Source organism: Alteribacter salitolerans (assembly GCF_016901055.1).
In the GTDB taxonomy this organism is placed as follows: Bacteria; Bacillota; Bacilli; order Bacillales; family Salisediminibacteriaceae; genus Alteribacter; species Alteribacter keqinensis.
Genome location: NZ_JAFEUX010000006.1, coordinates 1 through 230,686 on the forward strand (window position 1 = coordinate 1; position 230,686 = coordinate 230,686).

Annotated in this window: 229 protein-coding genes, 6 tRNA genes, 2 rRNA genes, 4 pseudogenes and 3 other annotated features (1 of these 244 cut by a window edge); of the genes and pseudogenes, 195 read left to right on the plus strand and 46 right to left on the minus strand. The window is 45.2% G+C overall.

All coding sequences use genetic code 11. The annotated features are described in order from the left end of the window. Positions 1 to 19 precede the first annotated feature (19 nt). Positions 20 to 136 (plus strand): 5S ribosomal RNA (rrf, locus tag JSY36_RS12565). 220 nt (positions 137 to 356) lie between these two features. Here the strand turns inward: rrf (JSY36_RS12565) and JSY36_RS12570 are convergent. Next, a complete protein-coding gene (locus JSY36_RS12570; RefSeq protein ID WP_205166677.1) occupies positions 357 to 1,007 on the minus strand; it encodes a LysE family translocator in 651 nt (216 codons plus the stop codon). A 111-nt stretch (positions 1,008 to 1,118) separates the two neighbouring features. Between JSY36_RS12570 and JSY36_RS12575 the strand changes: the two genes are divergently transcribed. The 70 genes from JSY36_RS12575 (at position 1,119) to rpsI (JSY36_RS12920) (ending at position 59,294) form a co-directional block, all read left to right on the plus strand. Next, entirely contained in the window at positions 1,119 to 1,859 is a 741-nt protein-coding gene (locus JSY36_RS12575) for a YqcI/YcgG family protein (RefSeq protein WP_205166678.1), read from the plus strand. Positions 1,860 to 2,057: 198 nt separating this feature from the next. Next, positions 2,058 to 2,759, plus strand: a complete 702-nt coding sequence (locus tag JSY36_RS12580) for an MgtC/SapB family protein (RefSeq protein WP_122901456.1) — start codon at positions 2,058 to 2,060, stop codon at positions 2,757 to 2,759. A gap of 609 nt (positions 2,760 to 3,368) precedes the next feature. Next, entirely contained in the window at positions 3,369 to 3,830 is a 462-nt protein-coding gene (locus JSY36_RS12585) for a CtsR family transcriptional regulator (protein ID WP_205166679.1), read from the plus strand. 29 nt (positions 3,831 to 3,859) lie between these two features. Then, positions 3,860 to 4,399 (plus strand): protein-arginine kinase activator protein McsA, encoded by a 540-nt coding sequence (locus tag JSY36_RS12590; RefSeq protein ID WP_122901460.1) that lies wholly within the window; start codon positions 3,860 to 3,862, stop codon positions 4,397 to 4,399. Between the two features lie 3 nt (positions 4,400 to 4,402). Further along, entirely contained in the window at positions 4,403 to 5,479 is a 1,077-nt protein-coding gene (locus JSY36_RS12595) for a protein-arginine kinase McsB (RefSeq protein WP_205166680.1), read from the plus strand. 19 nt (positions 5,480 to 5,498) lie between these two features. Continuing rightward, positions 5,499 to 7,949 carry an ATP-dependent protease ATP-binding subunit ClpC gene (clpC, locus tag JSY36_RS12600; protein WP_122901464.1) on the plus strand — a complete coding sequence of 817 codons (2,451 nt, stop codon included), beginning with the start codon at positions 5,499 to 5,501 and terminating at the stop codon, positions 7,947 to 7,949. A 200-nt stretch (positions 7,950 to 8,149) separates the two neighbouring features. Next, complete coding sequence (gene radA / locus JSY36_RS12605) at positions 8,150 to 9,559, plus strand: DNA repair protein RadA (protein WP_122901466.1); 1,410 nt, start codon at positions 8,150 to 8,152, stop codon at positions 9,557 to 9,559. After that, positions 9,537 to 10,616 (plus strand): DNA integrity scanning diadenylate cyclase DisA, encoded by a 1,080-nt coding sequence (disA, locus tag JSY36_RS12610; protein WP_205166681.1) that lies wholly within the window; start codon positions 9,537 to 9,539, stop codon positions 10,614 to 10,616. Before radA ends, disA begins: the two co-directional genes overlap by 23 nt. Positions 10,617 to 10,814: 198 nt before the next feature. Further along, a complete protein-coding gene (locus JSY36_RS12615) occupies positions 10,815 to 11,912 on the plus strand; it encodes a PIN/TRAM domain-containing protein (RefSeq protein WP_205166682.1) in 1,098 nt (365 codons plus the stop codon). A 36-nt stretch (positions 11,913 to 11,948) separates the two neighbouring features. Next, on the plus strand, positions 11,949 to 12,650 hold the full coding sequence (ispD, locus tag JSY36_RS12620) for a 2-C-methyl-D-erythritol 4-phosphate cytidylyltransferase (RefSeq protein ID WP_205166683.1): 702 nt from the start codon (positions 11,949 to 11,951) through the stop codon (positions 12,648 to 12,650). Continuing rightward, on the plus strand, positions 12,643 to 13,125 hold the full coding sequence (gene ispF / locus JSY36_RS12625) for a 2-C-methyl-D-erythritol 2,4-cyclodiphosphate synthase (RefSeq protein ID WP_205166684.1): 483 nt from the start codon (positions 12,643 to 12,645) through the stop codon (positions 13,123 to 13,125). Before ispD ends, ispF begins: the two co-directional genes overlap by 8 nt. An 811-nt stretch (positions 13,126 to 13,936) precedes the next feature. Continuing rightward, positions 13,937 to 15,397: a glutamate--tRNA ligase gene (gltX, locus tag JSY36_RS12630; protein ID WP_205166685.1), complete on the plus strand. Its 1,461-nt coding sequence runs from the start codon at positions 13,937 to 13,939 to the stop codon at positions 15,395 to 15,397. A 15-nt stretch (positions 15,398 to 15,412) separates the two neighbouring features. Further along, positions 15,413 to 15,627: a binding site (T-box leader), on the plus strand. A 529-nt stretch (positions 15,628 to 16,156) separates the two neighbouring features. After that, positions 16,157 to 16,834, plus strand: coding sequence for a serine O-acetyltransferase (cysE, locus tag JSY36_RS12635; protein ID WP_205166686.1), 678 nt, complete (start codon positions 16,157 to 16,159; stop codon positions 16,832 to 16,834). Beyond that, complete coding sequence (gene cysS / locus JSY36_RS12640) at positions 16,824 to 18,224, plus strand: cysteine--tRNA ligase (RefSeq protein ID WP_205166687.1); 1,401 nt, start codon at positions 16,824 to 16,826, stop codon at positions 18,222 to 18,224. Before cysE ends, cysS begins: the two co-directional genes overlap by 11 nt. Before the next feature lie 3 nt (positions 18,225 to 18,227). After that, complete coding sequence (locus JSY36_RS12645) at positions 18,228 to 18,647, plus strand: Mini-ribonuclease 3 (RefSeq protein ID WP_283234601.1); 420 nt, start codon at positions 18,228 to 18,230, stop codon at positions 18,645 to 18,647. A gap of 4 nt (positions 18,648 to 18,651) precedes the next feature. Further along, positions 18,652 to 19,407 carry a 23S rRNA (guanosine(2251)-2'-O)-methyltransferase RlmB gene (gene rlmB, locus JSY36_RS12650; RefSeq protein WP_122901484.1) on the plus strand — a complete coding sequence of 252 codons (756 nt, stop codon included), beginning with the start codon at positions 18,652 to 18,654 and terminating at the stop codon, positions 19,405 to 19,407. Beyond that, positions 19,408 to 19,920: an NYN domain-containing protein gene (locus tag JSY36_RS12655; protein WP_122901486.1), complete on the plus strand. Its 513-nt coding sequence runs from the start codon at positions 19,408 to 19,410 to the stop codon at positions 19,918 to 19,920. It abuts the gene before it with no gap. A 303-nt stretch (positions 19,921 to 20,223) separates the two neighbouring features. Then, positions 20,224 to 20,862, plus strand: coding sequence for an RNA polymerase sporulation sigma factor SigH (gene sigH, locus JSY36_RS12660; protein ID WP_122901871.1), 639 nt, complete (start codon positions 20,224 to 20,226; stop codon positions 20,860 to 20,862). A gap of 649 nt (positions 20,863 to 21,511) precedes the next feature. Further along, entirely contained in the window at positions 21,512 to 21,661 is a 150-nt protein-coding gene (gene rpmG / locus JSY36_RS12665; protein ID WP_122901488.1) for a 50S ribosomal protein L33, read from the plus strand. Between the two features lie 38 nt (positions 21,662 to 21,699). After that, positions 21,700 to 21,906, plus strand: coding sequence for a preprotein translocase subunit SecE (gene secE, locus JSY36_RS12670; protein ID WP_122901490.1), 207 nt, complete (start codon positions 21,700 to 21,702; stop codon positions 21,904 to 21,906). Positions 21,907 to 21,975: 69 nt separating this feature from the next. Then, positions 21,976 to 22,509: a transcription termination/antitermination protein NusG gene (nusG, locus tag JSY36_RS12675; RefSeq protein WP_122901492.1), complete on the plus strand. Its 534-nt coding sequence runs from the start codon at positions 21,976 to 21,978 to the stop codon at positions 22,507 to 22,509. 182 nt (positions 22,510 to 22,691) lie between these two features. Beyond that, entirely contained in the window at positions 22,692 to 23,117 is a 426-nt protein-coding gene (rplK, locus tag JSY36_RS12680) for a 50S ribosomal protein L11 (RefSeq protein WP_142996816.1), read from the plus strand. A gap of 170 nt (positions 23,118 to 23,287) precedes the next feature. Continuing rightward, complete coding sequence (gene rplA / locus JSY36_RS12685) at positions 23,288 to 23,983, plus strand: 50S ribosomal protein L1 (protein ID WP_122901494.1); 696 nt, start codon at positions 23,288 to 23,290, stop codon at positions 23,981 to 23,983. Positions 23,984 to 24,033: 50 nt separating this feature from the next. Continuing rightward, positions 24,034 to 24,182, plus strand: a sequence feature (ribosomal protein L10 leader region). A gap of 39 nt (positions 24,183 to 24,221) precedes the next feature. Then, positions 24,222 to 24,722, plus strand: a complete 501-nt coding sequence (gene rplJ / locus JSY36_RS12690; protein WP_122901496.1) for a 50S ribosomal protein L10 — start codon at positions 24,222 to 24,224, stop codon at positions 24,720 to 24,722. A gap of 66 nt (positions 24,723 to 24,788) precedes the next feature. Next, positions 24,789 to 25,151, plus strand: a complete 363-nt coding sequence (rplL, locus tag JSY36_RS12695) for a 50S ribosomal protein L7/L12 (protein WP_205166688.1) — start codon at positions 24,789 to 24,791, stop codon at positions 25,149 to 25,151. 334 nt (positions 25,152 to 25,485) lie between these two features. Then, a complete protein-coding gene (locus tag JSY36_RS12700) occupies positions 25,486 to 26,091 on the plus strand; it encodes a class I SAM-dependent methyltransferase (RefSeq protein WP_205166689.1) in 606 nt (201 codons plus the stop codon). A gap of 411 nt (positions 26,092 to 26,502) precedes the next feature. Then, positions 26,503 to 30,045: a DNA-directed RNA polymerase subunit beta gene (rpoB, locus tag JSY36_RS12705; RefSeq protein WP_122901504.1), complete on the plus strand. Its 3,543-nt coding sequence runs from the start codon at positions 26,503 to 26,505 to the stop codon at positions 30,043 to 30,045. 36 nt (positions 30,046 to 30,081) lie between these two features. Then, on the plus strand, positions 30,082 to 33,696 hold the full coding sequence (rpoC, locus tag JSY36_RS12710; RefSeq protein ID WP_122901506.1) for a DNA-directed RNA polymerase subunit beta': 3,615 nt from the start codon (positions 30,082 to 30,084) through the stop codon (positions 33,694 to 33,696). A gap of 135 nt (positions 33,697 to 33,831) precedes the next feature. Then, on the plus strand, positions 33,832 to 34,080 hold the full coding sequence (locus JSY36_RS12715; RefSeq protein WP_122901508.1) for a 50S ribosomal protein L7ae-like protein: 249 nt from the start codon (positions 33,832 to 33,834) through the stop codon (positions 34,078 to 34,080). 114 nt (positions 34,081 to 34,194) lie between these two features. Further along, complete coding sequence (gene rpsL, locus JSY36_RS12720) at positions 34,195 to 34,608, plus strand: 30S ribosomal protein S12 (RefSeq protein WP_122901510.1); 414 nt, start codon at positions 34,195 to 34,197, stop codon at positions 34,606 to 34,608. Between the two features lie 51 nt (positions 34,609 to 34,659). Continuing rightward, positions 34,660 to 35,130 (plus strand): 30S ribosomal protein S7, encoded by a 471-nt coding sequence (gene rpsG / locus JSY36_RS12725; protein ID WP_026688629.1) that lies wholly within the window; start codon positions 34,660 to 34,662, stop codon positions 35,128 to 35,130. A gap of 141 nt (positions 35,131 to 35,271) precedes the next feature. Beyond that, on the plus strand, positions 35,272 to 37,350 hold the full coding sequence (gene fusA / locus JSY36_RS12730) for an elongation factor G (protein ID WP_122901512.1): 2,079 nt from the start codon (positions 35,272 to 35,274) through the stop codon (positions 37,348 to 37,350). Between the two features lie 129 nt (positions 37,351 to 37,479). Then, positions 37,480 to 38,670, plus strand: a complete 1,191-nt coding sequence (gene tuf / locus JSY36_RS12735) for an elongation factor Tu (protein WP_122901514.1) — start codon at positions 37,480 to 37,482, stop codon at positions 38,668 to 38,670. A 696-nt stretch (positions 38,671 to 39,366) separates the two neighbouring features. Next, the gene (gene rpsJ, locus JSY36_RS12740) at positions 39,367 to 39,675 is read left to right on the plus strand and encodes a 30S ribosomal protein S10 (RefSeq protein WP_026688626.1); all 309 of its coding nucleotides are present in this window, start codon (positions 39,367 to 39,369) and stop codon (positions 39,673 to 39,675) included. Positions 39,676 to 39,705: 30 nt separating this feature from the next. Next, positions 39,706 to 40,335 carry a 50S ribosomal protein L3 gene (gene rplC / locus JSY36_RS12745; RefSeq protein WP_205166690.1) on the plus strand — a complete coding sequence of 210 codons (630 nt, stop codon included), beginning with the start codon at positions 39,706 to 39,708 and terminating at the stop codon, positions 40,333 to 40,335. Between the two features lie 29 nt (positions 40,336 to 40,364). Continuing rightward, positions 40,365 to 40,988, plus strand: coding sequence for a 50S ribosomal protein L4 (gene rplD / locus JSY36_RS12750; RefSeq protein WP_122901518.1), 624 nt, complete (start codon positions 40,365 to 40,367; stop codon positions 40,986 to 40,988). Then, a complete protein-coding gene (gene rplW, locus JSY36_RS12755) occupies positions 40,988 to 41,278 on the plus strand; it encodes a 50S ribosomal protein L23 (RefSeq protein ID WP_122901520.1) in 291 nt (96 codons plus the stop codon). Before rplD ends, rplW begins: the two co-directional genes overlap by 1 nt. A gap of 31 nt (positions 41,279 to 41,309) precedes the next feature. Beyond that, complete coding sequence (rplB, locus tag JSY36_RS12760; protein WP_122901522.1) at positions 41,310 to 42,140, plus strand: 50S ribosomal protein L2; 831 nt, start codon at positions 41,310 to 41,312, stop codon at positions 42,138 to 42,140. A gap of 60 nt (positions 42,141 to 42,200) precedes the next feature. Continuing rightward, positions 42,201 to 42,479: a 30S ribosomal protein S19 gene (rpsS, locus tag JSY36_RS12765; RefSeq protein WP_122901524.1), complete on the plus strand. Its 279-nt coding sequence runs from the start codon at positions 42,201 to 42,203 to the stop codon at positions 42,477 to 42,479. 21 nt (positions 42,480 to 42,500) lie between these two features. Then, a complete protein-coding gene (gene rplV, locus JSY36_RS12770) occupies positions 42,501 to 42,842 on the plus strand; it encodes a 50S ribosomal protein L22 (protein WP_026688620.1) in 342 nt (113 codons plus the stop codon). Between the two features lie 3 nt (positions 42,843 to 42,845). Further along, positions 42,846 to 43,505: a 30S ribosomal protein S3 gene (gene rpsC, locus JSY36_RS12775; protein WP_122901526.1), complete on the plus strand. Its 660-nt coding sequence runs from the start codon at positions 42,846 to 42,848 to the stop codon at positions 43,503 to 43,505. Positions 43,506 to 43,507: 2 nt separating this feature from the next. Beyond that, positions 43,508 to 43,942, plus strand: a complete 435-nt coding sequence (gene rplP / locus JSY36_RS12780) for a 50S ribosomal protein L16 (RefSeq protein ID WP_026688618.1) — start codon at positions 43,508 to 43,510, stop codon at positions 43,940 to 43,942. Beyond that, positions 43,932 to 44,135 carry a 50S ribosomal protein L29 gene (gene rpmC / locus JSY36_RS12785; protein ID WP_026688617.1) on the plus strand — a complete coding sequence of 68 codons (204 nt, stop codon included), beginning with the start codon at positions 43,932 to 43,934 and terminating at the stop codon, positions 44,133 to 44,135. The genes rplP and rpmC overlap by 11 nt, the downstream gene beginning before the upstream one ends. A 22-nt stretch (positions 44,136 to 44,157) precedes the next feature. Further along, positions 44,158 to 44,421 carry a 30S ribosomal protein S17 gene (gene rpsQ / locus JSY36_RS12790; RefSeq protein ID WP_122901528.1) on the plus strand — a complete coding sequence of 88 codons (264 nt, stop codon included), beginning with the start codon at positions 44,158 to 44,160 and terminating at the stop codon, positions 44,419 to 44,421. A gap of 49 nt (positions 44,422 to 44,470) precedes the next feature. After that, positions 44,471 to 44,839: a 50S ribosomal protein L14 gene (rplN, locus tag JSY36_RS12795; RefSeq protein WP_026688615.1), complete on the plus strand. Its 369-nt coding sequence runs from the start codon at positions 44,471 to 44,473 to the stop codon at positions 44,837 to 44,839. A 41-nt stretch (positions 44,840 to 44,880) separates the two neighbouring features. Further along, a complete protein-coding gene (gene rplX / locus JSY36_RS12800; RefSeq protein WP_122901532.1) occupies positions 44,881 to 45,192 on the plus strand; it encodes a 50S ribosomal protein L24 in 312 nt (103 codons plus the stop codon). Positions 45,193 to 45,223: 31 nt separating this feature from the next. Next, positions 45,224 to 45,763 carry a 50S ribosomal protein L5 gene (gene rplE, locus JSY36_RS12805; RefSeq protein ID WP_122901534.1) on the plus strand — a complete coding sequence of 180 codons (540 nt, stop codon included), beginning with the start codon at positions 45,224 to 45,226 and terminating at the stop codon, positions 45,761 to 45,763. 27 nt (positions 45,764 to 45,790) lie between these two features. Next, on the plus strand, positions 45,791 to 45,976 hold the full coding sequence (locus JSY36_RS12810) for a type Z 30S ribosomal protein S14 (protein WP_122901536.1): 186 nt from the start codon (positions 45,791 to 45,793) through the stop codon (positions 45,974 to 45,976). Positions 45,977 to 46,003: 27 nt separating this feature from the next. Beyond that, positions 46,004 to 46,402: a 30S ribosomal protein S8 gene (rpsH, locus tag JSY36_RS12815; RefSeq protein WP_026688611.1), complete on the plus strand. Its 399-nt coding sequence runs from the start codon at positions 46,004 to 46,006 to the stop codon at positions 46,400 to 46,402. Positions 46,403 to 46,430: 28 nt separating this feature from the next. Further along, positions 46,431 to 46,967, plus strand: a complete 537-nt coding sequence (rplF, locus tag JSY36_RS12820) for a 50S ribosomal protein L6 (protein WP_122901538.1) — start codon at positions 46,431 to 46,433, stop codon at positions 46,965 to 46,967. 34 nt (positions 46,968 to 47,001) lie between these two features. Then, positions 47,002 to 47,364 carry a 50S ribosomal protein L18 gene (gene rplR, locus JSY36_RS12825; RefSeq protein WP_122901540.1) on the plus strand — a complete coding sequence of 121 codons (363 nt, stop codon included), beginning with the start codon at positions 47,002 to 47,004 and terminating at the stop codon, positions 47,362 to 47,364. Positions 47,365 to 47,389: 25 nt separating this feature from the next. Continuing rightward, a complete protein-coding gene (rpsE, locus tag JSY36_RS12830) occupies positions 47,390 to 47,890 on the plus strand; it encodes a 30S ribosomal protein S5 (protein ID WP_026688608.1) in 501 nt (166 codons plus the stop codon). Positions 47,891 to 47,903: 13 nt separating this feature from the next. Beyond that, the gene (rpmD, locus tag JSY36_RS12835; protein ID WP_026688607.1) at positions 47,904 to 48,092 is read left to right on the plus strand and encodes a 50S ribosomal protein L30; all 189 of its coding nucleotides are present in this window, start codon (positions 47,904 to 47,906) and stop codon (positions 48,090 to 48,092) included. Between the two features lie 31 nt (positions 48,093 to 48,123). Beyond that, the gene (rplO, locus tag JSY36_RS12840; RefSeq protein WP_122901543.1) at positions 48,124 to 48,564 is read left to right on the plus strand and encodes a 50S ribosomal protein L15; all 441 of its coding nucleotides are present in this window, start codon (positions 48,124 to 48,126) and stop codon (positions 48,562 to 48,564) included. Beyond that, positions 48,564 to 49,856, plus strand: a complete 1,293-nt coding sequence (secY, locus tag JSY36_RS12845) for a preprotein translocase subunit SecY (RefSeq protein ID WP_205166691.1) — start codon at positions 48,564 to 48,566, stop codon at positions 49,854 to 49,856. The genes rplO and secY overlap by 1 nt, the downstream gene beginning before the upstream one ends. Before the next feature lie 72 nt (positions 49,857 to 49,928). Then, positions 49,929 to 50,582 carry an adenylate kinase gene (locus tag JSY36_RS12850; RefSeq protein WP_122901546.1) on the plus strand — a complete coding sequence of 218 codons (654 nt, stop codon included), beginning with the start codon at positions 49,929 to 49,931 and terminating at the stop codon, positions 50,580 to 50,582. Beyond that, positions 50,579 to 51,325: a type I methionyl aminopeptidase gene (gene map / locus JSY36_RS12855; RefSeq protein ID WP_122901548.1), complete on the plus strand. Its 747-nt coding sequence runs from the start codon at positions 50,579 to 50,581 to the stop codon at positions 51,323 to 51,325. Before JSY36_RS12850 ends, map begins: the two co-directional genes overlap by 4 nt. Before the next feature lie 25 nt (positions 51,326 to 51,350). Next, the gene (locus JSY36_RS12860) at positions 51,351 to 51,653 is read left to right on the plus strand and encodes a KOW domain-containing RNA-binding protein (protein ID WP_122901550.1); all 303 of its coding nucleotides are present in this window, start codon (positions 51,351 to 51,353) and stop codon (positions 51,651 to 51,653) included. 4 nt (positions 51,654 to 51,657) lie between these two features. Continuing rightward, positions 51,658 to 51,876 carry a translation initiation factor IF-1 gene (gene infA / locus JSY36_RS12865; protein ID WP_010896341.1) on the plus strand — a complete coding sequence of 73 codons (219 nt, stop codon included), beginning with the start codon at positions 51,658 to 51,660 and terminating at the stop codon, positions 51,874 to 51,876. Positions 51,877 to 51,924: 48 nt separating this feature from the next. Further along, positions 51,925 to 52,038 carry a 50S ribosomal protein L36 gene (gene rpmJ / locus JSY36_RS12870; RefSeq protein WP_026688601.1) on the plus strand — a complete coding sequence of 38 codons (114 nt, stop codon included), beginning with the start codon at positions 51,925 to 51,927 and terminating at the stop codon, positions 52,036 to 52,038. 22 nt (positions 52,039 to 52,060) lie between these two features. Further along, positions 52,061 to 52,426, plus strand: a complete 366-nt coding sequence (rpsM, locus tag JSY36_RS12875; RefSeq protein ID WP_122901552.1) for a 30S ribosomal protein S13 — start codon at positions 52,061 to 52,063, stop codon at positions 52,424 to 52,426. Positions 52,427 to 52,444: 18 nt separating this feature from the next. Then, positions 52,445 to 52,837 (plus strand): 30S ribosomal protein S11, encoded by a 393-nt coding sequence (gene rpsK / locus JSY36_RS12880; RefSeq protein WP_122901554.1) that lies wholly within the window; start codon positions 52,445 to 52,447, stop codon positions 52,835 to 52,837. Between the two features lie 180 nt (positions 52,838 to 53,017). Then, positions 53,018 to 53,962: a DNA-directed RNA polymerase subunit alpha gene (locus tag JSY36_RS12885; RefSeq protein WP_122901556.1), complete on the plus strand. Its 945-nt coding sequence runs from the start codon at positions 53,018 to 53,020 to the stop codon at positions 53,960 to 53,962. A gap of 77 nt (positions 53,963 to 54,039) precedes the next feature. Continuing rightward, the gene (gene rplQ, locus JSY36_RS12890; RefSeq protein ID WP_122901558.1) at positions 54,040 to 54,402 is read left to right on the plus strand and encodes a 50S ribosomal protein L17; all 363 of its coding nucleotides are present in this window, start codon (positions 54,040 to 54,042) and stop codon (positions 54,400 to 54,402) included. 265 nt (positions 54,403 to 54,667) lie between these two features. Continuing rightward, positions 54,668 to 55,516 carry an energy-coupling factor transporter ATPase gene (locus tag JSY36_RS12895; RefSeq protein WP_122901875.1) on the plus strand — a complete coding sequence of 283 codons (849 nt, stop codon included), beginning with the start codon at positions 54,668 to 54,670 and terminating at the stop codon, positions 55,514 to 55,516. Continuing rightward, positions 55,492 to 56,370, plus strand: coding sequence for an energy-coupling factor transporter ATPase (locus JSY36_RS12900; RefSeq protein ID WP_122901560.1), 879 nt, complete (start codon positions 55,492 to 55,494; stop codon positions 56,368 to 56,370). Before JSY36_RS12895 ends, JSY36_RS12900 begins: the two co-directional genes overlap by 25 nt. Continuing rightward, entirely contained in the window at positions 56,363 to 57,160 is a 798-nt protein-coding gene (locus JSY36_RS12905) for a CbiQ family ECF transporter T component (protein WP_205166692.1), read from the plus strand. The genes JSY36_RS12900 and JSY36_RS12905 overlap by 8 nt, the downstream gene beginning before the upstream one ends. A gap of 26 nt (positions 57,161 to 57,186) precedes the next feature. Further along, the gene (gene truA / locus JSY36_RS12910; RefSeq protein WP_205166693.1) at positions 57,187 to 57,948 is read left to right on the plus strand and encodes a tRNA pseudouridine(38-40) synthase TruA; all 762 of its coding nucleotides are present in this window, start codon (positions 57,187 to 57,189) and stop codon (positions 57,946 to 57,948) included. 494 nt (positions 57,949 to 58,442) lie between these two features. Continuing rightward, positions 58,443 to 58,880 (plus strand): 50S ribosomal protein L13, encoded by a 438-nt coding sequence (rplM, locus tag JSY36_RS12915; protein WP_122901566.1) that lies wholly within the window; start codon positions 58,443 to 58,445, stop codon positions 58,878 to 58,880. Between the two features lie 21 nt (positions 58,881 to 58,901). After that, a complete protein-coding gene (gene rpsI, locus JSY36_RS12920) occupies positions 58,902 to 59,294 on the plus strand; it encodes a 30S ribosomal protein S9 (RefSeq protein WP_026688591.1) in 393 nt (130 codons plus the stop codon). 107 nt (positions 59,295 to 59,401) lie between these two features. On the opposite strand, the gene JSY36_RS12925 is transcribed toward rpsI (JSY36_RS12920), so the two are convergent. Then, positions 59,402 to 60,550, minus strand: coding sequence for a site-specific integrase (locus tag JSY36_RS12925; RefSeq protein ID WP_205166694.1), 1,149 nt, complete (start codon positions 60,548 to 60,550; stop codon positions 59,402 to 59,404). An 11-nt stretch (positions 60,551 to 60,561) separates the two neighbouring features. Continuing rightward, entirely contained in the window at positions 60,562 to 61,479 is a 918-nt protein-coding gene (locus JSY36_RS12930; protein WP_205166695.1) for a hypothetical protein, read from the minus strand. Positions 61,480 to 61,612: 133 nt separating this feature from the next. Here JSY36_RS12930 and JSY36_RS12935 point away from each other — a divergent pair, with 133 nt between their 5' ends. From JSY36_RS12935 to rpsI (JSY36_RS12985), 11 genes and pseudogenes are all read left to right on the plus strand, one after another. Next, entirely contained in the window at positions 61,613 to 61,852 is a 240-nt protein-coding gene (locus tag JSY36_RS12935; protein WP_205166696.1) for a hypothetical protein, read from the plus strand. Beyond that, entirely contained in the window at positions 61,836 to 62,009 is a 174-nt protein-coding gene (locus JSY36_RS12940) for a hypothetical protein (protein ID WP_205166697.1), read from the plus strand. The genes JSY36_RS12935 and JSY36_RS12940 overlap by 17 nt, the downstream gene beginning before the upstream one ends. After that, the gene (locus JSY36_RS12945) at positions 62,006 to 62,290 is read left to right on the plus strand and encodes a helix-turn-helix domain-containing protein (RefSeq protein WP_205166698.1); all 285 of its coding nucleotides are present in this window, start codon (positions 62,006 to 62,008) and stop codon (positions 62,288 to 62,290) included. Before JSY36_RS12940 ends, JSY36_RS12945 begins: the two co-directional genes overlap by 4 nt. Further along, a complete protein-coding gene (locus tag JSY36_RS12950) occupies positions 62,283 to 63,164 on the plus strand; it encodes a bifunctional DNA primase/polymerase (RefSeq protein ID WP_205166699.1) in 882 nt (293 codons plus the stop codon). Before JSY36_RS12945 ends, JSY36_RS12950 begins: the two co-directional genes overlap by 8 nt. Continuing rightward, positions 63,152 to 64,615 (plus strand): YfjI family protein, encoded by a 1,464-nt coding sequence (locus JSY36_RS12955; protein ID WP_205166700.1) that lies wholly within the window; start codon positions 63,152 to 63,154, stop codon positions 64,613 to 64,615. The genes JSY36_RS12950 and JSY36_RS12955 overlap by 13 nt, the downstream gene beginning before the upstream one ends. A gap of 263 nt (positions 64,616 to 64,878) precedes the next feature. Beyond that, the gene (locus JSY36_RS12960; protein WP_205166701.1) at positions 64,879 to 65,415 is read left to right on the plus strand and encodes a hypothetical protein; all 537 of its coding nucleotides are present in this window, start codon (positions 64,879 to 64,881) and stop codon (positions 65,413 to 65,415) included. 349 nt (positions 65,416 to 65,764) lie between these two features. Continuing rightward, a complete protein-coding gene (locus tag JSY36_RS12965) occupies positions 65,765 to 66,685 on the plus strand; it encodes an HNH endonuclease (RefSeq protein ID WP_205166702.1) in 921 nt (306 codons plus the stop codon). A gap of 113 nt (positions 66,686 to 66,798) precedes the next feature. Next, positions 66,799 to 67,086 carry a hypothetical protein gene (locus JSY36_RS12970; RefSeq protein WP_205166703.1) on the plus strand — a complete coding sequence of 96 codons (288 nt, stop codon included), beginning with the start codon at positions 66,799 to 66,801 and terminating at the stop codon, positions 67,084 to 67,086. 458 nt (positions 67,087 to 67,544) lie between these two features. Then, positions 67,545 to 68,030, plus strand: coding sequence for a Panacea domain-containing protein (locus JSY36_RS12975; protein ID WP_205166704.1), 486 nt, complete (start codon positions 67,545 to 67,547; stop codon positions 68,028 to 68,030). A 53-nt stretch (positions 68,031 to 68,083) separates the two neighbouring features. Then, positions 68,084 to 70,108: a hypothetical protein gene (locus tag JSY36_RS12980; protein WP_205166705.1), complete on the plus strand. Its 2,025-nt coding sequence runs from the start codon at positions 68,084 to 68,086 to the stop codon at positions 70,106 to 70,108. A gap of 152 nt (positions 70,109 to 70,260) precedes the next feature. After that, positions 70,261 to 70,326: pseudogene (gene rpsI, locus JSY36_RS12985) on the plus strand (30S ribosomal protein S9); the annotation flags it as partial. Positions 70,327 to 70,416: 90 nt separating this feature from the next. On the opposite strand, the gene JSY36_RS12990 reads toward rpsI (JSY36_RS12985), so the two are convergent. Further along, positions 70,417 to 71,208: a YheC/YheD family protein gene (locus JSY36_RS12990; protein ID WP_205166706.1), complete on the minus strand. Its 792-nt coding sequence runs from the start codon at positions 71,206 to 71,208 to the stop codon at positions 70,417 to 70,419. A gap of 229 nt (positions 71,209 to 71,437) precedes the next feature. Here JSY36_RS12990 and JSY36_RS12995 point away from each other — a divergent pair, with 229 nt between their 5' ends. The 26 genes from JSY36_RS12995 (at position 71,438) to JSY36_RS13120 (ending at position 101,510) form a co-directional block, all read left to right on the plus strand. Beyond that, positions 71,438 to 72,802: a YheC/YheD family endospore coat-associated protein gene (locus JSY36_RS12995; RefSeq protein ID WP_205166707.1), complete on the plus strand. Its 1,365-nt coding sequence runs from the start codon at positions 71,438 to 71,440 to the stop codon at positions 72,800 to 72,802. Between the two features lie 590 nt (positions 72,803 to 73,392). Continuing rightward, positions 73,393 to 75,099: a sigma-54 interaction domain-containing protein gene (locus JSY36_RS13000; RefSeq protein ID WP_249414155.1), complete on the plus strand. Its 1,707-nt coding sequence runs from the start codon at positions 73,393 to 73,395 to the stop codon at positions 75,097 to 75,099. Positions 75,100 to 75,376: 277 nt separating this feature from the next. Then, on the plus strand, positions 75,377 to 76,996 hold the full coding sequence (locus JSY36_RS13005) for a long-chain-fatty-acid--CoA ligase (protein ID WP_205166708.1): 1,620 nt from the start codon (positions 75,377 to 75,379) through the stop codon (positions 76,994 to 76,996). Continuing rightward, complete coding sequence (locus tag JSY36_RS13010) at positions 76,993 to 77,772, plus strand: enoyl-CoA hydratase/isomerase family protein (protein WP_205166709.1); 780 nt, start codon at positions 76,993 to 76,995, stop codon at positions 77,770 to 77,772. Before JSY36_RS13005 ends, JSY36_RS13010 begins: the two co-directional genes overlap by 4 nt. Positions 77,773 to 77,790: 18 nt before the next feature. Further along, the gene (gene fabG, locus JSY36_RS13015; protein ID WP_205166710.1) at positions 77,791 to 78,540 is read left to right on the plus strand and encodes a 3-oxoacyl-ACP reductase FabG; all 750 of its coding nucleotides are present in this window, start codon (positions 77,791 to 77,793) and stop codon (positions 78,538 to 78,540) included. A 228-nt stretch (positions 78,541 to 78,768) separates the two neighbouring features. Continuing rightward, positions 78,769 to 79,920 carry an acyl-CoA dehydrogenase family protein gene (locus JSY36_RS13020; RefSeq protein ID WP_205166711.1) on the plus strand — a complete coding sequence of 384 codons (1,152 nt, stop codon included), beginning with the start codon at positions 78,769 to 78,771 and terminating at the stop codon, positions 79,918 to 79,920. 46 nt (positions 79,921 to 79,966) lie between these two features. Further along, complete coding sequence (locus tag JSY36_RS13025) at positions 79,967 to 81,304, plus strand: hypothetical protein (protein WP_205166712.1); 1,338 nt, start codon at positions 79,967 to 79,969, stop codon at positions 81,302 to 81,304. Positions 81,305 to 81,324: 20 nt separating this feature from the next. Continuing rightward, positions 81,325 to 82,080: an electron transfer flavoprotein subunit beta/FixA family protein gene (locus JSY36_RS13030; RefSeq protein WP_122901610.1), complete on the plus strand. Its 756-nt coding sequence runs from the start codon at positions 81,325 to 81,327 to the stop codon at positions 82,078 to 82,080. Between the two features lie 27 nt (positions 82,081 to 82,107). Further along, on the plus strand, positions 82,108 to 83,085 hold the full coding sequence (locus JSY36_RS13035; RefSeq protein WP_205166713.1) for an electron transfer flavoprotein subunit alpha/FixB family protein: 978 nt from the start codon (positions 82,108 to 82,110) through the stop codon (positions 83,083 to 83,085). 30 nt (positions 83,086 to 83,115) lie between these two features. After that, positions 83,116 to 84,333 carry an L-2-hydroxyglutarate oxidase gene (gene lhgO / locus JSY36_RS13040; protein WP_205166714.1) on the plus strand — a complete coding sequence of 406 codons (1,218 nt, stop codon included), beginning with the start codon at positions 83,116 to 83,118 and terminating at the stop codon, positions 84,331 to 84,333. 26 nt (positions 84,334 to 84,359) lie between these two features. Next, positions 84,360 to 84,680 carry a DUF3870 domain-containing protein gene (locus JSY36_RS13045; RefSeq protein ID WP_205166715.1) on the plus strand — a complete coding sequence of 107 codons (321 nt, stop codon included), beginning with the start codon at positions 84,360 to 84,362 and terminating at the stop codon, positions 84,678 to 84,680. A 478-nt stretch (positions 84,681 to 85,158) separates the two neighbouring features. After that, a complete protein-coding gene (gene glaH / locus JSY36_RS13050; protein ID WP_205166716.1) occupies positions 85,159 to 86,091 on the plus strand; it encodes a glutarate dioxygenase GlaH in 933 nt (310 codons plus the stop codon). Positions 86,092 to 86,539: 448 nt separating this feature from the next. Next, positions 86,540 to 87,691 (plus strand): acyl-CoA dehydrogenase family protein, encoded by a 1,152-nt coding sequence (locus tag JSY36_RS13055; RefSeq protein ID WP_205166717.1) that lies wholly within the window; start codon positions 86,540 to 86,542, stop codon positions 87,689 to 87,691. 19 nt (positions 87,692 to 87,710) lie between these two features. Further along, positions 87,711 to 88,577: a 3-hydroxyacyl-CoA dehydrogenase family protein gene (locus tag JSY36_RS13060; RefSeq protein ID WP_205166718.1), complete on the plus strand. Its 867-nt coding sequence runs from the start codon at positions 87,711 to 87,713 to the stop codon at positions 88,575 to 88,577. Between the two features lie 27 nt (positions 88,578 to 88,604). Next, positions 88,605 to 89,006: a PaaI family thioesterase gene (locus JSY36_RS13065; RefSeq protein ID WP_205166719.1), complete on the plus strand. Its 402-nt coding sequence runs from the start codon at positions 88,605 to 88,607 to the stop codon at positions 89,004 to 89,006. Positions 89,007 to 89,116: 110 nt separating this feature from the next. Next, positions 89,117 to 90,301, plus strand: coding sequence for a thiolase family protein (locus tag JSY36_RS13070; RefSeq protein ID WP_205166720.1), 1,185 nt, complete (start codon positions 89,117 to 89,119; stop codon positions 90,299 to 90,301). A gap of 72 nt (positions 90,302 to 90,373) precedes the next feature. Beyond that, positions 90,374 to 92,365: a TRAP transporter permease gene (locus tag JSY36_RS13075; RefSeq protein WP_205166721.1), complete on the plus strand. Its 1,992-nt coding sequence runs from the start codon at positions 90,374 to 90,376 to the stop codon at positions 92,363 to 92,365. Between the two features lie 23 nt (positions 92,366 to 92,388). Then, positions 92,389 to 94,017, plus strand: a complete 1,629-nt coding sequence (locus tag JSY36_RS13080) for a long-chain-fatty-acid--CoA ligase (RefSeq protein ID WP_205166722.1) — start codon at positions 92,389 to 92,391, stop codon at positions 94,015 to 94,017. Beyond that, positions 94,014 to 95,021 carry a TAXI family TRAP transporter solute-binding subunit gene (locus JSY36_RS13085; protein ID WP_205166723.1) on the plus strand — a complete coding sequence of 336 codons (1,008 nt, stop codon included), beginning with the start codon at positions 94,014 to 94,016 and terminating at the stop codon, positions 95,019 to 95,021. Before JSY36_RS13080 ends, JSY36_RS13085 begins: the two co-directional genes overlap by 4 nt. Positions 95,022 to 95,372: 351 nt before the next feature. Then, the gene (locus JSY36_RS13090) at positions 95,373 to 96,119 is read left to right on the plus strand and encodes a polyphosphate polymerase domain-containing protein (protein ID WP_205166724.1); all 747 of its coding nucleotides are present in this window, start codon (positions 95,373 to 95,375) and stop codon (positions 96,117 to 96,119) included. Positions 96,120 to 96,139: 20 nt separating this feature from the next. Next, positions 96,140 to 96,823 (plus strand): DUF4956 domain-containing protein, encoded by a 684-nt coding sequence (locus JSY36_RS13095; protein WP_205166725.1) that lies wholly within the window; start codon positions 96,140 to 96,142, stop codon positions 96,821 to 96,823. A gap of 1,052 nt (positions 96,824 to 97,875) precedes the next feature. Continuing rightward, positions 97,876 to 98,313, plus strand: a complete 438-nt coding sequence (locus tag JSY36_RS13100) for a DUF2521 family protein (protein ID WP_205166726.1) — start codon at positions 97,876 to 97,878, stop codon at positions 98,311 to 98,313. 37 nt (positions 98,314 to 98,350) lie between these two features. Then, entirely contained in the window at positions 98,351 to 99,094 is a 744-nt protein-coding gene (cwlD, locus tag JSY36_RS13105; RefSeq protein WP_205166823.1) for an N-acetylmuramoyl-L-alanine amidase CwlD, read from the plus strand. A gap of 105 nt (positions 99,095 to 99,199) precedes the next feature. After that, positions 99,200 to 100,258, plus strand: coding sequence for a P-loop NTPase (locus tag JSY36_RS13110; protein WP_205166727.1), 1,059 nt, complete (start codon positions 99,200 to 99,202; stop codon positions 100,256 to 100,258). 146 nt (positions 100,259 to 100,404) lie between these two features. After that, the gene (locus JSY36_RS13115; protein WP_122901644.1) at positions 100,405 to 100,881 is read left to right on the plus strand and encodes a YsnF/AvaK domain-containing protein; all 477 of its coding nucleotides are present in this window, start codon (positions 100,405 to 100,407) and stop codon (positions 100,879 to 100,881) included. A gap of 125 nt (positions 100,882 to 101,006) precedes the next feature. Next, positions 101,007 to 101,510, plus strand: a complete 504-nt coding sequence (locus tag JSY36_RS13120) for a YsnF/AvaK domain-containing protein (protein ID WP_205166728.1) — start codon at positions 101,007 to 101,009, stop codon at positions 101,508 to 101,510. 109 nt (positions 101,511 to 101,619) lie between these two features. Here the strand turns inward: JSY36_RS13120 and gerD are convergent, their stop codons facing one another. Continuing rightward, positions 101,620 to 102,282, minus strand: a complete 663-nt coding sequence (gene gerD, locus JSY36_RS13125; protein WP_205166729.1) for a spore germination lipoprotein GerD — start codon at positions 102,280 to 102,282, stop codon at positions 101,620 to 101,622. Positions 102,283 to 102,470: 188 nt separating this feature from the next. Here gerD and JSY36_RS13130 point away from each other — a divergent pair, with 188 nt between their 5' ends. Beyond that, positions 102,471 to 103,082 carry a KinB-signaling pathway activation protein gene (locus JSY36_RS13130; protein ID WP_205166730.1) on the plus strand — a complete coding sequence of 204 codons (612 nt, stop codon included), beginning with the start codon at positions 102,471 to 102,473 and terminating at the stop codon, positions 103,080 to 103,082. Between the two features lie 121 nt (positions 103,083 to 103,203). Here JSY36_RS13130 and pdaB read toward each other — a convergent pair whose 3' ends face one another. Beyond that, positions 103,204 to 103,965 (minus strand): polysaccharide deacetylase family sporulation protein PdaB, encoded by a 762-nt coding sequence (gene pdaB / locus JSY36_RS13135; protein WP_205166731.1) that lies wholly within the window; start codon positions 103,963 to 103,965, stop codon positions 103,204 to 103,206. A gap of 178 nt (positions 103,966 to 104,143) precedes the next feature. Here pdaB and JSY36_RS13140 point away from each other — a divergent pair, with 178 nt between their 5' ends. The 8 genes from JSY36_RS13140 to JSY36_RS13175 all read left to right on the plus strand — a co-directional run bounded on the left by JSY36_RS13140 (position 104,144) and on the right by JSY36_RS13175 (position 105,585). Beyond that, entirely contained in the window at positions 104,144 to 104,392 is a 249-nt protein-coding gene (locus JSY36_RS13140) for a hypothetical protein (RefSeq protein ID WP_122901654.1), read from the plus strand. Between the two features lie 240 nt (positions 104,393 to 104,632). Beyond that, positions 104,633 to 104,749 (plus strand): 5S ribosomal RNA (rrf, locus tag JSY36_RS13145). Positions 104,750 to 105,068: 319 nt separating this feature from the next. Beyond that, positions 105,069 to 105,143: transfer RNA gene (locus JSY36_RS13150), tRNA-Asn, on the plus strand. A 1-nt stretch (position 105,144) separates the two neighbouring features. Next, positions 105,145 to 105,220, plus strand: a tRNA-Thr gene (locus JSY36_RS13155). 3 nt (positions 105,221 to 105,223) lie between these two features. Next, positions 105,224 to 105,298, plus strand: a tRNA-Glu gene (locus tag JSY36_RS13160). Between the two features lie 14 nt (positions 105,299 to 105,312). Next, positions 105,313 to 105,388 (plus strand) — tRNA-Thr (locus JSY36_RS13165). A gap of 17 nt (positions 105,389 to 105,405) precedes the next feature. Continuing rightward, positions 105,406 to 105,480 (plus strand) — tRNA-Gln (locus JSY36_RS13170). A gap of 29 nt (positions 105,481 to 105,509) precedes the next feature. Next, a tRNA-Ala gene (locus JSY36_RS13175) sits at positions 105,510 to 105,585 on the plus strand. A 263-nt stretch (positions 105,586 to 105,848) separates the two neighbouring features. Here JSY36_RS13175 and JSY36_RS13180 read toward each other — a convergent pair. Further along, the gene (locus JSY36_RS13180; RefSeq protein ID WP_236784860.1) at positions 105,849 to 106,019 is read right to left on the minus strand and encodes an aspartyl-phosphate phosphatase Spo0E family protein; all 171 of its coding nucleotides are present in this window, start codon (positions 106,017 to 106,019) and stop codon (positions 105,849 to 105,851) included. Between the two features lie 195 nt (positions 106,020 to 106,214). Here JSY36_RS13180 and sigW point away from each other — a divergent pair, with 195 nt between their 5' ends. The 6 genes from sigW (at position 106,215) to glmS (ending at position 113,774) form a co-directional block, all read left to right on the plus strand. Then, on the plus strand, positions 106,215 to 106,778 hold the full coding sequence (sigW, locus tag JSY36_RS13185; protein ID WP_205166732.1) for an RNA polymerase sigma factor SigW: 564 nt from the start codon (positions 106,215 to 106,217) through the stop codon (positions 106,776 to 106,778). A 16-nt stretch (positions 106,779 to 106,794) separates the two neighbouring features. After that, on the plus strand, positions 106,795 to 107,442 hold the full coding sequence (locus tag JSY36_RS13190) for an anti-sigma factor family protein (protein ID WP_205166733.1): 648 nt from the start codon (positions 106,795 to 106,797) through the stop codon (positions 107,440 to 107,442). A 387-nt stretch (positions 107,443 to 107,829) separates the two neighbouring features. Beyond that, positions 107,830 to 108,648 (plus strand): diadenylate cyclase CdaA, encoded by an 819-nt coding sequence (gene cdaA, locus JSY36_RS13195; RefSeq protein ID WP_122901662.1) that lies wholly within the window; start codon positions 107,830 to 107,832, stop codon positions 108,646 to 108,648. Then, a complete protein-coding gene (locus JSY36_RS13200) occupies positions 108,641 to 110,101 on the plus strand; it encodes a CdaR family protein (protein ID WP_205166734.1) in 1,461 nt (486 codons plus the stop codon). The genes cdaA and JSY36_RS13200 overlap by 8 nt, the downstream gene beginning before the upstream one ends. 19 nt (positions 110,102 to 110,120) lie before the next feature. Then, positions 110,121 to 111,485: a phosphoglucosamine mutase gene (gene glmM / locus JSY36_RS13205; RefSeq protein ID WP_205166735.1), complete on the plus strand. Its 1,365-nt coding sequence runs from the start codon at positions 110,121 to 110,123 to the stop codon at positions 111,483 to 111,485. A gap of 486 nt (positions 111,486 to 111,971) precedes the next feature. Next, the gene (gene glmS, locus JSY36_RS13210) at positions 111,972 to 113,774 is read left to right on the plus strand and encodes a glutamine--fructose-6-phosphate transaminase (isomerizing) (protein ID WP_205166736.1); all 1,803 of its coding nucleotides are present in this window, start codon (positions 111,972 to 111,974) and stop codon (positions 113,772 to 113,774) included. Positions 113,775 to 114,063: 289 nt separating this feature from the next. Here the strand turns inward: glmS and JSY36_RS13215 are convergent, their stop codons facing one another. Both JSY36_RS13215 and JSY36_RS13220 read right to left on the minus strand, forming a co-directional pair. Beyond that, the gene (locus JSY36_RS13215) at positions 114,064 to 114,855 is read right to left on the minus strand and encodes a metal-binding protein ZinT (RefSeq protein ID WP_205166737.1); all 792 of its coding nucleotides are present in this window, start codon (positions 114,853 to 114,855) and stop codon (positions 114,064 to 114,066) included. Between the two features lie 247 nt (positions 114,856 to 115,102). Then, positions 115,103 to 116,080, minus strand: coding sequence for a glycerophosphodiester phosphodiesterase (locus tag JSY36_RS13220; RefSeq protein ID WP_205166738.1), 978 nt, complete (start codon positions 116,078 to 116,080; stop codon positions 115,103 to 115,105). A 549-nt stretch (positions 116,081 to 116,629) separates the two neighbouring features. Here JSY36_RS13220 and JSY36_RS13225 point away from each other — a divergent pair. The 4 genes and pseudogenes from JSY36_RS13225 to JSY36_RS13240 all read left to right on the plus strand — a co-directional run bounded on the left by JSY36_RS13225 (position 116,630) and on the right by JSY36_RS13240 (position 122,178). Further along, positions 116,630 to 119,860 carry a carbohydrate binding domain-containing protein gene (locus JSY36_RS13225; protein WP_236784862.1) on the plus strand — a complete coding sequence of 1,077 codons (3,231 nt, stop codon included), beginning with the start codon at positions 116,630 to 116,632 and terminating at the stop codon, positions 119,858 to 119,860. A gap of 201 nt (positions 119,861 to 120,061) precedes the next feature. After that, entirely contained in the window at positions 120,062 to 120,502 is a 441-nt protein-coding gene (locus tag JSY36_RS13230) for a DUF5392 family protein (RefSeq protein WP_122901674.1), read from the plus strand. Positions 120,503 to 120,616: 114 nt separating this feature from the next. Next, positions 120,617 to 120,906 (plus strand): annotated as a pseudogene (locus tag JSY36_RS13235) (zinc ribbon domain-containing protein YjdM). Between the two features lie 255 nt (positions 120,907 to 121,161). Then, entirely contained in the window at positions 121,162 to 122,178 is a 1,017-nt protein-coding gene (locus tag JSY36_RS13240) for an LD-carboxypeptidase (protein ID WP_205166739.1), read from the plus strand. 98 nt (positions 122,179 to 122,276) lie between these two features. Here JSY36_RS13240 and JSY36_RS13245 read toward each other — a convergent pair whose 3' ends face one another. Both JSY36_RS13245 and JSY36_RS13250 read right to left on the minus strand, forming a co-directional pair. Beyond that, positions 122,277 to 122,750, minus strand: coding sequence for a GNAT family N-acetyltransferase (locus JSY36_RS13245; RefSeq protein WP_205166740.1), 474 nt, complete (start codon positions 122,748 to 122,750; stop codon positions 122,277 to 122,279). Positions 122,751 to 122,881: 131 nt separating this feature from the next. Continuing rightward, complete coding sequence (locus JSY36_RS13250; RefSeq protein WP_205166741.1) at positions 122,882 to 123,706, minus strand: hypothetical protein; 825 nt, start codon at positions 123,704 to 123,706, stop codon at positions 122,882 to 122,884. Between the two features lie 224 nt (positions 123,707 to 123,930). Between JSY36_RS13250 and JSY36_RS13255 the strand changes: the two genes are divergently transcribed. Both JSY36_RS13255 and JSY36_RS13260 read left to right on the plus strand, forming a co-directional pair. Next, complete coding sequence (locus tag JSY36_RS13255) at positions 123,931 to 124,548, plus strand: NUDIX hydrolase (protein ID WP_205166742.1); 618 nt, start codon at positions 123,931 to 123,933, stop codon at positions 124,546 to 124,548. Between the two features lie 83 nt (positions 124,549 to 124,631). Further along, the gene (locus tag JSY36_RS13260; RefSeq protein ID WP_205166743.1) at positions 124,632 to 124,997 is read left to right on the plus strand and encodes a DUF4259 domain-containing protein; all 366 of its coding nucleotides are present in this window, start codon (positions 124,632 to 124,634) and stop codon (positions 124,995 to 124,997) included. A gap of 127 nt (positions 124,998 to 125,124) precedes the next feature. Here JSY36_RS13260 and JSY36_RS13265 read toward each other — a convergent pair whose 3' ends face one another. From JSY36_RS13265 to JSY36_RS13290, 6 genes are all read right to left on the minus strand, one after another. Further along, on the minus strand, positions 125,125 to 125,730 hold the full coding sequence (locus JSY36_RS13265; protein WP_122901687.1) for a YusW family protein: 606 nt from the start codon (positions 125,728 to 125,730) through the stop codon (positions 125,125 to 125,127). A gap of 254 nt (positions 125,731 to 125,984) precedes the next feature. Continuing rightward, complete coding sequence (gene mbcS, locus JSY36_RS13270; RefSeq protein WP_205166744.1) at positions 125,985 to 127,565, minus strand: acyl-CoA synthetase MbcS; 1,581 nt, start codon at positions 127,563 to 127,565, stop codon at positions 125,985 to 125,987. Between the two features lie 64 nt (positions 127,566 to 127,629). Next, positions 127,630 to 128,181, minus strand: coding sequence for a hypothetical protein (locus JSY36_RS13275; RefSeq protein WP_205166745.1), 552 nt, complete (start codon positions 128,179 to 128,181; stop codon positions 127,630 to 127,632). A 66-nt stretch (positions 128,182 to 128,247) separates the two neighbouring features. Further along, positions 128,248 to 128,397 carry a hypothetical protein gene (locus JSY36_RS13280; RefSeq protein WP_205166746.1) on the minus strand — a complete coding sequence of 50 codons (150 nt, stop codon included), beginning with the start codon at positions 128,395 to 128,397 and terminating at the stop codon, positions 128,248 to 128,250. A 101-nt stretch (positions 128,398 to 128,498) separates the two neighbouring features. Beyond that, positions 128,499 to 130,145, minus strand: a complete 1,647-nt coding sequence (locus JSY36_RS13285) for a solute symporter family protein (protein WP_205166747.1) — start codon at positions 130,143 to 130,145, stop codon at positions 128,499 to 128,501. Between the two features lie 6 nt (positions 130,146 to 130,151). After that, positions 130,152 to 130,421, minus strand: a complete 270-nt coding sequence (locus JSY36_RS13290; protein WP_205166748.1) for a hypothetical protein — start codon at positions 130,419 to 130,421, stop codon at positions 130,152 to 130,154. A gap of 436 nt (positions 130,422 to 130,857) precedes the next feature. Between JSY36_RS13290 and JSY36_RS13295 the strand changes: the two genes are divergently transcribed. Then, positions 130,858 to 131,946 carry a tetraprenyl-beta-curcumene synthase family protein gene (locus JSY36_RS13295; protein WP_205166749.1) on the plus strand — a complete coding sequence of 363 codons (1,089 nt, stop codon included), beginning with the start codon at positions 130,858 to 130,860 and terminating at the stop codon, positions 131,944 to 131,946. Between the two features lie 178 nt (positions 131,947 to 132,124). On the opposite strand, the gene JSY36_RS13300 is transcribed toward JSY36_RS13295, so the two are convergent. Next, positions 132,125 to 132,760, minus strand: a complete 636-nt coding sequence (locus JSY36_RS13300) for a uracil-DNA glycosylase (protein ID WP_205166750.1) — start codon at positions 132,758 to 132,760, stop codon at positions 132,125 to 132,127. Positions 132,761 to 132,938: 178 nt separating this feature from the next. Here JSY36_RS13300 and JSY36_RS13305 point away from each other — a divergent pair, with 178 nt between their 5' ends. The 7 genes from JSY36_RS13305 to JSY36_RS13335 all read left to right on the plus strand — a co-directional run bounded on the left by JSY36_RS13305 (position 132,939) and on the right by JSY36_RS13335 (position 136,616). Next, positions 132,939 to 133,316, plus strand: coding sequence for a vWA domain-containing protein (locus JSY36_RS13305; RefSeq protein ID WP_205166751.1), 378 nt, complete (start codon positions 132,939 to 132,941; stop codon positions 133,314 to 133,316). Further along, positions 133,306 to 133,566 carry a metal-sensitive transcriptional regulator gene (locus JSY36_RS13310; protein WP_122901703.1) on the plus strand — a complete coding sequence of 87 codons (261 nt, stop codon included), beginning with the start codon at positions 133,306 to 133,308 and terminating at the stop codon, positions 133,564 to 133,566. The genes JSY36_RS13305 and JSY36_RS13310 overlap by 11 nt, the downstream gene beginning before the upstream one ends. Positions 133,567 to 133,672: 106 nt before the next feature. Then, positions 133,673 to 133,900, plus strand: coding sequence for a sulfurtransferase TusA family protein (locus tag JSY36_RS13315; protein WP_205166826.1), 228 nt, complete (start codon positions 133,673 to 133,675; stop codon positions 133,898 to 133,900). Between the two features lie 78 nt (positions 133,901 to 133,978). After that, positions 133,979 to 134,455, plus strand: coding sequence for a DsrE/DsrF/DrsH-like family protein (locus tag JSY36_RS13320; RefSeq protein WP_205166752.1), 477 nt, complete (start codon positions 133,979 to 133,981; stop codon positions 134,453 to 134,455). A gap of 52 nt (positions 134,456 to 134,507) precedes the next feature. Continuing rightward, entirely contained in the window at positions 134,508 to 135,074 is a 567-nt protein-coding gene (locus tag JSY36_RS13325) for a sulfurtransferase TusA family protein (protein ID WP_205166753.1), read from the plus strand. Positions 135,075 to 135,161: 87 nt separating this feature from the next. Further along, a complete protein-coding gene (locus JSY36_RS13330; RefSeq protein ID WP_205166754.1) occupies positions 135,162 to 136,289 on the plus strand; it encodes an MBL fold metallo-hydrolase in 1,128 nt (375 codons plus the stop codon). Positions 136,290 to 136,388: 99 nt separating this feature from the next. Continuing rightward, the gene (locus JSY36_RS13335; RefSeq protein ID WP_122901713.1) at positions 136,389 to 136,616 is read left to right on the plus strand and encodes a sulfurtransferase TusA family protein; all 228 of its coding nucleotides are present in this window, start codon (positions 136,389 to 136,391) and stop codon (positions 136,614 to 136,616) included. A 279-nt stretch (positions 136,617 to 136,895) separates the two neighbouring features. Here JSY36_RS13335 and JSY36_RS13340 read toward each other — a convergent pair whose 3' ends face one another. Next, positions 136,896 to 137,102, minus strand: a complete 207-nt coding sequence (locus JSY36_RS13340) for a hypothetical protein (protein WP_205166755.1) — start codon at positions 137,100 to 137,102, stop codon at positions 136,896 to 136,898. Between the two features lie 144 nt (positions 137,103 to 137,246). Here JSY36_RS13340 and JSY36_RS13345 point away from each other — a divergent pair, with 144 nt between their 5' ends. From JSY36_RS13345 to JSY36_RS13435, 20 genes and pseudogenes are all read left to right on the plus strand, one after another. Next, positions 137,247 to 138,839: a glutathione ABC transporter substrate-binding protein gene (locus JSY36_RS13345; protein ID WP_205166756.1), complete on the plus strand. Its 1,593-nt coding sequence runs from the start codon at positions 137,247 to 137,249 to the stop codon at positions 138,837 to 138,839. Positions 138,840 to 138,919: 80 nt separating this feature from the next. Continuing rightward, positions 138,920 to 139,468: a GNAT family N-acetyltransferase gene (locus JSY36_RS13350; protein WP_205166757.1), complete on the plus strand. Its 549-nt coding sequence runs from the start codon at positions 138,920 to 138,922 to the stop codon at positions 139,466 to 139,468. 36 nt (positions 139,469 to 139,504) lie between these two features. Further along, a complete protein-coding gene (locus JSY36_RS13355; RefSeq protein ID WP_205166827.1) occupies positions 139,505 to 140,140 on the plus strand; it encodes a peroxiredoxin in 636 nt (211 codons plus the stop codon). A 119-nt stretch (positions 140,141 to 140,259) separates the two neighbouring features. Next, on the plus strand, positions 140,260 to 140,625 hold the full coding sequence (locus JSY36_RS13360) for a hydrogenase maturation nickel metallochaperone HypA/HybF (RefSeq protein ID WP_205166758.1): 366 nt from the start codon (positions 140,260 to 140,262) through the stop codon (positions 140,623 to 140,625). Next, complete coding sequence (gene hypB, locus JSY36_RS13365; protein ID WP_205166759.1) at positions 140,615 to 141,274, plus strand: hydrogenase nickel incorporation protein HypB; 660 nt, start codon at positions 140,615 to 140,617, stop codon at positions 141,272 to 141,274. Before JSY36_RS13360 ends, hypB begins: the two co-directional genes overlap by 11 nt. Next, a complete protein-coding gene (hypF, locus tag JSY36_RS13370; protein WP_336511488.1) occupies positions 141,235 to 143,577 on the plus strand; it encodes a carbamoyltransferase HypF in 2,343 nt (780 codons plus the stop codon). The genes hypB and hypF overlap by 40 nt, the downstream gene beginning before the upstream one ends. Beyond that, on the plus strand, positions 143,568 to 143,801 hold the full coding sequence (locus JSY36_RS13375) for a HypC/HybG/HupF family hydrogenase formation chaperone (protein ID WP_205166760.1): 234 nt from the start codon (positions 143,568 to 143,570) through the stop codon (positions 143,799 to 143,801). The genes hypF and JSY36_RS13375 overlap by 10 nt, the downstream gene beginning before the upstream one ends. Further along, positions 143,785 to 144,882, plus strand: a complete 1,098-nt coding sequence (gene hypD / locus JSY36_RS13380) for a hydrogenase formation protein HypD (RefSeq protein ID WP_205166829.1) — start codon at positions 143,785 to 143,787, stop codon at positions 144,880 to 144,882. Before JSY36_RS13375 ends, hypD begins: the two co-directional genes overlap by 17 nt. 2 nt (positions 144,883 to 144,884) lie before the next feature. Further along, the gene (gene hypE / locus JSY36_RS13385; RefSeq protein WP_205166761.1) at positions 144,885 to 145,886 is read left to right on the plus strand and encodes a hydrogenase expression/formation protein HypE; all 1,002 of its coding nucleotides are present in this window, start codon (positions 144,885 to 144,887) and stop codon (positions 145,884 to 145,886) included. A gap of 56 nt (positions 145,887 to 145,942) precedes the next feature. Further along, positions 145,943 to 146,449 (plus strand): cytochrome b5 domain-containing protein, encoded by a 507-nt coding sequence (locus JSY36_RS13390; RefSeq protein ID WP_205166762.1) that lies wholly within the window; start codon positions 145,943 to 145,945, stop codon positions 146,447 to 146,449. Then, positions 146,446 to 147,351: a hydrogenase small subunit gene (locus tag JSY36_RS13395; RefSeq protein ID WP_205166763.1), complete on the plus strand. Its 906-nt coding sequence runs from the start codon at positions 146,446 to 146,448 to the stop codon at positions 147,349 to 147,351. Before JSY36_RS13390 ends, JSY36_RS13395 begins: the two co-directional genes overlap by 4 nt. Beyond that, the gene (locus JSY36_RS13400; protein WP_205166764.1) at positions 147,344 to 148,753 is read left to right on the plus strand and encodes a nickel-dependent hydrogenase large subunit; all 1,410 of its coding nucleotides are present in this window, start codon (positions 147,344 to 147,346) and stop codon (positions 148,751 to 148,753) included. Before JSY36_RS13395 ends, JSY36_RS13400 begins: the two co-directional genes overlap by 8 nt. Further along, a complete protein-coding gene (locus JSY36_RS13405; protein WP_205166765.1) occupies positions 148,753 to 149,202 on the plus strand; it encodes a hydrogenase maturation protease in 450 nt (149 codons plus the stop codon). Before JSY36_RS13400 ends, JSY36_RS13405 begins: the two co-directional genes overlap by 1 nt. Positions 149,203 to 149,360: 158 nt before the next feature. Next, positions 149,361 to 150,134 carry a class I SAM-dependent methyltransferase gene (locus tag JSY36_RS13410; protein ID WP_205166766.1) on the plus strand — a complete coding sequence of 258 codons (774 nt, stop codon included), beginning with the start codon at positions 149,361 to 149,363 and terminating at the stop codon, positions 150,132 to 150,134. A 69-nt stretch (positions 150,135 to 150,203) separates the two neighbouring features. After that, positions 150,204 to 150,533: pseudogene (locus JSY36_RS20480) on the plus strand (GNAT family N-acetyltransferase); the annotation flags it as partial. Between the two features lie 57 nt (positions 150,534 to 150,590). Then, positions 150,591 to 150,959, plus strand: coding sequence for a VOC family protein (locus tag JSY36_RS20485; RefSeq protein WP_236784896.1), 369 nt, complete (start codon positions 150,591 to 150,593; stop codon positions 150,957 to 150,959). 92 nt (positions 150,960 to 151,051) lie between these two features. After that, positions 151,052 to 151,777, plus strand: coding sequence for a hypothetical protein (locus JSY36_RS13420; protein WP_205166768.1), 726 nt, complete (start codon positions 151,052 to 151,054; stop codon positions 151,775 to 151,777). Between the two features lie 194 nt (positions 151,778 to 151,971). Then, on the plus strand, positions 151,972 to 152,613 hold the full coding sequence (locus JSY36_RS13425; protein WP_205166769.1) for a futalosine hydrolase: 642 nt from the start codon (positions 151,972 to 151,974) through the stop codon (positions 152,611 to 152,613). Next, positions 152,613 to 153,449, plus strand: coding sequence for a 1,4-dihydroxy-6-naphtoate synthase (locus tag JSY36_RS13430; RefSeq protein WP_205166770.1), 837 nt, complete (start codon positions 152,613 to 152,615; stop codon positions 153,447 to 153,449). Before JSY36_RS13425 ends, JSY36_RS13430 begins: the two co-directional genes overlap by 1 nt. 24 nt (positions 153,450 to 153,473) lie before the next feature. Next, positions 153,474 to 153,656, plus strand: coding sequence for a hypothetical protein (locus tag JSY36_RS13435; protein ID WP_122901730.1), 183 nt, complete (start codon positions 153,474 to 153,476; stop codon positions 153,654 to 153,656). Positions 153,657 to 153,716: 60 nt separating this feature from the next. Here JSY36_RS13435 and JSY36_RS13440 read toward each other — a convergent pair whose 3' ends face one another. The 3 genes from JSY36_RS13440 to JSY36_RS13450 all read right to left on the minus strand — a co-directional run bounded on the left by JSY36_RS13440 (position 153,717) and on the right by JSY36_RS13450 (position 155,250). Continuing rightward, positions 153,717 to 154,163 (minus strand): DUF4385 domain-containing protein, encoded by a 447-nt coding sequence (locus tag JSY36_RS13440; RefSeq protein ID WP_205166771.1) that lies wholly within the window; start codon positions 154,161 to 154,163, stop codon positions 153,717 to 153,719. Positions 154,164 to 154,374: 211 nt separating this feature from the next. Next, positions 154,375 to 154,590 carry a hypothetical protein gene (locus JSY36_RS13445; protein ID WP_205166772.1) on the minus strand — a complete coding sequence of 72 codons (216 nt, stop codon included), beginning with the start codon at positions 154,588 to 154,590 and terminating at the stop codon, positions 154,375 to 154,377. Between the two features lie 114 nt (positions 154,591 to 154,704). Then, positions 154,705 to 155,250, minus strand: coding sequence for a YusW family protein (locus JSY36_RS13450; protein ID WP_205166773.1), 546 nt, complete (start codon positions 155,248 to 155,250; stop codon positions 154,705 to 154,707). A 189-nt stretch (positions 155,251 to 155,439) separates the two neighbouring features. On the opposite strand from JSY36_RS13450, the gene JSY36_RS13455 reads away from it, so the two are divergent. The 6 genes from JSY36_RS13455 to JSY36_RS13480 all read left to right on the plus strand — a co-directional run bounded on the left by JSY36_RS13455 (position 155,440) and on the right by JSY36_RS13480 (position 162,919). Beyond that, positions 155,440 to 155,910, plus strand: a complete 471-nt coding sequence (locus JSY36_RS13455; protein WP_205166774.1) for a MarR family winged helix-turn-helix transcriptional regulator — start codon at positions 155,440 to 155,442, stop codon at positions 155,908 to 155,910. After that, the gene (locus JSY36_RS13460; RefSeq protein ID WP_336511489.1) at positions 155,888 to 157,282 is read left to right on the plus strand and encodes an MATE family efflux transporter; all 1,395 of its coding nucleotides are present in this window, start codon (positions 155,888 to 155,890) and stop codon (positions 157,280 to 157,282) included. Before JSY36_RS13455 ends, JSY36_RS13460 begins: the two co-directional genes overlap by 23 nt. A 556-nt stretch (positions 157,283 to 157,838) precedes the next feature. Further along, positions 157,839 to 159,488, plus strand: coding sequence for a PTS transporter subunit IIBC (locus tag JSY36_RS13465; RefSeq protein ID WP_205166830.1), 1,650 nt, complete (start codon positions 157,839 to 157,841; stop codon positions 159,486 to 159,488). 6 nt (positions 159,489 to 159,494) lie between these two features. Continuing rightward, a complete protein-coding gene (locus JSY36_RS13470; RefSeq protein ID WP_205166776.1) occupies positions 159,495 to 160,301 on the plus strand; it encodes an endonuclease/exonuclease/phosphatase family protein in 807 nt (268 codons plus the stop codon). A 477-nt stretch (positions 160,302 to 160,778) separates the two neighbouring features. Beyond that, entirely contained in the window at positions 160,779 to 161,213 is a 435-nt protein-coding gene (locus JSY36_RS13475; RefSeq protein WP_336511490.1) for an RDD family protein, read from the plus strand. A gap of 230 nt (positions 161,214 to 161,443) precedes the next feature. Next, the gene (locus JSY36_RS13480; protein WP_205166777.1) at positions 161,444 to 162,919 is read left to right on the plus strand and encodes a catalase; all 1,476 of its coding nucleotides are present in this window, start codon (positions 161,444 to 161,446) and stop codon (positions 162,917 to 162,919) included. Between the two features lie 109 nt (positions 162,920 to 163,028). Here the strand turns inward: JSY36_RS13480 and JSY36_RS13485 are convergent, their stop codons facing one another. Continuing rightward, positions 163,029 to 164,801 (minus strand): methyl-accepting chemotaxis protein, encoded by a 1,773-nt coding sequence (locus JSY36_RS13485; protein ID WP_205166778.1) that lies wholly within the window; start codon positions 164,799 to 164,801, stop codon positions 163,029 to 163,031. A gap of 247 nt (positions 164,802 to 165,048) precedes the next feature. On the opposite strand from JSY36_RS13485, the gene JSY36_RS13490 reads away from it, so the two are divergent. Beyond that, positions 165,049 to 166,821, plus strand: coding sequence for a transglutaminase domain-containing protein (locus JSY36_RS13490; protein ID WP_205166779.1), 1,773 nt, complete (start codon positions 165,049 to 165,051; stop codon positions 166,819 to 166,821). A gap of 239 nt (positions 166,822 to 167,060) precedes the next feature. Here the strand turns inward: JSY36_RS13490 and JSY36_RS13495 are convergent, their stop codons facing one another. Then, entirely contained in the window at positions 167,061 to 167,375 is a 315-nt protein-coding gene (locus JSY36_RS13495; RefSeq protein WP_205166780.1) for a DUF3243 domain-containing protein, read from the minus strand. Between the two features lie 129 nt (positions 167,376 to 167,504). After that, positions 167,505 to 167,705 carry a YuzK family famiily protein gene (locus JSY36_RS13500; RefSeq protein ID WP_122901754.1) on the minus strand — a complete coding sequence of 67 codons (201 nt, stop codon included), beginning with the start codon at positions 167,703 to 167,705 and terminating at the stop codon, positions 167,505 to 167,507. A 379-nt stretch (positions 167,706 to 168,084) separates the two neighbouring features. On the opposite strand from JSY36_RS13500, the gene JSY36_RS13505 reads away from it, so the two are divergent. The 7 genes from JSY36_RS13505 (at position 168,085) to JSY36_RS13535 (ending at position 178,136) form a co-directional block, all read left to right on the plus strand. Beyond that, positions 168,085 to 169,902 (plus strand): sensor histidine kinase, encoded by a 1,818-nt coding sequence (locus tag JSY36_RS13505; RefSeq protein ID WP_205166781.1) that lies wholly within the window; start codon positions 168,085 to 168,087, stop codon positions 169,900 to 169,902. Between the two features lie 208 nt (positions 169,903 to 170,110). Continuing rightward, positions 170,111 to 170,752: a response regulator gene (locus tag JSY36_RS13510; RefSeq protein ID WP_205166782.1), complete on the plus strand. Its 642-nt coding sequence runs from the start codon at positions 170,111 to 170,113 to the stop codon at positions 170,750 to 170,752. A 139-nt stretch (positions 170,753 to 170,891) separates the two neighbouring features. Continuing rightward, positions 170,892 to 172,301, plus strand: a complete 1,410-nt coding sequence (locus tag JSY36_RS13515; protein WP_205166783.1) for a S8 family serine peptidase — start codon at positions 170,892 to 170,894, stop codon at positions 172,299 to 172,301. A 226-nt stretch (positions 172,302 to 172,527) separates the two neighbouring features. Next, entirely contained in the window at positions 172,528 to 174,912 is a 2,385-nt protein-coding gene (locus JSY36_RS13520) for a putative bifunctional diguanylate cyclase/phosphodiesterase (RefSeq protein ID WP_205166784.1), read from the plus strand. 85 nt (positions 174,913 to 174,997) lie between these two features. Continuing rightward, on the plus strand, positions 174,998 to 175,708 hold the full coding sequence (locus JSY36_RS13525) for a tyrosine-type recombinase/integrase (RefSeq protein ID WP_205166785.1): 711 nt from the start codon (positions 174,998 to 175,000) through the stop codon (positions 175,706 to 175,708). A 367-nt stretch (positions 175,709 to 176,075) separates the two neighbouring features. After that, positions 176,076 to 177,530, plus strand: a complete 1,455-nt coding sequence (aldA, locus tag JSY36_RS13530) for an aldehyde dehydrogenase (protein WP_336511491.1) — start codon at positions 176,076 to 176,078, stop codon at positions 177,528 to 177,530. Between the two features lie 261 nt (positions 177,531 to 177,791). Beyond that, positions 177,792 to 178,136: a YflT domain-containing protein gene (locus JSY36_RS13535; RefSeq protein WP_205166787.1), complete on the plus strand. Its 345-nt coding sequence runs from the start codon at positions 177,792 to 177,794 to the stop codon at positions 178,134 to 178,136. Here JSY36_RS13535 and JSY36_RS20490 read toward each other — a convergent pair. From JSY36_RS20490 to JSY36_RS13570, 7 genes and pseudogenes are all read right to left on the minus strand, one after another. Next, positions 178,058 to 178,398: pseudogene (locus tag JSY36_RS20490) on the minus strand (transposase); the annotation flags it as partial. The gene JSY36_RS13535 and the pseudogene JSY36_RS20490 sit on opposite strands and share 79 nt — an antisense overlap. A 305-nt stretch (positions 178,399 to 178,703) precedes the next feature. Continuing rightward, entirely contained in the window at positions 178,704 to 179,171 is a 468-nt protein-coding gene (locus JSY36_RS13545) for a hypothetical protein (protein WP_122901770.1), read from the minus strand. 153 nt (positions 179,172 to 179,324) lie between these two features. Continuing rightward, entirely contained in the window at positions 179,325 to 179,819 is a 495-nt protein-coding gene (locus tag JSY36_RS13550) for a spore coat protein (RefSeq protein ID WP_236784865.1), read from the minus strand. A 70-nt stretch (positions 179,820 to 179,889) separates the two neighbouring features. Then, a complete protein-coding gene (locus JSY36_RS13555) occupies positions 179,890 to 180,180 on the minus strand; it encodes a hypothetical protein (RefSeq protein ID WP_205166788.1) in 291 nt (96 codons plus the stop codon). Positions 180,181 to 180,335: 155 nt separating this feature from the next. Continuing rightward, entirely contained in the window at positions 180,336 to 180,824 is a 489-nt protein-coding gene (locus tag JSY36_RS13560; protein ID WP_205166789.1) for a hypothetical protein, read from the minus strand. A gap of 244 nt (positions 180,825 to 181,068) precedes the next feature. Beyond that, entirely contained in the window at positions 181,069 to 181,146 is a 78-nt protein-coding gene (locus JSY36_RS13565) for a YjcZ family sporulation protein (protein ID WP_122901899.1), read from the minus strand. 188 nt (positions 181,147 to 181,334) lie between these two features. After that, positions 181,335 to 181,424 carry a YjcZ family sporulation protein gene (locus JSY36_RS13570; protein WP_205166790.1) on the minus strand — a complete coding sequence of 30 codons (90 nt, stop codon included), beginning with the start codon at positions 181,422 to 181,424 and terminating at the stop codon, positions 181,335 to 181,337. Positions 181,425 to 181,864: 440 nt separating this feature from the next. Between JSY36_RS13570 and JSY36_RS13575 the strand changes: the two genes are divergently transcribed. The 4 genes from JSY36_RS13575 to JSY36_RS13590 all read left to right on the plus strand — a co-directional run bounded on the left by JSY36_RS13575 (position 181,865) and on the right by JSY36_RS13590 (position 186,340). Then, positions 181,865 to 182,947, plus strand: coding sequence for an extracellular solute-binding protein (locus JSY36_RS13575; RefSeq protein ID WP_205166791.1), 1,083 nt, complete (start codon positions 181,865 to 181,867; stop codon positions 182,945 to 182,947). 201 nt (positions 182,948 to 183,148) lie between these two features. After that, complete coding sequence (locus JSY36_RS13580; RefSeq protein WP_122901901.1) at positions 183,149 to 184,141, plus strand: LacI family DNA-binding transcriptional regulator; 993 nt, start codon at positions 183,149 to 183,151, stop codon at positions 184,139 to 184,141. A gap of 132 nt (positions 184,142 to 184,273) precedes the next feature. Then, on the plus strand, positions 184,274 to 185,677 hold the full coding sequence (locus JSY36_RS13585; RefSeq protein ID WP_122901780.1) for a sucrose-specific PTS transporter subunit IIBC: 1,404 nt from the start codon (positions 184,274 to 184,276) through the stop codon (positions 185,675 to 185,677). A gap of 300 nt (positions 185,678 to 185,977) precedes the next feature. Further along, positions 185,978 to 186,340 (plus strand): helix-turn-helix domain-containing protein, encoded by a 363-nt coding sequence (locus JSY36_RS13590; RefSeq protein ID WP_122901781.1) that lies wholly within the window; start codon positions 185,978 to 185,980, stop codon positions 186,338 to 186,340. Positions 186,341 to 186,710: 370 nt separating this feature from the next. Here the strand turns inward: JSY36_RS13590 and JSY36_RS13595 are convergent, their stop codons facing one another. From JSY36_RS13595 to JSY36_RS13605, 3 genes are all read right to left on the minus strand, one after another. Continuing rightward, positions 186,711 to 188,519, minus strand: coding sequence for a BCCT family transporter (locus JSY36_RS13595; protein WP_205166792.1), 1,809 nt, complete (start codon positions 188,517 to 188,519; stop codon positions 186,711 to 186,713). 290 nt (positions 188,520 to 188,809) lie between these two features. Further along, the gene (locus JSY36_RS13600) at positions 188,810 to 189,481 is read right to left on the minus strand and encodes a class F sortase (protein ID WP_205166793.1); all 672 of its coding nucleotides are present in this window, start codon (positions 189,479 to 189,481) and stop codon (positions 188,810 to 188,812) included. Continuing rightward, a complete protein-coding gene (locus tag JSY36_RS13605) occupies positions 189,468 to 190,292 on the minus strand; it encodes a DUF4397 domain-containing protein (RefSeq protein WP_236784867.1) in 825 nt (274 codons plus the stop codon). The genes JSY36_RS13600 and JSY36_RS13605 overlap by 14 nt, the downstream gene beginning before the upstream one ends. Positions 190,293 to 190,571: 279 nt before the next feature. Here JSY36_RS13605 and csaA point away from each other — a divergent pair, with 279 nt between their 5' ends. After that, positions 190,572 to 190,907: a chaperone CsaA gene (gene csaA / locus JSY36_RS13610; protein ID WP_122901787.1), complete on the plus strand. Its 336-nt coding sequence runs from the start codon at positions 190,572 to 190,574 to the stop codon at positions 190,905 to 190,907. A 314-nt stretch (positions 190,908 to 191,221) separates the two neighbouring features. On the opposite strand, the gene JSY36_RS13615 is transcribed toward csaA, so the two are convergent. After that, the gene (locus JSY36_RS13615; protein ID WP_205166794.1) at positions 191,222 to 192,118 is read right to left on the minus strand and encodes a DUF2628 domain-containing protein; all 897 of its coding nucleotides are present in this window, start codon (positions 192,116 to 192,118) and stop codon (positions 191,222 to 191,224) included. Between the two features lie 123 nt (positions 192,119 to 192,241). Continuing rightward, positions 192,242 to 192,431 (plus strand) — a binding site (T-box leader). A gap of 434 nt (positions 192,432 to 192,865) precedes the next feature. Between JSY36_RS13615 and argS the strand changes: the two genes are divergently transcribed. From argS to JSY36_RS13635, 4 genes are all read left to right on the plus strand, one after another. After that, positions 192,866 to 194,548 carry an arginine--tRNA ligase gene (argS, locus tag JSY36_RS13620; RefSeq protein WP_205166832.1) on the plus strand — a complete coding sequence of 561 codons (1,683 nt, stop codon included), beginning with the start codon at positions 192,866 to 192,868 and terminating at the stop codon, positions 194,546 to 194,548. A 214-nt stretch (positions 194,549 to 194,762) separates the two neighbouring features. Beyond that, entirely contained in the window at positions 194,763 to 195,782 is a 1,020-nt protein-coding gene (locus JSY36_RS13625; RefSeq protein ID WP_205166795.1) for a F510_1955 family glycosylhydrolase, read from the plus strand. Positions 195,783 to 196,260: 478 nt separating this feature from the next. Continuing rightward, positions 196,261 to 198,510: a heavy metal translocating P-type ATPase gene (locus JSY36_RS13630; RefSeq protein WP_336511492.1), complete on the plus strand. Its 2,250-nt coding sequence runs from the start codon at positions 196,261 to 196,263 to the stop codon at positions 198,508 to 198,510. Between the two features lie 80 nt (positions 198,511 to 198,590). Further along, the gene (locus JSY36_RS13635) at positions 198,591 to 198,938 is read left to right on the plus strand and encodes an AbrB/MazE/SpoVT family DNA-binding domain-containing protein (RefSeq protein WP_205166796.1); all 348 of its coding nucleotides are present in this window, start codon (positions 198,591 to 198,593) and stop codon (positions 198,936 to 198,938) included. 9 nt (positions 198,939 to 198,947) lie between these two features. Here the strand turns inward: JSY36_RS13635 and JSY36_RS13640 are convergent, their stop codons facing one another. Next, positions 198,948 to 199,514 carry a hypothetical protein gene (locus JSY36_RS13640; RefSeq protein ID WP_205166797.1) on the minus strand — a complete coding sequence of 189 codons (567 nt, stop codon included), beginning with the start codon at positions 199,512 to 199,514 and terminating at the stop codon, positions 198,948 to 198,950. Positions 199,515 to 199,915: 401 nt separating this feature from the next. On the opposite strand from JSY36_RS13640, the gene JSY36_RS13645 reads away from it, so the two are divergent. Then, positions 199,916 to 200,284 (plus strand): ArsR/SmtB family transcription factor, encoded by a 369-nt coding sequence (locus JSY36_RS13645; RefSeq protein WP_205166798.1) that lies wholly within the window; start codon positions 199,916 to 199,918, stop codon positions 200,282 to 200,284. Continuing rightward, complete coding sequence (locus tag JSY36_RS13650) at positions 200,277 to 202,400, plus strand: heavy metal translocating P-type ATPase (protein ID WP_205166799.1); 2,124 nt, start codon at positions 200,277 to 200,279, stop codon at positions 202,398 to 202,400. The genes JSY36_RS13645 and JSY36_RS13650 overlap by 8 nt, the downstream gene beginning before the upstream one ends. Positions 202,401 to 202,502: 102 nt before the next feature. On the opposite strand, the gene JSY36_RS13655 is transcribed toward JSY36_RS13650, so the two are convergent. From JSY36_RS13655 to JSY36_RS13665, 3 genes are all read right to left on the minus strand, one after another. Then, entirely contained in the window at positions 202,503 to 203,741 is a 1,239-nt protein-coding gene (locus JSY36_RS13655; RefSeq protein WP_205166800.1) for a sensor histidine kinase, read from the minus strand. Between the two features lie 32 nt (positions 203,742 to 203,773). Next, a complete protein-coding gene (locus tag JSY36_RS13660; RefSeq protein WP_205166801.1) occupies positions 203,774 to 204,328 on the minus strand; it encodes a flavin reductase family protein in 555 nt (184 codons plus the stop codon). A 176-nt stretch (positions 204,329 to 204,504) separates the two neighbouring features. After that, positions 204,505 to 205,251, minus strand: coding sequence for a GerMN domain-containing protein (locus JSY36_RS13665; protein ID WP_205166802.1), 747 nt, complete (start codon positions 205,249 to 205,251; stop codon positions 204,505 to 204,507). Between the two features lie 358 nt (positions 205,252 to 205,609). Between JSY36_RS13665 and JSY36_RS13670 the strand changes: the two genes are divergently transcribed. From JSY36_RS13670 to JSY36_RS13685, 4 genes are all read left to right on the plus strand, one after another. Continuing rightward, positions 205,610 to 206,338 (plus strand): glycerophosphodiester phosphodiesterase family protein, encoded by a 729-nt coding sequence (locus JSY36_RS13670; protein ID WP_205166803.1) that lies wholly within the window; start codon positions 205,610 to 205,612, stop codon positions 206,336 to 206,338. Between the two features lie 329 nt (positions 206,339 to 206,667). Then, positions 206,668 to 207,207, plus strand: a complete 540-nt coding sequence (sigX, locus tag JSY36_RS13675) for an RNA polymerase sigma factor SigX (RefSeq protein ID WP_122901807.1) — start codon at positions 206,668 to 206,670, stop codon at positions 207,205 to 207,207. Continuing rightward, on the plus strand, positions 207,204 to 208,529 hold the full coding sequence (locus tag JSY36_RS13680) for a GerMN domain-containing protein (RefSeq protein WP_205166804.1): 1,326 nt from the start codon (positions 207,204 to 207,206) through the stop codon (positions 208,527 to 208,529). The genes sigX and JSY36_RS13680 overlap by 4 nt, the downstream gene beginning before the upstream one ends. A gap of 533 nt (positions 208,530 to 209,062) precedes the next feature. Next, entirely contained in the window at positions 209,063 to 210,835 is a 1,773-nt protein-coding gene (locus JSY36_RS13685) for an ABC transporter ATP-binding protein (RefSeq protein ID WP_205166805.1), read from the plus strand. Positions 210,836 to 210,884: 49 nt separating this feature from the next. On the opposite strand, the gene JSY36_RS13690 is transcribed toward JSY36_RS13685, so the two are convergent. Next, positions 210,885 to 212,294 carry a sigma-54 interaction domain-containing protein gene (locus JSY36_RS13690; RefSeq protein ID WP_205166806.1) on the minus strand — a complete coding sequence of 470 codons (1,410 nt, stop codon included), beginning with the start codon at positions 212,292 to 212,294 and terminating at the stop codon, positions 210,885 to 210,887. 236 nt (positions 212,295 to 212,530) lie between these two features. Here JSY36_RS13690 and pruA point away from each other — a divergent pair, with 236 nt between their 5' ends. The 5 genes from pruA to JSY36_RS13715 all read left to right on the plus strand — a co-directional run bounded on the left by pruA (position 212,531) and on the right by JSY36_RS13715 (position 218,037). Beyond that, positions 212,531 to 214,081, plus strand: coding sequence for an L-glutamate gamma-semialdehyde dehydrogenase (gene pruA / locus JSY36_RS13695; RefSeq protein ID WP_205166807.1), 1,551 nt, complete (start codon positions 212,531 to 212,533; stop codon positions 214,079 to 214,081). A gap of 83 nt (positions 214,082 to 214,164) precedes the next feature. Further along, a complete protein-coding gene (locus JSY36_RS13700) occupies positions 214,165 to 215,358 on the plus strand; it encodes an ornithine--oxo-acid transaminase (RefSeq protein WP_205166808.1) in 1,194 nt (397 codons plus the stop codon). 229 nt (positions 215,359 to 215,587) lie between these two features. Beyond that, the gene (locus JSY36_RS13705; protein ID WP_205166809.1) at positions 215,588 to 216,499 is read left to right on the plus strand and encodes a proline dehydrogenase family protein; all 912 of its coding nucleotides are present in this window, start codon (positions 215,588 to 215,590) and stop codon (positions 216,497 to 216,499) included. Between the two features lie 270 nt (positions 216,500 to 216,769). Next, positions 216,770 to 217,675, plus strand: coding sequence for an arginase (rocF, locus tag JSY36_RS13710; protein ID WP_122901820.1), 906 nt, complete (start codon positions 216,770 to 216,772; stop codon positions 217,673 to 217,675). A 203-nt stretch (positions 217,676 to 217,878) separates the two neighbouring features. Next, on the plus strand, positions 217,879 to 218,037 hold the full coding sequence (locus JSY36_RS13715) for a hypothetical protein (RefSeq protein WP_205166810.1): 159 nt from the start codon (positions 217,879 to 217,881) through the stop codon (positions 218,035 to 218,037). Between the two features lie 4 nt (positions 218,038 to 218,041). Here the strand turns inward: JSY36_RS13715 and arcA are convergent, their stop codons facing one another. The 4 genes from arcA to JSY36_RS13735 all read right to left on the minus strand — a co-directional run bounded on the left by arcA (position 218,042) and on the right by JSY36_RS13735 (position 223,804). Next, positions 218,042 to 219,277: an arginine deiminase gene (gene arcA, locus JSY36_RS13720; protein WP_236784869.1), complete on the minus strand. Its 1,236-nt coding sequence runs from the start codon at positions 219,275 to 219,277 to the stop codon at positions 218,042 to 218,044. Between the two features lie 197 nt (positions 219,278 to 219,474). Beyond that, complete coding sequence (gene mgtE, locus JSY36_RS13725; protein ID WP_122901824.1) at positions 219,475 to 220,818, minus strand: magnesium transporter; 1,344 nt, start codon at positions 220,816 to 220,818, stop codon at positions 219,475 to 219,477. Between the two features lie 613 nt (positions 220,819 to 221,431). Continuing rightward, positions 221,432 to 222,460, minus strand: coding sequence for a cytochrome d ubiquinol oxidase subunit II (locus tag JSY36_RS13730; protein WP_205166812.1), 1,029 nt, complete (start codon positions 222,458 to 222,460; stop codon positions 221,432 to 221,434). 12 nt (positions 222,461 to 222,472) lie between these two features. Beyond that, a complete protein-coding gene (locus JSY36_RS13735) occupies positions 222,473 to 223,804 on the minus strand; it encodes a cytochrome ubiquinol oxidase subunit I (protein WP_205166813.1) in 1,332 nt (443 codons plus the stop codon). Between the two features lie 532 nt (positions 223,805 to 224,336). On the opposite strand from JSY36_RS13735, the gene JSY36_RS13740 reads away from it, so the two are divergent. From JSY36_RS13740 to JSY36_RS13750, 3 genes are all read left to right on the plus strand, one after another. Beyond that, the gene (locus JSY36_RS13740) at positions 224,337 to 225,401 is read left to right on the plus strand and encodes an ABC transporter ATP-binding protein (protein ID WP_122901830.1); all 1,065 of its coding nucleotides are present in this window, start codon (positions 224,337 to 224,339) and stop codon (positions 225,399 to 225,401) included. Positions 225,402 to 225,628: 227 nt separating this feature from the next. Next, complete coding sequence (locus tag JSY36_RS13745; RefSeq protein WP_122901832.1) at positions 225,629 to 227,287, plus strand: ABC transporter permease; 1,659 nt, start codon at positions 225,629 to 225,631, stop codon at positions 227,285 to 227,287. Positions 227,288 to 227,755: 468 nt separating this feature from the next. Continuing rightward, complete coding sequence (locus JSY36_RS13750) at positions 227,756 to 229,150, plus strand: sodium:solute symporter family protein (RefSeq protein ID WP_205166814.1); 1,395 nt, start codon at positions 227,756 to 227,758, stop codon at positions 229,148 to 229,150. A gap of 208 nt (positions 229,151 to 229,358) precedes the next feature. On the opposite strand, the gene JSY36_RS13755 is transcribed toward JSY36_RS13750, so the two are convergent. Beyond that, a complete protein-coding gene (locus JSY36_RS13755) occupies positions 229,359 to 230,126 on the minus strand; it encodes a rhomboid family intramembrane serine protease (protein WP_205166815.1) in 768 nt (255 codons plus the stop codon). 337 nt (positions 230,127 to 230,463) lie between these two features. Here JSY36_RS13755 and acpS point away from each other — a divergent pair, with 337 nt between their 5' ends. Further along, on the plus strand, positions 230,464 to 230,686 hold the 5' portion of the coding sequence (gene acpS, locus JSY36_RS13760; protein ID WP_205166816.1) for a holo-ACP synthase. Its footprint extends 134 nt past the window's final position; only the first 223 of its 357 coding nucleotides appear in the window; the start codon lies at positions 230,464 to 230,466; the stop codon falls past the right edge of the window.

Genomic DNA, 230,686 nt, shown 5'->3' on the forward strand with positions numbered 1-230,686 from the left:
TTCTCAATTTCATGATTTGTCCAGTGACGATAGCGAAGAGGTCACACCCGTTCCCATGCCGAACACGGAAGTTAAGCTCTTCAGCGCCGATGGTAGTTGGGGGCTCTCCCCCTGTGAGAGTAGGACGCCGCTGGGCAATAAGAAAAAGCACCCGTTTTTAAAGCGGGTGCTTTTTTTGTGTGTCCGCAGGATTTTACAGCAGCGGAGTGGCTCTTAGGTATTCCGAAGAGCTGGATATCATGACAAAATGGCATTTATCCTGACAAATTATTCTTTATCATGAACACCTGATCTCTGTAAAAAAGAAGGCGGCCTGGGCGGCCGCCAGGATCATTATTTTCCATTCATACCCCTCCTTATCCAAACCATCCGCTCTTTAAATAGAAAAAATCTACTGCCTGATAACAAAATGTCACACCGAAAAACAATAAGAGGACACCGGCCGCGATGTTAATACGATAAATTGTTCTATCATTTATACTTGTCCTTAATCCATGAACCAAAGATGCAATAAGAAGGTTCCAGAGGAGTACGCCAAGCAGGATATAAAAACTGTCGATGAGCACAACTGCTGTTGTGTGATTCTGACTCAGGTTGGTTAATGTGGATCCGTAAATGCCAAACCAGAACATTAAATTCAACGGATTCAAAATAGCGATGCCAAACCCGATAAAATAGCTTTTTAAACAGGTAACATCCGCTTTGGAACGCTCAGCCAATGAAGAAGAAACTGGCTTGCTAAATGACTGAAAACCTAAAAACAAAAGCATCGCAGCTCCTGTGATCATCATCCCTCCCTGGAGGAGAGGGTGGGTGAACAGCGTAGCAGCTCCTGCATAGATAACGCTCATAAAGACAAAATCTGCCGAAAGTCCTCCAAGGCCAACAACAAGTGCTCCGCAGAATCCAAGAACAAGTCCCTTTTTAAGCATCTCCAGACTGACCGGCCCGATTGGAGCAGCGAGACTTATTCCCAGCAGGATAAAATAAAACCAGCTTTCACTCATGAATCGGCCTCCAGTATCGTATTCATTATTAAGAGTACATGCTTTAGGGTAATGAAATAGAATAACAGACTTTAAAGTCTGTCAATATTTAAGGGAAGAGGGGAAGAATAATTGAAAGAAACATACCTGTTTACTCGTCAGCAAATGAAGAATCAAGAGCTTGTTCCCTCCTGGATTACAAAGGAATTCGCTACATTTGAAAAATTAGTATCGGAACCTTCCTTTCCTTGTTATTTTGGAAGGCATGGATTGATCCAGGATGAATTGCGGTACTCTTATATTGAAAAGGACAATTGGGCCCATCTGCCTGATACTATGCGCTCTTTTCTTAGTCTTTTGAAAAGGGATCCCTCTGTAAGAAGAGGTCTGTTTTTATTTGCAGAGCAAGGGGAAAACGAGACAATAGAAGAGTTTCGTAAAGAGTTTTGGAATATTTTGCAATATCTTCACAAAGAAGATCATAAACCATGGCCCAAGCACATTCCAGAAGATCCTGATCATCACTTGTGGACATTTTGTTTCGATGGTGAGCCTATTTTTGCTTTTGGAAATGCCCCGGCATACGTTCAGAGAAAGACGAGAAACCTGGGGAATGCTCTGGTAATAGGCTTTCAGCCTCGATTGATCTTTGAAGGTCTTGAAGGGACGGAGCCAAACGGCATTAATTCGAGGGAAGCTGTAAGAAAGCGGGTAGAAGTTTGGGATCAACTTCCCAAACATCCTGATATCAGTCATTACGGTGATGAAACACATCATGAGTGGAAGCAGTTCTTTATTGGAGATGATTGTGAGCCGATTAAAAGTAAATGCCCTTTTCATCATATCCAGAAAAACAAATCAAGTATACGGTAAGGGTATTTCTTAACCCTTTTATCATTGAGAAAAAGGGTTTCAGAGGTCTTTTGAAGTAATTAACAAGTTAAAGATCAGCTTGAGAATCCTTAAGACAGGGTATAACGACTTCTTGCTTTCATTTATCGCAATGAAGGGAAGGGGAAAAGAGAAAGTAAACAGAAGCGAAATTTACAACTGAAGAAGGGGTTTAGGGGGATGTACGACGCATTCATAGAAGCAGTTACAGCAGGTACGTTGATAAAAATGAGTTTTGCGGCTCTGGCAGGGTTGATTATCGGGCTGGAGAGAGAGTTGAAAGGAAAACCACTTGGTTTAAAGACGTGTTTAATTGTTTCAGTTACAGCATGCTTACTCACCATTGTTTCCTATGAGTCAGCGATGCTGTATTCAGAAGCGTATTCGAGACCGATGGATCCGGGTCGGATTCCTTCATATATTATCAGTGGTATCGGCTTTCTCGGAGCCGGGGTCATCCTGCGGAGAAACAACGATGTTATCTCCGGACTGACTACTGCTGCTCTTGTACTGGCATCTGCAGGCCTTGGGATAACAATAGGGGTCGGTTTTTATATGGAAGCCATCTTCGGGGTCTTTTTCCTGATTCTCGGTGTTCGGATTCTTCCTGACTTTCTTGAGTGGGTCGGGCTGAAGAAACTGAATGAAATCGAAGTAAGAACGAAGATTGTGGTGAAAAGCGGGACCGACTTAACGAACCTGCTTAAGAATATTAAACAGAAGGAGATGGGTCTCAGGCGGGTCAAAGTAAAGGAAGAAGGAGAAAAGACAGTACTGACTTGTATCATCGTAACAGATAAAAAAATGTACACCACGGATGTGTTCTATACATTAAAGTCACTGGATTTTGTAGAGCAGGTGGAAGTGGAAAACGTTACGTAATGAAACGGTACAAAGATATGGCCTTACATCTTGTCTGTGTTAAAGAGCATTGTTGATTTATTAAGAATGTTGATTCCAGCGAATGCGCGACACTCCTGCGGGAGAAATGAGCGTTTACATTACGAATGAGCTTCGGTTTGCTTCTACGCAGAAAGCTGCGAAGCATAACTGACAGAGGAAGAAACAGGGCCACCTCTTATGCAGGCAAGCGCCTCTGCAATGAGTGGAATTAACATAGCAAATATAAAAAAGCGGTATTCAGTCGTGAACGAATGATTGAATATCGCTTTTATGTGGAATATGGATAAAAGGAAGAAAAAAGTCGTTGTTATGACGGCTTTTTATTCTTAAGGAACACGGTTCTTCGTATTTTCAGAATGAATGGAAAAAATGAAGGCAATAATGGGGAAGGCAGGATCACAGTTATTTTAATGCGGAAATTGTCATTATACATATAGATTTGTCTCCTGAAACTGCACGTAAAATTTCTGAGCAAAACGATTGCAAACGAAGGGAAAATGGGTATAATAAAATTAAAGTCAAAGATAGTCAAAGTCAAACTATCTGCAGGCTGCAAACCCATGTCACAAGTGCAAGGAGGCTGATGCGATGCGCAATATATCAGATGTAATTGAACATTATCTGAAGGAAGTCATTGATCAAAGTGAGGACGAAATCATCGAGATTAAACGGAGTGAACTGGCCGAGTATTTTCAATGCGTCCCCTCGCAGATCAACTACGTAATCAGTACCCGTTTCACACTTGAAAAAGGGTATATCGTAGAAAGTAAACGGGGCGGGGGCGGTTACATCCGCATTACAAAAGTCCAGATTGATAACCAGAAGGAGCTCTTTGATCATGCAGTATCCATGATCGGGAACAGAATTGCCCAAAGCCCCGCCTCCAACATGGTAAGGCGGCTCCTGGAAGAAGAAGCGGTAACAAAGCGTGAAGCGAACCTGATCCTCAGTGCGTTGGACAGAACCGTGCTGGTGCTGCCTCTCCCGGCGAGGGATGAAGTAAGGGCAGCGATATTAAAAGCAATGATCACATCTTTAAAGTACAGGTAAATTAACCTATAGAATCAGGAGGGGTGGCTATGCTCTGTCAGGAATGCAAGGAGCGGCAGGCTACACTGCATTTTACAAAGATCATTAATGGCGAAAAAACGGAAATTCATATATGTGATGTTTGTGCGAAAGAAAAAGGCGAGCATATCCCGGGTTCGAAGAGTTTTTCCATTCACCAGCTCTTATCGGGTCTGCTTGATTTTGACCAGACGGTTTCACCGGTACATTCAACAGGCCACACACCAAGCAGGGAAGCTTTATCCTGTCCTTCCTGCAGCATGACCTATGAAAAATTTGCCAAGGTCGGCAGATTTGGTTGTGCGGAATGTTACAAGGCATTTCAGTCAAAGCTCGATCCTATTTTTAAACGGATTCACAGCGGGAATGTCGTGCACGGCGGGAAAGTGCCGAAACGTATCGGACAGGATCTGCATTTGCATAAAGAAATCGAGAAGCTTAAGCAGGAACTTAAGGTATTGATTGCGAAAGAAGAATTTGAACAGGCTGCTGAACTTCGGGACCGCATCCGGTCTCTCGAAAAATCGCTGGCGGAAAAGAAGGAGGGATAGACCGTGTCACTGCAGCAATTTATCAGTCAGGCTATCAGCCCCTGGATGAAAAAGGAGGGCCCGAACTCCGATATTGTCTTAAGCAGCAGGGTTCGGCTGGCCCGTAATATCCAGAACGTTCCGTTTCCGATGCTTGCAGCTACTGAAGAATTATCAGCTCTTTCCGATAAAATTAACACCCATTACAGCAGACAGAGTCATCATCGTTTCGGGACGATTGAGCTTTTAAAAACAGAAGATATGAAGCAAAACGAAAAGCGTGTCCTTGTTGAAAAGCACCTGATCAGTCCTGCGCTGTCGGATGAATCCAGAGCAGGTGCAGTTCTTCTCAGTGAAGATGAATCTTTAAGTGTCATGATTAACGAGGAGGATCACATCCGAATCCAGTGTCTGCTCTCAGGTTTTCAGCTCACGGAAGCTTTAAAGCTGGCCAATGAAGTTGATGACTGGCTTGAAGATAAGCTGGATTTCGCCTTTGATGAAAAGCGGGGCTATCTGACGAGCTGTCCGACCAATGTAGGAACTGGTCTTCGTGCCTCAGTTATGATGCACCTTCCCGCACTCGTGATTACCCGACAGATGAACCGGATACTTCCGGCGGTAAATCAGCTTGGCCTGGTCGTCAGAGGGATTTACGGTGAAGGCAGTGAAGCACAGGGGAATCTCTTCCAGATTTCCAATCAGATTACGCTGGGGAAAACGGAAGAAGATATTGTCCAGGATTTGCAGAGTGTCGTACTTCAGCTGATCCAGCAGGAACGGGCAGCGAGAAAAACACTCATGGAACAGTCAAGAATTCAAATGGAAGACCGTGTATACCGTTCATACGGTGTACTGGCATACAGCAGAACGATGGAATCAAAGGAAGCAACAAAACGGCTGTCAGATGTAAGGCTCGGGATTGATATGGGAATCATCAAAGACGTAAGTGCGAATATATTAAATGAACTTATGATTCTCATACAGCCGGGGTTTTTACAGCAATATGCCGGTGAAGTGTTATCTCCCGAACAGCGGGATCATAGAAGAGCCCTGTTAATTCGCGATCGATTGCATTTGGAGACAAAAAAGAACAACTAATAACCGGAGGTGGAGGAATATGATGTTTGGACGATTTACAGAGAGAGCACAAAAAGTACTAGCACTGGCACAGGAAGAGGCAACAAGACTGGGACATAACAATATCGGCACAGAGCATATTCTGCTCGGACTTGTACGTGAAGGGGAAGGAATTGCTGCCAAGGCATTATCTGCTCTTGGCCTGAGCCCTGAAAAGATTCAGACAGAAGTAGAGCAGCTGATTGGAAGAGGAGAAGAAGGATCAAAGACGATTCATTATACTCCACGGGCAAAAAAAGTCATTGAATTATCAATGGACGAAGCAAGAAAGCTTGGCCACTCCTATGTAGGCACAGAGCACATCCTCCTCGGATTAATCCGTGAGGGTGAGGGTGTAGCAGCCCGTGTACTCAATAATCTTGGTGTAAGTCTTAATAAAGCACGCCAGCAGGTGCTGCAGCTTCTCGGAAGCAGTGAATCTTCCAACAGCCAGCAACAGAGCGGGGGGGCCGGAGCAAACGTAAATACGCCAACCCTCGACAGCCTGGCACGTGATTTAACAGCTATTGCAAAAGAAGAGCAGATTGACCCGGTAATCGGGCGTTCAAAAGAAATCGAGCGTGTGATCCAGGTTCTGAGCCGCCGTACGAAAAACAACCCGGTTCTGATTGGAGAGCCTGGTGTTGGTAAAACGGCGATTGCGGAAGGACTGGCGCAGCAGATTGTGAATAATGAAGTTCCGGAAACACTCCGTAACAAACGTGTAATGACTTTGGATATGGGAACCGTTGTGGCCGGTACAAAATACCGTGGGGAATTTGAAGACCGCCTGAAAAAAGTGATGGAAGAAATCCGTCAGGCCAACAACGTAATCCTGTTTATCGATGAGCTGCACACGCTGATTGGAGCCGGGGGAGCAGAAGGTGCCATTGATGCATCAAACATCCTCAAGCCGTCCCTTGCCCGGGGTGAACTTCAGTGTATCGGAGCGACAACCCTCGATGAGTATCGCAAATATATCGAAAAGGATGCAGCTCTGGAACGTCGTTTCCAGCCAATCCGCGTTGAAGAGCCGACAAATGACCAATCAATTCAGATTCTGAAAGGACTGCGTGACCGGTATGAAGCTCACCACAGAGTAACGATTACGGATGACGCCATCGATGCGGCTGTCAAGCTGTCAGACCGCTATATCGCAGATCGTTTCCTTCCCGATAAAGCCATTGACCTGATTGATGAAGCAGCTTCAAAAGTGCGCCTTCGTTCCTATACGGCGCCGCCTAACCTAAAAGAGCTGGAGCAGAAACTTGAAGAGACACGTAAGGAAAAAGATGCTGCTGTACAAAGCCAGGAATTTGAAAAAGCCGCATCCCTTCGTGACAGCGAACAGCGTGTAAGAGAAGAGCTTGAAGCCATGAAGAAAGAATGGAAGGAAAAGCAGGGTCAGGAGGACTCTGAAGTGACCACAGAGGATATTGCCCTTGTTGTAGCAAGCTGGACAGGAATTCCTGTAAGCAAGCTTGCTGAAGAAGAGACAGAGCGACTCCTGAAGATGGAGGAGATCCTTCACAACCGTGTGATCGGCCAGGAGGAAGCAGTTAAGGCTGTGTCCAAGGCGATTCGCCGTGCAAGAGCAGGATTGAAAGATCCAAAACGTCCGATCGGGTCGTTTATCTTCCTCGGACCTACAGGCGTAGGTAAAACCGAACTGGCAAGAGCAGTGGCCGAATCTCTGTTCGGTGATGAAGATTCCATCATCCGGATCGATATGTCCGAGTTTATGGAGAAGCACACCACTTCCCGGCTTGTAGGTTCACCACCGGGATATGTGGGGCACGAAGAAGGCGGACAGCTTACTGAAAAGGTACGCCGCAAACCGTATTCGGTTATTCTTCTAGACGAAATTGAGAAAGCGCACCCTGAAGTGTTTAACATTCTTCTTCAAGTGCTTGAAGACGGGTTCCTTACTGACTCCAAAGGGCGTCGTGTCGACTTCCGTAATACGGCGATCATCATGACTTCCAACGTTGGTGCCAGCACTCTCCGTCAATCGAAGAGCATGGGCTTCACGGCAGAACGTGACGGCCAGAACTATAAAGATATGAAAGGCAAAGTGATCAGTGAACTGAAGAAGAGCTTCCGTCCCGAGTTCTTAAACCGTATCGATGAAACGATTGTGTTCCACTCTCTTGATAGAGAACATATCAAAGAAATCGTTACACTTATGGCTGACCAGCTTACGAAGCGTCTGAATGAGCAGGAAATCGGATTTGAAATTTCCGATGAAGCGAAACTGAAAATTGCCGATGAAGGCTACGACCCTGACTACGGAGCCCGTCCACTGCGACGTGCACTCCAAAAGCAGGTTGAAGACCGTCTGTCGGAAGAACTGCTCAGAGGAAACATTCATAAAGGGCAAAACGTTAAGCTCGATGTAAAAGACGGCGATTATGTCGTAGAAAAGGTTGGCTCAGGAAGTAAGGCAAAATAAATACACAGCCTTTTATACCGGGGAAGTCTGTTTTGAGGACTCCCCGGTTTTTTCCATACATATTCCCTCTGCCGGTTTTACCCTGAGAAAAGGGTACCTGGTAACGCCGGATCCTTATTCTGTGCGCCCTTATACCTTGTTGAAAGAAAAACATGATAAAATAAAAGTAATACATACAGAATTAAAGGACGGGGAAAAATATGGCAAAGCGAAAGACGAAATACGTTTGTCAAGATTGTGGTTACGAATCGACGAAATGGATGGGAAAATGCCCTGGCTGTCAGAACTGGAACACGATGGTGGAGGAATTTGAAGAAAAGCAGACAGCGGCTAATTCAAGAAGTTTCGTGACCAGTGCCAGGGGCGGCGTATCCAAGCCTGAGCCGATTACAAAAATTGAAAGAAAGCAGGAGGCCCGGATCAGCACCAATATGAAAGAGCTGAACCGCGTTCTCGGCGGCGGAATTGTACCAGGTTCTCTTGTCCTTGTGGGGGGAGACCCGGGTATCGGAAAATCAACACTTCTCCTTCAGGTTTCGTCACAAATGGCAAAGCAGGAAGAGCGGGTTCTCTACATATCCGGTGAGGAAAGCGTGAAGCAGACAAAGCTTCGTGCCGACCGTCTTGGAGTAGCAGAAGATAATTTGTTTGTTCTTGCCGAAACCGATGTGGAATATATTGAAAAAGTAATCGAAGAAATGAATCCTACCCTTGTAATCATTGACTCCATACAGACCGTCTATCTTGACGGAGTCACGAGTGCACCGGGAAGTGTTTCCCAGGTGAGGGAATGTACGGCAGCCTTTATGAAGATTGCAAAAACGAAGGGGATTGCTATATTCCTCGTCGGCCACGTAACGAAGCAGGGAGCAATCGCAGGACCACGGCTTCTTGAGCATATGGTAGACTCCGTTCTCTATTTCGAAGGAGAACGTCACCATACTTTCCGCATATTACGGGCGGTAAAAAACCGGTTTGGTTCGACGAATGAAATGGGGATCTTTGAAATGAAAGAAGAGGGGCTCACAGAAGTGCTCAATCCTTCTGAGATTTTCCTGCAGGAACGGACGGCAGGTTCGGCAGGCTCCACTGTTGTTCCCTCCATGGAAGGGACACGGACTGTACTGGTAGAGATTCAGTCACTCATTTCACCCACTAGTTTCGGTAATCCAAGAAGGATGGCCACAGGGCTCGATCATAACCGGATCTCACTCCTGATGGCAGTGCTCGAAAAGCGTGTGGGAATGCTGCTGCAGAACCACGATGCGTATGTGAAGGTAGCAGGCGGAGTGCGGCTTGATGAGCCTGCTATTGACCTGGCTGTAACGGTAGCTATTGCATCAAGCTTCAGGGACGTGCCTACAAGGCCTGCGGATGTTGTTATCGGTGAGGTCGGTCTCACAGGCGAAGTGCGCAGGGTGGCAAGGCTTGAACAGCGGATTATCGAAGCTGCAAAGCTCGGCTTTGAAAGAGCCATTATTCCTAAGAAAAACATAGGCGGCTGGACCGTTCCCGATGGGATTGAAATTATCGGAGTAAATACAGTAAACGAAGCGTTAGAACAATGTTTAGGAGGTGCATCTTCAGGTGGATCCACGTTCAAACTATGACACGAATTTTATCAGCAATGTCCTGCAGCTTGTCGCTCCGGGGACTCCTCTGAGGGAGGGGATTGATAACGTTTTAAGAGCAAAAACAGGAGGACTGATTGTTCTCGGATATAATAATGAAATGGTGCATATTGTAGATGGAGGTTTCTTTATTAACTGCGAGTTTTCACCTGCGTACTTGTATGAGCTTGCGAAGATGGACGGTGCCATCATTTTAAGCGAAGACGGAAGACGGCTCCTTTATGCCAATACACAGCTTGTTCCAAACAATGCAATTGATTCCACAGAAACAGGGATTCGTCACCGGACCGCACAGCGTGTGGCCCGTCAGACGGGGAACCTGGTGATTTCCATCTCCCAAAGACGAAACGTAATCACCCTGTATCAAGGTGAATACCGTTATTCGTTAAAAGACATCGGTGTTATTTTGACTAAGGCAAACCAGGCTATTCAGACATTGGAAAAATACAAAAGTGTTCTCGACCAGAGTGTGACGAATCTCGGAGCTCTGGAATTTGAGGAACTGGTAACGATACAAGAGGTATCTCAGGTGATGCACCGGGTGGAGATGGTTCTCCGGATAAAAAGCGAAATTCTGAACTATGTCAATGAACTGGGGAACGAAGGCCGTCTGATTTCCATGCAGCTTGAAGAACTTGTCTCCAACACTGAAAAAGAAGCCGTCCTTCTTATCAAGGATTACATGAAAGAGCGAACGAGCGATCCGATGCAGATTTTAAGGCAGCTTAAGAAGCTTTCGAGTGATGAATTGCTGGACGATCAGATTATCGTGAAACTTTTGGGCTATAGTAAAAGTCCGAATCTCTCGGAATTTGCCGTTTGTCCAAGGGGCTATCGTATTCTCCATAAGATCCCGCGGATACCTCCGCTTGTTGTCGAGAATTTGATTCAAAAGTTTGAAGATCTTCCCCATATTATGCGTGCTTCAACTGAAGAACTGGATGAAGTGGAAGGAATCGGGGAAGCCAGAGCACGTAAAATCAAGGAAGGCTTGACGAGGATTCAGGAACAGCTGTTTATCGACCGCCATATTTAAGGTGTCTAATAAAATCACACCTTGACGAATATCCTTTATTGACGATATAATGATTTGTTTTGCTTTCATTGACAACAAAAAGGCCCTTTGATATTGTTAATTTATTGCAATTTATAAGTATGTAAGTTTTTGTGATTTTTTTAGAATAACGTTTCAAATTTTGTGACTTGTCTATAATGGTTAAAGGAGGTGAAGGCGATGCTTAGACGAGTAGTTCAGTTGTTTATTATCATTGTCGGTGGCGCGGTCGGATTTATATTTATACCTGATTTGCTGGAATTGCTAAATATTGGAAATGCTGCGTGGCTTGAAAGCCCGTATATTGGCGCAGTTATAGGTGCACTCATTTTATTTTTAGCGACCTATTGGTTTACAGATGATCTTGTCGGCCTGATCAGGCTTGTAGAGGAATCGTTGGTAAAGGCACCGGTCACTGATTTATTGTTTGGTACGATGGGTCTTATTGTAGGTTTAATAGTAGCCTTCTTAATCGGCCTGCCTCTTGATGCACTCGGAATTCCGATTCTGAGTACGTATCTGCCTCTTTTTGCTACGTTTTTCCTGGGTTATCTCGGGTTCCAGGTGGGCTTTAAGAAACGGGATGAACTAATGGGACTGACTGCAATCTCCAGCCGGTTAGGTTCAAAGGATGCCAAGAAAAAAGAAGATGAAGATGAAGCCCGTAAAGGCTCACTTAAAATACTCGATACTAGTGTAATCATTGACGGACGGATTGCAGATATCTGTCAGACTGGTTTTCTTGATGGGACGCTCATCATCCCTGAATTTGTTCTTGAAGAACTGCAGCATATTGCTGATTCTTCGGATGTGTTAAAAAGAAACCGCGGGCGGAGAGGCCTGGATATCCTGAATAAAATTCAAAAAGAACTCCCGATTAACGTTGAAATCTATGAGGGAGACTTTGAAGAGATCCAGGAAGTCGACTCAAAGCTTGTCAAACTGGCGAAGGTCATTGGCGGCTATGTAGTAACAAACGATTTTAACCTTAATAAGGTCTGTGACCTTCAGGGTGTTTCAGTACTGAATATAAACGATCTTGCCAATGCCGTTAAACCGGTTGTGCTGCCGGGTGAGGAAATGGCTGTACAGGTTATAAAAGACGGCAAGGAACAAAATCAGGGTGTTGCTTACCTTGATGACGGTACGATGATTGTTGTCGAAGACGGACGTAATTACATTGGTAAAGAGATTGAAGTCATTGTGACAAGTGTGCTTCAGACGTCAGCGGGGCGGATGATTTTTGCCAAGCCGAAGCTGATGGAGAAAGCACTCTGATGTACTGAAAGTTATTATGACGGGGGAAGAGAAGCTATGAAGAACTATACGGTGATTATCCCAGCCGCCGGACAGGGAAAGCGGATGGGTGCCGGGCATAACAAGCAGTTTCTTCTCCTTCACGATAAGCCGCTCATTGTGCATACCCTGACTGTATTTGCACAGGACACTCATTGCCGTGAGATCATTCTTGTGGTAAACGAACAGGAAATAGAAGACATGTCTGCTTTAATCAAAACATACGGCATTCAGAAAACAGTCCGTATTGTTCCGGGCGGACGTGAGCGTCAGCAGAGTGTTTTTGAAGGACTGAAAGCTGTGTCTTCTGATGAGGAGATTGTGCTCATTCACGATGGAGCCAGGCCGTTCATTAAAGTAAGTGATATTCAAAAACTTGTCCGATCTGCTGTACAGGATGGTGCTGCCATCATTGCCGTTCCGGTAAAAGATACGGTAAAGCAGGTTGAACAGGGCGAGGTCACAAATACAGTGGACCGATCAAGCTTGTGGGCAGTTCAGACCCCGCAGGCTTTTCGTCTTTCAGGTATTTTGAAGGCACATAAAAGAGCGGAACGGGATGGATTTTCGGGCACGGATGATGCAAGTCTTGTTGAGTGGATTGGAGAGAGAGTCCGCGTCGTAGAAGGAGATTACCAGAATATTAAGCTGACCACACCGGAAGATATGTGGTTTGCAGAAGCGATTATAAAGATGAGGAAGGAAGAAACCAATGCTTAGAATCGGACAAGGTTTTGACGTACACCAGCTCGTTGAAGGACGCCCGCTCATTCTGGGAGGGATTGAGATCCCATATGAAAAAGGACTGCTCGGACACTCGGATGCCGACGTCCTTTTACATACCATAGCAGACGCATGTCTTGGCGCTGTTGCTGAAGGCGATATCGGTAAGCACTTCCCCGATACTGACCCTGCGTTTAAAGATGCAGATTCAAAGGAATTACTAAAACATGTATGGAAGATCGTAAAAGAAAAAGGGTACGTTCTAGGTAACGTTGACTGTACGATAATGGCCCAGATGCCTAAAATGGCCCCCCATATCGAAGACATGCGGACTCAAATCAGTGAGCTTTTGGAAGCGGACAAGTCCCAGGTTAACGTAAAGGCGACAACAACGGAGAAACTCGGCTTTACCGGACGCGGCGAAGGAATAGCAAGCCAGGCTGTGGTTCTTCTAACAAAAGCAACTTCTTAAAGAATCATTGAAAGTACGGCTGCCGGGAATGAATATTGGTGCCTTAATGAGTCCGATATTCGCGTTGAAGCCACACGAAGTTTACTAGCGATGTAATGACAAGACGGATAGTCGTCCCTCAGTTTACGTTTTTTAAAATGACATTGTGGAATGATTAAAAGCGTTGATTGTAGCGAATACGCGACACTCCTGCGGGAAAGCGAGTTCCGGGGAGAAGCGGTCATGGAAGAACCGTACTTCCTAAATAAGCTTGGACGTTTAAAGGTGTGAAAAAAACACCAATTTTACGAGGAATTAACGAATGACTGATTTTCGTAAACGTTGTTTCTTTCGCTTAACAGGTAATGAAGCCGGAGTGCCCGAGACTCTTGTGGCAGTGGGGGCCAGGTAAGACCCCGCAATGCTTTAAGAAGGCAGTGAAAAAGTTTGATCTTTAACTTTTGTAAGTGCCTGCAATGAGCGGAACGGTTGCATGTTTTAAAAAGCCTGTTATGAGTGGGTTTCTCGTAACAGGCGAGCAACCGAATGGAGCCATTGCCACTTAAATAAAAGGCAGTGAAAAAGTTGTTTTTTACTTTTTTAGTGGCCTCCTTTTAGCTTGAGGAGGCTTGCCGGCACCGCCACGGAAAGCGAAGGGCACGCAGACTTCATCTTAACTTCTGTACCCTAAAGGTTAGAGTAAGCATGAATATCGTGTTTAAATGAATGAACTCCCTGTTTCAGTCCTTGACCAATAGTGATAAAATAATGAGCGGAGAACAGCAGAAACGCAGACAGCGTTTTTGAACAAAAGAATGGAAGGTGTCATACAATGAGTCAGGAAATCCGTGTGCGCTTTGCGCCATCGCCTACCGGGCACTTGCATATTGGAGGAGCACGATCTGCTCTTTTCAATTACTTATTTGCACGTAATCAAAACGGTAAGTTTATCGTAAGAATAGAAGATACAGACCAAGCACGCAATGTGGAAACAGCGACAGAAAAGCTGATGGAGAGCATGAAGTGGCTCGGCATCGACTGGGATGAAAGTGTCGATGTAGGAGGTCCTTATGCCCCGTATCAGAGCATGGAGCGTATGGATATCTATAAACAGTACCTGGATCAGCTGCTTGAAGAGGGAAAGGCATACTACTGCTATATGACCGAAGAGGAACTTGAAGCAGAGCGGGAAGCCCAGCGTGCCCGTGGAGAAACACCGAAGTACTCCGGCCGTGACCGTAATTTAACTAAAGAGCAGCGCGAAACGTACGAACAGGAAGGTAAAAAACCAGTTATCCGTTTCCATGTACCTGAAAACGATTCTGTTGTTATCGAAGATATCATTCGAGGTAATGTTACGTTTGAAAATGAAGGTATCGGTGACTTTGTAATCGCTCGTAAAGATGGCGTTCCGACGTACAACTTTGCGGTTGTTATTGATGATTACCTGATGAAGATTTCCCACGTGATCCGTGGTGAAGAACACTTGTCAAATGCGCCCCGCCAGGCACTGATTTATCAGGCTTTGGGATGGGATGCACCAACGTTCGCTCATGCGTCTCTTATCCTGAATGAAGACCGTCAGAAAATGAGTAAACGTGACGAGTCTATCATTCAGTTTGTAGAACAGTACCGTGACCTTGGCTATCTTCCTGAAGCCATTGTAAACTTCCTTGCTCTTCTCGGCTGGTCTTCAGGACGTGAAGAAGAGGTATTTACAAAAGAACAGCTGATCGAAGAATTCAGCCTTGAGCGTGTATCAAAAGCGCCGGCTGTCTTTGATACAGACAAACTTGCCTGGATGAACAATCAGTACATGAAAGAGGCAGACCTTGACCGCGTCGTTGAGCTTGCCCTGCCGCACCTTGTTAAAGCAGGCAGGCTTGCTGAGAACATGACAGAGGAACAGCATGAGTGGGCGAAGAAGCTGATTGCTCTTTATCAGGAGCAAATGAGCTTTGGAGCAGAGATTGTTGAGCTTACAGATTTGTTCTTCAAGGATGAAATCGAGTATAATGAAGAAGCTAAAGAAGTATTGGCTGAAGAGCAGGTGTCTGAGGTAATGGCAGCATTTAAAGAAGAAGTGCTCGCTCTTGAAGACTTTGAGCCTCAAACGATCAAAAAAGCCATCAAGTCTGTACAGAAAGCCACGGGACACAAAGGGAAGAAGCTGTTCATGCCGATTCGCGTTGCAGCAACAGGCCAGACACACGGCCGTGATCTTCCTGATACCATCTCTCTACTTGGCAGAGATGTTATTGTTACCCGTTTAAACAGTGTTTTAAGTAACTAATGAGTGAATCATACAGCTAAAGTAATGACGAGGAAAAGTAAAAAGCAAAGTTTTTTATCAGAGAGAGCTGCCCCGGCTGAAAGCAGCTTAAAAGACTTGCTTTTGAACATGCACCTCAGAGCCCCTTATTGAAAGTAAAGTAGGTAAGGGCGGTACCCGCCGTTAACGGGTTAAGCGGAGCTGTTACAGCTCAAGCAGAGTGGAACCGCGCAATGAGAAGCGTCTCTGAGTCAGTAATGACCCAGAGGCGTTTTTTTAGCGTTTTTCTAAGAAGTGTTGCTTTATTTACGTTAGGCTTGAAGGATGTTGACGCTGCCTTCATGCCCTTTATGAGGCCACTTTTAAAAAGTCAAAATAACGTCACCGCTACATGGGTCGAATTGCAACGTAAAAGGGTTTTGATTTTTGAGGTGGGAGCTCATTGTCGTTATAAAAAGAGTGTTGTTTGGAGCGAATGCGCGACACTCCTGCGGGAGGAGCGAGTTCCGGGGAGACCCCACAGGCGCAGCGCGCCGAGGAGGCTCCCGAACCGCCCGCGGAAAGGGAGCGTAATGAGCGGAAATCAACACGCCACTTTTCTTGGAGAGTTAACTTTTTCAGTGGCTTCGCCGGGCACGAGGAGGTTCACCGGAGACCCCGCGGAAAGGGAGCCAAAGGAACGAAAATGAACATCTGCCTTAACCAGAACCGGCTACTAAAAGTATTGATAAAGAAAAGACCATAAGTATTACTAGACAAGGACAAAAGGAGGTTTGACCATTGTTTAAAACACTTAAGAATGACATCGACGTGGTGATGGACCAGGATCCGGCTGCGAGAAACAGACTGGAAGTAGTCTTCAATTATTCCGGTGTTCATGCGATTTGGAGCCACCGTCTCGCCCACGGTCTCTGGAAGCGCCGGTTTTATTTTCTGGCACGCTTTCTGTCTCAATTCAGCCGTTTTCTAACAGGTATTGAAATTCACCCCGGTGCTAAAATCGGTCAACGCCTTTTTATTGACCATGGCATGGGTGTTGTGATTGGGGAAACGTGCGAAATCGGAAATAACTGTACGATCTATCAAGGAGTAACCTTAGGGGGGACGGGAAAAGAAAAAGGGAAGCGTCATCCGACTCTTGAGGATAATGTCCTTATAGCTACAGGAGCAAAAGTACTCGGATCCATGAGGATCGGGGAGAATTCGCGGATCGGTGCAGGATCGGTCGTTTTAAAAGAAGTACCTCCAAACTCTACTGTAGTCGGAATCCCCGGGAAGGTAGTCATCCAGGACGGCGTGAAGATCGGTCATGATCTGGACCACATTAATTTACCCGATCCGGTGTCAGATAAGTTCAGGGAGCTTGAAGAAGAAATGGCTCGCCTGAAGGAACATATAGCTGAGCTGAAGAAACAGGATCAATCAAGACTAAAAGGAGGCGTCTCACATGACAATTAAGCTCTATAATACACTCACCAGACAAAAAGAAGTGTTCGAGCCGATAGAAGAAGGCAAGGTAAAGATGTATGTGTGCGGACCGACTGTTTACAACTACATTCACATTGGTAATGCCCGGCCGCCGGTTGTTTTTGATATGATACGGAGGTTTTTTGAATACCGGGGTTATGATGTGAAGTATGTGTCTAACTTTACAGACGTAGACGATAAAATTATTAAAGCTGCAGAAGAGATGGGTGAGGACGTAACGGCTGTTGCGGAGAAGTTTATTCAAGCCTATCACGAAGACACCGGCGCTCTCGGCGTAAAAAAGGCAGACGAACACCCACGGGTCATGGATACGATGCCTGAAATTATTGAATTCATTGAAAGGCTTGAAGAAAAAGACTATGCCTATGAGTCTGGGGGAGATGTCTATTTCAGAACCCGTAAGTTTGACGGCTACGGCAAGCTCTCTCACCAGTCGGTAGATGATCTTCAGCTCGGTGCACGCATTGAAGTCGGTGAGAAGAAAGAGGACCCTCTTGATTTTGTACTCTGGAAAGGGGTAAAACCTGGAGAAATCTTCTGGGAGAGCAAGTGGGGCAATGGCCGTCCGGGGTGGCATATTGAGTGCTCGGCTATGGTAAAGAAGTATCTGGGGGATACGATTGATATCCACGCCGGCGGCCAGGATCTGTCATTCCCGCACCACGAAAATGAAATTGCCCAGTCTGAGGCATTGAATGAAAAGCAGATGGCCAATTACTGGATTCATAACGGCTATATTAATATCGACAATGAAAAAATGTCCAAATCACTAGGGAATTTTATTCTTGTTCACGACATTATTAAGAAGTTTGATCCTGAAGTGGTCCGTTTCTTTATCGTAAACAATCATTACCGGAGCCCGATTAATTTCAGTGACGCACAGCTTGCCAGTGCGAAAACGAGTCTTGAACGTATAAAGACCACGTACCAGAATGTCTCCCACCGCCTTACTGAAACTGCCGATCTCGGTATCGATGCAGAAAAGTGGAAGGGGCAGGTTGATGTACACCTTGAAACGTTCAATCGTGAAATGGAAGATGACTTTAACAGTGCGAACGCTGTCGCAGCGATGTTTGAGCTGGTCAAGACAGCAAACCTTTACCTTCGTGAAAAACAAACGAGCAAAAACGTTCTCTCTCATATTACAGAGGCCCTGGATAACATGGCGTATGTTCTGGGAATTAAGCTTTCGGAGAAAAACGAAATGCTGGACGAGGAAATTGACGCTTTGATTCAGGAAAGAATCGATGCACGGAAAAACCGTGATTTTGCCCGTGCCGACGAGATCCGGGATGACCTGAAAGAAAAAGGAATTATTTTAGAAGATACACCTCAAGGTACGCGCTGGAAGAGGGTGTAGGCAGTGAAACTCAATGCATCCGTTCAAGACGTGGATCAGTTAAACGGGCTCACCCTGGCATATATGGGGGATGGGGTTATGGAGATGTACGTCCGCTACCGCCTCATCGCCTCAGGTCAGGTGAAGCCCAATCAGCTTCATCGTGAAGCTACAAAATTTGTATCGGCCAAAGCACAGGCTAAAGTGATTATTGTCCTCCTTGAAGGGGAGGCTCTTTCGGAGAAAGAGCGTTCAGTCGCAATGAGGGGCAGGAATGCCAAGTCGGCAACGGTGCCTAAAAATACAGATGTATCAACGTACCGCTACAGTACGGGTTTTGAAGCCCTGTGCGGCTATCTTTACTTAAAAGAAGAACACGGACGTCTTGATGAAATCATGGTTCAGGCATTTGAAATCCTGACAGCAGACGAAGAAAGGAGGTAACAACATGTCAGAAAAACACGATATGATTGCGGGAAAAAATCCCGTCATTGAAGCATTGAAATCGCCCCGGCCCATTCATAAAATCTGGATTGCCGAAGGTTCCCAGAAAGGGCAGATGGGGAAGGTGATGGACCTTGCCAAGTCCAGAAAGGTCAATGTTCAGTTTGTGCCGAAAAAGAAGATTGACCAAATGGCTGACACAGCTCAGCACCAGGGGGTAATTGCCCAGGTCGCAGCTTACGAATATCAGGATATGGATGATCTATTTGCAGCAGCAGAAAAAAGCGGAGAACCTCCGTTCTTTCTCCTCCTGGACGAGCTTGAAGACCCTCATAACCTGGGATCTATCCTCCGGACAGCGGATGCGGCCGGTGCACACGGGGTCATCGTACCGAAACGCCGTTCTGCAGGACTGACTGCGACAGTGGCAAAAGCCTCAACAGGTGCAATTGAGCACATTCCGGTGGTCAGAGTAACAAACCTTGCCCGGACGATGGACGAGCTGAAAGACCGGGGGCTGTGGTTTGTAGGAACAGATGCTGCCGGAAATGAAGATTACCGGGAGACCGATTTTGATATGCCGGTCGGGCTCGTTATCGGCAGTGAAGGAAAAGGGATGAGCCGGCTTGTGAAAGAAAAGTGTGACTTTCTCGTCCAGATTCCAATGGCCGGTCATGTGACGTCATTGAATGCTTCTGTGGCAGCTGCTTTACTGATGTATGAAGTGTACCGCCGCCGTCATCCAAAAGGACAAGCATAAATGCGCCGTTTTTTACTCGTCGACGGGTATAACATTATCGGAGACTGGCCTGAGCTTAGGGTTATGCAGGGGAGCGACCTGGCAGGGGCGAGAGATGTCCTGATTGAAAAGATGGCTGAGTATCAGGCTTATACAGGGACAAAGGTCATGATCATTTTCGATGCCCATATGGTACCGGGTCTCGGTAAGAAATACTCCAATTACCGTCTTGATATTGTTTATACCCGGGAAAAAGAGACAGCAGATGAACGGATCGAAAAGCTGGTAAGATCTCTCAAACGCGTAGATACAGAAATTTCTGTGGCTACCTCCGATTTTGTAGAGCAGCGGGTCATTTTTGCGAGCGGAGCTCTAAGGAAATCTGCAAGGGAACTGAGGACAGAAGTGGCTGCCATTGAGAAAGGCATTGCAAAAGAGGTATTAAGTGTAAAGAAGAAAACGGCCAGGTCAAAACTGCCTATTACGGACGAAATGGCTGAAATTTTCGAAAAATGGCGTCGAGGTGAGCATTGAGCACCTTGACGCCATTTGTTTTTGTTTAGTATAATGTTTCTATATTTAGACAATTCAATCTGTTTAAAGAGGTTTAAGTGTGTTTGTTCAAACAGTGGCTGGCTTACAGGGAAACGAACCGGATTTATCCGGATGGTACCCCCGGATGGGGCGGAGCTATTCAACATAGCACCATAGCTTCTGTGATGAACGGCAACTTAAAAATTTTATGCGCTTACATCAAGATGGGTCGGTGCAGTCAACTCCCCTTTTTAATACAGAAAAAGAGACAGGGTCGGAGGGATCGCGGTGGCTTTAGACCTCATGGAAGCTGGACGGAATGTCAAGTTTGAAGGAATGGACGACGAAACCCTGGTGGAGTATGTCAGGGAGGGTGACAGCTCGGCACTTGAGTATTTAATTAATAAATACAAGAACTTTGTACGGGCGAAAGCGAGATCATACTTCCTGATCGGGGCAGACCACGAAGATATTGTCCAGGAAGGGATGATTGGTCTTTACAAGTCCATACGGGATTTTAAAGGAGACAAGCTTTCCTCTTTTAAAGCCTTTGCTGAGCTTTGCATTACGCGCCAGATCATCACAGCTATTAAGACAGCTACGCGGCAGAAACATATACCTCTAAATTCTTACGTATCACTGGACAAGCCTTTGTACGATGAAGAATCGGACAGGACATTGCTGGATGTAATCTGCGGGTCAAGGGTGAGTGACCCCGAAGAACTGCTGATCAATCAGGAAGAATTTGACGATATTGAAGTGAAGATGACGGAGATCCTCAGTGAACTCGAACGTCAGGTGCTCATGCTTTATCTGGACGGGCGCAGCTATCAGGAAATTTCAGCGGACCTTAACAGACATGTAAAGTCCATTGACAATGCCCTTCAACGGGTGAAAAGGAAACTGGAACGCTATGTAGAAATCAAAGGCGTGAAGTTATAAAAGCAGGGGTAGAATCCGACCCCTGCTTTCTTTACAAAAGCCAGTTTTCGCATCTTTTTCTGAAGGCTGTTGTTTTAAAAGCTTTTGTGCCTCTCAGGATTAATTCAGCAGATCCAGGCGGACGCTTTCCGCTGCCTTATGTTACATATACAAGGGCATTGTATATTGTTAAATCCACATGACTTTCAGATTTCTCTTTTATAAACACCATTCTTATTTTTATCAATGAATGTTGATGTAGCGGGAATGCCCGCAGACTCCTGGCGGTTGCTGGGGGCGAGGAGAGAACCCGCAACGACGAGCGCTTACTTCCAGGATATGCTTCGAGCTGCTTCGACGCAGGTAGCTTGGAACCCTTACTATCAGAGGAAGAAGCACAAGGGGGGTGGGCTCGCTGCGCAGGGCATTACGGCTGCATCCTGTATTTTCAGCTGGAAATAACGGTAAGGATACCACATTACTATAAAGACGATCACACTCACAATCTCTTAACAGAAAAGCGGCAGACTTTCTCTTACTCTTGTTATGAAATCGTTGAATCAAGGCGACAATGAAAAGGAAGGGACATTGACATCCCTTCTTTTATTATGATAAATTTATTAGGTATGTACATCTGTGCACATAGCTTTGTCATGCTAAGGAGTATACTATGTCAGCTAAAGTCGTTCTCTCATGTTCGGAATGTAAATCCCGAAACTATTCAACCACAAAAACGAAAGGCATTCATGCCGAACGTTTGCAAATGAAAAAACACTGCAAAACTTGCGGAAAGCATACAACCCATGTGGAGACGAAATAATTGTATATAAGTATAGATGAAGGTTGGAGGTGGCTTGTATGGCAGAAACAACAACATCAACAGCAAAAAAACCTGTAAAGTTCCTGAAAGAAGTTTCAACAGAAATGAAGCGGGTAACATGGCCGACGCGTAAGGAACTCGTTCGTTACACAGGCGTCGTTATTGCAACGGTTGCGTTCATCGCAGTATTTTTTGCAATTGTCGACCTTGGTATTTCTGAATTGATTCGTTTGATCCTGAACTAAAAGGATTTCAGAGTAAGATAGGTTTTAAGTTGCGTTTAGAGGAGGGAAGGACATTACGTCCTGATCGTCATGGAGAAAAATTGGTATGTTGTCCACACCTATTCAGGGTACGAGAACAAAGTTAAAACGAACCTGGAGAAGCGTGTGGAGTCGATGGACATGACTGACAAGATCTTCCGGGTTCTCGTTCCTGTAGAGGAAGAGACAGAAGTGAAAAACGGAAAGAGCAAGCAGGTAACAAAGAAAGTCTTTCCGGGTTATGTAATCGTAGAAATGGTAATGACAGATGACTCCTGGTATGTTGTCCGTAACACGCCTGGAGTTACAGGATTTGTAGGATCTTCCGGAGCGGGTTCGAAGCCGACGCCGCTTCTTCCTGAGGAAGTAGACGCAATCCTGCGTCAGATGGGTGTAGAACAGCCGAAAGCGGAAGTTGACTTTGAGCTTAAAGAGCCTGTTAAAGTAAAAGAAGGGCCATTTGCTAACTTTATTGGTACGATTGAAGATATCCATGTAGAGAAGCAGAAGCTCAAAGTACACGTTAATATGTTCGGTCGTGAAACACCGGTTGAGCTTGAATTTACTCAAGTTGAAAAGATTTAAGTCGATTCCTTTAAATGGAATATTAATTTCGACTTGATATTCATTTTCATAAGTGATAAAATTTGAATGTTGTTAATGACGTGAACATCATGTTCACGTTTTTTCCTGCAAACATGCAGGCATATGAGTGGGAGGGCATCATGCCCGGTATACCACATCACGGACTTAAGGAGGTGTGTCGCGTGGCTAAAAAGGTCATTAAAGTTGTAAAACTTCAAATCCCAGCTGGTAAAGCAAACCCAGCACCACCTGTTGGTCCAGCACTTGGTCAAGCAGGCGTGAACATCATGGGATTCTGTAAAGAATTTAACGCTCGTACACAGGAACAAGCGGGCTTAATCATTCCAGTTGAAATCACGGTATTTGAAGACCGTTCATTTACATTTATCACTAAAACTCCACCGGCTGCAGTGTTACTGAAGAAAGCAGCAGGAATTGAAACGGCTTCTGGTGAGCCGAACAAGAACAAGGTGGCAACGTTAAGTCGTGATAAAGTTCGTGAAATCGCGGAAACAAAAATGCCTGACCTGAACGCAGCTGATGTTGAAGCAGCAATGCGTATGGTTGAAGGTACTGCCCGTAGCATGGGAATCGTTATCGAAGGTTAATAGTACCCATGAAATGTAAGTAAGGTTGCGAAGCGGGGATTTTCTCCCGCCTGGAAAGTGTTGGGCGATCAGGGTGGCTAAGCCAATCTTATCGATTCCACGCCTCCGGGCTCGCAACCTTTATTAGTGGGAGGTCTAACCGCTAAAACCACAATCAAGGAGGAAATAACATGGCTAAGAAAGGCAAAAAGTTCGAAGATGCTTTGAAGCTCGTTGACCGCGAAAAAGCGTACGACGCGCAAGAAGCAATCGAGTTAGTAAAGAAAACGGCAACAGCTAACTTTGACGAAACTGTTGAATTAGCTGCGCGCCTTGGCGTAGATCCAAAGAAAGCAGATCAGCAGATTCGTGGAGCAGTCGTACTTCCAAACGGAACAGGTAAAACACAACGTGTACTTGTTTTCGCTAAAGGCGACAAAGCGAAAGAAGCAGAAGCTGCCGGAGCAGATCACGTAGGTGAAGAGGAGCTCATCAACAAAATCAACCAAGGTTGGTTCGATTTTGATGTAGTTGTAGCTACACCTGACATGATGGCTCAAGTTGGTAAACTGGGCCGTGTGCTTGGACCAAAAGGTCTAATGCCGAACCCTAAAACTGGCACAGTAACTTTCGATGTAGAAAAAGCTGTGAACGAAATTAAAGCTGGTAAAGTTGAATACCGCGTTGATAAATCCGGTAACATTCACGTACCAATCGGAAAAGTATCTTTTGATACAGACAAGCTCCAGGAAAACTTCCAAACAATGATCGATACATTGTTAAAAGCGAAGCCTGCAGCTTCTAAAGGAACTTACATGCGCAATGTTTCCGTTGCTTCTACAATGGGGCCTGGCGTAAAGGTAAACTCTTCCGCATTTAAACTTTAATCTTAGTGTTGACTTCTCTTTAGGGGAAGGATATACTGTTCAATAGTGATTTTCATAAAACACTCATACCGTAGACAGCAGGAGCGACTTGTCGCTTAATATCCTGCCGAGGTGAAATCATGATCAGATCCCTGCATTCCTGCAGGTTTTCGATACGTGTGCCTCCATGTCTGCGACGTGGAGGCCTTTTTATTTCTCCGGTATGAACCATTGATTCTATAGGAGGTGTCAGAACAGGATGAGCAAAGTAATTGAGCAGAAACAAGCTGTTGTCAGCGAAATTGCTGCGAAGCTGAAAGAAAGCCAGTCAACAATTGTTGTTGATTACCGCGGACTTGACGTTGCTGAAGTAACTGAACTTCGTAAGCAGCTTCGTGAAGCAAACGTAGACTTCAAAGTTTACAAAAACTCTATGACTCGTCGCGCGGCTGCTGAGGCTGGTCTAACTGAGTTGGACGAGCAGCTGGTAGGACCGACTGCAATTGCATTTAGTAACGAGGATGTTATCGCTCCTGCGAGAATTCTTAACAAATTCGCGAAGGATCACGATGCATTGGAACTAAAAGCAGGTGTCATTGAAGGGCGCATTGCATCTCTTGAAGAAGTTAAAGCACTCGCGGAACTACCATCCCGCGAAGGATTGCTTGGAATGCTTCTCAGCGTTATGCAAGCTCCAATCAGAAACTTTGCATTGGCTACAAAAGCTGTTGCAGAACAAAAGGAAGAACAAGGCGCGTAAATTTTACATGCCTGAAGTCAGCGTGACTTAAATTTAGAAACTTATAATAAATAGGAGGAAAGACAAATGACTAAAGAGCAAATTATTGATGCGATTAAAGAAATGTCTGTATTAGAACTAAACGATCTTGTTAAAGCGATCGAGGAAGAATTCGGAGTAGAAGCTGCTGCGCCTGTAGCTGCAGCTGGTGGCGGAGCTGGAGAAACTGTTGAAGAGCAAACTGAATTCGACGTAGTACTTGAGTCTGCTGGAAGCTCTAAAATCGGTGTGATCAAAGTGGTTCGTGAAATCACTGGCCTGGGTCTTAAAGATGCGAAAGCTCTTGTAGACGGCGCTCCTGCAGCAATCAAAGAAGGCGTTGCTAAAGACGAAGCTGAAGAAGTGAAAGCTAAGCTTGAAGAAGCTGGCGCTTCTGTCGAAGTTAAATAATACCGCTTGAATTCTTAAAAACTCGCTTTGGTTTTCCAAAGCGGGTTTTTTTACACTCAATAAATACGACTCTCCTGTAACAGGCTGACGGATTTTCTTTGCTGAAAGAAAGTCGTGTTAAGGAGAATGTTAATACTTCCCGGGAATCACTGGAAGTGATGCTCCCCCCCTCCCGCAGCTACACATGGATACTGGGGAAAACCAGAGACTCCTGCAAAAGGCGTGTTCTGTCCTGAGCATTTCCGTGAACAGGAATCAGGTCAAAAATTGTATCAACACGTTGTTTAGCAAGGCAGGAAGAAAAAACAACAGAACAACAGGCAGGTGATTGAAAATGGGTCACTATTATTCTGAAAAGCCGGATGTGGCAAGCGAACCTGAGAAGGTAGCGGTAACCGTCCGCGGACAAGACCTCTCTTTTATATCTGATCGCGGTGTTTTTTCAAAGGGAGACCTCGATTATGGAACACGCGTACTTTTGGAAGCTTTTGAGTTTCCTGAAGAAGAAGGACCGATTGCTGATATCGGATGCGGCTGGGGGCCGATAGGGATTTCACTGGCGAAAGAAGCTCCAGGACGTACCTTTGTAATGGTGGATATAAATGAGCGGGCCGTTAACCTTGCCAGACAAAACGCAAATCAAAACCAGGTTGATAATGTCAGAATAAAAGAAAGTATGCTTTTCTCTGAAATTAAAGATGAGAGATATGCTGCAGTTTTAACCAATCCGCCTATCCGTGCCGGAAAGCAGACTGTTCACCAGCTTTTTGAGGAAGCTTACGAACAACTGAAAGAAAACGGCGAGTTATGGGTTGTGATTCAAAAGAAACAAGGAGCCCCGTCTGCAAAAAAGAAGCTTGAAGAATTGTTTGGAGCAGGGGAAGTAGAGGTTCCAATAAAAGATAAAGGCTACTTCATTTTGCGCTGTAAAAAACATTGACTCGGATTTTTTATTATGTTAATGTTATTTAATGCGTATGTAAATGAAAAATAGGGTCAATGCGTTTAAATATAGGAGCTGTGTATAAAAAGGGTTATTTTGGACAAACTAGTAACGTCTTTTATGCTTACGGCATAAAAGGCTTTGAAAATACCCTTTTTTGTTTTTTTTTTAACTTTACTGTTTCAGTAAAACATGCACCTGTAAATTGACCTATTTGAAGCTCGGAGGGTGTCAAACGTATGCCCTTTGACTCATAGATGGGAATGTATTTTCATGTCTATGTTTAGCAATTGCGTCCCGGGGGCGAGGATAGCAGTATACAAGTTATTTTTGTGCTGCGCCGCAACCGGAAAAGTTTGGCGCTGTTGCTTTTCTTAATAAAAACGTTAGGTTTGAGGGGTGAATCAGTTGACAGGTCAACAAGTTCAGTATGGACGTCACCGCCAGAGAAGAAGTTATGCACGAATCAACGAAGTTTTGGAACTACCAAACTTAATCGAGATTCAGACAGCTTCTTATCAATGGTTTCTTGATGAGGGTATTCGCGAGATGTTTTCAGACATCTCCCCGATCGAAGACTTCACGGGTAATTTGGTTTTAGAGTTTATTGATTACAGCTTAGGAGAGCCAAAATATTCTGTCGAAGATTCAAAAGAGAGGGATGTTACTTATTCTGCACCTCTTAGGGTCAAGGTTCGCTTGATCAACAAAGAGACAGGGGAAGTAAAAGAGCAGGAAGTATTTATGGGAGATTTCCCACTTATGACCGAAACAGGGACATTCGTTATTAACGGTGCAGAACGTGTTATCGTGTCTCAGCTCGTTCGTTCTCCAAGTGTCTACTTTAACGACAAAATTGATAAAAACGGTAAAAAAGGCTTCGGCGCTACTGTGATTCCAAACCGCGGTGCGTGGTTGGAGCTTGAAACCGACGCAAAAGATGTCGTTTATGTGCGTATTGACCGTACACGAAAAATCCCGGTTACGGTATTACTCCGTGCTCTCGGGTTTGGAACTGATCAAGAGATCATTGACTTACTGGGAGAAGATGAATACTTACGTAACTCACTTGACAAAGACAATACGGACAGCTCAGAGAAAGCGTTGCTTGAAATCTATGAGCGCCTTCGCCCAGGAGAGCCACCAACAGTCGACAATGCCAAGAGTCTTTTAGAGTCCCGCTTCTTCGATCCGAAGCGTTATGACCTTGCCAATGTTGGTCGCTACAAAATGAATAAGAAACTCCATATTAAGGAACGTCTTTTCAACCAGCGTCTCGCTGAAACGCTTGTTGATCCGGACACAGGCGAAGTACTCGCGGAAGAAGGGGCTATGATTGACCGCCGTCTTCTCGACCGCCTTATTCCTTATCTGGAAAATAACGTTGGTTTCCGTCACTATACCCTTAATGGCGGTGTAGTGGATGAGGAAGATGTAGAACTTCAGTCTGTTCTTATTCACCCTCAAAACGGTAAAGAAGACGCTGAACCGATTCGCGTGATCAGCAATGGGGTTGTTGACCGCAGTGTGAAGAACATTACACCTGCTGACATCATCTCTTCTATTAACTACTTCTTTAACCTGCTTCACGGTGTCGGAAACACAGATGACATTGACCACTTAGGTAACCGTCGTCTGCGCTCTGTCGGCGAACTGCTTCAAAACCAGTTCCGTATCGGATTATCCCGTATGGAACGTGTCGTTCGTGAGCGTATGTCTATTCAGGATGCAAACATGATTACGCCACAGGCGCTAATCAACATCCGTCCGGTTATTGCATCAATTAAAGAGTTCTTCGGAAGCTCTCAGCTTTCTCAGTTTATGGACCAGACAAACCCGCTTGCAGAACTTACGCACAAGCGTCGTCTGTCTGCACTCGGACCTGGTGGTCTGACTCGTGAACGTGCCGGCTTTGAAGTACGAGACGTTCACTACTCCCACTATGGCCGTATGTGTCCGATCGAAACACCTGAGGGTCCGAACATCGGTTTGATTAACTCCCTTTCCAGCTTTGCGAAGGTAAACGAGTTTGGCTTCATGGAAACACCTTATCGTAAGGTTGACCACGAACGTGGTGCTGTGTCTGCCCAAATCGACTACCTGACTGCTGACGAAGAGGATAACTACGTTGTAGCCCAGGCTAACGCGAAACTCGATGATGAAGGTTACTTTATCGATGACAACATCATCTGCCGTTTCCGTGGTGAAAACATCGTTGTACCAAAAGACCGCGTTGACTACATGGACGTATCGCCTAAGCAGGTAGTATCTGCTGCGACAGCATGTATCCCGTTCCTGGAAAACGATGACTCCAACCGTGCCCTTATGGGAGCAAACATGCAACGTCAGGCCGTGCCGCTTCTTAACCCAGAATCCCCGATCGTGGGAACAGGAATGGAGTATGTGTCTGCCAAAGACTCCGGTGCTGCCGTTATTTCAAAATCAAAAGGCCGCGTAGAGCGCGTGTCCGGTAACTATATTCAGGTTCGCCGTATCGAAGAAGTGGACGGAAAAGAGATTGAAGGGGACGCAATTCGCTATAACCTTCAAAAGTTCATCCGATCCAACCAGGGAACCTGCTACAACCAGCGTCCGATCGTAAGTGAAGGTGACATCGTAACAAATGGTGAGATCCTTGCTGACGGACCATCAATGGAAAAAGGTGAAATGGCCCTGGGTCGTAACGTCGTAGTCGGATTTATGACTTGGGACGGTTACAACTATGAGGATGCGATCATCTTAAGTGAGCGTCTTGTAAAAGACGATGTCTACACATCCATTCATATTGAAGAATACGAGTCTGAAGCCCGTGATACGAAGCTCGGACCTGAAGAAATCACCAGAGATATTCCAAACGTCGGTGAGGATGCCCTTCGCAACCTCGATGACCGTGGAATTATCCGCGTGGGTGCTGAAGTGAAAGACGGAGATATTCTTGTAGGGAAAGTAACACCTAAGGGAGTTACCGAACTTACTGCAGAAGAGCGTCTCCTTCATGCGATCTTCGGTGAGAAAGCACGTGAAGTACGTGATACATCCCTGCGTGCGCCACACGGCGGTGATGGAATCGTTCTTGATGTGAAGATCTTTAACCGTGAAGACGGAGATGAGCTGCCACCAGGCGTGAACCAGCTTGTGCGTGTATACCTCGTACAGAAGCGTAAGATTCACGAAGGGGATAAAATGGCCGGCCGTCACGGTAACAAAGGTGTTATCTCCAAGATCCTTCCTGAAGAAGATATGCCTTACCTTCCGGATGGAACGCCGATTGACATCATGTTAAACCCACTGGGTGTACCATCTCGTATGAACATCGGGCAGGTACTTGAAATGCATATGGGTATGGCTGCAAAAGCCCTCGGTATCCACATTGCATCTCCGGTATTTGACGGTGCCCGTGAGGAAGACGTATGGTCTACGATCGCTGAAGCCGGTATGGCTGAAGATGCGAAGACGGTACTATATGATGGAAGAACCGGTGAACCGTTTGATAACCGTGTTTCTGTCGGTGTTATGTATATGATCAAGCTGGCACACATGGTTGATGACAAGCTTCACGCCCGTTCAACGGGACCATATTCACTCGTAACCCAGCAGCCGCTCGGTGGTAAAGCACAGTTCGGTGGTCAGCGTTTCGGTGAGATGGAGGTATGGGCACTTGAGGCATATGGTGCTGCTTACACCCTGCAGGAGATCCTTACTGTGAAATCCGATGACGTTGTCGGACGTGTTAAAACGTACGAAGCGATCGTGAAAGGTGAAAACGTACCGGAACCAGGTGTTCCTGAGTCGTTTAAAGTTCTTATCAAAGAGCTTCAGAGTCTTGGTATGGACGTGAAGATGCTTACCAGTAATGAAGAGGAAATCGAAATGCTGGAGCTGGATGACGAAGATGATCAGAACAACGACAAGTTGAATTTGAACCTAGAGTCCACTGAATCAAACGGTTAATGGCAGATCTTGAAAGTCGAAAGGGAGGTTGGCCCCTTGATAGATGTTAATAACTTTGAGTATATGAAAATTGGCTTGGCTTCTCCGGATAAAATCCGCTCTTGGTCAAGAGGGGAAGTCAAAAAGCCAGAAACAATCAACTACAGAACGCTTAAGCCTGAAAAAGACGGTTTGTTCTGTGAGCGCATTTTCGGTCCAACAAAAGATTGGGAATGTCATTGTGGTAAATATAAGCGTGTCCGCTACAAAGGTGTCGTATGTGACCGATGTGGCGTAGAAGTAACACGTGCAAAAGTACGTCGTGAGAGAATGGGACACATCGAGCTTGCTGCCCCTGTATCTCACATCTGGTACTTTAAAGGAATCCCAAGCAGAATGGGGCTTGTCCTGGACATGTCCCCACGTTCTCTTGAGGAAGTAATCTACTTCGCATCGTATGTAGTTACTGAAACAGGAGACACACCGCTTGAACTCAAGCAGCTGCTGTCTGAGAGAGAATACCGGACGTACCGTGAAAAGTACGGCCGTTCTTTCACAGCCTCTATGGGAGCGGAAGCAATCCGCAAGCTTCTTCAGGACATTGATCTTGATAAAGAAGTAAATATGCTGAAAGAAGAATTGCTTACAGCTCAAGGTCAAAGACGCACACGTGCGATCAAGCGCCTTGAAGTTCTTGAAGCATTCCGTAACTCCGGCAACAAACCTGACTGGATGATCCTTGATGTTCTTCCTGTCATCCCGCCGGAATTGCGTCCGATGGTTCAGTTAGACGGAGGACGCTTTGCGACTTCCGACTTAAACGACCTTTACCGCCGTGTAATTAACCGTAACAACCGATTAAAGCGTCTCCTCGACCTTGGTGCTCCAAGCATCATCGTTCAAAACGAGAAGCGTATGCTTCAGGAAGCAGTCGATGCCTTAATCGATAACGGACGACGCGGCCGTCCTGTAACAGGACCTGGTAACCGCCCGTTGAAATCTCTTTCCCACATGCTTAAAGGTAAGCAAGGACGTTTCCGTCAAAACCTTCTTGGTAAACGTGTTGACTACTCCGGACGTTCCGTTATCGTAGTAGGTCCTCACCTTAAGATGTACCAGTGCGGTCTTCCAAAGGAAATGGCTCTTGAACTGTTTAAGCCTTTTGTAATGAAAGAGCTTGTAAGTAAAGGTCTTGCCCACAACATCAAGAGCGCCAAGCGTAAAGTAGAGCGCGTTCAGCCGGAAGTATGGGATGTTCTTGAAGAAGTCATTAAAGAGCACCCGGTTCTTCTTAACCGGGCACCTACCCTTCACAGATTGGGTATCCAGGCATTTGAGCCGACTCTGGTTGAAGGTCGTGCAATTAAGCTGCACCCACTTGTGTGTACAGCTTACAACGCCGACTTTGACGGAGACCAAATGGCCGTTCACGTACCTCTTTCTGCTGAAGCACAGGCCGAGTCACGCCTTCTTATGCTTGCAGCGCAAAACATCTTGAACCCTAAAGATGGCAAGCCTGTTGTTACTCCGTCCCAGGATATGGTGCTGGGTAACTACTACCTTACACTTGAGCGAAAAGATGCAGTAGGCGAAGCGAACGTGTATTACGGACCAAATGAAGTGCTGACAGCATATCAAAACGGTTATGTACACCTTCATACCCGTATTGCCGTTCCGGTTGATTCTCTTGGCGATAAGCCATTTAAGGATCACCAAAAAGGAAAACTGATTCTAACGTCAGTAGGTAAGGTTATCTTTAACGAAATCCTGCCTCCTGAGTTTCCTTATATTAACGAACCGACAGCTTATAACCTTCAGGAAGAAACACCTGATACGTATATCGTGTCAACAGGCACAGATGTGAAAAAGGAATTCGCTGAGCGTGACGTTATTAAGCCGTTTAAAAAAGGATTCCTCGGCGATATTATCGCTGAAGTCTTTAAGAAGTTTAAAGTATCCGAAACGTCAATCATGCTTGATAAAATGAAGGACTTAGGATTCTACTACTCCACAAAAGCAGGTATTACCATCGGTGTATCTGATATCGTGGTACTTAAAGACAAACAGAAAATCCTGGACGAAGCGGAAGGAAAAGTAGACCGTGTCCTAAAGCAGTTCCGCCGTGGTCTGATCACGGAAGAAGAGCGTTATGACAAGGTTATTGAGATCTGGAGCTCGGCGAAAGATGTGATCCAGAGCAAGTTGATGGGTACACTTGATACCTCCAACCCGATCTTCATGATGAGTGATTCCGGTGCCCGTGGTAACGCGTCGAACTTTACGCAGCTTGCAGGTATGCGTGGTCTGATGGCAAACCCATCCGGGCGAATCATCGAGCTTCCGATAAAATCCAGTTTCCGTGAGGGACTTACAGTACTTGAGTACTTTATCTCCACCCACGGTGCCCGTAAAGGTCTTGCCGATACGGCCCTTAAAACAGCCGACTCAGGTTACCTTACACGCCGGCTGGTTGATGTTGCACAGGATGTTATTGTTCGCGAACAAGACTGTGGAACAGACCGCGGCTTGAAAGTGGCTGCCATTAAGGAAGGTACAGAAGTTATTGAACCATTATACGACCGCCTTGTCGGCCGTTTAACATTCCAGACGGTACATCACCCTGAAACAGGTGAAGTCCTTGCTGAGAAAAACCAGACTCTTGATGAAGACACAAGTAAACTCATCGAAGATTCCGGTGTAAAAGAACTAACTATTCGTTCTGCCTTCACATGTGACACAAAACACGGCGTATGTAAGGCCTGCTACGGACGCAACCTTGCAACAGGTGCAGAAGTAGAAGTAGGCGAAGCGGTAGGAATCATCGCTGCCCAGTCAATCGGTGAGCCGGGTACACAGTTAACGATGCGTACCTTCCACACAGGCGGGGTAGCCGGAGACGACATCACTCAAGGTTTACCACGTATCCAAGAGGTATTTGAAGCCCGTAACCCTAAAGGTCAGGCTGTCATTTCCGAGATTCAGGGTGTGGTCACCGACGTGAAGGAAGTAAACGAAAAGAAAGAGATTATCGTTAAAGGTGATCTTGAAACCCGTTCTTACACAACACCATACGGCTCCCGCATGAAAGTAGAAGTGGGTACTGAAGTTAAACCGGGGCAGGAACTTACAGAAGGTTCTATTGATCCGAAAGAACTTCTCACCGTATCCGGTGTTCAAGGTGTACAGGAGTACCTTCTTCGCGAAGTACAAAAAGTATACCGCATGCAAGGGGTGGAAATTGGTGATAAGCACGTGGAAGTAATGGTTCGCCAGATGCTTCGTAAAATCCGCGTTCTTGACGCAGGGGACACAGAAGTACTTCCAGGATCCCTTATTGAAATTCACCAGTTCAACGAAGCCAACAAAGATGTGCTCCTTCGCGGCGGCACACCAGCAACAGGTAAGCCGGTTCTGCTCGGTATTACAAAAGCATCTCTTGAAACAGATTCCTTCTTATCTGCCGCCTCCTTCCAGGAAACGACTCGTGTCCTGACTGACGCAGCAATTAAAGGAAAACGAGATGAGCTTGTAGGACTGAAAGAGAACGTTATTATCGGTAAGCTTGTTCCGGCTGGTACAGGCATGCAGCGCTATAGAAAGATCAACCTTGCTATGGAAGAAGATGCACAGTCTGAAATGCCGGCGATTGAAGAAGCGACGATCCAGGATTAATCATGGGCACCCGGAGTGGCTTTTCCGCCACTCCGGTCCTGCTCAATAAAAATTCGAACAGGTTGTTGACACATGTTATCCCTAGTGATAATATATAAAAGTGCGCCTAATACCTGATGCTTTGGAGGATTATTGATGTCTTATGAAAAAGTAGTGCAGGCCAATGAACGAATAGTGGGCACGAAACAAACTTTAAAAGCACTGGAAGAACAGCAGGTTAAAGAATTAATCATTGCCGACGATGCTGATCACGGTGTACTTTCCAAAGTCCTGGCGCTAGCCGAAGACCAGGGGGTGCCGATTCAGACCGTTGATTCCATGAAAAAGCTTGGAAAAGCATGCGGAATTGACGTATCAGCAGCGATTGTAGCAATTAAAAAGTAAATGGGTTTTTGCTTAAGGGGTTCACCTTCTGCGGCAAAAACTTTACTTTTGTACTTTTATGAACCACCTGGACCAGTGGACTTGAACCAAGTTGATACGAAAGGAGGAAAAACCATGCCTACAATTAACCAGTTAGTACGCAAAGGTCGCGTATCTAAAGTTAGAAAGTCCGACTCACCAGCTTTAAATAAAGGTTACAACAGCTTCAAGAAAGTTCAAACGGACTTGAGCTCACCGCAAAAGCGTGGCGTTTGTACTCGTGTTGGTACAATGACACCAAAGAAACCAAACTCCGCATTGCGTAAATATGCTCGTGTACGTCTTACGAACCAAATTGAAGTGACAGCTTATATCCCAGGAATCGGGCACAACCTTCAGGAACACAGTGTTGTCCTCATCCGTGGTGGACGAGTAAAAGACTTACCGGGGGTACGTTACCACATCGTACGTGGTGCGCTTGATACTGCCGGAGTTGAAAACCGTGCACAAGGTCGTTCCAAGTACGGAACAAAGCGTCCTAAAAAATAATTGATTAAGACAGATATAAACTACTATTAATGGATGGAAGGAGGGGACCACATGCCTCGTAAAGGACCAGTACCAAAAAGAGACGTATTACCTGATCCACTTTACAAATCGAAGCTTGTTACACGTATGATCAACCGTATGATGATCGACGGTAAAAAAGGGAAAGCACAAACGACTCTTTACAAGTCTTTCGAATTAGTAAAAGAACGTACCGGCAATGATCCTCAAGAAGTATTCGAACAAGCACTTAAAAACATCATGCCTGTTCTTGAAGTTAAAGCACGCCGTGTTGGTGGTGCAAACTACCAAGTACCAATCGAAGTAAAACCAGAGCGACGTACTGCACTGGGACTTCGCTGGTTAGTAAGCTACGCTCGCCTTCGTGGTGAAAAAACGATGGAAGAGCGTCTTGCCAACGAAATTATGGACGCTGCAAATAATACGGGAGCCGCTGTTAAAAAGCGCGAAGATACTCACCGTATGGCAGAAGCGAACAAAGCATTCGCTCACTACCGCTGGTAAGAAAATACTTGCCCGGCTTACGGGCGGTATATTTCAAAACAGTTAATCGAGACGGGATACTGAGGAGGCCGGTCACCCGGCTTTCCCTCGGAACCATCTCCAACCCACTAACATCTTCACTTAAGGAAGGAGAAAATGACCATGGGAAGAGAATTCTCCTTAGAAAAGACGCGTAATATCGGAATCATGGCTCACATCGATGCCGGTAAGACGACGACGACTGAGCGTGTACTTTTCTACACAGGGCGTATTCACAAAATCGGTGAAACGCACGAAGGTGCTTCTCAAATGGACTGGATGGACCAGGAGCAAGAGCGTGGAATCACGATCACTTCTGCTGCGACAACAGCCGCTTGGAAAGAACACCGTGTAAATATCATCGATACTCCAGGACACGTAGACTTTACTGTAGAGGTAGAGCGTTCTTTACGTGTACTTGATGGTGCCGTAGCTGTACTTGATGCACAGTCCGGTGTAGAACCACAAACGGAAACTGTATGGCGTCAGGCAACTACGTATGGCGTACCACGTGTTGTTTTCGTAAACAAAATGGATAAGATCGGTGCTGACTTCATCTACTCACTAGGCACAATGCACGATCGTCTTGGTGCTAACGCACATGCGATCCAGTTGCCAATCGGTGCAGAAGATGACTTCGAAGGTATCATCGACCTTGTTGAAATGCACGCTTACTACTACTTAGATGATCTCGGTTCACGTACTGAAGCACGTGAAATTCCGGATGAGTATAAGGATCAAGCGAATGAGTACCGTGAAAAGTTACTTGAAGCAGTTTCCGAACTTGACGAAGATTTAATGATGAAATACCTTGAAGGTGAAGAGCTTACGACTGAAGAGATCAAAGCTGCGATCCGTAAAGGTACTTGTGACGTTGAATTCTACCCTGTCATCTGCGGATCTGCCTTTAAAAACAAAGGTGTTCAGCTTATGCTTGATGCTGTTATCGACTACCTTCCATCTCCATTGGACGTACCTCCAATGACTGGAATGCTACCGGACAGCGAAGAAGAAGTTCTGCGTAAGCCAAGTGATGACGAGCCATTCTCTGCATTGGCATTTAAAGTTATGACGGATCCTTTCGTAGGTAAACTTACATTCTTCCGCGTATACTCTGGTACTGTTGACGCTGGTTCTTACGTTAAGAACTCAACGAAAGATAAGCGTGAGCGTATGGGACGTATCCTTCAAATGCACGCGAATCACCGTGAAGAGATTCCTACTGTTTACGCTGGTGATATCGCTGCGGGTGTCGGGCTTAAGAGCACAACTACAGGAGACACAATCTGTGATGAGAAGAACATGGTTATTCTTGAATCCATGGAATTCCCTGAGCCGGTAATCTCCCTTTCTGTAGAGCCTAAGTCTAAAGCTGACCAGGATAAAATGGGTATCGCTTTAGGTAAGCTTGCAGAAGAAGATCCAACATTCCGCACACACACTGATGAAGAAACAGGACAAACGATCATCGCAGGTATGGGTGAGCTTCACCTTGATATCATCGTTGACCGTATGAAGCGTGAATTCAAAGTGGAAGCAAATGTTGGTGCACCTCAGGTTTCCTACCGTGAGACAATCCGTCAAGCGGCGAAAGTTGAAGGTAAATTCGTACGTCAATCCGGTGGTCGTGGACAATTCGGTCACGTATGGGTTGAGTTCGAACCTAACGAAGAAGGTAAAGGCTTCGAGTTCGTTGATAAAGTTGTCGGCGGTGTTGTTCCTCGTGAATACATCCCATCAGTTGGACAGGGTCTTGAAGAGTCCCTTAAGAACGGGATGCTCGCCGGATACGAAGTTATCGACGTAAAAGCCACCCTTGTTGATGGTTCTTACCACGATGTCGACTCCAACGAGATGGCATTTAAAGTAGCTGCTTCCCTGGCTGTTAAAGAAGCGGCGAAAAAATGTAACCCGGCTATTCTTGAGCCAGTCATGAAAGTTGAAGTGGTTGTACCTGAAGAGTACATGGGAGACATCATGGGTGACGTAACTTCCCGTCGTGGACGAGTTGAAGGTATGGAAGCCCGCGGTAACGCACAAATTGTTAAGGCGATGGTGCCACTTTCCGAAATGTTCGGTTACGCTACTTCCCTGCGTTCCAACACGCAAGGACGCGGACAGTACACAATGCATTTTGACCACTATGAAGAAGTACCTAAGAGTATTTCTGAAGAGATCATCAAAAAACAGTCTGGTAAGTAATCTGTTATTGTCTCACAGGTCATTTTGTTGTAAGCTAAGTTTGTTGTAAGCTTAGAGTGATGAGAGGTACAGCTTTTCATCATTCTCCCTAATATAAAAATTCTATGAAATTCAAGGAGGAATTAGATCATGGCTAAAGAAAAATTTGATCGTTCCAAGACGCATGCCAACATTGGTACTATTGGACACGTTGACCACGGTAAAACAACACTAACTGCTGCAATCACTCACGTACTTCATAAGAAATCCGGTAAAGGTACTGCGATGGCTTATGACCAAATCGACGGAGCTCCTGAAGAGCGCGAGCGTGGAATCACAATCTCCACTGCACACGTTGAGTACGAAACTGACAGCCGTCACTATGCACACGTAGACTGCCCAGGACACGCTGACTACGTTAAGAACATGATCACTGGTGCCGCTCAAATGGACGGAGCTATTCTTGTAGTATCCGCTGCTGACGGCCCAATGCCACAAACTCGTGAGCACATCCTTCTTTCCCGTCAGGTAGGGGTACCTTCAATCGTAGTATTCCTTAACAAAACTGACCAAGTTGACGACGAAGAGCTACTTGAGCTAGTAGAAATGGAAGTACGTGACCTTCTTTCTGAGTACGACTTCCCTGGTGATGACATCCCAGTAGTAAAAGGTTCTGCTCTTAAAGCTCTAGAAGGCGACGCTGATCACGAGCAAGCGATCATCGACCTAATGGCGCAAGTTGACGAGTATATCCCAACTCCAGAGCGTGACAAAGACAAGCCATTCATGATGCCAGTAGAGGACGTATTCTCTATCACTGGCCGTGGTACTGTTGCAACTGGCCGTGTTGAGCGTGGACAGCTTAACGTTGGTGACGAAGTAGAAATCATCGGTATCGAAGAAGAGTCTAAGAAGACTACTGTAACTGGAGTAGAAATGTTCCGTAAGCTTCTTGACTATGCTGAAGCTGGTGACAACATTGGAGCACTACTACGTGGTGTATCCCGTGACGACATCACTCGTGGACAAGTTCTTGCAAAGCCAGGAACAATCACTCCACACACGAAGTTCAAAGCTGAAGTTTATGTACTATCTAAAGAAGAGGGTGGACGTCACACTCCATTCTTCACTAACTACCGTCCTCAGTTCTACTTCCGTACAACTGACGTAACTGGAATCTGTAACCTTCCAGAAGGCGTTGAGATGGTAATGCCTGGTGACAACATCGAGATGACAGTTGAGCTAATCAACCCAATCGCGATCGAAGAAGGTACTAAGTTCTCTATCCGTGAGGGTGGACGTACTGTTGGTGCCGGCGTTGTTGCTGAAATCACTGAGTAATAACTAAGCTAAGGCTTTACATGCAGCCCCCGGGATTTCCCCGGGGGCTGTTTTTTATTGGATTGATTTACGAGTTTCTTCTATCTAAGAGAGGAGGGTGATGTTTGTTTATGAGACAGGGGGGCAGTGTCTAGGTTAAGGTATAATGGTTTATTTTCAGGAATCCCACGGCCGAACTCAGGGAAAAAGTGCGGATGAAAGAATTAAGATCGTGATGGATTAAGGAATCTGCACGATAGATGGATTTTTCTGTTTCCGATTAAGGAGTTCCATGATAAATTACGGAGATTTACGTTAACCACCCAAGGATTCATGATATCCGATTCATGATAACCCAAAGATATACGATACCAGTCGGAGAATTAACGAGACCCCAACTGACTTCAAAATAAAGAAAATACCCCGATTTTCCCCGATATAACCTCCAAAACTAAAAGAAAACATTCCCACACCATCTAGCACTTGAAATCAGATGAGATAATCTTTATAATAGTAAAAGTGTGATTACGTATATAAATTACAGAAATCACTTGATCTGCATTAGGCATTAATGTATAATGAATAATGTTGGTCACATGACAGGCGTTGATGTGGGAGGTTACCGACACACCAGCCCCCGTTGCCATGGAGCGGTGCTAGGAAAATTTCCACGGAGCAAGTCTATTTCCAAAATGGGCGAAAAAAGGAGGTAATCAAATGGCAAAACAAAAGATTCGTATCCGTCTTAAAGCGTACGATCACAGAACTCTTGATCAGTCTGCTGAGAAGATCGTTGAAACAGCTAAGCGTTCAGGTGCCAGTGTAGCTGGTCCTATCCCGCTTCCAACTGAAAAATCGATCTACACAGTACTTCGTGCGGTGCACAAGTATAAAGACTCTCGTGAGCAGTTCGAAATGCGTACTCACAAGCGTTTAATCGACATCATTGAACCAACCCCACAAACAGTGGATGCACTTATGCGATTAGACCTGCCATCAGGCGTTGACATTGAAATCAAACTATAAATGATTGTTTAATAACAGGAGGTGTGACTCATGACCAAAGGAATCTTAGGTAAGAAATTAGGAATGACTCAAGTGTTCGCTGATAACGGCGAGGTCATCCCAGTAACAGTAATCGAAGCGACTCCAAACGTTGTTCTTCAAAAGAAAACGGTTGAAGCTGACGGTTACGAAGCTATCCAAGTTGGTTTCGGTGACAAGAAAGATCACCGCGCTAACAAACCTGAAAAAGGACACGCTGCTAAAGCCGACACTGCCCCTAAGCGCTTCGTTAGAGAAATTCGCGATGTGAACTTAGCGGATTATGAAGTTGGTCAGGAAGTCAAAGTAGATACTTTTGCAGCAGGAGATGTTGTTGACGTAACAGGACAATCCAAAGGTAAAGGTTTCCAAGGTGCAATCAAGCGCCACAACCAGTCCCGCGGACCAATGTCCCACGGTTCACGTTATCACCGTCGTCCTGGTTCAATGGGTCCTGTTGACCCGAACCACGTACGTAAAGGTAAAAACTTACCTGGACAAATGGGTGGAGAAACAAAAACGATTCAAAACCTTGAAGTTGTCCGTGTAGATACAGAACGCAACTTGCTCTTGGTAAAAGGAAATGTACCGGGTGCGAAAAAAAGCTATGTTACAGTAGAATCTGCTGTAAAAGCTAAATAAGTAGATCGACTAGGAAAGGAGGAGCCCTGATGCCTAAAGTTGCTTTATTTAACCAAACTGGCTCTCAAGTTGGCGATATCGAACTATCCGATAGTATTTTCGGTATTGAGCCAAATGAAAGTGTTCTATATGACGCTGTAATCATGCAGCAAGCATCACAAAGACAAGGTACGCACGCTGTTAAAGGACGTTCAGACGTTCGCGGTGGCGGTAAGAAGCCTTGGAGACAAAAAGGTACCGGCCGTGCACGTCACGGTACAATCCGTTCCCCACTATGGGTTGGCGGGGGTGTTGCATTCGGTCCTACACCACGTAGCTATGGCTACAAATTACCGAAAAAAGTTCGTCGTCTGGCGATCAAATCAGCTCTTTCTTCTAAAGTACAAGCCGAAGAGATTCGCGTACTGGAAGGATTGAGCCTTGAAACACCAAAAACAAAAGAGATGAAAGCTGTTTTAGCCGGCTTTTCTGCAGGAGAAAAAACTCTTGTTGTAACTGCTGACTACAACGATGCGGTCGCTCTTTCTACACGAAACCTTCCTGGAGTAAAAACAATTACTGCAGACGGTCTTAACGTGTTAGACGTCGTGAGCCACAGCAACCTTGTGATCACTCAAGACGCTGTTAAAAAGGTAGAGGAGGTGCTTGCATAATGGCAAACGCTCGTGATATTATTAAGCGCCCCGTAATCACTGAACGTTCTACTGACTTGATGGCAGAGAAAAAGTACACTTTTGAAGTGGACACTCGCGCTAACAAAACTCAGATTAAAGACGCTGTCGAAGAGATCTTCGGTGTGACAGTAGACAAAGTCAACACACAGAATTACAAAGGTAAATTCCGTCGTTTCGGACGTTATACAGGCTACAAAAGCAAGCGCAAGAAAGCCATTGTTCAGTTAACACCTGATAGCAAAGAACTAGACTTCTTTGAAGGTGTATAAAACATTTTTATAGAGAAGGAGGGAAACTCTGATGGCTATTAAAAAGTATAAACCAACCACTAACGGTCGCCGTGGAATGTCTGTTCTTGACTTCCAGGAGATCACTACAGATAAGCCGGAAAAATCCTTGCTTGCACCACTAAGCAAGAAAGCCGGTCGAAACAACCATGGTCGTATTACTGTACGTCACCAAGGTGGCGGACACAAACGCCAATACCGTATCATTGACTTTAAGCGTAACAAAGATGGAATTCCAGGCCGCGTTGCTACGATCGAATACGATCCAAACCGTTCTGCGAACATCGCTCTAATCAACTACGTTGATGGAGAAAAGCGTTACATCCTTGCACCTAAAGGACTTAAAGTAGGAATGGAAATCGTTTCTGGTAAAGATGCTGACATCAAAATCGGTAACGCACTTCAACTGAAGGACATTCCAGTTGGTACAATCATTCACAACATCGAGCTTAAGCCAGGAAAAGGCGGACAGCTGGTACGTTCAGCGGGTGCTGAAGCTCAACTTCTTGGTAAAGAAGGAGACTACGTACTTGTACGTCTTCGTTCAGGCGAAACTCGTATGATTCTTGCTACTTGCCGCGCTACAATCGGTCAAGTAGGAAACACAGAGCACGAACTTGTAACAATCGGTAAAGCCGGTCGTTCCCGCTGGTTAGGCAAGCGCCCGACAGTTCGTGGTTCTGTAATGAACCCAGTTGATCACCCACACGGTGGTGGTGAAGGACGCGCACCAATCGGTCGTAAATCACCAATGTCACCTTGGGGCAAACCGACACTTGGCTTCAAAACGCGTAAGAAGAATAAAGACACGGATAAATATATTGTACGTCGTCGCAAAAAATAACGGGGTTGTGCTACGGTTCTATCAAGGAACCGTAGGGCAGTCACGAAGGGAGGTACACACATGGGTCGCAGCTTAAAAAAAGGACCTTTCGTCGATGATCACCTAATGAAGAAGGTTGAAGTACAAAACGAGAATGATGACAAAAAGGTTATCAAGACTTGGTCTCGTCGCTCTACAATTTTCCCACAATTCATCGGTCACACGATCGCAGTTTATGATGGTCGTAAACACGTACCGGTTTACGTATCAGAAGATATGGTTGGACACAAGCTTGGCGAGTTCGCACCATCAAGAACTTACAAAGGCCACGCTTCTGACGACAAGAAAACAAGACGCTAATAAAGAGGGGAGGTACTTTCCATGGAAGCAAAAGCAGTAGCGAAACAAGTGCGTATTGCTCCTCGCAAGGCACGTTTAGTGGTTGACTTAATTCGTGGTAAGGAAGTTGGCGAAGCCATCTCAATCCTTAAACACACTCCGAGATCAGCTTCTCCGATCGTTGAGAAACTCGTTAACTCGGCAATTGCTAACGCTGAGCATAATTACGAAATGGAACCAAACAACTTGGTTGTAAGTCAAGTATTTGTTGATGAAGGTGTAACGCTTAAAAGATTCCGCCCACGTGCGATGGGTCGCGCAAGCCGTATCAACAAACGTACGAGTCACATTACAGTTGTTCTTACAGAAAAGAAGGAGGGATAAGTAGTGGGTCAAAAAGTGAATCCTAATGGACTGCGTGTCGGCGTTATTCGCGGATGGGAGTCCAAATGGTATGCAGATAAAGACTATGCTGATCTACTTCACGAAGACATCAAAATTCGTGAGTATCTTGAGAAGCGTCTAAAAGACGCATCCGTATCCACTATTGAAATCGAACGTGCCGCTAGCCGCGTGAACGTTACGATTTACACTGCTAAACCAGGAATGGTTATCGGTAAAGGTGGATCTGAAGTAGAAGCTTTACGTAAAGCTCTTAACCAACTTACTGGCAAGCGTGTACACATCAACATTAACGAAATCAAGTCTCCGGACAAAGATGCTAGTCTTGTTGCTGATAACATTGCTCGTCAACTAGAAAATCGTATTTCTTTCCGTCGTGCTATGAAACAAACAATCCAACGCACAATGCGTGCTGGCGCTTTAGGTATTCGTACTCAGGTTTCAGGACGTCTTGGCGGAGCGGACATTGCTCGTTCTGAATCTTACAGCGAAGGTACTGTGCCACTACACACACTTCGTGCGGACATCGACTACGGTACTGCAGAAGCAGACACTACCTACGGTAAAATTGGTGTTAAGATCTGGATCTATCGTGGTGAAGTCCTTCCGACGAAAGGAACGAAACAAGAGGAAGGAGGAAAATAATCATGCTAATGCCTAAACGTGTAAAATTCCGTCGTGAGCACCGTGGTAAGATGCGCGGTCGTGCGAAAGGCGGTACAGAAGTTGCTTTTGGTGAATACGGCCTGCAAGCTCTTGAAGCGTCTTGGATTACAAACAGACAAATCGAGTCAGCTCGTATTGCTATGACACGTTATATGAAACGTGGCGGTAAAGTATGGATTAAAATTTTCCCAGATAAGCCTTACACTGCAAAGCCTCTAGAAGTTCGAATGGGTTCCGGTAAAGGTGCTCCTGAAGGATGGGTAGCAGTAGTAAAACCAGGGAAAATCATGTTTGAAATTGCGGGGGTTTCTGAAGAAGTTGCTCGTGAAGCGTTACGACTTGCTTCTCACAAACTACCGATTAAAACTAAGTTCGTAAAACGAGATGAAGTGGGTGGTGACGCAAATGAGAGCTAATGAGATCCGCAACCTAACCACTGCTGAGATTGAACAAAAGTCAAAGTCTCTTAAAGAAGAGCTTTTCAACCTTCGCTTTCAACTTGCGACTGGACAGTTAGACAATCCAGCCCGCATCCGTGAAGTTAAAAAAGCTATTGCACGTGCGAAAACAGTTTTGCGTGAAAGAGAGCTTGGAATTACAAACGATTAATACCTGAGAGGAGGTTTGCACAGTGGCTGAGCGTAATAACCGCAAGAGCTACACTGGTCGTGTTGTGTCTGACAAAATGGACAAAACGATCACAGTTCTTGTAGAAACGTACAAAATGCATCCGCTATACGGCAAACGCGTTAAATACTCCAAAAAGTTAAAAGCACATGATGAAAACAACACTGCAAAAGCTGGAGATATCGTCCGCGTAATGGAAACTCGTCCGCTTTCAAAAGACAAGCGTTTCCGTCTTGTAGAAGTTGTTGAAGAAGCTGTTATTATTTAATAGAAGTAAAGAATGACGTTTGCTTACCTGAAGGGAGGTAAATTGATCCATGATCCAACAAGAGAGTCGTTTAAAAGTAGCTGATAACTCAGGTGCCCGTGAAGTACAATGTATCAAAGTTCTCGGTGGCTCAGGCCGTAAAGTAGCTAACATCGGTGATATCATTGTTTGCTCGGTAAAACAAGCAACACCTGGTGGCGTTGTCAAGAAGGGTGAGGTCGTTAAGGCGGTAATCGTACGTTCTAAGAGCGGTGCGCGTCGTCCAGACGGATCTTACATTAAGTTCGACGAGAACGCAGCGGTTATTGTACGTGATGACAAGAGCCCGCGCGGAACTCGTATCTTCGGACCAGTTGCCCGTGAACTTCGTGAAAACCAATTCATGAAGATCGTATCTTTGGCTCCTGAAGTGCTTTAATCATAAATGGACGGAAAATGTCTGTTAAGGAGGTGCCCCTCATGCATGTAAAAAAGGGAGATAGCGTTAAGGTAATCTCTGGTAAGGACAAAGGCAAGGAAGGAACAATCCTTGAAGCATATCCAAGCAAAGACCGCGTCCTTGTTGAAGGAGTTAACATGGTGAAAAAACATGCTAAACCATCACAAGCGAACCCACAAGGCGGTATTTTGAACCAGGAAGCGGCTATTCACGTATCGAACGTATTGCCGATCGACCCGAAAACGGGCGAACCAACACGTGTAGGCTATAAAGTAGAAAACGGTAAAAAAATTCGTATCGCCAAGAAATCCGGCGAAGCGCTTGATAAGTAACAAGTTTTAGGTTGAAAGGAGGTTCACCACTATGAGTCGTCTTAAAGAAAGATACAATGGAGAGATTGCTCCAACTCTAACTGAGAAATTCAATTACTCTTCCGTAATGGCAGTTCCAAAAATCGATAAGATTGTAATCAACATGGGTATTGGTGATGCGGTTCAAAACTCTAAGGTTCTTGACAAAGCTGTTGAAGAACTTACAGAGCTTTCCGGTCAGAAGCCTGTAATCACTAAAGCGAAAAAGTCTATCGCAGGCTTTAAGCTTCGTGAAGGTATGCCAATCGGTGCGAAAGTAACCCTTCGCGGCGAGCGCATGTATGATTTCCTTGACAAACTTATCTCTGTTTCTTTGCCGCGTGTACGTGACTTCCGCGGGGTATCAAAGAAAGCCTTTGACGGACGAGGTAACTATACACTGGGAGTTAAAGAACAGTTAATTTTCCCTGAAATTGAGTATGACAATGTAGAAAAAGTCCGCGGTATGGACATCGTCATTGTTACTACAGCTGAAACGGATGAAGAAGCTCGTGAGCTGCTCACCCAAATGGGTATGCCGTTTCAAAAATAAGATCTCGCCGAAAAGGAGGTTTGAACCTTGGCAAAGAAATCCATGATCGCTAAATCTAAAAAGCCTAAGAAGTTCAATGTGCAAGAATATACACGTTGCGAACGTTGTGGACGTCCACACAGTGTAATCCGCAAATTTAAATTGTGCCGTATCTGTTTCCGTGATCTCGCGCACAAAGGTCAAATTCCGGGCGTTAAAAAAGCAAGCTGGTAATTCCGTGTAGGGAAGGAGGTAAATACGATGGTCATGACTGATCCTATTGCAGATATGCTAACTCGTATTCGTAATGCGAATACTGTACGTCATACAAGCTTGGAGCTTCCTGCTTCCAAGATCAAGAAAGAAGTTGCTGACATCTTAAAGCGTGAAGGTTTCATTCGCGACTTTGAATATATTGAGGACAACAAGCAAGGCATCCTTCGTATTTTCCTTAAGTACGGTGTAAATAACGAACGCGTTATCACCGGACTTAAGAAAATCAGTAAACCAGGTCTTCGTGTTTATGCTAAAGCTGATGAAGTACCACGTGTACTTGGCGGTTTAGGAATCGCTGTAATTTCTTCATCAACTGGCATTATCACAGACAAAGAAGCTCGCCAGAAGCAAGTTGGCGGCGAAGTACTAGCATACATTTGGTAATTTGAACGGAAGAATGGAGGTGTAAGGCATGTCTCGAATTGGTTTAAAACCTGTTGAGATTCCATCCGGTGTTGAAGTGAAGCAAGACGGTAATACCATTACGGTCAAAGGACCTAAAGGTGAGCTTACCCGTACACTTCACGCTGACATGGTCGTAAAACAAGAAGACAACCAGATCACTGTTGAGCGTCCAACGGATCACAAAGATCACCGCGCACTTCACGGTACTACTCGTTCCGTGATCAACAACATGGTCGAAGGTGTAACTAAAGGATTTGAAAAGACTCTTGAGCTTGTCGGGGTAGGTTACCGTGCTCAAAAGTCAGGGAATAAAGTAACTCTAAGCGTTGGATTATCTCACCCAGTTGAGTTTAATCCTGAAGACGGTCTTGAGCTTGACGTTCCTGAAAACACGAAAATCATTGTAAAAGGTATCGATAAAGAACGCGTTGGAGCACTTGCTTCTAACATTCGTGCTGTAAGACCACCTGAACCTTACAAAGGCAAAGGAATTCGCTACCAAGGCGAATACGTACGCCGTAAAGAAGGTAAAACAGGTAAATAAGGTTAAATTAACGGAATGAAAGGAATGACGTTCAATGATCACAAAAGCTGACAAGAACGTGGTACGTAAGAAAAGACACGCACATGTTCGTCGCTCGATCACGGGAACTGCTGAACGTCCTCGTTTGAATGTTTTCCGTTCTAATAAGCACATCTATGCACAGGTAATTAACGACGTCGATGGCGTTACAGTTGCTGGTGCTTCGAGCTTAGATAAAGAACTTAAACTTGAAAACGGCGGAAATAAAGAAGCGGCTCGTCAAATCGGCGAATTGGTTGCGAAACGTGCCCTTGAGCAAGGTGTTGAAACTGTGGTATTTGACCGCGGAGGATACCTTTATCATGGTCGAATCCAGGAACTTGCAGATGCAGCTCGTGAAGCTGGTCTGAAGTTTTAATTAACGACAAAAGGAGGGAAACTCATTGCGTAGTATCGACCCTAACAAACTTGAACTTGAAGAGAGAGTAGTTACTGTCAACCGTGTTGCGAAAGTGGTTAAAGGTGGTCGTCGCTTCCGCTTTGCTGCACTGGTTGTAGTTGGAGATAAAAACGGACACGTTGGCTTCGGTATGGGTAAGGCACTTGAGGTACCTGAAGCTATCCGTAAAGCGATTGAAGACGCGAAGAAAAACCTTATCACAATCCCAATTCAAGGTACAACAATCCCTCACCAGATTACTGGTGAATTCGGAGCAGGAAGCGTACTTCTAAAGCCTGCATCTGAGGGTACAGGAATCATCGCTGGTGGACCTGTCCGTGCTGTACTTGAGCTTGGCGGTGTAGGTGACATCCTTAGTAAATCCCTGGGATCAAACAACCCAATTAACATGGTGCGTGCGACCCTGCAAGGATTAACTGAACTAAAAAGCCCGGAAGAGGTTGCAAAACTTCGCGGCAAATCAGTAGAAGAGCTACTAGGTTAAGGAGGGAATTAACATGGCTAAAAAACTTGAAATTACCCTCACACGCAGCTTGATCGGACGCCCTGAAGATCAGCGCGTAACCGTAAAAACGCTTGGTCTTCGTAAAATGCACCACACAGTGGTACAAGAAGACAACGCAGCAATTCGCGGTATGGTGAACAAAGTATCTCACCTTGTTACTGTAAAAGAAATCGAAGCGTAACTTGAAGATAATGAGTTGAGGAGGTGCCGACATGAAACTTCACGAACTTAAGTCCTCAGAGGGTTCCCGTAAGGTTCGCAAACGTGTTGGACGTGGTATCGCTACTGGTAACGGTAAAACTGCCGGTCGCGGACATAAAGGACAAAACGCTCGTTCCGGAGGCGGAGTACGTCCAGGATTTGAAGGTGGCCAAATGCCAATCTTCCGCCGCTTGCCAAAGCGCGGATTTACAAATCCTACGCGTAAAGAGTTTGCTATTGTAAACCTTGAAACGTTAAACCGTTTCGACGCTGGAACGGAAGTAACTCCTGAGCTATTGATCGAGTCCGGTGTTGTAAGCAACGCTAAAGACGGAATCAAAGTTCTTGGAAACGGAAAGCTTGAGAATAAGCTTACAGTTAAAGCCCACAAATTCTCAGCTTCTGCAAAAGAAGCAATTGAGGCTGCTGGCGGAACTACAGAGGTGGTCTAATGTTTCAAACCATCTCCAATATATTTAAAATTGGTGATTTGAGACGTAAGGTATTATTTACCTTAGCCATGCTGATCGTGTTCCGTATCGGGGCACATATCCCTGCACCGGGTGTAGATGCTCAGGTTCTGAACTTTCAGGACGAGATGAATGCCTTTGGCTTTCTAAATACATTCGGTGGCGGAGCTCTTGAAAACTTCTCGATCTTCGCTACAGGGATCATGCCCTACATTACAGCATCGATCATTGTGCAATTACTAAGAATGGACGTTGTTCCTAAATTTGCCGAATGGGCAAAGCAAGGTGAAGCGGGCCGACGAAAGCTGGCACAATTCACACGTTACGGAACAATTGTCATTGCATTCATGCAGGCACTTGGGATGTCTATCGGGTTTAACCGGATCTTCCCTGGCCTTGTACCAAATCCAAGCGTTGTAACATTTCTCCTCATCGCTCTTACATTAACGGCAGGTACTGCCTTTTTAATGTGGCTCGGTGAACAGATCACAGCCAACGGTGTCGGAAATGGTATTTCGATCTTAATCTTTGCGGGGATCGCTGCTGCGATTCCAAACGGTGTCAACCAGATCTATTCAACACAGATTGCTGAGGCCGGAGAAGCATTGTTTATTAATATCGTAGTAGTATTGCTGCTGCTCTTAGCCATGCTGCTTATCGTAGTAGGGGTAATCTTTGTTCAGCAGGCATTACGAAAAATTCCTGTACAATACGCTAAGCGTTTAGTATCAGGTAAACCTCAAGGCGGTCAGTCCACTCACTTGCCACTTAAAGTGAACGCTGCCGGGGTAATTCCGGTAATTTTCGCTATGTCACTCTTCATATTCCCGCCTACGGTCGCTGGATTTGTTGGAGATGATAATGCCATTGCCGGCTGGGTTACAACAAACTTTGATTACACGCAGCCATTTGGCTTAATCGTCTATGCTGCACTCATCATCGGATTTACGTATTTCTATACGTTTGTCCAGGTTAACCCGGAACAAATGGCCGACAACTTGAAAAAGCAAGGCGGCTATATCCCTGGAATCCGTCCTGGTAAAACAACGCAGGTTTATATTACACGAATCCTCTACCGTTTGACATTTGTAGGGGCCCTGTTCCTAGCAACTGTTTCAGTTATCCCGGTTTTCTTCACTGAGCTAGCGGGTCTCCCGCCAGCCGTTCAAATCGGAGGTACAGGTCTTCTCATCGTAGTAGGGGTTGCCCTTGATACGATGAAGCAGATTGAAAGTCAAATGATCAAACGTAGTTATAAAGGATTTATTAAATAAGGAAAGGGAGTTTCGGATAAAGTTTCTCCCTTTGCCTTCGATCGTGAATGAAGAACGATGGAGGGATAATCGATGAATTTAATCTTAATGGGTCTTCCGGGTGCGGGTAAAGGTACTCAAGCTGACAAGATCGTTGAAAAATACGGTGTTCCGCACATTTCAACCGGAGATATGTTCCGTGCAGCAATTAAAGGTGGAACGGAGCTCGGGTTGAAAGCAAAATCCTTTATGGATGCCGGAAACCTTGTTCCGGACGAAGTTACTGTAGGGATCGTCAAAGAGCGTCTTGCTAAAGACGACTGTAAGAAAGGCTTCTTACTCGACGGTTTTCCTAGAACAGTTGCACAAGCTGAAGCATTAGAAGAAATTCTCGCTGAACTCGATCGTCAACTTGACCATGTTGTTTACATTAAGGTTCCTGAAGAGGATTTGTTCAAGCGTCTTACTGGCAGATGGGTATGCCCGACTTGCGGCACCACTTACCATGAGATCTTCAATCCTCCAAAGGAAGCCGGCAAATGTGACAAAGATGGCAGCGAATTGATTCAACGAGAAGATGATAAACCTGAGACTGTCGAGAAGCGCCTGCAGGTGAACCTCGAACAGACACAGCCGCTTATCGACTTCTACGAGAATAAAGGTTACCTTCGCAATGTCGATGGTAAACAGGATATTCAAAACGTCTTTGAAGACCTCGATGTATTGTTGAAAGGAAGCAATCGATGATTATAGGCAAGACCGAGCGAGAGCTTGAAATCATGCGTGTTGCCGGAAAGATTGTTGCTTTAACACATCAAGAACTTAAAAAACACATCCAGCCTGGTATCACAACGAAGGAATTGGATAACATCGCAGACAAGTTTATTCGTCAACATGATGCGGTTCCATCTTTTAAAGGCTATAATGGATTTACTGGAAGCATCTGTGCTTCAGTAAATGAAGAGTTGGTACACGGCATTCCAGGCAACCGCGTATTGAACGACGGTGACATTATCAGCATTGATATTGGAGCCAAGTACAACGGGTACCATGGAGATTCTGCCTGGACTTACCCTGTCGGTTCGATCTCTGAAAAGGATCAAAAACTTCTTGACGTTACAGAGGCTTCCCTCTTTAAAGGTCTGGAAGAAGCAAAGCCGAAAGAGCGATTGTCCAACATCTCACATGCTATCCAAACGTACGCTGAATCTCATGGATTCTCTGTTGTCAGGGAATATGTCGGTCACGGAGTCGGTCAGGACCTTCACGAAGATCCGCAGATCCCGCACTTCGGCCCACCAGGGAAAGGCCCTCGTCTTAAACCGGGAATGGTACTTGCAATTGAGCCGATGATTAATGCAGGCTCGAGACATGTAAAGACACTTTCGGATAACTGGACAGTGGTCACAGCTGATGGAAAACGATGTGCCCATTTCGAACACACAATTGCTATTGTTGAAACAGGATATGAAATTTTGACAAAAGCCTAGTAAAGTGAAGGTGGTCGGTCACTAGATGAAAGATCCTGAATCTGTTCCGCAGCTCGGTGAGCTTGTGAGAATTATAAAGGGAAGAGACAAAGATCAGTACGCCTGTGTCATAGAAGTTCTGGATTCACGTTTTGTACGGATCGCCGACGGGGATAAACGTAAGGTAGACCGTGCAAAGAAGAAGAACATTCAGCACATTGAGCGAATGGACCTTGTTTCTCCTGAAGTAAAAAATAGCATTGTCGATACGGGCCGTGTCACCAATGCAAAGTTGCGATTTGCAATTTCATCATATATGAATGACAATTTACTGAAGGAAGGAGAGTAAATTCATGGCCAAAGAAGATGTAATCGAAGTTGAAGGAACGGTCATCGAGCCGCTTCCAAACGCAATGTTTCGTGTTGAACTAGAGAATGGACACAAAATTCTTGCCCACGTATCCGGTAAAATCCGTATGCACTTCATCCGTATTTTACCTGGAGATAAAGTGACCGTTGAATTGTCTCCCTATGATTTAACACGTGGTCGCATCACGTATCGTTATAAATAAGCTGATGGAAAGCGAAACCGCACTCCGTATCACAAGGAGGTAAAGAGCATGAAGGTAAGACCATCTGTAAAGCCAATGTGTGAAAAATGCAAAGTTATTCGCCGAAAAGGTACCGTCATGGTAATCTGCGAAAACCCAAAACACAAACAAAAACAAGGTTAATCCAACAGGAGGTGTAACGTAAATGGCACGTATTGCTGGAGTCGACATTCCTCGTGATAAGCGAATTGTCGTATCTTTGACTTACGTTTACGGTATCGGACAAACAAGAGCTGCTAAAGTTCTTGAAGAAGCTGGAGTATCTCAGGACACTCGCGTACGCGATCTTACTGAAGACGAGCTTGGCCGTATCCGTGAAGTAGTAGATAGCATTAAAGTAGAAGGTGACCTTCGTCGTGAGGTTTCCCTTAACATCAAACGTCTGATCGAAATCGGTTCATACCGTGGTATCCGCCACCGTCGTGGTTTACCAGTCCGTGGTCAGAAAACGAAAAACAACGCACGTACGCGTAAAGGACCTCGCCGTACTGTAGCGAACAAGAAGAAGTAAAGGAGGTAATGTACTGTTATGGCTAAACCGAAAACGACTCGTTCAAAGCGTCGTCAACGTAAAAATATTGAATCTGGAATTGCACACATCCGTTCAACGTTTAACAACACGATCGTAACGATCACAGACCCTCGCGGAAACGCAATCTCTTGGGCCAGTGCTGGTGCATTAGGCTTTAAAGGTTCACGTAAATCGACTCCTTTCGCAGCGCAGACTGCTGCTGAAACTGCTGCAAAAGCGGCGATGGAGCACGGCATGAAGAGTGTAGAGGTTTCCGTTAAAGGCCCTGGTGCCGGACGTGAAGCAGCTATTCGTTCCCTTCAAGCTACCGGTCTGGAAGTTAACATGATCAAAGACGTTACTCCAGTACCTCACAACGGATGCCGTCCACCAAAACGTCGTCGAGTATAATGACAATTCAGGGTATGTAATTTCATACCCGTGTCAATAATGGTTAAGAGTCATGAATAAAAGAAGACTCTTTTGGGAATATTGACGATTCATTGCAGATCGGAATGTGCCCATTGAGGGATTCCGGAAGACCTGATCCGGTCGTCCGGGGTTTCGACGTTTTGAAGGAGGGTTTGTGTAATGATCGAAATCGAAAAGCCAAAGATTGAACCGGTTGAACTTAGTGATGACGCATCTTACGGCAAATTTGTTGTAGAACCGTTGGAACGTGGATATGGAACAACGCTCGGAAACTCTCTGCGCCGGATTCTTTTATCCTCTCTGCCAGGTTCAGCGGTAACCAGTGTACAATTTGATACCGTTCTTCATGAGTTTTCAACGATTGAAGGCGTATCTGAAGATGTAACTGAAATCGTTCTGAATTTGAAGAAGCTTGCTCTTAAGATCTACTCTGATGAAGAAAAAACATTGGAAGTAGAAGCACAAGGGGAAGGAGTCGTTACGGCTGCTGACTTGATGCACGATAGTGACGTGGAGGTTTTAAACCCTGATCTTCACATCGCAACGCTGTCCAAAGGTGCGAATTTCCACCTTAAGTTAACAGCAAACACCGGTCGCGGTTATGTTCCTGCTGAAGGAATTAACACAAGCGAACTGCCAATCGGTGTCATTCCGATCGACTCTATCTATACACCTGTTTCACGTGTGAACTTCCAAGTGGAGAACACGCGTGTCGGTCAGATTACCAACTATGATAAGCTGACAATGGATGTGTGGACAGACGGCAGCATTCGCCCGGAGGAAGCAGTTTCCCTTGGAGCTAAAATCTTAACGGAGCACCTGAATATCTTTGTCGGTTTAACAGATCAGGCACAAAACGCCGAAATTATGGTCGAGAAAGAAGAAGACCAGAAGGAAAAAGTGCTTGAGATGACGATTGAAGAGCTTGATCTCTCTGTACGTTCATACAACTGTCTGAAGCGTGCCGGAATCAACACTGTTCAGGAGCTAACACAAAAATCAGAAGAAGATATGATGAAAGTCCGTAACCTAGGACGCAAATCGTTAGAAGAAGTTCAGGAAAAGCTGGGCGAATTAGGCCTTGGCTTGCGCAACGAAGAATAGTCTCCGAAAGACTTCTTTTTCGCAGCAACTTCCTCTTCTATTAGATACGGACAACCTTTAGAGAAGGAGGGACTCACATGGGATACAGAAAATTAGGTCGTGACAGTTCAGCGCGTAAGGCGTTGTTCCGCGACTTGACTACTGACTTAATTATCAACGAGCGAATCGAAACTACTGAGCCAAAAGCAAAGGAGCTTCGTTCAATCGTAGAGCAAATGATTACTCTTGGAAAACGTGGTGATCTTCACGCACGTCGCCAGGCAGCTGCATTTGTTCGCAATGAAGTAGCTGACGAAGAAAGCGGTACTACTGCTGTTCAAAAGCTATTTGATGATATCGCAACACGTTATGAGGACCGTCAAGGCGGATATACTCGTGTACACAAGCTAGGACCTCGCCGTGGGGATGGCGCAGAAATGGCAATCATCGAACTTGTATAAGTGATTGTTGTAAAGGGCGAGACTCAGAATCTGGCATTCGACAGGTTCTGTTTCTATGCCCTTTTTTTGTAGAAGCTGTTCGCAGAAACAGTTTGAGTAAGGCAGTGTTTACAAGGGGCACCCTCTTGTAAACACAAGGGCCTGCTCTTATCAAAGATAGGTTTGTCAAGATCGGATTCCTGGCATTACTCATGCCGGGTTGTTATCCAAAGCAAGAAGACAACATGATGCACTCCAGAGATAGAAAGAGGAGGAAGCCGGTACCATGGATAAATCAGATTATCACATCAAGGTTGAAAACCTGACTTTTCGATATCGTGAAGACGATGCTGCGGTCCTTGACGATGTGAGCCTTACTGTACCCCGTGGACAGTGGCTGGCTGTAACAGGCCACAACGGATCCGGCAAATCAACGTTGGCAAAAATGCTGAACGGCCTTCTCATCCCAGACCAGGGAGTCGTATCAATTGGAGAATGGACAACAGGAAATGACAGTCATATCACAATGATCCGGAAAAAGCTGGGGATGGTTTTTCAAAACCCGGACAACCAGCTGGTAGCACCAACCGTTCAGGATGATGTGGCATTTGCTCTGGAGAACAGCGGTGTAGAACCTCGGGAAATGAAACAAAGAGTAATGGCTCATATAAAAAAAGCAGGACTTGAAGGGCTCGAAAATGCTGAGCCTCATAAGCTGTCAGGAGGCCAGAAACAGCGTGTTGCAATCGCTGGTGCCATGGCACTGCAGCCTGATGTCATCGTCCTTGATGAAGCAACTTCCATGCTTGATCCAGAAGGGCGCTCAGAGATTCACAGCCTTTTGCATGAACTCAGACAAGACGGGAAGATGACGATTATCAGTATTACACATGACCTTGATGAGGCTATGTCTGCTGATCGTGTCGCGGTAATGAATCAAGGCAGGATTATTGCTGATGGAGCGCCATTAACCATATTCGAACAAACAGCATTATTGCAAGAAGCAGGACTTGATGTACCTTTTATTATTCAGTTGCGCCACGAACTGGAAAGTCAAGGTGTTGTTCTTTCTAAAAGCATACGTACAGAAAAAGAGATGGTGGATGCGATATGCACATTAAAGCGCAAGACCTAGGCTTTACGTATATGAAAAACACCCCGTTTGAAAAGAGAGCACTCCGGGGTGTAAACCTTGAGCTTAAAGAGGGCTCAAGAGTGGCAATTGTGGGCCATACAGGATCGGGGAAGTCAACCCTGGTCCAGCATATCAACGGTCTCCTTGTTCCTTCTGAAGGGAGCTTGACAGCCGGGGAGGTGGAAATCCGTCCCGGGACTAAACAAAAGACGCTGGCGAAACTGAGACAGCAGGTGGGCATGGTGTTCCAATTTCCGGAACACCAGCTTTTTGATGAAACAGTGGAGAAAGACGTGGCATTCGGTCCCCTTAATTTCGGCTATTCACGTGAAGAAGCGTTCCGTCTTGCCTGTGAAGCCCTTGGTAAGGTTGGGCTCCATGATAAAGAGCTCTATCAAAAATCTCCTTTCGACTTAAGCGGGGGTCAGATGCGCAGGGTTGCGATTGCCGGAGTCCTTGCTAGTAACCCGGACGTGCTCATCCTTGATGAGCCCACAGCGGGACTTGACCCCCAGGGACGGATAAACATGATGGAGCTGTTTTCTGACTGGCAGAAGGAAAAACAAGAACGATCCTATGTTCTTGTTACTCATCATATGGAAGATGCGGCAACGTACGCTGACTATATTTTTGTTATGCATAAAGGTTCCCTTGTTTTTGAAGGATCTCCTGAAGAGGTGTTCTCCGATGAAGCTCGGCTCAAACAATGGGGACTGGGTGTTCCGAAGAGTTCCAGTCTGTTAATGAACCTTTCAAAAAGGACCGGAGCACCACTGACTGTAACAGCGTTCACCCCTGAGGATGCAGCTTTGGAGATTGCCAGGTTTCTTAAGGGGGACGAAGGCAGTGTTTGATAATATTATTATCGGCCAGTACGTTCCCCGTGAATCAGTCATTCACAGAATGGACCCGAGAGCAAAGCTCATCTGTCTTTTCGTTTTTATGATCGTCTTGTTTGTCGGTAACCGGATCACAGCTCTTGTTCCCGGTATATTTTTTGTGATCGCAGCGTTTCTTCTGGCACAGATCCCTCTTCGTTTTTTTGCAAAAGGATTAAGGATCATTGCTATTATTATTTTTATTACTTTTATCCTTCACCTTTTTATGACCAGGGAAGGGGATGTTCTTTTTCAGGGAGGATGGATTACGCTCCATGAAGGGGCGCTTACCCAGGCTTCTTTAATTGCCCTGAGGCTTTTGCTTCTTGTAATTCTGGCATCTATGCTCACGCTTACGACAACGCCGATCGATTTAACCGACGGTCTTGAAAAGCTGTTTGGTCCTCTGAAAAAAATCGGTGTTCCAGCTCACGAACTGGCTCTGACCATGAGTATCGCCCTGCGGTTTATTCCTACACTCCTCGGAGAAACAGAGAAAATCGTAAAAGCACAGATGGCAAGAGGGGCATCATTCTCAGAAGGGTCTCTCGTGAAACGGGCAAAAGCCCTCGTTCCGTTATTGGTGCCTCTTTTGATCCAGTCCTTTAAACGGGCTGAGGATCTGGCAACGGCGATGGAGGCAAGAGGGTATGACGGGAGTGCGAACCGGACGAAATACCGTCAGCTTCACTGGAAAAGGTCGGACACCCTGATGCTGGTGATCACCGTTTTAACCGGCGTGGTCATATTTTTACTCAGAGGATAAAGGCAAACATGAAAGCAGGTGATTAGATGACCCGGTATGTATGTCGCGTTGCCTATGACGGCACCGCATTTTCCGGCTACCAGGTCCAGGCGAACGGCCGGACGGTTCAGACTGCATTCGAACAAAGCTTGAAGAAACTTCATAAAGGCGTTGTAGTAGAATCCAAGGCATCCGGACGGACCGATGCAGGGGTTCATGCTAAAGGGCAGATGATCCAGTTTGACTCTGAGCTCGGTATTGCTCTTGAAAACTGGCCCATTGCCTTGAACGCCGTCTTGCCGCCGGATGTTGCCGTAATGGCTGTGGCAACGGTCCCTGACGACTTTCATGTGCGCTACGATACAACCGGTAAGGAATACCGCTACCGCATCCTCAGAGGACGCCAGAAAGACGTCTTCAGACGCAACTACACGTATCAGCCCTTTCCGCTGATTACCGATGTGGAAGCCATGAGAGCGGCTGCTGGGCATCTACTCGGTACCCATGATTTTACGAGCTTTTGTTCACCTCGTACGGACGTAGTGGATAAAGTGCGGACCATTACAGAGGTGGAGATCGTGGAAGAGGCGGATGAGCTGCTGCTACGCTACAGAGGGAGCGGCTTTCTTTATCAGATGGTGAGAATCCTTACGGGAACGCTTGTAGAAGTAGGGCAGGGAAAAAGGCCCCCTGACTCTGTTAAGGACATTCTCACAGCCAAGGACAGGGATGCTGCAGGGCCGACTGCTCCAGGACACGGCCTGTACCTCTGGGATGTGTTTTACGATACCGATTTGTTTGGGAAATGACGTGAAGGCGAAGCTGGATTAGATGTAGTTGAGCCAGAGTGGATATCAGGTGAAGTGATGAATACGAATGGCTGGCTTTTTGGGGGACTCTGTAGTCCAAAAGATTTTTTCTGTTTATATAATGTCATGATGAAGCCGTAGTGCCCAAGACTCCTGCGGTGATGGGGGCCAGGCAAGACCCCGCAGGGCGCAGCCTGAGGAGGCTTGCCGGCACGACCGCGGAAAGCGAAGGGCACGCAGGCTTCATTAACATGATCCGTATTTTAAGAGGAAATGTGCGTAACAAAAATCTGTAAGAAAACAGGTTTTGAAACTTGGAAGAAAAAAACTTCACGTGACAACGAATCCTGGTGTAACATTCTATTGACATCACTGTCTCAATAGGTTAAGATGGTCTATGGTATTCTAAAGCCCACTAGCCCCGGGCAGACGAATCGTTTTGTAACAATGTAGTTATGATTTTGGTATTGAAGTATTAGGAGGGAAATAATCTGATGCGTACGACATATATGGCAAAGCCTAGCGAAGTAGAACGTAAATGGTACGTTGTAGACGCGGAAGGTAAAACGCTTGGTCGTCTTTCAACTGAAGTTGCGTCAATTCTTCGTGGAAAGCACAAGCCAACGTTTACACCACACATCGACACTGGAGATCACGTAATCGTGATCAACGCAGAAAAAATTCACCTGACTGGTAATAAGCTTGCTGACAAGATGTATTACCGTCACTCTCAGCACCCAGGCGGACTTAAGAGCATGACTGCTCAAGAGATGCGCGATCGCAAACCGGTAAAAATGCTAGAGCTTGCGATTAAAGGAATGCTACCAAAAGGGTCTCTTGGCCGTAAGCAAGGCATGAAGCTTCATGTTTATGCCGGCAGCGAGCACCCACACCAAGCACAACAGCCTGAAAACTACGAATTACGCGGTTAATAAAGAAGGAGGTTATCCACTTTGGCACAGGTTCAATACTACGGAACTGGTCGTCGTAAGCACTCCGTTGCACGTGTACGTTTAGTACCTGGTGATGGTGCAATCACTATCAACAAGCGTGACATCGATGAGTACTTCGACCTTGAAACTCTAAAACTTATCGTAAAACAACCACTAGCTGAGACTGAAACAGAAGGTACGTATGACATTCACGTAACTGTTCACGGCGGTGGCTACACAGGACAAGCGGGTGCGATCCGTCACGGTATCTCTCGCGCGCTTCTAGAAGCAGATCCTGAGTACCGCACATCTCTTAAGCGTGCTGGCTTCTTGACTCGTGACGCTCGTATGAAAGAGCGTAAGAAATACGGTCTTAAAGCAGCTCGTCGTGCTCCTCAGTTCTCGAAGCGTTAATTATCAACACTTTAAAGGCTCTCAACCGATTTCGGTTGGGGGTCTTTTTTGTTTTTGAAATCGTTTTTGACCACATTTTGACCACAAAAGATATTTCTGACTGCAGCTTATAGCTCAATGTACCTCTGAAATTTCTCTGCAGTCTTCTCTTTTAGGTAATCAGTAACGTGTGTGTAGATGTTCATCGTCATTTGAATATCTGAATGTCCTAAGCGCTCCTGGACCTCTTTAATACTTGCACCAGCTTCGAAGAGAAGTGATGCGTGTGTATGCCTCAAGCCATGTATCGTTATTCTATGGAGATTATGTTTTCTGATGAGGATATTGAGCTTTTCATTCAAGTAAGAGGCACGCAGTGGCAAACTTCCATCCCGAGTGAAGACAATGTTTTCTTTATTAGTAGACATTAAAGCCAGGTTGTCTTTCTTCTGTTCAATACGTAATTTCTTTAGCAGCTCTAGGGTTTGGGGATCTAAGCTTATTAGGCGCCTGGACTCTTTTGTTTTGGAGGTTTGAAAGATGTGTTTTCCTTCAGCGTGAAACAGCGTCTTCGATAATTTTACAGAACCGACTTCAAAGTCAATGTCATCCCAAGTAAGGGCTAGAATTTCCCCTTTCCTTGCCCCTGTGTATATCAAAAGTTGAAAGCATGCGTGATCCCGTAATGACAATTCCTGCTTAGTAATTGCAAGAAATTTTTTAAGCTCATCTTTCTTCCAGTATTTCCGATCTTCTGTTTGCCCGGGTTCATTAATAAATTCTTTTTTCTGTTTAGGAACAGTCACATGGTCCAGGGGGTTTTTTAGGATTACGTCCATCTTTGTAGCGTATTTAAAAACCTGGTTCGCTTGAATCTTAATGTCATTTACAGAAGATACAGATTCGGCAATTTCATTAATCATATTCTGACAATAAGAGCGTGTTATTTCTTTCAATTTTAATCTTCCGAAGCGGGGAAGAATATGCTTTTTAAACATTGATTCAATTCTTTTTTTTGTACTAACCTTAATGGTCTTTGAATGGTTGGCGTACCATTGATCGAAGACATCTTGGAAAGTAAGGCTATCGTACTGAAGTGATAGCCCACTTTCGATTTCTTGCTCAAACTTGTTTGCAGCTTTTATGGCTTCTTTTTTTGTTTTAAAGCCTCTACGTGTTGTCTGTTTTGCTTTTCCTGTGGACGGATCAATTACTGTTCGAGTCTTAAATAACCACATTTGCCCTTTTTTTGTTGAGTACCTTTGGAATGATGCCATTAGGTTCACCTCTAATTATTTTTTAGTTTTCTGTATCTCCAAGCAGCGGACTTACACGCATCATTACAATATGTTTTCCGTCCCTTTTTTTGAATCGGCAGCTTGCATTCGGGGCTTCCGCATAAGGTAATCTTTGTGCTCTCGTTAACTTGTTGCCAAAGGTCATAATATATGGCAGCTAGTAGGTGGTGAGTGGATCTTAATTCAGCTATATGGAACCCGATAGACTTCTTTTTATTCTCAACAATTTTAGATGGGTATATGTTCACTCCTCCCTCTAGGAACAGAGCGATGCTTTTGGCTAACACTTCCTTTGCCAATTCTATATAAGAACGATCCTCAGGTTTATCAATATCGATATAGGTAAACTCCCCATCTGACCAAAAGACCCCATAACCTCTGTGGTCAAGCTTTTCGATTGTTAATAAATTCTCCTCTATTTCAACACTGTCGCCACCACTTTCTTTTAAAAGTGCTCTATACAGCTTGAGTAACCTGCGCACATTTTTAATATGCCATTCCCATAATATAAGGGGTTCAAAATAACTTTTCCCATACTTTAAGTCATGGATAATCTCAGAAAAATTTGGTAATTCAATTTGGGAGGTTTTCCATTTATCTGGGGGGGTTACCCCAAGCAAACCGTATATTTTAGAAAATTCTTCTATGTCTTTTGTGGATTTGAGTTTTGAAAACAAAAATGATATCCCTGAATTATCGTAATCAATTAACTTCGGCTCATTGCCTACAGTTATCAAGCCGATTACGTCTTCGACTGTAGAAAAATAGCGACCATACAGTTTCCAGTGAGGATCAATATTTGCATCTTCGTCAGATAAACCTAGCATGTATTCTTCACTGAAGGAGTGTGGGGTCCATAAATATGCAGGTAAAATGGAGGCTTTTGATTTTATATTAAGATTTAGCAATGTTTTCTGTCCTTTCTTTAAATCGTCACGACTTGTTACGATAAATCGTTATTTTTATATGATTTATCGTGATATTCTGTTTAATATAAAGATTGTACCATTATTATCACTATTCTGAAAGGGGAAATGACCAATGTTTAAACGTAACCAGATCATTCGAAAGGAAAAAGGAAATATACCTAACTGGATAATTGCCGAAAAGCTGAACGTACATGAAAGCACTTTACTTAGATGGATGCGGCATGAAATGCCATCAACGTTGAAAGGTGAAATTCTCGATGTAATTGAGCAAGTAAAAAAAGATAATTTATCGAGCTGTGGAAATGATCAGAAAAAAATAACAAGGTGGAATGAAAATGAAAGAACAAAGTAACCAAGATATAAGGGAATTAATAAGCAACAATGGTCATACCTTTGGTGAAGTTGCAAGCTTGCTTAATATTAATGAGAGGACTCTTCTATCCATACTTTCGAAAGAATTGGAGTATGTAGACAAAAGATGGCTAATTAAGGAGGTATCTAAGCTATGAGCGTAAAAATTGAGCTAGCGGATGATACCTGGTTAGTTCACAGGGAGGACCTGAAAGGTGTCCTTAAAGAAGTGGTTCAAGAAATGAAAGAAGACAGTTCTGAAAACGAGGTCATGACGATCAAGGAAACTGCTACATATCTTAAAGTCAGCGTTCCGGTTGTTAGGGACATGATTGCCTGCAACGATATTCCTTATTTTAGGCGTGGACAGGTTATAAGGTTAAAGCGTTCTGATATAAGGGAATGGATGCGTGGAAATATAGGAGTCCAACATGGTTGATTATGGAAGTCTTGACACTGTAAGTTGTTTTCCAGCGGAAAATATAGCATTGCAAGCTGCACTTGGATACACGCAATTGCTTAAATGGGCTGTTTTTCCGGTTCATTCAATTGAAAAGGGGCGTTGTACATGTAATAAAGCATGTACAAGCCCTGGGAAGCACCCGAGGACCCTCAACGGGGTAAAGGCAGCTACAGCCCAAACAGATAAAATCATTAAAATGTTCTCAGGCGTATCTCAATCAAATGTAGGTATTGCTACTGGGAGCAAGAGTGGATTTTTCGTACTAGACATAGATCCGAAGCACGGCGGTGATAAATCGCTGAAAGTACTAACGGATCAATATGGGAAGATTCCTCAGACAGTTAAGGCTCAAACAGGAGGGTGTGGATATCATTATTTGTTTCAACATCAGAACGGTATCTTTAACAGAACAAGTATAATGCCGGGGATAGATATAAGAGGGGAGGGCGGCTATATCGTTGCCCCTCCTTCAAGGCATAGTAGTGGTAAAAAGTACAAGTGGGAAGTAATGGGTAAACCGCGCCAAATTCCAATTGCCAAAGCTCCAAGCTGGTTACTGGAATTAATAGTACAAACTAAAGGAAAACGAATTCAAAAAAAGCCTTCCTCTTACTGGTCAGATTTACTTAACGGTGTATGTGAAGGAGAACGGAATATCGCGGCAGCCTCTTTATCAGGATATTTGTTTAGAAAAATAGATCCGGTCCTAGTCCCAGAAATAATGCGCCTCTGGAATGAAGCTAGAGTAAACCCACCATTGAAACGGGTGGAACTGGAACGAGTGCTCAACTCTGTAGCTAGGCTGGAGTACAAGAGGCGACAGAAGGAGGGGAGGGAATGGACTATGTAAATGCACTGAAAGAATTAACAGATGATAATAGATCCATCATTGAATGGAGTGAACCTATAGGCTTTGATGATTATAAGCTTGCTGAATTCAATACAGCAATTTTCCCTGAATGGTTGGGACGCTTTGTAGAAGGGGTAGCAGAAACCACGCAAACCCCAAAAGATGCTTCTGGAATCGCTGCAATTTCAATATTATCAACGATACTGGCAAGAAAGTATGAAGTCAAGATTGTTGGTGATTGGGTAGAGACTTTAAATACTTATACTGTGATGGCCCTGGGATCTGCAAATCGTAAATCATCCGTACTCAAAAGTTTTATCAAGCCTGTTATGGAGTTTGAGCGAGAGCAAACAGAACTTCTTAGATCAGCGGCGGCTAAACAACAACAGTGGCTGCAGGCAAAACAGAAGCGAATTGAGAAGTTGGAAAAGGACTTTGCAAGGAGCAATGATCCCCAGGTAATGGATGAAATCTTTACAGTGAGAGAAGAAATTGAAACAGCGCCTAAAATTACTGTTCCTGTTTTTATCGCAGCGGATGCTACTCCCGAGAAACTAGCTGATTTAATGGCTAGTAATAATGAAAAAATATCCATCTTATCTGCAGAAGGGGCCGAAGTATTTCAAATGATGGCGGGACGATACGCCAAATCATCTAATCTTGATATATATTTAAAGGGTCATTCAGCTGATAATGTGTCAATCGATCGGGTCGGAAGAGACCCGATAAAGCTGTACAATCCAACTCTTACTATTGGGTTATTTGTTCAACCATCTGTGGTAAAAGAGATACCGTCTACATTTCAAGACAGAGGCTTAACTCAAAGGTTTTTATATTCTTTTCCTTTATCGAAAGTAGGCTACAGGGAAATAGAGCCTAATGGGATGTCTGAAAACGATAAAATGAACTTTTATGTCCATATAAACAAATTGTTACAATTAGGAGGCGGTACTCCAACGCAGTTAAGTCTGGATAAAGAAGCGAAAGGTTATGAAGTACATATGCGTACTGAAATTGAAGAAATGCTCAGGGAAGACGATCTGCCTGAAAGCTTTCGGGGATGGATAGGGAAGCTGGCTGGTCAGATCATTAGGATAGCTGGGCTTTTACATGTTGCTGAACATGTAAATAGCGAAATTCCTTCAGAGCTGGGGATTAATACCTTGAAAAAAGCAGATGAATTAAGAAGCTATTTTATCCAGCATGCTAAAAAGGCACACGGTGTCATGGGTGTAAGTAAAACTGATGTAAATGCGAAGTACTTGCTTAAGAAAATCAAGGAACAAAACAAAAAAACAGTTGATTACCGTACGGTACAACTATTAACGAATAAAAGATTCAGAAGATCAGAAGAATTGAAACAAACTTTACAGAACCTTGAAATAAGAGGGTTTATTCAAATGGATAAAAAAGGCAAGAAAGTAATATTCCACGTTCACCCTGATCTATAGTTTTACTACAGGTACTACAACAGGTTTCGATCCTTTGGTAACAATGAAAGATAAGGGGTAGGAAGTAGGTTCCTACTCCTTACTACACTTACTACAATGACTAAGTGTAGTAACTGTAGTTCAATGTAGTATAGACATTGGAACGCTTATCATTCAGTGGTTGTAGGTGTTTTATCTAAAGGTAGCCAATGTAGTAGGTAAACAGACTGTGTTCTATAAACGAATACTTCCCTAATGATTTAGGTAAAAAAGGTGGATGGTGCATGGGTGGGACAGGATCTGGTATTTATGGTGCTCGCTTAAAGGAACCTAAAGTTACTTTGGAGCAATGTAAGTGTTTAAAGATTGATCAAGTACAAAATAATATTGACCCAACTACAAAAGAATTGCCAATGTGGATTGAAAAAGATGGTGAATCACAGAACCGGGCGCTTGGTATTGCCTGGACTGATTGTAATCTCGGAGGTAAGAGGCCGTGGTTTATATGCCCAGGATGTGATGACAGAAAAGGAAAGCTTTTTTATATGAGGGGTGAATTCTATTGTAGATTATGTCATGACTTAGCATACAGAACTACGCAAATATCAGGGAATCGAGTCGCTGAACTAGACTGGAAGATACATAAAGTCTGTCAGAGGTTGGAGTTGCAGAGCACTGATTGGTTGAATCAAGTGGACCATCTTGTTAAACCAAAAAACATGCACCGAACTGTGTTCTTTAAACTTCGGATAATTTTGATGTACTTAAAAGAAAAAAGAGCACAGGCACAACTAAATGAAATGGCGAAGCTAAAAAAATAACAGATTCACCTGTTGTAGATAAAGGCTTGTTTCAAGATAGGCTCTATTCAACGTTTAAAGTTAAATACACCTAGTGCAACCTAGACAGCTTATGTAAAGGTTATTTACTATGGTACAAATTAAACGTATAATTAAAGTAAAATTATTCCATTGAGTCCTTATTTACTTTATCTGAGCTTTATTAAATATGGATGTTATTATTAAGGATAAAAGCTCGTCTTACAAGCGATTACAGAGTTAACTGAGTCCTTTTCGTTGTGTTAAACGAAAGAGGATACACAGGGAAGCAATTAAACCCTCTGCTGCAGGTAATGTTTATAATATCCTAATCTAATAGGAGTGGTATTTAGTGAATAAAATTTTGGATGAATTTGATTTTGAACTGAAAAACACCGATACTCAATACTTTATCCTTGATACTAAAGGTACCCTTCAGGATCACGGGGATGTAGATTTTAAATCATACGATTGGTCACCAAGTCGTTATAATCTTGTTAATGAAGGTGACTTGTTCATATACCGACGTCCTCAATCATTCTCGGAAGTTAAAGGGGAGTTTTATTTTTTTGGGGCTGGTAAGATTGGCACTATCCGTAGGGTAGGGAAAGATCGATTATCGGGGGAAGTTATTAAACCTGTTCCGTTTACCCCCGTTCTTTTAAAGTCCGAGTTGAGTCACTTTAAGTGGACATTTAAACCTCGAGGTGAAACGTGGGAACGGTTCTTTAACCAATACGGAATGAACAAAATTGCAAAAGAAGACTTCTTAGGATTAGCAGGTTTAGCGAACCGAGAAACTAATATTGAAGATTCGGGTTTCGCAGAGCAAGTTATTGCGATACAAAAACAGCAACAGAAAAGCTATTATGTTGGTGATTCTCTAGGTGTAAGCAAAACTCGCGGGAATTATCAGGTGGTTTTTTCAGATCAAGTAAAAAGAAATTACGGGTATAGGTGTGCAATAACAGGAATTAAAACTAGGGGCTTTCTAGTAGGTTCCCACATTATTCCATGGTCAATAAATAAAGAAACTAGACTGGATCCGCGTAATGGTATATGTCTATCTACATTCGTTGATCAAGCTTTTGATAAAGGTTTCATTACAATTACATCGGATTATAGAGTGAAATTATCCCCAAAAGTGTATGAGGATGGTGCTCTTTTCAAAGAATTAACTCCATATAACGGTGTAAGAATTAAAGTACCTAGACATGGCACGCCGAAACGGGAATACCTGGAGTGGCACAATAATAACATCTTTCTTCATTAGCAGAAAATAAGTTGTAAATTGCTTTTCTGTGATGTGTCTGTCTTTGTTCCCATTTAGCTTGCATAGAAAAAGAATGTATATTATTTCAGTGATAATTTTATCTGGAGGTAAACATGGAAAGAACAAAAGGACTTACAGGATGGCTGTGTCCAAACGGAATATTTATCAGTTGTGAGTATGGAGAACATAGAAGTGTATTACCACAATTAACGAAAAGTACATACGAAGAAGCAATAAATTCAAAGTTCATCAATATCACTTCGGATACCGAAGATTCAACTATTGGGATATATTCTAAACCTACAAAAGAGCAAATAAACTGGTTAATTGAAAATCATACAAAATTTGATTATTACCAAGCCTCCGAATTTAAAGCAGCTAGACGACTTTATAAATTCTAATATTATATACAACGCCAACTTTCTCCATGAGTATTAATGCGATTATATTTTAAGGGGGATTTTTTCCACACCTTCAGGTTGAATGTTTTTGTAGAGGATAAGTTAAAGAACGTGACCCCTTATTGAGACCCAGACGATGCATAAGCAAAAGAATCGTCGAAGATCCTGTACTTAAATTGATTTTATGATAATAATATACGGATTTATTTCATACAAGGTGTTAATCATAAAAAAAAGTCACCATTGACCAACTTACTACATATGGTATTACAAGGAAAAGTTTTTTGATTAATATCCCTGCAAATAGTTGGTGAGGAGACGAGTATAAAGGAGTATATAATTAAAGAAATGGGTAAAGCAGTGACAAAGTCAAGTTTTTATTATATGATTGTATTAAGAAATGTAGGTTACTTATTCAACAGAATTGTGTTATAATTTATAATTTTGGAGGTGGAGTAATGGTTAGCTTATTTATTCCAAGAAAAATAAGTGTACTTGATGTATCGGATTATTTCCTTAGCCGTTCTGTGCCTGGTACTAATCAAGCTATTACTCATCTAAAACTACAAAAGCTTGTTTATTTTGCTCAGGCCTGGCATTTAGCATTGACCGGCAAGAAAATATTCGAAAACCGTATTGAAGCTTGGACACACGGGCCAGTTGTCCCAGAACTCTACAGTAAATACAAAGCTTTCGGATTTAGAGAATTACCAAAAAAAGAAGATGTAAAAGAAGCGACTTTTGAAAAAGATGTGTTAGAAACACTAGGGCTGGTTTGGGAGTTGTATGGAGATAAAGAAGGAAAAGTTCTTGAAAATATTACTCATAACGAGGACCCCTGGATCGAAGCAAGAAGAGAGTTGTCCCAACATGAAAGATCTAACGTAGAGATATCCACATATAAAATGGAAGAATACTTCAAAAATGAATATATTCAACAATAATAATAGCAGAGATTACCAAATCTCTGCTATTATTATTGTTGGGGGTGCATTTAATGATCTGGATGACAGTCTTATTAGTGTTATTGATCATTTTAATAATTTACTTGTTACGAAAAAAAATAACAAAACTCCTGATGGGGTTTTATAACCTTAGAATTAGTACAGTAATAGACTGGTTATACAATACATACTACCGGTGCAATACGAGTTATTACGCTGGTATAAACTCTCTTAAAAAATATTTTTTGTTTTATGTTTTCTTGTTTTGGGTAATTTTTTTCATTATTTATTATGTACTACCTGATAACTTTGGTGGCCTCGACGTATACAGTTACTTTGATATCCCTTACCTTTATCTAGATAAAGCGATAAAATACATATTAACAGCATTAGGGTTACTTTTTTCGATTAGTATTACCATCTTGCTCTTCTCTTACAAGCAAGAAATAGGGTTCTCTTTAGCTATGGTTAGTTTAACCTCGCGGTATAGTCTTGCAATATTATTTATGTTTATTTTAAGCCTGGGTATAACATATATAGCATTTTTAGGTCTTCAATTTCCGACCAATCCTACGGAAGCTGCTGCCCGTAGTATTTATTTTGATAATGTAGCACGTTTTGACGTTTCTTTGCTTTTACTCTTTTTCGTGACCTTGTTGGCTTTTTCGTGTTATAAAAACTTAGTAAGAAATACTAACGTCACAACATCTGTAGGGAAATTAAGCGAGCAATCAAGTAAAATGCATAGAAGGCTAGCATTCTTAAATGAAAGAACGAAGGACTCTAAAGCGAAAAAATTGTTTGAAGAATCAGAATTTGTTTTGGAATCACTTTTTCAGTTACTTACTATATTGGAAGATAACAATATGGATAGGAAGTTTCAAAAAGAAATTTCTGATTGGATAAGTGATAAAGTATGGTTTTTAATGAATGGCATAGTGCATTCGATATTTAAACAAGAGCAGGTAATTATTCAATTGTTTAAGTCTCATCCTGTTATGTTCATTGAATATTATAGGCAGATGTTAAGCCACTACTCTTTTTTAATTATGGGTATATATAAAAAGGATAAAATTGACCTTGCAAACAATCTATTAGAAAACTATATTTACTTATTACCAGGGGTTTTTCCTAGAAATGAGCCCGAATGGATTAAAGACGAAATGAGGTCAATGAGGGAAGAATACTTTACCGTTCTTGATCAGTTAGCAGTGTATATATACAACAACAAAAAGCATTCTTTAATGTACCTGCTAGAAACTTTATCAGTATTTATCAAGTCTACTCCGAAAGCTAGTGAGATTAATGGTTATCTAAGCATTTATTCAACTGTACTTCAATTGGCGATAGACAACAGAGACTTAAAAACAGTAGTTAATGTGTCACATACATTATCGCATTTTTCTAATTTTACTCAAAGTAATGAGGGGATACGTAAAGTCTTTACTGGAACAACTCAGCAACATAAATATAAAATATCCATAAATCTCAGACAGCAAGAAGGTATAAAAGGAGCCAATGAACTTAGCACATTTATTCTTTTGTTAGGGGTACTTAAAAGTATTGAACTTTCAAATCATGAAGCTACTGGGTTTCTTATTAAATTTATTTCCAACAATGTTAACTCCAAGGTATTACATCAGGTTACTAATGATTTTATTGATCAATTTCACTCCGATAAAGAAGTGGTATATTTTGAGGATTTTATCAAGAAGGGCACTAAACTAAAGTATACATTTAAATTTAATGAAGAGACGCAGCATTATTGTCTTAAAAAACTAACATTGCTCTTGTACTCTCAATTTAATTACATTATTAAAAATCAGATACAAATGAAAGATGATGTTGAGCTTAAAGATCAATATTCAAACCATATGAATTTAACTCCACTTTTTAATATAAAAAATGAATTCTTAATACACCTATTTCGATCTGTGAAATCTACTTCAAGTGATTACTCGCTTTATTATTTAGACGACGATTACTTTATGAATACTTTGTACAGTAAAATAGTACAACTCAAAATCAAACATCAAATCGAAAAAAAGGAGGGTCAACAACACAAAATTGACTCTTGAAATATAAAGTAACTAATATTACGTGACCACATTCTGACCACCAAACATATATAACGGTATGTTATCTAATTCTTATCAAATGAAAAAAGCCCTATAAAATAAGGCTTTTTGCAAATTGTTTTATTCCTAGGTTTTTCATATTTAATATTTAAATAAAAGAGCGTAAGAAATACGGTCTTAAAGCAGCTCGTCGTGCTCCTCAGTTCTCTAAGCGTTAATTATCAACACTTCAAAGGCTCTCAACCATTTTTGGTTGGGAGCCTTTTTGTTAGAATACAACAGCAGCTTTCCGGATATGACGGCTGCTATTATCTGCGTTTTTTTCTATTTCTCCTTCTCATTTTGCGATTATAGACTTTAATCTTTTTAATTCGTCTTCTCATTGAAGAGTCCTTTAATCTGTTGAACCCTTTAGTTCCAGGCACCTCATTTGCTTCGAAAAAAAAGATCCGGCCATTATCTTCTATTCCAACATCCATTCCCCAAATCAGCCAGTTTTTAAATTTCTTTGTAGCAGATGCTTGTTTTGTGGCTTCAAGACTGACTTTATCAATTTTTGAAAGAAGTGCTGAAATATCATTTTTTTTAACAATGGTCGATAACCTTATTGCTTCTTCAACAGGAAATACTCTTCCGCCTGCAGCTAAATTCGTTTTGAAAAATCCTTTTGCTGATGCTTTTGCATATTTACCAGTGACTACCCAATTATCAGTACCGAATTTCCGCTGAACAATCACTCGAATATCAAAAGGTGAGTCGTTTATTTTAGCCAAAGCAACATGTTGTTGAACGAGATACTGGGCTCCCTTTGTATTATCCATTACAAAGGAGTAGAGATTACCTTTATTAGTGAATACTCTTCTTTCATCTTCACGGTGAACCTCATACTTGTCTTCTCCCAATTTTTTTACCTTTAATATCCCAATTCCTTTACCGTAGTTTTCTTTTTTTAAAACAATAACATTATATTGATTTAACATTGCCCAAAAGTTTTTTTGGGTCAGCCTTTTCGTATCAGGCAGAGTTTCTTTTACCACACTGTTTTGAGAAAGAATCTCCTGCATACTAAGTTTAGAAAATCTCCTTGGCGTCCTAATCATTCTAATCCTCCCATTTTTTCTACTCAATTATTAATATGAAAGAGAATTGGTTTTGTCTGGACGCCTTAATTAATAATAATAATAAAAGATCTCTCTCTTAATTCTATCAGTTTCAACAAATTTGAAAGTGTGGATGCTGCTACCAGAATAAAAGAGGACATACACATATTTTAAAGACAGGCAGTGACCAAAAAATGGAAATAAGCTCACTTTAATATGAGACCTGCATATGATGCAAGTAAACGTGTTGGTTTCATTGAAAGTGAGTGACAAAATGGAATGTAAAGTAGTCAGAGATAATAAAACAAGTGGAGCGGTTACGTTACCTTCTCTGTTAGCAGAGAAGATGAATATAAGAGTTAATTGCGAGAAGCGCATTAGTTTTGGAATAAAATCACTACCTGTTATCATAAAAAAATCAGATGATATAAAAACAGTTAAAGTTTCAGGGGATATTATGGATACTCTCAATATTCCTGTTTATCCAATATATTCTATTAAAAAGATGCACCATAGTATTATTTTAGGACCTTATATTGGTATACTGGCTTCTACTCGTGAAAGAAACCTAAAGAGAAAATTAATGATGCTAAAGAGTTATGTTAATCAATACGCTGCATACAAAGGAGCCATTTTAGTTTTTTCAATGGACAGAGTGAATAAGAAAGCCAGGCGGATAAAAGGGTACCTTTATAATCCGGAAACAAAAAGATGGACAGCCGGAAACTATTCATTCCCAGCCAGTATTATTAACAGGGCATATGTTTCAAAGAAAAACCTATTTTATCTGGAAAGTGTGTTGAAAGGGAAAATCTTCAATTCAACCCATTTTAATAAATGGCAGATGTATAAAATGCTGAAGAAGTTTCCGGAGATTAATAATCACCTCCCTGAAACAAAGGTTTACAAAAGTACAATGGATATCCTGTATTTTACACAAGGATCCTCAGCGTACCTAAAGCCGTTATCAGGGAAAAAAGGGAAAAAGATTTTAAAAATAGAAAGGCAGGATAATGGTATAACGATTTCGGCGGGAAAGGGAAATAATACAAAAAAATATAAGTTTCAGAATTCAGAACAGGTACATCGGTTTGTTAAAAAAATCTATAAAAGAAGCCGGCTTATTATTCAACGTAACTTAAATTTAGATATTATTCCTGGGCATCAAATCGATTTCCGCGTCGTAATGGTAAAAGATCAGGATAAACACTGGCATAGTCTGTTTATATTCGGGAGAAAAGGAGCCAGAGGGAGAATTGTAAGTAACCGTTCTCAAGGAGGAAAGGTATACCGGGGTACTGAGCTGCTGATGGAGGCATTTAATCTAGATGAAACAGAGGCGGCAGGTTTTGTTAAAAGAATGTCTGAACTCGCTATACTTGCGGCAGAAAAGGTTGATAAGTCAGGACACAATATGGGGTTTTACGGAATTGACCTTGGTGTTGATCAAAATAAAAAAATTTGGATAATCGAGATGAATAACCGCTCTCCCAATGATAATATAGGTTCTAAAATTGGAGAAAGAAAAGTACTGTATAATGCACGTTATTATAATATGATGTATGCCAGAAGGTTAGCCGGTTTTACTGGCTGATCTTTAAAGGCTGTAAATAAATCATTACCTAACCTTCACCCAAAACAACGGGTGGGGTTTTTTGGTGTGGCCCGCAGGCACACATTCCAAGTGGGTAAAGATCCACTCAGTAACTTAACCCTTTAAAGTACTGTAGACGAAGGGACATCCTCCCTCGAAAGAAAAGGGTGGACAAGATGTCTCCTGTGAAGGGGAATCCGAAAGGTCTGCAGGTAAAGTACAGCCTGGAATTACTCACTCCCGGAGATGGGGAACTGACGAAGAGGAAGTTGGATGCGGGAAAGCTGCACGTCCGGTTTGACGAGAGATCCGAGGGCGAAAGCCCTCGTCTACTACTCTACTGTTTTTTGGGAGAAACCTTTGTTTTGTTGGGAGCCAGGACTTGTTTATGGGAGATATTTTTCATTTGGTGGCGTTAGCTTCAGCTTTACCGAAGTTAGCTAGTAAACCATTAATTCAATACATTTTTCAAAGCTGCCCAAAAAGCCTTGTCAAATAATGATACAATAAAAAGAAATGATATCGGTTACAATGTATATTTAATTATCTGAAATATCAAAATATATTATGGGTAAAAGGCGGTGCCGTACGTGGAACTACAGGATATTAGTCGCGAGGAACTTTTAAATTTTTTACCCTTTCCATCGTTCATTGGTGATCAGGACGGTCGGATTATTAATGCGAATGACGAACTGAACCAACTGATCGAGATCAACCAACAAAACAAACTTGAAGAAAGCATCGAAGCAAATGAGATAAAGAATTATTTCGAAGGGGAGATCCTGCATATTCTGATTGACGGGTCTTCATACCTTTTTATTAAAAAAGAGGTGATGGACCACCCGCGTAAAGAGTTTTTGTATATCGGCGTGCAGTCAACGGGGGTAAAAAAACTTGTGAGTCGTCTGAAGAGGACGGAGGAGCTGAACAGAGAGTTGGACGCGATTATCGACAACTCGTATGACGTGATTTATATTACGGACAAACACGGCATGACCCTTAAAACGAATAAAGCGATCGAACGGGTCACAAGAATACCTAAAGAGTACTTCGTTGGTAAGCGTGTCGACGAATTGATCAAGAGAGGCATATTGAAAAACTCGGTTACTCATCATGTACTAAAGAAAAAAAGAACGGTCTCTTTTGTCCAATCCAACTACGAAGGCAAAGAGATGCTCATAACGGGGAATCCGGTCTTTAACGCCAAAGGGGAAATCGAAAAAATCGTAACAAACGCCAGAGACTTAACGGAGCTCAATGAGCTTCAAGCGGCTCTCAGTAAAGCGACGGAGCTTAACAAGACGTATAAAAAAGAGCTGGAAACGTTGAAAGGAAAAAAAGTAGATGACGGTGGCATCGTTTTGGCGAGTGAAGAAGTAAGACTCATATACGAGATGGCCAACCGGATCTCGAATGTGGATGCTACGGTTCTGATTTTAGGAGAGACAGGTGTAGGGAAAGACGTACTCGCCAAATACATTTACAGCAACAGTTTCAGAGAAAAAGAAGGGAATTTCATTAAAGTCAACTGCGGTGCGATTCCTGCGGAGCTACTCGAGTCCGAGTTGTTCGGCTATGAAGGAGGCGCGTTTTCAGGGGCTAGTAAAAACGGAAAAGCAGGAATGTTTGAACTGGCGGATAAAGGTGTTTTGTTCTTGGACGAAATTGGCGAACTCTCTTTGTCACTCCAAGTGAAGTTGTTGCGAGCATTGCAAGAACAAGAGATTATGCGGGTAGGGGGAACGAAGCCCAAGAAAATAAATGTTCGAGTGATCGCCGCTACAAACCGTAAATTAAAAGAGATGGTACAAGAAGGAACGTTCCGAGAAGATCTATATTACCGTCTCAATGTGATACCGATTCAAATTCCTCCGTTAAGAGAGCGTAGAGACGACATTGTCCCATTAGTGAACATGTTCTTGAATAAAGTGAACAAAAAATATGATTTATCAAAGACGATGAGTCATCGATTGAAAAACTTCTTTGTTTCCTTTAAATGGAGTGGGAATGTAAGAGAGCTGTCCAATTTGATTGAGAGATTGGTGCTCGTCACGGACAGGCAGATGATCGATATTGAACACCTCCCGGAAGAATACTTGACCACAGGTGATATCCCCGTCCCGAGCAGTTCATCGTCAATGACCCTAAAAGAAGCAGTCGAACGTGCTGAAAAAGAGGTGCTGGCGTCAGCGGCAAAAGAATTTACGAACACGTATGAAATAGCAGATAAGCTGGAAACGAGTCAGCCGACGATCGTAAGGAAAATGAAGAAGTATAACATCAAAACAGGCAAATAAAGAGGAATTGAAAGAGGTCCTATCCGTTAGGTCCTCTTTTCTTGATTCATTAATGAATGACCAAGTTGTTTTCGTATCAACACTCCTCTTTAACAGTAGGGCTAAAACATAGAGTATGGGGGGTTAAATCACCAGATGCATTGAAAACAGGAGAGTATCGTTGTTCACAAAAATTGGCATGAGTATTGCATCTATATAGAAAGTAGAACGAATGTCCTTTTAAAATGAGAGGTGTGAAAGAACTGCATCATATCGATTAAGAGAAGGGGTGAGAGAGATGTCACATCAAGTGAGTGAGGACGCAGGTGCCATTCCAAGAAGCCTGAACGTGCCTGAAGACTCCCTTTACCACATGCTGAAAAGAACGGTAAAGACGAACGAGAAGAGAATAGCTGTAATCTTTGACGAAGAAAAGGTTACATATGGTGAGCTTTTTGATCAGGTTAATCGATTGGCTGATTCCTGGAGAAAGCTCGGAATGAAAAAAGGAGAGATGCTCGGTCTTATGCTGCCTAACCAGACCGATTATATTGTCTGTTTTTATGCAGCACAGGCTTTGGGGATGACTGTCGTGCAGATCAACCCGAATTATACACCTAGAGAGCTTGTCCAAATCATTCATAGCGCCAGAATCAAGCGTATTGTCGTTTCAAAAACAAACCTGGACACCGTTCTTCATGTACATGGTCTTAAAGCGATTGAAACCATCATTGTCTCTGATGCGCCGGACAAAAGCGAAGATACCGAGGAGCTCTTCAGTTTGGAGAGGCAAATCAATGAGGGGGGAAGCGTCTCTCATGATACACAGATCGATGTAAAAGAAGATGTGGCCGTGATTCAATACACCGGTGGCACAACAGGTCAGATGAAAGGGGCGATGCTCACTCATTACAACCTGGTAGCAAATGTGGAGCAGAGCTTTACGATGTATGGAAGCAACATGGAACAAGGGAAAGAAGTGTTCCTGGTGGCAACCCCTCTCTACCATGTATATGCCATGACAGCCGGGATGAATTTGGGGATCCGGATCGGCGCGACGATCTTGCTCATGAGGAAGTTTGAGATTCAAAGAGCTTTGGAATGGATCAAGACTTACAGACCGACTTATTTTCCCGGTGTTCCCGGTATGTACACGGCCTTCGTCATGCATCCGGAAGTGGAAAAGTACGGTCTTGATTGTTTGAAGTTTTGCTCTAGCGGGTCGGCACCGCTCCCGGTTGAGATCATTAAACGGTTTGAATCGTTAACAGGTGCTGTGATTGGTGAAGGGTTTGGTATGTCTGAAGCGTCACCTACGACTCACCGTAACCCTGCTGAAGGGGTCAGAAAAATTGGAAGTGTCGGTCTGCCGTTACCTGGCACAGAAAGCAAAATTGTAGATGATGACAATCAGGAACTGCCACCGAAATGCGTTGGTGAATTGATTATTAAAGGTCCCCAGATTATGAAGGGATACTTGAACAACGAAGCCGACACGGGGAATGCGTTACGAAATGGATGGCTTTATACGGGAGATTTGGCCATGATGGACGAAGATGGCTATTTTTACATTGTCGGTCGGAAAAAAGAAATGATTTTAATTGGCGGGTTTAACGTGTATCCAAGGGAAATCGAAAATGTGTTATACGAACACCAAGATGTGAAGGAAGTTGCTGTTGTAGGAATCCCTCACGAAGAAAAAGGAGAAGTCATCAAAGCCTTTATCGTGTTGCGGAAAGGGGCCACTGCCGATGTGGAAGAATTGAAAGGGTTCTGTTACAGAAACCTGACTCGGTATAAAGTACCGAAAGACTTCGAGATCAGAGGTGCCCTTCCAAAGAACACGGTAGGAAAGTTGTTAAAGAGGTCATTGGTCGAAGAAGAAATTGGCAATCAAAAAAAGGAGCGTGATGAATGATGTTTTCAAATATCGAAGTAATCAAAGACGATAGGGTAGCGTTTATTACAATCAACCGGGAAGAAGTACGAAACGCCTTGAATAAAGAAACGTTAGGAGAAATTTCTGCTGCGTTAAAAGAATTAAACGATGATATCTCTGTTGGTTGTGTGGTGTTTACCGGAAAAGGGGAAAAGTCGTTTGCTGCCGGGGCAGACATTGCTCAATTAAAGGAGAAATCAACGATAGACGTGTTCAAAGCCGGCGGAATGCAGGAAGTGTACGATGAAATTGAAGCGTATGATAAGCCGACGATTGCCATGATTAATGGATTTGCCTTAGGTGGCGGCTGTGAACTTGCCATGGCTTGTGACATCAGAGTGGCATCAACCAATGCCAAGATGGGTTTGCCGGAGTTAAACTTGGCGATCATCCCCGGTGCAGGTGGAACACAACGTTTAGTACGTATTGTGGGGAAAGGAAAAGCCCTTGAACTTATTTTGACTGGGAAGATTATCGGCGCAGAAGAAGCGGAACGAATTGGCCTTGTATCTTCAGTCGCCGAGCCGGATCAACTGTTGGAGACTGTCATGGTCACTGCGCATCAGATGCTTTCTAAAGGACCATTAGCGTTAAAACTGGCGAAGATTGCCGTGCACGCCGGTTCTGAAGCAGATATGAAAACAGGCCTTCTCATTGAAAAGCTGGCACAAGGAATCTTATTCTCGTCTGAGGACAAGGAAGAAGGCACGCAAGCTTTTCTCGAAAAAAGAAAAGCCAACTTTGTCGGAAAGTAATGTAAAGGGGCGTTTCACGTGGGACGATTAGAAGGTAAAGTGGCACTCGTTACCGGGGGATGTAAAGGCATCGGTCGAGCGATTGTGAATCGATTTCTTTCTGAGGGAGCCCGAGTATGCGTGGCAGACTATGACAATGACGCTGGCAAATTTGAAGATGGATCGAAAGCCGGTCAGCTTGTTTTTAAGGCTGATGTTCGTAAACGAGACGAGATCCAAAGCGTGTGTGACAAGATTGTAGCTACCTACGAGCGGATTGATATTTTAGTGAATAACGCGGGCATCATTCGAGATCACTTGCTCTATAAAATGAGAACGAGCGATTGGGACGATGTGATGGACGTCCATTTAAAAGGAGCCTTCATTTGCAGCCAAGTGGTTCAAGAATATATGGTCAAAGAACGATACGGACGTATTATTAATCTCTCCTCTACTTCTGCCCTCGGCAATAAAGGACAGGCCAATTATGCTACGGCTAAAGCCGGTATCCAAGGGTTTACAAAGACGTTGGCATTAGAGTTGGGCAAATACGGGATTACGGCAAACGCCATTGCCCCGGGATTTATAGAAACGGATATGACCAAACAAACCGCTAACCGATTAGGAATCGACTTTGAGACTTTGATCGAGGCAAGCAAAGCACGCATTCCTGTAGGTCGAACGGGAAAAGGAGAAGACATTGCGAATGCTGCCGTCTTCTTCGCCGAAGAATCCTCTTCATTTGTAAACGGCCAAGTCCTTTATGTAGCGGGAGGACCAAAAGCATAAAAGAAGCACCTGCGGGATGCAGGTGCTTCTTTTATGAGCAAGAGATTCAGAAGCGAGTCATCACAATAATTCAATAATGAATCAATTGATACCCAAGTGGATTGCATAACCTTATCCATGTTCAAGAACGTGCACCATTCGTCGGTTTTTGATCATGGCATGAATATTGCATTAATTTATGATCAAGTAGATTGTGTGTCTTAAAAATGGATAGAGAGGGAGAGAGACATGGACTTTTCATTAACGGAAGATATAGAGTTTTTGCGTAAAGGCGTCCGAAAGTTTGTAAAAGAGGAAGTCGAGCCGGTGGCAATGGAAATCGAACAATCAAATGAAATCCCTGAAATCGTAAAAGAGAAGTCGAAAGAATTAGGTTTGTTTGGTATCAGTATCCCTGAAGAATACGGCGGACTCGGGCTCGACATGATCGGAAAATGTGCCATATACGAAGAACTGGGAAAAACACATAACGGATACACCACCTTGATTGGCGCCCATACCGGTATTGGCTCGGTTGGGATCGTAGAGCTCGGAACAGAAGAACAAAAACAGAGGTATTTACCGAAGATGGCGACGGGAGAATGGATTGGAGCGTTTGCCCTGACGGAGCCCAGTGCAGGATCGAATGCGGCCAACTTAAAAACGAGAGCAGAGAAAAAAGGGGACAAGTACATCCTTAACGGCTCAAAACATTACATTACCAATGCGGTGGATGGTCACGTATTTACGGTGATGGCGGTTACCGATCCAACAAAAGGTGCAAAAGGAATTACGTCCTTTATCGTTGAAAAAGATTTTCCTGGTTTTCAGCTTGGTGCGGTCGAAGAAAAGATGGGGTTAAGAGGCTCTCATTCAGCCGAGTTGTTTTTTGAAAACATGGAAGTGCCAAAAGAAAATGTGCTCGGAGAAGAAGGGCAAGGGTACGTGAATGCCCTGAAGATCTTGGCAAATGGTCGAGCGGGTCTGGCTGCAAGGAATCTCGGTTCTTGCGTAAAGCTTCTTGAACATTGCATGGAGTATGTATTCGAACGAAAACAGTTCGGAAAGCCTTTATTCGACCAGCAAGCCATTCAACATATGTTAGCAGATATTAGCGTTCAAATTGAAACCCTTCGTTCGTTAACGTACAGAGTGGCTTGGATGACCGATCAAAAGCAGCGGGTCGTAAGAGAGGCAGCCATTGCAAAGCTATACGGGTCCGAAGTCTACAATAAGGTGGCCGACCTGGCTGTTCAGATTCACGGAGGGGTCGGTTACATGAAAGATTATCCGATCGAACGTTATTTCCGAGATGCGAGAATTACGAAGATCTACGAAGGTACATCTGAAATTCAACGAAACATCATTGCGGGAGAATTAAAAAGACAGACCGGAAAATAAGCACGATTCACCAGAGGTGCCAATCTGAAGTAATGAGGGCGTTTTGATGATGGTTGTACTGAAAACATGGTTACTCAAGCTTTTGATCGTGGTTTATGTGGTTCATACGTTAGTGGTCGTCCCTTATGGAGAAGCGATTTTGGCTACGTTAACAGCGGTAGTTATCGTTTTGTTGCTCGGTCATTTAAGAGGGTTTTCAAGAGTGATCAGCTCTTTTATGCTCCTGACCGGCTTTTTAATCATCATGGCGACAGGAAACGTTGGACTGATAAAGAGCAGTCTTACGGTCAACCTTCCTTTGGTTGTGTTATTAGTGACGGTGCCGGTCATGGGCTTTCCTTTACGTTTAGGTAAGTATGATGAGCAACTGAGCAATTTTGTTAAAAAGCACGGTCGAAACAATAATCGATTGTTTTTTTCCATAACAAGCGTCTTTTTTCTCATTGGACCGGTGATTAATATGGGTTCGATCAAGCTGATGAACAACTTGGTAGAGAAGCTTGCGTTAGCGAAGGGGCTTCTTGCAAGAAGCTACATGCAAGGGTTTACCTCTACTCTGTTATGGTCTCCTTTCTTCGCATCATTGCTGCTTGTTCTGAACTTGGTCGGTCTTTCCCTATACACCTATCTGCCTTTTGGTTTGGGAATTGCCGTTCTTCATATTCTCGTAGCGAACGTCTTGTATTCCAAGTTCGCAAAAGACACTGCTTTTTCTTCAGCGGGAGTCCAAACCGTGCGGATGAGACGGATCTATGAGCTGGTTATAGTATTTGTTCTATTCTTTTGCGCTGTTTTTCTGATTGACCGGTTACTCGGTATAAGCATGATCATCAGCGTCACGTTCGCAGCCGTATTGGTCGCGATCATTTGGAGTTTGTACTTGAGAGTGGAAAGAGAATTCATGAGCAATGTGAAAGAGTATAGCGGGAAGACGATTCTACTAAGTTCAAATGAAGTGGTTCTTTTTACGACAGCCGGCTTTTTCGGAGCGGTAATTGCCACAACAGAGGTAGGTGCGTTCATTAACCGGTTTGTTTTGTTGGTGAGTGAATCCTCCGTCTTGCTTCTTATTCTATCAATCATTCTGATTACAGCGCTCTTGGCACTCGGGGGCGTGCACCAGATTGTGACCATTACAGCGTTGGCCACAACGGTCAGACCGTTGGAGGTTGGAGTGGATCCACTTATTTTTGCTTTGACCCTCATGTCTGCTTGGTCAATCGCAACGATTCTTTCTCCTATTTCAGCAGCAAATGTGATCATCATGAACTTGCTTGGACGGAGGTATAAAGAGGTTGCGTTTACGTTTAACGGGGCATTTATTTTGGTGATGATCGGCATGTATACGATCTTTATTTACGTGGTTCATTTGTTTTTCACATAACTTTTCTTGGAGGGGTAAACATGAATATTTTTGTACTAATGAAACGAACGTTCGATACAGAAGAACAAATCGTAGTGAGTGACGATAAAGTCGACGAGTCCGGAGCGGAGTTTATCATCAATCCGTACGACGAATATGCGATTGAAGAAGCGATTTTACTTAAGGACGAGCATGGGGGAGACGTGACTGTTGTCACGGTAGGGGATGAAGAAGCGGAAAAGGAGCTACGTACGGCGTTAGCCATGGGGGCGGACAAAGGAGTGCTCATTGATCGAGAAGAAGTCGAGGAGCTGGATCAGGCGGGCATTGCCCTTATCTTATCTACCTATTTGTCCGAACAAGAATATGATCTGATCCTTTGCGGGAACGTGGCAGTCGATGGGGGAAGTGGTCAAGTGGGACCCAGAGTGGCGGAACGTTTAGGAATTGCACAAGTCACGACCGCTACGAAGATCACGATTGAGGAAAGAAAAGCAACGATTCGTCGAGATGTTGAAGGAGATGAAGAAGAGGTCGAAGTGGAGCTTCCGGTTTTGGTTACAGCTCAGCAAGGGTTGAATGAACCTCGTTACCCGTCCCTTCCGGGAATTATGAAGGCGAAAAAGAAGCCTCTTGAGGTGGTTGACTTGGAGGACCTTGAGCTTGACGAAGATCACTTGGAATTGAAAACGAGGAATGTGGAAGTGTTCCTTCCACCTAAGAAAGAAGCCGGGGAAATGATTGACGGAGAGCCTGCTGAACAGGTGAAAAAGTTGATTTCGGCGTTGAAGATTTAATACAAAAAAAGAAGTGGAGGAGATAAAATGGGGAAAAAAGTACTTGTAATTGGAGAAATTCGTAACAGTGACGTGCGCGGGGTTTCGTTTGAAGCTGTATCAGCAGGAGTGGACGTAGCCAACGGGGGCGAGGTCGTTGCAGTCGTATTGGGAGAAGATGTGAATTCATTAGCCGAACCTTTTATTTCATATGGAGCTGATCGGGTGATTGCAGTGAACCACCCCGAACTGAAATTATATACGACCGATGCGTATCAACAAGCGCTTTTACAAGTGATTGACGAAGAGAAGCCGGACGCGATCTTAATGGGACACACGTCCATCGGAAAAGACCTTTCGCCTCGTTTGGCTATGAAGCTTGGTTTAGGCCTCATATCCGATGCTGTGGCGGTGGAAGTGATGGGGGAAGAAGTGCTGTTTACTCGCCCGATCTATTCCGGTAAAGCATTTGAAAAAGAAAAGCATGTTGGCGGTAGCGTGTTTGCTACGATCCGTCCGAACAATATCGAGGCTAAAGAGCGCGATGAAGCCAGAACAGGGGCGGTTAAAACCTTTGAGGTGGTGTTGAAGGACTTACGAACGGTGATTAAAGAAGTTGTACAAAAAGCAACGGCAGGGGTAGACTTATCTGAAGCGAACGTCATTGTGGCAGGAGGTCGCGGTGTGAAAAATAAAGATGGGTTTCGTCCGTTACAAGAACTTGCAGACCATTTGGGAGGAGCGGTAGGTGCTTCTCGTGGAGCCTGTGATGCGGATTATTGCGATTACGCGTTGCAGATCGGTCAAACGGGAAAGGTCGTTACCCCCGATTTGTACTTTGCGGTCGGGATTTCAGGAGCGATCCAACATTTAGCCGGGATGTCGAACGCGAAAACGATTGTGGCCATTAACAAAGATCCGGACGCACCGATTTTCGAAGTGGCCGACTACGGAATCGTAGGCGACTTGTTCGAAATTGTGCCGCTATTGTTAGGCGAACTCAAGAAAGTGGAAGTCCGGTCGTAATCGAGTGAAAAGATAGGAAGAGGGATGCGTATGTACGACTTTATCATCGTTGGAGGCGGCATTGTCGGACTATCGACGAGCATGGCACTTTACAAGAAGTACCCAACTGCAAAAGTATTGCTGATCGAAAAAGAAAAAGAGCTGGCAACCCATCAAACGGGTCATAATAGCGGTGTAATTCATTCGGGCATATATTACAAGCCGGGAAGTTTCAAGGCTCGCTTTGCACGGGAAGGCAGTTTGTCCATGACAGCCTTTTGCGAAGAGCATGGCATTGAACACGATATTTGCGGCAAAGTTATCGTAGCAACGAAAAAAGAAGAGGTGCCACGGCTTAAAGCCCTGTATCAACGAAGCGTTGAAAATCAATTGAACACACGGATGATCGATAAAGGAGAACTAAAAGAGATTGAACCTCATGTAAATGGATTGGCTGCTATTCACGTACCCGGAGCCGGTATTGTCAATTACAAACAGGTGAGCCTGACGTTTGCGAAAATCGCCCAGGAACAAGGTTGTGACATTCTTCTCGACACGAAAGTAATGAAAATAAATGAAGAAAAAGACGCTGTAACCGTTGAAACGAATCGAGGGAGCTATCAATCTAAATACATCGTAAATTGTGCAGGTTTACAAAGTGATCGTGTTGCGAACCTTTCCGGATATGTGACCGATGTGAAGATTGTCCCGTTTAGGGGAGAGTATTATAAGCTCAAACCGGAAAAACGAACTCTCGTCAAGCATTTGATTTACCCAGTACCTAACCCGGACTTTCCCTTTTTAGGGGTTCACTTTACCCGAATGATCGGAGGAGAAGTGGAAGCAGGACCGAATGCGGTTTTGAGTTTTAAGCGAGAAGGGTATAAAAAAACAGACTTCTCCATAAGGGATCTCACGGAAGTACTTACGAATCGAGGCTTTTGGAAGCTTGCCGGCAAGTACATGGGTGAAGGCATGGGCGAAATGAAGAGATCCATAAGTAAATCAAGTTTTACGAAAAGCCTTCAACAGCTCATTCCCGAGATTAAACCGGAAGATTTAATCAAAGCTCCGGCCGGTGTGCGAGCTCAAGCCTTAAAGGATGACGGTCAGTTAGTCGACGACTTCTATGTGATTAAAGGAAACCGTACGATCCATGTATGTAACGCACCTTCACCTGCTGCGACAGCTTCGATTGAGATTGGTAAATCGATTGTAAACCAAATGAATGTTCATATTGAAAAAACGACAGCCGTCCTCACGCCTTGAGGTCGCAAAAGAAGGGATTGAAGCAGATGACCAAGCCCAATATTGTTTTTATTGCAGGACATGCTCGCTTGCCACAAGGTATGGCAGCCAAAAGCATTTTTGATACACTTACGATTACGGCTGAGGTTGAAACGACGTACGGAGTGATTTTGGAAGCTTCTTGTACGTTGGCTACAGACCATGGGCGATCGTTTATCGGCCGGATCCTAAAAGGTGTGAGTTTAAAAGATGGCATTGACTCCTCCATTCAAGCCATCCAAACCTCGTACCATGGGAAAGCGAATAATGCCTTAGTAGCCGCACTAAAAGACCTTCATTTGCAATACGAGCAAATAAAATCAAGGTAATAATTCTAAATAATCTAACAATTTGTTGACTTTACTCCCTTTTTTCATTACACTGTTAATAGATGAAACATTGCCGTTGGGAATTTGCCTTTCCAATCTCGCAATCATCCTCAATCTACGCTGAATTAAATAATAACGATAACTGTATCATTTACAATGACTCTATCCACAATAGAGCAGGAATGTAAATATAGCCGGTTATATTATGAGTGTTTTCATAATATAGCTGGCTATTTTTGTTTCGTTGTTTTCGCATAAAGGTTGTTTTAAACAAAGATAATGGAGCGAAGGGCGGCGACTCCAGCGGGAATAGCATCCACTGAAGACCCCGCAGGGCGTTTTTCCAGAAGAGGCTGAAGTGATGCCTGCAGAAAGCGTCCGCCTGTAGCGGAATTATCCCTTGTGATAGAAACAATCGTTACGAGAAGAGCGTTTCATTTTCACTGTGGACAATCCAAAATTTCGAGGAGGATGAAACATGAGTGTTGTAAAAACAAACGAAAGCAAGGTAGTAGAAAAAACGGATTATTTTGAGGTGTCGGAGCACCCCCAAAGCAAAAGGCTATTCCACATTGATATTAATAAAGACGTCCTTGAGCAGTTTTTAAGAGAGGTAAAGGACGTATCGGTTCAGCAATTGGAGTACGTGCCATACATGCGCTTTATAATTGCCGACCAATTGAATACCCTTGCCGGAAGCAAATTAAAACAAGTACTCACTGATATCTTGTACGACCGGGAAACAGGAGGCTATACGATAGGAACGAAGAACCTCACTTCCGATCCGGACGATTACGTCAAGTTTTCTACGGCCATTACACACTTAATCGGCGAACCGAACTTCGACTCAATGTCGGGAAAATACTACGCAAGGTTTACGGTTCAACATGAAGACAATAGTGACTCTTATTTAAGGCAACCATACCGGCTTTTTACTCTTCATACAGATGGAACATTTGTAGATGAACCAACGGACTGGCTTTTGATGATGAAGATGAAGGAAGAAAATGCTGTAGGTGGGGAGTCGAGGCTTCTGCACCTGGACGATTGGGATGAGCTTGATACGTATTTAAATCACCCTCTCGCTACAAAAGAAATTACGTACAAAGCACCGTCCAGTAAAAATGTGAACAAAGAAGTGAATCGAACAACGTTTTTTAAACAAAACAACAAACCGTGCATTTGCTTTATTGATCAGTTTGCTTATCCGAAGAGCGTTGAAGAAGCAAGTTACTTGAAGGGATTGTCCGAATCAATGGAAAATGATTCTGCGTTGATTGAGCTGAAGTTGCCGGTGGGAGATCTTGTGGTACTAAACAATGCTTTCTGGCTGCACGGAAGAGCTGCCTTTGAGAAAAATCCGGAGCTTAACCGTGAGCTCCTTCGTCAAAGAGGTAGTTTCTTAAGTTAATGAAGTTGTGACTTTGACAAAGCAATGATGAGAGCCGCTACGAACGAAAGAACATTCGTCCTTTCACCAGTAGTGTGCCTGATCATTGCTTTTTCTTTTTACCCCCACCAACTGTGCGATTCAAAATTGAATTAAAAATCATCAATGAATTGTTAGATAGGGTACGGGAGAGGAAACCCCATTCAACTTTGCATTAACGCGGAAAGTACCGAAAGTCGGTGCAAGAAAAAGTCCTCGTTGCAAGAACGTGGTCGTCACCGCCAAGAAAAGCCCGGGACTCGTAGGCTTTACTGTGATAAACAGCCATAAACCATGAGGTCATACCCGGTGATTTAGAGGTGTTGATGAAAGGCAAATCAAAAAAACACCCCGAAATGTAAGCGTTTTATCGTTTTGGCACAGTTCTTGCTTATATATACCGTATCAAAATAAAAGGAGCGTGTATCGCATGGTAGCAACAGCAAGCGAAGTAAAACAAATGACAACAATGATTCGGAATTTTGTAGAAAAGGAAGTTGAGCCTTATGCCCAACAGATTGAAGATGAAGACCAAATTCCCGATCATTTAGTAGAAAAAGCGAAAGAGTTAGGATTATTCGGATTGAGCATTCCTGAAGAGTATGGCGGAATTGGATTGAATACCGTTGGAAAAGCCGGTGTTCTCGCCCAATTAGGGAGAACCCATAATGGTTATGTGTCTCTCATAAGTGCTCACACAGGGATCGGGAGTACCGGTCTTGTAAAACTCGGATCGGAACAACTGAAGCAAAAGTACTTACCGGCAATGGCATCGGGGAACCTGATCGCAGCTTTCGCACTTTCAGAGCCGGGAGCCGGATCAGATGCTACCAACTTGTCTACACGAGCAGAAAAAACAGGAGATAAATGGATTTTGAACGGGATGAAGCACTTCATCACAAACGGACCGATCGCGGACGTCATTACCGTGTTTGCCGTCACGGATAAAGAAAAAGGAGCCAAAGGTGGCATTACCGCCTTCTTGGTAGAGAAAGATTTTCCCGGATTTTCAGTAGGGGCGAAAGATAAGAAGATGGGATTGAGAGGCTCTTATACATCACAAATCATTTTTGAAGACTGCGAAGTACCTGACGAGAATGTAATCGGAGAAGTTGGCATGGGGTATGTGTCGGCATTAACGATTCTTGGAGAAGGACGGGTGGGACTGGCAGCAAGAGCCGTTGGATCCTCTGAAAAGTTAATTGAGCTATCAGCACAGTATGCGATGGAACGAAAGCAGTTCGGGAAACCGATCGCCGATAACCAAGGCATTCAGTGGATGCTTGCGGATATGGCAACGGAAACGGAAGCGGCCAAACAACTTACAATGAATGCGGCGAGAATGATCGACGAAGGGAAAAAGGCGATTAAGGAGGCATCGATGGCGAAAATGTTCGCCTCTGAGGTTTTCAATAAAGTAGCTGATCAAGCAGTACAGATTCATGGGGGAATCGGATATATTGCTGAGTACCCGGTAGAACGCTTTTACCGTGATGCGAGAATCACAAAGATTTATGAAGGTACGAATGAAATTCAACGAATCATTGTGGCCAAACACATCCTAAGCGAAGTGGCGCGATAATGAAAAAGGAGGGGATTGTATGAACGCAGATCAAATCAAAACCATCAGTGTGATCGGCTCTGGCGCGATGGGGTCTCAAATCGCGATGGTATCAGCATTGGCAGGTTACAGCGTAACCCTGCAAGATATTCAAGAAGAGAGCGTAGTCAAAGCGGAACAATCATTACGAGACCGATTAGGTAAACGAGTGGATAAAGGGAAGATGTCAAAAGAGGAATTAGACGAAGCCTTTTCAAACATGACGTTTACGACTTCTTTGGAGGAAGCGGTCCGAGATGCGGATTTTGTGATTGAAGCCATTGTAGAAAATTTGGAGATTAAGCGGACTCTCTTTGAAGATCTCGATCGACTTGCTCCGAAACATGCGATTTTGTCTACGAACAGTTCAACGATCGTCAGCTCTAAGGTGGCCGATGCGACGAACAGACCAGGTAAAGTGTGCAACTTTCACTTCTTTAACCCGGCATTGGTGATGGAGATGGTCGAAGTCGTACAAGGACCGCACACTTCTAATGAAACGGCAGAAGTGGCGATGGAGCTGGCAAGAAGGTTAAACAAAACACCAATTCTGTTGAAAAAAGAGATTTCTGGTTTTGTAGCCAATCGGATATTAGCAAAGTTAATGAACGAAGCCTTATACCTTTATGAAAACGAAATTGCTACGGCAGAAGAGATTGACCTTGCTTGTACAAAAGCGTTAAATCACCCGATCGGACCGTTTGCTTTAATCGATCTTACAGGTCTTGACGTTCATTACAATATAAGACAGTATCGTTACGAGGAAACAGGCAACGAAGAAGATAAGCCTTCCCCGGTAATTGTGGAAAAGGTAAAAAAAGGCGACCTTGGACGGAAGTCCGGAAAAGGGTTTTATTCCTATAGTTAGTCATTGAGAAGATAAGGAGTGAACGAGATGCCGGGAACATCGGAATCATTGAAAGGGAGATTTGAAACGAGTCCGTTCTTTGCTCATTTAGGATTCGAAATTGAAACCTATGAAAAAGATAATGTAGTCTTAAAACTGCCGATTCAAAAGCATCTCATAAACACAAATGGTACCGTTCACGGAGGCGTCTACGCTACCATGCTCGATAACATTATGAGCATGGTTGTACGAAACGCCATCGATGAGGATATTGTGACAGTGAATATGAATATTCATTTTTTGGCCCCGGTCAAAGCAGGGGAGCTGCTCGCAGAGGCAACGATTATTCAACAAGGGTACCGTATTGTGACATGTGAAGGTGAGATCTATAGCAACAATAAAGTCGTAGCGAAAAGCTCGGGTACGTTTAAAGTGAAACGCTCTACATAGGTGTATGTAGGTGAATGCTAAGAGCCTAAATGCCCGTGAGCTCTTCCGGAAAGCAGATGGGTGAGCCGGCGGCATCAAGCAATAGAAGGATAAAATATAGGGGTGAAAACATGAGTCGAGACGATATCGTCATCGTGAGTGCCGTCAGAACCGCTATAGGAAAATATGGTGGTTCCCTTCGAAATGTTGATTCAGGATTTTTAGCTTCAGTGGTGATTGGAGAAGCACTGAAGAGGAGTTCTCTTCCCGCAGATCTTGTTGATGAAGTAATCATGGGAGAAGTAAGACAGACGACCAAATCGTCAAACGTGGCACGCGTCGCTGCCCTGCGAGCGGGCATTCCGGAAGAAACGCCGAGTTATACGATCAATCGACTATGTGCATCGTCCATGCAAGCGATCGTCTCTGGTGCCCAGCAGATTATGACCGGCTACGGTGATGTGGTTGTTGCCGGGGGGACGGAAAATATGAGTGACTCTCCTCATTATCTTCGAGGCGCACGGTTTGGCGGGGCTCCAACGTTAGTCGATCCCAATACGGAGAATGGACAGCAGCCGATGGAAGTATTCGGAGATCGGTTGGGAATGGGACAAACAGCTGAAAACGTAGCCGAACAGTACCGTATCTCTCGTGAAGATCAAGACGCGTTTGCCGTTCACAGTCAGGAAAAAGTGAAGCGTGCTCAGGAAACCGGAGTGTTTGATCAGGAAATCGTGCCGATCGAAGTTCGAGAGCGAAAAGAGATCAAATCATTTGCTACGGATGAACACCCTCGCCCATCTACGACGCTTACGAAGCTTGAAAAGCTAAAGCCTGCGTTTAGAGAAGGTGGAAGCGTGACCGCCGGGAATGCATGTGGGCGGAACGACGGTGCATCTGCGGTAATCCTAATGAAGCGATCAAAAGCGGAAGCCATTGGCATGGAACCGCTTGCCAAGATCACAGCATGGAGTGTGGCGGGGGTTTCTCCAAAGGTAATGGGAATCGGTCCGGTACCTGCTGTACAAAAATTATTACAGTCTACCGGAGAACGGTTGGAAGACATTGGTCGAATTGAATTGAACGAAGCATTCGCATCACAAGCCCTGGCTGTGATCAGGGAACTGGATTTACCGGCTGAAAGAGTGAACGTAAACGGTGGAGCCATTGCGCTAGGACACCCTTTGGGGGCTACCGGGGCGCGAATTGTAACTACGCTCGTTCACGAGTTGATAAGAAGTGGAGAGAAAAAAGGAATTGCCACCCTTTGCGTAGGCGGAGGGCAAGGAATGGCGATGATGGTCGAGACGGTTTAACCAAATACGCGATTTGATTTCTGATTATTCAGTAACTAAAATGTAGCGACCACGGAAAGAGGAGGGAAGAACATGAAGAAGGAAGAGGAAAAGGTGAGTTTGAAAGTGGAAAAGGAAGAGAGGAGTAACTTTGAACAAGCGTTGGATCGGTCGAACGGTTGGTCTAAGTTATACCGAACCTGGAGTCTGTTCCTTTCTGCAATAAGCATCGGTCTGGCATTGTATGTGTTGTATGCGGCGGCGTTTGGAGGAATGCCCGCATGGCAACACAGAGCGGTATTTACATCTGTTGCACTTTTCCTGTGTTTTAGTTTTGTTCCGTATAAAAAAGGGAGAAACACACTGCATCCTCTCTTTGATATGATTCCTCTCCTCTTATCCGGAGCACTTGTGGTCTTTACGTATACGGCCTATCCGGATGTAGCAATGCGGGTGGGAAATGTCATTACGATTGATAAAATCTTCGGAACGTTGATGATCGCTTTGATTGTTGAAGGCGTTAGGCGAACGATCGGTATTGTCATGGCAGGATTAACTTTGTTTTTTACCGTGTATGTGTTTATCGGACCTTGGTTTCCGGGACTGGCCGGGCACCCTGGATACAGCTACAACCGACTCATTGATACCATGTTCATTTCAACAAATGGTATATTCTCGGATCCGATCTATATTGCTTCCACGGTTCTCATTTTGTTTTTACTCTTTGCGTCGATTTTGTTGCGAACAGGGGCGGGTCAGTTCTTTATCGACTTTGCTTTTTCCATAACAGGTCGTATGCGGGGAGGTCCGGCGTTAGCGTCTGTTCTTTCCAGTGGGATGATGGGGACGATTACGGGAAACGGTGTGGCGAATGCGACGATGACAGGTCCTTTTACAATCCCTTTAATGAGAAAAGTTGGCTATTCAAAAAACTTTTCCGGTGGTATAGAAGCTGTCGCATCTCAAGGTGGACAGATTATGCCCCCAATCATGGGTGCAGCTGCATTTATCATGGCGGAATACACCGGTATTCCATTTATACAAATTGCAGGATACGCCTTGATTCCGGCGGTGCTGTACTTCTTTATGGCCAGTGTCATGATCTACCTTCAGGCAAGAAAACAAGGGATCGAAGGCATGCCGAAAGAACAACTTCCGAACTTCTGGGAAGTGATTTTAAAACGCGGCTATCTCATGATTCCTCTCATCCTGATCATTGTACTCATGGTGCAAGGCTACAGCCCGATGCGTGCCGGCGTGTGGGCCATCGGGTCTCTGATCTTGATCAGTTTCATTCGAAAGGAAACACGTCTTTCAATGGTCAAAATGCTAGGTGCCATTGAGTCGGGTATTCGAGGATCGATTTCAACGATTATGGCCTGTGCCGGTGCAGGAGTCATTACCGGTGCCGTCATTATGACAGGGCTTGGTACAAGGTTCTCCCGTATGGCGATTGATTTATCCGGTGGAGAGCTGTTGCCAATGCTTCTTATGATCATGGTCGCATCCATCATTCTTGGGATGGGAATGCCGACGGTTTCCGCGTACGTGATTCTTGCAACAGTGGCGGTCGGTAGTTTGACTCAGTTGGGTGTTTCCGTTATTGCGGCTCATTTGTTTGTGTTTTATTTCGGAATTTTCTCAGGGATTACGCCGCCTGTTGCCATTACTTCGTACGTTACGGCAGGTATCGCAGGAGGAGATCCGATGCGGACGTCCTTTCAATCATTAAAAATCGGGGTTGCCGCATTTATCCTCCCATATATGTTCATCTACAATCCGACGATTTTGATGGAAGGGAGTGTACCCACCATCATTTTGGGAGTTTCAACAGCTACGGTCGGGTTAATTGCATTCGCTTGTGTGATACAAGGTTACATGATCACCAAAACACCGATCATACAACGAAGCCTGTTACTCGTATCGGCCATCTCCCTTGTGATTTTTGAACCTGTAACGGACGGAATCGGAGTCGGTCTTTTTGTGGCAGTGTTCCTGATTCAATGGTTCAAGAATAAGAAAAGCACTGTGGTACAAGTGGAAAGTAATAAAGACCTCCCTTCAACAAACAGCCATATAGTATAACACGAAGAGAAAGGTGAGAATGAATGGATCGTCCTTGGATAAAGTTTTACCCACCGTCTGTTGAACCGAAGATTGCCATTCCAACCATGCCGCTGTTCTCGTTATTGAAAAAATCATATGAAGAAAGGCCTGATTGTCTCGCTGTTGTGGATGAAGAAGTACGCTTAAGTTACCGGGAGCTTTACGCGTACGTCCTTTCTTTTGCGTCATCTCTTTGGGACGCGGGGTTTAGACGAGGCGACCGATGCGTGATTATGTTATTTAACTGCAAAGAGTACATCTCTACTTACTTTGCCGTATTGAGGCTAGGGGGAACGGTTGTACAAGCCAACCCTTTGCACTCAAGTGAAGAACTAAAAAGAGTGATGGAAGATTCAAAAGCGGAATGGATCGTTACAGGTGATGGTGAGTGGGCAAAGGTGTATGAGGCGTGTAAGGATCAACCGGGGAAAAAGCTGATTATTACTGGTTCGTCCTTATACGGCCGTCAAGAAGCGTTGTGCTTTGAGGAGATGGTCGAAAAAGGATGTGTTGGCCATGTACCCGAAGTGGACGTTGATCCTGAAACAGATATTGCGGTTTTTCAATATACAGGAGGCACAACGGGGAAAAGCAAAGCTGCGATGCTCACGCATCAAAACATCTTATCAAACGTCTGCCAAAACGAACATTTTACGGTGAAAAACCTAAGTAAAGTCGATGAGAAGTTGCTCGGTGTTTTACCCTTTTACCACGTGTACGGGATGAGCGCCGTTCTCTTGTTGGGTGTGTTTAGAGGTTCTGCGGTGATTTGTATCCGACGATTCGACCCTAAGCGTCTACTAACAACGATTAAAAACGAAAAGCCGACGCTCTTCTCCGGTGTGCCTACGATGTATATGGCTCTGCTGCAACAAGAAGAGGCTACACCTGAAACGATGCAGTCGTTGAAGCTCTGTATGGCAGGGTCAGCTCCTTTGCCTAAAGACGTGATACGGGTTTTTGAAGAGAAGACCGGTGCAGAAATCCTCGAGGGGTACGGGTTATCGGAAACGTCCCCGACGACTCACCGCAACCCTGTAGGCGGATTGCGAAAAGTAGGAAGCATTGGCATTCCCGTTCCGAACACGGACTGTCGCATCGTCGACCCGGATGATGGAGATCGGGACATGCCCGTAGGTGAAGTGGGGGAACTCGTCATTAAGGGGCCTCAAGTGATGAAGGGGTATTTAAAGCAAGAAGAAGAGACTCGCTCAGCCCTGAGAAATGGATGGTTTTTTACAGGTGATTTAGCTTACATGGATTTAGATGGGTACTTTTTTATCGCAGGCAGAAAGAAAGACCTGATTATTGCAAGCGGTTACAATGTGTATCCGACTGAAGTTGAAGATGTTCTCTACCGGCATCCATCAGTGAAAGAAGCAGCTGTTTATGGTGTGTCAGATGAGTATAGAGGCGAGACGGTGTACGCCTCCATCGTTTTTTACGACAGAGGTTCACTAGACCCGGCCCAACTAAAAGATTGGTTAAAAGAACGTATAGCCAGTTACAAAGTGCCAACCCATATTGACGTCAGAACATCGTTACCAAGATCAAGTGTTGGAAAGTTACTCAAGGCTATTTTAAGAGACGAGGCAGAACAAAATCAAAAACAGAAAGAGGGATCGCGATGAAGAAGTGGGGAGTTGCTCTAGGTGCTGCTATGATGTTGGTGGCTGCCGGGTGTGGGGAAGAAAGTGCCGGTGGGGATGACAGGGATTTGCGACACTCTCATATTTCAGGTCCTACTGCATCCGGTTGGTATCCATTATCTACATTGTTGACGGATGTTTGGATGGATGAATTGGACGGTTCAAACATTACAGTAGTAGAAGGTGGGGCGATCGGGAATATCCGAGAAGTCAATGCAGGGACTGATATGCTCACGGGAATGGCTTTTGCTTCTGACTTTGCTGATGCCGTAGCGGGAAGAGGTTCGTTTGATGGAGAACCACAAGAAGATATTATGGGTATTGCTGTCCTTTACCCGACGCTATGGAACTTTGCCGTACTTGATTCAAGTCCTTATCAAACCATAGAAGAGGCGATTGAAGCCGGGGCGGATATTATTCCGGGACAAGCGAACGATGCAAGTTCTCAAACCGCTCACCGTGTTTTTGAAGCCATGGGATACTCCATTGAAGACATTGAAGCGAACGGTGGAAGTGTAACCTACAACGGTTATGGAGACGCGAACAATCAACTCCGTGACGGTACGATCGACATGGTTGTGCAAGGTGGATCCCCATTTGTAACGGGACTGAGCGAGTTGGACACCCAAAACCCGATCAGACCATTGCCTATTACAGAAGAAGCACTTCAAGTGCTGGATGAAGCAGGGTACGGTTACAACATCGAAATGTCCATTCCGGCAGGCTCATATAATAACCAGGAAGAAGATGTTCCTACAGTAGCGACGGATGCAATGATTATTGTGAACAAAGACATGAATGAAGATACGGTTTATGAGCTAACAAAAGCTCTGTGGGATAACCTTAATCGTTTCCAAGAGGAGCAGCCGAATCGGGGTAACTACTTCGACCCTGAACTCGGTTACCATGGGCTCGTGGATCCTGATGTAAACATGCACCCTGGAGCTAAACGTTATTATGAAGAGATTGGCGTTGTTGATGAATAAAAAATATAGTAAAAAACCTCACTCGTTTTTTGCGGGTGGGGTTTTTTGTACTGGACGAACGGATTAAGGAATTATAATTTGTTTGTTTTAATGAATTGACCTCAAGAATTCAGGGATGGGTTTTTATATTAAGGAAAAGGGCTGCTGGATTCAGTAATAGGGATTTAATTTAAGGAATTTACCCGCTGAATTCAGGAATTCCTCACCGAGCAGAAGGCAGCCTCCTCAATTCCTCATTTCTCCAACATTAACACTTCTTCATTAACTTCTCATCGTTCTCTAATAAAACTCAAAGAGTCTCTTCATTTTTCACCCGTAGTATAAAGGGTGTCGGAAGGAGGAGACATAAACATGGCATTGGAAATTTTCAGCCGTTACGAAATGAAATACTTAATTCCTTTTCATACCTATAAACAGCTTGTACCTCACCTTTTGGAGCGGATGCGCTTTGACAGGTTCGGGGAGGAGGGGAAGTACAACATCGTCAGTTTGTACTTCGACTCTCCTGATAAGCAGATTTATTATGAAACCCGGAACAAGCTGCGTTTCAGGCAGAAGCTCAGACTCCGGGTTTACGATGATGCCACATTGAACAGCACGGCGTTTATCGAAACAAAGCAGAAGTACAACAACGTGGTCAATAAAAGAAGGACGGGCATCACGCTGATCGAAGCGTACCGTTTCCTCGGACGGAGCACAGGTGAGCGGCCGGAGCATTTCGAGGCTTCAAACCCGCAGGTGTTAAAAGAGGTGGGCTCCTTCCAGTCTTTGTACGGACTTGAGCCGAAAGTGGTCGTGAGCTACGACAGGCAGGCGTTTCACGGTCTGTATGAGGATGACCTAAGAGTGACGTTTGATTATAACCTGATGTGCCGTGGTGACGATTTAAAGGTGGAAAACGGCCCTCGGGGGCGTCATTTTGTTGATGAGGATCTGGTCGTGCTGGAAGTGAAGGTGAACCATAGTGTTCCTTTATGGTTAAGCCGTCTTCTCAGTGAATATGAGTGTCCGAAGCAGAGTGTATCGAAGTATTGTACGAGCGTGGACCTGATTGAAGAAGTAGCGAAACAAAAAAACAAAGAAGCCACTGCAGGCTAAAGACAGGAGTGGATGCAGAGATGAATCAGTTGTTAAGTGAATTACAGAATGCAGGGAACGAAACGACGCAGGTGGTTGCGATTGAGGCTGTCATGGCCATTCTTCTGAGTTTTATGTTAAGTGGTATTGTGACATGGGTCTATAAGAAAACACATAAAGGACAGCCATCCCAGTCGTTTATTCATACGATTATGATCATGAGTGTTGTGGTGTCTGTGGTGATGATTGTGATTGGAAATAACATTGCGGTGGCATTCGGCCTTGTTGGTGCTTTTTCCATCATCCGTTTCAGAACGGCCATGGGTGATCCGAAAGATATTGCTTTTATATTTGCAGGTATGGCAGCGGGTATCGCGTGCGGGCTCGGGTTTTACCTGCTGGCATTTATCTTTACGGTCATTTTAAGTGCCCTTATCTTCCTGCTGTTTACGTTTGATTACGGGAAAGCCGATGTGAGTGAAAAAACATTGAAGGTAACAATTCCGGAGAACATGCATTATGAAAAGCTTTTTGACGGGATTTTCAGCGACCTCCTTGATGAGTACAATCTGGTGCAGGTGGAGACAACAAACCTCGGTACGATGTATCAGCTTACGTATAAAGTGAAGGGGAAAGAAGGGGTATCGGATCAGGAGATCTTGGATGCGGTCAGGGAACACAATGCGAATCTCAAGGTGTCGATCGTGATGTCAGGGATGGGGTAATAATCATCGAGCATTATTGAAACCAAACCTTAAAGTGGAGTGGGTAATCATAAGGAATAAAGGTAAACACTTCACTTGTTTTTATAATTTAACGGATTAGCATTTATTCGGGTTTTCAAGTCCTGGCAAAGTAAGGTTTGTTAGCGAGTAAACGAGATGAAAAATACCAGTAATTCACATAACCAGCTTTCAAGTGGTTTTAGTTGTTGTTTACTGGTTACTGCATGAATGTAGATAAACTAAAAAGAAAAGCCCTCAAACGGACCTGTCGAAAGTTGCAGTTAGCTAAATGCAGTCGATATTAGAGCAATCTGCCGAATCTTCGCAAACTTCTACTCCGGATTCATTGAGGCATCTGACTGCTACATTTAGGTTTAAAGGCTCTCCCTGCGTTGGACATGCATTAATAGAAATAGTTGCAGTTACCAGTGTAGAACCTGGTCCGACTGTAAGTGGCTCCCCTGGTTCTACAGGGTTTGAACCAGGTGCGCTCAAATTGCATGTACCATCTCCCCCTTCACCAGAGAAGACGAGATTACATCTAACTTGGCAATTCTGACAAAATCCAGACACATTTACTATAAATTGTACATTAGTGCTTTCTCCTGCAGCAACTTGTGTCGGGCATAATACAGGTGTGATTTCACATTCACAACGAACTCCCATTGTTTCACCTCATTTCTAAGAATTTTTTCTTACACAAATAATGTATTTAAAAAACAGGTATAAAGTACCGGCGTCTATCTTTACTTGCAACAAAAATTTATTAAAGAATAAAGAAGGAATTCAATAAGGGGAGGATAGAGAAGTGGTGTCCAATCAGAAGTTCATGGATGCGGTCCGGGAACACAATGCGAATCTTAAGGTGTCGATCGTGATGCCGGGGATGGCTTATTAAGTGAACGCGTGGGAGCGGAGCTTCTAACAATGGAAGCTCCGCTGTTTTTTGTCTGGTGATTCTTCGCATTTTTCCCATGGGTGCACTGGGATGATTTCTCGGGTGTGAACTGGTGTCCGCAGCAAAAAATAGAACTAAAAAAGAGGCGGAGACCATGAACTTAATTACATCCTTTAGTGAAAAACGGCGAAAAAAGCAGTGGAATTACGAGCGGCGGGTACTCCGCAGTTTATCCATCAGTGACCTGAGAAAAGATGTGCACCAGCATTTTATGACGACGATTTATATGGACCGGGTGAGTAATATGTATCTTGAGGATTTTTGCGTGGATATTGGGATTGACGCTTTCCTCCTTGGTTCGGAGTACGGGCGGTTCGGTTATTTCGGTGAAACAGCAGAGACGGTGAAAGCCCGTTGCATGGATGAGATCGATATTTACGCGGAGCAGTCGGCGGGACAGTTCTATGCGTGGCTGGGAGGCTCTGAGGCGGACGAGGAGCGTTACAAACAGATGAGTGAGGCTTTTGTGCACCGGTGGTGGGAAAAGGGCTTTAATGAAGGTGTGCGGCGCTATAAAATGAAGCTCCATTGATTTGCAGTTCTGAATTCCTTTCTTGTCCCATATAGTTATGGTGAGACAAGGGGGGAGCCGGGTGCGGAAGCGGTGGAAATGGAGCCTGAGTATACTTGGACTTATTGTTATTTTTTTGATTGTGCAGTATCCGTTTACGAGTGAGGACTCGACGGGGCTCAGTCTGCCTTTATCGGGGAAAGTAATTGTCCTTGATCCGGGGCATGGGGGGATTGACGGAGGAGCATCTTCCCGGGCGGGCGATCTGGAAAAAGATATTGCTCTACAGATAACGTTTATTTTAAGGGATTACTTACAGGAGGCCGGTGCTCTCGTGTTAATGACGCGGGAAGGGGATCATGATCTGGCGGCGGAAGGGACAAAGCGGATCCGTTCAAGGAAGACGGAGGATCTGAAGCGGCGGGTGGAGCTTATTAACGGGTCGGATGCGGACCTTTTTATCAGTCTCCATTTAAATGCGATTCCGACACCGAAGTGGAGGGGCGCACAGACCTTTTACAACCGGGCTGTGGAAAAAAGCGATGTACTGGCCAAGCAGATTCAGGCAGAGATTATCAGAAACCTTGAGAATACAAGCCGGGATGCGAGGCCGATTAACAGTGTTTATTTAATGCAGCAGGCGGAGATTCCCGGGGCTCTTGTGGAGGTCGGTTTTTTATCCAACCCGACAGAGGCTGAGCTGTTAAAAACGAAGGACTATCAGCAGAGTGTGGCAGCATCGATTTATGAGGGGATTCTCCGTTATTCATACGAAGAGCCGATACCGGGGGCAGGTCAGTGACCTGCTCTTTTTGCTGTGAAATTCTGTGTGCCTTGCGGGCGAGAAGAATCGGGGTTCTGTGTTATACTAGGACATGTAATCGAATACATAGAGGGCGGTGTTACAATGCTTACGGAACAACAAGTGCTTGATGCACTCAAAAATGTGCAAGAGCCGCACTTAGGAAAAAGTCTAATCGAGCTTCAGGCAGTGAAAGAAGTGAAGATTAAAGATAATTTAGTGAGTTTGAAATTAGCGATCGCACAACCGGGAACAGCGGAGCAGATGCAGCTCCAGCAAGCCGTTGTGAGCGCAGTGAAAGGTGCCGGCGCTGATTCTGTCGGGCTTCGTTTTGAAAAGCTGAGTGACGAAGTACTGGCTCAGCATGGCGGCGGGGAAGAGGAAGAAGCCGGAGAAACGATTCTTGACCGTGCGAAAAACGGGAAGACGACGTTTATTGCTGTAACAAGTGGTAAAGGCGGCGTCGGGAAGTCGACAGTAAGTGTAAACCTCGCTACGTCACTTGCCCGCAAAGGAAAAAAGGTCGGCATTATTGATGCGGATATCTACGGTTTCAGTGTTCCTGACATGATGGGAATTGAAGAGCGTCCGAAAGTAGTGGGACAGCGCATTTACCCGGTAAACCGTTTTGGAGTTCAGGTTATTTCCATGGGCTTCTTCGTGGAGGATAACTCTCCGATCATCTGGCGCGGACCGATGCTTGGTAAAATGCTGAACAACTTCTTTAACGAAGTCGAGTGGGATGATCTTGATTACCTTGTGCTGGACCTTCCGCCGGGAACAGGGGATGTGGCCCTTGATATCCACTCCATGATTCCCCAGTGTAAGGAAATTATCGTTACGACACCTCATGCCACAGCCGCGTTTGTGGCTGCACGGGCCGGTGCGATGGCGATTAAAACCGAGCATGAGATTTTAGGGATTGTTGAAAACATGGCTTACTTTGAAAGCAAGCTCACCGGGGAAAAAGAGTACGTATTTGGAACCGGCGGCGGTGAAAAACTCGCGGAGGAGCTCCGCAGTGAGGTACTTGTCAAGATTCCATTAGGCCAGCCGGAAATTGATGAAGAGAACTTTGCACCTTCTGTTTATGATGAAGACCATCAAATCGGGAAGATTTATTCTAACCTGGCTGATTCGGTTATTAAAAAAATTGGGAAATAGATCAGGAGCTCGCAGGCAATAAGGCTGCGGGCTTTTTTTACCTACTTTAAGCCAGCAGAACCTTTATTTTAACGAATGGTATCAGCCCCCATGGCAAAAATATAGAAGTGGGCAACGTCCACTTAAATTCAAAAGGGGGTCGTATCATGGGCTTTTTCAATTTGTTTAATGAAAAGGATAACGAAAAACGTGGTGAGCGCAAGGCTGTGAATGAGGAAAACCGGGATACAGAATTCGCAAGAGACGACGCGCATATCGATCTTCGTCAAGAAGAATTGGATATCCACAAACACAGGGATGAAACAGGAGATGTGGAAATCCATAAAGATATCGTGGAAGAGGAACAAACGGTCAATGTTCCTGTTTCTCACGACCAAGTTATCATTGAAAGAAAAGCTGTAGACCACGAGCCAACGGATGAGCCGATCTCAGAAGAAGAGACTGTTCACATTCCAGTTACAGCAGAAGAAGTAGATGTTGAAAAGCATACTGTGGTGACTGGGGAAGTTACTGCTCATAAGCGTTCTGTTGAAGAAACAGAGCAAGTCCATGACGTTCTTCACAAGGAAGTAGCGGATGTAGAAACACACGGTACGGCAGACGTTGTAAACGATACAGAATAACAAGAAGCGCTGCAGAAATAAGGGTGTCCATGCGGGCCGTTAACGACGGTCCCTTGGACACCTTTTTTCATACTCATCCCTGGGATGGGCAAAATAGAAAAAATATGTTTTGAAGGGAGAAGTGTATGGGACGCTTTATCATGACGGGAATATTGGCAGGAGGGCTGATTGGCTGGATTGCAGGGTATTTTTTTACAGGTGCAGCAGCAGGGGGACTGATTGGGCTCCTCCTGGCTTATGCGATAAAAGAAAGAAGAAAGAGTGTCAATGAAAACAAAAAAGAATCTTCTGATCAAATGATTAAACTTAAAGAAGAACAACTGGAAATAAAGAAAGAACGAGTGAAATCAGGTGAGGTTACCATTCGCAAAGAGGTAGTGGAGGAAGAGAAAACGTTTAAAATACCAATTAGACGTGAGGAAATGGTAATTGAAGCAGGAGACGAAGAAGAACTTCGTATACCGGTTAAAGAAGAAGAAGTAGAGATAACAAAACATCCGGTGACAGTAGCGGAAGTGGAGGTGTCAAAACGGCAGGTTGAAGAGATGGAGACAGTAAAAGCTCCTGTGAAAAAAGAAACAGTTAGTGTTGAAGTTGTTGGTCAAGCAGATGTAAAAGAAGAAAAATAATACTAAAATCAAAAAAGCAGCGGTTTTCCGCTGCTTTCCACATTCCCTTGACATGCTGTTTCACCTATTAATGTTCTTACTCTTCCTGCTGGGCGCTACCGCTGCTTACTTAACTTCCTCCGCCCTGCCCGGATGTCTGACCCATCTGACCTTCTTCCTCTTGGCCGCTGTCATCCTGCTGTTCCTCTTGCTTTTTATTTTCTTCGTCCTGTTTTTCCATCTGTTCTTTGGCTACATCGCCGAGAATCTGGTTCAGGCGTGCTACAAAATACGGACTTTCAAATGCTTCGGCCATAATGTTCATGACCTGCTGGCGGTATTCTTTGCTCTGCATCAGTTCGAGGTAGTGTTCTTCCATTTCAGGGTCGTGCATCACGTCCACGAACATCTGCTGGTATTCAGGATCCTTCATCAGTCCCTTAAGGACATCTTCATTTTTCTGCTGCATGCTTTCGGCCAGGGATTTTTTAAATTCCGCATCCTTCATCATTTCTTCCCAGAACCCTTTTCCCTGTGTGGTGGTGAGGGTGTTCTCAATGGTGTCCTTAACGAAAACCTGGTCCATGACAACTGATGAACGTACTTTTTCATCCTGAAGAACTTCCTGTATTGCTTGTTTTCCTTCATCTGTTTTGAGCATATCGACCATCATTTTTTTCGTGTCTTCGTAGTCGGGCTGACTGCTTTGGTCTTCTGTTGCTGCACAGCCTGAAGTTACAAGTAGACACGTTATGAAGAAAGATAAGGCCGCTTTTTTCCAGACACGATCCATATGTGTGTCAGCCCCTTTTGCTGTCTTTTTTCCTAATATGCGTTAAAGGGGTGCGGTTTATGCGGTCCGGTGTGAGATGCATCACGTTGGCAGTAATGGTGACTTCAGGAAGTGAAAAAAACTGGAATGTGCCGAGTGAAATCTGATACAATGATGGGTGGTATCTATACAATATCGGGGGCAGAACAGTGAATACACGAAAAGTCGTTTTTTTATTTTACAGCACGTTTTTAATCGGGACAACTTCAGGTCTTTTAATGGGACTGTTTCTGGATTTTAATACACACATGCAGGACCTTGCCAACGGCCAATTTGGCGGATTGTTTATGCTTTTTATCGGAGCGGGAATCTGGACGATTATCTCCCAGATGGGGTTCTTTGCCTATTTGACCATTCACCGTTTCGGGCTTGGTATTTTTAAATCACAGCAGCTTTGGAACAGAGTTCAGGTCATTCTTATTGCCTTTGCCCTGTTTGACCTGGTATTCTTCAGACATTTAATGTTTGCGACAGAAGGGGAGACCTTTGCGGGGTACATGATCCTGCCGCTTTTCCTTCTCGGATACAGTCTTACAGTGGCCTATATAAAGTCGAAAGACACCAACTTCACGGCATTTATTCCGACTCTTTTCTTTATGGTTGTTGTAACCACCATCGAGTGGATACCGGCCTTACGGGAAAATGAACCGACATTCCTGTGGACGGCTCTTGTACCGCTTCTCGTAGCCAACACATGGCAGATTCTTGTGCTTCACAGGCTCCACGAACAGCCGAATAAAGCAGCAGCAAAAAAAGCTTAGCCGAATGGCTGAGCTTTTTCTTTTGCTCTCGGGTCCGCTTCAGTTAAGGCGGGGAAGGGGGTTGTACGAACAACCCTCTCTTCACACCGTTTTACATAATTGTTCAGGGGACAGACCCCCGTTAGTGGACTTCCTGTGTTGTTGTTTCGGAGCCGGTCATGAGTTCTGATAAGGAGACGAAGTTGAATCCGCCGTTGGATAACTGGTCAATAATCTCCGGGAGGGCTTCAGCTGTTTGTTTTGCTGAATCGGATGCGTGCATGAGAACAATGTCCCCCGGCGCTGCTTTTCCGACGACGTTTTCAACAATTTGATCTACACCTGGATTCAGCCAGTCGTGGGAGTCAATACTCCAGTGGATAACGTCATAGTCGAGTTTATCAGCAATAGTAAGAACGCGGTCGTCGAAGTTGCCGTTTGGCGGACGTAAAAACTGCGGTGTCGTATCGCTGACTTTTTTTATGATTTCGTGTGCTGTTAAGATATCTTTTTTGATGTTTTCGTCTTCCCATTGTGTGTAATGATCGTGACGGAAACCGTGGCTGCCGATCTCGTGGCCGTCTTCAAGAATCCGTTCAACGACTTCAGGGTGCCGTTCTGCCCAGGCCGCTGAAATAAAGAAGGTAGCGTTGGACACGCTATTTTCTTTTAGGGTGTCCAGAATGGGAATTGCACGTTCCTCCCCCCAGCTGATGTTAAATGTGAGGGCAATATCTTTATCCTCCGTTTCCACCTTATAGATTGCCACTGGCTTTTCGCCGGTTGAAAAAACAGGAATTTGAGTGCGCTCTACATACAAAATACCGGCCGTGAAAAGAGCAGCAAGGATGATAACAGAATAGCGTTTGATCCGCTTTGCGTTCCAAATCCAAAAAAAGTTCATCCGGAGTCCTCCTTGTCCATTGTTATCCTATATGTATTCTTCGGACGGGCATTTATGAATAAAAAGGAGACAAGTTGAAAATAATCATGGAGAGGCGGATAAAACGCTTCCAGCTACAGTAAACTTCCACCTTAGATCAGACACAATCGATTGCAAATGTTGAAGACAGAGGTGACCTATGTTTGGATTAATGCTTAATGCCAAAGAAACACAGGAAATGGAGTATTTATTAAAACGGGAGCTTGAAGAACTTTTGCTCGACCTGACGGATTCACGCATTGACGGAATCGTAAAGCGGGCGATGGAAGAACGGTACCAGATTATTTTTCGGATGTATAAACGCTTTGTAAATCCGAAAGAATATATGAAGTATATGAGGAACCGCCAGACTTCCAAAAAAGCTGAGCAGCACCGGAAAACAGAATAGGATTAACCACACAAATACATACGGGCCTTCAAACTCGAAGCAATGAGCGGAGCCGCTGCCCTCTTTAAAAGAGGGCGGCAGAAGTAGGTTTTACTGCCGGCGAGCAGCGTGCGCAGCCATTGCCAATCTATTTTTCCCTTTTGAGACACCTCCTGATATTTGATTTTTGATAAAAAAATCTATAAAAACTCTTGCACAAACAAGAGAATCTATAGTATGATATCAAATGTCTCAATCATGTCCAGTGACGATAGCGAAGAGGTCACACCCGTTCCCATGCCGAACACGGAAGTTAAGCTCTTCAGCGCCGATGGTAGTTGGGGGCTCTCCCCCTGTGAGAGTAGGACGTCGCTGGGCATAACCCTTCTGGGGTGAAGCCAAAAAGCGGACAAGCAGTTCATGACAGATTCGCCGCTGTTCCAAAGATCTGAATTGCCAAGAGGCAAGAAGGTCGAGGAAGCAAGTGAATGACTGAGGGAGCGTACCGAAGTACGTGACCGAGGGAATGAGCGCAGCAGACGAAGAGATTCGCCGCTGTTCCAAAGATCTGAATTGCCAAGAGGCAAGAAGGTCGAGGAAGCAAGTGAATGACTGAGGGAGCGTACCCAAGTACGTGACCGAGGGAATGAGCGCAGCAGACGAAGAGATTCGCCGCCTATTGGCAATTCATTACCGTTCCACAGTAGCTCAGTGGTAGAGCAATCGGCTGTTAACCGATCGGTCGTAGGTTCGAGTCCTACCTGTGGAGCCATGCTTCCTTAGCTCAGTTGGTAGAGCGCATCCATGGTAAGGATGAGGTCAGCGGTTCAAGCCCGCTAGGAAGCTCCAGGAGGCCCGTTGGTCAAGTGGTTAAGACACCGCCCTTTCACGGCGGTAACACGGGTTCGAATCCCGTACGGGTCACCATTTTCTATCATTTTGCTGGCCTAGCTCAATTGGTAGAGCAACTGACTTGTAATCAGTAGGTTGGGGGTTCAAGTCCTCTGGCCAGCACCACTACATATTTTAAGCGTAGGGCTATAGCCAAGCGGTAAGGCAACGGATTTTGATTCCGTCATGCGCAGGTTCGAATCCTGCTAGCCCTGCCATTACTTTTTAAGTAAATGCAAATTTAAATGGGGCCTTAGCTCAGCTGGGAGAGCGCCTGCTTTGCACGCAGGAGGTCAGCGGTTCGATCCCGCTAGGCTCCACCAATATACTCAAACAAACTCTGGCTTACAGCAAGCCGGATTTTTTTATTTTAAGGCCCTATTATACTGGTGTTGATTTCCGCTACTTTCCCCTGTGGTGCCGACAGGTCTGCCCGGGTGGAGCTGACCCCGATTCCCTCACTGCAGGCAGCGGTTTGTCTGTGTGGAAACAACTCGCAGGGTAAGCGGGTACCATACATAATGCACGCCATACAAAAGAAAAACCCGCCGCTCGGTGCGACGGGTGGTGATAATATGGGTTATTCCTAGTTTTCTATTTTGTAGTACGTGGATTGGTATTTGTTAAGCAGCTGATCTAAGTAGGAACTAATTGCTACGACTTCGTGAGAGGTGCGGTTTAGTTGTGATGACAGGGTGTACATCTTCTCCCGTGCCCATTCAATCTCTTCCAACAAGTCCTTCTGTTCAAGCTCCAAATGTACGCCCTCCCATTTAAATAGACTTAGATGTATGTAGGATACCCTAAGTCATTCTATTCTAAACATAATCTTTTTTGGAAACTGTATGATTTTTCTGTATTTGGGTGATAAAATGTAAATTGGAAATCAGGTGAAACCTTTCTATACCCTATGACGTAATTAAGGTAACCGCCATGAAGCGGAGGTTATACGATGGACGCGGTGGTCAAAAAAATTATTATGGAAGTAAAAAAAGGGGATCAGCAGGCGTTTGCTGAACTCGTCGATCTGTACAAAGATAAAGTGTACCAAATTTCATACCGCATGCTCGGAAATGTGCATGAAGCTCAGGACATTTCCCAGGAGGCCTTTTTAAGAGCCTATACGAACATAGACAGCTTTGATATGAACCGGAAATTTTCAACCTGGCTGTTTCGGATTGCAACCAATCTGTCCATTGACCGTATACGTAAAAAGAAGCCGGATTTTCATCTGGATGATCCTGTGGGAGGGACAGAGGATCTCAACTATTACTCCCAGATTGCCGCAGATGAAGAACTTCCTGAAGATAAGGTCGTGCAGTATGAAATGCAGGGATGGATACAGAGTGAGATTACAGCGCTTCCTCCAAAATACCGTTCTGCAATCATTTTAAAATACTTAGAGGATCTTTCCTTAAAGGAAATAAGCGAAATCCTCAATCTCCCGGTAGCGACAGTCAAAACACGTATTCACCGAGGGAGAGAGGCGTTGCGCAAACGACTTCGCAACTCGTAAGAAAGGGGTGCTTTTCATGGCTTGTGAAAAAACCAAAATTGAAGACCTTCATAAATATCTCGATGAAGAAATGACGCTCCTGGAGAAGAAACAGCTCGAGCAGCATCTTATGAAATGCGGGGACTGTGACAAGCACCTGCGTGAACTGCGAAAGACCATTGCCATTGTCCAGAGCTCGTCTCATATTGAAGCGCCAGGGGATTTCACTGCTAATGTGATGAAAAAGCTTCCTGAACAAAAGAAAAGCAGGAAATATAAAACGTGGCTGCGAAAGCACCCGTTTGTCCTTGCGGCAGCTGTGTTCATGCTGTTGTTTGTCACAAGCGTCTCCTCTTTATGGTCCGGGGGAGGCTCCCAGATTACCGTACAGGGACAGGGAAACTTCCATATTGATGAAGAGCGCAGTGTGGTCATTGTTCCGGCAGGTGAAACGATAGAAGGAGACCTTCTGATACGCAACGGTGACGTGGAGATAGAAGGTGAAGTGCTGGGGAATGTCACGGTGATTAACGGCGAACAGTACCTCGCTTCGGCCGGATACATTGCAGGAGAAACAAACGAGATCAATCAGATTATGAGCTGGCTTTGGTATGAGACTAAATCATTCTTCGGCGAAGTTGTCAGCATTTTTGACAGTCAGGCCCCCGCGGAGAATCATGAATAAGAAGAAAATTCTCAAAAGGTAACAGTAGACAGGCACGATGCTCGCCCGGCAGGAGTAAACCCACTCCTTCCGGGCTCTTTAAAGACGGCAGCGGCTCCGCTCGTTGCTTCGAGGTTGGCCCAAAAGGTAGAAACCACCTTTTGGGCCAACCTCTTTTTGTAACCAGGATGTAACGAAATCGTATGTTGTATCGTCTTAAAGGTGGGGAATACATAGGGAAGAGCGGGTTAAAAACAGTATACGGATCAAACCGAAAGTAAACGTTTTGTGATATAATAGGTAAGTTATAACAATACTAAACAGGATTAACTGCGGTATTTTCCGGATTAATCCCAGACTTTTCGTTATAAAACGTTTCTTTAGGAATTTTTTCATGGAGGAAAAGCCATGTTTGAAGATATTCAAATCCTTCGTATTTTAGGAATTATTTTAGATATTGCACTTGTATCTTTTGTTATTTACAAGCTGATTATGGTGATTCGCGGAACGAGGGCCGTACAACTTGTAAAAGGGATCGTTGTTATTCTTGCGGTGTGGTTCATCTCAAGCTTCTTAGGGCTTCAGACACTGCAGTGGATTATGGGAACCGCTGTTACATACGGTCTTCTTGCGATTATTATTATCTTCCAGCCTGAACTAAGACGTGCCCTGGAGCAGCTTGGCCGGGGGAAATTCTTTGCGAAAAGTTCGTCAGCTGAAGAAGAAGAATTGAAGACGACGATCAATCATGTCGTAAAAGCAGCGAACTATATGGGGAAACGCCGAATAGGTGCCCTCATTTCACTGGAACGGGAAACAGGTATGAATGATTATGTGGAGACAGGGATTCCGATGGAAGCAAGACTTTCTTCAGAGCTGTTAATCAACGTCTTTATTCCAAATACACCTCTCCATGACGGAGCTGTGATTATTAAAGGAAATGAAATTACGGCTGCAGCCTGCTATCTGCCATTATCAGAAAATCCATTTATTTCAAAAGAGCTGGGTACACGCCACCGGGCTGCTCTTGGAGTCAGTGAAGTGACAGATGCGATCACCCTTGCTGTATCAGAGGAAACAGGAGGTATTTCGTTAACGAAGAACGGGGAGCTTCACCGTAATTTAGACGAAGAGTCTCTCAGAGAGCTGCTTGTAAAAGAAATGATGTCCGAACAATCCGGCTCCACTACATCACGCTGGCAGTGGGGAGGCAGGAAAAATGGATAAGTGGTTTAATAACAAATGGTTTATTCGCGGTATCTCCATTGTGATTGCCGTGATGCTCTATTTAATGGTGAGTATTGATAACGTCAATCAGCAGCCCGGCGGTATACCGGGAATTACCGACGGACATCGCGTTCTGGAAGAAGTGGAACTTCAGGTTTACTACAACGATGAGGATTATGTTGTGAGCGACGCACCGGAGACTGTGGAAGTAAATGTGCGGGGGCCTCAAAACCTTCTGACGATTCTGCAATTCAGAAGTCCTCAGTATGAGGTGTTTATTGACTTGAGGGGAAAAGAACCGGGAGAGCATTATGAAAGAGTGCAACACCGTGGATTCTCAAATGACTTGAATATCTCTGTTATGCCAATGACTGTCAGTGTGACGCTGGAAGAAAAGCAAACAGCTTCTTTCCCAGTGGAAATTGAGCTGCTCAACGAAGAGGAAATAGGGGCCGACTACACAATAGGCGAGCCTTCAGTCGACCCGTCCATTGTAGAAGTAACGGCAGCCGAGAGCCTTATTAACCAGATTGCCTATGCACGAACGTTTGTGGACATCGGAGGAGAAACAGATACAGTATCAGAAAGTGCCGATGTCGTTCTCTTTGACGCTTACGGGAATGAGGTTCAGCTGGAAACAAACCCTTCCGAAGTAGATGTGGAAATACCCATTAACAGTACTCCTCGAAAAGAAGTACCGGTCAACATCGGGAGGGAGGGCACGCTCCCCAACGGAAGTGCTGTAGCATCCATTGAAGCATCACCTGAAACGGTCACGCTTTTTGGACCGTCGTCAGTATTGAATGACATTAGTTCAATTGACGACCTTTCCATTGACCTCAGTGACATTACAGAAGACACCTCCATTGAACTGGATGTGCCGGTTCCTGAAGGAGTGGAGAGAGTAGAGCCTGAGACCATCACCGTAGATGTGCAGATAGAAGAAGAGGAAACCCGGACGTTCGGTAACTTTCCGTTTGAAATCATCGGTCTGGAAGAGGGCAAAGAGGTAGAGCTTGTGGCACCTGAAAATACGTATTTTGATTTGCAGGTTCTCGGTGCGCCGAGTATCCTCAGAAACCTTGGCCGGGATGATATCGATGCGTTTATTGATCTGGAGGGCCTTGATGAAGGAGAGCACGAAGTCCCCCTTGTCCTGAACGGCCCCCGGAATCTTCGTTTTAATCAAAGTCTCAACGAAGTTCAGGTAATCGTGTATGATGAAGAAGAGGAAGAAATCCAAAGCTCATCCGTAGAGGAAAGTACCGAACCTGAAGATGAGGTAACCGAGCCGGAGGACGAAGAAGAAAGCAGCGAAGCAGAAACGGAAGAAGAAATGGAAGAAGAAATAGAAGAAGAAATAGAAGAACAACCAGAGGACGAGGAAGAAGCTGAAGAAACTGAAGAAGAAGATACAACCTCTTCCATTCACAGAACGCCACATTGGATTTAATCGATAAGGAGAGATTGATATGGGTAAGTATTTTGGAACTGACGGGGTCAGAGGGGTAGCAAACACTGAACTCACACCTGAATTGGCATTTAAACTGGGCCGCTTCGGCGGATATGTTCTCACGAAGGAATGTGAAGGAAAGCCAAAAGTGTTAATCGGCCGTGACACACGTATTTCCGGGCACATGCTGGAAGGGGCACTTGTAGCAGGACTCCTTTCCATCGGTGCTGAAGTTATGCGTATCGGTGTTATTTCAACACCTGGTGTAGCTTATCTTACAAAGGCATTGAGTGCTCAGGCAGGGGTTATGATTTCAGCATCCCACAATCCGGTAGCTGATAACGGTATCAAGTTTTTCGGACCGGACGGATTTAAGCTTGTAGACAGCCAGGAAGAAGAGATTGAAGCTCTTTTAAATCAGGAAGAGGGAATGGAAGACGGACTGCCTCGTCCTACTGGCGGGGATCTTGGTCAGGTTAATGATTATTTTGAGGGTGGACAGAAGTATCTGCAGTTTCTTAAACAAACGATTCATCAGGACTTTACCGGCTTACATATTGCTCTTGACTGTGCCCACGGTGCAGCGTCTTCACTGGCTACGCACCTCTTTGCGGACCTTGAAGCAGAGCAGATCTCAACAATCGGTGCCTCTCCGAACGGCGTTAACATTAACGAAGGTGTAGGATCGACGCATCCGGAAGCCCTTGTATCCCTTGTGAAGGAAAAGGGAGCTGACATCGGCCTTGCCTTTGACGGAGACGCTGACCGTCTGATTGCTGTTGATGAAAACGGCGATATCGTAGATGGCGACCAGATTATGTTTATCTGTGCCAAATACATGAAAGAAAAAGGCTTCCTGAAAGAAAATACCGTTGTTTCCACTGTTATGAGTAACCTTGGCTTCTACAAAGGCCTGGAGAAAATCGGTGCTAATACCCAACAGACAGCAGTCGGAGACCGTTATGTGATGGAAGAGATGCGCAAGGGAGGCTACAACCTCGGTGGTGAGCAGAGCGGACACATCATTTTCCTTGATTACTCCACTACAGGCGATGGTCTTTTATCGGCAATCCAGCTTGTCAACATCATGAAAGCGACGGACAAGCCGCTATCCCAGCTGGCATCTGAAATGAAGAAATACCCTCAGAAGCTTGTTAATGTACGTGTAGCTGACAAGCATGCTCTTCACGATAATGAGGTTATTACTGAAGAGATTCAGGCTGTTGAAGGGGAAATGAACGGTGAGGGCCGCATCCTCGTGCGTCCGTCAGGAACTGAGCCCCTTGTCCGGGTGATGGCAGAAGCACCAACAGTGGGACTTTGCGATACGTATGTTCAAAAAATTGTTGATGTTGTCAAACGGGAACTCGGATCTCTCGACTAATACGGGACTGCCTGGGTGGCACAGAGGGTGCTATCCAGGCATATTCTTGATTAAAGGGAAATCCCCGCCTGCATAAAGGAGGTGGAAAACAAAGGAACGTTTAATCACGAACAGCCAGGGGAAACGTCAACAGTAGCGCCTTCATACAAAAGTATTGACCGTATTTTACAGAATGTAGTATGATGAGCGGGTATTCAAAAATGGAAAGGTGGATCGAAGTTACTGAACTGTTAGTTTAAAAGCGCCTGAACTGCCCTTGTGAACGGACAAATCAACGGCAGTTGACGAGGAGGAGGTTTATCGATCATTTCGGCGGATGCCTCCCGGTTGCGATCATCACAACCGAAAATCAAAGCCCAAAACAAAGAGGCGACTCTTTGAACAAAAGCTGCGATTTTGATGACCCAAAAATATAAAACCAGAATAGAGAGTGGGGCGGGAGTGCCCTGCGCATTTTCCTGCCCTGCTGAGGGAGGAAAAGTTTTTATGTGTGGAATTGTTGGATATATCGGAACAGAAGATGCAAAAGAGGTTTTACTAAGAGGACTGGAAAAGCTTGAGTACCGCGGATATGACTCTGCAGGTATTGCAGTTGCAAGCGATCAGGGAGTAAGCGTCTTTAAAGAAAAAGGACGTATTGCCAACCTTCGCAGTGCTGTAGATGAGACTAAAAAAGGTACAGTCGGTATCGGCCATACACGCTGGGCTACCCACGGTGCACCGAGCCAGGTGAATGCTCACCCTCATCAGAGCACAAATGAGCGTTTTACGATCGTACACAACGGCGTAATCGAAAATTACTCACAGCTTCGTAAAGAACACCTTCAGCACGTTGAGCTTGTAAGTGATACGGACACGGAAATCATCGTACAGCTTATCGAGCGCTTCGCGAATGAAGGAAAAACAACAGAAGAGGCGTTCCGTCTAACACTCAGCCTCTTAAAAGGTTCTTACGCGACAGCCCTTTTAGACAACAAGGATCCGGATACGATTTATGTAGGTAAAAATAAAAGCCCGCTCCTTGTCGGTATTGCTGACGGAGTAAACGTGGTTGCAAGTGATGCAATGGCGATGCTTCAGGTAACCAATGAGTTTATTGAACTCATGGACGAAGAAATCGTTGTTGTTACCCGTGATAATGTTCAGGTGAAAACACTTGAGGGTGAAAACGTCGCTCGTGATTCCTACACGGCAGAGCTTGATTCAAGCGACATCGAAAAAGGGACGTATCCGCACTACATGCTTAAAGAAATTGATGAGCAGCCTTTTGTTATCCGTAATATCATCACCAAATACAAAAACGAAAACGACACGATCAAACTTGACGAAAATATCCGCCAGGCTGTCCTTGATTCCGACCGTGTGTATATTATTGCGGCAGGAACAAGCTATCATGCCGGATTAGTCGGAAAACAACTGATCGAAAAAATCGCTAACAAGCCTGTTGAAACGCACATTGCCAGTGAGTTTCTATATAACATGCCATTGCTTAGCGAAAAACCACTCTTTATTTTCATTTCACAAAGTGGCGAAACGGCTGACAGCCGCGGCGTACTTGTGGAAATTAAAAAGCTTGGCCATAAATCCCTGACGATCACGAACGTACCGGGTTCAACATTATCCCGTGAAGCAGATTACACGCTTCACACGTACGCAGGTCCTGAAATTGCCGTTGCTTCTACAAAAGCTTATACAGCCCAGATGGCGGTTCTTGCGATTCTTGCGGTGGATACAGCCCGCGCCGGCGGTATTCAAATGGACTTCGATCCGCTCCAGGAGCTTGCCATCGTGGCAAATGCAATGGAAACACTGGCAGACCGTAAAGAAGAACTCGAGCAGATCGCACGTGACTTCATGAGCGTTACCCGCAACTGTTTCTTCATCGGCCGTGCCATGGACTACCATGTCTGTCTTGAAGGTGCCTTGAAGCTTAAAGAAATCTCCTACATTCAGGCAGAAGGTTTTGCCGGAGGAGAGCTTAAGCACGGCACGATTGCCCTGATTGAAGAAGGTACACCGGTTATCGGCCTTGCTACTCAGGAACACGTGAACTTAAGCATCCGCGGAAACATCAAAGAAGTGGTTGCCCGTGGAGCATATCCATGTGTTATCAGCATGGAAGGAATGGAAGAGGAAGAAGATACGCTTGTTATTCCGCACGTTCACGAATATCTGACGCCGCTTGTAAGTGTGCTTCCACTTCAGATTATCTCTTACTATGCTGCCCTGCACCGCGGCTGTGACGTAGATAAGCCACGTAACCTCGCAAAGAGTGTAACGGTAGAGTAGACTGATAGAATCTGAGAATGATTTTTGATGCGTTACAAAAAAGGTGGCAACTAAGAAAAAAGGGGAAACCAAACAAGGTTTCCTCTTTTTTTAGTGGAATAAATAATTGATATTTTTCCATGGGAATTATTTTATTGTCTAGTATTACATTCCATAGAGAGTCATAGGTACGTGTAAACTAAAATGATTTGGTTCTTTGTAAACGAAGTCATTCTTCGCAGTGAGATGAAAACAGGGGGCATGAAGCCCCCTGTTTTCACTTATTAACTGCTTGTCCGGCAGCCGCTCTTTAATGGGCCATCATTTCTTGTTTAATGTCATTTCCGTCCATATGGGCAGGGTAGTAAGTCGGCCAGTTAGTTACTTCATCTAGCAATCTTTCTCGGTCATCTCCCCAATAGAGGTGGAAGTGGTCCGATTTTGTTGGGAAGATATTGTGGTCGCTAAACTGAATGTAAGCAGGCATCTCATCATCGCCTTCTTCCTGTTTGAAAATGAAACGTACACCGCGGTTGCCGGCTTCGTAAGTGAGAATCTCATAGCCGTCGTAAACGTACTCTCCGCTCCATTCACCTTCATCACTGCTAAATGTAAACGTACCGTCTTCAATGGTGATGTTATCCACGTCTGTTTCATAGCCGGTTTCATAGTATTCGGTATATTCCTCTGCTGTCATTGAGTCGCTTTCAGCGGCTTTATGCTCCATGACTTCATCCAGTTCCCCGTTTATGAAGTAGGGGTAAACAGATTGCCATTCCCCTTCCCAGTCAGATAGATCCCGGTCTTCAATTTGCTCATCTTCAAAGTAACCATCATAAATCGCCTGTGATTCTTCATCATGGCTGTGATCATGGTCATGGTCATGGTCATGGTCATGATCATCACTGCTGTGATCCTGGTCATCATCTTCCTGGTGCTCCTCGTTTTCTTCCGCGTCATTATCCTCTGCTGGTTCATTTCCTGTGTCCTCTTGAGCTTCATCCCCCTGGTTAGAGCTGGATTCTTCGGTGTTTTCACTCTGACAGGCAGCCAGCAGTAAAACAGCGGCAAACGTTGAAGCATAAAGATGTGTTCGTTTCATAAAAATACCCCTCTCTCAAATCGTAATAATTCCTATTTGGGAGTATACGCTTCTAATATGATCTGGTCAAGCCCTGACTTTCAAAAAGGAGGAGGTGCCAGAGAACTATAGTGATCTGCTTGCCAATAGAGTAAGAGAGAAAGCTGAGTACTTAATCTCTTTTTGCTGCGTTAGAGGTCAGGGAACGGGAGCTGGACAAAAACAGACTAAGCCCGGAAGCATAAGGTGCCTCCGGGCTTGTTTTTCATTATGAACGTTCATCGAGGACGTTGTGAAGACGATCGGGGAAGTCGGTAAAGATACCGGTTACGCCCCAGTCCATGAGGCGTTCCATGTCTTCCTTTTCGTTAAGCGTGTATACGTGAACCATAAAATCGTGTTCCCGGGCACGCTGGACAAAGTCTTCATCAATGACCTCCGTACCATCGTAGTATTCAAGGTGAGGGCCGATACCCACTGCATACTGGGAAATCTCTTCAAAGTCTTCCTCTGTCATTTCACTTGGTGCAGGGGTGATATCCAGCCATTCTTCTTTTTCCCCGGTTTCTTCATCAACTTCCCACCAGAGAAGCTGAACGAGTGGGATGGACTCGTTACGTTCATGTACTTCTTTAAGGCTGTCCTGGTGGAAGGACTGAATTATGACATTGTCTTTCTCGTCAAAGCCATATTCCTCAATCATCTCTACGAGAGGCTCTTCCATGTCATCATTCAGGTAGGTAGACTTGGTTTCAAGGTAGTAGTTGACATCACTGCCGAACTCATCGAAGATTTCTTCAAGTGTGAGAATTTCGGCCCCTTCGTAGGACTCATCTGCCTTTTCCGGATATTCTTCGTTAAACCAAGAACCGGCGTCGAGTTCTTTCAGCTCTTCCAGGGTGTAGTCGCCCACTTCGCCTTCTCCGTCTGTGGTGCGGTCAACCTCATCATCGTGGAAAGCAACAAGTTCCCCGTCAGCTGTCATCTGGATGTCCAGTTCCATCCAGTCTGACTCCATTTTCACGGCTTTATTAAGAGCGGGCATGGTTTGTTCCGGTGCGTGGCCGCTGGCACCACGGTGGGCAATTACTTTCACTTCGTTCTCTGTTCTTTCGGCTTCAAACTCTCCCTCATTCTCATCCTGTTCCATTTCGCCGGGTTCTTCTGCTTCTCCGTTGGCTCCGCATCCAGCTAAAGCTGTTAACAGGAATACGGCTGGCAAACATGTAAATAAATACTTTTTCATGATGAATCACCTTCCTGACTAAGTATTTTTGGTTGATGAAGCTACGATAGTGAGTATAGTAAAAACGGCTCAGAGCTTCAACCTTGAAGGTATGAAAAAGCAGTATTTCGCACAATAATCAGATTTTTCAAAATCCAATATTGACATTTTAAAGCCTGCAAGATACAATTCATTACGAGTAGACAGCAGTTTTTCAGTTTTTAAAACACCGGTAACACTTTTTTTATTCCCTCATACAAAAGCGCTTTCGCTCCCCGTATTGACTTGTTTTAAGAACTGAAGAAGGATGTTTTTACAATTTAAAAACAACTTCTCTTATAAACATCTTCTCCATCCATTAGTAATGCAAAAAACGAAAGCGCTTTCGTAACGATTGCATTTAAATCCAGAGGTGAAGGGAGTCTTTTGAAACTCTTCATCATCTTGTATAGGTGTTTTCGAAAGCGCTTTCGGATGGAAGATGTTTCTCAAAAAATAAATAAGGAGGCACGAGAGCAGAAAGGGTTAGAAGAGAGTTAACAATGAAAATGAAGAGGTGGGAAAACGCATATGGTGAGAAGAAGTATAGGGTTGTTCATGATTTTTTTACTGGTTGTACCGGTTTTATTTACGCAAAACGCAGAAGGCAGCAATCATTCGGGGGAGACAGAAGATGATGATTGGACGTTAACGTGGGAAGATCAGTTTGAAGGGGACGAACTTGATCTCGAGAAATGGACGATTGATATTGGAAACGGGTTTTATGATGCCAACGGGAACTGGGTTCCCGGCTGGGGGAATGAGGAGCTTCAATCCTACCAGGAGGATAACGTAAAAGTAGAGGACGGAAAGCTCATTTTGGAAGGCCGGGAAGAAACGGTTACTGATGAAACAGGAACCTATGAGTATACTTCCGGCAAGGTTCATTCTCAGGGGAAGTTCAGCCAGAAGTACGGGAAATTTGAAGCAAAGATGGCGCTTCCTGAAGGGCAGGGATACTGGCCGGCATTCTGGATGATGCCTGAAGACGATGTATACGGCGGCTGGGCGGCTTCGGGTGAGATTGACATTATGGAAGCGGCAGGGGGAAGACCTGATCATATCGGTGGCGCGATTCACTATGGAGCTGAATGGCCGAACAATACGTATACAGCAAAAGATTACTATTTTCCAGAGGGAACCGATATTACGGACTTTAATGTGTACAGTGTGGAATGGGAACCGGGAGAAATTCGCTGGTATGTGAACGGTGAATTGTACCAGACGTTAAATAACTGGAGCACAACCGGTGCAGGAAACCCAGCTGAATTTTCGTACCCAGCTCCTTTCGATCAGGAATTCTATCTTATTTTAAACCTCGCTGTTGGCGGATGGTATGGTGGAGATCCGGATCACACGACCGACTTTCCGGGTGAGGTTGTCATTGATTATGTAAAGGCTTATGAACTGACGGGCAGAGACTACATGGAGCCTGTAGAGCCGGTATTTGAAGCGGAAGAGCTTCCGGAAAACGCAAAAGAAGCAATTGACGGAAATTATGTGTACGATACGGACTATGAAAAAGGGTTCACAGATATTAAAACCAATGATGATCTTCAAAATAAATGGACTTATGATTACTGGAACCTGGTTCATTTAAATGAGTTTAATGGTGATGCTTCTGTGTCGGTTGATGAATTAGATGGTGACCGTTATGCCAAAGTAGACATTACAAATGGCGGAAATCAGCCTTATTCCGTTCAATTGATTCAAAACGTAACGTTAGGCAAGGGAAGATGGTACAAGTTAAGCTTTGATGCAAAAGCGGCCGCTGACCGGTCGATGAATGTGAAAATTGGCGGTGGTCCTGAAAGAGGCTATACGGCCTATTCACCAAGCCGTGACTTTAATTTAACGACGGATGTTGAGACGTATGAAATGACATTCCAGATGCAGCATGATAGTGACGCAATGGCCCGTCTGGAATACAACATGGGTTTAAACACAAACAGTGTATGGGTTGGAAATGTCGTACTGGAAGAAGTGGAAGCACAAGATCCGTATAATGAAAATGCTCCAAAACAGCCGTTAAGAAACGGAAACCATGTGTACAACGGTACCTTTGATCAGGGCAGGATGGACAGAATGACATTCTGGAATTTGGAAAGTGAAGGTGCTGATGCCTCCGCTTCTGTGGATCCGATTGCCAGAGAGCTGGAGATTGATATAACAGATGGCGGGAATGTCCCTGAGTCCGTATCTTTAACACAATACGGAATAAACTTACTCGCGGGTGCTGAATACGAACTGACTTTCAACGGAAGAGCAACTGAAGGAAGAGACATTAAAGTTGCTTTATTGAACGAAGACGGGACAGGCGTTTACCACGAGGAAACACTGGCTTTACCAGAAGGCCAGGGAGAACATGGATTCACGTTTACCATGCCTGATGTAACGGATACAGCGGGACAGCTTGTTTTTTACGCTGGCGGAAACAGCAGTAATGTTGTATTGGACGATATTGAACTGTTCCGGCTGTCCGGTGGTGATAACGTATCACTTGAAGAAGCGTTCCCGTTAAAGAATGGGGACTTTACCAATGGTTCTTCATACTGGGGCACCCATATTCAAGGGGACTACGGTGATTCTTCTTCAGCCGGATCCTTTAAGGTGGAAAATGAGGAAGCAAGATTCTCTGTAGAAAATACCGGTGATAACCCATGGGACATTATGTTCTTCCAGAATGATCTTTCTGTGAAGGCCGGAAAAACGTACATTGTTGAATTTGATGCTAAATCTACGATTGATCGAGACATTGAAGTTATCGTGGAAAATGCAAATTATCGCCGCTTTTTATCGAAGAACATTTCTTTAACTGAAGAAATGAATACCTATGCGTTTGAATTTGTGATGGGTGAAGATGAGGTTGTTGGTCTTAAGTATCTTCTTGGGGCATTTGAGAGCGGTCCTCATGATGTGGTCGTTAAAAATGTCCGCTTTGAGGTTAAAGGCGAGAGAGAAAAGTATTTTCCTTTGAAAAACGGCGACTTCTCTCATGGCCTGGAAGAGTGGGGCACCCACCTTCAGGGAGAATATGATGGCGGTTCAAGCGCAACGTTTAATGGAGAAGAAGAAGCGAAAATAACGATCGCAAACACCGGATCAAACCCTTGGGACATTCAGCTGTACCAGGCAGGGTTGAACTTGTTCAAAGGTCAAACGTATGTGGTTGAATTTGATGCCCGGTCAACGACTGACCGTTCCATTGAAGTTGTCCTCGACAATGGTCCGGCCGGGGGCTACTACAGGCACTTTGAAGAGGTTGTTCAACTCTCGGGTTCTACTGAGACGTTCACATTTGAATTTGAAATGGGCGCAGACGATAACGTCGGAATACAATTCCTTGTCGGAAACGTATTAAATGAACAAATTTCTCACGAACATACCGTGGTTATTGATAATGTAAGAGTAGAAGTTCAAGGCATAAGGGAATTCCTTGCCGGTGAACCTGAGGAGAAGGAAGAAGATGAAACGGTACCTTCTGCTTCTGTTGCCGAGCTGTTGACAGAATTGGATGAGAAGCTGAACGTATACATTGATGCAGGTCAAGTTCAAAGACCGCTGACGAACAAGCTCAGCAACACGCTCAGACAAGCCGGCGATCATTACGATGGGGATAGACATAAACAAGCTGGGATGTTTGTGGAGAAGTTCTTGAAGCACTTAAATGATGATAAAAAATTCATTGAAGAAGAGGCAAAAATGACGCTGACGGAACTGGCTCATCAAGTACTGGAGGCACTAAGGGAAGAAGAGAAGTAAGGCAGTCTGATATTTTCGCAGAGTACCAAAGCTATAGCTGACCCACCCTCGTTTGAGTTTATACCTCAGACGGGGGTTTTTTTTGGCAGGGACTTAGGAAATAACATCACATTGACTTCATGACGCTTTTAAAGTAGTATTCACTCATGAATTGAAAGGTTGTATTGTCTCCTATTCTCATTCTGAGGGGAATGATTGATTATGAGTTATAGAGAGTTACATGTTCATCACGAGATCCGGTATATGAGAAAAGCATCCCGGTCCTTTTACATGAATGCTTTTATTTTCGGTGTTATCGCAACGCTGCTCTTTTGCAATACGCTCCTTTGCCTGTACTATCTGATATTTGATCCACTGGCTATCGGGGATAGGCAGCTGTTTCAGCTGATACAGTCCATCATTGGTGCATTCAGTATTGCTCTTTTCATAGAAGCGTTTTATCAAAAAAGAATCGGTCAGGTAAAAAAACTGGCGCATATTCGAAAAAGGATAAAAGCGAGTGTCTACTTTTCAAAAACAGACAAGAAGAAATTTATAAAAATGCTACGAGCACGCAGCACAGACAGAGTGTCTGTTTTCCGCGAATTCCTGCAAAAAGAAGAGAGGCTGAAAAGCCAAAAGGACTTACGTAACTATTATTGAGTTCGTTGCACAGCCCTTCCGGATATGATTTCCGGAGGGGGTTTTCTATACCTCATTACATAACTGGAGGAATGAACACAATGACCGAACTGCCCTGAATTCGGGTCTGAATATATTTATGAAGATGGGAACCTTCTCGTTTGTCCTCTCATGAATGGACAGCAAGAAAGCAGGCGGCTTCTGAAGAAGAGAATGTGATTCGGGACGTGAATGGTCACATCCTGAATGACGGGGATACTGTCACCGTGATTAAAGATCTGAAAATTAAAGGCAGCTCTTCTGCTGTGAAGCAAGGCACGAAAGTGAAAAATATCCGTCTTGTTAACGGGGATCACGATATTGACTGCAAGATTGACGGCTTCGGAGCCATGAAGCTGAAGTCTGAGTTTGTAAAGAAAATATAAGAGGAACTGCACCTTGAAATGAGGTGCAGTTTTTTTGGAGATTAAGACTTCCATATTCTAACACATATGATAAGATAGGATAAATATTCCTTCCAATCGATCTTTTCTGCAGTTTAATTAAACGTTTATTTAAGCTGAAAATTATGTTGATATGCAGAGAGTGGTGGAAGTGTTTTCGCTAGGAGTCCGCTGTTCTTTACATCAAAACATTTATGGCAACAAAAGCTGTAAAAAATCCAAGGAGGATGAGAAAAAGTGATTACCTATCCAACAATGCCGTCAAAAGCTTCCATTGCGATCACAGCTCCTTCATCGGGAGTGGAAAACGAACTGCACCATCTGGTTAAAGAAGCAGTGGCCCGTTTTGAAGAAAAAGGACACCGCGTGACCTGCGGGGATACGGTCTGGACCCAGGAGAAAGCAAAAGCAGCTTCTGCTGCTGTAAGGGCGGAAGAACTGAACCGGTTCCTTTCAGACTCCACGACCGATGTCATTATCCCCCCATGGGGAGGTGAGCTTTTAATAGAAATTCTCGAACATATAGACTACGAGAAGATAAACAGAAAATGGCTTCTCGGTTATTCAGATACAAGTCTGCTGCTCCTTGCTGTTACCTTAAATACGGGAATAGCAACTGCTCACGGAACGAATGCCGTTGATCTGCGGGGAAAAGAAACGGACGAGACAACAGCCAAATGGGAAAATGCTCTGAGCACAAATGCAGGTGATTTCATTAAGCAGTATTCTTCCTTTTACTATCAAAAAGAATGGCAGTTTGATAACCCAACTCCGTGGATTTTTCATTTAACTGAGGAAACAAAATGGAAAACAGTATCAGGGCAGGCAGAGCAGGTAAAAGGACGGCTGCTTGGGGGATGTATCGATGTGATCAGTCACCTTATAGGGACAAAACTGGGGGATGTGAAAAGATTCAGGGAGACGTATTTACGAGGGGATTCAATTCTCTGGTACTTTGAAAACTGCGAGCTCAGTACCACCGATCTTCGGAGAAATCTTGTGCAGATGAAGATGGCAGGCTGGTTTGACGGGTGCTCCGGAATCTTGTTTGGGCGAAGCGCAGCCAATACCCCGGTAGAAGGGTATACAGCGGAAGACGTGTACGAAGAGCTCGCAGAGGAGCTTGGGATTCCTGTCATCTATGACATCGACTGCGGTCACGTCCCGCCACAGATCACACTGATCAACGGAGCATATGCTGAGGTAAGTGTGAAAGAAGGGAAAGGCGAGATTGTTCAGCATTTTAAAGAGTAAGTGAATACGGGAGACAGGCAGTTGGAGAAGGGTATAGCGTGAATCCGCGGACCAATCTGATGAATCTTTTTGATATAACATGAATCCGCCACCACTTATCATGAATCCTCAGCATTCACCCGGTTCCCTGGCTTCTCCCAGTAAATCATGCTCTCAACTTCCTTCTCTCTCACCATTCCTGTTTTTTCTAAAACACGGATTGAAGGAACATTATCCTTATGGCACTCAGCCCGGACGATGCTTGCCTCTCCGGTTGAGCAGGCCCAGTCTATGAGTGCCGCCACAGCTTCGGTGGCGAGACCTTTGTTCTGCTCGGACGGGATGATACTGTATCCTGTTTCAACAGCTCCATTTTTATCAGGTACCCCTTTAAAACCGGCGTCCCCGATAATGGTGAGGGTTTCCCTGCTTATAATAAACCACGGTCCCCATCCGAGAGCGGAAGGGTCGTTTTTCAGCTCATCAATATAAGCTGCAATATGGGGGCCGACTGGATAATCCTCGTCGAATGCCTGGGGAAGGGACTCTTCTGTGCAGGGGACGAGTATCAGGTGTTTGGTTAGTCGCTTCATCACAGCCTCCTATTTTCGTTTCCAAAATCTGTTTTATTTTACCACAGCAAATGTGTTGTAAGAACGCTCTTTTAACCATAAAAAGAGCGATACATCAGGTATTTCCTATAAGTCGCTCCTCTGTATAAAAGCTATGCTCCCTGTGATTGGTTGTCTTCAACTGCAGGCAGCATTTCCTTTTTTAGTTTGTGATACTGATAGGTTCCCCGGATTCCCTGAATGAAAAAGTATGAAAACACTGCAACCATGAAAAGGGAGGCGGCATTGGAGAATTCTGTACCGAAGCGCAGGAAAAGCTGGCTTGCCCAGTAATAGAGTAATAGGGAAACTGCACAGAACCGGCTTGCCTTGTAAATACCTAAGCTCAGTAAAAACATGAGGGCAATATCAATAAACGTGTCTGCCCAGACAATCCCCAGAAAGTCAGGGTTAAAGAACATCATAAACAAGACGAGCACGACGTTAAAAGAGGCGAGGATAACGCCTGTAATCCACCCGGTTTTAATATTGCTTTTCGCTTCTTTAAGTCTCTTTGCAGGAGCAGACGTTTGTTCTCCTGTTTCGTCTGTGGCTTCCGGGTTTTCTCTTTCCCACTTTTCAACCGCCTCTTCAAGGCCCATGGCGGCCGGAGTAACTTGAGAGTCAAGTTTTCCCTGTTTTACGGCAAGCTGGCGCAGATAGTCCTTACGAATAAGGAATGCATGTACGATTCCAAGGATAAAGCCTACCAGGCCCAGGTTGAACAGCAGGTTCTCGATCACCGGAAGCACACCCAGAATAAACAGCATAAAGCTTATAAGAAAAGGTAACGCATACAGTAAGCTGTAAAGCATCCATCTCCGGTTGGAAGCCCTGATTCCGATATGGAGAAAGGCAATAAAGAAAAAAAGGATGGTCAAAAACCATAAGAAGTAGAGGGAGTGGCGGATCTTCCACCCTTTGCTCAGTTCATTCATAGACAGGCTCCTTTAATTTTAGTATTTAAGAATCTGTCTCATTCTAGCAGAACAGAAGCGAACTTATTGTCATAATTTGTCGCATAAACTTTCTTTTTAGAAGAAGGATGTCTTTCCGTCGTGCTTCAATTGAAGTCGGAGGTCTGTGAAATCAGGATACTTGAAAGAAGGGTTGATAAAATTAATCCAGAATACTGTAATAAAGATCAATGGAGGCGGTTGACATGGAACCTAAATGGCTCACATGGGCAAAGGAGCTGCAGGCCATCTCCCAGTCCGGGCTTACATATACAAAAGATGTGTATGACAAGGAACGTTTTGAAGAAATCAGGAGAATCAGCACAGAAATGATGGCACATCAAACCGGGATGGACACGGAGAAAATAAAAGCCCTTTTTGCCAATGAAACAGGCTATGCTACACCTAAAGTAGATATCAGAGCCGTTGTGTTTAAAGAAAACAAACTTTTGATGGTCAAAGAAAAGAGCGACGGGAAGTGGTCCCTTCCCGGAGGGTGGGGAGATATCGGGCTCTCCCCGGGCGAAGTAGCTGTAAAAGAGGTGAAAGAGGAATCGGGGTTTGAAGTCGAGCCGGTAAAGCTTTTAGCGGTATTTGATAAAAAGCGCCACCCCCATCCTCCTTCTGCCTACCATACATATAAGCTGTTTATTCAATGTGATATTACAGGTGGTAATGGAATTGAAGGGGTGGAAACAAGTGATGTTGGTTTTTTCCCTGAGAATGGGCTACCTCCGTTGTCTCTGGCGAGGAATACAGAATCTCAAATACGTATGGCGTTCAGACATGTTAACAATCCAGATACCCCGGTGTATTTTGACTAAGAGTGTAGGTCTGAACGAAAGAAGGTTTTATCCGTCCTCAAGGCGAATCTATAGGGTGTGTTTATACGAGGAGGAATGTGCGAGTGGGAGCCTGGGACACTGGGATTTTTGATGATGATACTGCTTGTGATGTAAGAGATGAATTTCTAGATTACTTGGAGCAGGGGCATACTCCAAAGGAAGCGACGGAATTTGTGCTGGATGATTATCTGGAAGAGTACAGTTTTGATGAGGATCAGGAAGTTCTTTCCCTCGTTTATTGCGGTCTGGCGGCTGTTCAACTGGAGAAGAACTGCCTTCAAAAAGATGTGAAAACAACAACGATCGGGTTAATAAAAGGTGGCGCAGATCTTGAAATGTGGGAAGAGGCTGGCGGAGAAGAGTACAGGAACAGAGAAAAGGTGTTAAATGACTTAAAACAGGCACTTGAACAGGAGAGAGGGCAATAAAAAAGGAAACAGCTTTCTCACAGAATTAGAAAAGCAGCCGGGATTTCTGCGAAACAGATCCCGGTGAATCCTTCTCGGGGGGAATAAAAAAAGCCAAGTGCAGCGTGTGCACTTGGCTTTACTAATCTTACTGCTCGTCTTCTTCTTCGTTTTCGTCTTCTACTTCAACTTCATCGTCGTCATCGCCAAGGTCCATACCCTCATCGTCTTCTTCACCTGGAACTTCATCTTTGAACTGAACATCTACTTGTAATTCTTCGTATGTTTCATCAAGCTCAAAGGCTTCTGCAGTTGCTTCTCTGATCTCTTCTTCACTCATGTCAACTGTAAGATCAAGCTCAGGAAGGATCTGTTCCAGCTCGTTCAATGCTTCGTCGCCTTCAAGTGTCAGCTCTTCTTCCGTACGGGCATCTTCGATTGTAGCTTCAGGCGTTCCTTCGTTGTAGTTATACTCTACGCTGTAGTCGCCTTCTTCGTACTGAGCATCAAGCTGGAAGTCTATAAAGTTAAGGTCTTCATACCAGGCGTCAGAAGCTTCATCTGCCAATTCGCCATCATCAGCTTCTTCATCGTCTTCCAGACCCAGTTCATCATCACTTTCATCTTCTTCATGCTGTTCCACTTCACCATTGTCATCTGTTGCCGTGTCGTCCTGCTGTTCTTCAGCATCCCCACAGGCAGCCAGGCTGAACGTAAGTGCTAATGTTCCGATAGATAGTCCGAATTTCTTCATGTCAAAAAACCTCCGAGTAAGTAGTAGTGTTATCTATTTTTTTGTGCACAGGTGTCTCTACCCGGGGAAATCTTACGTTAAACTGAAGAAATTGAAGTGTGTGTATTCCGAAAATTTAATAAAATGAGCGTAGAGGGCGGAGCGCAGGATCAAGTTCCTGCTTTAAGACAGGGATCCATCACTCAGAAACATCTTGAACCTATCAAAAAAAAACACGCAGATTCACTAAAATGAATCCGCGTGTGTATGATCAATTACTTTACTTTTTCCTTCATCCGAAGTTCAACCCGGCGGATCTTGCCCGATGTTGTTTTCGGAAGTTCTTCCAGGAACTCAATCTGGCGCGGGTACTTATAAGGTGCGGTGATCTCTTTCGTATGGTCCTGCAATTCCTTAACAAGGACATCATCAGCCACTTTATCCGGATCCCGGAGAACGACGTACGCTTTTACGATGCTTCCGCGAATTTCATCCGGTGAGGCGACGACTGCGCACTCCCGGACAGCAGGGTGCTTCAACAGGGCATCTTCAACCTCGAACGGACCGATTGTGTAGCCGGAACTGATAATGATGTCGTCACTTCTTCCTTCAAACCAGAAGTAGCCGTCTTCATCTTTGGACGCCTGGTCTCCCGTTAAGTACCAGTCCCCCCGAAACGCTGTCTGGGTTCTTTCTGAGTCCTTGTAGTATTCTTTAAACAGTGCCGGACAGTCTTTATGAACCGCAATGTCCCCAACTTCACCAACTGCTGCAGGCTGACCGTATTCATTAATCACTTCCACCTGGTTGCCCGGGGTAGGCTTGCCCATGGATCCCGGTTTTATTTCCATCCCTTGAAGGGTGCAGACGAGTAACGTGTTCTCGGTCTGGCCGTATCCGTCACGGAGATCTGCATCGAACGCTTTTTTAAACGCTTCAATAACCGGACGGTTCAGAGGCTCCCCGGCAGAAACTGCGCTCTTTAACTTGGGAACATTATACGATGCCAGGTTCTCGACTTTAGCCATCAGTCGATACTCTGTCGGCGTACAGCAGAGGACATTGATCTTTTCTTTTTCCATCATATCTAGATAGGTGTTCGGGTCAAAGCCGCCGTGATACACAAAGGCGGTAGCACCAAGAGTAATGGTGGAGAGAAACGGACTCCAGATCCACTTCTGCCAGCCTGGTGCGGCAGTTGCCCAGACGAGATCGCCCTCTTCAACACCGAGCCATTCCTTTGCGGCAGTACGGACGTGAGCGTAGCCCCAGCCGTGAGAATGAACGACCCCTTTAGGGTTTCCGGTTGTGCCGGATGTGTAGGATAAAAAGGCTATATCGTCACGGGAGGTAAGTTCTCCTTCATAAACGTTATCTTCTTTTTCAGCCAGCTCTTCAAGAGACTGCCAGCCTTCTTCCTCACCGCCGACAATGAACTTTTTCGCCAGGGCACGGTGGCCGCTGCTGATGGCGTTCACTTCGGCCGTTGTTTTATAAAAAGCAACAATTCCCTTTACATTCGCATGCTCAATACGGTACTCCAAGTCTTTTTTACGGAGCATTTCCGAACTTGGAATCGCGACGATCCCTGCTTTAAGACAGGCAAGGTAGGTCATGTAGGCTTCAGGAATCCTCGGGAGAATGATTAAAACACGATCACCTTTTTCAATTCCCTGACGTTTGAGGGCAAGGGCGAACTGATTTGTTTTCTCGATCAGTTCTTTGTAATGAACGTCCCGGCGGCTGCCTTCAGCGTCCCGCCATCGTATGGCAATCCGCTTGTCATCACGCTCATACTTACTCAGCTCTTCTGCTATGTTGTATTGAATCGGTGCAATCAGTTCTTCTCTGTTCATGTTGTACTCCTCCTTTAGATAAAGGCACTGGAAAAAGTTGAAGACCGAACTTTTTCAGTGCCTTCTAGATAAGTGCGCCGGTCGGCATAATCATGTAATAGATACTGGCGAAAAAAACGAAAACGGCAAAAACGGAAAGGTACGCTTTCCAGGGTGCGAATCTCTGTGTGGTGATATGAATCTTTACACAGATGAAGTACATCCACACAACGCCAATGACGAGGGGAAGTATCATCAGCCAGCCTTCCCAAAGTCCGGTCAGTGTCGGAACAGCGAGCAGTCCCGGCAAAAGGGCGATAGAGGAAGAGCGGCTTATTTCACTAATTCTACCCGGCCCCCCGAATCCCCTGGCTCCGGCCCATAAAAGAACAGTAAGCCCGATTTTTGTGAGCCAGACGGAAAATAGTCCGAATAAGATAAAAATAAGGGGAACAAGTGCATTTCGGAGCAGCGCCGATTCAAAGCCGGCAATGAAGGAGGCGTTGGCAAGAATGCCAAAGCCTCCGTATGCAGCACCTACAAGCAGAACAATGAGCCTGCTGTAGGTGAGCGATTTTGGTGTCTGGGTAAAATGCTGAAAAGCAGGTGTCTGTAAAATCATCATTTTTCCAATCATGTGTATTGACCCCTTCTGTCTGTGGTGCTGATTTGTTCTTTTACATTGGGTGCCCTGAAAATAGAATTATAACCCTTCATTAAAGCTCAGCTGCGTTGAACGGAAGACGCTCCCTTTCCGCGGACTCGCGTCGAGCCTTCTCGTGCATACCTGCTTCTTCCTCTTCCAGCTGGCCAGTGCAGCTACCTGCGTCGAAGCAACTTGCTGCTTTATCATGAAGTAACGCTCGTCACTGCGGGGTCTCGACTGTATCGTGATTCTGCAGGAGTCTCGCATCTTCCGTTCAACTAAGCACGATGTTTATAGGAAAACAGCGTTTACATTCCCCACGGCATAATAGCCCAGATGGCAATCGCAGTGAAGAAGACAACGGTAATCGCTGCACCGACTGTGCTGTTGTAGCGCCCCGGGTGAACCTCTTTCCAGCCGTGAATGCGTTCGATCAAGGCGTGATCCTCTCTGGTTGAAAGCTTGGAAGTAAGGCTTGGCATCCGGTTTGTTACATAGGACACAACGATCAGGAGAACGAAACTTACAGGAATAGCAAGCATCGCTCCGGACAATCCCATTCCGTCAGTAACGCTGTGACCGGTAATGACGATGGACGGGAAGACAAATGGTGAGACAATGATGTAAAGCGCTCCGCCGACAACGGATGCTGCGATGGCTCCGAATTTGTTGGCTTCCTTCCACCAGACCCCGACAAGAATGAGCGGTGCATTTGTGACCCCGGCCAGGCCGAACGCCCATAATATACTTACAACAAGGAAGGCAGGAGGATTAATCGCAAGCAGAATACTCACAATCCCTCCGGCAAAAATAGCAATGTAGCCCAGGCGGACACGCTTTTTCTCCGTGATTTCCGGCTTGAGAGTTGTAAAAATGTCCTGTGATAAAAGAGCCCCGATCGCAAGGAGGTTGCCGCTCAGTGTGGAAAGACCGGCGGAAATGGCACCTGCGATGACAAGAGCGGTTACCCATTCAGGATTGTATACAAGGTTCAGTATGATCGTAAGTTTGTCTGCATCCCCCTGTGAAATAACAACGCCCTGTGTTTCTGTAGCGTACACGCCAACAAATCCCATGGCGTAGGTGGCAGAGAACACAAGTCCGATAATAAAGGCAAACCAGATCATGGCTGAGCGTGCACTTTTTAAGCTGGACGCTGTGTAGATACGCATAGCCAGATGGGGAAGACCGAGTGAACCGATGGTAAGTCCGATAAGGGAGGCGTACCATTTTGGTGAGTATTGATAATCAAAAAAGTTCGGCATCGCCTCGATCATGGCAGGGACCATATCCGCGTATAAGAGAGGCGGGAAGAACCAGCCGTTACCTCCAATGGCCTTCATAATCGCTCCAAGGGGAACGATGAACATGAGGGCGATGATGACCATCTGTATCGCTGCGTTATTGGACGCCCCGGCCATTCCCCCAAGAGTAATGTAGCCGACAATAATCAAACCGCCCACAATGAGACCGGTCAGGTAAGGAATACCGAGCACCGTTTCAAAGGCGAGTGCAATTCCGATCATCTGCCCGAGAGCATACATAATGGATACAAGAATCATAAACAACGCTGCAATAATAGAAGCACTGATGCCGTAGCGCTCACGGATAAAGTGAGTCGGAGAAAAGGCTCCCATACGGCGAAGACTTGTTCCGTAAATAATCGTAATCAAAGGAATCGCTAAAATTAGCTGAATCCAAAGCATAATGAACGGGACCTGCAGCTGAAGAATGAGTGCTGTAATCCCAAGAAATGTTGCCAGACTCATGTACGTCGATGCCATGGCCAGCCCGTTTGTAAGCGGTCCGATTGTGGCACCGGCTACGTACAAATCCGTTACGGACGTACTTTTACGGTTTGATATGTAACCCACGATATAAAAAAGCAAAAACGTCGCAACAATGGCGACGACCCCCAATATTGGGTTTGATAACTGCCAAGCTTCCTCTCCCATTAAGCTTTACGCCCCTTCCCGCTTCTGTTGTTCGTTTTCAAGGATACTTTCTCTCTCAATATCAGCATCGATTTGATTCCCAAGCTTACTGGCGACAATCGTCAGGGCAAAAATTCCGAACCACCCAAACAAAATCGGCACGATATACATAATCGGGAAGCCAAACAGCATGCCGTTCACAGGGAAGATGGAGAAAAACAGCCCTACATTACCTGCGGCGAGAAACAATGCCGTCATCAGGATGGTAAACCGAACTTCTTTTTTGTAAGCTTTCAACTTGCAACCTCCATTCATAATGGTGTATTTTGACTGAGCGGTCAGTCGTCCGTCATGAAGGGATCTCATAACAGGTCAGGAGTAAAGTCTGCACCCTGATAAAGGACTAAAGAACCAGGACAAAAGTGTATAATTACTCTTCCCTTTGTATGAGTATGACGATCTGGTAACGGGACTGCTCGTTATTGTTTGATTGTAAACGGTTACAATATTGAGTGTCAATAAAATTATTTTAATTTTTAGAAAACTTAACCTGGCTGTTTTTGCCGGTCATTGCCGGCAGATCAAGAAATCACAGGATAGATACTTGCAATCTATTGGCTCTTAAACGGATAATAGACTAAGAGACACAACAGAAATCGAAGAAAGCGCTGAAAAAGTTCGGTCTTTAACTTTTTCCAGTGCCTTCTAAATCGAACCTTAGGAGGCAGAAACGTTGAAAGCACCGACGACAATGTGGACGATGGTATATAAAGTGTACAAAGAAATTGTGCCTGAGGTTCATATGATATTGGACGAATGGCGAAAGAAAGCAGAAACGATTGAAGACGATGAGCTTCGTGAATATGCGCTTGAAAGTGTGAACGAAAATACGTTCCATAATGAGGGGGGCGGGGTATTTGCCCTCCTTACGAAAGAAAAAGTGAGAAAGGATGTTCTCTGGTTCATCGTTTCCTATCAGGTGATCTGTGATTACCTCGACAGTCTGTGTGACCAGAGTGACTCCCTTGATCCGAATGACTTCCGTTCTCTTCACGAGGCCCTTCGTCAGGCGCTTCACCCGGGGACATTGGATGACTCGGTGTATTACGAGCATCGCGGACAAAAAAATGATAATGGTTTTTTAAGGGAACTGGTCGCAACCTGCCAGGAAAAAGTGGCGGCGTTCCCGGGCTTTGAAGAGACACAGGCATCGATGGAGGAGCTTTCCCTTCATTACCGGAACCTGCAGGTTTATAAGCACGTGAAAAAAGAGGACCGGGAGCCGCTTTTAATCAAGTGGTATGAAGAAACAAAGGAAGAGTATCCGCAGCTGGCACGGATGCGGTGGTATGAATTCGCCGCAAGTACAGGCTCTACTCTTGGGGTCTATGCACTGGCGGCCTACGCATCTAAAGGGAAGATGAAGCGGGAGACGGCCGTGAAAATCAAAGACAGTTATTTCCCCTACGCTCAAGGGCTTCATATTCTGCTCGATTACTTCATTGATCAGGAAGAGGATCTGGCTGATGATGAGCTTAACTTCTGTGCATACTACCGTGATGAAGAAGACATGGTGGAGCGGATTGGCGTGTTCAAGTCAGAAGCTGAAGAGAATTTGAAGACAATGACTGATGCTAGCTTTCACACGTTAATTCACAAAGGTATCATCGCCATTTACCTGGCTGATGAAAAAGTGCAGAATGATCCTGAAATCAAGCGTGTAGCAAACCGAATGATCCGGTTCGGGGGCATTTCCACTTTGTTCTTTTATTTGAATTCGTGGGTGTTCAGGCGAGTGGGAGACAAGGAGAAAGCGGCATAAAATCTACTTTTGACCCATAAGGCTGTCTGACATTTATGTCAGGCAGCCTAATTTGATTAAAAAGAGGGCCAACCTGTTTAAAGAGGAAGCCAACCTGTTTAAAAGGAAAGCCAACCTGTTTAAAGAAGAAGCCAACCTGTTTAATCCGAAAACGCCAACCTCTCAGATACCCCATCCCCTACCCGGAAGCGAGCACTTCCTTTAATTTTTCAAGGTCACTGTGAATAACCTCCAGGAGACTCCGGTTGTAGAAGATAGAAGCCGGATGATAGGTAGGGAAGATCCTGTATTCTTTATCTGTCCAGACAAACTGGTCATTTTCATCCAGCTTTTGCACAGGCTGGACAAGGAGATCACCGTGACAGTCACCGATTTTTTTATCGGGGCCGGCAAGACGTTTAAGACCGATGTTGCCGAGAGTGACAATGACCGGAGCCCGAACATTGGCGACTTCATAATCAAGGAGCGGGGCGTGGGCTGTAATTTCCCTGGCTGTAGGAGGCCGGTTGTACTTCCTTTTAACAACCTGCCCGTCTCTTGTTTTTTTCTCTCCCCACCGGTACGGGCGGCTCCTCACCGCACTGGTAATGTATACTTCTTCCCGGGTCAGGCCGAGACGCTCGATAAACTTCATCAGTTCCCTGCCCGCCCGGCCGCTGAAAGGAACGCCGTTACCGATTTCTGTTTCCCCCGGGGCCTCACCGACGAGCATCATCTTCGGGTGTTCAGGCCCGCCGCCAAAAACAAAACCATCTACCGGGAAGGAGGCGATTCTTTTTTTTCCTTTTTCGGCTAAATGATCAGGTATACGCATGGAAACAACCTCCAGTTCTGCCGTGAGCATTTGTTCTGTCTGTGCGTTTTATTTCGTGTTACACTCAGGTGCGAAGCGATTATGAAAGGCTATACCCTTATGAAGAAAAAGATAAAAGTAAGGGTGTTGACAATATACCCCCGCGGGTATATAATGATCATTGTAACGAGGTGACATTATGCAAACAGCAATGTTGATAATCGCAGTCATTCTGGCTGCACGCTCTGTATATAAACGTTATGTACCGGTCATCGGGGTATCGTGTATGAACGTATCGGACATGAAGAAAGAAGACGGCAGTACGATTGTCGACCTTCGTGACTTCCAGACGGCTCATCACGATCCCCTGGAAGGAGCCGTTAATATGCCTATGGCTTATATCTACCGGCACTACAAAGACATTGGCCAGGGTACTGTTTATCTTGTTTCATCAGACATGACCGATATTCACTTAACCGCTCGTTTTTTAAAAAGAAAGAAGATCAGGGTGGAAGGCTTTTCTTTAACCACCGAAGTCAAACCTTGTAAGAAAGGACGTGAAGTACATGGAGTATAATGACAAAATGAAGCACCGCGTCAAACGGATTGAAGGTCAGATAAAAGCCATTCTCCGTATGATGGAAGAAGAGAAGGACTGCAGGGACCTGATCGTCCAAATGTCAGCGGCACGCAATGCCCTGGACCGCACCATCGGCCTTGTGGTGAGTTCGAACCTGGAACAATGTGTAAGAGAGCAGATTGAAAAAGGCGAAGACACAGAAGAGTTGATCCAGGAAGCTGTTCAGCTGCTCGTAAAAAGCAGATAGTGTTGACACGAAAAAACAGGGGTGTTAACATACCCCTATAGGTATAAAAACCACAAAAAATTTTACTTTTTAATATACCCCATGGGGTAATTCGGGGGCTGAAATGATGAAAGCAGATAAAGTAGTAGACGCAAAAGGACTTGCATGTCCAATGCCGATCGTCAGAACGAAAAAAGCAATGGATGAGATCGCATCAGGAAAGGTGCTTGAAGTACAAACAACCGATTCCGGTGCCAAAAGCGACCTGACAGCTTGGGCAAAAGCGGGAGGTCATGAACTTCGCGCAGATACAGAAGATAACGGTGTATATACGTTTTGGATAAAGAAGAAATAACGAAAAAAATTTAAACACTTTAATACCTGTGCGGGTATATGTACAAACGAAACAAAACATTTAAGGAGTGAAGAAAAAATGGAAAAGAAAAAAACAACGATTGTATTATTCAGTGGAGAGTATGACAAAGCGATGGCGGCTTACATTATTGCCAACGGTGCAGCAGCTTACGATCATGAGGTGACGATCTTCCACACATTCTGGGGACTGAATGCTCTTCGTAAAGATGCGCAGGTTCCTGTAAAGAAAACCTTTATGGAAAAAATGTTCGGAAAGATGATGCCACGCGGTGCAGATAAAATGGGTCTTTCAAAAATGAACTTCGCCGGTATGGGACCGAAGATGATTAAACAGGTAATGAAAAAGCACAATGCAATGCCGCTTCCTGATCTGATTGAAATGGCTCAGGAACAAGGTGTAAACCTTGTATCATGTACGATGACAATGGACCTCCTGGGTCTTCAAAAAGAAGAACTGCTGGACGGGATCGAATACGCAGGTGTAGCAGCGTATCTCGGAGAAGCTTCAGACGGCAATGTGAACCTGTTTATCTAAATTGCGGGGATTTCCCCTTAAGATAAAACCATTAAAGAGGAGGAGTCAGAAGATGATTAAAGCAAACGAAGTACTTGATGCAAAAGGCCTGGCCTGTCCAATGCCGATCGTGAAAACGAAAAAAGTAATGGGTGACCTTGAACCCGGGCATGTTCTTGAGATTCAGGCCACTGACAAAGGATCCACGGCAGACTTAAAAGCGTGGGCAGAGCGTATCGGCCACCAGTACCTCGGTACGGTTGAAGAAGGAGATGTCCTGAAGCACTACGTGCGAAAAGCAGGCAGTGACGACGGCGAGCAGGAAACAAAGCATCCGCATGTTATTAACAATGATGACCTCGCCTCAAAAGCCGAGGAAGGAAGCCTTGTACTTGTAGACGTCCGGGAAGAGGCGGAGTACCGCTTTAACCATATTCCGGGAGCTGTATCCATTCCCCTTGGAGAATTGGACACACGCATGGGTGAATTGAACAAAGACGATGAGATTCATGTTGTCTGCCGTACCGGTAACCGAAGTGATCTGGCAGCCCAGAAGCTGACAGAACAAGGATTCACAAATGTGATTAACGTGGTTCCCGGCATGAGTGAATGGTCCGGCAAGACCGAGAAAAGCGTATAAACGAAGTTTCAGGCCGGAGGAGGTTCCTCCGGCAAGGGATTCAACCAAAAAATTTTAAACATCAATATACTATAGGGGGTATATAAGGTGACTGTAAAAGCCATGAATGCAAGTGAATTAAGCCAAAAAGTGATCAATAAAGAGCCGTTGTTTATTCTTGATGTTCGTAATGAAGATGCGTTTGGTGGCTGGAAAGTGGATGGGGAAAACTTCGACTACCTGAACGTACCGTATTTTGATCTGATTGACGGGGTGGAAGACATTCTCGACCAGGTTCCTGAAGACCGTGATGTTCTTGTTGTCTGTGCGAAAGAAGGATCTTCCATTATGGTAGCAGAGCTCCTTTCAGACGCAGGACGTGACGTGAGCTATCTTGAAGGCGGAATGAAAACGTGGAGCGAGCACTTAGAGCCTGTAAAAGTTGGCGACCTTAACGGCGGCGGAGAAATTTATCAGTTTGTACGCCTTGGTAAAGGCTGCCTTTCCTACATGATCGTCTCAGGTGACGAGGGGGCTATGATTGACCCGCTTCGTCTGGTTGATCAGTATGAAGCATTTGCGAAAAAGCTTGGAATTAAGGTGCTTCACATGTTTGATACACACCTTCACGCAGACCACATTTCCGGCGGGCGCCGTCTTGCAGAGGCAACCGGGGGAACGTACTACCTGCCGCCAAAAGATGCGGACGAAGTGACATTCTCCTACGAGCCTCTTGAAGATGGTAAAGTCGTAACCTTTGGTGGAGCCGATGTGACAGTGAGAGCGGTCTACACACCGGGACACACAATCGGAAGTACGTCTCTGGTCGTTAATGAAACGTACCTGTTCACAGGAGACATTTTGTTCCTTGATTCAATCGGGCGTCCGGATCTTGCCGGAAAAGCGGAAGACTGGGTAAGCGACCTGCGCGAGTCTCTGTATGTCCTCTATAAAGAAATGAATCAGGACCTCCTTGTGATGCCGGCCCACTTTGCCAAACTGAGTGAGCTTGATGAAAAAGGACGTGTGTATGCACGACTGGGTGATCTTTATCAAGTAAACAGCGGCCTTCAGGTGGAAGACGAAGACGAGTTCCGCCGTCTCGTATCCGAGAACCTTCCGCCGCAGCCGAACAGCTACCAGGAAATCCGTAAGACCAACATGGGTAAAATCAGCCCGGAACCAGCGGAAGAAACAGAAATGGAAATTGGTCCAAACCGCTGTGCGGTAAGCTGACAGAAGAAACTTACGCGCAAAGGGCCAGCCCGTCCTTTGCGTGTGAATGAACAGAAGGGTACACTAAAATAAGTTAACCAAACTCAGGAGGAATGAATGATGAAAGCAGATAAAGTATTAGACGCAAAAGGGCTCGCATGCCCAATGCCAATCGTAAGAACGAAGAAAGCAATGGGTGAACTTTCAAGCGGCGAGATCCTTGAAGTGCAGGCTACTGACAAAGGAGCCAAGAGCGACCTAACTGCCTGGGCAAAAGCAGGCGGACATGAGCTGGTGGATGACGCTGAAGAAAACGGCGTATTCACATTCTGGCTGAAAAAAGGATAATGATTTAAGAGCACCTCGGGCCAGTTTAGATGACCCGGGGTGTTTTATGCTGATTGAGGCTGGTAAATGGGGCTAACCCGTTAATTGGTGTCTGTCTGGTGAAGGGATAACCTGCTAAACGATCTCCGGAGCACTTTTTATCGGATTTGTGTTAAGAATTCCTGTGCGAATGTTAATATTTCCGGGATGAGTGTTAAGAATTCCCGTCTGATTGTTAAGAATTCCTATTAAAATGGAAACGCCGATTGCAAACCGCCGCTCTTCCCTTATTACCACCTGCTACTCCCGGCTCGCCAGATACCCTTTCACCTGCCGGTAGATCTCAAGCAGAATGTACGCCACGATAATCCAGATTAATAAAATCGGCGCATATTGAATCAGCGTCATGGCATCCCCTGCCTTCACATGCCCCAGCCAGATAAAAGAGGTGACCATGACAGGCAGAATGATAAGAATAATGAACAACCGTGCAGCTTTGTTTCCCATACTGAATCCCCCATTCTTCTCCTGCTATTCTAGCATACCGCTGAAAAACACATTATTATTTATAATTCCTACCTGTTTACTTGACTTTAACCTGAAATTTACTATAATCAAGTTTATTGAACAGACAGCTTAGGGGGTTGCACAATGAAAAAAGGGTTTTTGAGTTTACTATTTTTGACGGCGATTGCGGTGGGTACCGCTTGTGCCAGTGATGATGCGGGAGAGCTTGGAAGTGAGACAAACAATGGGGAAAACACCGAGTCCGCTGATAACGCAAACGACCTGACCATCGGCGTACCGAGTGACGCACAAACACTCGATCCTCAAGGGGGAAACGAGCACGCCACATTAAATGTAGGGCGGACGATATACGATACACTTGTTTTCACAGACGGCAGCATGGACATGCATATGAGACTCGCTGAAAGCTTCGAGCAGATTGAAGATACGACGTGGGAAGTGGAACTCCGTGAAGACGTTCAGTTTCACGACGGATCGGACTTTAACGCTGAAGCAGTAAAGGTAAACATAGAACGTCTCCTTGACCCGGATGTGGCTTCACCGGTGTCGTTCATGTTCGACATGATTACAGACGTTGAAGTAGTTGACGACTATACGGTACACATCCATACAGACATTCCGTTTGCCCCGCTCCGGGCCCATTTTGCCCATCCCGGCGGACATATGATTGCTCCATCGGCAATCGAAGCGGATTATGAAGCAATGGAAGACGGCGCCGAGCCGGGGTCCTACATTAACCAGAATCCAATCGGAACAGGTGCCTTTACCCTTGAAGAGTGGAATCCCGGTGAGTTTGTAAAAGTTACGAAGAACGAAGATTACTGGGGAGATGTAGCGAACGTCGACTCCATTACCTTTAAAGTGGTGCCGGAGGATAATACGCGTGTAGCGGAGCTTGAAACAAATTCCTCACAAATGATCTCCCACCTGAATCCGGACTTTATGTCCCGTGTAGAAGGAAACGACGACTTGAAAATTGCCACCCAGGAGAGTGTGAGCTTGTTCTACCTTGGCTTTAACGTGGAACAAGAGCCATTTGACGATCCTCAGGTAAGAACCGCGATCTCAAAAGCCGTGGACAAAGAAGCGATCATTGACGGTCTCTTAAACGGAGCCGGGCTTCCTGCAAAAGGACCGTTGGCGCCGCCGGTATTTGGTTCAAGCGACGATATTAAAGCCATTGAAAAAGACCTGGAGGAAGCGAGAGAACTTCTTGCGGACGCCGGTTATCCCGACGGGTTTGAAGCGACCCTGACCGTTGAAACGTCCCAGATCGGAAGCGATGTGGCGGAAAACATCCAAGCACAGCTTGAAGAAATCGGCATTGACCTGGACATTGAAACCCTCGAGCGCGGAGCATACGTTGATGTTGTGACCAACGCCCGCCAGGATATGTTCCTCGGATCATGGGGAACGGTAACCGGAGACGCGGACTACGGTCTTTATCCGATGTTTCACTCCAGTAACCACGGCATTGCCGGAAACCGTACATTTTACGCAAATGAAGAAGTAGATGCTCTCCTCGAAGAAGCCCGCAGCGGCACGGAAGAAGAGCGCCTCGCTCTCTACCACGATGCCCAGCAGCTGATCGTGGACGATGCGCCGATGGTGCCCCTCTATCACACCGAGCACATGGCCGGCCTTCAAGACAATATCGAAGACTTCTACATCCACCCATCAAGCTTTTTCTACCTGGGCGATGTAAACGTCCAATAATTCACCTGACCCTGCTTTCGAACCTGGAAAGCAGGGTTTTTGCATTATAAAGAGAAATATTCTTACCGAGGTGAACAAAAATGCCAATTTTAACGAACAAAGACATAACCGTCAATCACTTGGAAAAAACGCACATTCCTACGCTCGCAAAGTGGCTGTCGGATCCCCGGGTTCTCGAATTTTACGAAGGCCGTGACAACCCGTTCGATGAGGAAAAAGTAGAGCAGGAGTTTTTTACGAAGTGGGAAAAAGGGGTTCACCCCTGCATCGTAAAGTGGAAAGGCGAGCCAATCGGCTATATTCAGTTTTATAAACTTGACGAAGCAACCCGGTCCCTTTACAAACTCCACGGAGACACGCCTGTCAGATACGGCATCGACCAGTTCATAGGAGAGCCCGGCTACTGGGGACAGGGGATCGGGCAGCTTTTGGTTTCAAGCATGACAGATTACTTGTTTGAAACAAAAAAAGCAGGCGCGGTGGTGATGGACCCCCAGGCAGAAAACCACCGGGCTCTTGCCTGTTACGAGAAGTGCGGGTACAAAAAGGTCCGTTTTTTACCCAAACATGAATGGCATGAGGGAGCATATAGGGACTGCTGGCTGATTGAAAAAAGAGCAGGATCATAGGGTTATTCAGAGTGAAATAGGAATATATTGTCTGTGATGGAGGTGAGGGCCGTGGCCGGTAATCAGCTTACGGTGTATGACATTGACTCATGTGTGCCGCCTTTTTGTGCACAGATAAACGATCCAGCCCCGCTCTTTTCCGCGGAGGCATATCAGCGTTCAACAGATACAATTGAAACCATTGCTTTAGAGGATTATCGGGCCAAGTGGGTTGTGCTGTTTTTTTATACAAATAATTTTTCGTTCGTATGTCCGACAGAGCTGGCGGCAATGGCCGCTCTTTATCCCGAATTCCGGTCTTTGAACACTGAAGTTCTAGGAATATCGACAGAAGGGGTTTTTACCCAGAAAGTGTCTGCTCAGATCTCGCCATCGGTTTCGACCGTAACCTATCCTCTGGTATCAGACCGCTCCCATGTTATCAGCCGGGCGTACCGAGTACTTAATCCGGCTACAGGAGCTAATTACAGGGCTACGCTCCTCATTGATCCAGAGGGGGTCATTAAGGCTAGGATGATTTATCCTCCTGAAGTGGGCAGGAATGCAAATGAAATTTTAAGGGTACTTCAAGGGATTCAATATGGCATTGAAACGGGAGAAGGTGTCCCCGCCAACTGGGTTCCGGGAATGCCGGGGATCGTGAAGGATCCTGGCAATATAGGAAAAGTGTAAGTAAGGAGCTTTTTAATAAAGAGAGCGGCCATAAGGTTTCAGTCTGGACCTTATGAGCCGCTCTCCTTTTTCAGGTCTGATGTTTGTTAATCTGCATAGGTAATAGTGAGGTGTTCTCTATGCATGAAATGTCCTTAATGGAAGATTTAATCCGGCTAGTGAGTGACGATGCGGAGCAAAGGGGCATCCGTCACATTTCAAAAATAACGGTCATTGTCGGTGATTTGTCCAACGTCCTGCCTGATGCACTGGAGCTGGCATTTTTGTTTATGAGGACACGAGAATTAGCCGTAGTGAATGAAGAGACTGAACTCGAGATGGTCAAGGAAGAGGCGAGGGCGGTGTGCCGGAGCTGTGATTACACGTTTATACCGGATTACCGGATTGCTTTTTGTCCCAAATGCCGCCTGCCCCGTGCCATTGTTGTATCCGGTGAAACATTCAGGGTGGAATCTTATGAAGGAAGTGACGGGTATGAAAGTTAAGCTACAGGAAGATGTTTTAAAAGATCAGAATCAAGCTGCAGCGTTTAACCGGAACGTGTTTAAGAATCACAACATGTTCGTTGTAAATCTGATGAGCTCTCCCGGTTCCGGGAAAACAACACTACTGGAAGAGACGGTACGAGCCCTCAAAAATGAGTACACCATCGGGGTGATTGAAGGAGATCTGGCAACGGAGCGGGATGCCCTGCGATTGCGCAAACTTGGTGTATCTACTGTTCAAATTAATACTGTGGGAGGCTGTCACCTGGACGCAAGGATGGTAGCAAAAACGTTACCGGAGTTTGATCTGAATACCATTGACCTGCTCTTTATCGAAAATATCGGAAACCTTGTCTGTCCCTCAGGATACGACCTGGGTCAGGATGAAAAAATCGTTGTCTTAAGCGTTCCGGAAGGGAATGACAAGATTCCTAAATATCCGGTGATGTTCAAACGTACGGACGTTACCGTCATTAATAAGATCGATTTGCTGCCATACGTTGATTTTAGTCTTTCACAAGCGGAGGCTGATCTCGCGTCCATTAATCCGAAAGCTCTTTTCATGAGTTTATCCGCCCAAACCGGAGAAGGAATGGAGGAATGGGTGAAGTGGCTGAGAGAAGGAGTCAGTCCATGCACAGGGCAGTAAAAATCCTGGTGAAAGGGAGAGTGCAGGGGGTCGGGTTTCGCCCTTTTATTTATGCATTGGCAAGCTCGCTTGGTGTGAAAGGAACGGTACAAAATAACTTTGACGGTGTCACAATTATAGCAGAGGGAGAATGGAACCATTTACTTGAATTGAAAGAAAAAATAAAGCACTCTCCTCCGCGCCTATCTAAAATCCTTCATGTTACGGCCAATGAAACGGCACACCATGGGTACCGGGAATTTTCAATTATCCCGAGTGAAGAAACCGGGATGGACGTGCCTTTCCTTTCACCTGATGCGGCGGTTTGTGAGGATTGTTTAGAAGAGATGAACAACCCCCGCGACCGGCGCTATCGGTTCCCGTTTATCAATTGTACCCAGTGCGGACCACGCTATTCGATCATTCAGCGGCTTCCGTATGATCGCTCTTATACGACCATGAAGCCATTCGAAATGTGCACATTGTGCTTGGAAGAGTACGGTGACCCTTTAAACCGGCGTCATCATGCCCAGCCGATTTGCTGTTCCCGATGCGGTCCCGTCCTGCAGCTGCGAACGTCAAACGGGGAAATGTATGAGGGCCAGAAGGCTGTATTAAAAGCCGCCCGCCTCTTAAAAAAGGGAAAGATTGTTGCGGTAAAAGGTATCGGCGGCTACCACCTTGCGTGTAATGCCCGGGTTGAGGGATCAATAAAGAGACTCCGGGAGTTAAAAAACAGACCCGAACGTCCCTTAGCTGTGATGGCAGATTCCTATGAAACGGTAATGGGGCTGTGTGACATGACGAAGAGGGAAAAAGAAGTGCTTGGAAGTCCGGAAATGCCCATCACCCTGCTCAGAAAAAAGGCAGTATTCCCACTGCCTGAAATCCTTTCACCCGGGTTAACCACCTTAGGGGTTATGCTTCCTTATACACCTCTGCATCATCTTTTGTTTAACGAGGGTCCCGACTGCCTTGTCATGACGAGTGCGAATCGTTCCGGATGCCCGATTCTATACAGGGATGATGCTACTTCCTTTGATCATCTGCGAACACTGAGTGATGCCGTTCTGACTCATAACAGACCTATATACCGTCCCATCGATGATTCGGTTGTCCAGTGTGATGAGGAACATATTATTCATATACGACGTGCCAGGGGGTACGCCCAGGATCCTTTAAAAACACTGGCTCCTGTTGATCACATTCTGGCTTTAGGCGGTAATCAAAAAAATGCATTTGCTTTGGGGAAGGACGGTCACATTCACCTGAGCCCTCACATAGGAGATCTCGACAATGAAGAAATGAAGGGTGCTTTTCGCGAGCAGCTTGACCATTATAAGCAATGGCTTCGTTTTCAGGAGAAGCATGTGGTCATTGATAAACACCCTTTATACGAGACAAATGATATAGCAAAAGAGGCCGGCTGCGAGGTGATAAGGGTGCAGCATCACCATGCTCACCATGTGTCCTGTATGGAAGAACATCGTCTGGCCGAATCATGCCTGGGAATCATTCTGGATGGCACCGGATATGGAGATGATGGCAATCTCTGGGGGTTTGAGTTCTTGTATGGAGACAGAGAAAGTTTTGAACGGTTGGGCCATCTCCGCTATACACCTCTGCCGGGCGGAGAAAAAGCGGTGAAAGAGCCGTGGAGAAATGCAGTCGGTATGCTGGTGCATTATTTTTCGAAGGAAGGCAGAAAGATGTCTGGTGAGCTGTTTCCTGATCGGGAACAGGAGATCAGCCTTATTGAAAACATGGTAGAAAATCAGGTGAATACACCCATGGCGGGAACGTGCGGGAGGCTGTTTGATGCTGTTAGTGCAGTACTGGGCATCTGCACGGTCTCCACTTACGAAGGTGAGGCTGCCATTAAGCTGGCGGACTATGGACAGAATGAGGGCGAAAAAGGAGAGTGCTACCCATTTGAAATAAACGACGTGAACGGTTCGTTACAGCTTGACTTCTCCTCAGCTCTTTATGAAATCGTAAAGGACAGACTTAAAGGGAAGGAGCTGACTCTTGTTGCACAAGCCTTTCATCGAACCGTTGCAGCTGCGTGTGTTCAAATGATGTTCGCTGCTGTTGAAAAAAGGCCTGAATTGAACAGGGAGGTGGTGCTGTCTGGTGGCTCCTTTCAAAATCTCTACTTGAAAAAAGAGATTGAAAGGCAGCTGTCTCTCAGAGGCTTTCACGTTTTTTCCCATCAAATGATTCCTTGTCATGATGGCGGACTTTCAGCAGGGCAGCTCGTGATTGCTTCCGAATGGGTAAAAAGAAAATCATCGTGGAAAGGAAGTGAAAGCGAATGTGTATAGGGGTTCCTGCCGAAGTCATCAGCATTGCCAAAGAGCAGGCGCTGGTCGATGTGTTAGGTTCAAAAATGTATGTGGGCATCCTTTTTGTTCCGGAAGTGAAGACCGGTGATTATGTTCTGCTTCATGCGGGACAGGCGATGACGGTCGTTGATGAGGACTATGCAAATGAAAGCATAAAGGAATGGAGGGAGATCATTCGTGAGAGCGATGGACCAGTTCTCTGACTCTGATCTGACACTCGAGTCATTACACACCGTCATCAGGCTCGCCGGACGGTTCAAGGAAGTAAACAATAGGCCGCCTGTATTTATGGAGGTGTGCGGCTCTCATACAATGGCTTTTGCAAAATCCGGTATTAAAAAGCGGTTAAAAGATCATGTGGAACTCATCGCAGGACCCGGATGTCCTGTTTGTGTGACAGACCAGAAATCCATTGACGCCATGATCACTCTGGGCGAATCACCAAACCGGATCCTTTGCACGTTCGGTGACATGATGCGGGTACCCGGTTCGAGACATTCCCTGATGACAGCGAAAGCAGCCGGAAACGATATCAGAGTGGTCTATTCTCCTCTCGACAGCGTCAGAATAGCGGAAGAAAACCCTGACAAGGAAGTTATTTTTCTTGGGATCGGCTTTGAAACAACGATACCGGTTCTCACACTTGCCATACGGGAAGCGGAAATGAAAGAGGTAACCAATTATTCGGTCTGGATGACCACAAAACTTGTTGAACCGGCTTTGAGAGCCCTTCTGGATTCCGGAGACGTTAAGCTGGACGGCTTTCTTTTACCGGGGCATGTATCCATCGTTTTAGGAAAAGAAAGCTATGATTTTTTACCAGCCGACTATGGCATGTCAGGTGTCATCACGGGTTTTGAGCCGGTTCAGCTGCTCAGTGGCATATACAAACTGATGAACGTTCTTTTAGAAGGAAAGCCGGGAATCATTAACGATTATGAGAGTGTCGTGACCGAAAAGGGAAATCTCATTGCCAGGGAGCTGATGGATCATTACTTAGCGCCATTCGATGAAGAATGGCGGGGGATGGGTGTGATTCAGGCCAGCGGTCTTGTGCTGAAGGACCGCTTTGCCATTTACGATGCGAAAAAGAAGTTTCAGGTTTCATTGGCTCAGCCAAGAAAAACGAAGTGCCGCTGCGGGGAGATTATCCGGGGGTTAATTACACCGGAGAAGTGCGTTTTGTTTAACAAAAGCTGTACGCCTTCAAACCCTATTGGTCCTTGTATGGTTTCAACGGAAGGAACGTGTGCCGCTCATTATCAGTACATGAGGGAGGACTGACTATGACAGGGTTTATCAGTTTGGCCCATGGGGAAGGAGGGGAACTTACCCACCGGTTGATTGCAGATGTTTTTGCCAAAGCCTTTCGTCATCATGAACATATGAACCTCGATGCGGCAATCGTGCACTGCGGGGGAGGAAAAATGGCGGTAACAACGGACAGTTTTGTGGTTAAACCGGTTTTCTTTCCAGGTGGAGACATTGGGAAACTGTCGGTGACAGGTACAGTAAATGATTTAGCTGTGAGTGGGGCGTCCCCGCTTTTCTTAACTGCAGGATTTATTATTGAAGAAGGATTCGAACTCAGGAAATTGAAAAGAATCGTTCAAAGCATGGCAGAGGAGGCTGAACATGCCGGTGTGAAAATTGTAGCCGGTGATACAAAAGTGGTTGAAAAAGGAGAGGCGGACGGCCTGTTTATTAATACGACGGGGGTCGGATTCAAAGAAACGCCAAAAGTAAATGGCTCCAATGTGAAACAAGGGGACGTCATTATTTGCAGCGGTACGATTGGCGATCATGGGATTGCCATTGTCAGTGCCCGGGAGAGGCTGGGTCTCCTCACGGAAGTTCAAAGTGATTGTGCTTCATTGAATCATATGATTAAAAGTCTTCTTAGTCAGACAGAAGGCATTCGTATCATGCGGGATCCGACACGGGGAGGGCTGGCAACCACGCTGGCAGAGCTGTGCGAGGACCTTCAACTCACAGTGGAATTACAGGAGACAGCGATCCCTGTGAACAGGGAAGTGGAAGGAGCCTGCGACATTTTAGGCTTCGATCCTCTTTATCTGGCAAATGAGGGGAAGGTCGTTATGATAGCCGATGCCAGTGAGGAAAAAAGAATACTGGAAGTTTTACACGAAAACCCCCTCGGAAGAGAAGCGCGGACCATTGGGAAGGTTACCACTGTTCAGAAAGGGAAGCTGCTTCTACGGACACCGGTAGGAACGACCCGGCGTATGGAGCGCCTTTCCGGGATGCTGCTGCCCCGAATCTGTTAATGATTTTCATCCTTTGGGCATAGGATAGGTTGAATTCCTATTAAGGAGCGAACACCATGACAAACATCGAGCTGCTGAGATTAAGGCTTAACCACCTCGTTACTCAGGCGCGGTATGATCTTTACACCCTTTCCGGGCTCAATGAAACTCCTGAAAAACAGCAGATTCTTCAGCGGTTATGGGATACCCTTTCCAATATCCATTTCATCAGTGAGCTTCTGGCCAGTCAGGCAGGCATGTCGGACCACATCACCCAGATTCAGCCTTCCGTACCCAGCGGGAATACGTTCAATCAGCTTCCAAACACAGTATCTCAGCCATCCTCCGATGAACGGACTTTTACACTGGAGGAGTTAGCCGGTTATAACGGAAAAAATGGAAGGGCGGCTTATGTAGCAGTGAATGGGACTGTGTATGATGTGACGAACAATCGAACGTGGGCAGCGGCCACCCATTTTGGTTTAACGGCAGGAAAAGATTACACCGCGGAATTTGCATCCTGTCATGCGGGGCAGCAAGCCATTTTAGCGACGCTTCCTCGAGTGGGGAGGCTGATATCATGAGCGGGTCTGTCCTCCCACCGGAGTCAATGACAAATGAAGCGGTAGCTGCAAGGCTGACAAACACTGCGGTATCAAATATCCAAAACGGGCTCATAAAAAAACAAAACCTCGTTTATTTAGAGCTCAATGGCTGCTCGGGTAACATTATTTCACTGCTGAACGGCCACAACCCTGACTTTGAATATATGATCAATTCGATGGTCAATCTTCGCTACAGTAATAGTTTGATGGCTTCAGAAGGAGAAGAGGCAATCAAGAAGCTCATAGGCGCCACCGAGGAAGAGTTTATACTGGCTGTTGAAGGGGCCGTTGCCTTAAAAGACAATGGATTGTACAACGTGATCGGCAGCTTTAACGGCAAGCCACTCACAGGTCTTGAAGCAGCAACGATGCTTGGAAAAAAAGCATCCCGTATTTTGGCTGTAGGAGCATGCGCTACCCATGGCGGAGTGTCAGCGGCTAAGCCGAACCCCTCTGAATCGGTCAGTCTCCAGCATGTTTTACCTGATAAAGAGATGATTAAATTACCCGGATGCCCGGTTAATCCGGACTGGTTTTTAGGAACACTGGCACACCTTTTACTATATGGAGAGCCGGAGACGGATAACCTGGGGCGCCCTCTTATGTTTTACAGTACGCTTATCCATGATCGTTGTCCCCGGAGGCCGTTTTTTGACAAGGGTATTTTCGCAGAGAAACTGGGAGACAAAACGTGTTTGTTCAAACTCGGATGCCGGGGGCCGGTGACCAGGATCGATTGCCCGACCAGGCAGTGGAATGGCCATGTGAACTGGCCGATTGGGGCTAATACCCCTTGTATAGGGTGTTCACAATTCGGCTTCCCTGATGCCATGGCTCCGTTCATCAGTTATGACACGACAAGGGTGGTAGAGGATGAGTAAACGAAAAATCATAATCAACCCCTTAACCCGTATCAGCGGCTTTATGGAAGTCGATGTGACCGTGGAAAAAAACAAAGTAGTGGATGTGAAAACGAAAGGAAACATGCTTCGGGGATTCGAGCAGATGCTCGTAGGGAGAAGCCCTTTCGACGCTGTCTACTTTACACAACGGATATGCGGCATCTGCTCTGCTGCACACTCCATGGCGTCTTCATTAGCATTGGAAGACGCTCTTGGAATTGAAGTTGTTGAACAAGGCAGGTACTTAAGAGACATCATCCATTGCTGTGAATTTTTACAAAATCATATTCGCCATACGTATCAATACACAGTTCCCGATTTTGTGAAGATCGAGCAAAACCCTCTTTTTCAATCAGATCATGATGACTTCAGGATCCCTCAACTTATTAGCAGTCGTATATCAACACACTATTTTGAGTCACTTACAATAAGCCGCCTTGCCCATCGGATGCTTGCCGTCTTAGGTGGGAAAGCACCTCATAACCACGGTGTTTTTATCGGTGGTGTGACCACACAGGTGACCGCAGAAACCATCGTCCAATTAGCTTCTATTCTAAAGCAGGTAACACAATTCATTGAAGAAAAAATGATACCGGATGTTTATGACATTGCGAAGTATTATCCAGAATATTACCGTTTTGGGGGAGGGTACGGAAATCTGTTAACGTTCGGTGCCTTTGATCAGTATAAGGAGCTGGGTACGTTATATGTAGATCCTCTTGTTTCCATGAATCGTGGGTTCGAGCCGTTTGAGGAAGCGAAGATTAAAGAAAAGATCGAATACTCTTGGTACCGTTCAAAAACAGAGGAGTATAAGCCTGATGAAACGATGGCGGAGCCGGACAGAGGAAAGGAAAAAGCCTATTCATGGGTTAAAGCACCAAGGTATGACGGAAAACCGATGGAAGTGGGCCCGCTGGCACGGCTGATTTTAAGCGGAGCGTATACGAACGGCATCTCAGCGATGGACCGGACCCTGGCCAGAGCATTGGAAGCCCGAAAAATTGCCGGCATTATGGAAACCCTTCTTGGCAGACTCGTTCCGGGTGTTGACGTCCAAAAGAAATATGAACTTCCCGATGAGACAGAGGGAAGAGGGTTAACCGATACCACACGGGGAGCATTAGGGCACTGGCTAAAAATCAAAAACAAAAAATTGTCTTTTTACCAGATTATCACCCCCTCCACATGGGATTTTTCCACAAAAGATGACCAGGGGTACCGGGGAGTCGCTGAAGAGTCGCTGATGGGGACACCGATTCAGAACGTTGATCAGCCTGCCGAAATCGGAAGGATCCTGAGGTCCTTTGACCCGTGTATGTCATGCGCTACCCACGTATACGTGCCAGGCAAAAAAGTCAAAACAATACAGGTGTTCTAATGGGGAAAACAATTGTATTAGGTATAGGAAACCAGCTGATGATGGATGACGGAATAGGCATTTACGTTGTTGAGGAGTTAATGGAGCGGCGGCAAATTTCTTCGGAAGAGTATGCAGTAGGGGAGTCCGATATCGAGTGTTGCCTCTCGATTGTGGAAAGAGCGGACAGGGTCATCGTGATTGATGCCATCCTTGGTGGAAAGAAGCCAGGTGAAATTACCGTCTACTCCTTATTGGAACTGGGTGCTATGGAAACGATCCCGGTCTCTCCACACAACCTGCACCTGTTTCATGTGCTGCAGCAAATTGGAAAAAATACAGTTGTAATCGGTATAGAACCTGAACGTCTCGCTTTTAATATCGGGCTGAGTGACTGTCTGAATAAGCAGAGAAAAGAAATAATAGATGAAGTAGAAAAGATATTGAAAGAGCTGGTATTGGAGGAGTAAGAGATTTGACCGCTGACTCCCTGTCAGGGGTCTTTTTTATGTGTATTTGATCACATGGGGTCAGGCACTCTGTTCATCGGTTCACACAGTACGTGTCGCTTCTTTGGTTATGGAATTTTATGCTAAACTTAAGGTATCTCACACATGGGGTTGATTGTATGGGCATCAATTTTCATGACAAGCGTAACAAAGCGAGCTATACAACAAGGGAAGCGGATCAGACTTGGAAGGATACAATAGAAAGGCTGGTTTCCCCAACCGGGCGTAAACATGCGGTGGATATTGGCTGCGGCGGAGGAATTTATACAAAAGCGTTAGCGGATCTTGGGGTACCGTCGGTGACGGGAGTGGATTTTTCTGAAGCGATGCTTGAAGGAGCCCGTGACAATTGCGGGGATGACCCGCGCATTCGGTTTCAAAAAGGGAGCGCTGAAAACACAGGTCTCAGTAGAGGGTGCTGTGATCTGGTGCTGCAAAGAGCGCTTATTCATCACTTAAGTGACCTTCGCCCGAGTTTTTTCGAAGCCCTGCGATTACTGGGCGAGAGTGGGGTTATCGTTGTCCAGGACCGCACGCCGGAGGATTGTCTCCTGGCGGGAAGTGAGGAGCATATTCGAGGCTACTTGTTTTCATTGTTTCCCCGTCTTGTAGAAAAAGAAGTAAGAAGACGTCATAGGAGTGAAAAGGTTTCCCTTGAGCTGCGGACATCCGGATTCAGGCAAGTTGAAGAGCTCACCCTTTGGGAAACAAGACATCGCTACCCAGCAAAAAAGGAGTTATATGAAGACCTTCGTGCAAGAAACGGACGGTCTATTTTGCATGAGCTGAGTGATGGTGAGATTGAAGAGCTGATTGGTCATATTGATAAGCAGCTGCCTGGCGGTGAGGTCATTGAAAAAGATCGTTGGACGATCTGGAAGGCGACGGTTTAAGAGCCTGTGAAAATAGTAAAAATACAGAGCAGTCGTGAAGAAGAAGCCAAGAATCTCATATTTGAGGGAATGAAAGAACGCTTTGGCAGCATCGACCACTCTCTGAATAAAGACCTTCAGCCCATCAGGGCATTTTATAACCGGACCGGGTATGTTTTTTTGACGGGCATTTTTGAGGGGAAGGTTGTCGGTACCGGTGCGCTTTCTTATGAATCCCCGGGAGTGGGGCGTATCGGACGGATGAGTGTAAAAGCCGGGTACCGTCGTCGGGGGCTTGCCCGGAAGATGCTTCGCCGGTTGGAAGAGTGGGGAGAGGATATGGGGTATAAATCGTTTGTGATGGAAACAAATGAGGACTGGACAAGTGCCATCGCTCTTTACCGAAGCTGCGGGTACAGGGTGGACCGTTACGAAGATGGCTGTGTACATTTTATAAAAAACGTGGAGGGGACCAATATGTCATTTAAATTTAAGTCGATTGATCACATTCAACTGGCGGCACCAAAGGGAAGTGAGGAGGAGGCGCGACGTTTTTTTGCAGGGTTGTTGGGGTTTGAGGAAGTAGAGAAGCCGGAGGTGCTGAAAAAGCGTGGCGGTGTCTGGTTTGCTTTTGGATCCTATCAGGTACATATCGGGATTGAAGAACCGTTTGCGCCGGCCCAAAAAGCCCACCCGGCTTTTGAGATTGATAATCTGGACGGGCTGATAAAGCACTTGGACGAACATGAAGTTTCCTATAAAGAAGATGATGATCTCCCCGGGGCGAAGCGGATTTATATGGACGATCCGTTTGGGAACCGCATTGAAATTCTGGAGTGGGTATAGGGTGCCGGGCACTGTGTTTATTGTTTCACACAGTGCCCGGCACCGTTTTTATTTTTGACAAGGGGGAATAGAAACGCAAGGGAGGGGCGGGTATGATTTATCTCGTTAGTTTTCTTTGTGTGGCCGGCTTCATTGTTGTTCATCTGTTTTCGAGACACGTGACCTTTTTACATACGATTCCACGGAGCAAAGTGCTCTCAGTGGCCGGGGGAGTCTCAATTGCCTATGTATTCATGCACATTCTCCCTGAACTCCACATGTATCAGGATGAGCTGCATACTAGTGAATTCCACCTCTTTGGTTTAGGGGATTATCATGTTTATCTGGCTTCTCTTCTCGGTCTGTCAGCCTTTTACGGCCTGGAAAGGATGGCGAAAGGGACGATTGAGAAGGGGAAGAGGGGAGAGGACGAGAATCCATGGGTGTTCAGGACGCACATTCTATCGTTCTTTTTTTACAATTTCCTGATTGGCTATTTGCTTCTGAGAGGGGAAAACCGTGATCCCACAGAGCTTTTCCTGTACTTTTTTGCATTATCTGTTCATTTCGTCTCCAACGATCACGCCTTAAGGCAGACGCACAAAGAAGAATACGACGTTTACGGGCGGTATTTGCTCGCTGGTGCAGTAGCAGCTGGGTGGCTGACGGGTATTTTTGTTGAAGTGAGCGAACACGGAGTTGCCCTCCTGTTTTCCATCTTGGCGGGAACGATGATCCTAAACGTATTAAAAGAAGAGCTTCCCGAGGAAAGGGAGAGTAACTTCTGGGCGTTCGGTGTCGGGGTTCTTCTTTATACCATTCTCTTATATGTGATTTAATGAGGTGATTCGTCACGGCTCGCAACCTAAATAAACGTTTGTTTAAAAGGTGAACGGTGTCGTTCTGTGGTGACAGGAAAGCTATTCAACATTTCACAAAGTACCTGGCACCGAACCTTTGATCTGCAGTTCTTTAAAAACGGCAGAACTACTGATAAACTGATAGTAGCGCCATTTACATAAGGAGAACGGCTATGACAAACATACTGATTGTAACATCTGTAGATGCAGAAAAAACAGCGGCAGAAGCCGGTCTTAAAGGGGATTCTCGTTTTCACGTCATTTCAGGTGGCGTCGGAATCGCTGCGGCTTCAGCCAGTACTGCCACGGCTTTAGCTGCCCGGTCATATGATTTGGTGATCAACATGGGCATCGGAGGGGGCTTTATAGGCAGGGCAGCCGTCGGTGATCTTGTGATCGCCACGAAAAGTGCGGCTGCTGATTTAGGAGCGGAGTCAGAGGAAGGCTTCATATCCATCGATGAGCTGGGCTTTGGATCCGCCGTGATCGAATGTGATGAAAAAGCAGGAGACAGCCTTTGGCAGGAGTGCAACCATCGTTCTTTACCCGTTCACAAAGGATCCGTACTTACCCTGTCCACGGTGACGGGAACAGCGGATACGGCGGACAGGCTCCTGGGCCGTTATCCGGATGCTTTCTGCGAAGCGATGGAAGGCTTTGGTGTGGCCACGGCTGCAAAACAGGCAGGCAGACCATATCTGGAAGTGCGGTCCATCTCAAACCCTGTGGGGCCGAGAGACCGAGGAGCGTGGCAAATAAAAGAAGCTCTCGCACGATTAACTGAAGCAAGCCGACTCATGAAGGAGGTACTTTGATGAAAATCGCATACTCACCATGTCCAAACGATACATTCACGTTTCATGCGTGGGCTCACGGGCTCGTACCCGGAGCTGAAGAGATTGATGTCACGTATGCGGACATACATATAACAAACCACTGGGCCATTGATAAAACCGGTCCCGAGGTCATGAAAATCTCCTACGCTTCCCTGCCTTGGGTACTGGACGATTACGCCCTGATTCCATGCGGAGGTGCGCTTGGGCGCGGATGCGGCCCGCTGGTGCTTACTGCAGAAGTGACCGATCCGGCATCTTTATCTGGTAAACGTGTAGCCGTTCCGAGTGAAAAGTCCACTGCTTATCTACTGTTCAGGCTGTGGGCTGCGGATCACGTGCCCGGAGGCGTCGGTGAAATCGAGATTATGCCTTATGACGAAATTATGCCTGCTGTTCGGGACGGTAAAATCGATGCGGGTCTTGTCATCCATGAAGCCCGGTTTACGTATCAGAACTTCGGTTTAAATATGCTTACGGATCTTGGAGACTGGTGGGAAAAGGACACAGGGTTTCCGATCCCGCTGGGGGCCATTATTGCGCGCCGGTCTCTTGATTTAAAGAAGATCGAAGGCTGGATTCGGGACTCTGTGGAATATGCCTGGGCAAATCCCGAAGCGTGCCGGGATTATGTTTTGCAGCACGCTCAGGAGATGAGTGACGATGTGGTAAAGGCCCACATCGGCCTGTATGTAAATGAGTTCACAAGAGACCTTGGTGAGGACGGTTACGCCGCCATTGAAGCTCTGCTCGGACGGGCGGCCAAAGAAGGCATCGTTCCTGAGTTTGACATGGAGAGGCTTCGGTCTTACGAGTGAAAAGTACAGTGAGGTGAAACATTAATGAAACTGCTTGAAAAATCACTGGTGCTTTTTTACGCTCTGTTTCTCATTTTCGGACAGATCGTCGGATTCGTGGTCGGCACGCTAATCAACGCGCTATGGCTCGGAGCTCTCATGGGAATCGGTGTCGGGATCGGCGTCGGGCTCATGGTTCACGGGTTCCTGTTAATCAAAAATCAGTGATGAAATTCACAAGGTGCCGGGCACTGTGTTCAAAAATTCACACAGTGCCCGGCACTTTTTTTACCCGTATTTTTTCTGATGGGCTTTTTTCTTCTTGAGATACTCTTCATCTGTTCGGACAACCTTCCACTTTTCTTCAAAGATACGGGCAGACTCGGCTTTTTCCTCGTCGATGTCCCGTTCGTTGATCTCTCCTTCATCATCGTACTTTTTACCGCCTTTGTAATTGGCATAGCGCCGGGCACGGGTATAGCCCATCTGAATGAACTTGCGGGCCATGTCCATCCCTGCAAAGTCATCGTCTTTCTTGTACTCTTCGAAAAGTTCATAGATCTTTTCGGAGGATTCCTTTGCAATGTCCGGTGTTTTAAACCGCCAGTGGGGAAGAATTTCGCTTTTATAGGGTTCAACGAGAAGGACTCCTTGTTCACCCCGGCCAACCCGGTATTTTTCAGGGTTTTTTCTGAAATCGGTATTGTCAAAGTCCAGATCATAATCAAAGGCCAATGGAGAGAACCTCCTTTTTGGGTGTATTATTCCCCGGCGGGGGTCGGGGTTAAACGAGGGAGGAGGGCAATTTTGAGCTAACTTGTTTAAATGGGATTCTAACTTGTTTAAATCAGTCCCTAACTTGATTAAAGGGCTGTCTAACTTGTTTAAATCAAACTCTAACTTGACTAAAGGCTCACCTGACTCGTTTAAAGCCGCTTCCCTTCACCTACCTCTTTATATCTTCCCGGAGTTTCTCCGCTTCTTCCGCCATTTGAAGATAGGTGTCGTTTTTTTCGATTTCAGCCACCTGGCGCATGATGTCTGCCCGATCCTTTAACGCCAGGTCGAGAATGGCCATCTCATTAGGTGTCACGTTCTCTAAATTGTACACACCATCGTCCGGTGTAATTTTGCCTGTTACCTCGTTCATCGTTTTTTTCACGTGAAACGCTCCCTTGCTAAAATGAGTGTCCCCATAGTATGGCACAGGAGATGGAAGATTTCATCCAATAAGAAAAGCCGGCTGCACGATGCAGCCGGCTGCTAATTCAAACAATTACTCGTCCTCTACTTCTACATCATCTTCGTCAAAGAAGTCGATCTCAAGCTCAAACTCGTCATAGCCTTCATCCAGGTTAAAGGCATCCATTACTGCTTCGCGAAGCTCGTCATCAGACATGTCGCTGGATGCGTCCAGGCTTGTCAGTGGACCTTCCATCTCATCCAGTGCTTCCTGACCGGACATTTCAATGTCTTCACCGCCACGGGTATCCTCGATTTCAGCTTCCGGATTTCCATCGTTATATTCATAATCTGCTTCATACGTACCGTCGCTGTATTCCACATCTAATTCAAAGTCATAGAAAGTCAGGTCTTCATACCAGTCTCCTGTACCGCCGTCACCAGCATCATCTGAAGCACCATCATCATTCATATCGTCATCCATATCATCGTCCATGCCGTCGTCACCCATGTCGGCATCATCTGTACCATTTTCGTCTGCAGTACCGTTATCATCCATTTGATCGTCGTCTGCCGTTCCACAAGCCACCAGACCAATAGAAAGTACAATCGTTGCCAGAGATAATCCAAATTTCTTCATGTTTTCATTCCTCCAGTGTCATATGTGTGAAGAGTTATTCACAATTTCATCTTACCCCTGTTCGAAATCCAATAAACGAACGCGCCACTATTTCTTGTCCCGTAATATTAGTTACCTAAACAAATATATAGATAAAAAACCGTAAATATGGTTAAATAAAAAAGTATATTTATTAGGGGGCTAATAAAAATGTCGAGAAAAATGGATCAGATGGTAGGCTATCACGTAAATCTTGTCTCCCATTTCCTTAAAAACCGCTATAATAAAAACCTTTCTGAGATCGGACTCACCGTGTCCCAGGCGAAGGTTCTCTATCATCTTGTAAATCATGGAGCCCAGACCCAGTCAGACCTGCAAAAGCTCCTTTATGTAAAAGGGTCAACGATGAACGGCATTGTTGAATCCATGTTAAAACAAGAACTTATCATAAAAGAAGACAGCACCAAGGACCGGCGTACAAAAGTGATTGAGCTTACTGAAAAAGGCAGGACGCAGGAACAAAAGCTGTGGAATGTGATCAGTCAGCTTGACGGTGACCTTACAAAAGGCATGAGTGAAGAGGAACAGAAACTGCTCATTTCCTGGTTGAAAAAACTGCAGGGAAACATTCATGAACAAACGGAAGGGAGGAAAGAGAGTGACGCAAAAAGAACAGAGTAAACGCCTCGGAACGGAGCCGATCCCGAAGCTTCTCAGAAATTTATCCATACCGGCCATGATCGGCATGTTTGTTATGGCTTTGTACAACCTTGTTGATACGATTTTTATCTCGTGGTTTGTGGGGATTGAAGGTGTAGCCGGGGTTACAATTGCCTTTCCGGTCATGCTCATTATCATGGCTGTTGCTGCTGCTGTTGGAATTGGCGGGGCGTCTGTTATTTCCAGGCGACTTGGTGAAGGAAGAGGGCATGAAGCAAATCAGGTGTTCGGTAACATCCTCACCATGATCATCATTTTCAGCGCCTTTGCCTTTATCGGTGCATTCACATACCTCGAGCCGCTTCTTAGCTTGTTTGGTGCCACATCAGAGACTTTGGGATATGCCATAGACTACATGTTTCCGATCATGCTCGGTACCATCTTTTTCTCTTTTGCCTTCACGACGAACGCCATTATCCGTTCGGAAGGAAACGCCCGGTTTGCCATGATGACGATGATCATTCCTTCGGTTCTGAACATTCTTCTTGATCCTGTGTTTATCATCTGGCTTGATATGGGGGTCCAAGGCGCAGCAATTGCAACTGTGATCTCCCAGGCATCTGTTACGGTTGTTGTGATCCGCTATTTCATGATGGGCAAAAGTACACTGGCTCCTTCTTTAGGTGACTTCAAGCCGGTGTACCGTGTGATAAAGGAAGTCGTGATCATTGGAATGCCGGCTCTTGTTCGGCAGGTGGCAGGCAGTGTCATGATGATTGCCATTAATGCCATGCTGCTTCGGTTCGGCACGGACTTTCACGTAGGGGTGTTTGGAATCGTTCAGCGGGTGGCTATGTTCACCCTTATGCCGATGATGGGTATTCTCCAGGGCATGCAGCCGATTATTGGTTACAATTACGGCGCAAAGCAGTATGGCAGATTAAAAGAAACAGTCTGGCTCGGTCTGAAAGTCGTTACAGTGTTTTCCGTTATGGTCTTTTTGCTGGTCATGATTTTCCCACACTGGTTTATGCGGATATTCACAGCTGATCCGGTGACCATTGAAGCCGGTTCGGATGGGATGAGAATCATGTTTGCCGCAGCCATTTTGATTGGTGTGCAAGTAGTAAGCGGCGGGATTTATCAGGCGCTCGGAATGGCAAAAGAGGCACTTCTTTTGTCCATGGCGCGTCAGGTGCTGTTCTTAATTCCCCTTGTCTTGATTCTGCCTCACTTTTTCGGGGTTACGGGGGTATGGCTTGCGTTCCCATTAGCGGACGTTCTCGCCTTTACTCTATCTGTTGTTCTACTTTACCGGGACCGGCGGACTTTTCTTGTCAGGACAAAAGAGGACGATGTGCAACCTGTGCAGAAACAGGCAGTATCTACCTGAAATGAATAAACGAACAGGCCGCTCCTCCAGGGGCGGCCTTTTGCGTTTGCTCTTTTCGTATAGGTTGATGCTATGTGAACTTTACCATAAACACAGTTATTATAGATGAAGCCTGCGTACCCTGCGCTTTCCGCGGGGGTGCCGGTGAGCCTCCTCATGCTTCACATTGCGTGGGCTCACCCTGGCGCCCACTTCCGCAGGAGTCTTCGGGTACTCCGGCTTCTTCACCCTTTTACGAAAAGCCACAATTTTTGCGAAAGCAGCCTTTGCGTTTGCCTGCAACAGGATAAAAATGGATAATAATTATTCCCATTTAAAACTAAAGGAGGCTGACCTTTCGCGGGTCCTGATGCAGAGGTGGGTTTAAAAAAATCTTTAATAAAAGTACCTGGAAACATCCGCCCAAATACCCTCTTGCATTTTGAAAGCACTTCATTTAACATAAGTATATACATTTGATGCAAGCGTTTGCACATTACATACGATTCAAAACATTTTGATACACAAGATTCAGTCATCCAGAAAGGTGAGAAGCACAATGGGAAAATTAAAAAACATGCCAATTCTGTCCTTTGATTTTTGGCAAAAGTTCGGAAAATCTTTACTGGTAGTGGTGGCAGTAATGCCTGCTGCCGGTATTATGATCTCGCTCGGTAAAGCCCTTGCAATGATCGATATTGATTTCGCTTTACTGCAAGCGGTTGCACGAATTATGGAAGATATCGGTTGGGCGATTATTACCAACCTTCATATTTTGTTTGCAGTTGCCATAGGTGGATCATGGGCAAAAGAGCGCGCCGGGGGTGCATTTGCTGCCCTGATCGCATTCATCCTGATGAACCGCATTACCGGAGCCATCTTCGGTGTAAACGAAGGAATGCTGAACGATCCGGACGCAACAGTCCAGACGATCTTTGGCAGCGAACTTGTTGTATCTGATTACTTTATCAGTGTAATGGGTGCACCGGCCCTTAACATGGGTGTATTTATCGGTATTGTCTCGGGTTTCCTTGGGGCTGCACTGTTCAATCGTTTTTATAACTTTGACCGCCTGCCGCAGGCTCTTGCTTTCTTTAACGGAAAGCGCTTTGTGCCGTTTACGGTTATCGTAGGGTCTGTGATTGTTGCATTCTTACTTTCATTGATCTGGCCGATGATTCAAACCGCTCTGAATAATTTCGGGGAGTGGATTGCCACGTCCCGTAACACAGCGCCGGTTATTGCACCATTTATTTTCGGTGCTCTGGAGCGCCTGCTCTTACCGTTTGGCCTTCACCATATGCTTACGGTTCCGATGAATTATACGGAGCTTGGCGGAACGTACATGATTCAGACAGGTGAAGCAGCAGGCCGTATCGTTGCGGGACAGGATCCATTGTGGCTCGCGTGGATTACTGATTTAAACAACTGGCTGGCCCAGGGAGATATGGAAGCATACAACGACCTTAAGGAAGATGTGGCTCCTGCCCGCTTTAAAGCCGGACAGGTGATTACATCTACGGCTGCTTTAATTGGTATCGCGTACGCCATGTATAAAAACGTTGACGAAGATAAGAAAGCAAAGTATAAATCTGTCTTCCTTTCAGCAGGACTGGCCGTATTTTTAACAGGTGTAACAGAGCCGATCGAATTCATGTTTATGTTTGCGGCTCCTGTCCTTTACATCATTTATGCTATCATGACTGGAATGGCATTCGCAGTGGTTGACTTGATCGACCTCCGTGTTCATTCATTTGGAATTATCGAGCTACTGACACGTACACCGCTCATGATTAACGCGGGTATTGGACGTGATTTGATTAACTTTGTGATTACATGTGCCGTATTCTTCGGACTGAACTACGGTGTTGCCACATTTATGATCCGCAAGTTTAACCTTCCAACACCAGGTCGAAATGGTAATTACATTGACAACGGGGAAGAAGGTTCATCTCCAACAACTGCCACAAATGAAGATGGCGAGGATAATTCACAGGCAGCACAGGTGATCGCACTTCTTGGCGGCCGTGATAACATTGAAGACGTGGACGCATGTATGACCCGTCTTCGTGTAACAGTAAAAAATCTTGAAGCTGTTGCCGATGAAGGTGAGTGGAAAAAGAACGGAGCTCTTGGGCTGATCAGAAAGAACCGTGGTGTTCAGGCGATATATGGTCCAAAAGCAGACGTATTAAAATCTGATATCCAAGACCGACTAGGAGCGTAATAACCTATGAAACTATTGACTCTCAACTGCCATTCCTGGCAGGAAGAGAACCAGTGGGAAAAGATCAGAACGATTGCAGAAGTAATTTATCAAAATGACTATGACGTCATCGCCCTTCAGGAAGTGAGCCAGCATGTTCATGCAAACAAGCTCTCCGGCGGAGTAAAAGAAGACAACTTTGCCTATGTACTGATCGAAGAATTGAAAAAGAGAGGGAATCATAACTACACAATGGTGTGGGACGTGGCTCACCTCGGATATGATGTTTATGAAGAGGGCCTGGCCATTCTCACGAAGCATCCGGTTACAGCTACAGAAAGCTTTTATATAACGGAAAGTGAAGACGTATCTTTCTGGAAAGCCAGAAAAATTGTCGGAGCCACGATCCGGTATATGGAAAGGGAGCTGACCTTTTATTCCTGTCACCTCGGCTGGTGGGGAGATGACGAGGAGAGTTATAAGAATCAGGCTGACCGGCTGGTGGAGAAGGCAAGCGAACATGATGTATACTTCCTCCTTGGGGATTTTAACAATGATGCGTCAACGGACGGCGAAGGGTATGATTACCTCATGTCTAAAGGACTGACGGATACGTACACCGAGGCGGTCACCAAAGATAACGGAACCACTGTTGTCGGTGACATTGCCGGGTGGGATGGAAATGAAAAAGGACTTCGTATCGACTATATCTTTACGAATGTGAGCCTGCCCGTCCACGGATCGACTGTTATTTTTAACGGAAAAAACAGACCGGTCGTCTCTGACCACTTCGGAGTAGAAGTGATCGTGGAGGCCCCGCTGCCGCAAGTATAGGAATAAAGTGTCTCAGAGGTGCTGCGTGCACCACCTGAGGCACTTTTTTTATGAAAGGACTCTGGTGTTGATTTCCGCTCATTCCACTTTCCGCGGGAGGGCGCTTCCTCTGAAGTACTCCCGCTTTTTCCTCTGCCGGTTACATTTTTATTTGCGCCTAAGCGTACGAACACATACGCGTCTCTTTTGATGATCTGCATCCTTTGATTTTCACAACGCATCGCGCGGAATTGAACGGAAAACCGACACTCCTGCGGAAGTGCGAGACAGGCGAGACCTTACATCGCACTGGGGAGGCTCGGCGCGAGTCCGCGGAAAGGGAGCGTATTCCGTTCAATGAAGCTTAGAACATCGATAAGAGGTTGAGAATGGCCCGAAATTACAGCCTTATAAAAAAGCTTTTACGTTTAACAGATGTAGGTAAAAGGTATTAGAACTGTATATGCATTAATCATTGAAGCACTGGAGGCGGTATAGGTGGAGGTAAACAATCCTGCAGGGTTCTGGAGGCGGACAGGCGCCTGGATTATGGACGCTTTTCTAATCAGTTTTGTCGTAACAATCATTACTTCTTCGATGGGTATTACGGTTTTTGATGAAGGCATCGGGTATCAGTCTGTTCAATTTCCCATCCAGGCAGGCTATCTGATTGTGCTGCCGGTTCTATGGTATGGCTATACGCTTGGAAAGAAAGCGGTACGGGTGCGGACTGTGAAGACTGATGGTTCACAGGTGACCTGGGGTGTCATGATTATCCGTGTCGTCATCGGGCTGATCCTCTACACAGTCTCTTTCGGCATTCTTGTCATTGTAAGTGCCATCATGGTCGCGGTAAGAGCAGATAAAAGAGCCATACATGATCTGATAGCAGGAACCTATGTTACAAGAGATCTGCCTCAAGAATTAAAGTGATAGGTTATCGACAATTGAAGAATACGGCAGCTAATCGATAAAGGGATGGAAGAGGATTCAACTGTAAAAGGTTTTATACCTTGTGATGTAAAGAATTAACATGTGTGAGCATATCACTAGAAAATATTATATGAAAATCATTATAATCTAATAAGGGATATAAAGAAGGTCACCTTCTTTCTCGAAACCATACTTATCATCTTTACTATTTTGAAGGAGGCTGTGCACGAATGGAAAACAAGAAACTGACCACAAACCAGGGTGTCCCGATTGAGGATAACCAGAATTCGAGAACGGCAGGCCAGAACGGCCCGACACTGCTGGAGGATTATCAGCTCATCGAAAAACTTGCGCACTTTGACCGTGAACGCGTACCTGAGCGTGTTGTACACGCCCGTGGTGCCGGTGCACACGGTGTCTTTAAAGTGAAGAACAGTATGAAGCGTTACACGAAAGCACATTTTCTGCAGAATGAAGGACAGGAAACGCCTGTCTTTGTGCGCTTTTCCACTGTAATCCATGGTACGCATTCTCCTGAGACTCTCCGAGATCCGCGAGGGTTCTCTATCAAATTCTATACAGAAGAAGGAAACTATGATTTTGTAGGAAACAACCTTCCCGTTTTTTTCATCCGCGATGCGATGAAGTTTCCGGATATGGTTCACTCGTTAAAACCTGACCCCCGGACCAATGTTCAGGATCCTGATCGTTACTGGGATTTCATGAGCCTGCGTCCGGAATCAACAAATATGATGCTTCATCTGTTCTCAGACGAAGGTATCCCGGCATCCTACCGGAACATGCGGGGATCCAGTGTTCATGCTTTCAAATGGGTAAATGAATTTGGAAATATGACTTATGTGAAACTCCGCTGGGTACCGAAAGAAGGCATCAAGAATCTTTCTGCAGACGAAGCGGAAAAAATTCAGGGTGAAGAATTTAACCATGCAACAATTGATCTTTACAACGCAATTGAGGATGGTCATTATCCTGAGTGGGATCTTTATGTCCAGTTTCTGGCTCCGGAAGATCTTGATAACTATGACTTCAACCCGCTGGATACCACAAAAGACTGGTTTGAAGAAGACTTTCCGTATCATCATGTTGGAACAATGACGCTGAATAAAAACCCGGACAACGTTTTTGCGGAAACAGAATCTGTCGGTTTTAACCCGGGAGTGCTTGTACCTGGTATCGAGCCATCGGAAGACAAAATGCTTCAGGGACGTCTGTTCTCCTACTCTGACACCCAGCGTCACCGTGTAGGACCAAACTACCTCCAGCTTCCGATCAACTGTCCTTTTGCGAAAGTGAACAATAATCAGCGTGACGGATTTATGCCGGTCGGCCAGCAGACAAGCCGTATCAACTATGAGCCGAACCGCTATGAAGATACACCGAAAGAAGATAAGTCCCAGTCTGAGTACCGGGCTCCTGTTGAAGGGGTAACCGGCCGTCAGCCCATTGAAAAGAAAAATGACTTCGGCCAGGCAGGGCATGTATGGCGCCGCTATTCCAAGGAAGAGCAGGAGGCTGTGATCCGTAATTTAACGGATGACCTGAGCGAGGTAGCAGAAGAAACGGTGCTTCGAGTTGTATGTAACTTTTACCGCGCTGATGAAGAGCTTGGGAAAACCCTTGCTGAAAAACTGAATGTGGATATAACACCTTACCTTGAAGCCGCCCAGCAGCAAAGCTCAAAATAATGTGAGGATACAAAAACTGCCGTTCCAGAAGGAGCGGCAGTTTTTTATCGTGGAGGCAGATGGTTGACCGAAAAGGCCGGTTTTTATCTTTTGAATCAACCTCATAATTTTATGCTGATTTTTGCTTTGCTGCCTCCGGACTAATCTCAAGGTTTTTTGATGAAATAGATTCTTCACGGTTTGATTCTGTATATTTAAAGTGCTCGATTTCTTTTCTCAGATCCTGGGCAAGAGAGGTTAATTCACTGGCGGATTGCGTCATCTCGTCACTCTGTTTCACTTGATGGTCTACATGGTCGGAGGCATTTGTTACCGTCTCCATAGACTGGGTGGATGTATCCGCCATTTGTTGTACCGACGCATTAATTTCTTCTGAACTGGCTGACATCTCTTCAGAAATTGCCGACATGTCGGTCACACCGGTTGATAAGGCTACAATTTCTTTTTGAATGGAAACAAACATGGTATCGAGTTTTTTAATTAACGCTGTCCCTTCAGAAGTTTCTTTTGCGCCTTCTTCAATTTTCTCCAGAGAAGCATCCATATTCGTCTGGATAGACGTAATCAGGGATTTAATTTTACCGGCGGAGCCTCTCGTTTCTTCTGAAAGCTTGCGCACTTCTTCAGCAACTACAGAGAAACCTCTTCCCGCATTACCTGCTCTGGCCGCTTCGATGGCAGCATTAAGTGCAAGAAGGTTTGTCTGGTCAGCAATATCGGTAATCATTTGGATAATCTGGCTGATCTCCCTCGAGTCGTTACGGAGAGCCGTTACCTTCTCAGCGGCCTGCTCAGAATTTACATTAATTTTTTCCATCTGGCTTACACTCCGGTCCACTAATTCCTGACCCTGGGCGCTTGTGTTGCTTACATCCACGCTTCGTTCGGATAAATCACCGGCGAACTCGGCTACACGCTGAATACCCGCAGTCATTTCATCCATTGTCTGGCGGATTTCTTTCGAGGAAGCCAGCTGATGCCTGGTACCTTCTGTTATATACTGAAAAGCCTGGTCCATTTCCAAAGCGGACTGGTTGGTGGCAGTGGCATTTATATTCATTTTAATGGAAGATTGCAACACGTTGCTCGAACTGGCAGCAATCCTGACGATCAGGGCCTTCAGGTTCAGCCCCATTTTATTAACAGAGGTGGAGAGTTCGGCCATTTCATCTTTACCATCATCGTTAAGCAGATCAATTGTCAAATCGCCTTCAGCTACCCTGTTGGCAAAGGAAATGATCGTTGGAAGCTTTTTGAGAACCCTCAGATAAAGAGTGATAAACGTAAATGAAATGAGAAACAGAAACAGAGCTATGATGATTGCAGCTACCATAAGTAAAAGATTCATGTGGGCCTGAGCGCCGTCTGCTTCGTTGGAGGCCCGGGTATTAACGATTTGCTGGAACTCTTCGACCGGCGTCATGATCATAGACTTCTGCTCTTCGTAAAAGTTGTTGAACATCAGGTCGGTTGCGGTTTCAAGATCACCTGACAGTCCAGCCTGAAGGGCAGTATCCTCGGTACTGACAAGAGCATCGGACATTTGACTGGCCTGTTCCAGTAAGGCAAGCTCCTCCTCGGGAGTGTTCATTTCTTCCAAACGGCTGATAACAGCTTCTCTGGTCTGCGTTTCATTTACTTCTCTCCAGTAATTGTCGTAGTAGACCGTGTCACCTGTAACAGCAAATTGTCTGGCCTGGTTTGTAAGATAATCGGATGCTGCCGTAAGTTCTGCTCCCAGCGACTGCCACTCTTTTTCACGCTCAGTTGTCCCCGTATACTCCTGGATACTCTGATAAAAAGAAATCAGTACGAAAACCATTGCTGCAGCTAAGATGAGGGATAAGGCTCCTAACCATTTAAATAACGTGATAAATTTCAAATTGATCTCTCCTTTTTTTGCTTCTTATGGGATGGAATGCAGATTCCGAATGTCTTTCATTTTTATCGCCACAGCATGCAGATGATTCGATAGTAAGAACATAATTTGAATATAGTCACGGGTTATTAACAAAAAACAGTAAATTCAACATATAGGAAAAATAAACTAAAAGTTGGTAGAATGATAGGAGGATTGCCTTTAAACTATAGTTAATAAGTAATCGAAAAACAAATAATGGAGTGGGAAGATGGGTCATTTTCAAAAGAAAGCCTGGCTTCTGACGGCATCTTTAGTTGTGCTTGCGGGTTGCAGCGATGAAGAGGAAGCTGCTACAGAAGAACTGACACATACGGGTGCCACAGAGGAAGAAACAGAAGAAAAGGAAGAGGAAACGGTTCTGGCAGATGAGGAGATTGAACGGCTTAGTGCCCAGGCGGGGGTTGAGACAAAGCCTCAAAATCTGGCCCGTTATGCCGGAGAGATCGGCCTTACCCTCACATCTCCTGTATACCAGGAATATGCAACGAATAATAAAGTTAAAATTGAAGGCCATATTGAACATACGGAGAACCTTCAGAGTGAGCGGATGTGGTTAAACATCAGGTACACAGGAAATAAGGACCTTCCGTATAACAACACGATGGATCACTATATTCCCATTGAGGCAGACGGTTCTTTTTCCAAAGAGGTCCTCCTCCACGGTGGTGAAGGGGACCACCGGGTGATTGTCCGGGCTCCAAGTACGACAGAAGGAGAAGAAAACCGTTATTATGATGTAACGACACTAACTGTTGCCAAAATGTCAGATGAACTAGATAGAGAAATTGAAACAACCGCTTCTGCTTCTGAACACGAGCTTGTGATTCATCAGCCGGAGACCGGGCTGATTGAGGCAGACGGCACCTTTACTATTTCAGGAGAACTGCCACTGGCGGAAGATGATCACAGTCTGATCGCTACTGTAAAGGGAGAAGGGCCCGGTGAAAGCGAGGATTTGAGGATCGGGATTGAAAATGGAGCGTTCCAAAGTGAGGTCCCTCTTTATTTCGGTGAAGCCTGGCACGAAATCACTTTAAGCGTGTACAACCCTGAAGATGAGCTTTATTATGAAGCGGCGACCATCTTTGTTTATAATCAGTCAGATGAACAATTTGCAGAGGTGGAGTATTTCCGTGATTACTTTGACCGTGGTGTAACATTAACCTATCCGACTGCATTGAAGCCGTTAACTCTTTCTGAAAATACATACCGTTTCGCCGGTGAAATCGACCCTGACATTCCGGGAGCTGACGAAATTGAGCAGATGATTGTAACAACGGAATTCGAAGGGGAAGAAGAAGCGACATATTATCTCCCGGTAGAAAACTACCAGTTTGACGGGGACGTATGGCTCCGTTTTGGAGAAGGAAAATACGAGATTACCGTCAGTGTGCCGGATCTTGAGGATGAGGAAGAGAGCTTTTTCAGGTATAAAGGAGTTGCCCAGTTCAAACATCAGGTGACAGGGGTCGAAGATGAGCGGAGTCTTCTGCCTTCAAGGGGGATTGAGTCGGATCATGAAGACATTCAAAGCCTGGCTCAGGATTTAACAGAAGGACTTGATTCTGACCGTGAAAAAGCGAAGGCAGTCTATGACTACCTCACCAATAACATTGCCTATGATGTGGAAAAATTCAACGAACGTCTGTTTGAGCTTGATGACAGTGCGGTAAAGACCCTTGAGCTGCAAAAAGGGGTTTGTCAGGACTATGCCTTTCTTGGGGTTGCCCTTCTCCGTTCCATCGGTATGGAAGCCAACTACGTGGGCGGTATGGCGACAACCGGTTTGATGTCGAGGGAACGTCATGCATGGGTAGAAGTTAAGGTAGACGGTGAATGGATTGAAATGGACCCAACCTGGGGAGCAGGGTACATTGACAGTGAAACAGATGAGTTTGTCTTCCGCTATTCTGAAGACTACTTCGATCCTGACGAAGATTTCCTGAGCAGCACCCACAGCAGACAGGAAATTATGTATTAAGGTGGCTGTATCAATTTTCTTTTAGAAAAGAGCTGAAGATTAGGATATAGGAAAGCTTTGAGATTCCTCTTAGGGAATGTCAAAGCTTTTTTGTATTCTCCTGTAAAGAATGAAGCGATCCGCCAGCTGGCAGTCACAGCTGATCATTTGAATGATGAAACGAGTACACTTTAACTCTGTGCCAAAAAGAACAGGATGACCCGAAAGGTCGGTTTTTACCTTTGGGGTCATCCTGTTTATTAATTCCCTTCTTTTTTCGCAAGCTTCACCAATACGTGGGCGATCTGATGTTTTTCCTCATCGTCTGCTACCTTCCACATTTCCTGCAGAAGCTTTTCTTCTGTGTTTTTTGGCTCTTCATGGTTCTTAAGGTATTCTGCCACCCGTTCGGCTCCTTTGGCGATCTGTTCTTCACTTAAGCCGACTTTTTCTCCTTTTTTAATCTTATCAGCCAGGTAGTCCTGGAATCTTCCGAAGCTGTCAAGAATTTCTTCCTTCTTCTGCTCGGGCATCGCCTGAATTTTCTCTTCTGCCTGCTGTTTTGTATTTGCCATTTTTAAATCCCTCCGTTTAATTGTGACTATATAGAGTCCGTTCCTGATTTTTCGTATTCCTAAACATTAAGGGGGAAGAAAAAAGACTGCCGGGAAGAGGAAGTCTTCCCGGCAGTCAAAAATGAAGGGCTATTCTCTGGAGTGGTGAAGGTCGTTCGAGATTTCACGCTCTATTTTTTGTGATTGTTTATGGTCTTTCTCACGGCTCTTTTCCACTTCAATTTTTTTGTCAAGGCTGCTGTTGAGCTTTTCGTGTCCGATTCCGTGGTTCTGACGGAGGCCTTTTTCCATGTTCTCAGTATACTTCAATTTGTCGTCTTTTCCGGTCATTGTTCATTCTCCTTTTTCAATAATGGCGTGTTATGTAGTCTATTTCCGCTCACAAAAAAACTCAAACATCTTAAATCAGGTCATTTCTGTGTACGATGTGTAGGCTTGCCAAATGTCTGTAACTTCATGCATCTTCCCCCTTTCCTGCAGGAAGTGGAGGAAAAAGGGGAATCCCGGCGAATAGTTATTGGGAGGACACTGAAAAAATACAAACCAACTTTTTCAGTACCTTTTATTTAGTGGCAATGGCTCCACTCGGTTGCGCGCCGTAACAGGCTTCTAAAAGATGCAACCGTTCCGCACATTGCTCAGAAGGCACTGGAAAAAGGTAAAGACCGAACTTTTTCAGTGCCTTCGGTTATGGAGCACGGAGGCGCGTATGGATATTCATAAAATGGAAAAAAGAGAACAAAAAGCAAAACAATTCATGCTTGTAACGAGTATCCTTGGTTTTGTTGTGATGCTGGCTGCAGGCTTTCAGGCGGCACTGCCTTTTTCATGGTCAATTTTTCTTTTGCTGGTGGCCTTTCTTTTTATTACAGAATTTTTTGCAATTCCTGTATGGAAAGGAGCTACAACCCTTGGATTTCCTATTGTTTTTACAATGGATTTACTGTTTGGGCTGCCGTTAACCCTGGTTGTATATGGGGTGGTTATTCTTTGTGTGAACGCATTGCAGAAGCGTTCCGTTCATATTCTTTCTTTTAATGCAGCACAGCTTGTGATCAGCTTTCTTGGTGCAAAAGGCCTGATGCTTATCTTTGTGCCTGTTTTGGGACGTAGTCTGGAAACGCTCCCCGAAACGATGTTTTATACAGCGTTGTTTACGTTTTTATTTTACGTAATCAACCATACCTTCGTTGACTTGGTCCTGCTGATCAGACCCCAGCCCTACAGGTTCCGTGACTGGAAGCAGAAAACAACTGTTGAATCCGTAGGGATGATGATCTCCATCGTCTATCTCGGACTGTTTTTTTTACTCGGCAACCAGAACCGGGGAGAGGTCGTTGATATTTTTTCTTTCTTCTTTTTCTTCTCGCCTCTTGTAGCCCTGTCTCTCATTGGTGCAAGTAATGTTAAGTTAAGAAGAGAAAAGGACAGGCTGTTGGGGCTTGTGAATCTAAACGAGGATTTAAATGAGCGGATACCGGATAAAAAATGGCTCGCAGGTGTGGAAAAAAACCTGTCCAAGTTATTTGAGTACGACGGGATCGGCATCTGGACTAAAGAAGGGAGCACATGGACAAACCAGTTAAGTCTGGGGATAGCAGATCCAAAGAAAGAGCGGACAAATCTTGATTCGTTCGAAGAGAAGTACCGGGAGCTTACAGTGGCCCCTTCACCTATACAAAAAGACGAGCAGGTAAGAAACAGCTTTCATCCTTATGTAAAAACAGCGGTACTGTGCCCTCTTAAAGTAGAAGGGGACACGGCGGGGTTTATCCTGATCGGAAAAACAAGGTCCGGTCGGATTCGTCCGGAAGAAAGCAAAATGATGAAAGCATTGGTAAACCAGCTTGAGGTCCTGATGAAGGGGAGAAGCCTGATCGATGAAAGGGAACACCGGATGATTCTTCAGGAGCGTAACCGCATCGCAAGGGAAATTCATGACGGCATTGCACAGTCAGTTGCAGCGGCCGTGATGAAGCTTGAAGTGGCAAAACGCCAGGCGCCAGGGAAGCCCGACAAAGCTTTTGAACTTCTTCATCAGGTCATTCCTGAATTGAGGAGCAGCTTATCTGAAATCCGGGAATCCATTTATGCTCTGCGCCCTTTTCCCACAGAAGAGCACGGTCTTGTGCAGGCCCTTAAAGAAGAGGCAGACCGGGTAAGAAGCCTGGAAAAAGGAACGCAGATTACCCTTACTATAAAAGGGGATGTCCCCATCCTTAAGCCGGAAAAAGAAAAACTCGTCTATACGACTTTTAAAGAGAGTGTCCAAAATGCATTAAAGCATGCAGGAACAGCCAGTGCAGACATTGTCCTTACTTCAACTGAGGATGAAGTCATCCTTGAAGTCAGTGATGCCGGTGTGGGACTTGTCCTTAAGGAAGCGTTAATTAAAGCCAGGAAAGGGAAACACTTTGGCATAGTAAATATGAGTGAAGAAGCAGGTAGAAACGGCGCTTCCTTTCAAATAGACAGTGAAGCCGGTAAAGGAACGAAGATAACACTTTCAGTACCTGCAGACAGATAAAGGCAGTGAAAAAGTTCGCTCTTTACCTTTTTCCAGTGCCCTTTAACCAATGAGCGTAACGGTTGCATTTTTAAAAAGCCTGTTATGAGTGAGTTTCTCGTAGCAGACGCGCAACCGAATGGAGCCATTGCAACTCAAATAAAAGGCAGTGAGAAAGTTGTTTTGTACTTTTTCAGTGGCCTCACAGATAGAGAGGGGACTTTAGAGAATGCCAGCGATTATGATTATTGATGATCATGCAGTGTTAAGAGATGGTTTAAAAACGATATTCTCCATGGAAGACGATTTTACAGTTGTGGCGGAAGCGGAAACAGCCAAAGAAGCTATGGAAAAGCTTACGGGGATCACACCGGATGTAATTATTATGGATATCAATCTTCCAGGGGAAAACGGAGTGGACCTGACTAAAAGAATTAAGGAAAAGTACAAAGGAATAAAAGTGCTTATCCTAACGATGCATAAGCATGAAGAATATTTTATGGCAGCCATAAGGAATGGCGCTGACGGATACGTATTGAAGGATGCACCGTCGGAGGAAGTAGTCACAGCGGTTCGTACGTTGATGACGGGAGAGGCGGTCATCCCGTCATCCATGACAAGAACGTTACTGACGATGCATCAGCAGCCAGAGCAGGAAAAAGCAGACAAAGAACTCACAGAACGTGAAAAGGAAGTGCTTGACTGCCTTGTAAAAGGGCTCAGCAACAAAGAAGTGGCAGAGGAGCTTCTAATCAGTGATAAAACAGTAAAGATCCATGTAAGCAATATCTTTAAAAAGCTTGGTGTGAAAAGCCGTTCCCAGGCCGTTATCCATGCGATCCAGCACCAGCTGGTTTCTATTCCCGAATAGATTCATAGGCTGTCAATCATAGAAGAGGCTAATTCAAAAGTAGTATTGTTCGTCAATAATTTACCTCTTTTGCTTAATTGTAAAGAAAATTCTAAACCTTCATACTAAAATTACACTACGCATGAAGGGAAGGACGTTTATGAAAAACTTAATAAAAGGCGCAGTTTCACTGGTCCTGGTGCTTGCCCTGCTTTTCCCCGCGGGCACAACAAGCAAGGCGATAACGGGACCGCTCCTATCCTTGGATCCGGTACTTGATTCCAAGTTAATGGAAAAACTAGAGGGGGCAGAACTTGCTGAAGTTATTATTACTTTTCACGGTGATGAAGCACTGGCAGAAAGTGAACTGGCACTCCTTCAAGGCATCGGCTTAACTGACTTATTAACCTTCGAAAACCTGCCGATGGCAGGGGCAGTTGTAACAAAAGACCAGGTAGATGCTCTTTTTGAAATGGATGATGTTTTATCTGTCTACCTGAATGAAGAACTTACGTATTATAACGCCGACTCAAGAGACATAACAAGAGTGGACGAAGTGCGAAGTGATGAAGGGTTCAAACAAAACAACGGCGGCCTTCCAGTTACCGGTGAAGGTGTCGGTGTTCTCGTCAATGACAGCGGTGTGGACGGGACACATGAGGATCATAAATTCGGTGATAATCTTGTACAAAACGTTCTTGGGACATTCAACTTGAACAGCTTGAGTGGAATTTTACCTGTAACCTATCTGGAGAACGTACCAAACACGGATACGAATTCCGGTCACGGAACACACGTAGCAGGTACGGTTGGAGGAACGGGTGCAAAGTCAGATGGTAAATACGAAGGTGTTGCTCCAGGGGCAGACCTCATTGGATACGGATCTGGCGCAGTCATTCTTATGCTGGATGGGATCGGCGGCTTTGATTATGCCCTTGCCAACCAGGAACGCTATGGTATTCAGGTGATTACTAACTCATGGGGATCATCTGGAGACTTCGATCCTTTCCACCCGATTAACATTGCAAGTAAACAAGCGTATGATGCCGGTATTGTTGTCTTGTTTGCAGCAGGTAACGAAGGACCCGAAGAGAATACCCATAACCCTTATGCAAAAGCGCCGTGGGTGATTTCAGTAGCTGCAGGTAACAAAGATGGTACCCTGGCTGATTTCTCTTCACGGGGAACAGAAGGTAAAGGCGGCTCTTTTGAAATTGACGGCGAAGAATGGGAGTGGAAAGATGAGCCGACACTCACAGCCCCTGGAGTGGATATCATCTCCACACGGGTCATTGCTCCTCTTTCTGCTTTAGCGATTGAAAAAGACCTGGAATACATTGACCTTGAGCATATCCCTTACTACACAACCATGAGCGGAACATCAATGGCAACCCCTCACGTAGCCGGTATTGTTGCATTGATGCTTGAAGCAAATCCTGATCTTTCGCCGGACGAGGTGAAAACAATCCTTCAGGACACAGCGTCTGAGATGGAAGGAAGGGCGTCGTGGGAAGCGGGTGCAGGATATGCAGATGCTTATGAAGCAGTCCGGCTATCGTTTCAACAGTAAAAAAACCAAAAACCTTTAGAGGATATTTGAATAAATATATGAGATGTTTTTGTGCAGCGGCACGGGGACATCTCTTTTTTTTGTTTTTTAGCCGAATCTTATTTCCATAGTCAAACCGATTATACTTTTACCAGCAATTTAGAATTAGTCATAAATCGTACGCAAAATTTGGTGAATATTGTGATAAAATGAAAGATATCATGCCTTAAGAATCAGGAGGAAAGTCATGTTGGATGTTATTATACCCGATCAGCTGGCAATGGTAACCCTCGCCGCTGCGTATCTGTTATGTATCTGTACATGCTTTATGTGTATTACACACCGCCTGGCATTCAAGGATTACACGAGGAAAAAGCAGCTTGGAATTGTTGTCATTTATGGGATCAGCTTCTGGGTTGTCCACCCTCTGATTCTGTTATCTGAAAGGACCGTTACCTTAACGGAAACGACCATTCTTCTTATGGTTTTAACGGTACCTCTCACCTGTGCGGCCCTTTGGGTTGCATTGGCTATGGGAGCAAAAATAGAAATTTCATCAATTCAGTTCCTCCTGGGCAGTTTTATTATAGGGACGATAATATTCACACTTGATGTCACACTGTACATGCTTGCTTTTGCAGACACCCTTGATATCAACGGATTGATTCTGACTTACAGTTACCTGCTGGTCGGATGCATAGCAGGGGCCGTACTTCGGTTTCTCCTGATCCTGAATAATGAAACAGAACTTGATGAAATAAAGAAATGGCATTTTGCCGGCGCTGTCACCATCGGCATTGCCTTAGCCAGTATACCGAATGTGATTAAAGCCTCTCTTACAGTGGGGAAGGAACTGACGAATTTAACCCTCACCTTTGACTCGATCTTTTTTGCCCTTCTGATCAATATTGTTGCGCTCATTGTTCTCATCCTGGTACCGGACCTGTTAGGAGATAACCAGCGTAAAAAAACAAAGCTTGCACTTCTGACAAACCGTGCAGAGTACCATTCTTTGTTCTTTAATCACCCGGATGCTGTTTTTGCCATTGATCGGGAAGAACGCTTTATCAGAATGAATGAAACGGCGAGGCAGACGCTTAACCAGACAGAGGCGACGCTGCCTCCTTCCCTTGCGCTCAAGGATGTATTGAAAAGCCGCACATACGTTAAGGTAAAAAGCTACCTCAAGCAGGCATTTGAAGGAATCGGGAGTGAGTTTCATCTGTATACGGCAGATGACCGTTATTTTCAGGTGACACTTCTGCCGTTGGAGTTTGAAGGTCAGACGGCTGCTTATGCTATCTTGAAAGATCAGACCGATCCTAAAAAGTATCAGGAGCAAATCCAGCACTTCGCTTTTCACGACGACCTGACTGGCTTGAAAAACCGCAGGGGGTTCTTTGTTGAACTGGAGGAAATTAATCATCCCTTTTCCATCGTGATGATTGATTTTGACCACTTTAAACGGATCAATGATATTTACGGACACGATTACGGTGACCTGCTGCTGAAAGAGCTGGCAAGACGAATGAAGCACCGGTTTTTAAGACCCTTTTCCATAGCCCGGATCGGCGGGGACGAATTTGCAATGATTTATTCGGGAGAAGATGAAGAGGCATTAGTCAATGCCTGCCGGAAATTCCTTGACGACTTTTCGGAACCTATTCAAGTAGGGGGCAGACTGTGCTACATGACACCGAGTATTGGCTTCGCTCATTCGATAGCAGATGAAAAGCCGGCTGCAATTGTGAGTTATGCAGACTACGCTATGTTCCAGTCAAAAAATAATGGCAGAAACCAGATTCAATTGTTCAAACCGGAAATGAAAGAACGTCTGGAGAGAAAGAAGGTGCTGGAAAAAGACCTGCCCCATGCCATTTTAAACGACGAGCTGTTCCTCGTGTATCAGCCGATTCTTAATACAGTCTCAGCCCGGATAGAGGCAGTCGAAGCCCTGGTAAGGTGGGATCATCCCAAACTGGGCCTTATTTCACCGGGGGAATTTATACCGACCGCTGAAGATATCGGTGAGATTGCTCATTTGGAAGAATGGGTAGTGACAACGGCATGTGAAGAAGTGAAAAAGTGGAATGAGTCACTGGCCGAGCCTGTCAGACTGTCGGTAAACTTGTCCATGAAACATATTGAACAGACTGACATCCACCTATTTGTAAAAGACAGACTGACTCAAACAGGGTTCAGCCCGGAATGGATGACAATTGAGCTCACAGAAACGACTCTCATGAGAAGAGAGAAGGAGACGGTCAAATCCATTGAAAAGCTTAAGGAAATGGGCGTTGCTGTTTATCTTGATGATTTCGGCACAGGATACAGTTCGCTAAATTATATTATGCGTCTGCCATTGGACGGGGTTAAGCTGGACCGTCTGTTTTTACAGAAGATGAAGCAGGACAACGAACACTATACGCTCGTCCATTCTCTTATTACGATGAAACATAAGCTTGGCCTTGAAGTCGTTGCTGAAGGTGTGGAAACAAAAGATCATTTGCACATGCTTGAAAAAATGGGCTGTGAAAAAATACAGGGATATTATATTGCTAAGCCCCTTCATCATCAAGTGTGCCTCAATATGGTGAAATCAGGAATATTACCTGCAGCTGAAATTGTTTGATCGTAAAAGCTTTATAGTGGAAAATATGTATTTAAAATGTAAGAATAAGAATAGCAAAGATTTTATAATAGGGGTTAGGGGTTATATGTGTATTCAAAAAACAAATACAACGGAAAACAGAAAAAAGGTAACTGCTTTTTTAACGAAGGGCGATGTGGATAAAATCGTAAATACTCTTGTTAATAAACAGGACGCGATTATTATCAAACTGCTGTTCTTCAGTGTACAGGGGACGGAAGTATCAGAAATCAGAAATTTAACGATTCATGATGTAGACAAAGCGGAGCGAGAGGTCGTTGTGACTGACGATAAAAACCCGGACTGTCCCCGCATTGTCAAACTTGATGCCGAGACCATTGCGCTGATTGAAGAGGCGCACCAGGAAAACGAATATGTTAAAAAGAACGGGGATATGGCCCAGACCAAGAACGTGAAAACAACGGTGGAAATGCCAGGATCAGATGAAACTGAATTTGTCCTGAAAACCGGTAAGACAAACCGAAAGCATGATAAAAAGGTGAGTCAGTACACAATCTACAACAGGATCGAAATGATACGGGACCTGGAACCTGTAAAGCGTATTTCCAGCAGCTTGAATTCCAAAATGATCGTAAGAAGCGGTATGCTGTATCGTGCCACTCAGATCCTTGAATCAGAGGGCGGCACCCTTGACAACAATAAAATAAAACAAGTGTGCAAAGAATTTAACGTAAGAAGCCACTGGGCAGTGAAGGGGTTTATGAATATAGACACGATTAACAGTTTGTACGGAGAACCAGAAGTAAATAAGGGCTGAAAAAAGACGGTTTTAAAGAGGGGCGCAAGCTATCCTTCTTTAAGACCGTTTCTTTTTTATCAAATAGGGTTCCAAAGAGAAAAAAGAGTCCAGGAGCAGGGAAGTGATTGTTCCGATAGTCCTCTGAATTCTATCAATAAAGGCATTAATTCTGCAGGAAAAGCCGACAATTCTACCGATAATCCGAATAATTCTTCCAAAAAGAAAAAGAGACGATGCACAAGAGACCCTCTGAGAGAGACACCTTTAAAACCAGCACAAAGGAGCCCGTGGGTACAAAGAATTTCAAAACCACTGTTGTTTTAACAGTACAGGATCGGGTAAAAGAAAAGGGTGATAACTAACAAATTGTAAGTAAAAAGCGGAGGTGCTCGGTTTGACGAATTCGATCTATATTAACGGTGAGTTTGTAGAAAGCGGATCAGAGGAGATGATTGATGTTATCAATCCTGCTACAGAAGAGACGATCAGGCAGGTGGTAAAAGGCAACGAGGATGATGCGAAAAAAGCGATCGATGCTGCTTACGAAGCTCAGAAAAGCTGGGAACAGAAGCCGGCTTCCGAGCGCGCGGAATATTTGAACGTCATCGCAGACAAGCTTGAAGAAAACGAAGAATCATTCGCCAGACTGCTTACCGAAGAGCAGGGTAAAACGCTTGCGCTATCCACCGGGGAAATCCGGATGACTGTTGACTATTTCAGATATATGGCCGGATGGGCAAGACGGATCGAAGGTGATGTTGTACCAAGCGACAACCCGGATGAAAACATTATCGTGCTTAAAAAACCAATCGGTGTAGTTACCGGTATTGTTCCATGGAACTTCCCGATGATGGTTTTAGCAAGAAAAGTAGCTCCGGCAATCGTGACCGGCTGTACGGTTGTCATAAAGCCGAGTCAGCAGACCCCTCTTACTGCGATTAAATTCACAGAGCTGCTCCACGAACATGCAGGCCTTCCAAAGGGGGTCTTTAACCTGATCACGGGATCAGGATCGTCTGTCGGTAAAGAGCTGGCATCTAATAATAAAGTCGGAATGGTAAGTTTAACCGGAAGCTTTCCTGCCGGGTCAAAAGTGATGGAGGCGGCTTCTGAAAAAATCATCAAAGTGAATCTTGAACTTGGAGGGAAAGCCCCGGCCATTGTAACGGAGCATGCAGACCTTGACCTTGCAGCCGAAAAAGTCATCGAATCGAGGATTATAAATGCTGGACAGGTATGTACAAATGCGGAGCGTGTGTATGTGCACGAGTCGGTTGCAGATACCTTTATTGATAAAGTGACGACGAAAATGCGTGACCTCTCCTTTGGGGATCCGCTTAAAGAAGGGATGGACTTTGGTCCTCTCGTAAGTAAAGAACAGCTTGAAGATGTAGAAGAAGCGGTAGAAAAAGCAAAAAAAGATGGAGCCGATGTTCTCATTGGAGGGAAACGGGCAGACATTGAAAAAGGGTTTTTCTTTGAACCAACTGTAATCAGTGGTGCGAAACAGGAAATGGACATCATGCGATCAGAGATTTTCGGACCTGTTTTACCAATCGCTGTTTTCGGTGATCTTGATGAAGCGATAGAACTTGCCAATGATTCTGATTACGGGCTCTCTTCATCCATCTTCTCGGAGAATTATCACGAGGTGATGCGTGCTGTTAATGAACTGAAATTTGGAGAAGTCTTTGTTAACCGTGAGAATTTCGAAGCCATACAGGGATTTCATGCAGGCTGGCGTCAGTCAGGACTTGGCGGAGCCGACGGGAAGTACGGGATAGAAGAGTATCTCCAGACAACGGTGGCTTACATGCAGTACGATAAAAAAAGAAAATAAGAGTTAAACTGAAAAGGTCGCTTTTTACCTTTTCAGTTTAACTCGAAGCAATGAGCGGAGCCGCTGCCCTCTTTAAAGAGCCCGGAAGGAGTGGGTTTTCTCCTGCCGGGGGAGCAACGTGCGTAGCCATTGCCAAGCTACTGTGACCTTCTGAGTTAACTTATGCAACCTGTTGTAACAGACTTGTCATGGAATTTTCATGATCTGATTGTTTGAAAAAAAGAGGTACCGGGTATTTCAAATTCCAGGAGGCGATATAAGATGGAACCATTATACAAAGAGTTTTACAATGACGAAGAAGTTGTAAGTGCTGTGGAAACGTTAAAAAGTAAAGGGGTAGACGATGATAACGTGTTTATCCTGACACATGACGATGACCGTACTGACCGTGTTGCAGATAACGCAGATGCAAATACAGTCAGCATGAGCCAGCAGGGTTTGGATACATCTGTTAAAAACGTTTTCCGTAAAAAAGGGGACGAGCTTCGTGCCCAATTCGAAGAACTTGGTTTTTCAAGCGACAAAGCTCACACCCTTGAAGAGAAGCTTGACGAAGGAAAAGTGATTGTAGTCGTTAAAGATGCACCAACTGATTTAGTTCTATAAAACAAAAATACAGAAGAGGCTGGGACAAAACAGTCTCTAATTAAGTAAAAAACGGTGCCAATTATCGCTTTTCGATAGTTGGCACCGTTTTGTTGATCTAAAAGGTGTTTGTGAGGCTGTCGGGCGGTGTACTTTCTCAGGTTCACGCCATCAGCGCAAATCCTACTTCGTTTTTCACTTGTTCTTTGCCTCTCACCGACATTCGGGTGAAATGCAAATTAGCCTTCAGAAATCCGAAGACAGGCTCCACATCGATCTGTGGTGACTTAACTTTATCAGAAGGTATCCTTTTTGTGTACACAATTTCAAACTTGATGTTAAATCAGTTGATTGAACAAAAATCACGTAGACGCCTGCGGGAAAGCAAGAGCTGAAGATCCATCGGGGTGATCTTTCCCCGATTAGCTGAAGCCTTGCCCGCGGCAAGCGAGTGTATTTTTGATCAATCAACGCTCATATAAATATTGAAAAAAGAAATGGCTCTCACCAGCGGTGAGGGCCATTCTATTTAGCTGGGTTTTGTCCCAGCGTCGTTTTATTGAAATCTTTTCATCCTGCTCTAATGATCTACAGTTGATTGACCAGCTGTCTGAGAGCACCAAGGTGATAGGCAGAATGTGCAAGAGAGGCCATGACCTGTTCGACCTGCTCTCCGGAAAAATCAATGTGATCAAGAAGGCTGAGATAATTTTCGTATTCCTCACGAAGCTGGCTTTTGAATGCCTGCCAGGTTGCCTCATCAACTTCATGAATTTTCCAGCTTATTCCCCAGTCAACATGACGATCTTCTTTTAAAATATGAGCAGCAGATACTTGCAGGAAATAGAGTGTGTGGTGCACATGAGCGGCGATAGATGCTTCAGAAGAAGGAAGAATCATTGATGCTTCCCGGGCGTTGATTCTCTCAATAGTTCCAAGCAATCCGGTATCAGGTTCGGTATTGGTGAAGAAACTTCCTGACTTAGCCGGACCTTCAAATGTTTCTTTCAGCAACGATCTAGAGGAATCACGAATGGTTAACTGCTCCAATTTCATCACCATCACTCCTTTAAATAAATTGACTCTTTCATTACTTACGGACGGAAGGTGAAAACTCCTGCTTTTATGTAAAAAAACCTTCTAAGCCGTCGGGAAAAGGCGGGCTTGTACCCGGTCGGTCTAAGAAGGTCATTTTGACATACTGTTGAATTAGGCGATGTTAAGCTGGGCGGAGACGAGAATAAGAAGTTGAACGAGAAGCTGGATGTTGATGAGGATTTGAGTGTCTGTAGTAGTAACGTTAACATTTTTTGAGCCTTCAATGATGACTTGCTGGTAGGAGATTTGTTTTGACTTCACAGACTGCATTAAGTCGTCAGTAATTCTTTCCGCTTGATCAGAGTCAGCAACAGAAATGCTGATCAGGATCACAATGGCTGCCTGAAGAGCGGCCTGAAGGTTGACAGCTGCTTTTGTGTCGGTAGTTGTTACAGTAACATCACAGGAGTTGCGCACAACAATAAGCTCTTCAGACAACTGAGTTGTCTTGTTTTGAATGGTGTCGCCGCTACCTTCTTTCTTACAGCAGCTTAGTGGATGAGGTTTCCCACTCATAGGACTCCAGCCACCTCCATAATAGCTGTTGGGAGACTGGGAAAAGCTGCCCCCTACTGGTCTTCCATTATTTACATAGTAACCTTTCATGACTTCACCTCCTTTCATTACCAGAGTATGAAGAGTGAAAAGATTTGCTTGGACAAACTATCCGGTTACTCTATCTATTTTTTCTATTTCTTTTGCGGTAGACATAGGGTTTACTTTCTGTTGTTTCAGAAAAGGGTGGGGGATTGACTTCGGAGGGAGCAGATTTTTGAGGGTTTCCCTGATGGACTTCTTTTTTTTCTGCCTTTTCAACGAACGCTTTTACCTCCTGTTCCATTTCTTTAACAATGGACCGGAGCTTTACTTTTTGTTCCTTTGTAAGGTTTGATTGGACGTTTTTTACACCATGTTTTTTGAATGTCTTTTCTACGAGCATAGCTAGCAGCTTTTTATTGGTTTCCATATGACCGCCTCCTTTCAAATGAAATTCTGGTGACATGATAGTCTATGAAAAGAAAATGAAAGGGTATAGTCAAAACCAACGGCTCATCTTAAATGTGCGAACATCCTGAAAAGCAAAAAAAGAACCTCTCTGGATAGAGAGGAACAATGTATGTGCTAATGCTTCATTTGCAGAGAATGGATACTTTCGCCGATGTAAGAAGAGTACAAGAAACTTGCGACCTCTTTCACATGATTCTCATCATGTTTGCACAGCCCTTCGATGTACTCTAATAATGTGTAGGAAGTCTCCCCCACAGAAAAGGATACAGACAACTCTACTGAGTGCAGTTGTTCGGCGAGTTTAAGGCGGGATACGATAGCTTTATTCAGGAGTGTATGTTTTGGAATGGTTTTAGAGAATTGCTCTGCATCTTTGTTTACTAATTCCACGCGTTTCTTCAAACTGGGCAGGACTTCGCCTTTTTTCATACCAGGAAGCCGCTCCTCGGAAATGATTTGATCCCAGTAGTGAAAATGTGCAACAATTGCAGCTGTTGACCACTTGCCTTCACCTATTGGTTCATAAAACGTTTCATCGTCTATTTGCTTCAGGTGATTAAAAAAAGAAGTCAACTGTTCAAACTTAGAGATAACTGTGTTCATCCAATCCCTCATTCTTTTATAGTGTCCGACTGCATACTGCTTTCCTAATTGTATGAAAATTCCTTTCCAAATGAAAGGAAACTCAATCAATTTGGCTAAAAAGGGCTATAAAAAAGTAGGATAATCCTGAAGAATCAGTATAAGGTATGGGTACTTTTTTCATGTATGGATGCTTTTTTGAGATCCGGGACAATATAAAAAGCCCGCCGGGGGAGCGGGCTTTTTGGGAGGGGAGTCCGGCTGACTAAAAGTTACAAGTGCAGCCTACAATAACAAGCAGTATAAAGATTACAACCACAAAAGCGAATGTGTTATTATACATCTTTTTATCACTCCCTTTTCACCATTTTGAGGGGATCTCCCAAGTCGGCGTCCACTTGAGAGTTAAAGGAATACCACGAATGTCTGGTTTTGCAAGGTTGTCGTCATTTACCTGATACACACAAAGTAAGCAAAGGAGGTTGCTTTAGGTTTGGGTGGCAAGTGGAGTTGGGGGGCCGGAGCTTACTCTTAACCGTTAAAGCAAGAGCAGCCGATGATTACTAAAAGAATGAACAGCACAAGAATTAAAGCGAAGCCGCTTCCGTTGTAGTAGCTCATGTTTTCTCCTCCTTGTTTGTTTATTTGAGAAGTACCTTACCTCTCACTGATAAACTATGTGCAAAGAGGAAAAGAGACTGGACAAGTGATGGAGGTAATATGCCTGTTTTTTTCAGATTGGGCTGTTAATCAAGTGATTTATGGTGGTGTGTGGAGTTAGCGCTTTATTAATGTCCCGTCGTTTATACCTGTGAGGACTAAGCTGTTTTCGTATAGATTGTTGCTTTTACCAAGTAAATTCCGCTACAGGCGGACGCTTTCCGCGGGCATCACCGCCTTTCGCTCCATCATTAATATTGACAAAGCAATAATGTTTCCGAAAACAGCTTTTTAAAAAAGTTTTTTATAAAAAAGTAATTGACAATGATTCTCAATCGCCTTATCATTAGAGTTGCGAGATTGATAATCATTATCACTACATACACATAGGAGGAAGCATAATGAAGAAGTGGTTTATGACAGGGTCAATGGCCCTTATGGCTCTTGGGATTGCGGCTTGCGGTTCTGATAATGAAGAGGGATCTGCAGATGGAGATAACGGATCTGAGGATGACGCAGCTGTTGAGGAAACAGGAGAACTGGTTGTTTATTCATCCCGTAACGAGACTTTTGTTAACGAACTTCTGGCAAAGTTTGAAGAAGATACAGGCATTGAAGTTCAGGCATTTCACGGTGATGATAATGCAATCAACCGTTTGAAGACAGAGGCAGAAGCTGGAAATATCTCGGCAGACATCTTCATTTCCAACGATGTTGGTGCCCTGGAGCACTTGAAAATGGAAGGACTCCTTCAGGAATCAGATCCTGAGAATATCGAATCAATTGATGAAAACTACCGGGCTGACGATAACTCCTGGTTTGCCCTTTCGGCCCGTACACGTGTATTAATGTACAACAAGGACCTTATCTCAGAGGACGAGATGCCGCAAAACATCTGGGATCTTACGGATGAGCAGTATGCAGACGAATTTGCCATTACCCGCGGTGGTAACGGTGGAATGATCGGTCATGTGTCGGCTCTCCGTCAGGAATGGGGAGACGAAAAAACAAGTGAATGGCTGGAGGCAATCAGTGAAAATGCTGGCACCATCCTTGAAGGACACGGAGACATCCGCCGTGCTGTCGGCTCCGGAGAATTCAAATTCGGTCTTGTAAACAACTACTATTATCACCAGCAGCTTCAAGAGCCAACGGACAATAACGTAGGTGTCATCTATCCCGACCAGGGAGATGATGAAATGGGAGCGGTTGTAAACGCAGCAGGTATTGGTTATATTGCTGACAACCCAAACCAGCACAGCGCTGAAGTTTTCCTGGACTGGATCCTTGAAAACGAAAACCAGCGTGAGTTCTCATATAACTCTCTTGAAGTACCGATTAACCCTGAAGTAGAAGCGGTTGAAGGTGCAGCATCCATTGATGATTACAAAACCCATGACATGCCGCTGAGTCAGCTTGGTGAGGTGTGGGAAGATACACGTACCTTGATTGAGCAGTCAGGACTCGATCTGGAAATCCGCTAGACAATTGAAGTGACATTTCTATTCCCCCTTTTAAAACAGGCAGCCATCCGGCTGCCTGTTTTGTTTGCTTTCCGTACAAAGGGGGGGAACGGCAGGAAAAGCAGGCTTCATCTAAAGTCCTGGTCCGGACGAGCCCTATGAGACCTTTATTTACTATTTACAGGAGAGTGGCTATAATGGGTGCAGAATGAGGTGAAAGAGATGGTTACGATTTTGGATATTGCAAAGCTTGCAGATGTGTCCAGAACGACAGTGTCAAGAGTCCTCAACGACTCGGGATATGTAAGTGAGAAAGCGAGATCCCGGGTTCTCGAAGCGATTGAGCAGACGGGATACATTCCAAGCGAACAGGCGAAATCCCTGCGGACAAAAAAAACGAAGGTTATCGGCGTGATCCTGCCGAAGATCAGTACGGAAACAGCGAGCAGAGTGGTGAATGGGATTGACGATATTTTAAGAGAAAAGGGATACCAGATTCTTTTATCCAATGCAAACCTTCAGGTAGACAAGGAAATTGAACAGATGAAGCTTCTTGAGAGCAGACGGGTTGATGGGATCATCCTCCTGGCTACGAATATCCAACAGAAACTTCTCAGTGCCATAAAGGAATTGAAGGTTCCCCTCGTTGCACTCGGCCAGGATATCCCGGATGTCCCGTCAGTCGTTTATGATGATTATCACGCAGCGAAAGACCTTACGAATGCCATTATTGACCGGGGTCATAAACGAATCGGTTTCATCGGGGTCCCGGAAACAGACCGTGCTGTCGGATATCTCAGGAAAGAAGGCTACCTCGATGCTATGAATGAAAAAGGTCTGGCTGTTGAGAAGTCTTGGATTCAAAAAGGGAAGTTTGACATTGAATCAGGCAGGCGTGCGATGAAAAGGATCCTTTCTGAGAGCAAGGAGGTACCCACAGCCACTTTTGCCGTAACAGACCGTCTGGCCATAGGTGCCATGGAGTTTTTAAAAGAACAGCATATTTCTGTCCCTGACGAAATGGCTATGGCCGGTATAGGCGCATCTGAAATTTCCTCGTATATTACGCCTCCCCTGACTACAGTGGATTACAATAATGAAAATGCGGGAATGGAAACTGCAAAGCTGCTCCTTGAAAAAATTAACGGTAATGCAGGTAAAATGAGAAAATTATCGATGGACTATAGACTTATGATAAGAGATAGTTTAAGATAATTTATGGAATCGATTACATTAATCGCTTCCATTGCTTTTAATCATTGTGGAATCGATTCCATAATGCACATACTTCCTGAATGGAACATAAAGAATTGGACATAATTTCAATGAGAGGAAAGGGGTTTAACCATGTCAGAAAATCGTAAAATTGCAGAAGAACTGATTGAAGCGATCGGCGGAAAAGAAAACATTGATTCCGTTGCTCACTGTGCTACGCGGTTGCGCATCATGGTCAATGATAAGGAAAAGATTGATCAGAAAAGAGTAGAAGAGATTGATAAGGTCAAGGGAGCTTTCTATAACTCCGGTCAGTACCAGGTTATTTTCGGTACAGGAACAGTCAACAGAATTCACGAAGAGGTCATAAACCTCGGTGCTTCCGAGTCTTCCAAAGGGGAGCAGAAAGAGCAGCAGAAAAAGCAGGGGAATGCTTTCCAGCGGGCAATCCGTACGTTTGGTGATGTGTTTGTACCGATTATCCCGGTTCTTGTTGCAACAGGTTTATTTATGGGTCTTCGCGGCCTGCTTACCCAGGAAGAAATCCTGGCTGTTTTTGGCCTGGCACCTGAAGATATTTCGGAAAACTTTCTGTTATTCACACAAGTATTAACAGACACTGCATTTGCCTTTCTGCCGGCGCTTGTAGCCTGGTCGGCGTTCAGAGTATTCGGAGGAAGTCCGATCATCGGTATTGTCCTTGGTCTGATGCTTGTGAGTCCGGCACTTCCTAACGCCTGGGATGTTGCGGAGAACCCGGATCTTGCATTAGAATTCCTCGGCTTTATCCCGGTTATCGGATATCAAGGGTCTGTACTTCCAGCCTTCATTGCCGGTTTTGTAGGTGCGAAGCTTGAGAGATGGATTCGAAAGCGTGTACCGGAAGCACTGGACTTGATTCTTACACCTTTCCTGACGTTACTGATTATGATCACACTTGCTCTGTTTATTATCGGACCTGTCTTCCACGCAGTGGAAGCTGCAGTTATGGCAGCAACGACAGCACTGTTGAACATGCCGTTCGGTATCAGTGGTCTGATCATTGGTGGACTTCACCAGATTATCGTTATTACAGGTGTGCACCACATCTTTAACTTCCTTGAAATTCAGTTGTTAAACGAGCTTGCAGAAAACCCGTTTAACGCTATTATCTCCTGTGCGATTGCCGCACAGGGTGCAGCTGCGCTGGCAGTAGGGTTAAAAACAAAATCCAAGAAACTTAAAGCGTTGGCACTGCCGTCATCATTCTCCGCTTTCCTGGGTATTACCGAGCCTGCAATCTTCGGTGTAAACCTTCGATATATGAAACCTTTTATTATGGGTCTTGTAGGCGGAGCGGCAGGAGGATTCTTCGCCTCACTTGTAGGACTGGCTGGTTCAGGAATGGCTGTAACCGTTATACCGGGAACACTTCTCTACCTGGGGCCTGAGATCTTCTTCTACCTCCTTGCAAACCTTATTGCAGCAGGTGTTGCGTTCACACTGACGTATCTATTTGGCTTTACCGATAAAATGAAAGAAGAAATGGATAGCTAAGTGTAAAATGCTAAGGTGTCTCGAAAAGTCTGCCACAGACTTCGAGGCACCTTTTTCTTTGTTTTACTGCCCGGTCAGTTGGGATGATTAAATGGATGGGAAGGCTAATGTTCACAGTGTTTTATACAAAATTATGGAAATAAAAGTATGGGCAAAGAGGGAAGAGGACATCCTGCTAAAGAATGTTCTTTTTATAACATTCAGTTTCCTATATCGAACAATAAAGGATAGACAAATCGTATTTTGTTCGATATAATGAACCAAATCAAATGTTCGAGCTAAGGCGGTGAATAGATACGCATGGGAGAAGTCGGAAATCGTATAAAAAAATATCGTCTCAGAAAAGGCTACTCAATATCACGACTGGCTGAAGAGAGCGGAATAGCGAAATCTTATATCAGCTTCCTGGAGCGTGATCAACGTAAGAATCCATCCGTAGAGACGTTGAAGAAACTTTCCAAAGTACTGAAGATTCCACTTGAACTGTTAATGGTAGACGAAGAGAGAGAATCGATTCTTGAAGTATTGGACGACGAGTGGCTCGGACTTATCAAGGAAGCAAAAGAGAGCGGTGTGAGTAAAGAAGAGGTAAGAAACTACATCAGGTTTATTCAGTATAACAAATGGCACGACAACAAAGATTCCAAAAATCCGGAAAAGTAACACCCCCTTAAAACGAAAGTGTAAAGGGGGTGTATTTTTATTTTTTTTGCCCGGTTAATAATGAAAAATAAATGATATTGCCGAATTGTGCTCTGTTGAATAAACGTTTGTTTAAACAGGAAATATTCGACTCTTATAAGCATCAAATGTTAAAAAGCACTGTGTTTTACCAAGTGCCGGAGTTCTAATTATCTGGTTTGAGATATGACGGCTCAATGTTAAGAATTCATGGGTGAATATTAACAATTTCCGGAATTTCCGGATTTATGTTAAGGATTCCAGCTCTCCCGGAAGAAATCAAACACGACTCTTTGTGCACCTGTACACGCACAAAAAGACCCCATCCTGAATGGATGGAGACACCTTTTTGCTATTTTTTATCTTCAGGATCAACGTCCGGTTTCTTCGGTTCGCTCTCAGGCGTTTCAAGCTCTCCGTTTAACTGGTCGCCCAGATCTTCCCGAAGATCTTCGTAGACACGTTCTTTAAATTCTTCGTATACTTCTTCTTTTATATCATCGTATACTTCTTCTTTAATGTCTTCATACATGTCTTCTTTCAGGTCTTCATAGACACGGTCTTTCATGTTGTCATGCATGTCACCGTATACTTCTTCTTTTACGCGCTTAGTCTGACGTTTGGATCGTCGTTTCTGTTCCACTTTTATGTCCCGTCCCATCATGATCAATAACGAGAAGATCATAACAACCATAATGATTGCAAATGGGAGGGCTGCCACAATGGAGGCGGTTTGCAGGCCTTCCAATCCGCCGCTGATTAAGAGCACACTTGCTGTCCCGGCAATCAGGAAGCCCCAGATTACTTTTACGGAAAGGCGTGGCTCAAGGCTGCCGTTACTTGTCATTGCACCAAGGACATACGAAGCGGAATCTGCTGATGTAATAAAGAAGATCAGAATCAGCAGTACAGCCAGGGCACTCATAATCATTCCCAAAGGCAACTCACCTAATGTTGCGAAAAGAGCTACCTCTACATTATCAAGGACGAGGTCACCGAGCTGGTCGTTACCGCCGATAATCATATCCAATGCCGTTCCGCCGAAAGCGGTGAACCAGATTGCTCCTAGTAAAGAAGGAACAATTAACACCCCGGCAACAAACTCACGGATTGTACGTCCGCGGGAGATTCTTGCGATGAAAATACCCATAAACGGAGCCCAGGAAATATGCCATGCCCAGAAGAAAATCGTATAGGTCCCAAGCCATTCACCTTCTCCGAAAGGATCAAGATCGAGACTCATTTGCGTTACATTTGCTAAGTATCCACCTATTGTCGTTACAACGCTTTCGGCGATGAAAAGTGTTGGTCCCATTGCAATGACAAAGATGAGCAGGATCGCTGCGATTGTTAAGTTGATTATACTTAAAATACGGATTCCTTTGTTTACTCCGGTAGCAGCGGAGAAAATAAACAAAATCGTTACAATAAAGATAATCACAAAGTTAGTAAATCCGGTATTGGGAATCGCACCGTCGGTTAAGTATGAGAGTCCCCCTGTAATTTGCATGGCACTTAAACCAAATGTTGTCGCAACCCCTGTTGAAGTAGCGAGTACAGCCAGCGTATCGATACCTTTTCCAAACGCTCCTTGTGTTCGGTCTCCTAACAGAGGCTGGAAGGCAGAGCTGATAAGTGCAGGCTGATCTTTTCTAAACTGTACATAACCAAGTGTCAGAGCAACCAGAGAGAAAATGGCCCAAGGATGGAGTGCCCAGTGAAAAACCGCATAGCGCAGGCCTGCATCAGCCTGAGAGGCCATGTCTGCATTTGCAAAATCCGGGTGGGGATCCAGATAGTAAAGAGCGGGCTCTGCCACACCCCAGAAAACAAATCCTACACCGATACCGGCTGAGAAAAGCATGCCGATCCAGGTGTAAAAACTATATTCAGGTCTCTCATCAGGTTTTCCAAGCCTCAGTCTTCCAAACGGACTAATGGCTAAAAAGAGTACAAAAGCGATGAAAAAGGCTGTGGAAAGCATGTAGAACCAGCCGAAGTTATCGAGTGTAAAGCCTAAGGCCTCCCCTGAAAATGCGTCCAGTGACGCCGGACCAAGGGCACCCCATAATACGAAAAGGGCTACCAATGTTGCTGAGATGTAGAAAACAATACTAGGTTTCTTCGTTTCGTATTGGTATTTGCTCACATTTAGGTTCATCCGGAACCTTTCTCCGGATGGTCCTCCTTTCAAAATTCTGAAGTAATGACGATATCAAACAATTGCGATTCCGTAAAGAAAGATGCATAAAAAATCCTTATTCCTACTTTCCCCTAAACTTTAGAAATCAAACTAATTGATTGGCAGGGAAGGGGATGGGCGTTACAGGAAAATAGATTTACAAAGTCACTGAGTGGATTAAAACCCCAAAATAAAAAAGCCCTGTGAACCAGTTGACAGGCGGGGGCTAATCAACGTACTGTTCACAGGGCCTATTTGGTTACCCGGATTCAGGACTGTTTCAGTTCTGTATAAACAACCAGGCGCTCACGGTGGGTACGCTGTTCCCGGTCAAATTCCCCGGTACACGTTATCAGGTTCAAACGCTGGCTGTTTGTGTAGCCGAAAATCTGTTTGAGAGGTGCATTTTCATAGGGGTAACTCTCCATCATTTTCACTTCAAAAACGAGAATCTCATCTTTCCCGTAAACAATGATTTCATCACCTACATTCAGGTCTTTTAAATCAAAGAAAACAGCGGGGCCGGTGTAGTCATCCACGTGCCCGGCCAGAACCGCGTTGCCACGGGCACCGGGTTTAGCTCCACGGTTGTACCAGCCGACGGTTTCGCCATCATCAGGCACGTCCATGCCCCCTGTTTCTGTGAGACCAAGAGACTCAATATCAGCAGTTATATTTAAAGAAGGAATTTCAATTGAAGCAGGCTCAATGCCGGTGACTGCAACACTTTGAACAGGCTCCGCACCTTCAGGGTCCTCGCTTTGTTCGGGCGTTTCAGCAGGTTGGACAAGCTGTTCCTCTTCTTCGCTCTGTTCAGTGGCTTCTGCTTCGGGAAAAGAGGAAACCCCCTCTCCAGTTTCTCCAGAAGAAGGGTCCCCGGTTCCACACGCTGTTATCAATGCGAGGAGAACAGCGAAGGGAAAGAGTTTATTGATTTTCAACGGCCGGTCTGCGGAAGAAGAAGAACAAAGCACCAGATGCGAGAAGAACAATCAGCATACCGGCTGCCATGTAGCTTGAGCTCTGGTCAGCTGTTCCACCCATACCTGTTGCAGGCATTTCAGAAGGCATAGCGTCGTGGGAAGGATCAGCCAGTATGATTGTGTCCAGTCCAGGTTCACCATCAGCAAAGCCTACAGCAAGAACTGTGTAAAGCATGTCGCCTTCAAGCTCTGTACCAGGCAGTTCAAGAACAACATCTTCTGTTCCGGCTACACGTACGTCAAGGTCAGCAGTCATTGGCTCAACCTCTTCGTAACCTGTTACAGATGGGAACTCGGCACCGGCGAACAATACGTCACCGCCAGCTGTTACGTCAACAGCAGGTGCATCAGGAGATAAGTGGCCTACGCGTACCCAGGCCATTCCTTCAGAAGAAGATGTTTCGTCTTCAATGACATGAAGGTCAAGGTTTTCTAAGGTATTGATTGCAGCAACTGTGTAAGCCTGTCCTGCAGCAACTTCCAGCGTCGCTTCGATTACAGGCTCATCATGTTCACCAGCAGGATATATGGCAACATCGTGCTCACCTGCAGGGAGCTCTAAGTAATCCGTAGCGTCTTTGAATGCAGCACCTTCGACAGCAACATCACCGTTTACTGTAACATCAACAGCCGGTGCATCAGGGGAGGCGTGTACAATTCGTACCCAGGCATCATCATCTCCATGATCATCAGCAAGAGCTGTTACCGAAAAAATTGAAAAGACCATTACACCAGCCAGCATTGACGTCATTAAACGTTTTAACTTCAAAAGAACCACTCCTTCATTTTTGGTAGGATTATCTCCTGTTCATCAAGTACCCTAATTATAAATTAGTTAAACACTTATTGAACAAAGATTATACATTAAATATAAAAGGTTTCTTTGATATAGTCAAAAGATAACCTTCCGAGCGCTTAAAATAATCCTTTATAACTATAAAAATAGCAGAAGTCAGTAAAATAAATGTTAATTTCAATTTACAGAGGGAAATGCTTATACAGAGCGAATGTAGTTGTATAAGCAGATGTACAAGGAGGAAGCGGAGGTATGGAAATAACATTTGATGATTTTTTAAAAGTAGATATGAGAGTAGGAACGATAAAAGAGGCTGAACCGTTTCCTGAGGCAAGAACGCCCGCGATCAAGATGACAATAGATTTCGGAGAAGAGATCGGGCTGAAGAAATCGAGTGCCCAGATTACCAGACGTTACGAGCCAAAAGAGTTAGTGGGAAGGCAGATCGTAGCGGTGGTAAACTTCCCTCCGATGCGTGTAGCAGGGTTTAAATCAGAAGTTCTTGTAATGGGCGGTGTACCCGGTGAGGGAGATGTAGTGTTACTTAACGTAGATGAAAAGATTCCTGAAGGAACGAAGGTAGGGTGACGGGGCTGCGGTGACTGACAGCAGGAAGTAAAAAATAAAAGCGCTATAATGAAAAATTAACAGTAAAAAGTGAAAAATAAGATATCGAAGTGAAAAATGAGAGGTTACTGGATCAAAAAACCACAAAACCCGCACTGCCAAAAAAGGCGTGCGGGTAAGGCTCCGGCGGGAGTGGGCGCCAGGGTATGACCCCGGAGGGCGAAGCGTTAGGAGTCACCGGCACCTCTGCGGAAAGCGCAAGGTACGCAGGTTTCATCTATAATAGCTGTGTTTATGTTTTTGTACCATTACAACAATCTATACGAAAAGAGCGTTTACGAATGAGGAGATACCATTGTAAATGTGGCGGTATCCTGAAGTTCTTCTTCTACATACACATCCACTTCATAGTCACCGGCGGAAATATCAGCATGACCTGTATCGAGAAGGGGAATGTTCACGGTACTCGAGCGGAAGAACGTTTCGGATCGTTCAAGAATCAGCTCCCGGCCACCTTCTCCATCTACTTTGTACATTTCAATTTCAAGACCGCCCCGGCCGATTGGCTCCTTGTTTTCGTAAAACAGCATCAGACTTGAGCTGAAAAGGTAATATTCAGGGTCCTGCTCCAACTCCCATGGCGTGTCAGGTGCCCCGTATTCATCGAGATAGACAAAGGCCCCTTTAGGAAAACCCGGGGAGTACTCCCATTCTGCCGAGATGATAAACGGATAAAAAGCAAAGATCACAATCACCAGGGGGGCAACGATAGCGGAAATAATGCTCGCGCCGCTTTGTGAAAAAAGCGGCACCTGTGCACGGTCAGGTTTCTGGTTTCGTTTTGCCAGAATGCTTTTTTTAATTTTTTTAGCATATAAAGCATTGCCGTATGCGCCCGAAATGAGGTGAAGAGCCGCAATCACAAACAGCCAGCCGATCACACGCACGGAAGCGTCTTCTATGCCTGTTACATACTGGACATAGGGAATAAAGCTGTCCGCAAAGCTGTAGACAAGTAAAACGAGAAAATAAAGGCTTGCCCATCCGAACATTCTCCGGTATGAGAACCAGAACGGTGACAGAATAAAGGCTGCCCAGTTCCAACCGGCAAATCGTTCAGGAGCTTTAGACTGGCTCCATTTTTTTATATAATACGAATCATTTATTTGAACAGATTGTTTAATCTCTTTTTTTTCAGTGGTCATCATCTGCCCGAAACTTGTGTCACTCATGATCCTGCCCCTTTCATAATCCACATTATTTTACCACGATCCTTTTAAAAATCACATGGATTGTCCTTAAATCATACTTGCCATTATAAAAGAATTTATGTATGATACAAAAAATGGTATAAATGATATTCGGTGATGAAGAGAGTAGCAAAAAAGAAGCCCAAAGCGAGCCGGTGGCGGTGGAAGACCGGCGGAACCTTCTTTGCGAACCGCACTTCGGAGAAAATGGTATACATTCGGGAGAACCCCGTTATCAAGTTGAGTGGTTTAAAAACAATCAGAGTGGTACCGCGGGAATCGTCTCGTCTCTATTTACAAATAGAGGCGGGACTTTTTGTATTTGCGCTGCTTTAAAAAGAATTGAAATACATCTTTGTTGAACGGAATACACTCCCTTTCCGCGGACTCGTGGCGAACTTCTGCGGGCTTCGGTCATGCGGAATCTCGCGTATTCCGTTCACACTCTTTTAAAAGATAGCTGTTTTTTGTAAGGGTTGTTGTTTTACACAAGAATAGTTGAAGCAGAAGGGCCCGAGACTCCTGTGGCCGTGGGGGCAATGCAAGACCCCGCAGGGCGCAGCCCGAGGAGGCTTGCCAGCACCGCCACGGAAAGCGTAGGGCCCGTATGCGTCAACCACAATTCTAGTGATGAAAAGAATAAAAAGATAGACCAAGTGAGAGGAAATTAACTATCCGTCTAAGTCGGGCAGAGAAAATATCGTTCTTAATAATCAGGAGGAAAAAATGATGAACATGAAGGACATTTTCACAAAAGCACTGGAAGAGCCGTTGAAAAACGAACTCTCAGAACCCCAGATTGCCAGTCTTATTGAACACCCTAAACATGAAGCTCACGGAGACCTGGCATTCCCCTGCTTCCAGCTGGCTAAAAGCATGAAGAAGCCGCCGCATATGATTGCACAGGAACTGTCAGAAGTCGTTGCTTCACAAGAAATTGAGAAAGCAGTGGCAGCGGGACCTTATGTGAACGTCTTTTTCAAACGAAGAAAAATCAGTGCAGGAATTTTAGAAGAGATCTTAAGAAAAGGGGCTGAGTATGGCTCAAATACCACGGGGGAAAAGGGAAATACCGTATTTGATTTTTCCTCGCCCAATATTGCGAAGCCTTTCTCGATGGGACATCTCAGGTCTACAATTATCGGGCAGGCACTTGCCAATATTGCTGAAAAAAATGGATTTAACTCCGTCCGTATTAATCACCTGGGTGACTGGGGAACACAGTTCGGGAAGCTCATGTGTGCCTATACACGATGGGGGGCGGAAGATGATGTGAGAAAGAGCCCCATTCCAACGTTGATGAAATACTACGTGGACTTTCATGAAAAAGCAGAGAATGATCCTTCCCTTCTGGAAGAGGGGAGAGCGTGGTTTAAAAAACTGGAGCTGGGCGATGGCGAAGCGACAAAGCTTTGGAAATGGTTCCGGGACGAGTCATTAAAAGAGTTTGAGCGGGTTTACGATCTCCTCGGTATCAGGTTTGATCATGTGCAGGGAGAGTCATTTTATAACGACAAAATGACACCTGTAGTGGCAGAACTCACAGAAAAAGGACTTTTAACAAAATCTGAAGGGGCTTATGTCGTTGAAACCGGCCCCGGTAAGCCGCCCTGCCTAATCACAAAAACAGATGGTTCGACCCTCTATGCCACAAGAGACCTGGCCGCAGCTGTTTATCGAAAGACAACTTTTGATTTCGCCAAAAGTGTTTATGTCGTAGGGGCGGAGCAGCAGCTTCATTTTGACCAGATTAAAAACGTTCTCCGTAAGATGGGGCGTGAGTGGGAGAAGGACATGGTGCACGTTCCTTTTGGACTTATCTTAAAGGACGGGAAAAAAATGAGTACCCGTAAAGGGAAAATCATTTTGCTTGAAGATGTATTAAAAGATGCCATCAGTCAGGCAGAAGAAAATATTGCATTAAAAAATCCAGCTCTCGAAAACAAGGCGGCCACGGCCAGGGAAGTGGGTGTCGGGGCTGTGGTGTTCCATGATCTGAAGAACGAGAGAATGAACTCTGTGGAATTCAGCCTTGAACAGATGCTGACGTTTGAAGGGGAGACAGGGCCTTATGTCCAGTATACGAATGTCAGAGCCCGGAGCATTTTAACGAAAGCCCGGGCTGAAGGGACACCGCAGGAAGGCCTTGAGGATGATGCGTCGTGGGCGGTTGTAAAAGAGCTCCATGAATTTCCCGATGTGGTCAGAAGAGCCTGGCAGACTTACGAACCTTCTGTAATCGCAAGGTATCTTCTTTCTCTCGCGTCAGCTTTTAATAAATACTACGGGAAGGTAAAGATTCTCGAAAATGATGACTGCCTGGGAGATCGTCTTTCTGTCGTAGCATCTGTTAGCATTGTATTACAGGAAGGACTGAGACTTTTAGGGATCAAGGCTCCCCGTCAAATGTGAAGACACTGAAAAAGGTCGGACCTTTTTCCAGTGCCTTCTAAGCAATGAGCGTAACGGTTGCTTTTTTTAAAGTCTGTTACGAGTGGGTTTCTCGTAAAAGGCGCACAACCGAATGGAGCCATTGCAACTCAAATGTAGGCAGGTTGTGGACGAGCTTGATATTTCCTTCACTTTTTCTTACACTAAAGGCATTGTACTGCAGGGGGTAGAAAAGATGAAAAAAACAATATGGCTGAGCGCCTTGGGCGGTGTTCTTCTGGTCAGTGCCTGTCAAGCAGAAGACCAGGAAGAACAGACTGCAGAGCCTGATGAGTCTCAGGAAGAAGCAGAACACAGTGACCAAAAAACCGTTGATCTTAGCGGCGATGGCGACTTTTTTATACAGAATGATGAACTGGATATTACGCATATCCACGGTCTGGGATATGCGGGAAACGAAGGCATTCTTTATGTGGCTACCCACCACGGACTGGCTTTGTATGATGATGGAATTTGGTACGAAACGTCTGAAGAACGTAATGATTACATGGGATTCAGCGCTGTGGAGGATGGTTTTTATACTAGTGGCCATCCGGGAGAAGCGTCTTCCTTTGATGTGGATCCGATCGGTCTTGTAAAAAGCAAGGACGGGGGAAAAACACTGGAAACGCTTGATCTCCTCGGTATGACAGATTTTCACGTAAAGGGAACCGGATACTATTCCAATGCGATATATGTCTATAATCCAAAAGGCAACGAACGCTTGGAGGAGACCGGGTTTTACCGTACGCTGGACGATGCAGAGACGTGGGAAAAAAGAGAAGGGGAAGGACTTCCTGAAGCGTCATACGACCAGGGAGGCTACCCTAACTTTGCTATCGCAGTTCATCCGTCTGACGAAGATACGTTAGCGGTAGGAACGTCAGAAGGGCTTTTCTTATCGAACGATTCAGGTGGCACTTTTGAGCGTACAGGGCTCGGAAATCCTGTTATTGCAGCCACCTATTATGAAGACGATGTATATGCAGGCATTTGGGACGGGGAAATACAGCTTGTCCGGTATGATGGAGAAGAAACGACGGTGTTAAAACGTCCCGATCTTCAGGAACAGGATGCCATTCAGTATATTGCGGTGAATCCTCAGGATGACAGCGAAATGGTATTCACCACTTTCCATGGAGAAGGCTACCTGAGTGAAGACGGCGGCGATTCGTGGGAGAAAATTATCGAGGCAGGACAGGTTGTGGCAAAGTAATAGTGATAATGAGGTTGGGTCAAAGTCATAAAAAGCAAAAGAAGGTTTCGATTATCGTAAATTGATAATTGGAACCTTTTTTGTTGGTCAAATTTGGCAGGCTTAAGAGACCTTTGATCCTGTCTGGATTTGGTGACTTTACCTTAATTCAGAAGGTATCCATTTTTAAAACTTGATAGTAAATCTGTTGATTGTTCAAAAATCACGAGACGCCCATGGGAAAAGCAAGAGCTGAAGATCCAACGGGGTGGTTTTTCCCCGATTAGCTGAAGCCTTGCCCGCGGCAAGTAAGTGTATTTTTGAACAATCAACGCTATAAACATCATAATCTCTATCACCAGCAGTTAGGACCAGTCTTTTTAACTGAGTTTTGTTCCCTGTTGTTTTTCAGTTAAGCTCATTTACTTGCAGTATATACCCCCATGAGGTATATTGGTGTAAGGAAACACAACTTGAAAATGACAGGAGGTACTTTGCCGTGGCAAAAGTACGCTTTGGAATAGAAGGGATGCATTGTGCATCGTGTGTAAACCGGGTGGAAAAGAAAATATCCCGTGTAGACGGTGTGGAAGCTGTTAATGTGAACCTGGCAACCCACCAGGCTCAGGTCACTGGTGATATTACAGATGAGCGGATCAGTGAAATCATTTCATCTGTTGAAAAAATCGGTTTTGGAGCAAAGCCGCTGACGGATGAAAAAGAAAAAGATTTGTCCAAAAAACAAGAGGCGGAGTCGAAGAAACTAATACGTGACTTTTCGTTTGCAGCAGTGGTTACAGTTATTGTCCTGATCGGGAGTATTCCTCATATGATGCATACGTGGGGATCGTGGGTGCCGGGATGGATGTCCAATCCGTTCTTCCTCCTTATACTCACCACTTATGTACAGCTCGTACCGGGCTGGCGTTTTTACAAAAACAGCTACAAAGTTCTCCGGAGTAAATCAGCGGATATGAATGTACTGGTGGCAATGGGTACCACATCTGCCTGGGCGTATTCCGCAGCGATGACGCTCTTTCCCGGTTTTCTGACGAATGCCGGTTTTCCCTACCAGCTGTACTATGATGTGACGACGGTCATTACTACACTTATCCTTTTAGGTCGGTATTTTGAGGCGAAAGCCAAAGGGCAGACATCCACTGCAATTAAGAAGCTCATGAACCTTCAGGCGAAAACGGCCCGGGTTATCAGGTCCGGACAGGAATTGGAGCTTCCAGTGGAAGAGGTGCGTGTGGGTGATCACATTCTCGTTCGTCCGGGTGAGAGAATACCCGTAGACGGTACGGTAATCGACGGATCGTCCACTGTGGATGAGTCCATGCTCACCGGTGAATCAATACCGGTTTCAAAAAAAGAAAACGATCCGGTAATTGGAGCGACGATTAATAAGTCAGGGTCGTTTACATTCGAAGCCTCCAAGGTAGGTAAAGACACCACTTTAGCGGGGATTATCCGGATGGTAAACGACGCCCAGGGGTCCAAAGCGCCAATTCAGCGAATGGTTGATGTGATATCGGCTTATTTTGTCCCTGCTGTTGTCGGTCTTGCGTCACTGAGCTTTCTCATCTGGCTCGTATTCGGTCCTGACCCATCCTTTATTTTTGCCCTTACCACCTTTATTGCCATTCTGATCATTGCCTGTCCTTGTGCCCTCGGGCTGGCGACACCTACGGCAATTATGGTGGGGACTGAAAAAGGAGCAGAAAACGGTGTGTTAATTAAGGATGCCTCAAGTCTTGAACAGGCTCATAAAATCGACACGATTCTTCTCGATAAAACAGGAACAATTACGCAAGGGCGTCCGGCTTTGACGGATCTTGTCTCTTTGAAGGGGTGGACAAATGAAACGCTTCTTCAAATGGTAGCTTCAATAGAGATGGCATCAGAGCATCCTCTCGGTGAAGCGATTGTACGTGCTGCAAAAGAGCAGCGTCTCTCTTTATCCAAGCCTGGATCATTCGAAGCGGTTTCTGGTCATGGTATTGAGGCTGACTGGGAAGGTAAGCGTGTTTTTATTGGAAACGCGCGTCTTATGGAAAGGGAAGGTATCTCCACGGATGAGCTGAATCAATCCGCACACAAACTTGCTGAAGAAGGTAAAACACCGATGTTCATTGCATCAGAGGGAACCCTGTCCGGCATGGTGGCGGTTTCGGATCCGTTAAAAGAGGATGCAAAAAGCGCTGTGAGTATGCTGAAGGGTATGGGAATCGAAGTGGTTATGCTAACAGGGGATAACAAGCGTACCGCTGCTGCGATTGCGAAAGAAGCAGGAATTGACCGGTTTGAAGCTGAGGTCCTTCCTGAAGATAAAGCATCGTACGTGAAGAAGCTTCAGGCAGAAGGGAAAAAAGTGGCCATGGTCGGGGACGGAATAAATGATGCCCCGGCGCTCGCCCAGGCTGACATTAGCATTGCCATCGGTACCGGGACGGATGTCGCTATGGAAACGGCTAATATTACGCTCATGCGCGGCGATGTAATGAGCATTGTCACTGCCGTGCGTCTGTCTAAGTCCACGATGCGGATGATCTGGCAGAATCTTGGCTGGGCTTTCGGGTACAACATTGTTTTAATTCCTGTTGCAGCAGGACTTTTATATCCATTCTTCGGATTGCTGTTAAATCCGATGCTCGCAGGTGCTGCCATGGCGTTCAGTTCAGTATCGGTTGTGCTAAATACCCTTCGTTTGAAGAAATTTAAAACTGTTGTTCCGGCATCATCCTGAGTCCGGAAAGGTCGTCCATGATAACTGTCTATGTTTAACATCGTTCATAAGGGAAAAAGAGACATAAGGAGGTATCCTTTATGGGAACGGATTCTTGTGCACAGTCCTCTCAAGAATGGATTGATACAAACCTGACATGTAAAATGAACAAGGCCTATGCCGTTACAATACGAAAAAAACTGCGGGAAAAGCTCGGGCTCGAACCGATGAGTACGGTTATTCTCGTTGTTGATAACCAAGCAATCCTCCTATCGACCAAAAGTATAGACGAATCACTCGACATTCAAAGTCATATCAACGATAACGGCTCATTCTACATGCCAAAAGAAATCCGGGACCAGCTTATACTTGCTCCCGGTACCACCTTCCGCATCCGCGTGGGGTCTGACCCCGCACAATTTTGTGAACTTTTGCTCGAAAAAGTTTAGGGTTGCTGTTTAAGGGGTATGCATGTGATTTTGCTGATGGGGTTCAGCAGGCGTCTCCACATTGAACGGCGGCTCTGCTGCCATCAGAAAAAAGGAAAAGCCCACATATACAAGAGTGAAAACAAGCCAGGTGCTGGAATACGCGTGGCTTGTTTCTTTTCTGATTACAGCGTCTCCGTCGATGGTCCGCTGACTCATCCAGAGAAAAGCGGCGACTGTGGCGAGCACTAAGATTACAACTGCAGATGACACGAAAGATATAGGTAGCATTTCTGCTGTCATTGCACCCATCATCCCCGCCATGCTTCCTGAGACAAGTCCTTCAACCACAGGAAGACCTTTATAAGGTAATCCGATCACCGCACCAGCTATGGCCCCGGACGCGACGGAAGCGGTGAGAGAGTGGGTGAATGTCCCGTGAAAGATGCCTCCGAAATAAAATCCGACCACCATCCCCGTAAGCATTGCCCCTGCCATTGCATTCATCATTTTTTCCATTAGCGTCAGGCCATTGCCACGCTTCACACTGAAGTATAAAAACAGTCCCAATGGAACAATCAGAAGTACCAGAGCCATTGCAATATACCCCCTCCCGGTTTTTCGGTTCTCTTTTATCCCTATTCGTACAACCTGTGAAATAGAAGGGAAGGTGTGGGCGGTGGTTGGTGTTAAAAAATCCTGGCTTATGAGCGGGAAGAGAAGTAATACTATCAAAAACCATCATAATTGTGCCAAAAACAAAATTAATACTATCGAAAAAACAAATAATACAATCAAAAATCCAATTAATTCTTCCAGGAGAAATTTGAACAATCGGTAAGAGAAGTAATTGTTAATAATTTCAGATCTTCCCCCCCATTTAAATGGAAACCACAACCACAAAACGCAGAACATTCAAACGAACACTTGAATAATTTGCCCTTTTGAGGTATATTCAAACCAGCATTTGAATATTGTAAACCCAGAGGTGATTGTAGATGAAAACGACAGAAACATGCGAAGTATACACATACGACCAGGCAAAAGTTGATTCTCTTAAAAAACAAATCAACGAAACAGATGTACAGGCAACGAGTCAGATCTTTAAAGTCCTTGCCGATGAAAAACGCTTTACTGTGGCCTATGCCCTGACTCTTACTGAGGAATTGTGCGTGTGTGACATTGCAAACCTGCTGGGCGCATCCACTGCCACCGCGTCCCATCATCTCCGGACGCTCCATAAAAAGGGTCTTGTGAAATCACGGAAAGAAGGGAAACTTGTTTTTTACAGTCTGGATGATGATCATGTAACGGATGTAATCAATCTGGCTATGCTTCATCAACGGGAAGGTAAAGGTCATGAGTAAGAAGGAAGAGTACGTCGTCCGTGGTTTTACGTGCGCAAACTGTGCCTCTCAGTTTGAACGTAATGTTCAAAACATCCACGGTGTAACAGAGGCAAAAGTAAACTTTGCCGCCAGTAAAGTTACGGTGAAAGGTGAGGCGACCATAGAACAAATCGAGGAAGCCGGTGCATTTGAAGACTTAAAGATACTTAAAGCAGACCAAAGGATTGAAGAAGACCACACCCCGTTTTGGAAAAAGGCTAAGAATATCAGGGTCATGATCGCGGCTGTACTTACATTTGCAGGCTGGGTCCTGCTTTTTCAGGCCGGAGAATCACACCCCCTCACGATTACCATTTTTGTGATAGCGGTTGCCATCGGAGGCTGCCGTTTGTTCTGGCAGGGGCTTCGCAACCTTTTAAAGCTTGAATTTACGATGCGTACACTCATGACTATCGCCATTATCGGGGCAGGGCTGATCGGAGAGTGGGGAGAGGCAGCCATCGTTGTTGTTCTCTTTGCCCTCAGTGAAGCTTTGGAGAGCTATTCGATGGAAAAAGCGAGAAAGTCACTTCGCAACCTGATCGACTTGGCTCCACGCTATACGGTTGCAGTAAGAGGGAATAAGGAGATAACGGTTCCGGTTAAAGATATCCGTATCTCTGACACCTTGATCGTAAAACCGGGTGAAAACATTCCGGCAGACGGGATCGTAACAGAGGGATCTACGACAATAAACGAAGCCGCAATAACGGGAGAGAGTATTCCTGCCTTTAAAAAGACCGGAGACGAGGTTTTTGCAGGAACGCTGAATGAAGAAGGCTTGATTAAACTTGAAGTATCAAAAGGACCGGAAGATACGGCCCTGGCTAAGATCATTCATCTTGTAGAAGAAGCCCAGCAGGAGAAAGCTCCTGCACAGCAGTTTATTGACCGGTTTGCAAAGGTATATACGCCGGCAATTATGATCCTTGCAGCATTGATCGCTATGGTTCCACCGCTTTTGTTCCAGGCATCGTGGAGTGAATGGATCTACTTGGGACTGGCGACGCTCGTTGTGGGATGTCCGTGTGCCTTAATTATCTCCACACCGGTTGCCATTGTGACAGCCATCGGCCACAGTGCACATGAAGGTGTTCTGATTAAAGGCGGACTTCATATGGAACAGGCAGGAAAAATTAATGCTGTCGCTTTTGATAAGACGGGAACCCTGACGAAAGGGGAGCCGGCTGTAACGGATGTGGTAATGCCGGATGGTGAAAAAAAAGAGAATCTTCTTCCTCTTGCCTACGCTATTGAAAAATATTCGAATCATCCTCTCGGTAAAGCCGTGGTTCGATATACGGACAAGGAAGATCCCGAGATTACGGAAAATCCGGTGCTCATAGAAGGGCTTGAGAATCTTCCGGGACGTGGTATAAGAGGGAAGGCAGGAAACGAGGAAGTATTTGCTGCCAGTCCGGAATATGTGATGGAAACCTTCCCGGGTTTATACAGCAAGGACGTAGAGACTAAAGTCGAGAATCTTTTAAAAGAAGGAAAAACAATTATCGTAATTGGATCACAGAAGAAAGTACTCGGCCTGTTTGCTCTCCAGGATGAAGTGAAGACAGACGCTTATGATTCGATCAAAAATCTGGAAGAACTTGGAATAAAGAAGATTGTCATGCTTACGGGAGACCACCTGTACACAGCCGAGGCAGCAGGAAAAGAGGCCGGCATTACGGATGTCCGGGCAAGACTGATGCCGGAAGATAAGCTTTCGGTCATCAAGCAGTTAAAAGCTAAGGGGTACAATGTAGGTATGATCGGAGATGGTGTCAATGACGCCCCTGCTCTTGCGGCAGCGGATGTTTCCATCGCCATGGGTAAAGGAGGAACCGATGCAGCCCTGGAAACAGCAGATATTTCACTCATGGGAGATGATCTTACCAAGCTTCCCTATACGATCCGCCTCAGCCGAAAAACGGTGAAGGTTATTAAACAGAACATCATTTTCTCTTTTGTTTTGAAGCTTGCTGCCCTTATGCTCGTTCCATTCGGTCTTCTTACCCTCTGGATCGCGATTTTTGCCGATATCGGAGCGACGCTGCTCGTAACATTAAACAGCTTAAGGTTAATGAAGATAAAGAGATAGGAAGATTGTTTTTGCGGGTGAAAAGTTGAGGAGGCAAAGGGGTTCATCGTACAATCAGCTCCAAATCAGCAGAACAGACAGTAAAAATCCGGGCACTGATACTTACTCAGTGCCCGGTATTGTTATGTGAAATGTTGTGCCCCTGTCTTTTTCACTCTCCACATGAATTTTCCCTTTAAGTTTATAGATGGTGCTGTACACAACAACCATTCCAAGGCCTGTGCCCTTATCTTTAGTAGAATAATAAGGCTTTCCCATCCGTGCAGTTTCTTCCTTGGTCATTCCCGTACCTTCATCCTGAATCCTGATCGTAATTGTATCGCACTGACCGGCTGCTTCTACAATCAGGGTTCCGGGATTTTCTTTCATGGCTTCAATTCCGTTTTTATATAGATTGATCAGACACTGCTGCATCTGGTTTTTGTCATAAGTAAGAGCGATGGAGTTGTCGAAAGTATAATTCAGTTCGACCTGATGCATCTTTGCAAATGGAGACATGATGCTATTTACATAAACGAACTCTTCCTCCAGATTGGAACGAACCATGTTTTCCGCTTGTGGTTTGGCTAAAGATAGAAAATCAGTCACAATTTTTTCTGCACGCTTGATTTCAAGTAAAGAGAGATCAACGTATCGCTTATCGGAAGGCTGGATGGTTTTTGACTGATTCAACAGCTGCAAAAAACCACTGGAAACGGTGAGCGGATTCCGGATTTCGTGAGACACACTTGCAGAGAGCTCACTGATTGTATTCAGTCTCTCTGACTGAATGAGCGACTCCCGTGCCTTCGCGTTTGTTATGATTTTTTCAACAAGCAGCATAAGGACCAGTGTACCAAGGATGTGAATAGAAAGTACGTTGGCAGAAATAACGGCAAACGTTGCAGTTGCACCGTAAAATGGCATTAATGTAGCCAGGAAAAAACTGACCATAAAAAAAGAGAGGGATGTAGCGATTGTAATCCGTTGACGGGGTGGGTGAGTGAGAAACTTTCTGCCCAGGTAAATCACAATCAGAAGTATGACTGTTGAAAACAAGAAGGATTGAATCACACCTTCACCACCAATGAAAAAACGGTATATGTTTAATATGACATACAAAGGCAGGGCCACCTTAACGCCGCCGTATAGTGAGGCGATAATAAAGGGAATATAGCGCAGGTCAAAGATAAATCCAATTTCCAGAGTGATGGGAAAGCTCATACAGAGCACCATGGAAAAGGCTGAAAGAAGAATCATGAGCTTCTTACTGGAAATCGGATAGGTGTCTTCAAGAAAGATCAGATACATAATCAATGGTGTGAGTAGAAAAAGAACGTTTATGAGTAAGGTTTCTGTCATCGTGTCACCCTTTTACAGTGTCGGGCACCGTATTATTTTTTGAGCTTAAGGATGCTCGTCCTTTCATCTGCAATGAGGTACTGGGACCGTCCAAGATATAAAGGCAGCTTGATTTTTTCAAAGTCAGGCAGTCTGTCAGGACCGAACTTTGTGTCGTCCCGGTGAAACTTTGTCATTTTCCCCACAAACCAGTCGTGGTCTCCGTACCGGTTGATGTCTATTATACTGCATTCATAAGCCACGTAGGCTTCTTTCAAAACCGGTGCGTCAATGGTTTCGCCCGGCTTCCATTCGATGCCGAGAGCCTTGAATTTATCACCGTCTTTTCCCGTATGTTTACCTGCGCCATCTATATAGGCCGCAAATTCAGCAGGAACAAAATTAACAGCAAAGCTTCCCGATGCTTTCATGAGATGGTGAGTGAAACGTTCCTCTGCGACAGCGACTCCGTATATAGGGGGGGCAAATGATATGTAAGAATGCCAGCCGGCAGCCATAATGTTTTGAGTGTGTTCATGCTTTGCCGTAACGAGGGCAACGAGCCCCGGGTAGCTGTGCATGACGGTCTGATCTGTACTTTTCAGCATAATAGCTTCTTCCCTTCGGATTTTCATGAATTGTCTGACTCTATTATAAGAGAGGTTGAAGAAGAAATGTAGTTTTTAGGCTAATTCTCAAGGGTTTCGCAAGAGAAATCAACATAAAAGCCGCACTCACCAGAGCACGGCTTTCACATTCACTGTCTATTAATATTCACTGTCTATTAATATTCACTGTATTGAGAAGAAGCAGAAGCTTCGAATGGTTCGCTTACGTCCATGTGTCCGAGGAATTCTCCCGGCACTTCACCATCAATTAAAAGCTGTGTTTTTTCGTAGCCGAACTGCGCCATCATCATAGCCAGCTGCTCTGTAAACATCATTTCACCGGATGAACCGAGGTTTGCTTCAGCAATGTTTCCGGAGAAAGAAACATAGGCAACACCATCAGCAAATCTGACTTCCTGAACAGTAACGTTTGAAGGAACAAGTCCCATCAACCCGTCACGGTCAGGACCGGCAATCCACTGTTCAAGAACTTCTTTTGCCCCCTGTTCGTCTTGGGTAACAGACTGGTCCGTTGTGACACGGTAGGTTTCCATAAGCTGATCGTCACTGAAATAGTAGGTGACACTGTTCAGCACAGCAACGTCATCTTCCTGAGCTTCGTCTTCTTCGAAGGCTTCTTCCTCAGCGGCTTCGTCTTCACCGGCACTGTCGTCTTCACCGGCTCCATCCGTTTCCTCTTCCTCTGTTGCTTCTTCAGCATCTTCCTCTTCTTCTAAAGCGTCCTCAGCGTCATCTTCTTCAGCATCAGCCTCATCTTCTTCAGTGTCTTCAACTTCTTCTGCAGTTTCTTCAGAATCAGCGCCCTCGGCTCCTGATACATCTTCCTCATTTGTTCCCTGCCCGCAGGCAGCTAACACCAATGCCGCGCTTAATGTTACAAACAACCATTTTGCTCTCTTCATAGTGACCCCTTCTTTCATATCGTTTCTTTTGTTATATGTAAGTCGTCATAACAAGAAATCCGTTACAAGATTAGCATATTTTTCATCCTGTTTATTAAAAAACATGCCAAAACATGTCGAAAGTCATAGGTGGTTATCGTAGATAGACCTATAAAAATGAGCATTCTTAAACAAAAATCACAAAAATACAATATATTCTTCATTAATGATAAATACTCTCCGGTTAAAATAGAGGAGGAAAACAATATAAATGAAGGGCCTCAAGGATAAACGATCCCGCAGGAAAATAAACATATATTATAAGGAAGTAAATAACGATATGAATGTCCGGCATTTATAGAAGGAGGAGAGGGATGGCGTGTCTACATTGATTTTTGCTCACAGAGGGGTGTCGGCATTTTTGCCTGAAAACACGATGGTTGCCTTTCGGGCGGCAGCGGATGCAGGAGCGGACGGGATTGAGCTTGATGTTCAATTAACCAAAGACGAAGAGGTGGTGGTCATTCATGACCATACGTTAAACCGCACCACCACTGGAACGGGATTAGTGAGAGAACATACCCTTGGGGACCTGAAGCAGCTCTCTGCCGGGGCTTGGTATGCATCTGTTTATGAAAAAGAAGGTATCCCCTCATTGCGTGATGTACTCACATGGGCAGTGTCGAACAATCTTCTGTTTAATATTGAATTGAAATGCCCGTCCTGGGACCGGGACCTTCTCGCAGAAAAAACGGCAGAACTTGTGGCTCAGTCAGGGTTGGAAAAACGGATTATTTATTCAAGTTTTGATCATGTTGCATTGAAACGAATTGGTGAAATTGCACCTGAAGTGGAACGGGCAGCTCTGGTGCATGGGGCACTTGTAAATATAGGTGAATATGTGAAAAGTCATAACTTTGACAGCTTTCACTATTACTTTCCAATGTTAAAAACGGAGGAAATTGAAGAGATTGAATTTCAGGGTATACCAGTAAGGCCTTATACCGTTAATGACCCTGAATGGCTCGCCTATTTTATAGGATTAAATGTAAGCGGCGTTATTACAGACGACCCGGAACTGGCCATAAGAATAAGAAATCAGACGTAAACCCCTGCCGGCAGCTATTTCCGGCAGGGGTTTTGTCTTTTTTGAAGTCTGTTTTCTTACGGATTGCCCATTTTAAAGAACCCTGGTCTGTCCTCTTAAATTATCGTTTGGTATAATAACGAGTATCGTATTTTTTATACAGGAAGGCGGACATACCATCATGCGCAAAAAGAATATTCAGTTATTTATCCTGTTATTGATAATCGGGTTTATCGCCGGGTCATTATACTGGGTCTGGGTTTTTTCAAAATAAAAACAAATAAATATGAAAAAAGATGTAACATCCAACGTTTTATATCGACAAATTATAGTGACAGGGAGGGAAAACTGTGCGGGAGGAGTTTGAACGCTTGTATGAAACCTATCATCATGCGTTATTCCAGTACCTGTTTTACATGGTTCGTAACCGTGAAACGGCAGAAGAATTAGTGCAGGAAGTTTATATAAAAGTCCTTCATTCCTACAATGGATTTGAAGGAAAGAGTTCAGAAAAAACCTGGCTCTATTCAATAGCCAAGCACGTCGCTATCGATTGGATGAGAAGCCAGAACAGAAAGAAGCGAAAATGGATTGGAAAACAGTATGAGCTCTCAGAAAGAGCGTTTGAAATACACGATCCATCTCCGCTTCCTGACGAAATTGTGGAACAAAATGATGATGTTCAGCATGTTTATGAAATGATGGAGCACTGTACAGAGGATCAAAAACAAGTGCTCATTCTAAGATATATTCAATCCATGTCTATTCAGGAGGCGGCAGCTGTTCTTGGGTGGACCGACAGTAAAGTGAAGACAACGCAGCACCGCGCAATCAAGACATTGAAGAAACACTTACAGAGAGAAGAAATGGAGAAGGAGGCAGGAAGATGACCCGAAAGTCTCGCTGGGATGAAACGGATATTGAAAATACATTAAAAGATCTCCCACCTATAAAAGACAGGCAGTCTAAAGAAGATCTTTTCACTAAAATTGAAAAGCGGGCAGAAGAGCAGCCTGCCACGAGAAGTTCGTCCCGCCGTAATAAGAAGCCCTGGCTCTATCCTGTTATGGCCAGTGCGGCCGCCATCTTTCTTCTTGTACTAATTGTTCCTTCTTTTTTATCCAGTCAGAATGAACAGTCTTTGATCCTCAATTCATCCGATGACGGGGACTCTGCTGAAGACGGGGAATCCACCGCTTTGTTTGAGGAATCAGAGGAAGAAGAGGAGTCTACTCCTGAACCTGAGAGCTACGAACCCCCTCCAGATGACGCCGGTGAGGAGGAATCTTATGACGCTGATGCAGCGAGTGAGCGTGATGAGACTGCGGATGAGGAGAGTGAGGCTGAATCTGCAGATCTTCATGAAGAGGAAGAGGCTGAGGCTGAGGTTACTGAGCAGGAAACGAGAATGGTAACGCTCCCGGTTCCATATGTTTTCAGTACCGCTACTGATTTTGTAATTGCGATAAAAAATGAAGTGATTGAAACGGATGAAGAACTGGAAGATCTTCTGATAAACCTGCTTACAGAGGAAGGCGAGAGTGACCAGCTCACTCTCCCGGGACTGAATGACGTTGTGTTTATTGACGAAAAAACAGTCCAGCTTGATTTTACCGATGAAGAGGAACAAAGCTTCCAGAGTCTCTCCAGCATGGAGACCGATTATTATCGTGAAGGTCTTCAGGAAATGTTCCTGGCTCTTGGCGTTAAACGCATCGTTCTGACCACTGAAGGAGAAGACGGCTTCTCATTCGGGGCAGACGGAGTGACGGAAGAGTGGGAGCTTAGAAACGGAGAAGGACCTCTTGGCTACATGCTCTTTACGACAGAGAGCGGGGAAACCTTACTTGTTCACAGCTCCCAGGCATCTCAGGAAGATGCTTCACCAGGAAGCTTTGAAGAAACCATTGAGTGGATGAAGGATGTTGAAGAAGGATCAGACCTTCAGTCACCGATGCCTGAATTTGATGAAGAGCGTGAGCTGATAACAGAAGTTACAGAGGAAAACGGGGGAATTACCGTTATCTTTGATGAAGAATATACGTTTGATGAAAATTCCGAAGAGCAGGCGATGATGCTGAAGGCTCTTTTATATACAGCAGCCGAATTTGGTTATGACTTTGTTGTATTTGAAGGAGAAGGTGCTGAACAGGTACACGGAATTACCATCGGCGAGGAAGTTTATCCGGATGAGACACCTTATGAACAATAAGAAAGCAATGACCTCCATTCTCCAGCAGCGAGAGTGGAGGTCATTGTTTTTGTTTTAATTTAGGCTACATGGGAATTCTCAACTTCTCATTATGTCTTAAGCTTCGTTGAACGGAATACGATCCCTTTCCGCGGACTCGCTCCGAGCCACCCCGGTGAGATGTAAGGTCTTGCCTGCCTCGCACTTCCGCATGAGTCTCACGTATTCCGTTCAACACCCACAATGAGTTGGGAAATGATGAGCTAATCTGTCCGAAAAAAAGACTGAATACTTATCTTCATGAACCATGAAGTGCTTAAGACTTTTGTGTCAGATAACGATTAAAAAAATACAACGAGGGTTATTGAAACAAAATTAATTCCTCACCGTAAATAAAATTGTATTTCCCGCCTGGAATGTATGCTGATGGCGAAAAAGCAGCAATCCTGTGACCACTAGCGCTGTTTTACGGGAAACGACGGCACAAATAAGTGGAAGTCGAAGAGTGTTTCCCGGGAAATGTTCATGTCGAAAGGGAGAGTGCTGAAAAAAAGATGAAAAACGACACAGCAGATGATAACAATTTACATAATCAAAAAGAAAAAGTAACCTTTCGCGCTTTTTGGGAAATGGTCAGACAGACAAATCCGCCTAAGTGGATCGTAGCTGTGGCATTACTCCTCAGCCTGATTGAAACAGGAGTTGGCCTGGTTATCCCTTTATTTACACAAGGAGTAGTAGATCAGCTTGCCACCGGGAGTCTCGGGACCGGTCTGATAATCGGATTTATCGTCCTGTTTATCGTACAGGCGGTTTCTACAGGTTTTTCCATTTATTTATTAACCTATGTCGGGGAATATGTCGTACGAAGCCTGCGAATACGCCTTTGGAATAAGGTTTTACGGCTGCCTGTATCGTATTACGATACAAACCGGACCGGGGAAACGATCAGCAGGATTACAAATGACACGAATATTGTAAAAGCCTTGATAACGAATCACCTTGTTTCTGCTGTAACCGGGGTTATTTCTATTGCTGGTGCGGTAGTCATTCTTCTCTTTCTCGACTGGCAGATGACTCTTGTTATGCTTTCGGCGGTGCCGGTGATCCTGTTCATCATCATTCCTCTTGGAAGAAAGATGTACAGGATTTCCAAGTCGATTCAAAAGGAAATGGCAAGCTTCACAACGGTGCTTACACAGGTACTGTCTGAGATCAGACTCGTTAAAGCTTACAGCGCTGAGAAAAAAGAAGCCTTGAGCGGGGAAGACAGAGTTGAGGGGCTGTTCAGGTTCGGGCTGAAAGAAGCGAAGGTGTTTGCGGTTTTGAATCCGTTAATCTCACTGGCCATGATGGCCATGCTCGTCTTTATTATCGGATATGGAGGCGTGCGTGTTGCTTCTGGTGAGATTACAGCAGGGGAGTTGGTGGCATTTATTTTATATCTCTTCATGATTGTTGTTCCTGTAAGCCGGTTTGCTTCATTTTTTGCGGAAGTTCAGAAGGCGATGGGAGCTACAGAGAGAATCAGTGCACTTTATGATATGGAAGAAGAGCGATACGGCCTGGGGGAAAGAGGAGAGGTGAACGGAAGTTCTCTTGTTTTTAGTAACCTGACTTTTCAGTACGAAAAAGGAGACACTGTCCTCCATGATGTTTCCTTCGAGGTTCCCGCGCAAAAGGTAACGGCGATTGTCGGCCCGAGCGGAAGCGGAAAGTCTACCTTATTTTCTTTGATTGAACGGTTTTATGAGCCAGCTTCAGGTGTTATAGCTTCGGGAGGAACGCCGGTTCGCGATATTGATCTGAAAACATGGCGCCAATCAATTGGCTATGTGTCCCAGGAGAGTCCGCTGATGGCCGGAACAATTAGGGAAAACGTCAGTTACGGCCTTGAGAAGGAAGTGATTGAGGATGAACTCGTTGCAGCAGCCAAGCTGGCAAACATCGATGAATATATTCTGTCATTGCCTGAGGGGTTTGACACAGAAGTGGGAGAGAGGGGAATTAAGCTATCAGGTGGTCAGCGGCAGCGAATTGCAATTGCAAGGGCGCTGCTGAAAAACCCATCCTTACTGATGCTCGATGAAGCTACATCGAGTCTGGACAGTGAGTCTGAACAAAAAATACAGGAGGCACTCGATAATGTAATGAAAAAGAGGACAACGCTTGTGATTGCCCACCGCCTTTCCACGGTTTTAGGGGCGGATCAGATTATCGTGCTGGAAAAGGGGCGTGTAAGCGGCAGGGGGACACATGATGAATTGTATGAAAATAATGAGCTGTACCGGAGTTTTGTTAATCAGCAGTTTAAAATTGAAGGATAAAGAGGTTGACCCAAAAGGCAGATTTTTACCTTTTGGATCAACCTCTGATTTATTTCTTTAGACCGTATTTCTTTAACCGGTATTGCAGGCTCTGGCGGCTCACGCCGAGTTCTTTTGCTGCCTGTGTCACATTCCATTCACACTGATGAAGGATTTCTTCAATATATACGCGCTCTGCTTCTTCCATAAATGACTGAAGCGTCCGGTTAGGTTTCTTTTCTGCAGCCGGAGGGAAGGCCTGGACCGGGGCAAACGAGTAGGTAGCGTATAAAGGAAACTTGTGGCGCACGTGAGGAGGAAGGTGAGTATAGTCAATTTCCTCATCGTACTGAATCAAATTCATGGCTCCTTCGACCATATGTTCAAGCTCACGGACGTTTCCCGGCCAGTCATACTCGTTGAAAAGTTCCATAACGCCTGGCGATACGCAGGGCACTTTCAACTGAAAACGGTAATTGTATTTTTCAATAAAGTGGTCAACCAGACACTCCAGGTCGCTCTTTCTTTTCCGGAGGGGAGGGACGACGATGGAGACAACACTCAGACGGTAGTACAAGTCTTCCCGGAGATCGTTTTTATTTATAGAAATGAGAGGGTCTTCGTTAACCGTAGCAAGGATTCGTACATCTACCGGTCTGTCCTTTGTATCGCCGATACGACGTATTTTCTTTTCCTGGATCGCCCGCAGGAGCTTTGCCTGAAGCGGGGCACTCAGGGAGTTGATCTCATCCAGCAGAAGGGTGCCCCCGTCTGCCTGCTCAAAAAGGCCGGGGTGCTCCGAAGCGCCTGTAAAAGCCCCTTTTACAGTTCCGAAGAGAATGCTCTCAATGAGGGTATCAGGAAGTGCCGCACAGTTCTGGCTGATAAAAGGCTTGGATGAACGTTCGCTTCCATTATGTATGCTTTGGGCGAACAGTTCTTTTCCGGTTCCGGTCTCTCCGGTAATCAAAACAGACGAGGTGGTTCTTGTCGCACGCTTGGCGTTGTCGATGACATCCAGGATGGCGTCACTTTTGCCGATAATCTGATCAAACGTATACCTGGCGTCCGGTTTATCCCTGGCGTTTTCCCTGGTGAGGCGCTCGAGACGGGTGATGTCTTTGGCAATCTCTACAGCACCGATGATATCTCCGCCTTCACTGCGGAGGGGAAAGGTATCGTTGATGGTTGTAATTTCCTGTCCCTTATAATTAAAGTACGTCTGCTTGGCATTTTTCCTCAAGTCGCCTTTTCGGAGCGCCTGCATCAGGCGGCTTTCCTCTTCACCTGTGAACATGAAAATGTCCATTATGTTTCTTTGAAGAACATCGATTTTATCCATATCCTCAATTTCAGACATCTTACGGTTGTAAACGACACTTACGCCTTGATCATCGACAATGTGAATTCCCACGTCAACGGCATCGAGCAACTGATGATAGATATGGTCCAGCTTCGGTAATGAACGCTCCTCGTACATAAAACATCCTCCCCATCACAATCCATTAGCTATATTTTACCCTTCCCTTTTTACAGGGCGCAAACACATTTTGCGGAAAAAGCGCAAAATATTTTTTCAGTGCAAATCAATTTTGCATAAAAAGTGACTGAGCACCTGTTCATGTAAGGGTTTCCTTTTTGGCACGTTTTTTGCATTATAAGAAAAGTGTCAATATTATCATTTTGATGAATCTTTTTAAAAGGAGTGGATTTTCCATGGTAGTACCTTACAAACACGAACCATTCACGGATTTCACAATTGAGGAAAACCGTAAAGAGATGGAAGCAGCATTGAAACTGGTTGGTGGAGAGCTTGGTAAAGAGTATCCATTGATCATTGGCGGAGAGCGCGTCATGACTGAAGATAAATTTGTATCTGAAAACCCTGGTAACCGCAAACAGGTTGTCGGATATGTGTCTAAAGCAACACAGGATCACGCAGAAAAAGCTCATAAGATTGCCGATGAGACGTTTGAAACTTGGAGAAAGTGGAAGCCTGAGCACCGCGCTAACGTTCTTTACCGTGCTTCAGCCATGATTCGTCGCCGTAAGCATGAGTTCTCTGCTTACCTTGTATACGAAGCAGGTAAGCCATGGAAAGAAGCGGACGCTGATACTGCTGAAGCGATTGACTTCCTTGAATACTATGCCCGTCAGATCAATCGTCTGAAGAACGGCATGCCGATTAATTCACGTGAAATTGAAGATAATCAGTTTAACTATATTCCACTGGGTGTAGGTGTAACCATCTCTCCTTGGAACTTTGCTTTTGCCATCATGGCAGGTACAGTTGCCGGACCGATGGTAGCTGGAAACACGATCCTTCTTAAGCCGGCAACAACTACACCGGTTGTGGCGTACAAGTTTATGGAAGTGTTGGAAGAAGCGGGGATGCCCGCAGGGGTAGTAAACTACATCCCGGGCAGCGGTGCGGAAATCGGGGACTACCTTGTAGATCACCCGCGCACACGTTTCATCAACTTCACAGGATCCCGTGACGTAGGGGTGCGCATTTATGAGCGTGCTGCAAAAGTACAAAAAGGTCAAAAATGGCTGAAACGTGTCATCGCTGAAATGGGTGGAAAAGACACGATTGTTGTAGATAAAGAAGCAGATCTTGAGCTTGCTGCAGAGTCGATCGTATCTTCTGCATTCGGATTCTCCGGACAGAAATGTTCTGCATGTTCCCGTGCGGTTATCCACGAGGATGTATACGACCAGGTGCTGGACCGTGCTGTTGAGCTTACAAAAGAGCTGACTGTCGGTGCTACATTCAATGACAACAGCAACTTCATGGGACCTGTAAACGATCAGGCTGCTTTTGATAAAGTAATGAAGTACGTTGAAATCGGAAAAGAAGAAGGTCGCCTGATGACTGGTGGAGAAGGAGACGACTCTGAAGGGTACTTCGTAAAACCAACAATCTTCGCAGACGTTGATCCGGAAGGCCGCCTCATGCAGGAAGAGATCTTCGGACCGGTTGTCGCATTTACAAAAGCGAAAGATTACGATCACGCTCTTGAAATTGCGAACAACACAGACTACGGTCTCACAGGTGCGGTTATCTCGAACAACCGTGCACGCCTCGAGCAGGCCCGTGAGGATTTCCACGTAGGAAACCTTTACTTCAACCGCGGATGTACCGGAGCTATCGTTGGATACCAGCCGTTTGGCGGATTCAACATGTCAGGAACAGACTCCAAAGCCGGAGGACCTGACTACCTATTGCACTTCCTGCAGCCAAAAACAGTAACTGACCAGTTCTAATCAGCGGGTCACTGAACATCAAAAAGACCGGCTGACCCCGGTCTTTTTGAAACGTTTATCACTTATTGAATGGAGGCGTCTCAATGGGCAAAACAAAAGAAATTATTGATTTAACGGAAAAGTATGGTGCAAGAAACTATCATCCACTGCCAATTGTCATTTCAAAAGCGGAAGGCGTCTGGGTGGAAGATCCTGAAGGGAACCGCTATATCGATATGCTCAGTGCATACTCTGCTGTTAACCAGGGACACCGTCACCCGAAAATCATTCAGGCTTTAAAAGACCAGGCGGATCGTATTACCCTTACATCCCGTGCCTTCCATAACGACCAGCTCGGTCCGTTTTATGAAAAAGTAACGGCGATGACAAAGAAAAACATGATTTTACCGATGAACACCGGTGCAGAAGCGGTTGAAACAGCAGTTAAGGCTGTCCGTCGCTGGGCTTACCGTGTCAAAGGTGTAGAAAAAAATCAGGCGGAAATTATCGTTTGTGAAGAAAACTTCCACGGACGTACGATGACTGCTGTGTCCCTTTCTTCAAATGAAGAGTATAAAGCGGACTTCGGTCCTATGCTCCCGGGGATCAAAGTGATTCCATACGGTGACGCTCAGGCTTTGAAAGATGCGATTACGCCAAACACCGCAGCTTTTATCTTTGAGCCGATCCAGGGTGAAGCAGGCATTAACATGCCACCTGAAGGATTTTTGAAAGAAGCATACGCCATTTGTAAGGAAAACAACGTTCTTTACGTGGCTGATGAAATTCAGGCAGGTCTGGGCCGCTCCGGTAAACTGTTTGCCTGCGACTGGGAAAATGTCGAGCCGGATATGTACATTCTCGGTAAAGCACTTGGCGGCGGAGTGATGCCGATCAGCGTGGTATGTGCCAACGATGACGTACTCGGCGTGTTTGAGCCGGGTTCTCACGGTTCCACTTTCGGAGGAAATCCGCTTGCATGTGCCGTATCTGTCGCTTCTCTTGAAGTCATTGAAGAAGAAGGGCTTGTGGAACGTTCACTTAAGCTCGGCAATTACTTTATGGATGAGCTTAGAAAAATCGACAATCCAAAAATTAAAGAAGTTCGTGGAAAAGGCTTGTTCATTGGTGTTGAACTTACTGAACCGGCCCGCTCCTACTGTGAAGAATTAAAAGAGCTGGGTCTTCTGTGTAAAGAAACCCACGAAAACGTGATTCGTTTTGCACCGCCGCTTGTGATTTCTGAAGAAGATCTTGACTGGGCGCTGGAGCGAATCCGTAAGGTATTATCGGCATAATGCCACAGGAGGCGGGGGAGGTGTCTATCACCGCCCTTCGCTTCACAAAAGCTGGTGGCCTGACTGCTTACGGGGAAAGCAGATGGGTTTAGTTTGATTGAAAACAGTGAAAAGGATAAGTAGGCAGAGGCAGCCGCCGTGCTTAACTGACCAAAACACAAATATGCTGACAGTAGTGTAAAAAACATCAGATTCACGCATTTTGCGTGAAGGGTAAGGGGGTTCATGGATGGAGATGATCACAAGAAATTTCTTTCTCTTCCTGGCACAAAACAAATTTATTAAAAATAAAGCAACAAAATGGGGCCCGAGATTAGGTGCCAAGCAAGTGATTGCCGGTGAATCCATTAAAGAAGCGATGGAAACAGCCGCAAAGTTAAACGAAGACGGTCTTGTATGTACGGTGGACCATCTTGGTGAATTTGTTTTTAACCGCGAGGAAGCGATCGAATCAGCTGATTATTGTATCAGAACTTTGGAAGCGATTGCAGAGACAGGCGTAAACTGTAACCTTTCACTTAAATTGACGCAGCTCGGTCTGGATGTTGATGTGAACCTTTGCCGTGACAACATGGTCCGTATTTTAGAAACGGCTAAAAAGTTTGGCAATTTTGTCCGCATTGACATGGAAGACTACTCCCACTTACAGCCGACACTTGATTTACTGGATGATCTCAGAAAGCAATACGATAATGTCGGGACCGCTATTCAGGCATACCTGTTCCGTGCTGAAAAGGATGTCCGCAACCTTGAAGGTACAAACATCCGTCTGATTAAGGGTGCTTACAAGGAATCACCATCGGTTGCCCATCAGCGGGATCAGGATATCGATAAAAATTATCTGAACATTATTAAGGTTCACTTATTAAATGGGAGCTACGCAGCCATTGCGACCCACGACCATAATGTGATTAATGAAATTAAAGCATTTGTAAAAGAGCAAAATATTCCAAGGGACCAGTTTGAGTTTCAGATGCTGTACGGATTCCGTTCAGAACTTCAAAAGGAGATCGCAGACGAAGGCTATAAAATGCGCGTCTACATCCCATTTGGTGAGGACTGGTACGGGTACTTCATGAGACGTCTTGCAGAGCGTCCTCAGAATGTATCATTTGCTCTTAGAGGCTTCTTTTCCAAGTAAAGCCATGAATTGGTGAGCCTATTGTACTTCACCACGGCCAGACTGGGGCTATGCCCCGATACATCACTCTATCACGTTTGCTAAAAGACATAAGACTTCGTAATACTAAATAAGGGATAAGTTAAGCGATCATTCGCCAGCTGAGCGTTCGTGGAATTGGAGGAATGTCATCATCTCTCCGGTTACGCGGTTATCTTCTGGACGGAATGGTCGTTTTTAGAGCGAAGATTACGATAATGATACGAATTGAAAAGGTGAGGTGCAGTGTCAATGAACAACAAACGGATTTCAATCATCGGTGTACCAATGGACTTGGGCCAAAGACGCCGGGGTGTCGATATGGGACCAAGTGCGATTCGCTATGCAGGTGTAGTCGAACGACTCGAAAATCTTGGCTATGAAGTGAATGACCGCGGCGACGTTGAAATTGGACGTCCTGAAAAATATGATGTTGTCGAAGAAGGAAACTTAAAAGACCTGAAAGAAGTTGTCAAAGCCAATCAGGTTCTGTCTGATAAAATCACTAAAGCTGTAGACGAAGGTGACTTCCCGCTGATCCTGGGGGGTGATCACAGTATCGCCATCGGAACACTTGCAGGGGTTGCCAACAAGTGCGAGAACCTTGGTGTGATCTGGTTCGATGCTCACGGTGATCTGAATACGGGAGATACTTCACCGTCAGGTAATATCCACGGTATGCCTCTTGCGGTGAGCCTTGGAATCGGACATCCCTCCCTTACTGAAATCGGAGGATATGCGCCTAAGATTAAACCTGAGAACCTTGTGATCGTAGGCGCCCGCTCTCTGGATGAAGGTGAGCGTGAGCTGATCCGCGAGAAGGGGATCAAAGTTTTCACTATGCACGAAATAGACCGTATGGGCATGACAAAAGTGATGGAAGAAGCGATCGAGCATGTGTCGAAAAACACCGACAGTGTTCACCTTAGCCTTGACCTTGATGCTCTTGACCCGCACGATGCACCAGGTGTAGGAACGCCGGTTATTGGCGGAACAAGCTATCGCGAAACGCACCTTGCCATGGAGATGCTTGCTGAACGTAACCTTCTGACAAGTGTGGAGTTTGTGGAAGTCAACCCGATCCTTGACTCTAAAAATCAGACGGCTGAAGCTGCTGTCGGTCTGATCGGTTCTCTGTTTGGAGAGAAACTGCTTTAATAGATCGCAAAGCACCCCGGGTGTCCGTGCAGGACCGGACCGGGGTGTTTTTTTGGATGTTAAGAATTACGCCCTTAATGTTAAGAATTGGAGATCTGCTTCCATTAAAATGAAAAACCAACCAAAAAGAGCAGCCGCATGGCAGCTCTTTTTGGTTTGAGATGCTATCATTGGAACAGTTGCCCAATACAGGAGGTTTTTCGATGATCCAGAACATCGGTTATTTTCTTATGGCGGTTGTATTCACTGTGGCTGCCTTTTTTACAGGAGAAATCATTACGTTTGTGATGCTCGGCCTGGTGCTTATGAGTCTTCACAGCATACATATGACACTCAAGAAGATACTCGCAAAAATGAACTGACTTTTTACACCGGGGAGCGTCTAATCGGCATGCTCATGCACCTTGGGCCGCCACGTCCCCGGGAGAGCTCGGAGCTTGGCACTTCGATAACTTCAATACCGGCTTCCCGGAGGCAGCGGTTTGAGACGTAGTTCCGGTCATAGGTGACAACAACGCCGGGGGCAATGGCAAGAGTGTTGGACCCGTCATTCCACTGTTCCCGGGCGGCGGCAATTTCATCGCCGCCACCACAAGGGATAAGGTTGACCTCACCAAGCTCCAGTACTTCTTTAAGCGTATCGATTAAGTGGTGACGCTCCTGAATCGTGACTTTCCCTTTTTCTTCACCAGGCTCAATAATATAGATGCGCATTCGGCCATCAGGTCCCTGAATGGCCGGGTGAATGGTGAACTGATCTTTATCCACCATCGTAAACACCGTATCCAGGTGCATGAATGCCCTTGATTTTGGAATTTCAATGGCTACAATCCTGGTGAACGAAGGCCTGCTGGCAAACAGGTTGTTCGCAAGCTCCTCGATGGCCTGGGGAGTTGTTCTCGCACTTACGCCTATGGCGATGGTTTCTTCGTTCAAAATCAGCTGGTCTCCGCCTTCAAGGGAAAAGCGTGATGTTCTGTCAAACCAGGACGGAACATCTTCTTTAAACATAGGATGGTGCTTTATAATATAGTCCATAAACATGGACTCCCGCTTTCTTGCAGGCTCGGCCATGGTATTAATCGAAATCCCGTTTCCTATCACGCATGCCGGATCGCGTGTGAAATACAGGTTCGGCATCGGGTCCAGGTAAAACGGCTGGTGATCCTCCATCAGTTCGTAAAGGTTTGTCTTTCTCTCCTCACTGATCTCAGATTTTCGTACGCCCCCCATAACTTTATCCACCATTTCAGAAACCGGGAAGGAACTGAGGTACTCAGTCAGGGTCTGTCTCGAACAGCAGAGGTCTGCCTTGCTTTCCGTAATAAGCTGGTCAAGAAACTTATACCGGACAGCGGGGTTTTCAAGGGTTTCGGCCAGTAATTGCTCGAGATAAAGCACTTCAGTCCCTCGTTCCCTCATACTGTCTGTAAAGGCATCGTGTTCTTTTTGGATGGCAGGGAGATAGGGGATGTCGTCAAATAAAAGTCTTTTCAATGTATCTGGCGTCAAATTTTCAACTTCATAGCCGGGCCTTTTTACAATGACTTTTTCCAAGTTGCCTATTTCAGAATAAATGGAGAGTGGTCCGTTCCTGTCCAAGTAAAGCAGGCCTCCTTCAATTGTTCTTGTTAACTCTATGTAAAAGTAAAACAACGTTATGATGGTTTTCATTACCCTGAATAAGGAAATTTCAAGCGTAATATCTACGATCTATTTTACACGCAGGAAGATCTCGTTTTAAAAGGTATGGCAGATTATCGGACAGAAAAAAACCGTCCGGATGGACGGTTAAATCGTTAAATTAAGTAAAAGAGCAATGCGGATGCGATGCCGAAGTAGATTAAGAGTGAAAAGATATCATTGATGGTCGTGATTAGCGGACCGGAGGCAACTGCCGGATCGACGCCGAGTTTATACAGTGTAAGTGGGATGACCGTGCCTGCAAGTGTTCCGATAATTAACGTTGTAAACAATGAGATACCTACAACAAATCCGAGCATCGGGTCCTGCCAGACGGTTGCGATCAGAAACACGAGAATCCCGCAGGTAATCCCAATAATAATGCCTACATTAAATTCCCGGAATACAAGTTTCATGACGGTCTTTTTGTCCAGATCGTTTGTGACAAGGCCCCGGACGACAACAGCCAGTGACTGGGTTCCGGTGTTACCGGTCATGCCGGCAATCATCGGCATAAAGAAGATCAGGGCCACCACCTGATTCAGGGTATCCTCAAAGCCGTCGAGGATGCTTCCTGAAATCAGACCGATAAAGAGCAGCAGCACAAGCCAGGGTAAACGGCGGTAGGCAGCCACATAGGATTTTGTGTTAAAGTCAATGTCTTTACCGGAAGCAGAGAGCTTTTCAATATCTTCGTTTGCCTCTTCGATGAAAACGTCAATGACGTCATCAACAGTAACGATCCCTTTTAACACGTTGTTTTCGTCAACTACAGGACAGGCGAGGAAGTCGTAGCGCTGAATAATCTGGGCAACCTCTTCCTGGTCCATGTTCACAGGGACAGAAATAACACGGTTGAACATGATATCGCTGATCTGCTCGTTCGTATCTGCAAGGAGGAGATCGCGGTATGACACAACCCCTACGAGCCTCTTGTTTTCATCAATAACATATAAGTAGTAAATATTGCGGGTAAGTTCTGCGAAAGATTTAAACTTCTCAACAGCATCTCTTACAGTATAGTGATCGCGAATCCAGACAAATTCATTGGTCATGATCCCCCCGGCGGTTTCCGGTTCGTAGCTCATGAGCTGCTGGACGGTGTTGGATTCTTCTTTTTTCATGGAAGCGAGGTACTCTTCCAGGCGCTCCACACTCAATTCTCCAAGCATGTCGGCAAGGTCATCGTTATCCATGATGTCCATGACCTTAGAAGATTTTTCGATGCCGAGTTTATGGAGCATTTCCATCTGTGATTCCGGTTCCAGTTCTCCGATGAGGTCGGCGAGCTGGTCCGGGTTCAAATAGGTGAGAAATTTATAATGATGTTTCTCGGGTAAAGCCCGGTAAAGTTCGGCGAAGTCAAACGGATGAAGCTCTTCCAAAATCGTCTGAAGAGCACTTCGTTTTCCTTCTTTTAAATACTTGATTGTTAAGACTGTCAGTCGAGTGGGATCCACTACGCATGCTCCTCTCCGTAAATACTCAGCACGCTATTTATCGTATCATTGTTCAGGCGCCAATAGCACTCTCTTTTACGAAAGCTTATCATAACTTTTCCCGACGGGAGATGCCATTCTGCAGGCATTATGGTTACAATGCTGATTGTCTTGGATATAGCCGCAATTGTTGTGAATAAAACCCGGATTTCACCTGATAACTTCCCCTGCACCGCACTGCTCTAAAAATGCAGGATTACCTTGCTGTTGGAGAGAGGGAGCACGGTTACTATAACAGGCTGCGATGAAGAAGATTTTGTTAGAGTGTTTTAACCTTTATTGAAACTCAGCTTCGTTGAACGCGCTCCCTTTCCGCGGACTCGGGCCGAGCCTCCTCAGCGCTGTGCGCTTGCAGGGTCTCGTCTGTCTCGTGCTTCCGCAGGAGTCTCACGTATTCTGTTCAACTGCGCGTGGTGCGTGGTGAAAATCAGGGGAGAGAGAAAAGTCAGCCGAAAAGACCGCCAACCCGTTTTCAACAGCGCGCCGAGGAGGCTCACGAACCGCCCGCAGGCTTCATCTATACTTTCTGTATTATAAAACAAACACGACTTGCATTATTCTATACAAAAAATGTTTATTTCTCCGCCTGAAGATACCGTTTGTCTTTCATAAACAGGCGCCAGAAGACAACGAATGCGGGCACGAGGATGGCCAGGCCGACACCGTAACCGACGAGTAGCCAGCGGAACATGGTGGGATCGGTAAACGCGTCCTGAATAGTCAGGTCAGGGTAAAGAATATACGGCATGTGGGAAAAACCGTACCCGAAGCTTGCAAGACCAAACTGAATGACGATGAAAATGACACTGAGCCGGGGTCTGCCCGGGTTTTCTTTACCAGAGGGGATGAAAAGAGCCGCATACCCGATGATAAAAGCTAGAAGGGAGAAGGCGAACAAATACCAGACGTTCATCATGTTTTCTACCATCCATCCGGCTTCCGGGAGAAGGGTAAATGTGGCTGCCACTGCGAAAAGAAGTGTGACGGGTCCGAGCCACAATGCGTTTTTCCTGTATACGAGGTAAGTCTTTTCGTTTTGAGCTTCCCTTGAGTAGTCACTCAGTAAAAGAGAAGCAAGGAAAAGCTCTGTACTGAGCCCGAACCCGATGTGTGTATAAAGAGTCGGGGAGGCAAAGATCTCGTTAAAAAGAAGGTAGTCCCGCCCTTCTCCGATAGATACGAAACCGCCGATTGCAATCGGCAGGGTGGCTACGAGGAGGGCGGGAATAAACAGTCCTGTCGTTCCGGAAATAATCGTCAGCATCCGTGAGTACTTTTTAGACGAATAGGCATACACCATAAAGGTCCCGCGGATAGTGAGTAAAATCAGGACGAAGCTGAACGGCAGAATCATCAGTGTCCCGAGATAGGATGCCGCCCCTGGGAAAAAGCCCACAAGAGCAACGACGAGAAGCACGAGAAAAACGTTTGTTACCTCCCAGGAAGGAGAGAGGTAACGGTTGGCGATCACGGAGGCTTCCGTATTTTCCTTCCGGGTATAGTACATAGCCCAAAATCCTGCTCCGAAGTCGATGGAGCCTGCTATAGCGTAGACGAACAGAAAAGCCCAAATGATCGTAATCGCAATATAGGGATCAGTCATTACCGTTTCCTCCTACACATTCATATTCTCAAGTTCTTTACTCACAGGGTTGCGGCCGAAGTAGAACTTCAGCACAAGAGACGTTAGGACGAGCAGGGTGACGTACAGGGCAATAAAAAGAGCGAATAAAAACCCGAGATTCCCGGAATTTGTTGCGGCCTCACTCGTAAGCTGAACCCCGTAGATGGTCCAAGGCTGACGGCCGGTACAGCTGAATATCCAGCCTGTTTCGATGCCAAGCATGGCAAGAGGCCCGGACGTAACGAGAACAGCGAGAATCCATTTGGGCAGTGCCTTTCTGGGGAAAACAAACCTGTAGAAGAGTGCCCCGAATGAGAGTCCGAGAAGTGAGAAGCCGATCCCTACCATAATGTTGAACAACGTATGAACAAACAGCGGCGGCCAGTACTCCTCCGGGAAGTCGTTAAGGCCCTGGACGACCCCGTCCGTAGACCCTGAGGCCAGCCAGCTGAGCATACCGGGTATCTCAATTCCCCCTACTACTTCACCCCGTTCAGGATCGGGGATGCCGAAAATGGCAAGGGGAGCGTTGTCCTGGGTTTCGAACAACCCTTCAGCAGCTGCCAGTTTGACAGGTAAATATTCATACAGCATTTTTGCCGTATCGTGTCCGTTCACAGCCGTATAAAGACTCATGACTGCCCCGATGATCAAAGAGATGGTCAGTCCTTTCCGGTGATACGCACGCTCGCTGTCGGACAGTTTGTTTTTCATTAATTTAAAAGCCGCGATGGAGGCGATTACAAATGCCCCTGCCATATAGGCTGTACTCACCACGTGAAGAACGGTTACATACACACTTGGATTGAAAACGGCTTCCCACGGACGTACATTCATAATTTCACCATTTACGACATCAAAGCCCCGGGGTGTGTTCATCCAGGCGTGTGCATCGGTAATAAGCACAGCAGAAGCAGTAGCACCTAAGGCGACCAGGGCCACACTCACAATCCTCATGGAATTTGACAGCCTGTCTGCTGCGTACACGTAAATAGACATAAACACCGCTTCAAGGAAGAAAGCGAAGATCTCCACCTGGAAAGGAAGGGCGATGACACGTCCTACGATGGCCATGTATCCAGGCCACAATAAGGACAGCATGACGCCGACAATCGTACCTGATGGAATAGCCACACCGAGGAGAACGGCGAACCCTTTCGTCCAGCGTTTGGCCATAACCCCATAATGGTCGTCTTTTTTAATGGCCCTGGTGATTTCCGCTACTAAAATCATAAGGGTAATACCAACACCTAATGTTGCAAAAATAATATGAAACGCCATGGAAGACCCAAAGAGCATTCTTGCTAATAACACTTCATCCATCTTTCACCGCTCCTCTTTATACAAGCTCTTTTTATCGTGCGACGTTGGTTGGGATTTATGCATTATTCTTCCAACAACAAAAAAGAATCATGAAAAAGGAGGAGGAAGACGACATTATCATATTCAAAAGAGCGGATAATACACTCATAGTGGAGGGGTTTGTGAACCTTTAATGAGAAATATGTGTTAAGGAACCTTGTTGATTTTTTTAAAAGAGTGGATTGCAGCGACTGAGCGGTGCCCCGCGGAAAGGGAGCGCAAAGAGCGTAAATCAACACCAGAGTTTAACATAACCAAGGAGAAAAAATGAAGCGTATACAAAATAGTTCGACGAATCACAGTTCCTTCGTTGACGTTAAAAAAAGCCGTGTGCTATAATCCATATATAATGAAAATCATTCTCAACTAACTAATAATAATTCTAAATAAGATATGACTTAAAAGATTATTAATAGAAACACATACAGTTCAGGCGCTCTGGAACGCTGCCTGCGCCTTTATTATGGGAACTGAACGAACTGGAGGTACACATATGAGTTTCATTCAGTTAAAAGGAATAACAAAATTCTTTCCAAAAACATTAAAACCCGCTGTTGATTCTCTGGATCTTTCTATTGAAAAAGGGGAAATCATTACCCTTCTCGGTCCGAGCGGCTGTGGTAAAACAACAACCCTCCGTATGATTGCCGGCTTTGAACAGCCTTCAACCGGGGAGCTTGTTATTGATGATAAAGAGGTATTTAACGCGGGACAGTCCCTGCCTCCGGAAAAACGGGGAATCGGCATGGTGTTTCAGGACTATGCACTGTTTCCTCATATGAGCATCTTAAAAAACGTCATGTTTGGCCTGAATAAATGGAGCACCCGGGAAAAGAAAAAACGGGCGAAGGAAGTACTGGAGCTTGTTGGTCTTGAGGATTATGCCACGCGATATCCGACGGAATTATCCGGCGGCCAGCAGCAGCGTGTCGCTCTTGCCCGGGCTCTTGCGCCGAAACCTCACGTTGTTTTGATGGATGAGCCGTTCAGTAACCTTGATGCGGGGCTTCGTGAAAAGATGCGGTATGACGTAACAAACATCCTACGTAAAGCAAACACGACTGCCATTATCGTCACACACGACCAGAAAGACGCTTTTGCTGTGTCTGACCGTGTGGTTGTCATGAACGAAGGTGTCATTCAGCAGATTGCCGCGCCGAAGGAAATGTACCGCTGTCCGAAAAACTGCTTCGTAGCCCAGTTTGTAGGAAAGACGAATCTTCTTACAGGAACAATGGACAACGAGCAGAAGTGTATCCATACCCATATCGGGAAAGTCGCTCTTCCTGAACAATGGAAGGAACGTCTTGAAACTGACAGTGTGAAGCTCTCTATTCGTCCGGAAGGGTGCCGTCTTGCAAAAGAAGGGCAGTACTGCGGGAAGGTAGAGCGTGTAACCTACGGGGGAGAATATCAGGAACTTTATGTACGTCTGCAATCGGATGAGATGCTCTCGAGAGAACCGATGGTCCTTTATGCACCAATTGAACAGGATGTGGAGATTGGCTCGATTGTATCGTTTGATATTAAGCCGGAGTTGGTTGCCCTTGTTGAGTAGATGAAGCGTAACGGAGAGCATTTAACCTCTTTTTCTCTGAAATGAGAGGTTAGATGCTTTTTTTATGGGCAGTACCTTCCTGATATTAATTATATTGTTTATTTAATGATAATTATTATAAATAAAATCCGTGATGTCAAGAGAAAAAGCATGATTTTTTTATTTGACTGTGACGTTGGTTATAGCAGAAGACAGATTAGTGCAATTATACAGGAGTTGTCATAGCGATGAGCAGCAACGAAGAACCGAACAACCAACCTCAAAAGAATAAACGCTCACCGAAGTCGTATTTTCGTCAGACTTGGCTGATGATCTGGAATGGGAATCCACCAGGGTTGGTCCTCTTTCTTTTCGGAGCTGTCACGGCTTTTATCATGGCTGTTCCCATTGTTTATGTGGTCTGGCGCTCTCTGTTTGCGGGAGTGGACCGCTGGATGCGGCTTCTGGATGACCGGATTCCGGGACTTCTCTGGAATACCCTGTCACTTACGTTCATGGTGACCCTGTTTGCGGTAATTATAGGTGTCTCCCTTGCCTGGTTTGTAAACCGTACCGACTTGCCGGGGCGTAAAACCTGGCAGTGGCTCCTCGCACTGCCGCTCGTTATTCCTCCATATGTAGGCGCGGTGGCATACATTATTGTAGCCGGTCCTACCGGGTGGCTTCGGGGGATGTGGAATGACACGGGATGGCTTCAGGCATTGTTCGGAGATTACCCCATTTCCATTTACTCATTTTGGGGTGTCTTTTTTGTACTGACCATGTTTACGTATCCGTACGTGTTTTTAATTGCCAGTGCGTCGCTTCGTAAGATGAACCGGAACTACGAGGAAGTAGCCCGATCCCAGGGGATGACGACCCGTCAGATCTTCTGGAAGATCAATCTTCCTTTTCTCCGTCCGGCGATCGGAGCCGGGGCGATTTTGATTGCCCTTTATGTGCTGTCTGATTTCGGGGCCATTGCGATGCTTCGTTACAACACGTTTACTGCTGCCATCTACTATCAGATGGGAAGTTTTGATACGTTATCGGCTACCGTACTGAGCGTGGTGCTCATTGCCCTGACGCTTGTGATTCTCTGGATCGAGAGTAAGAGCAGGCGCAGACAGAAGTACTACCAGACAACCAATACGTACAAAGCTCCGGATATTTTAAGTCTTGGACGGTGGAAATGGCCGACGCTTGTTTACGTGGTTCTGATTTTTTCAATGTCTGTCATCGTGCCGATCGGGGTTCTCATCTACTGGTCCTATGTAGGGATTTCATTTGGGGCAGTTGACTGGGATTTCTGGAAGTATGCATGGAACAGTGTGCGCGTATCAGGCCTTGCAGCGCTGTTATGTATGGTGCTTGCCCTTCCGATTATTTACATGAAGAGCCGCTACCCGAGCGTTCTTACAAGTGTAATTGATAAATTGAGCTATTCAGGTTATGCCCTGCCGGGTGTGATCGTGGCTCTTGGGATTATCTTTATTTTCAGTCAGTATTTCACGTTTTTATATAACACCTATTACTTGATTGCGATTGCCTTCGTGGTAAGGTTTCTGCCCCAGGCGATGCAGGCGGGGGAGGCATCACTGAGTCTGATCTCGCCCCGAATGGATGAAGCGGCGAGAAGTCTTGGCTATCCGCCGTGGAAAGTGATGATCAAGATCATCATTCCATCGATTCTGCCAGGTGTCCTGGCAGGGGGAGCTCTTGTGTTTGTAAGTTCGATCAAAGAGCTTCCTGCCACGCTCCTTTTGCGCCCGGCAGGATTTGATACCCTTGCTGTGCGGATCTGGGTGGACACGAGCGAAGCGATATACTACAGTGCGGCACCGGCGGCGTTGCTCATTATTCTGCTGTCGATTATTCCTTTGAAGTATTTGTTGAAGAAGTATTGAGGTGTGGCCGGTTCCCCTTGGTGGGGAGCCGGTTTTTTAGTGGTTTTTGAGGGGGATGTGGGGCTGACTTGTTTAATTGGATGTCTAACTGGGTTAATGGTCGTGCTAACTTGTTTAAAGCTTCGGCTAACTTGATTAACTCATTATGAGATGTTCTTTTCTGCGTACCTTTGTCTTTAAAAGATATGTGGACTAACTCGTTTAAACTCTTCATCTAAGTTGGTTAGTTCGTGCACCGCCAGTTGGGGGATTTGGAAAAACCATTCACCGCGTATCCTTTGTTCTGGAATGTACTATGGAAGCTATGACCTCCGCTCTAAGCAGGGGTTTACAGTAAGGTACTTCTTTCTTATAAAGCCTGATCAGGCAGGAGTTGCTTTTGGGAGTCTAGAAGAAAGGTTACTGACTGGGGTGGAATCAGATTCTGAAATTCAGGCCCCCTTCTTATAAAGAGAGAGGAGAGTAACGATGTATTCAGTAATGATTGTAATGTATTTAATCGTAGTAGTAGCTATTGGAGTATTCTTCAAGACGAAAGTGAAGGATATGGAAGACTTCGCCCTGGCTGGAAGGAACCTCAACACTCCCGTCCTCCTGGGAACATTGTTTGCTACATATATTGGTGGTGCCACAGTAGTAGGGTGGACCGGAAGCTTTTATTCATTAGGTATAGACTGGTGGTTCAGTGGTCTGGGAGCTATTTTGGGTATTGCTGCAGCGACTTTCCTGCTGGCGGAAAGGTTTAGAAATTTGAAGCAGTTTACGGTCCCTGACATGCTGGCACTCAGATATAACAACAGTACCCGCTTTGTAAGCTCCTTTATGATCATTATCGGTGACATCGCCATAGTGACTGTCCAGATACTTGCAATGACAGGGATTTTAGTTTCTTTTACCGATATTGAGAGAATGCCTGCCATGATCATTAGTATTGTCTCTTTTACACTCATCTCGCTTTTTGGAGGGATGAAAGGTGTGGCGTTTACAGACTCAATCCAGGCAGTCCTGATTCTGTTTGGTCTGATTGCAGGAGTGGGTGTCGTTTTTAATCTTGGGGGAGGCCCGGGAGCCGTTTTCGGTGCTCTTCCGGAAGGTTATTTTACCCCGTTTACTGACGTTACTGTACTGGGGGCAGTCGGAATGGCTATTGCTGCATTTGGAACAACAGCTGTTTCACAGTCGTTTATTTTTTCCAGAGTATTCTCTGCTAAAGATGCAAAAACGGCGAAACGCGGGTTGGTCTGGCTGATTCCAACAGCGCTGATCGGATACGGCCTGGTAGCATTAGTCGGTTTCAGCGGCCGGTCTATGCTGGGAGATGATATTCCTCCGAGCGATGTCTTTGCCACTGTCATTACAAGCTTAATGCCTCCCTTTATAGGCGGCGTTCTGATTGCCGTAATTATTGCTGCTATTGTAACTTCGACGAATTCGATCCTGCTTAGTTCAAGTGTAAACCTGACCCGGGATTTTTATCAGCAGTTTGCCAAACGGGAGATTTCAAGTAAAGAGATGATGAGAGTCGGACAGGTATCTGTTGTTGTCTTTGCCGCATTTGCATTTATTCTCGCCGTATTAATGCCTGATATTGTTACAGCGATTGTTTTTGCATATACAATGTACAGCGCAAGTCTGCTTGTTCCTCTTTACGCCGGCTATTTATGGAAAGGCGCAACTGCAGCCGCAGGTACCTGGGGTGTCATCAGCGGAGGCGGGACAGCTTTAGTGTGGTATATTCTCCAGGAGCCCCTGGGTCTGCCATCGATGATTCCGGCCATCATCGTTTCATTTGCGGTAGTCATCGGTGTAAGTATGGTGACGAAAAAGCCGACAGACGAGCAGCTGAAAGTTTTTCAACAGTAAAAAGTGAGTTGGGGAAGGTGCCTGAATGGTATCTTCCTTTTTTGGTTTTTGAGGGGGTTGCGCGGCTAACTTGTTTAATTGGGTTTCTAACTTGATTAATCGCAGTGCTAACTTGTTTAAAGCTTCGGCTAACTCGATTAAAGACTCGACTGACTTGATTAATCCATGCAAAACAAAAATTCCCCCTGACGAAAGGGGGAATAGAAATTTATATGAATCTCGATAAGATCCCGATGAGAACAAGAACAACGAGCACAGCAAACAGGACTTCCTGTGTCCGTTTTTTGCTCCGGGCTTTTTTGTTCCAACGGTCCGGATCGAATCCGATATCGTTATCGTCAGGTCTCGACCTCGCAGCAGCCGCGGCCCATGGGTTAAACGGACTTACCCGGTGAAGGATCAGGGGACCGAGGGCGGCTCCGGCGATGAGTCCGAATATGTGGGCGTAGATGTTTATCTGGGGATTCAGGAATGTCATTATGAGTCCGATAAACAGAATCGTGACCACGAGCTGGGCATTTCCTGAGTCGATCAGGTCTTTTCGCTGCAGTACCATATACAGGTAAATACCGAACAGGCCATAAATGGCGCCCGATGCTCCAAGGTGAGGAGGATAATCTACACCGCCGATCATCAGGGTGGCGATATTAGCCAGAAAGCCCGTTAGGAGGTAGGCAACAATAAATTTGAATTTACCGAGCATCTGTTCAAGGGCCGGGCCGAATAAGAACAGGGAAAAGGAGTTAAATGCCACGTGCATGAGAGATACATGCAGGAAAACCGGTGTAATCAGCCGCCAGTATTCCCCCATCATAACAGCGAGGTTGTATCCGACACCTCGTTGGTAGATGAAAAAACCCCCGAGACCCGGCAGGAAGTTTATCCATAGAAACAAGACGAAATGAATGGCGATTAGAGTTGTGACAATTGGGTAAGAACGAGTATAGGACTCAAAACTTTCGTTTCGTATGAACATAGCATACTCCTTTTGATTTAGGATCAGGTTTTTGGTTAAAACGCTATTTTCGTACTTATAGAAGGTAATGAAGCCGAAATGCCCGAGACTCCTGTGGCAGTGACGAGCGTTTCACACCACGAAATAGCTATTTCTCCCTGCTTGCCGGCACCGTCACGGAAAGCGAAGGGCACGTAGGCTTCAACTGTATTTACAATAAGCAACAACCTTTTAATGAGCAACGTTAAACTGATTTAAGAGTGTCAGAAATGCACTTCTAGTTTATCATATGAAGAAGCGGTGCGCCTTTATGAAGGTGCTTGAGGATGGACGAAACATTTCAGGAGGGGGATGCCGGGTGATAAAAGGTATCGGACTTGACGTTATTGAGCTTGAGAGAATTGCAGCGTTGTATAAAAGAAAAAACAGTTTTGCAGACCGTATTTTAACTGCGAAAGAGAAGGCGGTGTTTGAGCTCCTTGAAGATCAGAGAAAAACGGAATTTTTAGCGGGACGGTTTGCGGGCAAAGAAGCCCTGGCTAAAGCTCTTGGCTGTGGCATTGGCGAAGCGTTTTCGTTTC

What these genes read in the sequence shown, in the direction of transcription:
- JSY36_RS13410 (WP_205166766.1), top strand. Translation starts at nt 149,361, where the DNA reads ATGGGCATCAATTTTCATGACAAGCGTAACAAAGCGAGCTATACAACA.
- sigH (WP_122901871.1), top strand. Translation starts at nt 20,224, where the DNA reads ATGGAAGCTGGACGGAATGTCAAGTTTGAAGGAATGGACGACGAAACC.
- JSY36_RS13450 (WP_205166773.1), bottom strand. Translation starts at nt 155,250, where the DNA reads ATGAAGAAATTTGGATTATCTCTGGCAACGATTGTACTTTCTATTGGT.
- JSY36_RS12900 (WP_122901560.1), top strand. Translation starts at nt 55,492, where the DNA reads ATGCACATTAAAGCGCAAGACCTAGGCTTTACGTATATGAAAAACACC.
- mbcS (WP_205166744.1), bottom strand. Translation starts at nt 127,565, where the DNA reads ATGAACAGAGAAGAACTGATTGCACCGATTCAATACAACATAGCAGAA.
- JSY36_RS13055 (WP_205166717.1), top strand. Translation starts at nt 86,540, where the DNA reads ATGGTAGCAACAGCAAGCGAAGTAAAACAAATGACAACAATGATTCGG.
- JSY36_RS13715 (WP_205166810.1), top strand. Translation starts at nt 217,879, where the DNA reads ATGATCCAGAACATCGGTTATTTTCTTATGGCGGTTGTATTCACTGTG.
- JSY36_RS12700 (WP_205166689.1), top strand. Translation starts at nt 25,486, where the DNA reads ATGGGTCACTATTATTCTGAAAAGCCGGATGTGGCAAGCGAACCTGAG.
- JSY36_RS13560 (WP_205166789.1), bottom strand. Translation starts at nt 180,824, where the DNA reads ATGAACACAGTTATCTCTAAGTTTGAACAGTTGACTTCTTTTTTTAAT.
- JSY36_RS13010 (WP_205166709.1), top strand. Translation starts at nt 76,993, where the DNA reads ATGATGTTTTCAAATATCGAAGTAATCAAAGACGATAGGGTAGCGTTT.
- JSY36_RS13545 (WP_122901770.1), bottom strand. Translation starts at nt 179,171, where the DNA reads ATGAAATTGGAGCAGTTAACCATTCGTGATTCCTCTAGATCGTTGCTG.
- rplE (WP_122901534.1), top strand. Translation starts at nt 45,224, where the DNA reads ATGAGTCGTCTTAAAGAAAGATACAATGGAGAGATTGCTCCAACTCTA.
- JSY36_RS12615 (WP_205166682.1), top strand. Translation starts at nt 10,815, where the DNA reads ATGCTTAGACGAGTAGTTCAGTTGTTTATTATCATTGTCGGTGGCGCG.
- rplA (WP_122901494.1), top strand. Translation starts at nt 23,288, where the DNA reads ATGGCTAAGAAAGGCAAAAAGTTCGAAGATGCTTTGAAGCTCGTTGAC.
- JSY36_RS13570 (WP_205166790.1), bottom strand. Translation starts at nt 181,424, where the DNA reads ATGAGCTACTACAACGGAAGCGGCTTCGCTTTAATTCTTGTGCTGTTC.
- JSY36_RS13755 (WP_205166815.1), bottom strand. Translation starts at nt 230,126, where the DNA reads ATGTTCATACGAAACGAAAGTTTTGAGTCCTATACTCGTTCTTACCCA.
- JSY36_RS13390 (WP_205166762.1), top strand. Translation starts at nt 145,943, where the DNA reads ATGACAAACATCGAGCTGCTGAGATTAAGGCTTAACCACCTCGTTACT.
- JSY36_RS13495 (WP_205166780.1), bottom strand. Translation starts at nt 167,375, where the DNA reads ATGGCAAATACAAAACAGCAGGCAGAAGAGAAAATTCAGGCGATGCCC.
- JSY36_RS13340 (WP_205166755.1), bottom strand. Translation starts at nt 137,102, where the DNA reads ATGGGAAACAAAGCTGCACGGTTGTTCATTATTCTTATCATTCTGCCT.
- JSY36_RS13465 (WP_205166830.1), top strand. Translation starts at nt 157,839, where the DNA reads ATGCCAATTCTGTCCTTTGATTTTTGGCAAAAGTTCGGAAAATCTTTA.
- hypD (WP_205166829.1), top strand. Translation starts at nt 143,785, where the DNA reads ATGGACCAGTTCTCTGACTCTGATCTGACACTCGAGTCATTACACACC.
- JSY36_RS13265 (WP_122901687.1), bottom strand. Translation starts at nt 125,730, where the DNA reads ATGAAGAAATTCGGACTATCTATCGGAACATTAGCACTTACGTTCAGC.
- JSY36_RS13245 (WP_205166740.1), bottom strand. Translation starts at nt 122,750, where the DNA reads ATGAAGCGACTAACCAAACACCTGATACTCGTCCCCTGCACAGAAGAG.
- JSY36_RS13190 (WP_205166733.1), top strand. Translation starts at nt 106,795, where the DNA reads ATGGCTTGTGAAAAAACCAAAATTGAAGACCTTCATAAATATCTCGAT.
- JSY36_RS13615 (WP_205166794.1), bottom strand. Translation starts at nt 192,118, where the DNA reads ATGAGTGACACAAGTTTCGGGCAGATGATGACCACTGAAAAAAAAGAG.
- JSY36_RS13515 (WP_205166783.1), top strand. Translation starts at nt 170,892, where the DNA reads ATGAAAAACTTAATAAAAGGCGCAGTTTCACTGGTCCTGGTGCTTGCC.
- JSY36_RS13480 (WP_205166777.1), top strand. Translation starts at nt 161,444, where the DNA reads ATGGAAAACAAGAAACTGACCACAAACCAGGGTGTCCCGATTGAGGAT.
- JSY36_RS12990 (WP_205166706.1), bottom strand. Translation starts at nt 71,208, where the DNA reads ATGATTAGGACGCCAAGGAGATTTTCTAAACTTAGTATGCAGGAGATT.
- secE (WP_122901490.1), top strand. Translation starts at nt 21,700, where the DNA reads ATGGCAGAAACAACAACATCAACAGCAAAAAAACCTGTAAAGTTCCTG.
- radA (WP_122901466.1), top strand. Translation starts at nt 8,150, where the DNA reads ATGGCAAAGCGAAAGACGAAATACGTTTGTCAAGATTGTGGTTACGAA.
- JSY36_RS13555 (WP_205166788.1), bottom strand. Translation starts at nt 180,180, where the DNA reads ATGGAAACCAATAAAAAGCTGCTAGCTATGCTCGTAGAAAAGACATTC.
- JSY36_RS13230 (WP_122901674.1), top strand. Translation starts at nt 120,062, where the DNA reads ATGAGTTATAGAGAGTTACATGTTCATCACGAGATCCGGTATATGAGA.
- JSY36_RS12955 (WP_205166700.1), top strand. Translation starts at nt 63,152, where the DNA reads ATGGACTATGTAAATGCACTGAAAGAATTAACAGATGATAATAGATCC.
- JSY36_RS13085 (WP_205166723.1), top strand. Translation starts at nt 94,014, where the DNA reads ATGAAGAAGTGGGGAGTTGCTCTAGGTGCTGCTATGATGTTGGTGGCT.
- rpsK (WP_122901554.1), top strand. Translation starts at nt 52,445, where the DNA reads ATGGCTAAACCGAAAACGACTCGTTCAAAGCGTCGTCAACGTAAAAAT.
- JSY36_RS12960 (WP_205166701.1), top strand. Translation starts at nt 64,879, where the DNA reads ATGGGTGGGACAGGATCTGGTATTTATGGTGCTCGCTTAAAGGAACCT.
- JSY36_RS13035 (WP_205166713.1), top strand. Translation starts at nt 82,108, where the DNA reads ATGGGGAAAAAAGTACTTGTAATTGGAGAAATTCGTAACAGTGACGTG.
- JSY36_RS13645 (WP_205166798.1), top strand. Translation starts at nt 199,916, where the DNA reads ATGAAAACGACAGAAACATGCGAAGTATACACATACGACCAGGCAAAA.
- JSY36_RS13580 (WP_122901901.1), top strand. Translation starts at nt 183,149, where the DNA reads ATGGTTACGATTTTGGATATTGCAAAGCTTGCAGATGTGTCCAGAACG.
- rlmB (WP_122901484.1), top strand. Translation starts at nt 18,652, where the DNA reads ATGTCAGAAAAACACGATATGATTGCGGGAAAAAATCCCGTCATTGAA.
- JSY36_RS13705 (WP_205166809.1), top strand. Translation starts at nt 215,588, where the DNA reads ATGGAGATGATCACAAGAAATTTCTTTCTCTTCCTGGCACAAAACAAA.
- JSY36_RS13005 (WP_205166708.1), top strand. Translation starts at nt 75,377, where the DNA reads ATGTCACATCAAGTGAGTGAGGACGCAGGTGCCATTCCAAGAAGCCTG.
- JSY36_RS13425 (WP_205166769.1), top strand. Translation starts at nt 151,972, where the DNA reads ATGACAAACATACTGATTGTAACATCTGTAGATGCAGAAAAAACAGCG.
- JSY36_RS13750 (WP_205166814.1), top strand. Translation starts at nt 227,756, where the DNA reads ATGTATTCAGTAATGATTGTAATGTATTTAATCGTAGTAGTAGCTATT.
- ispD (WP_205166683.1), top strand. Translation starts at nt 11,949, where the DNA reads ATGAAGAACTATACGGTGATTATCCCAGCCGCCGGACAGGGAAAGCGG.
- JSY36_RS12655 (WP_122901486.1), top strand. Translation starts at nt 19,408, where the DNA reads ATGCGCCGTTTTTTACTCGTCGACGGGTATAACATTATCGGAGACTGG.
- JSY36_RS12925 (WP_205166694.1), bottom strand. Translation starts at nt 60,550, where the DNA reads ATGGCATCATTCCAAAGGTACTCAACAAAAAAAGGGCAAATGTGGTTA.
- gltX (WP_205166685.1), top strand. Translation starts at nt 13,937, where the DNA reads ATGAGTCAGGAAATCCGTGTGCGCTTTGCGCCATCGCCTACCGGGCAC.
- glmS (WP_205166736.1), top strand. Translation starts at nt 111,972, where the DNA reads ATGTGTGGAATTGTTGGATATATCGGAACAGAAGATGCAAAAGAGGTT.
- JSY36_RS13660 (WP_205166801.1), bottom strand. Translation starts at nt 204,328, where the DNA reads ATGCTGAAAAGTACAGATCAGACCGTCATGCACAGCTACCCGGGGCTC.
- JSY36_RS13080 (WP_205166722.1), top strand. Translation starts at nt 92,389, where the DNA reads ATGGATCGTCCTTGGATAAAGTTTTACCCACCGTCTGTTGAACCGAAG.
- JSY36_RS13360 (WP_205166758.1), top strand. Translation starts at nt 140,260, where the DNA reads ATGCATGAAATGTCCTTAATGGAAGATTTAATCCGGCTAGTGAGTGAC.
- JSY36_RS13470 (WP_205166776.1), top strand. Translation starts at nt 159,495, where the DNA reads ATGAAACTATTGACTCTCAACTGCCATTCCTGGCAGGAAGAGAACCAG.
- pdaB (WP_205166731.1), bottom strand. Translation starts at nt 103,965, where the DNA reads ATGAACTTTTTTTGGATTTGGAACGCAAAGCGGATCAAACGCTATTCT.
- JSY36_RS13285 (WP_205166747.1), bottom strand. Translation starts at nt 130,145, where the DNA reads ATGGGAGAGGAAGCTTGGCAGTTATCAAACCCAATATTGGGGGTCGTC.
- cysS (WP_205166687.1), top strand. Translation starts at nt 16,824, where the DNA reads ATGACAATTAAGCTCTATAATACACTCACCAGACAAAAAGAAGTGTTC.
- rpsL (WP_122901510.1), top strand. Translation starts at nt 34,195, where the DNA reads ATGCCTACAATTAACCAGTTAGTACGCAAAGGTCGCGTATCTAAAGTT.
- cwlD (WP_205166823.1), top strand. Translation starts at nt 98,351, where the DNA reads ATGGTGAGACAAGGGGGGAGCCGGGTGCGGAAGCGGTGGAAATGGAGC.
- JSY36_RS13730 (WP_205166812.1), bottom strand. Translation starts at nt 222,460, where the DNA reads ATGACTGATCCCTATATTGCGATTACGATCATTTGGGCTTTTCTGTTC.
- JSY36_RS13395 (WP_205166763.1), top strand. Translation starts at nt 146,446, where the DNA reads ATGAGCGGGTCTGTCCTCCCACCGGAGTCAATGACAAATGAAGCGGTA.
- JSY36_RS13215 (WP_205166737.1), bottom strand. Translation starts at nt 114,855, where the DNA reads ATGAAACGAACACATCTTTATGCTTCAACGTTTGCCGCTGTTTTACTG.
- JSY36_RS13500 (WP_122901754.1), bottom strand. Translation starts at nt 167,705, where the DNA reads ATGACCGGAAAAGACGACAAATTGAAGTATACTGAGAACATGGAAAAA.
- argS (WP_205166832.1), top strand. Translation starts at nt 192,866, where the DNA reads ATGAACATGAAGGACATTTTCACAAAAGCACTGGAAGAGCCGTTGAAA.
- JSY36_RS13575 (WP_205166791.1), top strand. Translation starts at nt 181,865, where the DNA reads ATGAAGAAGTGGTTTATGACAGGGTCAATGGCCCTTATGGCTCTTGGG.
- JSY36_RS12585 (WP_205166679.1), top strand. Translation starts at nt 3,369, where the DNA reads ATGCGCAATATATCAGATGTAATTGAACATTATCTGAAGGAAGTCATT.
- JSY36_RS12945 (WP_205166698.1), top strand. Translation starts at nt 62,006, where the DNA reads ATGAGCGTAAAAATTGAGCTAGCGGATGATACCTGGTTAGTTCACAGG.
- JSY36_RS12995 (WP_205166707.1), top strand. Translation starts at nt 71,438, where the DNA reads ATGATGCAAGTAAACGTGTTGGTTTCATTGAAAGTGAGTGACAAAATG.
- JSY36_RS13115 (WP_122901644.1), top strand. Translation starts at nt 100,405, where the DNA reads ATGGGCTTTTTCAATTTGTTTAATGAAAAGGATAACGAAAAACGTGGT.
- JSY36_RS13335 (WP_122901713.1), top strand. Translation starts at nt 136,389, where the DNA reads ATGAAAGCAGATAAAGTATTAGACGCAAAAGGGCTCGCATGCCCAATG.
- rplD (WP_122901518.1), top strand. Translation starts at nt 40,365, where the DNA reads ATGCCTAAAGTTGCTTTATTTAACCAAACTGGCTCTCAAGTTGGCGAT.
- JSY36_RS13020 (WP_205166711.1), top strand. Translation starts at nt 78,769, where the DNA reads ATGGACTTTTCATTAACGGAAGATATAGAGTTTTTGCGTAAAGGCGTC.
- clpC (WP_122901464.1), top strand. Translation starts at nt 5,499, where the DNA reads ATGATGTTTGGACGATTTACAGAGAGAGCACAAAAAGTACTAGCACTG.
- JSY36_RS13420 (WP_205166768.1), top strand. Translation starts at nt 151,052, where the DNA reads ATGATTTATCTCGTTAGTTTTCTTTGTGTGGCCGGCTTCATTGTTGTT.
- JSY36_RS12950 (WP_205166699.1), top strand. Translation starts at nt 62,283, where the DNA reads ATGGTTGATTATGGAAGTCTTGACACTGTAAGTTGTTTTCCAGCGGAA.
- JSY36_RS13640 (WP_205166797.1), bottom strand. Translation starts at nt 199,514, where the DNA reads ATGGCTCTGGTACTTCTGATTGTTCCATTGGGACTGTTTTTATACTTC.
- JSY36_RS13325 (WP_205166753.1), top strand. Translation starts at nt 134,508, where the DNA reads ATGATTAAAGCAAACGAAGTACTTGATGCAAAAGGCCTGGCCTGTCCA.
- JSY36_RS13690 (WP_205166806.1), bottom strand. Translation starts at nt 212,294, where the DNA reads ATGTACGAGGAGCGTTCATTACCGAAGCTGGACCATATCTATCATCAG.
- JSY36_RS12885 (WP_122901556.1), top strand. Translation starts at nt 53,018, where the DNA reads ATGATCGAAATCGAAAAGCCAAAGATTGAACCGGTTGAACTTAGTGAT.
- JSY36_RS12895 (WP_122901875.1), top strand. Translation starts at nt 54,668, where the DNA reads ATGGATAAATCAGATTATCACATCAAGGTTGAAAACCTGACTTTTCGA.
- JSY36_RS13200 (WP_205166734.1), top strand. Translation starts at nt 108,641, where the DNA reads ATGGATAAGTGGTTTAATAACAAATGGTTTATTCGCGGTATCTCCATT.
- rplJ (WP_122901496.1), top strand. Translation starts at nt 24,222, where the DNA reads ATGAGCAAAGTAATTGAGCAGAAACAAGCTGTTGTCAGCGAAATTGCT.
- JSY36_RS12860 (WP_122901550.1), top strand. Translation starts at nt 51,351, where the DNA reads ATGAAAGATCCTGAATCTGTTCCGCAGCTCGGTGAGCTTGTGAGAATT.
- rplL (WP_205166688.1), top strand. Translation starts at nt 24,789, where the DNA reads ATGACTAAAGAGCAAATTATTGATGCGATTAAAGAAATGTCTGTATTA.
- JSY36_RS12580 (WP_122901456.1), top strand. Translation starts at nt 2,058, where the DNA reads ATGTACGACGCATTCATAGAAGCAGTTACAGCAGGTACGTTGATAAAA.
- rpsM (WP_122901552.1), top strand. Translation starts at nt 52,061, where the DNA reads ATGGCACGTATTGCTGGAGTCGACATTCCTCGTGATAAGCGAATTGTC.
- JSY36_RS13320 (WP_205166752.1), top strand. Translation starts at nt 133,979, where the DNA reads ATGGAAAAGAAAAAAACAACGATTGTATTATTCAGTGGAGAGTATGAC.
- JSY36_RS12850 (WP_122901546.1), top strand. Translation starts at nt 49,929, where the DNA reads ATGAATTTAATCTTAATGGGTCTTCCGGGTGCGGGTAAAGGTACTCAA.
- rpsJ (WP_026688626.1), top strand. Translation starts at nt 39,367, where the DNA reads ATGGCAAAACAAAAGATTCGTATCCGTCTTAAAGCGTACGATCACAGA.
- JSY36_RS13350 (WP_205166757.1), top strand. Translation starts at nt 138,920, where the DNA reads ATGCCAATTTTAACGAACAAAGACATAACCGTCAATCACTTGGAAAAA.
- fusA (WP_122901512.1), top strand. Translation starts at nt 35,272, where the DNA reads ATGGGAAGAGAATTCTCCTTAGAAAAGACGCGTAATATCGGAATCATG.
- rplC (WP_205166690.1), top strand. Translation starts at nt 39,706, where the DNA reads ATGACCAAAGGAATCTTAGGTAAGAAATTAGGAATGACTCAAGTGTTC.
- JSY36_RS13585 (WP_122901780.1), top strand. Translation starts at nt 184,274, where the DNA reads ATGTCAGAAAATCGTAAAATTGCAGAAGAACTGATTGAAGCGATCGGC.
- rplF (WP_122901538.1), top strand. Translation starts at nt 46,431, where the DNA reads ATGTCTCGAATTGGTTTAAAACCTGTTGAGATTCCATCCGGTGTTGAA.
- JSY36_RS12935 (WP_205166696.1), top strand. Translation starts at nt 61,613, where the DNA reads ATGTTTAAACGTAACCAGATCATTCGAAAGGAAAAAGGAAATATACCT.
- JSY36_RS13735 (WP_205166813.1), bottom strand. Translation starts at nt 223,804, where the DNA reads ATGGATGAAGTGTTATTAGCAAGAATGCTCTTTGGGTCTTCCATGGCG.
- JSY36_RS13095 (WP_205166725.1), top strand. Translation starts at nt 96,140, where the DNA reads ATGAATCAGTTGTTAAGTGAATTACAGAATGCAGGGAACGAAACGACG.
- JSY36_RS13220 (WP_205166738.1), bottom strand. Translation starts at nt 116,080, where the DNA reads ATGAAAAAGTATTTATTTACATGTTTGCCAGCCGTATTCCTGTTAACA.
- JSY36_RS13275 (WP_205166745.1), bottom strand. Translation starts at nt 128,181, where the DNA reads ATGATTGGAAAAATGATGATTTTACAGACACCTGCTTTTCAGCATTTT.
- JSY36_RS13510 (WP_205166782.1), top strand. Translation starts at nt 170,111, where the DNA reads ATGCCAGCGATTATGATTATTGATGATCATGCAGTGTTAAGAGATGGT.
- JSY36_RS13060 (WP_205166718.1), top strand. Translation starts at nt 87,711, where the DNA reads ATGAACGCAGATCAAATCAAAACCATCAGTGTGATCGGCTCTGGCGCG.
- glmM (WP_205166735.1), top strand. Translation starts at nt 110,121, where the DNA reads ATGGGTAAGTATTTTGGAACTGACGGGGTCAGAGGGGTAGCAAACACT.
- JSY36_RS13110 (WP_205166727.1), top strand. Translation starts at nt 99,200, where the DNA reads ATGCTTACGGAACAACAAGTGCTTGATGCACTCAAAAATGTGCAAGAG.
- rpmG (WP_122901488.1), top strand. Translation starts at nt 21,512, where the DNA reads ATGTCAGCTAAAGTCGTTCTCTCATGTTCGGAATGTAAATCCCGAAAC.
- JSY36_RS13100 (WP_205166726.1), top strand. Translation starts at nt 97,876, where the DNA reads ATGAACTTAATTACATCCTTTAGTGAAAAACGGCGAAAAAAGCAGTGG.
- JSY36_RS12975 (WP_205166704.1), top strand. Translation starts at nt 67,545, where the DNA reads ATGGTTAGCTTATTTATTCCAAGAAAAATAAGTGTACTTGATGTATCG.
- JSY36_RS13565 (WP_122901899.1), bottom strand. Translation starts at nt 181,146, where the DNA reads ATGTATAATAACACATTCGCTTTTGTGGTTGTAATCTTTATACTGCTT.
- JSY36_RS13065 (WP_205166719.1), top strand. Translation starts at nt 88,605, where the DNA reads ATGCCGGGAACATCGGAATCATTGAAAGGGAGATTTGAAACGAGTCCG.
- infA (WP_010896341.1), top strand. Translation starts at nt 51,658, where the DNA reads ATGGCCAAAGAAGATGTAATCGAAGTTGAAGGAACGGTCATCGAGCCG.
- JSY36_RS13300 (WP_205166750.1), bottom strand. Translation starts at nt 132,760, where the DNA reads ATGCGTATACCTGATCATTTAGCCGAAAAAGGAAAAAAAAGAATCGCC.
- JSY36_RS13665 (WP_205166802.1), bottom strand. Translation starts at nt 205,251, where the DNA reads ATGAAGAGAGCAAAATGGTTGTTTGTAACATTAAGCGCGGCATTGGTG.
- map (WP_122901548.1), top strand. Translation starts at nt 50,579, where the DNA reads ATGATTATAGGCAAGACCGAGCGAGAGCTTGAAATCATGCGTGTTGCC.
- JSY36_RS13700 (WP_205166808.1), top strand. Translation starts at nt 214,165, where the DNA reads ATGGGCAAAACAAAAGAAATTATTGATTTAACGGAAAAGTATGGTGCA.
- rpsH (WP_026688611.1), top strand. Translation starts at nt 46,004, where the DNA reads ATGGTCATGACTGATCCTATTGCAGATATGCTAACTCGTATTCGTAAT.
- JSY36_RS12715 (WP_122901508.1), top strand. Translation starts at nt 33,832, where the DNA reads ATGTCTTATGAAAAAGTAGTGCAGGCCAATGAACGAATAGTGGGCACG.
- JSY36_RS13315 (WP_205166826.1), top strand. Translation starts at nt 133,673, where the DNA reads ATGAAAGCAGATAAAGTAGTAGACGCAAAAGGACTTGCATGTCCAATG.
- JSY36_RS13025 (WP_205166712.1), top strand. Translation starts at nt 79,967, where the DNA reads ATGATGGTTGTACTGAAAACATGGTTACTCAAGCTTTTGATCGTGGTT.
- hypE (WP_205166761.1), top strand. Translation starts at nt 144,885, where the DNA reads ATGACAGGGTTTATCAGTTTGGCCCATGGGGAAGGAGGGGAACTTACC.
- JSY36_RS13590 (WP_122901781.1), top strand. Translation starts at nt 185,978, where the DNA reads ATGGGAGAAGTCGGAAATCGTATAAAAAAATATCGTCTCAGAAAAGGC.
- JSY36_RS13400 (WP_205166764.1), top strand. Translation starts at nt 147,344, where the DNA reads ATGAGTAAACGAAAAATCATAATCAACCCCTTAACCCGTATCAGCGGC.
- rpsS (WP_122901524.1), top strand. Translation starts at nt 42,201, where the DNA reads ATGGGTCGCAGCTTAAAAAAAGGACCTTTCGTCGATGATCACCTAATG.
- JSY36_RS12590 (WP_122901460.1), top strand. Translation starts at nt 3,860, where the DNA reads ATGCTCTGTCAGGAATGCAAGGAGCGGCAGGCTACACTGCATTTTACA.
- rpmJ (WP_026688601.1), top strand. Translation starts at nt 51,925, where the DNA reads ATGAAGGTAAGACCATCTGTAAAGCCAATGTGTGAAAAATGCAAAGTT.
- rplN (WP_026688615.1), top strand. Translation starts at nt 44,471, where the DNA reads ATGATCCAACAAGAGAGTCGTTTAAAAGTAGCTGATAACTCAGGTGCC.
- ispF (WP_205166684.1), top strand. Translation starts at nt 12,643, where the DNA reads ATGCTTAGAATCGGACAAGGTTTTGACGTACACCAGCTCGTTGAAGGA.
- cdaA (WP_122901662.1), top strand. Translation starts at nt 107,830, where the DNA reads ATGTTTGAAGATATTCAAATCCTTCGTATTTTAGGAATTATTTTAGAT.
- rplO (WP_122901543.1), top strand. Translation starts at nt 48,124, where the DNA reads ATGAAACTTCACGAACTTAAGTCCTCAGAGGGTTCCCGTAAGGTTCGC.
- JSY36_RS13490 (WP_205166779.1), top strand. Translation starts at nt 165,049, where the DNA reads ATGGGTCATTTTCAAAAGAAAGCCTGGCTTCTGACGGCATCTTTAGTT.
- rocF (WP_122901820.1), top strand. Translation starts at nt 216,770, where the DNA reads ATGAACAACAAACGGATTTCAATCATCGGTGTACCAATGGACTTGGGC.
- JSY36_RS13680 (WP_205166804.1), top strand. Translation starts at nt 207,204, where the DNA reads ATGACCCGAAAGTCTCGCTGGGATGAAACGGATATTGAAAATACATTA.
- JSY36_RS13520 (WP_205166784.1), top strand. Translation starts at nt 172,528, where the DNA reads ATGTTGGATGTTATTATACCCGATCAGCTGGCAATGGTAACCCTCGCC.
- pruA (WP_205166807.1), top strand. Translation starts at nt 212,531, where the DNA reads ATGGTAGTACCTTACAAACACGAACCATTCACGGATTTCACAATTGAG.
- rplX (WP_122901532.1), top strand. Translation starts at nt 44,881, where the DNA reads ATGCATGTAAAAAAGGGAGATAGCGTTAAGGTAATCTCTGGTAAGGAC.
- lhgO (WP_205166714.1), top strand. Translation starts at nt 83,116, where the DNA reads ATGTACGACTTTATCATCGTTGGAGGCGGCATTGTCGGACTATCGACG.
- JSY36_RS13595 (WP_205166792.1), bottom strand. Translation starts at nt 188,519, where the DNA reads ATGAACCTAAATGTGAGCAAATACCAATACGAAACGAAGAAACCTAGT.
- JSY36_RS13345 (WP_205166756.1), top strand. Translation starts at nt 137,247, where the DNA reads ATGAAAAAAGGGTTTTTGAGTTTACTATTTTTGACGGCGATTGCGGTG.
- JSY36_RS13120 (WP_205166728.1), top strand. Translation starts at nt 101,007, where the DNA reads ATGGGACGCTTTATCATGACGGGAATATTGGCAGGAGGGCTGATTGGC.
- JSY36_RS13740 (WP_122901830.1), top strand. Translation starts at nt 224,337, where the DNA reads ATGAGTTTCATTCAGTTAAAAGGAATAACAAAATTCTTTCCAAAAACA.
- JSY36_RS13685 (WP_205166805.1), top strand. Translation starts at nt 209,063, where the DNA reads ATGAAAAACGACACAGCAGATGATAACAATTTACATAATCAAAAAGAA.
- JSY36_RS13225 (WP_236784862.1), top strand. Translation starts at nt 116,630, where the DNA reads ATGGTGAGAAGAAGTATAGGGTTGTTCATGATTTTTTTACTGGTTGTA.
- JSY36_RS13625 (WP_205166795.1), top strand. Translation starts at nt 194,763, where the DNA reads ATGAAAAAAACAATATGGCTGAGCGCCTTGGGCGGTGTTCTTCTGGTC.
- JSY36_RS13535 (WP_205166787.1), top strand. Translation starts at nt 177,792, where the DNA reads ATGGAACCATTATACAAAGAGTTTTACAATGACGAAGAAGTTGTAAGT.
- rplP (WP_026688618.1), top strand. Translation starts at nt 43,508, where the DNA reads ATGCTAATGCCTAAACGTGTAAAATTCCGTCGTGAGCACCGTGGTAAG.
- rpmC (WP_026688617.1), top strand. Translation starts at nt 43,932, where the DNA reads ATGAGAGCTAATGAGATCCGCAACCTAACCACTGCTGAGATTGAACAA.
- rplR (WP_122901540.1), top strand. Translation starts at nt 47,002, where the DNA reads ATGATCACAAAAGCTGACAAGAACGTGGTACGTAAGAAAAGACACGCA.
- JSY36_RS12970 (WP_205166703.1), top strand. Translation starts at nt 66,799, where the DNA reads ATGGAAAGAACAAAAGGACTTACAGGATGGCTGTGTCCAAACGGAATA.
- hypB (WP_205166759.1), top strand. Translation starts at nt 140,615, where the DNA reads ATGAAAGTTAAGCTACAGGAAGATGTTTTAAAAGATCAGAATCAAGCT.
- JSY36_RS12980 (WP_205166705.1), top strand. Translation starts at nt 68,084, where the DNA reads ATGATCTGGATGACAGTCTTATTAGTGTTATTGATCATTTTAATAATT.
- nusG (WP_122901492.1), top strand. Translation starts at nt 21,976, where the DNA reads ATGGAGAAAAATTGGTATGTTGTCCACACCTATTCAGGGTACGAGAAC.
- JSY36_RS20485 (WP_236784896.1), top strand. Translation starts at nt 150,591, where the DNA reads ATGTCATTTAAATTTAAGTCGATTGATCACATTCAACTGGCGGCACCA.
- truA (WP_205166693.1), top strand. Translation starts at nt 57,187, where the DNA reads ATGACCCGGTATGTATGTCGCGTTGCCTATGACGGCACCGCATTTTCC.
- JSY36_RS13435 (WP_122901730.1), top strand. Translation starts at nt 153,474, where the DNA reads ATGAAACTGCTTGAAAAATCACTGGTGCTTTTTTACGCTCTGTTTCTC.
- JSY36_RS13090 (WP_205166724.1), top strand. Translation starts at nt 95,373, where the DNA reads ATGGCATTGGAAATTTTCAGCCGTTACGAAATGAAATACTTAATTCCT.
- sigW (WP_205166732.1), top strand. Translation starts at nt 106,215, where the DNA reads ATGGACGCGGTGGTCAAAAAAATTATTATGGAAGTAAAAAAAGGGGAT.
- JSY36_RS13140 (WP_122901654.1), top strand. Translation starts at nt 104,144, where the DNA reads ATGTTTGGATTAATGCTTAATGCCAAAGAAACACAGGAAATGGAGTAT.
- JSY36_RS13650 (WP_205166799.1), top strand. Translation starts at nt 200,277, where the DNA reads ATGAGTAAGAAGGAAGAGTACGTCGTCCGTGGTTTTACGTGCGCAAAC.
- rplQ (WP_122901558.1), top strand. Translation starts at nt 54,040, where the DNA reads ATGGGATACAGAAAATTAGGTCGTGACAGTTCAGCGCGTAAGGCGTTG.
- JSY36_RS13250 (WP_205166741.1), bottom strand. Translation starts at nt 123,706, where the DNA reads ATGAATGAACTGAGCAAAGGGTGGAAGATCCGCCACTCCCTCTACTTC.
- JSY36_RS13550 (WP_236784865.1), bottom strand. Translation starts at nt 179,819, where the DNA reads ATGAAAGGTTACTATGTAAATAATGGAAGACCAGTAGGGGGCAGCTTT.
- JSY36_RS13355 (WP_205166827.1), top strand. Translation starts at nt 139,505, where the DNA reads ATGGAGGTGAGGGCCGTGGCCGGTAATCAGCTTACGGTGTATGACATT.
- JSY36_RS12940 (WP_205166697.1), top strand. Translation starts at nt 61,836, where the DNA reads ATGAAAGAACAAAGTAACCAAGATATAAGGGAATTAATAAGCAACAAT.
- tuf (WP_122901514.1), top strand. Translation starts at nt 37,480, where the DNA reads ATGGCTAAAGAAAAATTTGATCGTTCCAAGACGCATGCCAACATTGGT.
- JSY36_RS13375 (WP_205166760.1), top strand. Translation starts at nt 143,568, where the DNA reads ATGTGTATAGGGGTTCCTGCCGAAGTCATCAGCATTGCCAAAGAGCAG.
- glaH (WP_205166716.1), top strand. Translation starts at nt 85,159, where the DNA reads ATGAGTGTTGTAAAAACAAACGAAAGCAAGGTAGTAGAAAAAACGGAT.
- JSY36_RS13255 (WP_205166742.1), top strand. Translation starts at nt 123,931, where the DNA reads ATGGAACCTAAATGGCTCACATGGGCAAAGGAGCTGCAGGCCATCTCC.
- JSY36_RS13505 (WP_205166781.1), top strand. Translation starts at nt 168,085, where the DNA reads ATGGATATTCATAAAATGGAAAAAAGAGAACAAAAAGCAAAACAATTC.
- JSY36_RS13305 (WP_205166751.1), top strand. Translation starts at nt 132,939, where the DNA reads ATGCAAACAGCAATGTTGATAATCGCAGTCATTCTGGCTGCACGCTCT.
- JSY36_RS13310 (WP_122901703.1), top strand. Translation starts at nt 133,306, where the DNA reads ATGGAGTATAATGACAAAATGAAGCACCGCGTCAAACGGATTGAAGGT.
- JSY36_RS13455 (WP_205166774.1), top strand. Translation starts at nt 155,440, where the DNA reads ATGTCGAGAAAAATGGATCAGATGGTAGGCTATCACGTAAATCTTGTC.
- rpmD (WP_026688607.1), top strand. Translation starts at nt 47,904, where the DNA reads ATGGCTAAAAAACTTGAAATTACCCTCACACGCAGCTTGATCGGACGC.
- gerD (WP_205166729.1), bottom strand. Translation starts at nt 102,282, where the DNA reads ATGGATCGTGTCTGGAAAAAAGCGGCCTTATCTTTCTTCATAACGTGT.
- JSY36_RS13430 (WP_205166770.1), top strand. Translation starts at nt 152,613, where the DNA reads ATGAAAATCGCATACTCACCATGTCCAAACGATACATTCACGTTTCAT.
- JSY36_RS13030 (WP_122901610.1), top strand. Translation starts at nt 81,325, where the DNA reads ATGAATATTTTTGTACTAATGAAACGAACGTTCGATACAGAAGAACAA.
- JSY36_RS13070 (WP_205166720.1), top strand. Translation starts at nt 89,117, where the DNA reads ATGAGTCGAGACGATATCGTCATCGTGAGTGCCGTCAGAACCGCTATA.
- rplW (WP_122901520.1), top strand. Translation starts at nt 40,988, where the DNA reads ATGGCAAACGCTCGTGATATTATTAAGCGCCCCGTAATCACTGAACGT.
- secY (WP_205166691.1), top strand. Translation starts at nt 48,564, where the DNA reads ATGTTTCAAACCATCTCCAATATATTTAAAATTGGTGATTTGAGACGT.
- JSY36_RS13405 (WP_205166765.1), top strand. Translation starts at nt 148,753, where the DNA reads ATGGGGAAAACAATTGTATTAGGTATAGGAAACCAGCTGATGATGGAT.
- JSY36_RS13280 (WP_205166746.1), bottom strand. Translation starts at nt 128,397, where the DNA reads ATGATAAAGCAGCAAGTTGCTTCGACGCAGGTAGCTGCACTGGCCAGC.
- JSY36_RS13525 (WP_205166785.1), top strand. Translation starts at nt 174,998, where the DNA reads ATGTGTATTCAAAAAACAAATACAACGGAAAACAGAAAAAAGGTAACT.
- JSY36_RS12570 (WP_205166677.1), bottom strand. Translation starts at nt 1,007, where the DNA reads ATGAGTGAAAGCTGGTTTTATTTTATCCTGCTGGGAATAAGTCTCGCT.
- rplM (WP_122901566.1), top strand. Translation starts at nt 58,443, where the DNA reads ATGCGTACGACATATATGGCAAAGCCTAGCGAAGTAGAACGTAAATGG.
- csaA (WP_122901787.1), top strand. Translation starts at nt 190,572, where the DNA reads ATGGAAATAACATTTGATGATTTTTTAAAAGTAGATATGAGAGTAGGA.
- rplV (WP_026688620.1), top strand. Translation starts at nt 42,501, where the DNA reads ATGGAAGCAAAAGCAGTAGCGAAACAAGTGCGTATTGCTCCTCGCAAG.
- JSY36_RS13075 (WP_205166721.1), top strand. Translation starts at nt 90,374, where the DNA reads ATGAAGAAGGAAGAGGAAAAGGTGAGTTTGAAAGTGGAAAAGGAAGAG.
- JSY36_RS13045 (WP_205166715.1), top strand. Translation starts at nt 84,360, where the DNA reads ATGACCAAGCCCAATATTGTTTTTATTGCAGGACATGCTCGCTTGCCA.
- rpsG (WP_026688629.1), top strand. Translation starts at nt 34,660, where the DNA reads ATGCCTCGTAAAGGACCAGTACCAAAAAGAGACGTATTACCTGATCCA.
- JSY36_RS13635 (WP_205166796.1), top strand. Translation starts at nt 198,591, where the DNA reads ATGGGAACGGATTCTTGTGCACAGTCCTCTCAAGAATGGATTGATACA.
- rplB (WP_122901522.1), top strand. Translation starts at nt 41,310, where the DNA reads ATGGCTATTAAAAAGTATAAACCAACCACTAACGGTCGCCGTGGAATG.
- JSY36_RS13655 (WP_205166800.1), bottom strand. Translation starts at nt 203,741, where the DNA reads ATGACAGAAACCTTACTCATAAACGTTCTTTTTCTACTCACACCATTG.
- JSY36_RS13745 (WP_122901832.1), top strand. Translation starts at nt 225,629, where the DNA reads ATGAGCAGCAACGAAGAACCGAACAACCAACCTCAAAAGAATAAACGC.